This is a genomic window from Pseudomonas sp. MDT1-17 (genome assembly GCF_054898105.1).
The window spans coordinates 5027362-5257275 of sequence record NZ_JBUBVM010000001.1 but is presented as its reverse complement, the minus strand read 5'-3'; the positions used below and the strand labels follow the sequence as shown (position 1 = coordinate 5257275).

Below are 229914 nucleotides of genomic sequence, written 5' to 3'. Positions count from 1 at the left end.
CACCCCGGCGCATCAACGTAATTTCGGCATGGTGTTTCAATCGCTGGCGCTGTTCCCGCACATGACGGTGGGGGAGAACATCGCCTATCCGCTTAAACTGCGTGGCGTCAGCAAGGCCGATCAGCAGGCGCGAGTGGTGGAGTTGCTTGAGCTGATTCAACTGCAGGAAATGATTGATCGCCCGGTGGCAAAACTCTCCGGCGGTCAACGCCAGCGCGTGGCGATTGCCCGGGCGATTGCCAACCACCCGAAAATTCTGCTTCTGGATGAACCGCTGTCGGCACTGGACGCCAAGCTGCGTGAGTCGATGCAGGTGGAAATCCGTCAGCTGCAACAACGCTTGAACATCACCACCATCCTGGTGACCCACGACCAGCGTGAAGCCATGACCATGGCCGATATCGTGGTGGTGCTGGGTGAGCATCGGGTGCAGCAAGTGGGCACGCCGATTGAGATTTATCGTCACCCGGCCAACGAATTCGTCGCGGACTTCATTGGCTCTGGGAATATCTTCCCGGCCACCGCGCTGGGCAACGGCAAGATTGGCTTGCCGGGTGGCGATGCGCTGGAAGTACCGATCTGCAGCAGCATCGTGGTGGGGGAGAAAGTCAAAATGCTGATTCGCCCTGAAGACCTGCAACTGTCGCATCCGCAGGCGACGGCGGGGAATCGGTTGCTCGGTAAGGTGACGTTCGTGCGTGATATTGGCGCGACGATTGAAACCACCGTTGAGTGTTCCGGGGTTTCGTTTACGGCGTTGAGTACGCCGTGTCAGGGGTTTGGGTTGAGCATTGGCAATCCGGTGTCGGTGACCTTGCCGGCTGAGGCGTGTCGCGTACTGAGCGCCTGATCCAGATTTGATGTTGGACTGACTGGCCTCTTCGCGAGCAAGCCCGCTCCCACAATGGATCGGTGTACACCAGCCCCCTGTGGGAGCGGGCTTGCTCGCGAAGAGGCCAGCACAATCAACATAGATCTCAGCTAGACCGTCAACCGCAACCGCGCCAAATCCCTTAACGGCGGCGCCCCAAACAATCGGCTGTACTCCCGGCTGAATTGCGACGGACTTTCATACCCCACCCGATACCCCGCCGCCGACGCCTCCAACCCTTCCGCCAGCATCAACCGCCGCGCTTCTTGCAGGCGCAACTGCTTCTGATACTGCAACGGACTCATCGCCGTCATCGCCTTGAACCGGTGATGCAACGTCGACACGCTCAAGTTCACTTCCTTCGCCAGATCATCGATGCGCAGCGGCTGTTCATAGTTGCCGTTGAGCCATTTGATTGCCTGGCTGATGCGATGGCTCTGGCTGTTGGCGATGGCGATTTCATACAGTCGATGCCCCTGTTTGCTGCGCAACAACCGATAGAGAATCTCCCGACGAATCAGCGGCGCGAGCATGGCGATGTCTTTCGGGGTCTCGATCAACCGGGCCAGACGCAGCACGGCGTCGAGCATGGCGGTGTCGATTTGTTCGACATACAGGCCGCGGCCGGTGGGGCGGGTTGGTACGCCCAATGGACCGGCGTCGGCAATCAGCGCTGTGATTTCCGCCGGGTCGATGTCCAGCCGCACGGCGAGGATCGGTTCCTCGGGCGAGACGTTCACCACACGCCCGCTCAGCGGCATCGAGACCGAGACCACCAGGTAATTCAGCGGGTCGTAATTGAAGTATTCATCCGCCAGCCTGACCTCTTTGCGCCCCTAAGCCATGATGCACAAGGCCGGTTGGGCAAGTACGGAGGCGAAGTTATGAGATTGGCTGTGGCGCGACATGAACAGCGAGCCGACCGCAGTGGCATAACTGCCATCCTCCTGAGTGTTGCGGCGGATGATGGCGGCCAGTTCCGTGCGCTGTTTCTCCATGTCGGCGTCCAGCGGGGCTTGAAAGTGATCGAGCGACGACATGCTGGGCATCCTCGGTGAGGCGTTGATAATGAGCCGAGCTTAAGTTTGTGCAAGACAACGCGGTAGACACATCCTGCCAAAAGCTTGCCTGATTCTGCACGGGGTCGAAGCGTTGCGCTGTTTTGGCAGCTTATGGTCGGGGAAACTTGCTTGAAAATCGTGTTTCAGTCCTGTGACAGGAATCACACGTTGTTACAGGTGCGGAATGCAGCCTCGCAGGATTGTGCAACAAGCCGGCAGGAATCGACTAACGGCGCGGCGTCCGGGCGCTTAACCTTGGATCCTGTCGCAGCCCGTCCCACGGCTGCCACTCGAGTACCTGGGAGGGTTGAACATGTCTACGCAGATCCCCGTCAGTCATATGGCCTTTGTCCGTGCCCGCGCCGGGCGTTCAGCGGAGCTCGGTGCGCGCCTCAGCGCTTTGATCGAGCCGTCGCGCAGCGCACCGGGTTGCTTGAGCTTTGCCCTGCAGCATTCGCAATGCGATCCCGAGTTGTGGCTGGTGTCCGGTTTCTGGATCAATCAACAGGCAATGACCGCTTACTTCAGCACCCCGGCAATGGATATTTTTGCCGAGTTGATCCAGGAACTGGTGGTCAATAGCCTGGATTTTCATACCTTCAAGGACGTGTCGGCCGACCAGGCGCTGGGTCAGTCCCAGTCGTGGGTACACAAAATGGCGGGTTGAGGGTTTAATGGCTCAACTCTCAACTAGCCAGGATCCGCGACATGGCACGCAAAGCCTTTGAAACCTTCGAAGCCGTCTCTGCCGTAGTACCCCGTGAAGGCGGCTATCACGCTGCAATCGCCACCAAAGCCATCGGTGGGTCGGGGGCGCCGCGCTTTCACAAGCTGCTCGAAGAACAGACCTTCAAAACAGCCCGCGAGGCCGATGAAGCCGCCGCGCTGGAGCTTACTCGCCTCAAAGACGTCAGCGAAGACGGCGACCTGATCTGGTAATTATCTTTTCGCCCCAGGGCGGTACATCTTGAACAACGCCTCTGGCCCCAGCTGGAAATAATCCGCTGGCCCGCCGCCGCGCAGAATCGGTTCTGCTGCGGCGGTGTCGTACACGCCGTCCTTCAATAGCCACTTGGCGATATGCACGGCAACCACTTCGCCGAGAATCAGCCAACTCGGCACCACTTCGCCGTCCGCCCGCTGCAACTGAATGATCTGCGTGACCTTGCACTCAAAGGACACCGGGCTCTGCGCAACGCGCGGCACCTGAATGATTTTCGACGCTACCGGCGTCAGCCCGGACAGTTCGAACTCGTTGACCTCAGGCGCGACCATGGCACAGCTCTGGTTCATCTGCTCGGCCAGCGGACGGGTCGCCAGGTTCCAGGCGAACTCGCCGGTCTGTTCGATGTTGTTCAGGCTGTCTTTGCGCCCGACACTGGAAAAACCAATGATCGGCGGAATGTAGTTGAAGGCGTTGAAGAAGCTGTAAGGCGCCAGGTTCAGGCGGCCATTGGCATCCTGAGAGGAAATCCAGCCAATGGGACGCGGACCGACGATGGCGTTGAACGGGTCATGCGGCAGACCGTGGCCGTTGGCGGGTTCGTAGAAGTGGATGTCGTCGGGCATAGCACGGGTTCCTGAATTCGGTTCGTAGCGAAGACGGCCATAGTGCAAGGGCTGACGGGTTATTTCCAGCGCCAATGAAAAGGGGCAGACCTTTGCCAGGTCTGCCCCTTTTTTGTGTCGATTGCGGACTTAGTCCGTCTCGATCCGCGAATGCTTGCGGGTGTCTTTCATGGTGATGTACACCAGCAGCGACACGGCGATGCACGCAGTCACATACCAGTAGTACCCGGTTTCCATGCCGATGCTCTTGAACCACAGCGCGATGTATTCAGCGGTGCCGCCGAAGATCGACACGGTCAGCGCATATGGCAAACCAACGCCCAGTGCACGAATCTCGGTCGGGAACAGTTCGGCTTTGACCACCGCGTTGATCGAGGTGTAGCCGCTGACGATGATCAGCGCCGCCATGATCAGGAAGAACGCGCCCCACCACGTCTGGATGGTGTGCAGGGTGGTCAGGATCGGCACGGTGAACAGCGTCCCGAGAACACCGAAGGCAATCAGGATTGGTCGGCGACCGACTTTATCCGAGAGCCCGCCAATGATCGGTTGCAGGCACATGAACAGGAACAGCGTCGCCGCCGAAATAGTGGTGGAGTCGGAGATGCTCATGCCGACGGTGTTCACCAGGTATTTCTGCATGTACGTGGTGTAGGTGTAGAACGCCAGCGTACCGCCCATGGTCAGGCCGACCACGGTCATCAGTTCCTTCGGGTGACGCATCAAGGTGCGCATCGCGCTTTCCTTGGCCTTCTCTTTCTTGGTGAACGACTCGGTTTCTTCCATGCCGCGACGCAGGTACAGCGCGACCACGGCACACAGCGCGCCGATGGCGAACGGGATGCGCCAGCCCCAGGCGTACAGCTCTTCGGTGGTCAGGGTTTGTTGCAGCACGATCAACACTGCCAGGGCGATGAGCTGACCGGAGATCAACGTCACGTACTGGAAGCTGGAGTAAAAACCGCGACGTTCCTTGGTCGCCATCTCGCTGAGGTACGTCGCCGAGGTGCCGTACTCGCCACCGACCGACAGGCCTTGCAGCAAACGGGCGAAAATCAGCAGGATCGGTGCGCCGATGCCAATGGTTTCATAACCCGGGCTCAGGGCGATCAGCAGCGAGCCGAAACACATCAGGTACACCGAAGCCATCAGCGCTTTCTTGCGACCGGCGCGGTCCGCGTAGAGGCCCATCAGCCAGCCACCGATCGGGCGCATCAGGAAGCCCACGGCGAAGATCGCAGCGGTATTCATCAGCTGCGCGGTTGAGGACCCCGCGGGGAAAAAGGATTTGGCGAAGTACAGGGAGAACGCGGCGTAGACGTACCAGTCGTACCACTCGACCATGTTGCCGACGGAGCCGCTGAAGATCGACTTGATGCGACTGGCAGTGGTTCGTTCTTTGGCAGGCGAAGCTGCCGACCCAAGAGGCAGGGTTTGTGAGTTATCCATGACGGATCCTTCATTTAATTGTTTTTGTGGAGCGCGTTGAAACGCAGCCTGCTTGGGCTATAGCAGGAGGTGTGCCAACGGAGGGAGGGGCGGTTTAGAGGGGTTTTGACGTTTGAGTGAGCGGAAATCCGCTTATGCTGGATTGGGTGTGAGCGGAAAATTGCTTATAGGTCATGAGGTGCGTTGCCTGTGCCGGCATCATCGCGAGCAGGCTCGCTCCCACAAGGAGCCGGTGTACACAGTTCAAATGTGGGAGCGAGCCTGCTCGCGATGAGGCCCGCTCAGGCGCTACAGGAACATCTCCCGACTCAACCCATGCCGCTGCATCTTTTCATTAAAGGTCCGGCGCGGCAGTTGCAGCTCCTCCAACACCGCTTTCACATCGCCCTTATGCCGGGTCAACGCCGCGCGCAGGCAATGCGCTTCGAACGCTTCAGCTTGCGCCGCCAGCGACTGCCCGGGATCAATGCCCATTGGTTCCGGCTCGCCCAGTCCCAACACCTGACGTTCGGCAACGTTCGCCAGTTCGCGCACATTACCCGGCCAGTCGTGGCTCAGCAGATGGCTTAACTGCGGACCACTCAGCGGTGGAAAACTGCGCCCCAAACGCTCGGCGGCGTTCTGCGCAAACGACTCGAACAACAACGGAATGTCTTCACGCCGTTCGCGCAATGGCGGCAGCCGCAACTCGGCCACGTTCAACCGATAGGCCAGATCCTCGCGAAAGCGTCCGGCCCGGGCTTCGTCCAGCAAGTCGGGTTTGGTCGCGGCGATGATTCGCAGATCCACGCGGATGCTTTGATTCGAGCCCAACCGCTCCAGCTTCTGCTCCTGCAACACCCGGAGCAATTTCACCTGCTGGGCCAGCGGCATGCTTTCGATTTCATCGAGAAACAGCGTGCCGCCATCGGCATATTCGAGCTTGCCGATGCGTTTGCCCGACGCGCCGGTGAACGCGCCGCTCTCGTGGCCAAACAGCTCGGCCTCGAACAACTGCTCGGGAATCGCCGCGCAGTTCAGCGCCACAAACGGTTTGTCGGCACGCGGACCGAAGTCGTGCAGGCAACGGGCAACCAGCTCCTTGCCGCTGCCGGTTTCACCGCGAATCAACACATTGACCGGCAGCGTCGCCAGGTCCAGCACTTGCCGACGCAGCGTCTGAAAACCACGGGAAACGCCCAGCAACGTCGCATCGAGTTTGGCGCGGTTATCCGCCTGCTCGTGCAGGGCGCGGTTTTCCAGCACCAGCCGCCGCTTGTCCAGCGCTCGGCGCAGACTGCCGAGCAGGGTTTCGGGGCTGAACGGTTTTTCAAGGAAATCGTAGGCGCCATCGCGCATGGCTTCGACGGCCATCGGCACATCGCCGTGACCGGTCAGCAGAATCACCGGCAAGTCGGCATCGCGGCGCTGAACCTCGGCCAGCAGTTCCAGGCCGGTCATGCCAGGCATGCGCACGTCGCTGAGGATCACCCCGGGAAAATGCCTGGGCAGCTGCGCCAGGCATTCATCGGCGCGGCTGAACAACTGCACCTCGAACCCCGACAGGCTCAGCCATTGTTCGACGGCGCTGCGAATACTGCTTTCGTCGTCGACCACCATCACGGAATTCAGCATGAGCCAGTCGTCTCCAGGTCGATGGGCAATGTCACGGTGAACACCGCGCCGTTTGCATGATTGTCGGCGCTCAGGCGTCCGCCCGATTCATGAACGATGGCAAAGGATACGGCCAGCCCGAGGCCCAGGCCATCACCCACCGGTTTAGTGGTGAAGAAAGGATCAAACACGTTCGCCAAGTGCTCTTCGGCAATGCCGCCACCGTTGTCGGTGACCGTCAGGCGCCAGAGTTGCTCGTCGGCTTCGAGACGGATTTCCAGGCGTTTGCAGGGCTTGTCCTGCAGGGCGTCCAGGGCGTTGCGCAGCAAATTGATCAGCACCTGTTCCAGACGAATCGCATCGCCACGCACCCACGCCGGGCGCGTCAGGTGCAGCACCGTGCTGACCTGTTCATCGCGCAACCTGGTGTCGAGCAGCTGCAACGATTGGTCGACCACCGCCGCCAGGTCCAGGCGTTCGCGTAAACCGCTGGGGCTTTTACGGGCGAAGGTTTTCAGGTGGCCGGTGAGGGCGGCCATGCGCGTCAGCATCTCATCCACCGGTTTGAGCGCCTTGTAGGCGTCGTCGACCCGGCCGTGATCGAGCAACAGCCTCAACGTAGCAAGCTGCATGCGCTGGGCGGTCAACGGCTGATTGATTTCATGGGCCAGCGCGGCAGACATCTGGCCGAGTGCGGCGAGCTTGGCCGATTGCACCAGACCGTCCTGAGCGGTGCGCAGGTCGCGCGTGCGTTCTTCCACCAGTTGTTCGAGCTCTTCGCGACTGCGCTGGCGCAGCTTGGCCAAACGCCAGCGCTGATTGAGAAACAGCAACAGGAACACCACTGCCAGCCACAGCCCGGCAGCGGCGAGCCCGGCATTTCGACTGTCTTCGAACGCGACTTGCGGGCGACGCAGCAGATGCAACGTCCAGCCTTCAGTGCTCAGCGGCAGCGATTCCCACAGGTAATTCGCGGTCCCGTCAGGCCCCACGACCCGCGTCAGATCACTGTTGTCGTCGAAGCGCCGAACCGATTGATACTCGAGCGGTGTCAGCGGTTGTTTGTCGTATTGGCGGGTAGCCTTGAGTTCGGCGTGATCGCTGTCACTCAGCGGTTTCAACAAGCGATAGCGCCAGCCCGGCTGGTTGGCGATGAAGATAATCCCGCGTGCATCGCTGACCAGCAGTGTGTCGCTGCCCTGACGCCATTCGCGTTCCAGTTCCGGGAACTCGAGTTTCACCACCATCGCGCCGAGGAACTGGCCGTTGTCATCGGTGACCGCGCTGGACAGGAAGTAACCGGGAATCCCGCTGGTCACGCCGACGGCATAAAAGCGCCCGGTGCCCTGGGTGCGGGTCTGGCTGAAGTAGGGGCGAAAGCCATAATTGTGCCCGACATAGCTGCTGGGCAGACGCCAGTTGCTCGCCGCGACGGCAAGGCCGGTGTGATCGAGCAGTTCCAGGGTCGAGGACTGCGCCGCGCCGTTGATCTTTTCCAGCTTCAGATTGAGCGCCGCTTGCTGTTCGGTCCGGACTGGACTGGCGAGCGCCGAACGCAACTCCGGGTCCAGCGCCAGCACGGCGGGCAGGGCGCGATAACGGTCGATCAGGGTGTGCAGGGAAGTGGCGTACAGCGTCAATTGCTGATTGGCACGCGCGGCGTCTTCGACCAGCGCCTGGCGTTCGGCGTGACGCATGGCGAAACCGGCTGCCAGCGCGGCGCCGGCGACGATCAACAAGGTATAAAGCGACAAACGCAACGTACGAGAAGTCGGCAGCATGCTGGAGGAAACAGGAAGAGGTACGGGCGCGCACCATAGCATGCCGCCCGCGCCCGTTACCGTTGCGACAGTGACCTCTTTTCAAACAGCCGTGACTTTGGACGACCGAGAGTGCAGCAGTGTCTGGGTATACCTGAGTTCATGGATGGTGCTGTTGGTCATTTGAGCAAGACTCGCAACCGTATCTCCGGACGCAGTATGAAGTTTGCTTGGAATGACGCTGAACGTATTGATTGCATCGGTTCCATTGGCTGCGAATAGCCCTTCAACGTTTTTCATACTGTCTTGCAATATGCCGATCAGGCCGTTGATGTTCGAGTCCAGCTTTGCAATCTTCTCTGGAGTGAGGTCGGCCGAGGCCCCCGTCACTTCATGTACGATCTCAGGCACACCCGTGAGGGCGGATATTACGCCACTTATTTCACTGGCGAGCGGCGTACCCGTGGTTTTCAGGGTTACGGAAGCGGCCATGTTCCCACCTTCCTTGCCGCCTTTTAATAGGCCTTTTTGGTTCATGTCCATGACCCCTTTCACGAGACCTTGGACTTTGGCACTGGCATAAGGAACCAGGTCCATGGTCTTGTATTCACCTCTGTTCAAGATTCTTTGAGGGTCGAGCTTCGCTGATTTCAATTTGACCGATGCACTCAGCCCCGCTCGCTCCGACGCCCAGTCCAGACCGAAACTCACGGCTTTTTTTGTCGCCATCCCAGCTGCGAAACCTACTGCGACGCCTACCGGGCCGGTTGCTGCCGCCAGGGCAGTTGTTCCAATGCCTATCCCGATTCCGGCCGCGTAGGAAATAGCCTGGCCACCAACATGTGCCGCTGTTCTGATGGCGACGGAGGAACCCAAAGCCGATGCCGAACGATGGTTGAGAATCTGTCCTTGGGCGTCCTTGGCTCTGCGTGCCGAGAGTCCAACCACTTTTGTATGTTTGTAAACCGCTTGGTTCAAAACGGATCGGGCTCTTCTTGCTTGTTGTTTAGCGCCGCTTTGCGCTTTTCTCTCCACCCGTTGCTGGGGGGATTCAAGAAAACCGTTGAGGAAATGATCCAGAGACTGACCGTTGGAATCGGTGAAGACAATCGGGTTATTACCCACAAATGCATACAGATTCAGCCCATCGACATCCCCCGCCGGATCGGCGCTGATCCAGCGTTGCAACCATGGCGCGTAGTAGCGGGCACCGTAGTAGTACAACCCGCTGACATCCATCTCCTTGCCCGAGTAGCGGATGAACTTGTAATTCACCTCAATCAACGAGCGCGCCGCCATCCACGCAGTGGCGCCGAACGGGTAATAACCTTCGTGGCTGATCAGTTGCGCCTGTTGATCCAGCTCCATCACGCAGGAGCCCAGGTGGTCGTCCAGGGTGTAGCGCAATTGATCGTTGACGATCCCGGCCGGTTTACCCGTCACCCAATGCAGACAACGGGCGCCGGCGAGGGTGATGACGTGCAGTTCTTCGCCGTTGTCGCGGGTGCGGACTTCCAGTCCTGGCAGATAGCGCACTTCATGAAAATGGCTGATTTTCGTGGTGTGGGTTTCGTTGCGTTTGTAGACCCGTTCGCCCTGGCTGTAGCGGTAATGCTCTTCGTCGTTGTCACTACCGTCGCGTTCGACCAGGGTCACCCACTCCAGTTGATCGCGAGCGTTCCAGTGCAAGTCTTGCCCCAGTTGCAAGGCCAGCAGGTTGCCATGGCGGTCGAACAATCTGTCGAACTGCGGCTCGGGATCGCCGGGTTTCCAGCGCACGCCACGGTTACTGGCCGGGTCGATGAGCATCTGGCGAGTATGGCTGGCGCCTTCGCGCGCATGGCGAAGCTCGATCAGGTTGCCGCCGTGATCGTATCCGTTGGTTTGCGTGTAGTTGCGCCGGTCGTTGGGGTCGGTCGGCTGTGGCAGGCCCGGAATGTCTGAGGGTGGGGCATCGTCGTAGCCGCTGGCGCTGGTCAGCCGGTACAGCGAGTCGTAGGTGAAGTCGCGGTGGCCGTCGACCCGCTGGTTGGCGAAAAACACAGGCGTGAAGGTGTGGTCGAGAATGCGGGTGATGTTGCCGACACGGTCGTAAAAATATTCAAAGCTTTGCAGCGCCGCCTCGGCGTTTTTTTGGCTGTGTTGCGTGGACAGGCGCCCGTCGGCCGGGTCGTAGCTCCAGCGGCTGAGCACATTGTTGCCTGCACGTTGTTCAATGATCTGCCCAGCGGCGTTGTACTGCGCGTCCACCAACACCGGCTGCCAGTCGGTTTGCCCCTGGAGTTGCAGCTGCGCTTGATTGAGTTGTCCGGCGAGGTCGTAGCGCGTCTGTTGTCGGTGAGCGCCGGCATCGATCTGTTCCAGTACCGCGCCAAGGGCGTTGTAGGTGCGGCTGCCGGGAAACGCCTTGCCATCGTGGAAGGTACGGGTTTCGCGCAACGGCGAACCGAGCAAGCCATAGCTGTCCAGGCGCAAGCTGCCCGACGGATCCTTTTGCTCGAGCAATTGGCCGCGCAGGTTGTGCCCCGCGTCGGCCGAGGCATTGGCGTAGGTAAAGGTTTCGATGTCCGGCTGAGCATTTTCCTCGACCGCCACTACGCGTAGTTGATCGTCGTAGGTGGTGCGCCAATGACTCCCACGCGCGTCCCAGCGCTCCAGCGCTTGCCCGGCCACCCCCGGCAAGTTCAGGCGCCAGCCGGCGTCAACGCTATCAACGAGGAGCGGCTCACCGTACAGGTCGTAAAGGCTGGTGATGTTCGGTGTGGGCAGGCGTGGATCACGCTGTGCCACCAAATGTCCGGCAGCATCGTGCTGCAGGAGAGTGATCAGCGTTTCCACCGCTTCGCCGGCGACCGTGCGCAGATAGGCGACTTGGCGCACCGGCAGACCACGGCTGTCGTTGACGTTCAGGGTAGGGGTCTGGCGATGGATACTGTTCATTCCACGGTCCATTTTTTCCGCGGCTGCGCGGGTGGCGGGTCAAACAAGTCGTTTTCATCGAAGGCGATGGTGTACCAGCAGCGGTAGCGTTGTTCCCGACACAATGGTTTGAGTTCGGAGTGTTCTCCTTGCGGCATTTTTTTCGCGAGTACGGTGTGCGTCGGCCGGCCGGCGGCATCGTAGAACTGTTGATCGTGGTACCCGGATTCGCGGATCGCCTCATCGTTGATGTAGCGGTACACATTGGCGAAATACGGTCGATAGATTCGCACCGTTTCACCCTTGTTGTTGTACTCGACCCGTTCGCTGACCCGCCAGCGCCGCGTCGCGTGTGCTTCCTTGGGGTATCCGTCTTCGTCGAGTTCCAGTTCGCCCTTGTCGTTCGCCACCCAGGCCATGCCCGGCTCGACCTCCTGCTTGGTTTGCAGGGTTCGGCCGAAGCCATCCCAACAGGCGATGGCCACACGGATTTGCAGTTCGGGGTCGCCGGGGTAACGGTCGGCCTGCAAGGTCGCGACATGCACCGGTTCTCGATGGGCCTCGTCGATGTATTGCTGAAGCAGTTGTTCATCCGGCGAAGGCGTTTCCAGGTTTTCGAGGTGCAAACGGGCGCGGGCGCAAAGGTGGCCGCCGGGCAGCACAAAGCCTTCGGTGCGAGCCCAGGCCAGCCAGGGTTCCAAAGCAGTTTTGGGGACTTGGCCCATCCAGCTGAAAGGGGCGGAGAAAGTCGCCGTGGCGTAGTCGCCGATAGCGTCCTTGGGCGCGGCGATGGCAGTGTCCGGGCTCGGGTCAGTCGGTGGCTGGTACTCGGCAAGCGGCTCGAAACCCACCTCGACGCCCAATTCGGTGCCATGAAAGCTGGTCACCAACACTTCGCCGAATGCGTTGTAACGGGCTTCCTGGATATTGCGGTTGGGATCTTCAATGCCTGCGGGCAAGAACGTCCGGTAATCGATGTCGAGGGTTTGCGTGGTGCAACCGTCCGGCAATGTAACGGCAGTGCTCAGGCACCAGTGTTTGTCGTAAGCGACCGTAGTGATGCCGTGACTTTTGGTCTGCTGGAATTTTTCAACGTTATAGAATCCCGCCAGCTTGTGGTAGGTGGGGAAGCCTTTGCGTACCGACCATAAGTAGCTCTTGGCATCGGTCGGATCCTCGGGCTCGCCTGCTTTGGAATCAGGCAAGAACCACTCCATGATGTGGTAACCCACCTCGGGCGACAGGAGTTTTTCCTTGAGGTTGAACGGCATGTTGCCGTCTTCGTCCTGAAGCTTGTCGTAGGCATTCAAGGCGGTGGCATCCAGTTCGGCGGTTTCCTGATAGTCGGGCAGGGCTTGGAAGATGATCGCTTTTTCTGCCGGATCCGGGTCGAGTAATTCACCGGTGGCTGGATCCTGGTAGCGCTGTAATACCAGGCCGGTCAGCACCGCCTTGGCTGCCCAGGGGCCCTCGTCGTCGCTCAATTCCCTGAAGTTGTCGTAGTGAATGTCTACAGGTTCGAGTTCGGTCGTTTCCAGAGCCAAAGCGTTGCTGCGTTGGCGCCAAGGCAGGCCCAGGCGCCAGCCATCAAATTTTTCCAGGTGGTAAGACTCGGCCTTGCTCTGGGTTACGTAGTATTTTTGCTGTTGTTCGTCGTGGGCATCCAGCCACCACTTGTTTTCATAGGCCTCATCGCTCTCGTCACCCCCCTCGCCAACGACAAAAGGCGGGGTGTCCGCAGGCTTTTTACGACGGGCGTAATGCACGACAAAACTGTGGGTCAGCCCGCCGTATTTGTCCCATTCCAGATTGATCGTGTGCTGGATCATCGGGTCGTCGGCAAGTTCGGGTTCGTACTGATAGGCGATGCTTTCCAATGCCAGCGGTTGCAGTACGGCATACGGCTGATGGTCACCTTTGGGCCTCAATTCACGGATCAGAAAACGGTTCTCTGCCACCGTGTAGGGCACGGCGATGTCTGGATCATCGTCGGCGGCAAAGACCTCGGTTCGCAGCACTGAACCACTAAGGGCTCGGGCCATTTCGCGGGCCAGTGATTCATCGGGGACGGCAGACCGACCGGCCGCGTCATTGAGGTGGTATTCGTGCAGCAGGGTTTCGCGCAGATCCACAGCCTCGGGGTCACCTGCGTAGTGATCGTCCTCACGCATGTCCACGGCTTTGCCCGTGTGAAACCAGGTTTTGCTGAGGATCGGTGCGGTGAAGCCAACACTTTTCCGTTCGACGTCCGAGGCTTCGGTGTCGGTTTGCAGCAGCAGGCCGAAGCCGCGGAACTCACGCTCGATACTGTCGTAAAAGCCTTGGCGATAGGTGAAGCACTGGGTCAGTCGATTGCCGGTGATTTCATCGAGCTGGGTCTGCTGGCTGACCAGGTGCATGGCGAACGGCAGGTGCGACACAGGGGCTTTGCCAGCCGCGATCAACGCGGTCTTTTCATCCAGCCATTCCTGGGCCGAGCTGCGATAGGCCACGCCGGTGGCGGTGCCCATGTTGTTGTTGGTGGCATTCACCAGATAAGGCTTGGCCTTGACGAAATCGTAGCGCCAGTGCCTGGGTGCCATGTGTGGCACGGTCAGAATCAGGCTGGAGCAACCCAACCCTTGCAGGTCGGCGATGCTGACCTGGCAGAGGCGGTCGTAACGCACGCCCTTGGGCCACGGCATGTCGACCCACTGATCGAAACCGTTGCCACTGTTGTTCATGAACACCCGAAAATGGTCGGACTGCAGATAAATGAGGTCAACGGCCCCCGAGCCGTCGAGGTCCGCCAGTTGCACCCGCGAGGCGTCGAACTCGGCGTAGTCGAAGGGCAGGGCGCACAGCACGAAGCCTTTGCCGAATCGCCCATGACCCAGGTTCGGCCAGCATTTGACCTCGTTGTGACGGATGCGGATCAAGTGCTGCTGACCGCTCCCAAGCACATCGCTGAACGCCACCACTTCGGTCTGGGAATTGCTCAGTAACGGCAGTGAATCGTCATCGTGGCGTACGTCGGTGCCGTTGGCGAACCCGGCTTCTCGACGGCTGGCGTACAGGCGCACGCTACGAGGGCCGATCAGAGCCAGATCGGTCAGGCCGTCGCCCACCAGATCTGCCAATTGCGCCATGGGATGAAAAAACTCCGTGGGAAAGGCTGCGTATGCCACGAAGTTCGACCAGGTGCGGTCGGGATTCAGGGTGAAAAAACCAGACATGCCGGGTTGGGCGATCACCCAGTCGAGCTTGCCATCGCCGGTCAGGTCACTGAGGGACTGGCGAATCGGTTTGCTGCTATCGGCCACCGGAATGTGAGGCAATTGCGCCCAATCGCCGTAACGCACCGCGTCATCGCCGGTCTCGGCGCGCAGGGGCTCGCGGTAATACCAGGCATTGTCACTGCGAAACAGCACGCCGGGCATTCCTTCGCCATACAAGTCCACCAGCTGATAACGTTGCCCGTCATTGAGGCCGGGCATGTCTGGAAGCTCGGTATAATCCTTGCGCTTCGGATCGAGTTCAAAGGGGTTATAGACGAACTCCATGGGCGGGCGACTTTCCATCTGCCCTTGATTGTCAAAAGCCTGGATGTGGGCGGCGGTCAGATGGTTGTAACCGAGAGGACTCTGGCGGTGTTCGAGTAACAGGCGCTGGACCAACACCGGTTCGTCGCCCAGCTCATCGACAAACTGATGAAACATCAGTACCTGCCGGCACAGGTGGCGGGTGCCCAGTTCAAAACCGTAGGCGTAGTTCCAGAAGGGATCGGTGCGTATTTGCCAGTCGTTGACCGGCAGATACGTTGGGACTTGCATCAGGTCGGCGCTGCGTTCGCCGTAGTCGAATAGCAGGTGGAAATGCCATTGCACCTCCTGCCAGCCATCGACACCCCATGAATACAAATCAATGGACGCCTCGGCATTGCCATACAAGACCCGGTGCAGGTAACGCTGTGCGCGGTAGTCGCGAAATTGGGGGCCTTGCGGCGCTTCGGCTTCAGCCTTGTACTCATACGCCACATGTTCGCCACGCAGGTTGAGGCTTTCATTGATCAACCAGACGCCGACGTGGGTACGGGTCTTGTCATTTGGATCTGCCCGGCGCGAAGCATCGGTTTTGCCGTAGCAGTGCAGGCTGCCGTCGGTGCCGTGGATCAACCAGAATCCCGCCGGATTTTTTGTCGGGTCGACGGATTCTTCCGGATCTTCCGGAACCTCCAGATCGGCAGTTTTGGTCCAGTGTTCGATCAAGTCGAAGGCGCCCTCGACCCGCGGCCAATAACGCACGACGCGATGCTCGCCCAGTTCTTTGACGTCGTTGTATTCAAGCACCAGTCTGAAGATGATCTTGCCATCGTCATCTTTCTCGGGCATCCACACGTCACCGTTTGGGCCGACCACAGCGTCACTGCCGTCATACGTCGGCACACCCTTGGTGGTGCGCAGGGTGATGGCATGGGTGGTCATCCTCCAGCCGATGCCGAACGGGCTGTTGCCCACATCGCTGCTATAACCCAGACCCAGTGCAGGCGCCATGCCGCGATTGGGCGCGTTGCTGATCGGCAGCGGCAACTCCAGCGACGCCGCCCCGCTGGTGCCCACAGCGCCCCAGCCTTTGCCGATGCTCTGGATGGCGCCGCCCCCTTTGGGCAGGGACGGTGCGTTGATTTCGAGCGTGCCTTGTTGTTCCGTGGCCATCGGGGTATCCGCCATGACAGAGAGTGCAACCAGTGCGCTCAACTTATCAGGCGTGGTTGTTGCTGTGACCTGTCATATCTGACAGGTCGATGGCATTTTCTTAGAACAAATCAATACGGCCTTGAATACTGTTGATTACTTTTTGTCAGGCATAAAAAAACCGGCCTGTTATTGCCAACAGACCGGTTTTTGCACTGCGCGAGGTCGTGCTTACTGCACTTCCACCGCCAGGCTTTCACTGATCTTCTTCTGCCAAATGGCAGGACCGGTGATGTGGACCGACTCACCCTTGCTATCCACCGCAACGGTCACCGGCATGTCTTTCACGTCGAACTCGTAGATCGCTTCCATGCCCAGTTCGGCGAACGCCACCACGCGGGATTTCTTGATGGCTTGCGCCACCAGGTAAGCCGCGCCGCCGACAGCCATCAGGTAAACGGCTTTGTGGTCCTTGATCGCTTCGATCGCGGTCGGGCCGCGCTCGGATTTGCCGATCATGCCCAGCAGGCCGGTTTGCTCGAGGATCTGACGGGTGAACTTGTCCATCCGCGTTGCCGTGGTTGGGCCAGCCGGGCCAACCACTTCTTCGCGCACCGGATCAACCGGGCCGACGTAGTAGATGAAGCGACCTTTGAGGTCCACCGGCAGGGTTTCACCCTTGTTCAGCATCTCGACCATGCGCTTGTGCGCAGCGTCGCGACCGGTGAGCATCTTGCCGTTGAGCAGGACGGTTTCGCCCGGCTTCCAGCTCTGCACGTCTTCCGGGGTCAGGGTGTCGAGGTTGACGCGACGAGCCGACGGGCCGGCTTCCCAGACGATTTCCGGGTAGGCGTCCAGCGGTGGCGCTTCAAGGGAGGCCGGGCCGGAACCGTCGAGCACGAAGTGCGCGTGACGGGTGGCGGCGCAGTTCGGGATCATGCACACCGGCAATGAGGCGGCGTGAGTCGGGTAATCCATGATCTTCACGTCGAGCACGGTGGTCAGGCCACCCAGGCCCTGGGCGCCGATGCCCAGTTGGTTGACCTTCTCGAACAGTTCCAGACGCATCTCTTCGATACGGTTGGACGGGCCGCGCTTTTTCAGCTCGTGGATGTCGATGGACTCCATCAACACTTCCTTGGCCATCACCGCGGCTTTCTCGGCGGTGCCGCCGATGCCGATGCCGAGCATGCCCGGAGGGCACCAGCCGGCGCCCATGGTCGGAACGGTCTTGAGCACCCAGTCGACGATCGAGTCGGACGGGTTGAGCATGGCCATTTTCGACTTGTTCTCGGAACCGCCGCCCTTGGCCGCCACGTCCACTTCCACGGTGTTACCCGGAACGATGGAGTAGTGGATCACGGCCGGGGTGTTGTCCTTGGTGTTTTTACGAGCGCCCGCCGGGTCGGCGAGGATCGAGGCACGCAGAACGTTTTCCGGCAGGTTGTAAGCCCGGCGCACGCCTTCGTTGATCATGTCGTCCAGGCCCATGGTGGCGCCATCCCAGCGCACGTCCATGCCCACGCGGACGAAGACGGTGACGATACCGGTGTCCTGGCAAATCGGGCGGTGGCCGGTGGCGCACATCCGCGAGTTGATCAGGATTTGCGCCATCGAATCGCGAGCTGCCGGCGATTCTTCGCGCAGGTATGCTTCGTGCATTGCCTGGATGAAATCAACGGGGTGGTAATAGGAAATGAACTGCAGGGCGTCGGCAACGCTCTGAATCAGGTCGTCTTGCTTGATCACGGTCATGAGTCGCGCTCCTCTAAAAGACGGGAACATTCAATAAGGTGCTTGCAGCTTGGGTGCATCGGTCGGTTGCAAGCACCTTTCAAGGCACGCCGGGGCTGCTGGCGCGACGCTAAAAAGGCGCGGCAGTATACCGCGCCTCGGGGGCGGGTACACGCGCCGGTAGTCAATCTCGTGGCGAGGGGATTTATCCCCGTTGGGTGGCGAAGCCGCCCCGAAAGCTGCACCTCGGTGCGTCAGGTATAACGCGTGTGTCGGATTGATGACTGCTTCGCAGTCGAACGGGGATAAATCCCCTCGCCACAGGTAATCGGTTAGTTGGGGTCATGGCTTTGACGCCAGTTTTCCGCCCTGAAAATTGAATGGTCATTTATCAGGCACGCTACTAAAGTGGCATTCGGACTGTAGAGTAGGACACTCAAGCAGCCTCCCTTCGCACGGTGAGTCAACGATTGACCCATAACGCCATCCAGCGCTTGTTACTCAAACGCTTCGCCCTCGCAGCCGGCACCTACGCCCTGGCTTTGCTGCTGCTGTGGCTGGCGTTTTTCACGGGTCATTATGTTCAACCCTTGGCCAACGTGGCCATCGGCAGTGCGCTGGTGGTGATTAGTCAGGCAGCGTTGTTTGCGCTGTTTTACAGCGGCTTCAACCTGCGTTTTTCCGACCCCAGCCTGACCGAAGCGCAAGTGTTGCTGGGGCTGGGCTGGCAAACCTGGCTGATCGCGCATCTGGATGAGGCACGCGGCGCGTTTCTGGTGTTCTACGTGCTGATTCTGCTGTTCGGGTTGTTTCATCTTTCGCGCCTGGCCTTTCTACGGTGCGCGCTGTTGGTGTTTTTCAGTTTCAGCGCCGTCACGCTGTGGGAGGGCTACCAGCTCCAGTTACCCGACCCGGCGTTGGCCGCGCTGCAGGTGTGCGTGCTGCTCATCGTGTTGGTCTGGCTGGAGCTTTATGCCCGTTACGTCCAGGCCTCGCGTCAACGCATGCGCCAGCGCCGATTTGCCTTGCAGGCGCATCAGGACACCCTGCGCGGGATGATGCGCCAGCTCGAAGACCTGGTGGCCACTGACGAACTGACCGGGCTATTCAATCGCCGGCATTTCCTGCGCCTGGCCTCCCGTGAACTGAACGCCATGGACGCCGATGTCGTGCATGGCCTGGCGCTGATCGACCTCGACCATTTCAAACGGATCAACGATGTGCACGGCCACGCCGCAGGCGATCAGGTGCTGCAAGCCTTTGCCGCCGTGGCCACCGCCTGCTTGCGTGAGGGTGATGTTCTGGCCCGTTACGGCGGTGAAGAATTCGTGGTGCTGCTGCCTGACTGCAACGCCGAACGCCTGACCTCATGTTGCGAGCGGCTGCGCATCGCGTTCACGGATGTCGAACTGATCGGCCTCAACGTCAGCCATCTCAGTTTGTCGGCAGGCATGACGTTGCTCGAACTGGGCGACGATCTCGACGATGCCTTGCAGCGCGCCGATCAGGCGCTCTATCGCGCCAAGCGAGACGGTCGCAATCGTTGCGCGGCGGCGTGGGAAAACGTCGATGCCTGAGTTACGGGTCGGCGAACGCCAATGGTCAGTGACGGCGGGCAGCAATTTGCTCGATGCCTTGAATCAAAACGGCGTGTCTGTGCCTTACAGCTGTCGCGCCGGCAGTTGCCATGCCTGTCTGGTGCAATGTGTTCAAGGTCTGCCGAGTGACAGCCGTCCCGATGCCCTGAGCGCAGACCAACGTCAGCAAGGCTGGCGCCTGGCGTGCCAGTGTCAGGTGATCGAGGACTTGCAGGTGCACACCTTCGATCCACAACAGGACGGTCGCCCGGCCGAAGTGGCGGCTGTCGATTGGTTGAGCGCCAGCGTGTTGCGACTGCGCCTGACCCCCGAGCGTCCTTTGCGCTACAGCGCCGGGCAGCATCTGGTGTTGTGGACGGGCAACGTGGCCCGCCCGTATTCGTTGGCCAGCCTGCCGGATGAAGACCGTTTTCTGGAGTTTCATCTCGATTGTCGCCAGCCGGGGGCGTTCAGCGATGCTGCCCGTCAATTGAAAATCGGCGACTCGGTCCGTCTCGGCGAGTTACGCGGCGGGGCATTGCAATACGACCCGGACTGGAACGTCCGCCCCCTGTGGTTGCTGGCTGCCGGTACCGGGTTGGGCCCGTTATTCGGCGTCTTGCGTGAAGCGTTGCGTCAGGATCACCAAGGCGCCATCCGTGTTATTCATCTGGCCCATGATGCCGAGGCGCATTACCTGGCCAAACCCCTGCAAGCCATGGCAGCCAGCCGCCCGAACCTGAGCATCGAGCTGTGGACGGCGGCCGAGTTGCCAGAGGCTTTGGCGCAACTGCGGCTTGTTTCCCGGCAAACCCTGGCCTTACTCTGCGGGGCCCCCGACAGCGTCGATGCTTTTGCCCGGCGCTTATACCTGGCGGGATTGCCGCGCAATCAACTGCTGGCGGATGTCTTTGTTCTCCGTGGTTGAGCGCTGATTTTCGATACGGGACCCACCATGAGCGATGCCATCCAACTTGAGCGCGAACGCGGCCTGCTGACGCTGCGGCTCAACCGTCCGGACAAGAAAAACGCCCTGACCCGCGCCATGTACAGCCACTTGGCCGAAGCGCTGAAACAGGCTGATACCGATCCTGAAATCAATGCAGTGCTGATCACCGGCTCTACCGAATGCTTCACCGCCGGCAACGACATCGCCGACTTCCTGCAACAACCACCGAGCAACCTCGACAGCCCGGTGTTTCAGTTCATGCTCACCCTGCTCGAATGCCGCAAACCGGTGATCGCCGCCGTGGCTGGCGCCGCGGTGGGCATTGGCACGACGATGTTGCTGCATTGCGATCTGGTGTATGTCAGTCGCGATGCGCGCCTTCGCATGCCTTTCGTCAATCTTGGATTGTGCCCTGAGTTCGGCTCCAGCCTGATCCTGCCGCGTTTGCTCGGGCAGGCCAAAGCCGCCGGGTTGTTGCTGTTGGGTGAAGGCTTCAGTGGTGAGCAGGCTGCGCAGTGGGGGATCGCGACTGAAGCGTTGGACAATGGCAAAGCAGCGTTGGCCAAGGCGCGGGAGATGGCGTTGCGTTTCGAGTCGCTGCCACCGGAAGCGGTGCGCATCAGCAAGCAATTGATGAAAGCCCCGGACCGGGAGTTGTTGCGCAAGGCAATAGAAGAAGAGGGCGCGCTGTTTACCCAGAGGCTGCGCTCGCCGGAAGCGATTGCGGCGTTGTCGGGGTTTATCAACCGGCATTAAATAATGCGATGACTGGGCCGGCCCCTTCGCGAGCAGGCTCGCTCCCACAGGGGATTTGTGGTGTACGCAGATCAACTGTGGGAGCGAGCCTGCTCGCGAAGGCGTCAGTCCAGGCACCACACCTTCCGGACCGGAAACCAAAAAGCCCCGCCATTCACATGGCGGGGCTTTTGTTTTTCAGCGGTCGATCACTCAGACCATCGGGTCGCCAACGTGCAGGATTTTCATCCCATTGGTGCCGCCGATGGTGTGGTAGCTGTCGCCCTTGGTCAGGATGACCCAGTCGCCTTTCTCCACAACGCCGCGCTTGAGCAACTCGTCGATCGCGGCCTGGCTGACTTGCTCAGGCGGCAACGATGCCGGGTCGAACGGTACGGTGTAGACGCCACGGAACATGGCCGCGCGGGCCTGGGTTTCGCGGTGCGGGGAGAACGCGTAGATCGGTATCGAAGAACGGATGCGCGACATGATCAACGGCGTGTAGCCACTTTCGGTCAGCGCGATGATCGCCTTCACGCCCGGGAAGTGGTTGGCGGTGTACATGGCTGCCAGGGCGATGCTCTGGTCGCAGCTTTCGAAGACTTTGCCGATGCGGTGGCTGGAGGTCTTGCTGGTCGGGTGCTTTTCAGCGCCGATGCAGATGCGTGCCATGGCTTGCACGGCTTCCAGCGGGTACAGGCCAGCAGCACTTTCAGCCGAGAGCATCACGGCGTCGGTGTAGTCGAGCACGGCGTTGGCCACGTCGGACACTTCAGCACGGGTCGGCATCGGGTTCTGGATCATCGACTCCATCATCTGGGTCGCGACGATCACAGCCTTGTTGTGGCGGCGTGCGTGCAGAATGATTTTCTTCTGAATGCCCACCAGCTCGGCGTCACCGATTTCCACACCGAGGTCACCACGAGCCACCATGACCGCGTCGGATGCATTGATCAGCGCGTCGAGGGTTTCGTCGTCGGCCACGGCTTCAGCACGTTCGATCTTCGCCACCAACCAGGCAGTACCGCCGGCTTCGTCGCGCAGTTGACGGGCGTATTCCATGTCGGCGGCGTCACGCGGGAAGGACACGGCGAGGTAGTCGACTTCCATTTCCGCAGCGAGCTTGATGTCGGCCTTGTCTTTTTCAGTCAGGGCCGGTGCGGTCAGGCCGCCACCGCGACGGTTGATGCCTTTATGGTCGGACAGCGGACCGCCGATCAGCACGGTGCAATTCAGCTCGGTGGCATTGGCGGTATCAACGCGCATGACCACGCGGCCGTCGTCGAGCAGCAGCTCGTCGCCTACGCCGCAGTCCTTGACCAGATCCGGGTAGTCGATACCGACGACGGTCTGGGTGCCTTCGGTCAGAGGATGGCTGGTGGAGAAGGTGAATTGATCACCGATCTTCAGCTCGATCTTCTTGTTGGCGAATTTGGCGATACGGATTTTCGGGCCTTGCAGGTCACCCAGCAGGGCGACGAAGCGGCCGTGCTTGGCAGCGAGTTCACGCACCAGCTTCGCGCGAGCCTTGTGCTCGTTGGGGGTGCCGTGGGAGAAGTTCAGGCGGGCGACGTCCAGGCCAGCCAGAATCAGCTGTTCGAGAACTTCCGGCGAGTTACTGGCCGGGCCAAGGGTAGCGACGATTTTGGTGCGACGGACGGACATGCATAGACTCCTGAGTTCAAGCGCTGAGTGAGGCTACTATGCTCCATGGGTGTAGTCATTGTTCATGTGCACTACTTTTTGTGAAGAGCTTTGTTATTCGTTTGTTTTTTGAAACGAACATTCCTGAAGATTTCCGCCAACGGGTCGATACAGAGCTCAAGACAGGAGAACCCTCATGCGATTCGTGCCCATTGCCGCCCTTGCCCTCGCCGTTATTAGCGTCACGGGCTGCACCCGTTGGTCGATGAACCATCATTTGAATAATGCCTACAAGGCTTATGACCGCGGCAACTGCGAGCAAGTAACGCTCGAACTGTCAAAAGTCGAACGCGCGAGCCGCGCGCGGCCTTATGTGTGGCCGGAAGTGTCGATGATGCGCGGGCTGTGTCTGGAACGTCAGAAACTGTTTGTCGACGCGGCGCAAACCTACCAGTTCATCATCGCCTCGTACCCGCAAAGTGAATACGCCTTCCGCGCCCGCGCCCGCCTGGAAACCTTGCAGTCACTGGGCCACTATCCGATGCGCAGTGCTGCGGTCGTGCGCCCGACCCGGTTCTGATTGAAGGCAGCCTCAATGGCTAATGCCAGGCAGTTAATCCGTAATGCGATCTGTAGCAGCTGCCGAAGGCTGCGTTCGGCTGCGAAGCAGTCGTGAGTCCGGATGACGCGCGTCTACCTGATGCACTGCAGGCTCTGATTTTACGACTGCTTCGCAGCCGAACGCAGCCTCGCGGGCTCGTCAGCTGCTACAAAATGTGCATCACACTGAAACTGCTTAACTGATTGGCATTAGCCTCAATGGCTGGCTCACCGGCGGTGGTGAGCTATAGTCGAATAGATCGGTTTTAGAGCCTCGTCTCTAATCGACGTAACACCTGTGATCGGCAGACGTCAGCGGCAGCGGTTTTGTGGGCTGTCGCTCCGGGATCGGGGAGAGCGCGCCTTTGTCTATGCCTGTTTATAGGAAATAGAAGCAGAGATAGAAGCAGGCCCGTTCCGAAGCATTAGTGCGGCCCTGCTTAAGGGCCTTGCTGGGCCATTTGCACATGTGCACTGACCGCCGGATCGAGCGGCATCAATTGCCGTATTTTCTAAGAGTGTTCAACAGCGTCACCGACAAACCTATCGGCTTTCTGGGCAACGTGTCCGAAGACGGGCTGATGCTGATCAGTCAGTTGCCGATGATGATCGGCGCCGATTTCGATTTGCGCCTGAAAATCCCCGCCAGCAATGGCTGCATGCAGGTCATTGATCTTCAGGCGTGTTGCCTGTGGTGCCATGAAGACACGACCCCTCACCACTACGACGCCGGGTTCAGCCTGCAACGGGCACCGCCGGAGTATGGGCAATTGGTGAGTGCGTTGAAGCGGTACTTCAGTTTTCAGCCGTTGCCTGCCTCTGCCTGAGTGCTGCGGTGACTTCACTATTGCTATCGCAGGCAAGCCAGCTCCCACAGGGTTTAGCGTCGTTCACAAAAATTGTGTTCACCGCAGAAACCTGTGGGAGGAAGCTTGCTCTCGATGGCGTCAGACCAGACGGCCAATATTAAAGGTTATGCCGTAGCAATCGCCCGCTCGTTATTCAAAGTCTTCTCCACCAACAACAACCCCAACTCACTCAATTGATAAATTGCCATCGCTAGGTGACGATCTTTATCTTCGAGGCCTTCGGCCAGGTCCAGTAGCAAGATACCGACTGATGAATAGGTTTCGAAAGTCTGGATCAGCAGTTCCTCGGGATTTGCATCTGGGGCGACGGCAAACATCTTCATGGCTCTTTCCTCGGTGGTGCGTTCGTCGGTAAAGCGGTTTTGGGTGTTGTTTTGTTTGAGGTGGTGTTTCAGAGCCTTTTTGGCGGCGGCGTGGAGCTTTTTAGGATCGAGGGTGACGTAGGGCGAACGGGGGATGGATTCGAGTTTTTCGGGTAGAGGTTTGAACATAGGGTTAGCTCCTTTGGATCGCTGATGGGTAGCGACAGGAGAACCTTAAGGTTGGACGGCCATCTTCAATAGTCAGCCAAGGCCGCTGCTAGTTGTAGGCAGAGGCGCTTGGTTTTGTAGGCATTGTCGTTTGCTCGAATATTCAGGTAGGAAAAGAGAAGAGCAACTGTCCAACGATGAACATTTGACATGCCACCAAAGCTTTTTCATCGCAATGCGCCCGACAGTTTTGAGAGTTTGTCGAGCGATATTTGCGAGTGTTGAATGTTTTATCACTCATCAGAATGTGGTTTTTTCGGGGGCTGTACTTCTTTAAAGTCGGTGGAAACAGAGATAAGCGCCAGAGAGATAAATTCTTGGTTTCGATCTAGCGTTTGGAGCGCCGCTCGGATGGTATCTGCGACTTCAGTAGCCCCTTGCTTCTCCACCAAATTGGTTAGTTCTTCTATTGCCGCACCCATTGCCAACTGGTTCTGATGGATCTGGGTTAGCACTGCAGTGAATAGATTTTTCTCATCCATGATTTATTCCTCGATGTAGAGCTAAACGCTTGTTGGTTATGACCAATGCTCAAAACTATTATGGGAAGGATTTGACCGCTGCATCGCATCCTTAGGTTTCACTTCCACTATCACTTCCTATCGAGGTCGTGAAGCAGCTATTTTCTATTCTAAGTACCGTTACATCATTCCGGCTTTTTTCCAACCCAGATACCGCGTCACCAGCTCAGCCCCCAATTCCCCGGGTAGAGCATCCACCACTGGAACTCCATGGGCACTCAACCGCTCATGGAGTTCTGCCCAGTCATTCAAATAATCCACCGTTCCGCAATAAGTCAACGCCTCCGGCAAGGTTTGCACCGGTGCGCGTCGCAGGCTGTCGAGCAAATCTTCGCGCAGACTCGCCACCAGCACCCGATGCTGCTTGCTCAGGCGCTTGACGGCGGTGAGCAGTTCTTCATCGTCTTCATCCCGAAGGTTGGTAACCAACACCACCAGCGCCCGGCGTTTTTGTCGAGCCAGTAGTTGGTTGGCGGCGGCCTGGTAATCGGCGGGGCGTTGTGTGCTGTCGAGATCGTAAACGCTGTTGAGCAAGATGTTGAGCTGGCCAGTGCCTTTGACCGGGGCGAGGTAGCGGGGGGTGTCGCTGGCGAAGATGCTCAGACCGACGGCATCGCCCTGGCGCAACGCGGCGTAGGCGAGCAACAAACAGGCATTGAGCGCGTGATCGAAATGCGACAACTCGCCGTCTTTGCTGCGCATTCGGCGGCCGCAATCGAGCATGAAGATGATTTGCTGGTCGCGTTCGTCTTGGTACTCACGGGCAATGGGCGTGCGTTGGCGGGCGGTGGCCTTCCAGTCGATCTGGCGCAGGCTGTCGCCTTCGCGAAACTCGCGCAGTTGATGGAATTCCAGACCTTGGCCTCGTCGTTGGCGTTGGCGTACACCGAGTTGGCTCAGCCAGTTGTCCACCGCTAGCAACTGCCCGCCGTAGAGCCGGGCGAAGTCCGGGTAGACGCGGGTGTGGTCGGTCAGGTCCAGCAGGCGTTTGCCGGCCCACAGACCCATGGGGCTGGGCAGGTTGATTTCGCAGTGTTCGAAGGTGAAGTGGCCGCGCTTGATTGGGCGCAGGCGATAGCCAATGTGGCTGCGCTGGTCGGGTTGCAGTTCGACGGATAACGGAAGGTGTTCGAAGTCCAGGCCGTGCGGTACGTGGTCGAAGATCTGTATGGTTAATGGTTGATCAAAGTCATGTTTGATCTCCAGTCGCACTTCACCCCATCGACCCAGCGCCAGGCTGCCAGGCATATGCCGTTGCACGCGGGGGGAGGGCAGGCGTTTGAGGCGGAGGACGTCGAGTATCGCCAAGGCCAGTAGCGCTAACAGTAATCCCCAGTTGATCGCTTGCAGGCTGGATGGAATTGCGATGTCCAGTGCCCGCAAAGTGCCCAGCACGATGCCGATGGCCAGCAGGACTGCGAGCCAGATCAGCAGCAGTCGGGACGGCTTCATGGTGTGACACCGTGTTGCCTGCTGAAAAGATCGCAGCCTTCGGCAGCTCCTACAGGAGACCGCATTCGGCGTAGGAGCTGCCGAAGGCTGCGATCTTTTCTTGGGGCGACGCGGATTTCGATCACGGTGTTCACAGGCGCGGCGCCGGCACTTGATCGAGCAATTGCCGGAGCACCTGATCGACGTCCAGCCCTTCGATGTCCAGCTCCGGCGCAATGCGCACACGATGGCGCAACACCGCCAGGGCGCAGCCTTTGATATCGTCCGGAATCACGAACTCGCCACCACGCAACAAGGCCCTGGCGCGGGCGCAACGTACGAGTGCGATGGACGCGCGTGGTCCGGCGCCCAGGGTCAACCCCGGCCAGGTGCGGGTGGTGCGGGCCAGACGCACGGCGTAATCGAGCACCTGATCGTCCAGCGGCAAATCGCTGGCGATCCGCTGCAAGGCCATCACGTCTTTTGCTTGCAACACAGTGCGCAGCGGTTGCACGTCGAGCATGTCGGCCCGGGTCGAGCGGCTGACCTGGCGCACCATATTCAACTCCTGATCGGCGTCGGGATAGTCCATGCGCACCTTGAGCATGAAGCGATCAAGCTCGGCTTCCGGCAGCGGGTAAGTGCCTTCCTGTTCGATGGGGTTTTGTGTGGCGAGCACCATGAACGGTTGCACGATGGGCAGGGCGCGCCCTTCGAGGGTAACTTGCCGTTCCTGCATGGCTTCGAGCAGCGCGGCCTGGGTTTTCGCCGGGGCGCGGTTGATCTCGTCAGCGAGCAAAAGGTTAGTGAACAGCGGACCTTTGCGCAGTTTGAATTGCTCGGTCTGCAAGTCGTACACCGCGTGCCCGGTGACGTCGCTGGGCATCAGGTCGGGGGTGAACTGGATGCGTGCGAACTCGCCACCGAAGCAGCGGGCGAGGGCGCGCACCAACAAGGTTTTGCCCAACCCCGGCACACCTTCGAGTAGGACGTGGCCACCGGCGATCAGCGCGGTGAGGACGTCGTCGATTACCGTGTTTTGGCCGATCACGGCTTTCTGCAACTCATTGCGCACGGCTTGGGCCAACTGACTGGCGCGCTGGCGTTGCTGGGCGGCGTGGGATGGCACGCCGGGCTCGATCTGTTCACTCATAGCGTGTTCCTCAAGGTTTGCAGGTGGGCGACCTGACGGCTGAATTCAGCGCTGGACAGCCGCTGCTTCGGTCGTGGGCTCATGGCCTGGCTGATAGCGCGTGTGGGTTGGCCGGTCAGGCGTGCGAGCACCAGCCATTGCTCGGCAACGTTCAATTGTTCGAAACCGGGATGACGGCGCCGCACACGACGCAGGATGTCTTGTTGCAAGGCGTGTAGCAGGTGGTCCTGACCGTTGCGGCGCAACATGAAATCGGCGCTGGCGCGCAGGTGTTCCTGAAGTTGCCGGCGACCTTTCGGAGTCGGCTCCAGCAGCGGACCATTGCGCACCCCGACATGCCAGAGCGCAAGACCGATCAGGGCGATGAGGGCGACCAGCGCTTGAGGGAAATTACGCAGGAGCAAGGTCAGCAGACTGTCGTGATCGGTGTTGAACAGCAGGGTCACGTTCGTGTCGGCGGTCAGGTACCAGAGCAGCCAGGCGTTGTCGTATTGGTCGATGGCCGGGGTTTTCCACAGGTCGGCGTCGGTGACCACGGTGATCGAACCGAGCCCGTGGCTCAGCTGCATCATGTGCGTGGCCTTGCCACTGTTGGCCCAGGCTTGCGCGAGGTTTTTCGGGTCCTCAAGATGGAACGCGGTATCGAAGCTGGCGTAGGCCGGCGCGTCTTCGTCTTCCAGATAGAGCTTGGTCAGTTTGGGGTAGGGGTCGTCGCCTATATTGGGCGGTGGGTCCTTGAGGTCTTTGCTCAGCGACTGGTGCAACGGCACTCGGTCGAGCAGCAGGTCATTGCTCTGGCCTGTCTTTTCATCCCAAAGCGACTGGGCGACAAACAACAGGCGCCCACCGGCCCGGGTCCAGTTCATCACTTGATCAATCTGACGCGGCGTCATGTTGTAGCGATCGCCGAGCAACAACAGACTGTGTTGACGTGGATCGAGGGTCGGCAGGATATCGAGACTGTTGGCGTGGCTGACGGTCAGGCCCTGTTTGCGCAGGAAATGCGCGGCGGCCAAATACGGGTTGGCCTGGGCTTCGGGGGACGGGCCATGATCGATTTCTGCCTGATAGGGTGTGGCCTTCAGGTACAGATAAACACTCAGCACGCTCACCAGCAAGGTGATGAACACGCCGACCGAAAGCCACAACCGCCGGCTCAACGGGGCGCTCCCGGGCCGAACAAGGTTCGCCAGCCGTCACAGAGTTCCTGTTGCAAATGCGCGGGTGGCAGGCGATGCCCGTAGGCCATGTTCTGCCAGTGCCCGGTCAGGTTTTTGCTGAAGGCGAGCAAGGCCGGTTGGTGCAGTTGCTCGACGCGTTGCAGCACTTCGCCTTCAGTGTCGGCGGGTTTCAGCGCCATGTTGTGGTCGTGCAACAAGTGACTGAGCAGAGCGCGATAGAGCAACCCGAGGGCAGCGCGCGGGTTGGTTTGCCAGAGACTTTCGGCGCTGGCTGCGATGTCAGCGGGCAGGGTTTCGCGATTCAGGTCCAGACCGAAAGCTTGCTGCGGCAGTGGGCGTGCGACTTTACGGTTTAACGCCGGCCGCCGGCTGACGAACGCCTGCAACCAGTCGCGGTAACGCCGGATCAGCAAGCCGATGGCGCCCATCACGGCGCCCCACAGCAGCACTTCAATCAAGGTGGCGAGAAAGCCGAAACGCTTGCTGTCGAGCAGACTGACCAGGGCCTTCAGCCATTCAGGTGTTACCCCGTCATCCGGTGTTCGGTTGTCGGGTTTGTCTTCGCCAAACCGATAGCGGGTCACCGTTTCCTTGTTCTTGAACGGGGGCTGATCGAGGATCGCCTTGATGCTGTCTTTGGACACCTGACTGGTCAGCGGCTGATTCAGCAGGCGGGGGCTGTCCGGCGTGATCAGCGGCTCGTCGGCCCAGACGTTGGGTGCGGCCGGCACCAGCAGTATCGCGGCCAACAGCAGAGTGACCGCCGTGGCGTTGAGGCGTTGGCGTAATCGGCGGAACACCAGTTCGATGTCCCAGGCTTCCAGCACTGTGCGTCGATTCAGATAAAGGCTGAAGCCGCAGGCCACATAGATCGGTTCCCAGACAATTAGCACCAGCACGTAAAAAGCATTGGTCAGGTGTTCCAGCCATCGCCAGTCCTGTGTGGCGGCGGTGATCAAGGTCTGCCAGCTCCAGTCGAGTTCGACCTGTTGCGGCAAGAACAGATAGAACAGCACCATCAAGCCAATCCACAGCGCGCTTTCCAGATGCACACCGATGATTGTCAGCCACTGCGCCGCGCCGGCGTTGCGCTGCAACAGCACCTGCAAACGCTGTTGTCGTGCCTGCCCACTCAGCCCTTCGAGTTGCACCACCGGCATCACAAAACTGCGGCTCAGGCTCAGCCGTCGCCAGGTCAGGCTGGCCAGCAGTTGTGGCTTGAGCAGCCGCGGCCATTGGCACATTGCCTGTTTCAATGTGGGCGTTTCACCGAACATTACTTTGGAAAGGATGTACAACGGCAGTCGCTCGAACGCCGGTTTCAACCACCAGAAGATGAACACGGCGAGGGAGGGTGAATCCCACAGAAACAAGGTGAGCAGGGCGAAGATCGGCAAGGTGATGATGGCCCAACTGGTCATCAGCAATCGTCGATGGCGCTGGCTCAGCAGCACGCCCAGGTCCATGGCTTCCCAGGTGGTGCGCGGGCGGATCACGACCGTGGCGTCACTCAGGCGCATGGCGGGTTCGTCCGGCAAACAGCAGGTAAGTCGCCACGAACAACCAAAGCGCCGCGCCGACCAGGTATTTGGTCATTGGCGCCGGCGCGGTCATCGACGACCAGTAGGCTTCGATAAACGCGGCAATCAGCAGAAACAGCATGACGCCGCAGATCAACAGGACACTTTTGCGCGCTGCCAGTCGCAACGCTTCGCCACGGGGCAGGCGTCCCGGTGCGATCAATGCCCAGCCCAATTGCAGGCCGGCAGCACCGGCCAGGGCGATGGCGCTCAGTTCGAACGCGCCGTGACCGATCACGAACGACCAGAAGGTTTGCCCGAAGCCGATGTGCGTCAGGTGCCCGGCCACCGCACCGATCATCAAACCGTTGAAGAACAGGAAAAACGCGCTGCCCAGACCAAACAGCAAACCGCTGGCGAAGGTCTGAAAGGCGATGCCGATGTTGTGCATGATGTAGTAACCGAACATCACCCAGTCTTCACTGGCGGCGCGTTCCGCCGAACGTCCCAGGTGACCGGCGTCGGGGTCGTACATGCCTTGCATCTCGCTGACCTGCTCGGCCGGGATCAGGTTGTAGACCAGGTCCGGGAACAGATACACCAGCAGCGCGAAGCCGATCAGGCTGCCAAAAAACATCAGGCCGGCGGCGAGCACAAAGCGCCATTGTTCGCGCACCAGGCGCGGGAAGTCGGCCAGGATAAAGCTCAGTAGGTTGGCGCCCAGTCGACTGCGATGCCGATAAAGCTGTTGATGCCCGCGCAAGACTTGTTGCTGTAATGAGTCGATCAGGAAACTGCTGTAGCCGCGTTCCTGAGCCAGTGCCAACTGGTGGCAGAGCCGTCGATAGTCTTTGGGGAAACTGGCGATGCGTGAGGTTTCCTTGCCTCGCTCCAGCTGTTCGAGCATCAGCGAAAACTGCTCCCATTCGGCCTTGTGGCGATTTTCGAAAAGGCTTTGCTTCATGTGGGGCCCAACAAGCCGCGGGCGATGCCATTGAGTTCCGCCACGGCGCGTGGCGCGGAGACTTGCAACGGTTGGGCAAGGATGGACGCAAGTTCGTTCGTGCGCGCTTCGGAGAGTTCGCCCTGGCGCTCGGCAAACCCGAGAATGGCGCGTTGCTCGGCCAGCGTCAGGGCAAAGGCCGGGCGCCGAGGCTGGACGTCGGGCAGTTGCGGTCGGGTCAACGGCTGTTCGCGGTAGATCACCAGCGTACCGGCGGCCAGGTCGCCGAGGCGTTTGAAGGTGGGGTGTTGCAGGCAGCTGATGGCGCCGAGGAAGTAGCCAAACGGCAACAGGTCGACGAATCGCAGCAGGTTGCGCAGCAGCGAAGCGGACCAGCCGATCGGCGTGCCATCGTCCTGCACCACCCGCAGGCCCATCCATTGTTTGCCTGGCGAGCGGCCCTGATTGAGCACCTCGAATAGCACCATGTACCACCAGCTCACCACGAACAGCAGAATCGAGCCGAGCCCTGCACCGAGTTTTCCGAGAAACGCCAACCCGATAAACAGCAGGCCGATAATCAACCCGCGCAGCCCAAGGTCGATGGCGAACGCCAACGCACGAACCATCAACCCGGCCGGGCGCAGGGGCAAGTCGATGCCTTCCGGCGTTTCGACGTGATAACGCGTATCCAGTGGCGGGGACAGCGTCGCTTTCCTTGGCAGTGCTGTGGTCTCGAGCATGGGCAACCTTGATGTGGCCTGTTCGGGATTCGATGTCTGGCCGATGCTAGCAGCCTCCCGGGGGGAAACGACATAACTATGTAGTGCACGGCAAGTCGCGAGAGCTGATTGAATGACGAGATTACTGGCCGGGGCGGGATGTGAACGCCTAGACTTCGTCGATCTTCAGTTCAGGAATAGCCCGTGACCTCTATCTTCTGGTACGACTATGAAACCACTGGCATCAACCCCCGTTGCGACCGCCCGCTACAAATGGCAGGGATTCGCACTGACTTCGATCTCAACGAAATAGACGCGCCGGTCAACCTTTACTGCCAGCCCAGTGAAGACATCCTGCCCCATCCGGCGGCCTGCGTGATTACGGGTATTACCCCCGGCCGACTGGCCGAGCAGGGCCTGAGCGAAGCCGATTTCATGACCCGGGTGCATGCCCAACTCGCTACGCCCGGCACATGCGGGGCGGGGTACAACACGTTGCGCTTCGACGACGAGATGACCCGTTACAGCCTGTACCGAAACTTTTTTGACCCTTACGCGCGCGAGTGGCAGGGCGGTAATAGTCGCTGGGACCTGATCGATGTGGTGCGTGCGGCGTATGCCTTGCGCCCCGATGGCATCGTTTGGCCAAAGGACGAGGAGGGGCGGGTTACGCTCAAACTCGAACGCCTGACCGCCGCCAATGGCATTGATCACGGAAATGCCCACGAAGCATTGTCGGACGTTCGCGCCACCATCGCCCTGGCGCGGTTGATCCGCGAAAAACAGCCGAAGTTGTACGACTGGTTGTTTCAGTTGCGCGGTAAACAAAAGGTGATGGATCAAATTCGGCTGTTGCAGCCAATGGTGCACATCTCCGGCCGATTTTCGGCGGCGCGCAATTATGTCGGTGTGGTGCTGCCCCTGGCCTGGCATCCGCGCAACAAGAACGCCTTGATTGTCTGTGACCTGCATCTGGACCCTCAGGGCTTTCTCGATCTTGATGCCGACACCTTGCGCCAACGGCTGTATACCCGCCGCGATGACTTGGCCGAGGTTGAATTGCCGGTGCCGCTCAAACTTATCCACATCAACAAATGCCCGGTGGTGGCGCCGTTGTCGGTACTTCGCTCTGAAGACCAGCAACGTTTGGGGCTGGATATGTCGCTCTACCAAGAGCGTGCGCTGCGGCTAAGTGACGCACAAAAAGTTTGGCGAGATAAAGTCCAGGCGATTTATGCCAGCGAAGACTTCACCTCGAGCCAAGACCCTGAGCAACAGTTATACGATGGTTTTATCGGTGATCGGGATCGGCGTCTATGTGAGCAAGTCAGGTCTGCCGACCCTGCTCAATTAGCGCAACAACAATGGCCTTTCGATGATGAACGATTGCCTGAATTATTATTTCGATATCGCGCCCGCAACTTCCCCGATACGTTGAGTTTCGAAGAGCAAGAGCGCTGGCGAATATTCTGTCAGAAACGTTTGTCAGCACCCGAATGGGGGGCGCCAAATACGCTGGACACTTTTGTAGAGGCCGCAGCCCAATGGAACATTAGTGCTACATCGATTCAGCGGGAGGTGCTGAATGAATGGCAGAATTATGTCCAGGGATTGCGCAAACGATTGAATCTTTGAAAACGAACATGTTCGGGGCTGAATACCGGGCATAAAAAAACGCCAGCATCAGCTGGCGTTCTTTTTTGTCGCGGATGAGTCTGCGACAAACTCTGCGGCTTAGCCCAGCAGGGTAGCCCAGCCTTCAACCACGTCACCGCCCCACTTGGCTTTCCACTCTTTCAGCGTTTTGTGGTTGCCACCTTTGGTTTCGATGACTTCGCCGTTGTGCGGGTTTTTGTATTGCTTAACTTTGCGAGCACGCTTGGTGCCAGTAGTTTTTACTGCGCCGCCACGTGGCGCCTTGGTTTTGGACTCTGGATCCAACAGCGCGATGATGTCACGCAGAGACTTGGAGTATTCGCCCATCAGGGTGCGCAGTTTGCCTTCGAATTCCAGCTCGGTTTGCAGTTTGTCGTCTTGGGACAGGTTCTTCAAACGGGCTTGCAGCTCTTTGATAGCTTCTTCGGTGGCGCGATATTCGTTGATCAAGGACATGAGGACTACCTTATGTTGGGGCGCTGGATGGCAGGTGACAGTGCGGCAATAATAGTCAGGGTGTTTCACCAAGTAAACATTAACCGTAGTTTTATTTAAATTAGTTACGGTAAATAGGGCATAAATTGCAGGTGTAGTTAAATAGTGTGATGCGGTCATCACAGATATTCACAATTGTGCACTTGAAGATGGGCAACAGGAACACCATCGCGCGGGAAGGCGGTGCTGGCAAAATCTCTGTCGCCCACCTTCGTGCCGGCCAAGACGTCATCAATACTGCAGTTTTGCTGCGCAATCGCTAGAATGGCCGCCTTTGCGAAGTTCTGGAGTTTGACCCTCATGCGCACTTTTCGGCTGGTGATTGCTTGCCCGGACCGCGTCGGTATCGTTGCTAAAGTCAGTAACTTTCTGGCGTCACATAACGGCTGGATCACTGAAGCGAGCCATCACTCGGACAATCTCAGTGGCTGGTTCTTCATGCGTCACGAAATTCGTGCCGATTCGCTGCCCTTCGGTATCGATGCCTTTCGCGAAGCGTTTGCACCGATTGCCGAAGAGTTCTCGATGAACTGGCGCATCACCGATACCGAGCAGAAAAAGCGCGTGGTACTGATGGCCAGTCGCGAGTCTCACTGCCTCGCCGACTTGTTGCACCGCTGGCACAGTGATGAACTGGATTGCGAAATTTCCTGCGTGATTTCCAACCATGACGATTTGCGCAGCATGGTCGAGTGGCACGGGATTCCGTATTACCACGTCCCGGTCAATCCGCAGGATAAAGAGCCGGCCTTCGCCGAAGTATCGCGCCTGGTCAAACAGCACGATGCCGAAGTGGTCGTACTTGCCCGCTACATGCAAATCCTGCCGCCCGAGTTGTGCAGCGAATATGCTCACAAAGTCATCAACATTCATCACAGCTTCCTGCCGTCGTTCGTCGGCGCCAAGCCGTATCATCAGGCATCGATGCGGGGCGTGAAGTTGATCGGCGCTACTTGCCACTACGTGACCGAAGAGCTGGATGCCGGTCCGATCATCGAACAGGACGTCGTCCGCGTCAGCCACAGCGACAGCATTGACGACATGGTGCGTTTCGGTCGGGACGTCGAGAAGATGGTGCTGGCCCGTGGCCTGCGTTATCACCTGGAAGATCGGGTGCTGGTGCACGGCAACAAAACCGTCGTGTTCTGACAGCCTGCTGCAGATCGTTCCCACGCTGAACGTGGGAACGATCTGGGTAAATAGAGGACATGACCATGGCCGATCCACTGGACAAAGCCACTTCCAGGGCACCCGCCACGTTGGGTGAGGGCTGTCTGAGTCGCTACGACCCGGATGACATGAACCCCGAAGACGGCACGGAGTTTCCCGGTGCTGCCGAGTTGTGGGAACAGTTGCAGCAAGAACCCGACGATACACCCGGGGACGCCTGAAAAGATCGCAGCCTGCGGCAGCTCCTACATGGATCGCGTACCCCTGTAGGAGCTGCCGAAGGCTGCGATCTTTTAGGCTTGTTTGAACTTCATCAACTTCTTCAGCAGCGGCCGCCCAAGCATCAGCAAAAACACCGGGCCACCCACCACCAGGTAGAAGTAATAGGTCACCGCCCGCCAGATCAGAATTGCCGCCGCCGCGGTGGCTTTTCCCACCATCGGCGCCAGCAGCGCCGCTGACGTCAACTCGGCCGCCCCGGCACCGCCCGGCAACAGGCTGAACTGCCCCGCGCTCAGCGAAAGCATCTGGATCAGAAAGCTCCAGGCCCACTGCAAATCCGCCCCGAGCCCACGCAACGCCAGATACAACACGCTATAGCGCAGGAGCCAATGCAGGCAGGTCAGGGCAAACACCGTGATCAACGTCTGAAAGGGCAACTTCAGCGTGTCAGCAAAGGCCGCCAGGAAGTGCAGGAGTTTTCGCGCCCAGCGCAGGCGCGTGGTGGCTTTGACATTGAGGCGAGCGAGCAACCGACCGCTCAGGCGAATCAGTATTCGATGGTAGCGGGCGACCACCACACAACTGAACAACCCGCCGAACATTGAAATGGCGCTGACGGTCAGCAGCCATTCCATGCGTTGGCTGAGGTGCTGGAACAACGCGTAGATCAGGATCCCGCTCAGCGCGCAGAGAAAAAACAGTAAATCGCTCAGTTGGTCCATGGCAAACACGGCGCTGCTTCTGGCCGGACGCACGCCGTTGCGCGCCAACAACGCCATGATCGTCAGCGGGCCGCCGCTGCCGCCGGGGGTGGCGCAATAGGCGAATTCGGCAGCCATCACCACCCCGAGACTTTTGAGCGGGCCCACCTTGTCGCGCTGATCCCCTAGCAACAGGCGCAAGCGCATCGTGTTCAGCACCCAGCACAACAGGATCATGCCGAACATGATCAGCAACCAGTTCAGCGGAAAACTTTGCAGTCGATACCAGGTTTCGTTTCCGCCCAGCAGCGACGGAATCAGCACCGCAGCGAGCAGCGCTACAAGCAGCAGAATCCCGCGACTCATGCGGCGCGACCCATACGGTCGCTTTGCAGCGCCAGCCAGCGTGCCTTGGTCATCGGCACTCGCCCCTCGTCGAGCAGGCGCTTGAGGGTTTGCAGCCAGTAAGTGCGCGAGAACTCATGGCGCATATCGACCGGGTGCAGGCCGAGACGAATCACCGGTGCGTGCCGCCAACGTTGTTGGCGTTGATCGCTGACGAGCTTCGACACCCCCCGGCGCCAGGCACTGCGCGCACTCCAGACCAGGCCTGGCGCATCAACGGCGGTGAAGTCCGGCAGACGATACAGATGCTGCGGATCGCTGGTGTAACTCAGGGGTAATTGGCGCAAGGCCTGGCGCGTCCCTTCGCTCATCAGCCAAGCCGGGGCGACGAAACCCTCCAGCGGCCAGTTATAACGGTGGAACACTTCGATGCCGGCGCGCAGGCGGGCAAGGGCGGCTTCTTGAGACAGGCTGTAAAACTCGCCTTCGTGGGTGTAAATCCGGCGCATGAACCAGTCTCGTGGAGTAGAGGGAGTGGGCTCTTCATCGCAATGAAAGTACCCGTGCAATGCCAGTTCGTCACCTCGGGCGATCCGACGGGTGAGTAAACGCCGAAATCCCGGATGCTCCTCCAGATCATTGTGTTTGTGTAAATTCGGCACGACCAGCCAGGTCATCGGCACCTCGCCCAAGGCGTCAACGGCTTCGACAAAGGGTTGGTAATCGGCCCAGGTTTGCGGTGCGACGTCGTGCAGGACGAGTATCAGGCTGGGCGGATTCATGGGCTCAACCATTGGCGGTCAGCGGCAAGTGGCTGCCAAGTACGGCGCGATAATGCCCAAGCAGGCTGTTGACCACCGTGTCCCAAGAGTAATGCCGTTCGACATGGCTACGGGCCTGTTTGCCCAAAACAACGCTGCCCGAGCTGAACAATTCGCGGACTGCGTTGGCCATCGCCAATGGATTGTTCGGCGGGCAGAGCAGGCCGCATTGATCGGTAATGATCTCCTGAAAGGCTCCGGCCGCCACGGCCACCACCGGAATGCCACTGGCCATGGCTTCAAGAACCACCAGGCCGAAGGTTTCCTGATCGCCGGCATGCAGCAGCGCATCGGCGCTGGCCATCAATCGCGCCACGTGTGCCGCCGGACAGAACTCACCGACTACGGTGACGTTGTCGGGCACTGCGGCCGGCATCGACGAACCCACCAGCAACAGGTGATAGCGTTGGCCCAGGCGTTTCATGCAGTCGAGCAGCACCGGCAGGTTTTTTTCCTTGGCGCCGCGCCCGGCGAAGATCAGCAAATGAGTGTTTTCATCGATGCCCAATTCGGCCCGCAGACCCGGGTCCCGGGCATTGGGATGGAAGGTGTGCAAGTCGACGCCCAGCGGTTGAACGAAAACGTTCTTCACCCCCAACCCGATCAGTTTGTCGGCCATGACCTGGCTTGGCGCCAGAACCCGATCGAAGTTGCCATAGAGCTTGCTGACATAGGCTTCGACGTTGGTGGTGACCCAGTTGCCCATGCGATTACTGACCAGCAGCGGCAGGTCCGAGTGATAAAAGCCGACCACCGGGACATCGAGTTGCCGCCGGGCATCGAGTGCCGCCCATGCGGTGAGGTAGGGGTCGCCGACCTCGATCAGGTCGGGCTGTAAATCCTGCAGAACATTGCGCCAGGGCGCGAGACGCAGGGGGAAGCGATAGCCTTTGCCGAAGGGCAGGGCGGGGGCGGGAACCGTGTAAACGCCATTCTGTTCACTTAAGTAAGCCCCAGGGATCAGCAGACTGTGGCGAATGCCCGGCTTGATGATCAGGCGACGGTGCTTTGCATCCAGATAAGTGCGCACGCCACCGCTGGCAGGGGCGTAGAACATGGTTATGTCAGCGATATGCACGATGAACATCCCTCCGGTCCGTTGTTCTCCCTTGGTTGACCTTAATGAAGGATAGATGTTCGGTTGGGGTTTTGTGGCGGGGTGTCAGTGAGGTGTTGCGGTGTTTGAGTGGACGCCTTCGCGAGCAGGCTCGCTCCCACATTTAACCGAGTTCTTCCAGACAAGAATGCGATCAAATGTGGGAGCTGGCTTGCTCGCGAAGAGGCCAGTTCAGACGCTAAATACGGAAACTGCCTACCAACTGCTTAAGTCGCGCCGCCTGCTGTTCAAGGTCCGAACACGCACGCAACGTCGACTGCAGGTTTTCCACCCCTTCCTGATTCAATGTGTTGATCTCGGTAATGTCCACGTTGATCGACTCCACCACCGCAGTCTGTTCCTCAGTCGCCGTCGCCACCGACTGGTTCATCCCGTCAATCTCGCCAATACGCAACGTCACGCTGTTCAAACGCTCACCGGCCAGGTTGGCGATTTCGACGCTATCCTGACTGTGGCGCTGGCTCTCGCTCATGGTGCTGACGGATTCGCGGGCGCCGATTTGCAACTCCTCAATCATGGTCTGCACCTGCTGCGCCGATTCTTGAGTGCGGTGCGCCAGGTTACGAACCTCGTCTGCAACCACCGCAAAACCACGTCCGGCTTCACCGGCACGCGCCGCTTCGATGGCGGCGTTGAGCGCCAGCAGGTTGGTTTGCTGGGAGATGCTGGTGATCACTTCGAGAATCTGCCCGATGTTCACGGTTTTGCTGTTCAGCGATTCAATGTTGGTGCTCGAGGCGCTGAGCATGCTCGACAGCTGATTCATCGCGACAATGCTGCGGTCCACCACTTGCTGGCCGTCTTCGGCCAGGCTGCGGGCATCGCTGGCCTGACTCGATGCTTGCGCTGCGTTACGGGCGATTTCCTGAGCGGCGGCGCCGAGCTGGTTGATCGCCGCGGCCACGCTGCTGGTGCGCGAAGCCTGTTGGTCGGAGTTGAACATCGACGAGTTCGAAGCAGCCACTACACGCAAAGCCACTTCGTTGACTTGCCCGGTGGCCGACGACACTTCGCGGATCGAACCGTGAATGCGTTCCACGAAACGATTGAACGCGGTGCCGAGGACACCGAATTCGTCGTTGTTCTGGATGGTCAGGCGTTTGGTCAGGTCGCCTTCGCCGTCGGCGATGTCTGCCATGGCGCGGGTCATGACGTGCAGCGGCTGGATCAGGATGCGGATCAGCATGCCCAGCAGGGCGATGATGATGGCCACGGCAATGACCGTCGCAACGACCGCTGAGGTGCGGAATTCGCTGAGCATCGAGAAGGCTTTGTCTTTATCCACCGACAAACCGATGTACCAGTTGACCGATGGCAAGCCTTTGATTGGGGTGAAGGTGACGATGCGGGTCTTGCCATCGACGTCCACTTCACTGAGGTCGCTGCTGATGCGCGGGGTATTTTTTGGGTACGCCTCACTCAGGGACTTCATCACCATGGCTTTGTCCGGGTGGACCAGAATCTTGCCGTCGGCGCTCACCAGAAAGGCGTAACCCATGCCGGCGAAGTCGCGGGCGCTGAGGGTGTCGATCAAGGTTTGCAGGCTCAGGTCGCCGCCCACCACACCCACGCTTTGTCCGGCCTTTTTCGAGGCGGTGGCGATCGAGATGATGGTCTGGCCGGTGGCCGCGTCGATGTAAGGTTCGGTCAGGGTTGCGGTGCTACTACTTTCGGCGCCTTTATACCAAGGGCGCACCCGTGGGTCGAAGCCATCGGGCATCTTCGCATCCGGGCGGATGGTGAAGTGGCCAGTGGCGTCGCCCAGGTAGGACGCCATGAAGGTCGACGTCAGGGCTTTCTGCTCAAGCAGGCTGGAAACGGTGGCCTGTTCGGGGTTGATGGCGATGTTCTGGGCGAGGTTATCGATCAGCAGGATACGACCGGCCAGCCAGGTCTGGATATTGTTGGCGGTGACGTCTCCCATCTCATTCAGATAGTTATCCAGGTCTGCACGAATGGCGTTGCGCTGCAAATAGTCGATGTACAGCGTGAACGAGGCGAAGGCGGCAATGACGATGAGGGCGGCGGCAAGCAGGATTTTATGGCTGAAGCGCAGATTTTTGTTCATGGTTCGGAGTGTCCGCTAAGGTCTTATTGTTCGGGGCGTGTTGCTGTTAATGCGCGCAAAATGGGCGCGCACTGGAGCGGGTCGATTACTCCTGCTCTCCATGAGGAATGTCGGACCTTGCTTTCAGTTGGGTCTCTCGCTTATTTCTATCGGCCGTAAAGGATTAAAGATTAACCATGGGTGACCAAATGCCTGACTCACTGCAACTCGTTATCGGTGCCGATCTCGCCGGGCAACCCATTGCCCAGGCCATGCGTCTGGCGAACCGTCATGGTTTGGTCGCGGGCGCTACCGGGACGGGCAAAACCGTCACCTTGCAACGGATGGCCGAAGCCTTCAGCGATGCCGGCGTGGCGGTGTTTGCCGCCGATATCAAGGGTGACCTGTGCGGTCTGGGCGCCGCCGGCAATCCTCAAGGCAAGATCGCCGAGCGGATTGCCGGGATGCCCTGGCTGAACCACACGCCTCAAGCGTATCCGGTGACCCTGTGGGACATTCATGGTCAGTCCGGTCATCCATTGCGTACAACCTTGAGCGAAATGGGGCCGTTGTTGCTGGGCAGCCTGCTGGAGCTGACCGACAGTCAGCAGTCGACGCTGTATGCCGCGTTCAAGGTGGCGGATCGTGAAGGGCTGTTGCTGCTGGACCTCAAGGATCTGAAGGCACTGCTCAATCACCTGCGTGACAACCCAGAATTGCTCGGTGACGACGCCGCGCTGATGACCACCGGTTCCAGTCAGGCGCTGTTGCGGCGTCTGGCGACCCTGGAGCAACAGGGCGCAGAGGCGCTGTTCGGTGAGCCGGCACTGCAACTCGAAGACATTCTGCAGCCGAGCGCCGATGGCCGCGGGCGCATTCACTTGCTCGATGCCAGCCGTCTGGTGCACGAAGCACCGAAGGTCTACGCGACGTTCCTGTTGTGGCTGCTGGCCGAGCTGTTCGAGCAATTGCCAGAGCGCGGCGATTCGGACAAACCACTGCTGGCGCTGTTTTTCGATGAGGCGCATTTATTGTTCGCGGGTACGCCAAAGGCTTTGCAGGATCGCCTTGAACAGGTGGTGCGGCTGATTCGCTCGAAAGGCGTTGGCGTGTATTTCGTCACCCAATCGCCGGGCGACTTGCCGGATGACGTGCTGGCTCAGCTCGGTCTGCGAATTCAACATGGCTTGCGCGCATTCACCGCCAAGGAGCAAAAATCCCTGCGAGCGGTGGCCGAGGGCTTCCGGCCGAACCCGGCGTTCGATGCCTTGTCGGTGCTGACCGAGCTTGGGATTGGCGAGGCGCTGGTGGGCACTTTGCAAGACAAGGGCACACCGGAGATGGTCCAGCGTGTATTGGTCGCACCGCCGCAATCGCGGATCGGGCCGCTGAGCGAGACTGAACGCACAGCGCTGATCTCGGGTTCGCCATTCAAGGGGCGGTATGACAAACCCGTTGATCGCGAATCGGCTTATGAAGTGTTGATGGGGCGCAAAGGGTTGGCGCCAGAGCCTGACGCTGTTCCGGGCAAACCGGCAGCCGAAGAGCCAAGCTTCACCGACAAGGCCGGGGAATTCCTCGGTACGGCGGCAGGGCAAGCGCTGAAATCGGCGATGCGCCAAGCGGCTAATCAACTGGGCCGACAGTTGGTACGCGGGTTGATGGGTTCGTTATTAGGGGGCAGCAAGCGCCGCTAAAAGCAAAAGATCGCAGCCTTCGGCAGCTCCTACAGGGTGTACACCATCCCAATGTAGGAGCTGCCGCAGGTTGCGATCTTTTGATCTTGCTTTTAATCCTTGGGTTTGGCGTGTGCCGCAAGGCGCTCCAGCGCCGCCCGAAGATTCGGATCGCTGATCCCGTCAGCCGTGGCCTGAATGGTCGCGCCGGCGTCGGTCGACAAACTGATGGTATGGCCAGCCGCCCCTTGCTGAACCGTGGGCGGTTGAACCTTGAATAGAATCCGCGTCAAACTGGCGAATTCATCAAACATCTGCAATTGCCGTTGCAGACGCTTTTGCTGATAACGCAGGCGGGTTGCCCAATGACCGTCGGTCACTATCAGCAACAAACTGCCTTCGCGCCACGACGCCACATGGCAATGCTCGCGGGCGGCGGGCTGCAATTGGCTTTCCAGCAGACGTTGTAAATGACCCAGGCGTTGAGCGTGGCCGAAGATGGCTTTCAACGGTTTGGCTTCGCGAAGCAGAACGGCGGGTGCTCTGGCCGTAAGAGGGCGAAATGCCATGATCAGACACCTGAAGTAACAGAGCCGCCATGGTAGCAGAAAGCACCCCATGCACCCGACCCATTGCTTTGCGAGCGCTTTACCCATTAAATCAACAAGTAACTTGAGCCGTGAATGGCTTGAAGTTCAGTAAAAAGCCCTTATTTTAAGTGAGCCCCGTTACAACGCTGTGCCGGCATCGTGGAATAACGCCACTTTCCTCACCATCGTTTCCGGGTAGAATGCTCGTTCGCATGCGGCCATGAGGGCTGCTCGGGCGACTCACGGGGCCGCCCTCCATCCCTTTAGTGTGGAAGATCCTGCCGATATGTTTGCGCCTTTGTTAAAGAAACTTTTTGGAAGCAAGAACGAGCGTGAAGTCAAACGCATGCTCAAGACGGTGCAACTCGTCAATGCCTTCGAAGAGCAAATGGTGGCCCTTTCGGACGATCAATTGCGTGCCAAGACAGATGAGTTCAAGGCCCGCATCGCCAAAGGGGAAACCCTCGACAAACTGCTGCCAGAAGCCTTTGCGGTCGCCCGCGAAGCCGGTAAGCGCGTCATGGGTATGCGCCACTTCGATGTCCAGCTGATCGGCGGCATGACCTTGCATGAAGGCATGATCGCGGAAATGCGTACCGGTGAAGGCAAGACCCTGGTAGCAACACTGGGTGTTTACCTCAACGCGCTGTCAGGCAAGGGCGTGCACGTTGTGACGGTGAACGACTACCTGGCCCGTCGTGACGCCAACTGGATGCGTCCGCTCTACGAATTCCTCGGGATGACGGTCGGCGTGGTGACGCCGTTCCAGCCGCCGGAAGAGAAGCGTGCGGCCTATGCTGCCGACATCACCTACGGCACCAACAACGAATACGGTTTCGACTACCTGCGCGACAACATGGCGTTCAGCATGGAAGAAAAATTCCAGCGCGAACTCAATTTTGCCGTGATCGACGAAGTCGACTCCATCCTCATCGACGAAGCCCGTACCCCGCTGATCATTTCCGGTCAGGCCGAGGACAGCTCCAAGCTGTACATCGAGATCAACAAACTGATCCCGCAGCTGGAATTGCACGTCGAAGAAGTTGAAGGCGAAGTCACCAAGGCCGGCCACTACACCGTCGACGAGAAGACCCGCCAGGTCGAGCTCAACGAAGCCGGTCACCAGTTCATCGAAGACATGCTGACCCGCGTTGGCCTGCTGGCTGAAGGCGAGAGCCTGTACTCTTCGCATAACCTGGGCCTGCTGACGCACGTTTATGCCGGTCTGCGTGCGCACAAGCTGTTCAATCGCAACGTCGAATACATCGTGCAGGACGGCCAGGTCGTTCTGGTCGACGAACACACCGGTCGTACCATGCCGGGTCGCCGTCTGTCCGAAGGCCTGCACCAGGCTATCGAAGCCAAGGAAAACCTGAACATTCAGGCCGAAAGCCAGACCCTGGCCTCGACCACGTTCCAGAACTACTTCCGTCTGTACAACAAGCTGTCCGGCATGACCGGTACCGCTGACACCGAAGCGTTCGAGTTCCACCAGATCTACGGTCTGTCGGTGATGGTTATTCCGCCGAACAAACCACTGGCTCGTAAAGACTACAACGACCTGGTTTTCCTGACCGCCGAAGAGAAATACGCGGCGATCATCACCGACATCAAGGAATGCATGACCCAGGGCCGTCCGGTGCTGGTGGGTACTGCAACCATCGAAACTTCCGAGCACATGTCCAGTCTGCTCGAGAAGGAAGGCATCGAACACAAGGTCCTCAACGCCAAGTTCCACGAAAAAGAAGCCGAGATCATTGCCCAGGCCGGTCGCCCAGGCGCACTGACCATCGCCACCAACATGGCCGGTCGTGGTACCGACATTCTGTTGGGCGGTAACTGGGAAGTGGAAGTGGCAACCCTGGAAGACCCGACCCCTGAGCAGATTGCCCAGATCAAGGCCGACTGGCAGAAACGTCACCAGCAAGTGCTCGAGTCGGGCGGTTTGCAGGTGATTGCGTCCGAGCGTCACGAATCGCGCCGTATCGACAACCAGCTGCGTGGTCGTGCCGGTCGTCAGGGTGACGCCGGTTCCAGCCGTTTCTACCTGTCGCTGGAAGACAGCCTGATGCGCATCTTCGCCTCTGATCGGGTGAAGAACTTCATGAAGGCCCTGGGCATGCAGCCGGGTGAAGCGATCGAGCACCGCATGGTGACCAACGCCATCGAGAAGGCACAGCGCAAGGTTGAAGGCCGCAACTTCGACATTCGCAAGCAACTGCTCGAGTTCGACGACGTCAACAACGAACAACGTAAAGTGATCTATCACATGCGTAACAGTTTGTTGGCCGCCGACAACATCGGCGAAACCATCGCCGACTTCCGTCAGGACGTGCTCAACGCAACCGTCAGCGCACACATTCCACCGCAATCGCTGCCTGAGCAGTGGGACGTGGCCGGTCTGGAAGCGGCGTTGCAGAGCGACTTCGGTGTGGCGTTGCCGATCCAGAAATGGCTCGACGAAGACGACCACCTGTACGAAGAAACCCTGCGCGAGAAGCTCATGACCGAGCTGCTGGCCGCGTACAACGAAAAAGAAGAGCAGGCGAGCGCCGAAGCGCTGCGCACCTTCGAGAAGCAAATCGTTCTGCGTGTGCTCGACGACCTGTGGAAAGATCACCTGTCGACCATGGATCACCTGCGTCACGGCATCCACTTGCGTGGTTATGCACAGAAGAACCCGAAGCAAGAGTACAAGCGCGAGTCCTTCACGCTGTTCTCCGAGCTGCTGGATTCGATCAAGCGCGACTCGATCCGTGTGCTGTCGCACGTCCAGGTTCGCCGCGAAGATCCGATCGAAGAAGAGCAACGCCTGCGTCAGGAAGCCGAAGCACTGGCTGCGCGCATGCAGTTCCAGCACGACGAAGCACCGGGGCTTGAGCAACCGGAACTGCTGGGTGAAGAGGTCGATGTCGCCCTTGCCACCGCTCCGGTACGCAACGAACAAAAGCTGGGCCGTAACGAGCTTTGCTATTGCGGTTCGGGCAAGAAGTTCAAGCATTGCCACGGGCAGATCCAGTAAAACCCGTTTCATACGCTGAGATACCCGCGCCGCGACCGGCTAATGCCGTCGCGGCGTTTTGCCATTTAAACCACTGTTTTTCCTGAAAGCGGTGCTGACATCATTTATTAAGGAGCGCATTCATGGCTGTTGGTCTTGGTCCGTTGCCAACGTTGCACCCGGTTGCCGGTTTTGAACTCGGTATCGCCTCGGCTGGCATCAAGCGTCCGGGGCGCAAGGATGTCGTGGTCATGCGCTGTGCCGAAGGCTCGACGGTGGCTGGCGTGTTTACCCTGAACGCCTTTTGCGCCGCTCCCGTGATCCTGGCCAAGCAACGTGTGCAAGGCCCGGTGCGTTACCTGCTGACCAACACCGGCAATGCCAACGCCGGCACCGGCGAGCCAGGCCTTGCCGCCGCCGAGCGCACGTGCGCCAAACTGGCTGAGCTGACCGGCGTCGATGCCAGCCTGGTGCTGCCGTACTCCACCGGTGTCATCGGCGAGCCACTGCCGGTCGAGAAAATCGAAGGCGCGTTGCAAGCGGCTATCGACGACTTGTCGGTCAATAACTGGGAAGCTGCCGCCACCGGCATCATGACCACCGATACCCTGCCCAAAGGTGCCAGCCGCCAGTTCCAGCATGACGGCGTGACCATCACTGTCACCGGTATCAGCAAAGGCGCGGGCATGATCCGCCCGAACATGGCGACCATGCTCGGCTACATCGCTACCGACGCCAAAGTCGCCCGTGACGTGCTGCAAAACCTGCTGCTGGACGGTGCCAACAAGTCGTTCAACCGCATCACCATCGACGGCGACACCTCGACCAACGACTGCTGCATGCTGATCGCTACCGGTCAGGCAGCACTGCCGGAAATCACTGAAGCCAGTGGTGATTTGTTCGCCAAGCTGAAACAGGCCGTGTTTGAAGTCTGCATGGACGTGGCCCAGGCGATCGTTCGTGACGGCGAAGGCGCGACCAAGTTTGTGACCGTTGAAGTCAACGGCGGCGGCAATCACCAGGAATGCCTGGATGTCGGTTACACCGTGGCTCACTCGCCGCTGATCAAAACCGCACTGTTCGCCTCCGACCCGAACTGGGGCCGCATCCTGGCTGCCGTGGGCCGTGCCGGCGTACCGAATCTGGACGTGAGCAAGATCGACGTGTTCCTCGGTGAGGTGTGCATCGCCAGCCGTGGCGCTCGCGCATCGACCTACACCGAAGCCCAGGGCGCGGCCGTGATGCAGCAGGAAGAAATCACGATCCGTATCGAACTGGGTCGCGGCGATTGCAGCGAAACCATCTGGACCACCGACCTGTCCCACGAATACGTGAAGATCAACGCCGAATACCGTACTTAGGACCGAGTCAACCCTATCGCGGGCAAGCCCGCTCCCACATTAGATTTGTGTACACCTCAAACCAATGTGGGAGCGAGCCTGCTCGCGATGACGGTCTGTCAGTCACTGCATAGACTGGCTTGTTCCCTCCATCAAAAGGTCCCGAACATGAGCCTTCACCTGATCATCGGCGACAAACTGCTTTCCTCCTGGTCCCTGCGCGGCGCGTTGGCCATCGACCTGACCGGCGCCCCTTACACCGAAGAGCTGATCAAGCTGAACCAACCGGACACCCGTGAGCGCCTGCTCAAGCATTCGCCGACCGGCAAAGTCCCGCTGCTGAAAACCGAACACGGCACCATCGCCGACTCCCTGGCGATTGCCGAGTATCTGGCAGAGCAGTTTCCCGACGCCGGTCTCTGGCCCAAAGACACTGCCGCCCGTGCCCAGGCGCGTTCGGCGTGCGCGCAGATGCACAGCGGTTTCTTCGCCATGCGCGGCAACATGCCATTCGACCTGAGCCACGACGCTGCGCTGTCGCCGACACCGGCTGACGTCGAGGCCGATGTTGAACGCATGTTGGCGTTGTGGGCTGAGTGCCGCGCTGCAGCAACCGATACCGGTCCGTTCCTGTTTGGCGGCGCGACCCTGGCCGATGCCTTCTTCGCACCGATCGCCGTGCGCCTGCGCACCTATCAGGTGAGGCTCCCGGCAGCGGACGCGGCCTACGTCGAAACCATTTACCAATGGCCTGCCTTCAAGGCTTGGCAGAAGGCAGGTTTGGAGGAGATCGGGCAGTGAAAGGAGTCCACGTAGCGGCCGCCGTTATCCGTGATAGCAGTGGCAAGATTCTCATCGCTCGTCGCGCTGACACCCAGCATCAGGGCGGTTTGTGGGAATTCCCCGGTGGCAAGGTCGAGGACGACGAATCCGTCGAAACCGCCCTGGCTCGCGAGCTCCATGAAGAGTTGGGCATCGTGGTCAACGCGGCTCGCCCGCTGATCAAGGTCCGGCACGATTACCCGGACAAGCAAGTGTTGCTGGACGTTTGGGAAGTCTCGGCATTCACCGGCGAACCGCACGGCGCCGAAGGCCAGCCGTTGGAATGGGTCGCGCCCCGCGATCTGCTGAACTACGAGTTCCCGGCGGCCAACCAGCCGATTGTCGCGGCTGCGCGGTTACCCGCGCAGTATTTGATTACCCCGGAAGACCTGGAAACCCCGGCCTTGCTGCGCGGTATTCAAAAAGCCATTGCCGGCGGCATCAAGCTGATCCAGTTGCGGGCACCCAATGGCTACGATCCGAAGTACCGCGATCTGGCGGTGGACGCGGCGGGGCTGTGTGCGGGCAAGGCGCAGTTGATGATCAAGGGGCCGTTCGAGTGGCTGGGAGATTTCCCGTCTGCCGGTTGGCACATCACCTCCGCGCAACTGCGTAAGTACGCGGCGGCTGGTCGCCCGTTACCGGCGTCGCGCTGGTTGGCGGCGTCCTGCCATAACGCTGAAGAGCTGGCGTTGGCCGAGCAGATGGGGGTGGATTTTGTGACCCTGTCACCGCTGCAGCCGACCCTGACTCATCCGGGTGCTCAACCGTTGGGTTGGGAACAGGCAGCGACCCTGATCGAAGCCTTCAGCAAACCGGTGTTCTTGCTCGGTGGTGTTGGCCCGGCGGAGCAGCAGAAGGCCTGGAAGGCCGGGGCGCAAGGTGTGGCGGGGATTCGTGCGTTCTGGCCAGATTCTTTGATGTAGCCACTGGCCCCATCGCGAGCAAGCCCGCTCCCACATTGGATCGGTGTGCGCCACAATCCCCTGTGGGAGCGGGCTTGCTCGCGAAGGCGTCTTTGGAGACGTCGATTAAACTTCTGGTTTCGCCGCCGGTTGCCAAAGAATCTCGGCAACCCCCTGGCGCTTGGCAATCAACCGCGCCACCACGAACAACAAATCCGACAGCCGATTGATGTACGCCAACCCAACCCCGGCCAACGGTTCGACGGCATTCAAATGCTGACACCGCCGCTCGGCACTGCGCGCCAGGCTTCGGCACACATGGGCTTGGGCAATCAATGCCGAACCACCCGGCAGGATGAAATTCTCCAGCGGCCCCAACTCTTCATTCCACACATCGATCGCGCTTTCCAGTCGTTCGATTTCTGCCGCGTTCAGCGCCTGAGACACCGGCATCGCCAACTCGCCGCCCAGGTCAAACAACCGATGCTGGCAGGGCGCCAAAACTTCGATCACTTCGTTCAAACCCGGATACTCGCCACTTTCCGCCGCCAACCCGGCCAATAGCACACCTACCTGGCTGTTCAGCGTATCGACCTCGCCAATGGCTTCGATGCGCGGATGGTCCTTGGGCACGCGGCGGCCGTCGCCCAGCCCGGTTTCGCCTTTGTCGCCGGTGCGGGTGTAAATCTTCGACAAGCGAAAGCCCATGGTTACCTCGATAGCTGATTGAGTTCTTGAGAGACAAGCGGCGTGCCCGCCAAGGGTAGGCGCAAGGTGAAACACGTGCCTTGGCCCAGGGTCGATTGCACTTCCATCTGACCCTTGTGGTTGTTGGTAATGATGAAATACGAGACCGACAGGCCAAGGCCGGTGCCCTGACCGATTTCCTTGGTGGTGAAGAACGGCTCGAAGGTGCGTTTGCGCACGCTTTCGCTCATGCCGATGCCATTGTCCTCTACCTGGATTTCCGCCCAGGGCGGATTCAGTTTGGTACGCAGAATGATCCGCCCCGGCTCGCGGTCGTCTTCACGTTGGTGAATTGCCTGAGCGGCGTTTTTCAGCAGATTGAGCAGCACTTGCTCCAGTTCGTTGGCAGTGCCGGGCACCGGGCCCAACGCGGGGTCGAACTGGCGAGTGATCGCCTGGCCCTTGAAGTCGAAACCGATCGCCAGGTCGAAGTCGTTGCCGGCGATTTCCACCGCCTGATCGATCAACGCCGGCAGGTCGCACGGCGCCATTTGCCGGGTACTACGGCGGCTGAAACTGAGCATATGAGTCACGATCTTCGCTGCCCGGGCGCCCGCCTGTTGAATGCCATCGAGCAACTGCGGCACTTCCCGCGCTTGCAGGTACTGGTTGACCGTCGAAAGCGCGATACCGATCTGCTCGGCCTGTTCGAGGTTCTTCGGCAGATCGGGTGACAGGCGCCGACGAATGTTCTGTACGTTGTGCAGGATCGCGCCCAACGGGTTGTTGATCTCGTGGGCCATACCCGCGGCGAGGCCGCCGACCGAGAGCATTTTTTCCGACTGCACCATCATTTCCTCCAGCGACAGGCGCTGGGTGATGTCGTCGATCCGGATCACTACGCCACGCCCGGCACCGCCCATCAACGGGTAAAAGGTCAGGGCGTAGTGCTTGGGTTCTTCTTCCTTGAACCAGGTGACACGCTCGATCTTGGCCACCGTGTGTTGCTCGACGGTTTGCTTGAGTTGCGGCAGGAACGGCTTGAGCGGTTCGAAGGCGAGGAAGATCGGCTGATTCAAGGCTTCGTCGAGGCGCGTGCCAGACAGGGCGCTGGCCTCCTGATTCCATTGAGTGACATAGAGCTGCTCGTCTAGGGCGATCAGCGCCGACGGCATGGAGTCGATGATGCTGTTGAGGTAGTTCTGGAAACCAGTGAGTTTCTTCTCGATCTTGCTGCGCACCTGGACTTCGAGCTCCAGTTTGCGGTTGGTATGGCGGGTTTCTTCGGCCAGGCCCTGGGCCTGGTCGTAAGCGGCCTGGGAATCGTCCCGGGCCCGCTTGAGTTGCTGCTCACGGGCTTCGATGCGCGAGAGCATGGTGTTGAACGCCTCGGCGAGGCTGCCGATTTCGTCGTGGTTGCCACGGGAGGCGCGCAGGGCGTAGTTCTCTTCGCGGGTCACTTGCCGCGACAACTCTTCGAGCTGATGGATCGGCCGGGTAATCAGGCGTTTGATCTGTCGGGCAATCACCAGCCACAGCAGCACGCTGAAGATCAGAATCCCGAGACTGGCGGTGAGGGTGCCGGTGTAGAACGCCATCGGCAGTTCGCTGCTGGCGACCAGTAACAGGTGGCCAGGCGCGGTGCCGGGGCGGGGCAGGGTGATCACTTGATTGCTGCGAAACTCGGTGGCTTGCCAGGATTCGATGTGCCGGTAACGCTCTGGCAGTTTCAGCGTTTCGCCATGCTGCAACTGCGCCAGACGCTCACCCTTGCCGTCATAAAGGGCCGCCGCACGCAGCGGTGAATAGCTGTTGAGTTCATTGAGCAGGCGTTCGGCGCTTTGCGGTGATTGCAACGCTTCCGACACCAGGCTGGGGTTGGACACCAGTCGGCCGATGGTCTGCAAGGCCTGAGGTGCCATGCTTTCCTGGGAAATGTAGTACGCGGCGCTGATAAAGGTCAGGTTGGCGACCAGCAGGACGGTGGTCAACAGCACCAACAGGGCGGCCAGCAATTTCTGGCCGACCGGAAGGTTTTCAAGGCGCTGGCGCAATGGCATCGGGTTCGTCGCTGAAAAGGAACAAGTGGCCAGCGTAGCCGCTGCTCAGTCGCTGGGCAATCCAAGGCTGTGCAGATGGGTGATCAACTTTGACTCAAGCTGCTTGAGGTGCGGCAGGTTCAGCTGATGCCTCGCGGCGACTTTGCAGGCATGACCCAATAGATAGCTGATCTCGGTCCGGCGCTGGTTCGCGACATCCTGGTACATCGAAGAGTAATTGGCGGCGGTCGCGTGAATCACCCGCTCAACTTCCTGTTGAAGGTCTTCGGCCGCTGCTGGCTGACCGCACCGCTCAAGCAACTCGGTCAGTTCGACGCAGAGGGTGGCGATTTCGCAGTGGTGTTCCTGTAATCCGCCATTACGGCAATCGTGCAGCACGGTCAGCGGATTGATCGCACAGTTGAGCGCCAGTTTTCGCCACAACCTTGTCAGGATGTCGGTGCTCCATTCGTGGGGAATACCGGCGGCGCTCACGTCATCCAGCCAGATCGGCGCCACGGGATGCCCGGCATCCCCCAGCCAGGTGTAACCATGGCCGGCGAACACCACGCGCCAGTCGCCATCGCGAAAGGCGCCTTCGGTGCTTGACGCGCTAATGCAGCGTGCCTGCGGCACCTGCGCAGCGACGGCGTCCTGACTGCCGAGACCGTTCTGCAACAGGATCAACTCGGCGTCGGGGGCCAGGCGCGGTGCCAGTTGGGCCACGGCTTTCTCGGCATCGTAGGCTTTGCAGGCCACCAGCAGGCGGTTGATCGGTTCACGGCTGTCGGCGGTCTCGCCGGGGATGGCATAAGTTGTTGCTTCACCGTGTTCCACCAGCGTCAGGCCGCCAGCCGTCTGATAAGCCTGCAAGCGCGCAGCATCGCGCACGATCAACCTGACCGGCACCCCGGCCCGCGCCAGACGAGTCGCCCATAAGGTGCCGAGGCTGCCGGCGCCCAGAACATGCCAAGTGGTGGACATCAGATTTTTGCTCTGTTTATCGCGCGCATGGGAGGCTCGCAGTGAATGATGGGAAAGACCCGTTATAATCAGCGCGGATTTTAACCGCAAGCCAGGCGTGCTTCATCGGCGCGCCTTTTATTGGAGAGATTACATGCCGTCGTTCGACGTGGTATCCGAACTGGACAAACACGAAGTCACCAACGCGGTCGAGAACGCCGTCAAGGAACTCGATCGTCGTTATGACCTGAAAGGCAAAGGCAGCTTCGAGTTCAAGGAAAAGGACCTGACCGTCAACCTGACCGCTGAAGCCGATTTCCAGCTTGAAGCGATGATTGAGATCCTCAAGCTGGCCCTGGTCAAGCGCAAAATCGACGTGCAGTGCCTTGAAGTCAAGGATGCCTATGCGTCGGGCAAACTGATGAAGCAGGAAGCGGTCCTCAAGGAAGGCATCGACAAAGAGATGGCGAAGAAAATCGTCGCTCATGTCAAAGACGCCAAGCTCAAGGTTCAGGCTGCCATTCAGGGTGAACAAGTGCGCATTACCGGCAAGAAGCGTGACGACTTGCAGGAAGCTATTGCAGCACTGCGCGCCAAGACTTTCGATTTGCCGCTGCAGTTCAACAACTTCCGCGACTGACCTTTCAGGCGGGAACCCTGTGGGAGTGAGAGCGGCTTGCCGGCGAAGCGGTGTGTCATTCAATAGTGATTTTGACTGATATGCCCACTTCGCCGGCAAGCCGGTCTCGCTCCCACCCGGATTGTGCTTAACCCAGGAGAATGTAGATGGATTTGAATGCTGAAGTGGACAACCTGGTCAAGGCGTCTCAAGCCTGGATTCCGATGATCATGGAATACGGCAGCCGCGTGCTGCTGGCGATCCTCACCTTGGCCATCGGCTGGTGGTTGATCAGCAAAGTGGCCCAAAAACTTGGCGGACTGCTGGCGTTGCGTAATGCCGACCTCGCGCTGCAAGGGTTCATCAGCAGTCTGGCGAACATTATTCTCAAGGTTTTGCTGGTAGTCAGCGTCGCATCAATGATCGGCGTGGAAACCACTTCGTTCGTGGCGGCCATCGGTGCGGCAGGCTTGGCCATCGGTCTAGCCTTGCAGGGCAGTCTGGCGAACTTCGCTGGCGGCGTGCTGATTCTGTTGTTCCGTCCGTTCCGCATTGGTGACTGGATCGAAGCCCAAGGTGTTGCCGGCACTGTCGACAGCATCCAGATCTTCCACACCGTGCTGCGTACCGGCGATAACAAAACCATCATCGTGCCGAACGGCAACCTGTCGAACGGCATCATCACCAACACTAACCGTCAGCCGACGCGCAAAGTTGTGTTTGATGTGGGCGTTGATTACGAGGCGGACTTGCAGAAGGCCCGGGAAGTTTTGCTGGACCTGGCCAAAGATGAGCGTGTTTTGGCTGATCCGGCACCTCAGGCAGTAATTTCTACCCTGGGCGACAGTTCGATTACTGTTTCCCTGCGAGTGTGGGTAAAGACAGCGGATTACTGGGACGTGTTGTTCATGTTCAACGAACAGTCCCGTGATCGGTTGAAAACGGCCGGTATCGATATCCCGTTTCCACAGCGGGTGATTCGAGTGGTTCAGGAATCTGCAGTGCAGTAAGCAACAAACAGGCAACAAAAAAAGGCCCATCCGAAGATGGGCCTTTTGTTTGTTACCGCAAATTAATTGCTTGCGATTACAAGATCGACAGCGGGTAGTCAACGATCAGACGGAACTCTTTGATATCGCCTTCACCTTGGTCGGCATTAGCGAAGTGCCATGCTTGACGAATGCGGAAGGACAGATCTTTTGCCGGGCCAGACTGAACAACGTACTTGGCTTCGAAGTTGGTTTCGTTGTGTTTGCCGTCTGCACCGTACACTGGTTCACCGTTCTCTTTACGGTACACGCTGTTCTCAGCCAGGCCGGTGCCGTCGATGTCCCAACCTTTCACGTAACGGGTCATGAAGCTTAGACCTGGAACGCCATACTCGGCCATTTTCAGGTCGTAGCGAATCTGAGCAGATTTCTCGTTCGGACCGTTGAAGTCAGAGTACTGGATGGAGTTGGCGAGGAAGATCGAGTCGCCGCCGCGGTTGTTCTTGCCCACACCGATGTAGTCGAACGGAGTGTCACCGTTAACCTTCTGGAAGCCGACGGTAATGGTGTGTGCTTTCAGGAACGCGAAAGCGGCTGCCAGGGAGAACGTGGTGTTGCTGATGTCGCCTACCTTCGCATCACCGGTATCGGTAGTACGGTAGATGTTACCGTCCAGGTTAACCGACTGATCGCCACCCATTGGGATGGTGTAGTTCAGGTTGGCGTAGTACTGGTTCCAGATGTCTTCCAGCTTGGCGCCGTACAGCGATGCGCTCAAGTTGTCGGTGATGCCGTACTTGCCACCGAAGTAGTCGATCTTGTTGGCTTCTACACCGGCGTAGGTTGCCCACAGGTCGCCGTCACGGGCGTTTTTGTCCTGGCTGCTACCCGAGTAAAAGTGACCGGCTTCGAGGTCAAGGTCTTTGATTTCGCTGCTCTGCAGTTGGAAACCGGTGGCAGTTTGCGGCAGGATACGGGAGCCACCAATAGCGAACACTGGCGAAGTGCTTGGCTGCATGTCACCGAATTTCAGCTCGGTTTTGGAGACACGCAATTTAACGGCGCCGCCGGCTTTGCCCTGGCTGTCGTTGACTTCGCGATGACCGCCGGCATTTCGGGTGTCGCTACGGCTCATGTTGCCGGTGCCACCGGTGCCGTCGCCACCGTCCAGCTTGATTGCCAGGTAGCCATACGCATCAACGCCGACACCGATCAGACCCTGGGTGTAACCGGAGCTGAAGTTGCCCCAAATGCCCTGAGTCCAGTCTTTTTGGTCGTTGACGCGATCTTTGTTATCACGGTTGAAGTAGTAGTTGCGGACCAGCAAGTTCAGCGAGCTGTCTTCAACAAAACCTTTGGCTTCAGCCTGGTCACTTACAAAAGGTGCGGCCGTAGCCATTTGAGTACTGGCTGCTGCTGCAACTGCCAGTGCGATCATGCTCCACTTCATCACGCGCATCGTGATTTGCTCCTTTGGTTTTAGAAGAGTACTGCCGTCCCACCTGATTTATTATCTGGGCGGCTCTTTCTTTTTGTGTCGGCGCAAACTTATATCACGCCGACCATGTTGGCGATACTTGCGCATCTAACCTTTCAGCTTCTTTACGACCGTGTCGCAAACGGCTTGGTGGATGTCGCAAATTTACAGCCTCGACGCAAGCGGACTGACAACTTTTAGCGTTGTTTTCCAGGGCGTGAGCATCGGTAAAAAGAGTCCCTGGTGAAACGCTTGAATCTCCGTTGGGCAACCCTGCCACTGTTTTTATTTGCCTTAAGGCTTCCACTTCCAGCGGACGCTTTAGAGGCGATGTGGGTGTGAATGCAACAAGCGTGCACAAATCAGAATCCTGCTGGTTTTTTTTCTGAAAGCTTGCCTGTCACTGTCAAAACCTCATAAAACCGGGGTGTTCAAGCACGTTTTGTTCGGGCTTGACGCCATGGTTTGCATCGTGTTGCACCCTTGTGGCCGACTGCGTGACAACCCAAAATGTTACCGGTTCACCCCACCAGTGAGTAAATGGCGGATACCTGACCGACTCAGCGTAGACGCACTGTGCGGTTTTGGTGCAAAAAATTTTAATCACTGTACTGAATTCATACAGTGCGGCCGTTTGCTAAATTCGAACGCGTCGTTGTTTATCAGTCAGTTCAGCGTTTTTTGTGTGGATGCTGGTTCTGTAATGGTGCGTCCTGATCGAAAACGACTCATGTCGGGGCGTGTGACGGGTCGTTTGTAGTTTTTCGGGTTGGCTTCGACCATGGTTCGTCGTGAAGCCAGCGGCGTTCGCAGGTATGCTGCCTTCCTGTCGCTTGATGCGCCGTCTCTCGGGATGGGCGCTAAGCTGAAAAATGATGACCAGGCGGGAGTGCGCGCAGTGTTCGCTTTAGATCCACGGCTTCAACAAGACACGTTACCGATCGGGGATTTCCCACTGTGCCGGTTGCTGCTGTCCAATGATTCGAACTACCCCTGGTTCATTCTGGTGCCACGTCGCGACGATATCAGTGAGATATTTCAGTTGGATGTCGCAGATCAACAGCAGCTGTGGCAGGAAACGACCGCATTGGCGCAAATGCTCAAGGACTCGTTCGACGCGGACAAGTTGAATCTCGCGGCCTTGGGTAACGTCGTCAGTCAGTTGCACATGCATGTGATTGTGCGCAAGCGTGAGGATGCCGCCTGGCCAGCGCCGGTCTGGGGTAAACACCCAGCCAAGCCTTATAACTCGGAGCAGATCGCGTTGATTCGCGAGCGGTTACGCCTGGTATTGACCGATGATTTTACGTTTCTGGAGGGTTGAATCATGAGCCTGGAAGATCGCGTTACCGATCTGGAGAGTCAATTGGCGTTTCAGGATGACACCATCCAGGCATTGAGTGATGTGCTGGCCACGCAGCAGCGTGCAGTTGAGCGTCTGCAGTTGCAAATGGCTGCATTGCTCAAGCGGCAAGAAGAAATGGCCGGCCAGTTCGAGACGTTTGAAGAAGAGGCGCCACCGCCGCATTACTAAATGGCAGGTAATAAAAAACCGCGAACAGCCAGGCTGTTCGCGGTTTTTTTTAGCCTTGAATCAGCGGCGCGGCAGTGCGGCGATCACATCTTCGGCTTGCAGGCCCTTGTCACGGTTCATTACAGAGAACTCCACGCGCTGGCCTTCGACCAGGACGCGATGACCTTCGCCACGAATGGCCCGGAAATGCACGAAAATATCGTCGCCGGAATCACGGGAAATAAAGCCGAAGCCTTTGGACGTGTTGAACCACTTGACGGTGCCGGTATCGCGGTTGGTCATGTCATAGCTTGGCGAGGCGGCGGCCGGTGAAGATTTGTAGAAGCTGATGGCCAGGTGCAGAAGAACGGCAATCAGTGCAGCCACCAGGCTGAATAGAACGGCAGGTTGACCGGCAATGACAGGCATCGGCGCGATCAGCGTCAGGGTTTGCAGGACGACGGTCAGAACCAGCAGGGCGCTGACCAGGTTTTGCAGTTGATGACGCGGGCCTTTGTTCCAGTAGGGGATAACAGGAGCGAGGGTGAGGTTGAGCAGGCCGAAAAAGGCCAGGTACAGCGCATCGGGTTGTTGCAGGTAAGGTACGGCTTCGGATCGCAGGCTAGGGATGAAGGACAACAGCAAGGCTGCTGCGCCCATTAGCAGGTGGACAATTTTCAACATTTTGAGTAACTCACGTTAAGACGGATCACAAGGAAGAGCTGATTGAGCACGGTTCGCTTCAGAACAATAAGAGGCGTTGGACACGCACCCGGTACCAGCCTATGCGCGGCCCCCGGAAAATAGGCGGTAGCGACACACTGTCTATTTAACAGCAAAGCCTGCAGCTACTCAAATCAGGCAGTCCGACGGTGCACTGAGGGTCGATTTGTCGCAGGCAACCGGATAACCCGGGGCTGCGAGGTGCTGGCAAGCTTGCTAGAGTGGTCTTGCACCTGTTGGATGAATTTCATCACCTTTAGGGGAAACGCATGGCAATCGATATTGGAATCAGTGAAGAGGATCGCAAGTCCATCGTCGACGGACTTTCGCGTCTGCTGTCGGACACTTATGTACTTTATTTGAAAACCCATAACTTCCATTGGAATGTCACCGGTCCGATGTTTCGGACCCTGCACTTGATGTTCGAGGAGCAATATAACGAGTTGGCCCTGGCCGTCGATTCAATTGCCGAGAGAATTCGCGCTCTCGGATTTCCTGCTCCGGGTCTCTACTCTATTTATGCGCGACTTTCTTCTATCAAGGAGGAGGTGGGTGTACCCAGTGCCGAAGACATGATCAAGCAGCTGGTCGAAGGTCAGGAGGCGGTCACACGTACTGCACGCGGGATATTCCCGCTGCTCGACAAAGTCAGTGACGAGCCAACGGCTGATCTCCTGACCCAGCGTATGCAAGTCCACGAGAAAACCGCGTGGATGCTGCGCTCCCTGCTGGACCAGTAACCATGTCGGTGCGCGGATGGCGCCCATGAGGTGTTGTTCGCGCCCTGTCTTCTTGTCACTTTAAATGCCTTTCTGTTGAATGATAGTGCGCCCAAGTGTGTAGGAAACTGTCTGGAGTAGGACGCTCTCCATGATCGCCCTTCAGTTGTTGGCAAATCCTACGTTGATGGTCATAAAGTCATCTGGATATAACTTTGCGCCTGCGTTTTTATAGAGCCACAGCTTGTTGCTCTTATAAAAAAGCAAGGATGACAAAGGAGTGTCAACGATATGGTTTACGAAGGCAGGCGAAGCGAGGGGATGAGCGGTCCAGTCAAGGAGGTAAGGATTGATCCATTTGTCAGCGAATTTGATATGGGCCTGGCCCAGCCTTTATCCCGGTCAGTGCGGCTGAACGGCTTTGCAACCTGTTTGCGGCTTGAACAGGTGTACTGGGATATTTTGGGTGACATGGCCAAGGTCAACTGCTGTACGGTCAGTGCGCTGTTGTCCCATGTGGACCGCGAGGTGCATTTGCGTCACGGCGGGGTCAAGAACTTCACCGGGCTGGTGCGGGTTGTGTGCGTTGTGCATAGCCTGAAGGAAGGCGGTTGCGTCGCCATGCCTTAGCCACCGCGGTGGAATGGGCAGAGTGTCGGTCTGTGCAGTCTTACGGCTGCACAGGCTGCATTTAATGGATATAATCCCGCTCTTTGCCGCAAAACCCAGCGTGTGCGGTAGCAATCTGATCGCCGAGACAATCCCCATGCCGATGTACGACTATCAATGTGCTTCCTGTGGTCATCAGTTGGAAGCCATTCAAAAGATCAGCGCAGCACCGCTGGTCGACTGCCCTGCCTGCCAGGCGCCAGAGCTTAAGAAGATGCTGTCCATGCCGGGCTTCCGCCTCAGCGGCAGCGGCTGGTACGAAACCGATTTCAAGACCGGTTCCAAGAAGAATCTGGCCGGCGGCGACAAAGCTGACTAGGGTCCTGGACCTGAGTTGAACGACACGTGCGAGCTCTTGCAACCTCCAGCATCTTTATCAAGGGCAGGATGTACGCAAGGCCTCCAACCGAATTTCGAATTACGAGAAGTGAAACCACTACCATGATGCGCAGCCATTATTGCGGCCAACTGAACGAAGCCCTGGAAGGCCAGGAAATTACCCTTTGCGGATGGGTTCACCGTCGCCGTGACCACGGTGGGGTGATTTTCCTCGATATCCGTGATCGTGATGGTCTGGCCCAGGTGGTGTTCGACCCGGACCGCGCTGAAACCTTCGCCGCCGCCGATCGCGTGCGCAGCGAGTACGTGGTCAAGGTGACCGGCAAGGTACGCCTGCGTCCGGCCGGCGCCGGCAACGCCAACATGGCGTCGGGCATGATCGAAGTGCTGGGCTACGAGCTGGAAGTATTGAACGAAGCGGAAACCCCGCCGTTCCCGCTCAATGAGTTCTCCGACGTCGGCGAAGAAACCCGCCTGCGTTATCGCTTCATCGACCTGCGTCGTCCGGAAATGCTCGAGAAGCTGCGTCTGCGTTCGCGCATGACCACCAGCATCCGTCGCTTCCTGGACGAGAACGGCTTCCTCGACGTCGAGACGCCGATCTTGACTCGTGCCACCCCGGAAGGCGCTCGTGACTACCTGGTGCCGAGCCGTACCCACGCCGGTTCCTTCTTTGCCTTGCCGCAATCGCCGCAGCTGTTCAAGCAACTGCTGATGGTCGCCGGCTTCGACCGTTACTACCAGATTGCCAAGTGCTTCCGCGACGAAGACCTGCGGGCTGACCGCCAGCCGGAATTCACCCAGATCGACATCGAGACCAGCTTCCTCGATGAAAAAGAGATCATGGGCATCACCGAACAAATGATCCGCAACCTGTTCAAGGAAGTGCTTGATCTGGAATTCGGCGACTTCCCGCACATGACTTTCGAAGAGGCCATGCGTCGTTACGGTTCCGACAAGCCGGACCTGCGTAACCCGCTGGAACTGGTTGACGTTGCCGACCAGCTCAAAGAAGTCGACTTCAAGGTGTTCAGCGGCCCGGCCAACGACCCGAAATGCCGCATTGCCGCGTTGCGCGTTCCAGGCGCGGCGAGCATGCCGCGCAAGCAGATCGACGACTACACCAAGTTCGTCGGCATCTACGGTGCCAAGGGCCTGGCGTACATCAAGGTCAATGAGCGCGCGAAGGGCGTCGAGGGGCTGCAATCGCCTATTGTCAAAAATATCCCTGAAGCCAACCTCAACGTGATCCTCGATCGTGTTGGCGCGGTCGATGGCGACATCGTGTTCTTCGGCGCCGATAAGTCGAAGATCGTCAGCGAAGCGCTGGGTGCACTGCGGATCAAGGTCGGCAACGACCTGGACTTGCTGACCTGCAAGTGGGCGCCAATGTGGGTCGTCGACTTCCCGATGTTCGAAGAGAACGACGACGGCAGCTTCACCGCCTTGCACCACCCGTTCACCGCACCGAAGTGCACCCCGGAAGAACTGGAAGCCAACCCGGCGACCGCTTTGTCCCGTGCCTACGACATGGTCCTGAACGGCACCGAGCTGGGTGGCGGTTCGATCCGTATCCACCGCAAGGAAATGCAACAGTCGGTGTTCCGTCTGCTGGGTATCAGTGAAGCGGAACAGGAAGAGAAATTCGGCTTCCTGCTCGACGCCCTGAAATACGGCGCGCCGCCGCACGGTGGCCTGGCCTTCGGTCTGGACCGTCTCGTGATGCTGATGACCGGCGCCCAGTCGATCCGTGAAGTGATCGCCTTCCCGAAAACCCAGAGCGCCGCTTGCGTCATGACTCAGGCACCGGGTGTTGTAGATGCCAAGGCATTGCGCGAACTGCACATTCGTCTGCGCGAAACGCCTAAAGCAGAGTAAGGCTGACCAGAAGGGCGCATCTTCGGATGCGCCCTTTCTTTATAGACAGGTCGAGATTTTTATTTGCCGGCTGGCGTGTCATGGCGCGGCGGGCAATGTTTCAAAGAAAATTCGGAGCGAGATATGGCGGGTCATTCCAAGTGGGCGAACATCAAGCACCGCAAAGAACGTCAGGATGCCAAGAAGGGCAAGATTTTCACCAAGTGGATTCGTGAGCTGACCGTTGCTGCCCGTCAGGGCGGTAGTGATCCGGGGTCCAACCCGCGTTTGCGTCTGGCGCTGGACAAGGCCCTTGGCGCGAACATGAGCCGCGACATCATTGATCGCGCGGTCGCGCGCGGCGCCGGTGCTGCCGACACCGACGACATGGTCGAACTGACCTACGAAGGTTACGGCCCGGGTGGTGTCGCGGTGATGGTCGAGTGCATGACCGACAACCGCAATCGCACCGCCGCCGCTGTTCGCCATGCGTTCAGCAAGTGTGGCGGCAACCTCGGGACGGACGGTTCGGTGGCTTATCTGTTTGAGCGCAAGGGGCAGATTTCCTTCGCACCGGGCGTCGATGAAGACGCGCTGATGGAAGCGGCGATGGAAGCCGATGCCGATGACGTGGTGACCCACGAAGACGGGTCCATCGACGTGTTCACCTCGTTCGCTGGCTTCTATTCCGTGCGTAATGCCCTGGAAGCGGCCGGTTTCAAGGGAGATGACGCGGAAATCGTGATGCTGCCGACCACCAGTGCCGAACTCGATCTGGAAGGCGCCGAGAAAGTTCTCAAGCTGATCGACATGCTTGAAGACCTGGATGACGTGCAGAACGTCTACTCCAACGCGGACATTCCTGAGTCGGTAGCTGCGCAGCTCGGTTGATGCATTTATAAAGATCGCAGCCTTCGGCAACTCCTACAGTTTACGCTGTACAGGTAGGAGCTGGCGAAGCCTGCGATCTTTTGATTTTCAGGCATCACCCTGAGGTTATCCTCAGGTAACCGCATTCTCTCTTTGCAGGCGTTATGACTTTAATTCTTGGTATCGACCCCGGTTCGCGCATTACCGGTTATGGCGTGGTGCGTGATACCGGGCGTGGCTGCGTGTACGTGGCGTCGGGTTGCATTCGCACAGGTTCCGGCGAGCTGCATGAGCGCCTGCAAATCGTCTATCGCGGCGTACGCGAAGTTATCCAGACCTACGGCCCGGTGACCATGGGCATCGAAAAGGTCTTCATGGCGCGCAACGCCGACTCTGCGCTGAAGCTTGGCCAGGCCCGCGGCGCCGCTATCGTTGCCGGCGCGGAAGAAAGCCTGGAAATCGCTGAGTACACCGCAACCCAGGTCAAACAAGCGGTTACCGGCACGGGCGCAGCGAATAAAGAACAGGTGCAGATGATGGTCATGCACATGCTGAAATTGACCAGCAAGCCGCAAATCGATGCCTCGGATGCCCTGGCCATTGCCATCTGCCATGCTCACACCCGTTCCAGCCTGTTGCCCCATGGTCTGGGTACGGCACGCAGTCGTGGCGGGCGCCTGCGTCTCTGATAGCATCAGCAATCAATTTTTATGGAACGAGGGTTTTGCGCCTGTGTCGTCGGCGCAAAACCCTTGTTCTTTCAGTCGCCAGCACTGATCTGGCCAACGCTCAAGGATCTGAAACGTGATTGGACGCTTGCGCGGCACTCTGGCTGAGAAACAGCCGCCGCACCTGATTCTGGATGTAAACGGTCTGGGGTATGAGCTTGAAGTGCCCATGACCACGCTCTACCGCTTGCCGTCGGTCGGTGAACCGCTGACCTTGCACACCCATTTGGTCGTACGCGAAGACGCGCAGTTACTCTATGGCTTCTTCGGCAAGCGCGAGCGAGACTTTTTCCGCGAGTTGATCCGTCTCAATGGTGTAGGACCGAAATTGGCCCTGGCCCTGATGTCGAGCCTGGAAGTCGATGAGCTGGTCCGCTGCGTGCAGTCCCAGGACACCTCGGCACTGACCAAGGTGCCGGGCGTGGGCAAGAAGACTGCCGAGCGTTTGCTGGTGGAACTCAAGGATCGCTTCAAGGCGTGGGAGACTGTACCGGCGATGTTCGCCCTGGTGCCAAACCAGCCGGGTGGGCCAGAGACGGCGCCGGTCGCTACCGCCGAAAATGACGCGGTCAGCGCGCTGATCTCCCTGGGCTACAAACCGCAGGAGGCCAGCAAGGCGATTTCTGCGATCAAGGAGAAAGGTTTGAGCAGTGAAGACATGATTCGTCGTGCCCTGAAGGGAATGATTTAAGTGATTGAAGCTGATCGTCTGATTACCGCCACGCCTGGCCCTCGTGACCGCGAGGAAGTCCAGGACCGGGCGATTCGTCCTGTCAGCCTGGCCGAGTACATTGGCCAGCCGACCGTTCGCGAGCAAATGGAGTTGTTCATCCAGGCGGCCCGTGGGCGCAATGAATCCTTGGACCACACACTGATTTTCGGCCCGCCGGGTTTGGGTAAAACCACCCTGGCCAACATCATCGCCCAGGAAATGGGGGTGTCGATCAAGAGCACTTCGGGCCCTGTGCTTGAGCGCCCGGGTGATCTGGCTGCGCTGTTGACCAATCTTGAGCCGCACGACGTATTGTTCATCGACGAAATCCATCGGCTCTCGCCGATCGTTGAAGAAGTGCTGTACCCGGCCATGGAAGATTTCCAGCTCGACATCATGATCGGCGAAGGGCCGGCCGCGCGTTCGATCAAGCTTGATCTGCCGCCGTTCACCCTGGTCGGCGCGACGACGCGGGCGGGGATGCTGACCAATCCGCTGCGCGACCGTTTCGGGATCGTCCAGCGCCTGGAATTCTACAACACCGCTGACCTGGCAACGATTGTCAGTCGTTCGGCGAGTATCCTCGGCTTGCCGCTGGACCCGGAAGGCGCCTTCGAAATCGCCCGCCGTGCCCGTGGTACGCCGCGAATTGCCAACCGCTTGTTGCGCCGGGTTCGGGATTTCGCCGAAGTTCGCGCCAAGGGCCACATCACCAAGCCGATCGCCGACCTGGCCTTGAACCTGCTGGATGTCGACGAGCGTGGCTTCGATCATCAGGATCGACGCTTGTTGTTGACCATGATCGAGAAGTTCGATGGCGGGCCGGTCGGGGTCGACAGCCTCGCCGCAGCCATCAGTGAAGAGCGCCACACCATTGAAGACGTGCTGGAGCCGTACCTGATCCAGCAGGGCTACATCATGCGTACGCCGCGGGGACGAGTGGTGACCCGGCATGCGTACCTGCACTTCGGTTTAAACATTCCGACACGTATGGGCGAGATGCCTGTGGTAGACGAATTCCTCGATGCCGGGGACGATTAATAATCTTTGCGCGCTGATTTATTCGGCGTTTGTGCGGTCCTAGGACCGTACTTTCGCCAGAAAGCCGTGAATCAATGAAAAACAGTTGCCTGGCCGGATTGGCAACCTGAGGAGTAAGCACTAGAGTATGCGCGCGCAAAACGGGCTTGAGCCTTTCGCACTTCGTTGTCGCGTTTATTACGAGGACACCGATGCGGGCGGCATCGTGTATTACGTTAATTACCTCAAGTTTATGGAACGGGCTCGAACCGAGCGGCTCCGGGAGCTGGGCTTTGCCCAATCGGCGCTTGCAGGGGAGGACCTGTTGTTCGTCGTGCATTCCAGCGAAGCGCGTTATCACGCGCCGGCGCGACTGGACGACGAGCTGCTGGTAAGCGCTGAAGTAATCGAATTGAACCGTGTCAGCCTGCGCTTCAAACAGCAGGTCAGGCGAGCCACGGATAATGTGCTGCTCTGCGAAGGGCAGTTTTTGGTGGCCTGTGTGCGCACTAACAGTTTGAAACCCCGGGCCATTCCCGAAGCTCTACGTGCGGCCTTTGCCGACGTGAGCGGCGCGGGTACACACTCAAAGCAGGAGATAAAGCGTGGAAGCTAACGTCGTCGACCATTCCTCCATGTGGAGCCTGGTCAGCAATGCCAGTATCGTGGTGCAACTGGTAATGCTGATCCTGGTAGCCGCATCGGTGACCTCATGGATCATGATCTTTCAGCGCAGCAACCTGCTGCGCGCGGGTCGACGTGCCCTGGAGAGCTTTGAAGAGCGCTTCTGGTCGGGTATCGACCTGTCCAAACTCTACCGTCAGGCCGGCAGCAACCCTGATCCGGATTCGGGCGTAGAGCAGATCTTCCGTGCCGGTTTCAAGGAATTCTCCCGTCTGCGCCAGCAGCCAGGTGTTGACCCGGAAGCGGTCATGGAAGGCGTAGCCCGTGCCATGCGCGTCGCCATTTCCCGCGAAGAAGAAAAGCTCGAGCAGAGCCTGCCGTTCCTCGCCACCGTCGGTTCCGTCAGCCCGTACATCGGTCTGTTCGGTACAGTCTGGGGCATCATGAACTCCTTCCGTGGTCTGGCAACTGCTCAGCAAGCGACCCTGGCCACTGTGGCTCCAGGTATCGCCGAAGCACTGATCGCAACCGCGATCGGCTTGTTCGCCGCCATCCCGGCCGTTATCGCTTACAACCGTTTTGCCGCTCGCAGCGAAACGCTGATCAGCCGCTACTACACCTTCGCCGATGAATTCCAGGCGATCCTGCACCGCAAAGTGCACACCAGCGAAGAATAAGCAGGTAATTTCCAATGGCTTTAATCGCTCGAGCTCGCAAAAAGCGCAAGCCGGTTGCCGAGATGAACGTGGTGCCTTACATCGACGTGATGCTGGTACTGCTGGTCATCTTCATGGTGACCGCACCGATGCTCAATCAGGGCGTGAAAGTTGATCTGCCCAAGGTTTCCAGCGAAGCCTTGCCGCAGGACAACAACACCCAGGTCCTGACCATTTCGATCAAGGCTGACAAGACCTATTACTGGAACCTTGGCAGCGAAGTCGACACCGAGAAACAGCAGGACAAGGCAATGACCTTGCCGCAGATGACTGACGCCGTGACCAAGATCATTCGCGCCGGTACTGAAGGCGGCAAGCGTACCCAAGTGTTCATCCGCGGCGACAAGACCGTTGATTACGGTTCCGTCATGGGCGCCATGGGCGGGTTGCAGAAAGCCGGGGTCGGTAACGTTGGCTTGATTACCGAGGCACCCTGATGCAGCAAATGCGAGAGCCGTCCGCCTCGGAAAGCTACTTCTGGCCTAGTGTCCTGGCGATTGTCTTGCACGTGCTGGTGTTCGGCATGCTGTTCGTCAGTTTTGCCTTCACACCAGAACTCCCGCCGGCCAAGCCGATTGTCCAGGCGACCCTGTACCAGCTGAAATCGAAAAGCCAGGCGACCACCCAGACCAATCAGAAGATTGCGGGTGAGGCGAAGAAATCCGCCGCGCGCCAGACCGAAGTCGAACAGATGGAACAGAAAAAGATCGAGCAGGAAGCGATCAAAGCCGCGGAACAAAAGAAGGAAGATGCGGCTCAAAAAGCCGAAGAATCCAAGAAGGCCGACGAGACGAAGAAAGCGGATGAGGCAAAAAAGGCTGATGAAGCCAAGAAAGCCGATGAAGCGAAGAAGACCGCCGAAGCCAAAAAGGTCGAAGAGAAACAATTGGCTGATATAGCCAAGAAGAAGTCTGAAGAAGAAGCCAAGAAAGCAGCTGAAGAAGAGGCCAAGAAAGCGGCCGCTGAAGAAGCGAAGAAAAAGATCGTCGAGGACGCGAAGAAGAAAGCAGCGGAAGACGCCAAGAAGAAATCTGAAGCTGAAGACGCGAAGAAGAAAGTCGCCGAAGACGCGAAGAAGAAAGCTGCTGCCGATGCGGCGAAGAAAAAATCGCAGGAAGCGGCACGTAAATCCGCCGAAGACAAAAAGGCTCAGGCCTTGGCAGATTTGCTTTCTGACACGCCGGAGCGTCAGCAGGCCTTGGCGGATGAGCAGGGTGACGAAGTCGCCGGCAGTTTCGATGATCTGATCCGTGCTCGTGCAGCGGAAGGTTGGGCTCGTCCACCTTCGGCCCGCAAAGGCATGACAGTCGTGTTGCAAATCGGCATGTTGCCGGACGGTACGGTGACTTCGGTCAGCGTCGGCAAGTCCAGTGGCGATGGTCCATTTGACGCTTCTGCTGTAGCAGCGGTGAAGAATATTGGACGTTTGACAGAAATGCAGGGAATGAAGCCGAGCGATTTCGCTCCGTATCGTTCATTCAAGATGACATTCACACCTGAGGATCTAGCCTTGTGAGAAACCTTCTTCGAGGAATGCTTGTCGTTATCTGCTGCCTGGCAGGGATAGCGGCAGCAGATGAAAAAAACATTCTGGTCACCAGCGGCAGTGATCGGGCCACCCCGATTGCAGTCGTTCCGTTCGGCAACCAGGGCGGCAGCGTGCTGCCGGACGACATGGCCGAAATCATCGGTAACGACCTGCGCAACTCGGGTTACTACTCGCCGATTCCAAAGCAGAACATGATCAGCCAGCCAAGCCAGGCCAGCGAAATCATCTTCCGTGACTTCAAGGCGCTGGGTGCCCAGTACGTCATGGTTGGCAGCATTGCTCCTGCGGGCGGTCGCTTGCAGGTCCAATACGCACTGTTCAACGTCGCCACCGAGCAGCAAGTACTGACCGGCAGCGTGTCGGGCAGCGTCGATCAATTGCGCGACATGTCGCACTACATCGCGGACCAGTCGTTCGAAAAACTGACCGGTATCAAAGGTGCGTTCTCGACTCGTCTGTTGTACGTGACAGCCGAGCGTTTTTCCGAGAAGAACACTCGCTACACGCTGCAACGTTCGGACTATGACGGTGCCCGCGCTGTGACCCTGCTGCAATCGCGCGAGCCGATCCTGTCGCCGCGTTTCGCACCGGACGGCAAGCGCATCGCTTATGTCTCGTTCGAGCAGAAGCGTCCGCGTATTTTCATGCAGAACATCGACACCGGTCGCCGTGAGCAGATCACCAATTTCGAAGGCCTGAATGGCGCGCCAGCATGGTCGCCGGATGGTCAACGTCTGGCGTTCGTGTTGTCGAAAGACGGTAACCCTGACATCTATGTGATGAACCTGGGTTCGCGTCAGATCACTCGCGTTACCAATGGTCCTGGCATCAACACCGAACCGTTCTGGGGTAAAGATGGTTCGACCATCTACTTCACCTCGGACCGCGGCGGCAAGCCACAGATCTACAAAACCAGCGTCGGTGGTGGTGGTGCGGAACGTGTGACCTTTATCGGTAACTACAACGCCAACCCCAAGCTTTCGGCTGACGAAAAGACCCTGGTAATGATTCACCGCCAGGAAGGTTTCACTAATTTCAAGGTAGCGGCCCAGGATTTGCAGCGCGGAAGCGTAAAAATCCTCACTGATAGCACTCTGGACGAGTCGCCTACTGTTGCGCCCAACGGCACCATGGTAATCTACGCCACCCGCCAGCAGGGCCGGGGAGTCTTGATGCTCGTGTCCATTAATGGACGCGTAAGGCTCCCGCTTCCTACCGCACAAGGCGAAGTCAGAGAACCTTCCTGGTCCCCTTACCTGAACTGACGCGGCGCTACACGTTGTACTTAACACACTGGGGTTCATTAGGAGTTTCACGATGGAAATGCTGAAGTTTGGTAAATTTGCTGCGCTGGCTCTGGCCATGGCTGTAGCTGTAGGTTGCTCGTCCAAAGGCGGCGACAACGCCGGTGAAGGCGCTGTAGATCCAAACGCTGGTTACGGCGCTAACACTGGTGCAGTTGACGGCTCCCTGAGCGAAGAAGCTGCTCTGCGCGCAATCACCACCTTCTACTTCGAATACGACAGCTCGGACCTGAAGCCAGAAGCCATGCGCTCCCTGGACATTCACGCCAAAGACCTGAAAGCAAACGGCGCTCGCGTTGTTCTGGAAGGCAACACCGACGAACGTGGTACTCGTGAGTACAACATGGCACTGGGCGAGCGTCGTGCGAAAGCCGTTCAGCGTTACCTGGTACTGCAAGGTGTTTCCCCAGCTCAGCTGGAACTGGTTTCCTACGGCGAAGAGCGTGCAGTTGCTACCGGCAACGACGAGCAGTCCTGGTCTCAAAACCGTCGCGTCGAACTGCGTAAGTAATTCGTCATGCGAACGTGCCGTCGTGCTGTAACTGTTTTGGCTCTCAGCCTCGCACCGCTTGCGGTGTGGGCTGCGGTTCCTGTAGTCGATAATGACTCCGGCTATAACAATAGCGGGACTAGTTATCCGCCTGCGGGTTACGGTACGAACGGCGCCTATGCCGGGGGAGGGGTTGCGGCCCCTGTCTCGGCACAGGGCGAGCTGTTCAACCAACTGCAATCGATGCAGGAGCAGATCTCGCGCCAACAAGGCATCATCGAAGTTCTGCAAAATGATGTAGCGCGCATGAAGCAAGAGAGCCTGGAGCGATATCAGGATCTTGATCGGCGCATAGGAACCGGCGTTGCACCAGCCGCGACTCCTGAAAATTCTTCCACCGGTGGTAGTTTGAACGCCCCCGGTGCAGCAGCAGGCGCGGGAGCGGCAGCAGGAACGGCAGCCGCTCAAGCACCTGCCGCGGGTAGCGAGCCGGCTGATCCAGCGAAGGAAAAACTGTATTACGATGCAGCCTTCGACCTGATCAAAGCCAAGGATTTCGACAAAGCCAGCCAGGCGTTTGCCGCATTCCTGCGCAAGTACCCGAACAGCCAGTACGCGGGTAATGCTCAGTACTGGTTGGGCGAAGTGAATTTGGCCAAAGGCGATCTGCAAGGTGCAGGTCAGGCATTTGCCAAGGTTTCGCAGCTGTACCCCAAGCACCCTAAAGTGCCTGATTCGCTGTACAAGCTCGCTGATGTAGAACGCCGACTCGGTCATCCCGACAAGGTCAAAGGCATTCTGCAACAGGTCGTGTCGCAATACCCGGGCACTTCCGCTGCTCAGCTGGCTCAGCGTGATCTGCAGAAAATGTAAGGCTGCTTGACCCATTTTGAAGAAACCCGCGCCTGTCGCGGGTTTTTTCGTTAGAATTCACGCCCTTTTTATGAAACACGCTTTTTGGGATCTGCGCGGTGGCGGGGTTCCTTGAAGTGCCTGACGGAGGCGGACAGCCTGTTTAGCTGTTATGCCCGTGGCGACTATGCAAGACACATTGAGAATCACCGAAGTTTTCTACTCGTTGCAGGGTGAAACGCGGACTGCCGGCCTGCCCACAGTTTTTGTGCGCCTGACCGGTTGCCCGTTACGTTGCCAATACTGCGACAGCGCCTACGCGTTCACGGGCGGCACCCTTCGCCCGCTCGATGACATCCTCGAGCAAGTGGCCGGTTTTCGTCCGCGCTACGTCTGTGTCACGGGCGGCGAGCCCCTGGCGCAACCCAACGCCATCCCCTTGCTCAGGCAGTTGTGTGACGCCGGTTACGAGGTCTCGCTGGAAACCAGCGGTGCCCTGGATATCTCGGCGGTCGATCCACGGGTCAGTCGCGTCGTCGATCTGAAAACCCCGGGTTCGAAAGAAGCCCATCGCAACCGCTACGAGAACATCGAACTCCTCACACGCAACGATCAGGTGAAGTTTGTCATCTGCTCGCGGGAAGACTACGACTGGGCTGTGTCCAAGCTGATTCAGTACGGTCTGGATCAGCGTGCCGGTGAAGTCCTGTTCTCGCCAAGTCACCATGACCTGAACGCGCGTGACCTGGCTGACTGGGTGGTGGCGGACAACCTGCCAGTGCGACTGCAATTGCAGTTGCATAAATATCTTTGGAATGACGAGCCGGGGCGCTGAAATGACTGAACAATTGAAAACTGTGGAAAAACGTGCGGTCATCCTGTTGTCCGGCGGCCTGGACTCGGCGACCGTCGTGGCGATGGCCCGTGCTGAGGGCTACAGCTGCTACACCATGAGCTTTGATTACGGTCAGCGCTCTCACGCCGAGTTGCACGCCGCCGAACGTGTCGCCCGGGATTTGGGTGTGGTGGAACACAAGGTGATCGGCCTGAACCTGAACGGTATCGGCGGTTCGGCACTGACCGACACCAGCATCGATGTGCCGGTAGTGGCGGGGGAAGGTATTCCGGTGACTTACGTACCGGCGCGCAACACGGTGTTTCTGTCCCTGGCGCTGGGTTGGGCTGAAGTGCTCGGCGCGCGTGACATCTTTATCGGCGTGAACGCGGTGGATTATTCCGGTTACCCGGACTGCCGTCCCGAGTTCATCGAGTCCTTCGAGCGCATGGCCAATCTGGCGACGAAGGCCGGTGTAGAGGGCAATGGCTTCCGTATTCAGGCGCCACTGCAGAACCTCAGCAAGGCGCAGATCGTCCAGGCTGGTGTGAAGCTGGGGGTCGATTATGGGCTGACCGTTTCCTGCTATCAGGCCGACGATAAAGGCTACGCATGCGGCAAATGCGACAGCTGCCGACTGCGTGCAGAAGGCTTTGCATCGGCCGGCGTGAGCGACCCAACACCTTATTTTTGATTTATTTCAAATTAGGTGTTGAATAGTCCTTAAAAATCAGTATTATACGCGCCACCACACAGCGGGTCGTTAGCTCAGTTGGTAGAGCAGTTGGCTTTTAACCAATTGGTCGTAGGTTCGAATCCCACACGACCCACCATTTTTGTAGCAGTTTTAAAAGTCTGGAAGGCCCACGCAAGTGAGGATTTCCGGATTTTTTTTTGTCCGCGATTTGAGCTCGCCCAGTTCCGGGCTGCAACCCGTGACGCAGGTCAGAATCATCTTTTGCATCCACGGGATATTCTGTAGCCTTGCGCAGCTTCAACGTTGTCCGTGCCTGATGATACTCACTCTCCCGGCGGTACCCTGAAGGGTCCGGAGCCGGGTGTATACTCGACTTTCGCGCAAAGCGCCTGCAGGTCTTGCGAACATGACGCAGATTTCCGAACGCCTTCTGGTTCAAGCCCACCTCGACGCCAAGCAGCCCAAGCCGCTGACTGCCGAGGAGGAAGCTTATTACCGTGCCGCCATCGCCGCCGAGCTCAAGGCTCAGGACGCGGTGCTGGTTGCTCACTTCTACTGCGATCCCGTGATTCAGGCCCTGGCCGAAGAAACCGGTGGTTGCGTCTCCGACTCGCTGGAGATGGCCCGCTTCGGTAGCGCTCACCCGGCCAAGACCGTGGTGGTCGCCGGTGTGAAGTTCATGGGCGAGACCGCCAAAATCCTCAACCCTGAAAAACGCATCCTGATGCCGACCCTGGAAGCCACCTGCTCGCTGGACCTGGGGTGCCCGGTGGACGAGTTCTCGGCGTTCTGCGATCAGCACCCGGAGCGCACCGTCGTGGTGTATGCCAACACATCGGCGGCGGTCAAAGCCCGGGCGGATTGGGTAGTCACTTCAAGCTGCGCGCTGGAGATCGTTGAAAGCCTGATGGATAACGGCGAAACCATCATTTGGGGCCCGGACAAACACCTGGGTACCTACATCCAGCGCCAGACCGGCGCGGACATGCTGCTGTGGGACGGTGCCTGCATCGTTCACGAAGAGTTCAAGTCCAAACAGCTCGAAGACATGAAGGCGCTGTACCCGGACGCAGCGATTCTGGTGCATCCGGAGTCGCCAACATCGGTGATCGAGTTGGCGGATGCCGTCGGCTCCACCAGTCAGTTGATTGCGGCAGCGCAGAGCCTGCCAAACAAGACCCTGATCGTCGCCACCGATCGCGGCATCTTCTACAAGATGCAGCAGCTATGCCCGGATAAAGTCTTCATCGAAGCGCCAACGGCCGGTAACGGCGCAGCGTGCCGCAGCTGCGCACATTGCCCGTGGATGGCGATGAACACCCTTGAGCGCCTGCTGAAGAGCTTGAAGGAGGGGGCGAATGAGATCTTTGTTGATCCGGCGCTGATTCCTCAGGCGATTCGCCCGCTCAAGCGCATGCTCGACTTCACTCAGGCTGCGCGGATGAAGCTGGCCGGCAACGCTTAAGAGCAGGATCAAAAGATCGCAGCCTTCGGCAGCTCCTACACAGGTGTACACAAAACCTGTAGCTGTCGAAGGCTGCGATCTTTTTTGTGGGCGCTACTTCTGTTTCTTTGGAATGCGGACAAGCTGGGTATCGGAGTAGATGTCATGCCAGCTGCGTTTCTGTTTATCAAACAGCGACCAGATGAACCCAAGCCCAACGCACAACAGCGACGCGATCGACACCACAAAGCGCAACAGCGCCTGCCACAGGCTGATGGATGAGCCGTCGGCGTTTTGTACGCGTATGCTCCAGACCTGCATGCCCAGGGTCTGGCCGGACCAGGTCCAGAACTTGGCGAAGAAGCCGAACAGCACAAACAGCAATACCGTCGACAGCAGGGGATCGCCGTCCAGCGCACCGGCCTCGGTCAGTGAGCGCATTTTGTCTTCGCCGATGATTGCCATCTGGATCATCTTGTAAATGCCGCTGGTGACGATCAGCAGGGCGGCACACAACAAGAAGTCGTAGAACATCGCTGCCAGGCGACGACCCAGGGTGGCGGCGGGGAAGTCGCCCTGGGGTTTGAGCAGGTGTTTCGACATGGCAGCCTCTGGACGGAAAAAAGAAGCCATTTTACGGATTTACGCGCACAAAAAAGCCCCTGATGTCAGCATCAGGGGCTTTTTCGTAACAGAAGATCAGGCTTCTGCTTGTACTTCGTCAGCCTGCATGCCTTTCTGGCCTTGCACAGCGACGAACGTCACTTTTTGGCCTTCTTTCAGGCTCTTGAAGCCGCTGCCCTGAATAGCGCGGAAATGCACGAACAGATCCGGACCGCTTTCTGGAGTGATAAAACCAAAACCTTTCTCGTCGTTAAACCACTTGACGGTACCGCTCTGACGATCAGCCATTTCTTATTTCCTTTGACGCAAAAATTAATGACAGCCTCCTTCTTGTGAAAGAGAACTGGGGCTGGTTGCAGGAGAGTAAGAAGACGTCGAACGGGATGTAGCTAACTTGTAGGCTACTGCCCAGGTCACGATTCCAAGCGACCCATGCAAACACAGTGAACAAACTCTACGCCAACTACGGGAGAAAAAACAAGCCCTGTGGAGGGCCCGTATTTGCTCGCGTTGGCGCGTTTATGCGTCAACTAGTGCGGGCTTATGCGATGGCGGTGTTCAATTGTTTTCGTTCGTTATAAGCAACGTTTATAAGCGAAGCTTACAAGCAAAGATATGCACTGTTTTATGGCGGTTGCGTTACACATTAGTGCACTGTTAACGCAACCACGTTACTTATAGAAACAGTCAATCAGCCGCGGTAGTAGCGTTGTGGAACAAATGGCATTTTGCTTACAAGCAAAGGCACCTTTTTCCCACGAACAATCGCCCATACCGGCGTATCGAGAGTGATGTAAGCACTGTCGACGTAACCCATCGCCAGAGGGCCGCCCAAGGTCGGACCGAAGCCACCACTGCACACCGCACCAATGATCTCGCCTGCTTCATTGACGATTTCTGCACCTTCGCGCACCGGCGTGCGTTCCTGAGGCAACAGGCCCACGCGCTTGCGGCTGACGCCGGCTTGTTGCTGTCCGAACACGGTTTCAGCGCCCGGGAAGCCGCCAGCCCGCGCGCCGTCAGCGCGACGAGGCTTGGAGATGGCCCACAGCAGGCTTGCTTCGATCGGCGTGGTTTCGGTGTTCATGTCGTGGCCGTAGAGGCACAGGCCGGCTTCCAGGCGCAGGGAGTCGCGAGCGCCAAGGCCGATGGCCGCCACTTCAGGCTCGGCCAACAGGGCGCGAGCCAGGGCTTCGGCGTTAGCGGCGGGTACGGAGATTTCAAAGCCGTCTTCACCGGTGTAGCCCGAACGGCTGACAAAACACTCGACACCCAGCAGCTTCACGCGGGCGAACTGCATGAAGGTCATCTTCGCGACTTCAGGCGCCAGGCGCGCGAGTACGGTAACCGCGGTAGGACCTTGCAGTGCCAGCAATGCACGTTCTTCGAACAACGGCTCGATAGCGCACTGGTCGCCGATATGCTTGCGCAGATGCGCAAGGTCCTGATCCTTGCAGGCAGCGTTGACCACCAGGAACAGTTCGTCATTACCGAGGTTGGCGACCATCAGGTCGTCGAGGATGCCGCCGGTTTCGTTGGTGAACATGGCGTAGCGCTGCATGCCCACCGGCAGGTCGATGATGTCCACCGGCACCAGGGTTTCCAGGGCCCTGGCGGCATTGGCGCCGGTCAGGCGAATCTGGCCCATGTGCGAGACATCGAACAGCCCGGCCTGATCACGGGTGTGCTGGTGTTCTTTCATCACGCCCAGCGGGTATTGCACCGGCATGTCATAGCCGGCGAACGGCACCATGCGCGCGCCGAGTTCGATGTGCAGTGCGTGCAACGGGGTTTTCAGCAATTGTTCGGTGGACATATTCAGCTCCTGAAAAAGTGTGCGGGTGCGCGTGAGCATCAGCACTCGATAATGTTGACCGCCAAACCGCCACGGGCGGTTTCCTTGTATTTGCTTTTCATGTCGGCGCCGGTCTGGCGCATGGTGCGGATGACCTTGTCGAGGGAGACGAAGTGCTGACCGTCGCCGCGCAGGGCCATGCGCACCGCATTGATGGCTTTCACCGAACCCATGGCGTTACGCTCGATGCAAGGCACTTGCACCAGCCCGCCGATCGGGTCGCAGGTCAGGCCGAGGTTGTGTTCCATGCCAATTTCAGCGGCGTTTTCCACCTGCTGCACGGTGCCACCGAGGACTTCGCACAGGGCACCGGCGGCCATGGAGCAAGCCACGCCGACTTCACCCTGACAGCCGACTTCAGCGCCGGAAATCGAGGCGTTTTCTTTATAGAGAATGCCAATCGCCGCCGCGGTCAGCAGAAACCGCACGACACCGTCTTCGTTGGCGCCGGGGATGAAGCGCATGTAGTAATGCAAAACAGCGGGGACGATCCCTGCCGCACCGTTTGTAGGCGCAGTCACCACGCGCCCGCCGTTGGCGTTTTCTTCGTTGACCGCCAGTGCGTAAAGGTTGACCCAGTCCAGCACCGACAGCGGATCGCGCAGGGACGATTCAGGGTTCTTGCACAGTTGCCGATGCAGCGCTGCCGCACGGCGTTTGACCTTCAAACCACCGGGCAAAATGCCCTCGTTGCGGCAACCGGCGTCGACGCAATCCTGCATCACTTGCCAGATTTTCAGCAGGCCGGCGCGAGTTTCCGCTTCCGGGCGCCAGGCACTTTCGTTGGTCAGCATCACCTGGCTGATCGACAAGCCATAAGTAGCGCAGTGACCGAGCAGGTCCTTGGCGCTTTTGAACGGGAAGGTCAGTGGCGTGGCGTCTTCGACGATGCGGTCGGCGCCAGCGGCGTCTTCATCGACGACAAAACCGCCGCCGACCGAGTAATACTCGCGGCTGCGGATTTGCAAACCCGCTGCGTCGAACGCGCGAAAGATCATGCCGTTGGGGTGATACGCCAACGGTTTGCGAATCATCGCCAGGTGCAGTTTTTCATTGAATTCGATGGCGTGCTCACCGAGCAGGTTCAGACGACCGCTGCTGCGAATCTCTTGCAGGCGGGCGGCGACGGTTTCGGTGTTCACGGTGTCAGGGTGTTCGCCTTCCAGGCCCAGCAACACAGCCTTGTCGCTGCCATGGCCTTTACCGGTGGCGCCGAGTGATCCGTAGAGCTCGACTTTGACGCAGGTGGTCGCGGCCAGCAGCCCTTCACGGCGCAAGCCTTCGGCGAAACGCGCAGCAGCACGCATCGGACCGACGGTGTGCGAGCTGGAGGGACCGATGCCAATCTTGAACAGGTCGAACACGCTTAACGACATGGTTGTTCTCCGGTTTCTTGTTATAGGAATGGCGGAATCTGATGCTAGGCGCAGATCCCCTGTGGGAGCGAGCCTGCTCGCGAAAGCGGTGGATCAGTCGCCATCAATGTTGCCTGACACACTGCTTTCGCGAGCAGGCTCGCTCCCACAAGGGGTATACGGTGTTCTTGAGGGGGCAGGCGAACCCGCCCCCATCAGTTTTAAGCGTAGCTTTCGATCGACGGGCAGGCGCAAACCAGGTTGCGATCGCCAAACACGTTGTCGACGCGACCGACCGGCGGCCAGTACTTGCCTTCGATCAACGACGCGACCGGATACACCGCTTGTTCACGGCTGTACGGATGCGTCCACTCGCCAACGATTTCCTGTGCGGTGTGCGGAGCGTTCTTCAGCGGGTTGTCGTCCTTGTCCAGCGTGCCGTTTTCCACCGCGCGGATTTCTTCGCGGATGCGGATCATGGCGTCGCAGAAGCGGTCCAGTTCTTCCCTGGATTCGCTTTCGGTCGGCTCGATCATCAGCGTGCCGGCGACCGGGAACGACATGGTCGGGGCGTGGAAACCGAAGTCGATCAGGCGCTTGGCGACGTCATCGACGCTGATGCCGCTGCTGTCTTTCAGCGGGCGCAGGTCGAGGATGCATTCGTGCGCCACCAGGCCGTTGCTGCCGGTGTAGAGGACTGGGTAGTGCTCTTCGAGGCGACGGGAAATGTAGTTGGCATTCAGGATCGCCAGTTGCGACGCACGCTTCAGGCCCGCGCCACCCATCATCCGAATGTACATCCAGGTGATTGGCAAAATGCTCGCGCTGCCGAACGGTGCCGCACAGACCGCGCCTTCCTTGCGCTCCATCTGCGCATGACCCGGCAGGAACGGCGTCAGGTGCGACTTGACGCCAATCGGGCCGACGCCCGGGCCGCCACCACCGTGCGGAATGCAGAAGGTCTTGTGCAGGTTCAGGTGCGACACGTCGCCGCCGAACTTGCCCGGTGCGCAGAGGCCGACCATCGCGTTCATGTTGGCGCCGTCGATGTACACCTGGCCGCCGTTGTCATGAATGATGCCGCAGATGTCGCGGATGCCTTCTTCGAACACGCCGTGGGTCGACGGGTAGGTGATCATCAGCGCGGCGAGATGCTCGCGGTGCTCGATGGCCTTGGCGCGCAGGTCTTCGATGTCGACGTTGCCGCGGGCATCGCAAGCCGTGACGACCACGCGCATACCGGCCATGTTGGCGGTGGCCGGGTTGGTGCCGTGGGCGGACGAGGGGATCAGGCAGATGTCGCGACGGTCTTCGCCACGGCTCTGGTGATAGGCGCGAATCGCCAACAGGCCAGCGTACTCACCTTGGGAACCGGCGTTCGGTTGCAGCGAGATCGCGTCGTAACCGGTGGCGGCGCAGAGCATCGCTTCCAGTTCATCGGTCAGTTGCTGATAGCCGGCGCTTTGCTCGGCCGGGGCGAACGGGTGCAGGGCGCCGAATTCGGCCCAGGTCACCGGGATCATTTCGCTGGCGGCGTTGAGTTTCATGGTGCAGGAACCCAGCGGGATCATGGTGCGATCCAGTGCCAGGTCCTTGTCGGCGAGCTTGCGCAGGTAGCGCATCAGCTCGGTTTCCGAGTGATAACGGTTGAACACCGGGTGGCTGAGGATCGGCGATTGGCGAACCAGTGCGGCCGGGATGGTGCTTTCAACATTCGCAGCCAATGCAGCGAAATCCGGCAGCGCTTTGCCGTCGGCCAGCAGGGCCCACAGGGTTTCCACGTCAGCTTGCGAAGTGGTTTCGTCGAGGGACAGGCCCAGACGCTCGCCATCGATCACGCGCAGGTTGATTTGTTGTGCGTGAGCCTGGTCGTGCAACGCAGCAGTTTGCGCGCCGGTTTTAACCGTCAGCGTGTCGAAGAAGTTTTCTTGTTCGACGTTCAGACCCAGTGCGCTCAAGCCTTTTGCCAGAATCGCGGTCAGGTGATGCACGCGGTTAGCAATTTGGGTCAGGCCTTTCGGGCCGTGATACACGGCGTACATGCTGGCGATGTTGGCCAGCAAAACCTGGGCGGTGCAGATGTTGCTGGTGGCTTTCTCGCGGCGGATATGTTGCTCGCGGGTCTGCATCGCCAGGCGCAGCGCCGGCTTGCCGAAACGGTCGACGGAGACGCCGACCAGACGGCCCGGCATGTCGCGCTTGAACGCATCCTTGGTGGAGAAATACGCCGCGTGCGGGCCACCGAAGCCCAGCGGCACGCCGAAGCGCTGCGCGCTGCCGATGGCGACGTCAGCACCGAACTCGCCCGGCGGGGTCAGCACGGTCAGGGCCAACAGGTCAGCGGCCACCGCGACCAGCGCGTTAGCGGCGTGGAAGCGTTCGGTCAGTTCGCGGTAGTCGAAGACGTCACCGTTGCTCGCCGGGTATTGCAGCAGGGCGCCGAAGAACGGCGTCACGTCAGTCAGTTCGAGTTCGTCGCCGACCACCACCTCGATGCCCAACGGCTCGGCACGGGTGCGCAGCACGTCGAGGGTTTGCGGGTGGCAATGCACGGAGGCGAAGAAGGCGTGGCTGCCTTTGTTCTTGCTCAGGCGTTTGCAGAAGGTCATCGCTTCGGCGGCGGCGGTGGCTTCATCGAGCAGCGAGGCGTTGGCAATCGGCAGGCCGGTCAGGTCGCTGATCAGGGTCTGGAAATTCAGCAGCGCTTCGAGACGGCCCTGGGAAATTTCCGGTTGGTACGGGGTGTACGCGGTGTACCAGGCCGGGTTTTCCAGCAGGTTGCGCAGGATCGGCGACGGCGTATGAGTGCCGTAGTAACCCTGGCCGATGTAAGTCTTGAACAGCTGGTTTTTGCCGGCGATGGATTTGATCAACGCCAGGGCATCCGCTTCGCTCAGGCCGTCTTCGAGGCCGAGGACGCTGGTGCCTTTGATGCTGTCGGGGATGACGCTGGCGCTCAGGGCTTCCAGCGAGTCGAAGCCGAGGCTGTTGAGCATGGCTTGTTCGTCACCGGAACGCGGGCCGATGTGGCGCGCGATGAATTCGTTGGCGGTGCTCAGATTAATTTGAGTCATGTGGGGCGCTCCTCAGGCTTCGGCGTTGGCTTTGATCAGACGGTCGTAAGCGTCTTGATCCAGCAGTTTGGCGACAGCCGAGGCATCGCTTGGCTGGAAGCGGAAGAACCAGCCTTCGCCCAGCGGATCTTCGTTGACCAGTTCAGGGCTGCTGTCCAGCGCCGGGTTCACTTCCAGCACTTCACCGTCCAGCGGCATGTACACGCCGCTGGCGGCTTTTACCGATTCCACGGTGGCGGCTTCAGCGCCTTTGTCGTAGGACTGCAGCTCAGGCAGTTGTACGAAAACCACGTCGCCCAGGGCGTTCTGTGCGAAAGCGGTGATGCCGACCGTGACGGTGCCGTCAGCTTCGGTACGCAGCCATTCGTGATCTTCAGTAAAACGCAACTCGCTCATGGAAACTCCTAAGGGGGGCCAGACTCGTCTGGTGGACGCGATTGAATGCTGGGCAAAGCCCTGCTTTATGGATGGTTACTAAGCAAAATCGCGGCCAATGTTTTTTAATCGTTATAAATCAATTGTTTATGTGTTTTTTTAATGTGCGCGACAATTATGACTGTAGCGAAATCGCTACAGCTGGAAGCAAAGAAAAAAGCCTAAGTGGATCAAAGCCTTGCACGGCGGTGATCAGGAGAGACTGTAGCGATATCGTTCCACTGTAGCGCTTTCAGTACAGATGGAGGTCGCTTTTAAACAGGTTGGAAACTCTTGAATTGGAATCCGACCCGTAGGAGCTGCCGAAGGCTGCGATCTTGTCCCAGGCACCACAAAATCAAAGTCAAAAGATCGTCCGAACGCGGCCCGAGCCTTCGGCAGCTCCTACAATTTGACCGAGTAAGGCTTCAGGGCTTATTGGGTATGCCGTACTTGCGCAATCTATGGGCAATCGCGGTGTGGGAGGTTTGCAGGCGGCTGGCCAGTTGGCGGGTCGAGGGGTAGCTGACGTAGAGTTTTTCCAGCAGGGTTTTCTCGAACGCTTCCATCGCCTGTTCGAGGCTGTCGACGTCGCTGTCGCTCTGGCGCGCCACCGAGGTGCCCGCGATATCGAGGTCGCCGATATCGACCAGGCTGCTTTCGCAAATGGCCGCGGCACGGAAGATCACGTTCTGCAATTGCCGTACGTTACCCGGCCAGCGATTGCCCAGCAGTGCCGGATAGGTGCCCGGCGCCAGGCGACAGGTTGGGCGCTGGATCTGCGCGCAGGCCTGCTGCATGAAGTAGCGGGCGAGCAGCAGGATGTCCTGGCCGCGTTCGCGCAGGGGCGGGACTTCGACGTTCAGGACATTGAGGCGATAGAACAAATCTTCGCGGAACGAACCTTCGCTGACCATTTTTTCCAGATCGCGGTGCGTGGCGCTGAGGATCCGCACATTGACCTTCACCTCACGATCCCCGCCCACCCGGCGGAAGCTGCCGTCGTTCAAGAAGCGCAGTAATTTTGCCTGCAAGTACGGCGACATCTCGCCGATTTCATCGAGAAACACCGTGCCCTGGTTGGCCAGTTCCATCAGCCCCGGTTTGCCGCCCCGTTGTGCGCCGGTGAAGGCGCCGGGGGCGTAGCCGAACAGTTCGCTTTCTGCGAGGTTCTCCGGCAATGCCGCGCAGTTCAGCGCCAAAAAGGGCGAACTGTGCCGAGCGCTGATGGCGTGGCAGGCACGCGCAACCAGTTCTTTGCCGGTGCCAGTTTCGCCCCGAATCAGCAACGGCGCATCGAGGGCCGCTACGCGCTGGGCGCGGGCCTTGAGGGTCCGAATCGACGGAGACTCACCGAGCAGCGCATCAAAACCTTCGGCATGGTCGTGGTGCAGCGCCGAGAGGCGTTCGCCGATACGGTTCGGTTGATACAGGGTCAGCAGGGCGCCGGCGTCGGTAATCGGCGTGGCATCCAGCAGCAACGTCTGGCCGTTGACGGTGACTTCCCGCAGCGGCAGGCGGAAGCCGTTTTCCAGCAGGGCTTCGAGCAGTGCCGGGTCGGCAAACAGATCGGCAACGCTTTCACCGGCCGGTTCGCGACCGTACAAGGCAATCAATGCCGGGTTCGCCAGCAGTACTTTGCCGGCGCTGTCCAGGGCCAGCACCGGGTCGGTCATGGCCGCCAGCAGCGCATCGAGCTGCAAGTGCCGGCGCTGACCGGGCAGGATGTCGACCACCGTCATTGCCTGCACGCCGCGCACGCTGAGCAGGGCGTCGCGCAGCTCTTCAAGGACATCCGGACTGAGGGTTGGCGCGTCGATGTAGACGTTGGGCGGGACCATTTCCACCGCATCCAGATTGAGATTGCGCCCACCGAGCAAGGCCAGGACTTCCTGGGTAATGCCGACGCGGTCGATGAAGCTGACGTGGATACGCATGGGGCGGTTTTCAATCTGACGTGCGGAGGGTGGCAAGTATGCCTTGGAGCAGGGTGGTTGGTGAAATCGAGTGATGGAAACACCACCTGTAGGCGCCAGCAAGCCGGCTCCTACAGAGGGGAGTGAGTTATTCCAGGTGTTCGGGTTTGACCGGATCGCCGGATTTCATGTCCAGTTGCACCCGTACGTCTTCGAACATCGCATCGTAGTATTTGTGCACGGAACCGATGTTGCTGTGCACCTTGGGAAGGCCGTACTTCTCGGCGATTTTCGTCACGTTGCTGGCGAAGTTGTAGGCCTGATCCTTGGGCAGGAAGAATGACTCCTTCAAATCACTACCCTCGATGCTGCCATGCATCGTGAACAGCATCCCTTTGCCTTCTTTGGGATCCTGAGTCACTTCATAGTCGATACACAGGTCGTAGCTGACATCATCCTTGTTCAGCGCGTGGCGCTCGATGTGCAAGTGACCGGGCTCGAACGTTGCCATTGACGTCTCTCCTTATAAATAAGTTATGCCAGGCGTCGCCGTGCTGATCCGCGTGCCGGCCTTGCCCTGGACGATCGCTTCGATGTCCGAGAGTGAACCGATCACCGCGACTTTTCCAGTGTGGCGCGCGAACTCGCAGGCGGCTTGAACCTTCGGCCCCATGGAGCCGGCGGCGAAGCCGAGTTTTTCCATATCGTCCGGGTGAGCCTGGGCGATGGCTTTCTGGGTCGGTTTGCCGAAGTCGATGAAGGCCGCGCTGACGTCGGTGGCAATCACCAGCAGATCGCTCTCGAGCTGTTCGGCCAGCAGCGCCGAGCACAGGTCTTTGTCTATCACCGCTTCCACGCCTTGCAGCTTGCCGTGGGCGCCATACACCGTCGGGATGCCGCCACCGCCGGCGCAAATCACGATGCTGCCTTTTTCCAGCAGCCACTTGATCGGGCGGATTTCGAAGATGCGTTTCGGTCTCGGGCTGGCCACTACGCGGCGGAATTTGTCACCGTCCGGGGCAATCGCCCAGCCTTTTTCGGCGGCAAGTTTTTCCGCTTCGGCCTTGGCGTAGACCGGGCCGATGGGTTTGGTGGGGTTCTGGAACGCCGGGTCGTTGGCGTCGACTTCGACCTGGGTCAGGAGTGTGGCGAAGGGCACTTCGAAGTCCAGCAGATTGCCCAGTTCCTGTTCGATGATGTAGCCGATCATGCCTTCAGTTTCGGCACCGAGCACGTCCAGCGGGTAAGGCGGAACTGAAGTGTAGGCCGCCGCTTGCAGCGACAGCAGGCCAACCTGAGGGCCATTACCGTGGGCGATCACCAGTTCATTGCCGGCATAAATTTTGGCGATCTGTTCTGTGGCGATCCGGATGTTGGCCCGCTGGTTGTCCGCGGTCATCGGTTCACCACGGCGGAGCAGGGCGTTACCGCCCAGAGCAACGACGATACGCATAATGCAGTCCTTCTAAACAGAGAAATTGCGGATGCCCCGGGGCGTCCCCTTGTAGGAGCCAGCAAGCCGGCTCCTACAGGGGGACGCCGGGTGAGCCTTTAGATATCCGCCAACGCCGACACCAGGATCGCCTTGATGGTGTGCATGCGGTTTTCCGCTTGCTCGAAGGCGATGTTGGCCGGCGATTCGAAGACTTCTTCAGTCACTTCGACGCCATTGGCCAGGTGCGGATACCGCGCGGCGATGTCCTTGCCGACCTTGGTTTCGCTGTTGTGGAACGCCGGCAGGCAGTGCATGAACTTCACCCGCGGGTTGCCCGAGGCTTTCATCATTTTCGCGTTGACCTGGTACGGCAGCAGTTGCTCGATGCGCTCGTCCCACGCTTCCACTGGTTCACCCATCGACACCCAGATATCGGTGTGGATGAAGTCCACGCCCTTGACCGCTTCTTTCGGGTCTTCAGTGATGGTGATACGTGCGCCGCTTTCTTCGGCGAAGCCCTTGCACTGATCAATGAAATCCTGATGCGGCCACAACGCTTTCGGTGCGGCGATGCGCACATCCATGCCCAGTTTGGCGCCAATCATCAGCAGCGAGTTGCCCATGTTGTAGCGGGCGTCGCCGAGGTAGGCGTAGCTGATGTCATGCAGCGGTTTGTCGCTGTGTTCGCGCATGGTCAGCACGTCGGCGATCATTTGCGTAGGGTGGAATTCAGCGGTCAGGCCGTTGAACACCGGCACGCCGGCGAACTTGGCCAGCTCTTCGACGATCTCCTGTTCGAAGCCACGGTACTCGATGGCGTCGAACATCCGCCCGAGCACGCGGGCGGTGTCTTTCATGCTTTCCTTGTGGCCGATCTGCGACGACACCGGGTCGATATAGGTGACATGGGCGCCCTGGTCATGAGCCGCCACTTCGAACGCGCAACGGGTGCGGGTCGAGGTCTTTTCGAAAATCAGCGCGATATTTTTGCCTTGCAGGTGCGGACGCTCGGTGCCGGTGTATTTGGCGCGCTTGAGGTCGCGGGACAGGTCCAGCAGGTAATTCAGCTCGCGAGTGGTGTGGTGCATCAGCGAGAGCAGGCTGCGGTTACGCATGTTGAAAGCCATGATGTGGATCTCCTTAAGTTTCGGTTATCCGCCTGCTTCACGCGTTGTAAGCGTGAAGCCGGGCACCAGAATTAATAGTCGATAGGGTCGCGAATGATCGGGCAGGTCATGCAGTGGCCGCCGCCACGCCCGCGTCCCAGTTCACCGGCGCTGATGGTGATGACTTCCACGCCGGCCTTGCGCAGCAGGGTGTTGGTGTAGGTGTTGCGGTCATAACCGATCACCACGCCGGGCTCCAAGGCGACCACGTTGTTGCCGTCGTCCCACTGCTCGCGTTCGGCGGCAAAGCTGTTGCCGCCGGTTTCCACCACGCGCAAGGCTTTGAGGTTGAGTGCCTGGGCCACGGTGTCGAGGAGGTTGGTTTCCTCGCGGCGGATGTCGATGCCGCCCGGTTTGCCTTCGTCAGGGCGCAGGGTGAAGGCGACGATCTGGTTCACCACTTCGGGGAAGATGGTGACCAGGTCGCGGTCGCAGAAGCTGAACACGGTGTCCAGGTGCATCGCCGCGCGGGACTTCGGCAGGCCGGCGACGATAATTTTTTCCACGGCTTTGTTCTTGAAAAGGTTCAGCGCCAGTTGGCCGATGGCCTGACGGGACGAGCGTTCGCCCATACCGATCAACACCACGCCATTACCGATTGGCATCACGTCGCCGCCTTCGAGGGTGGCGCTGCCGTGTTCCTGATCCGGGTCGCCGTACCAGATTTCAAAGTCGGCGTTGGTGAACTGCGGATGGAATTTGTAAATGGCGCTGGCCAGCAAGGTTTCCTGGCGGCGCGCCGGCCAGTACATCGGGTTCAGCGTCACGCCACCGTAGATCCAAGAGGTGGTGTCGCGGGTGAACTGGGTGTTGGGCAGCGGCGGCAGAATGAAGCTGGAGTGGCCGAGGAAGTCGCGGAACATCTGGATGGTCTTGCCGCCGAAGCTGTCCGGCAGGTCATCGGCAGAGACGCCGCCAATCAGGAACTCGGCAATCTTGCGCGGCTCCAGGCTGCGCAGCCACGAACCGACTTCATTGATCAGGCCAAGGCCGACCGAATTGGCGGTGACCTTGCGTTCCAGAATCCAGTCCAGCGCTTCGGGGATCGCGACGATGTCGGTCAGCAGGTTGTGCATTTCCAGCACGTCGATGTTGCGTTCACGCATTTTGTTGACGAAGTCGAAATGGTCACGCTTGGCCTGGGCAACCCACAGCACATCATCGAAAAGCAGTTCATCGCAGTTGTTCGGGGTCAGCCGCTGGTGGGCCAGGCCGGGGGAGCAAACCATGACTTTGCGCAGTTTGCCGGCTTCGGAATGTACGCCGTACTTAACTTTTTCCGTGGTCATTACAGTGATCCTCCAGATGACAAAACAATCAGGTGTTACAGGGTCAGAAAGCCGTCATACAGCCCGTAGGCCGCCACCAGGGCACCTGCGACGACTGCGGCGAAAATCAGCTTCTCGACGTTGGTGAAAACCGGTTTGTTGACTTCAAGCTTGGCCTTGGCGAACAGGATCGCGCCGGGGGCATAGAGCAGGGCGGAGAGCAGCAGGTATTTGACGCCACCGGCATAGATCAGCCAGACCGCGTAAATCAACGCAACGGCGCCGATGAACAGGTCCTTGCTGCGTTCGGCGGCAGCGTTTTCATAGCTCTCGCCGCGCACCGCCAGCAGCAGCGCGTAGGCCGCCGACCACAGATATGGCACCAGAATCATCGAGGTGGCGAGGTAGATCAGCGACAGGTAAGTGCTGGCGGAAAACAGTGTGATGATGAGGAACAGCTGGACCATTGCGTTGGTCAGCCACAGCGCATTGACCGGCACATGGTTGGCGTTTTCTTTGCGCAGGAAGGCCGGCATGGTGTGGTCCTTGGCGGCGGCGAACATGATCTCTGCGCACAGCAACACCCACGACAGCAACGCGCCGAGCAGCGAGATGATCAGGCCAACGCTGATCAGCACCGCGCCCCAATGACCGACCACATGCTCCAGCACCGCGGCCATCGAAGGGTTTTGCAGTTTGGCCAGTTCCGGTTGAGTCATGATGCCCAGCGACAGCACATTCACCAGCACCAGAAACAGCAGCACGGTGATGAAGCCGATCACCGTGGCTTTACCGACGTCGCTGCGTTTTTCCGCACGGGCCGAGAAAATGCTCGCGCCTTCGATGCCGATGAACACCCAGACGGTGACCAGCATCATGTTGCGCACCTGGTTCATCACGCTGCCCAGGTCCGGGGTTTTCACGCCCCAGATGTCAGCGGTGAAGATGTCCAGCTTGAAGGCGAAAATCGCGATCAGCACAAACAGGACCAGCGGCACGATCTTGGCGACGGTGGTCACCAGGTTGATGAACGCCGCTTCCTTGATCCCGCGCAGCACCAGGAAATGCACGGCCCAGAGCAGCACCGAAGCGCCAATAACGGCGGCGACAGTATTGCCCTCGCCAAAAATCGGGAAAAAGTAACCGAGGGTGCTGAAGAGCAAAACGAAGTAACCGACGTTGCCCAGCCAGGCACTGATCCAGTAACCCCAGGCGGACGAGAAACCCATGTAGTCGCCGAAACCGGCTTTGGCGTAGGCGTAGACCCCGCCGTCCAGATCAGGCTTGCGATTGGCCAGGGTCTGGAACACGAAGGCCAGCGTCAGCATGCCTACGGCGGTGATCGCCCAACCGATCAGCACCGCGCCGACGTCGGCACTGGCGGCCATGTTCTGCGGCAAAGAGAAGATCCCGCCACCAATCATTGAGCCGACCACCAGCGCAACAAGTGCACCGAGTTTCAGTTTTCCGGGGGATTCAGACATTGCATGACTCCAATGCAGGAGAAGAGAGACAACAGAATAATACTGTTAGTTATTCACTCATCTGACATGGATCAATGCATAGGCACATTCCATTATTATTGAAAGACTTATGAACTTTTACCGAACATAACGGTACTGCTGGAAAGCCCTATCCAAAAGCCCCCCGAGATCAAACAGAAATAATGCTTATCGCATGGAGTTTTGAAGCTAGTTTGTTTTTGAGTTTTCGCAAATTTTCTTGTTTGCGTGTAGTTGAGAATTGAATTATTAGGTTCAACACGCAGAACTTCTATTGCGACGCGCCTGATACGTTAATTACCATTAATCAATAAACGTTATTACCGTTTGACTATTTAGTTAAATCGTTGGGCGATCACTGCCGTCGGTATGCTGACCCGGGCGTTAGTCTTCCAGCGGTCGCTGGAATGGAAACGGTGGTCGAAGGGGTGTATGCGCGCAGCATCGGATTGAAGGGGGAGCACGGCACGGCTCACCTTTGATCAGCGAGCCGGACACAGCAACATCGTGTTGACGGAAAGGCTCAGGGCGTGAAGGCGTCCGAAAAGTCACCACCACTGTGCGCGATGGGAACCCAATTCCCCGGCAGGAAGTGCCCACTGCATCGGAGTTCCGGTGATTTTCAGTGGCACATGCAGTCGATGCGCCGGTCCCCAGGTTGTCTGCTCAACCAACATGCCCTGATCGTTTTCACCCTCTGCCCGTAGCGGTTCGTGTGAACCAGCGCCCTGTTCAATCAACAACTTCGCTGTCCGCGCCAGCGACAACCGGGCCGACCCGCCACGCCCCAGCAACGTGATCGCCGCAGCCGCCATCAAATACCCGGTCGCGTGATCCAGCGCCTGCACCGGCAGTGGCGTCGGCTTATCCGCGTTCTTCCATCGCATGCCCGCTTCGGCAATCCCGCTGCTCATCTGCACCAGGCTGTCGAAGCCGCGGCGGTTCTGCCACGGGCCGCTCCAACCGTAAGCATTGAGGCAAACGTCGATCAGGCCGGGCGCCAGTTTCTGGCGTTCGGCGAAATCGTAACCCAGGCGTTCCAGCGCGTCGGCGCGGTAGCCGTGGAGCAGAATGTCAGCGTCCTTGAGCAGGCTTTCGAACACCGCGCGATCAGTCTTGCCGTGCAGGTTCAGGCGCGCGCAGCGTTTGCCCAGGGTGACTTCCGGCACCACGCCCGGTTCGTTCCAGGTCGGTGGGTCGATACGCAAAACGTCGGCGCCAAGGCCTGCGAGAAAGCGGCTGGCAATCGGGCCGGCGAGCACTCGGGTTAAATCCAGTACCTTGATCCCGGCCAGCGGTTGGGCCACCGAGCCATGCCATGTTTTCGTGTGCTGGCTGCTGTTGTCAGCAAACTGAATCAGCGGCTCGGCGTTCACGGCCTGACCTTGGGGATGCGCCTGCCATTGCGCCCAGCTACGCATCTCGGCGGCGCAGCCACCGGCATCGACCACGGCCTGCTCCAGATCACGTTTGGCCCATTGAGCAACTTTGCTCGCCATGGCTGCACGGTCGGCACAGGCGCCGAGCACTTTTTCGGCAGCGGCGCGGTGATGGGGCGCGTTGGTGTGCAGGCGGATCCAGCCATCCTGTGTGGCGTAGTCACCGGCGACCGGGTCCCAGAGCGGCGGGACGCTCCAGCCTATCGGGCGGATCGACGTGGAGAACCAGAAAGAGGCCAGTCGGCGGTCGACCTCAAGGGTGGGTAAGCGACCGGTGTGTTGCTGGAGCCATTCGCTGACAGCCTGGCCGGCAACGGCAATGCTGGCGCACGCCAGGTCGGTGACGGCAAACGCCGAGGGCAGGGCGCCACTCGAGGTGAACTTGACCTGAGTGTGGGGCAAGCCGAGTGCGGCTTGAATGGACGTGAGTAAATCAGTCATCGAAGGCCCTCCGGGAGAGAGGGCAGCATAGATCAAAAGATCAAAAGATCGCAGCCTTCGGCAGCTCCTACAGGGATCGGTGTAGGAGCTGCCGAAGGCTGCGATCTTTTGAGGGTTACACCCTGAACTGATCCATCAATTTCATCTGATGGGTGGTCAAAGAGTTGAGCTGGCTGCTGATCTGCGCTGACTCAGTGGCCTGCCTGGTCAAGGTTTCGGTGACGGTGCGGATCGCCGAGACGTTGCGGTTGACCTCTTCGGCCACGGCGCTTTGCTGTTCGGCGGCGCTGGCGATTTGCAGGTTCATGTCGCTGATGACCGTCACTGCGTCGCTGATTTTGCTCAAGGCCTTAACCGCTTGCTGAATCTGCCCTGCGTTGCTGTGGGCCTGGGTCTGGCTCGAATGCATCGTGGCCACCACGCCGCGAGTGCCGGTCTGGATGCGTTCGATCACGATGCGAATTTCTTCCACCGAATCCTGTGTGCGTTTGGCCAGGTTGCGCACCTCATCGGCGACCACCGCAAACCCGCGACCGCTCTCGCCGGCACGGGCTGCTTCAATCGCCGCGTTGAGCGCCAGCAGGTTGGTTTGTTCGGCGATGCTGCGGATCACTTCCAGCACCGAGCCGATCTGCTCGCTGTTGACCGCCAGCGCTTCGACTTCGGTCACCGCTTTGCTGACTTCGTCGGCCAGCAGGTTGATGTCGCGGGTGCTGCGCTCGATGATCGACATGCCATCGCGAGCCGATTGATCCGCGCCTTTAGCCGCGTTGGCCGCGTTCGAGGCACTGTTGGCGACGTCGTGGGCGGTGGCGCTCATCTCGTTGGACGCGGTGGCCACCTGGTCGATTTCGCGGAACTGCACCTGCATGCCTTCGCTGGTCTGGCGGGCGATTTCCGAGGACTGGTCGGCCGTGCCGCGCGCATCAGTGATGCTTAGTTTGATCTGCGCGATGGTCGGTTGCAGCTTGTCGAGGAAACGGTTGAACCAGCTGACCAGTTCGCCCAGTTCGTCTTTCTTGCTGTAGTGCAGACGTTGAGTCAGGTCGCCGTCGCCGCTGGCAATCGCCTTGAGCATCTCGGCCACGCTGTTGATCGGCCGAGTCACGCCAGACGCTGTGAGCCAGATCAGCAACAGACCGACCAGGCCGGCCGCGACAGCCACCAGCACCGCTTTGATCGTGCCGCTTTGCTGGGCGTCATCGAGTACGGCTTGCAACTTCACCGAGTCGGCCAGCAGCACTTGCTTCGGCAAGTCGATCACCACGCCCCAGGCCTTGGACTCGGCAATCGGACTGACCGGGAACACCGCGCGAATCAGGTCGCCCTGTTCGAGGATCTTCGGCGTACCACCGCTGAGCAGTTGCAGGACGTCCTTGCCGTCTGCGCCCAGGGTGTCACCGATGCTTTTGCCGACCTTGCTCGCGTCGATACTGTAACCGGCGAGTACGCCGCTGCCGGAGACGATCAGCATGTGCCCGGCGCTGTTGAACAGATCACGTTGGGAGTCGACAGTCGCCGCTTGCAGCGCGTCGAGGGCAATGTCCACACCGACCACGCCGATGGATTTGCCGTCCACCAACAGCGGTACGGAAATGCTGGTCATCAGCATTTCCTTGCCGCCGACGGTATCGGCATAGGGGTCGAGCAGGCAGGTACGCTTGCTGTCGCGAGGGCAGGTGTACCAGCTGTTGTAGGGTGTACCGCTGACGCTCAAGGTGGTTTTGGTCATGTCGTCTTCGACCATGATCGTGTTGATCCCGGCACCGCCGGCACGGCTCCAGTAGCTGGCGAAACGACCGGTTTCGTTGGACTGGCGAGCTTCATCGTTGGCGAACTCGCTGTCCTTGCCGTCCAACCCGTTGGGTTCGAACGCCAGCCAGATCCCCAGCACTTTGCTGTTGCGCTCGAAGGCGGTTTTCAGGCTCTGGTTCAACTCTTCACGCAGGGCGCCAGCTTCAAGGGAGCGCTTGCTCGCCAGGGTGCGCAAGTCCTTGATCTGATCGGCCAGGGCGGTCACCACCAGCAGGCTTTCGCCAAAGGTCTTCTGCACCTGCACCGCTTGCTCGGCGGCCTTGGCCTGGAGCAGGTTCTGCACACTGGCGGTGAGCATCTTGCTGCTGGAGGCGCTGACCAGTTCATCGTTCTGATCGGTCTGGTAGATGTTCATGCCGACGATCAAGACGACCACGCCAAGCAGGCACAGACCGGACAGCAGGACGATTTTCAGGCGGATGGAAACAGAGTCGAACATAGGACGAACTCGCGAATGGATGAGGTGTTGGCTATGAGTCGGGATCGACCCGGTTTGCCAAGTCCATTCAGCGCCATTTCATCCACATCGGCGGGGGCGCAGGTTGCATGAACGCAAAGCCGACGAACGGTAATAGTTGAACGTTTGCGCAGGAAAATTCCCTGAAAAGGACAGAAATTCAGGAGATTGTCGGCAGCGATTCCGGCCGTGACCAGATCCACACATTACCCAGGCTCATGCCGACGATGGCCAGGTAAATCGTCCAGCCATGATCGAGCATCACCAGCATCAACCCGGCGCACAGCAGCATACTGACGGTGGCACTGACCTTGGCTCTGCGGGCGATGATTTTGCCGTTGCGCCAGTTGCACAGGATCGGCCCGAACAGCCGGTGATTTTCCAGCCAGGCACTCAGGCGCGGCGAACTTTTGGTCGCGGCCCAAGCAGCCAGCAGGATGAACTCGGTGGTCGGCAGGCCAGGTACGACGATGGCGATCAGGCCGATGCCCAGGCTGACGTAGGCCAGGAGACCGAAGAGGATTCGTGCGAGTTTTGAGGAGACTGGGTGAGGCATAGGGCTCAATCGGCAAGTCCCCGGTGGGAGCAAGCTCGCTCCCACAGGGAAATGCATTCAGTCAGGCGAGTTCGGGGGTGGAGGCGTAAGCCTGTTCCAGCAGCACGGTAAAGCGATTGAACGCATCGATTGCGCCTTTCTCCACTTCGGCTTCTTCCTGAGCGCTGAACGCCACCTCGTCGAGGGTTTTGACGAAGCTTTTCCAGCCTTCAGCACGGCCACCGGCCGGTTCAGCGAGGTGGCGAGCGCCGAAGGTTTCGCTCAGCCCAAGGCCCACGGCACGCTTGATCAGGAACGCCGCGCCGAGTTTCGAGCCTTCAGACACGAAGAGCCAGCCCAGGGCCTCAGCTTTGGTTGGATTCTTCACGGCACCTTCGACGGGCGCCGGAACTTCAGTGTCCAGATCAGCCAGGTCAGTCTCGGCCGCTTCAGCACGGCAGCGGGCCGGCAGGTCCGCAACGATGGACGTCAGCTCGGCATCGTTGTACAGCGACACCAGTTCCGACTGAAACAAATATTGAGCAACCACGAAACGCGCGAAGTTGGCCTGGGTTTCAAACGGTGCGTGCGCTTTGACCAGCGCATCGAGTTGGGTGTGAGGTTCATGGGTGATCTGGTTCAAGCGTTGCGAACGCAGAGTCGGGTGTTGAGCAGTGTTCTGAGTGGTCATGAGAAGTCCTTGAGAAAAAGAGGCGCTTGGTAACGAGACGAATGACGAGGCGCCGAACAGTAAAAAATCCTCACGGCGCTGCTTCTAAACCGCAGCGCCGTGAAGTGAATCAAGTCAGATGTCCCAGACCAGATTGACCGCGAAGTTGCGACCCGGTTGAGTCAGGCGATCGAGGTTGGCCGGTTGAGTTACCGAGGCTTCGCCGACGCTGTCGTATCCGCGCACGTCGTCCCACTGCCAGTACTTTTTGTTGGTCAGGTTGTAGAGGCCGGCATTGACGGTTACATCGTCGGTCACCTTGTAGAAACCAGCCAGGTCGAGTACGCCATAGCCCGGGGTCTTGAACTGGGTGCTAGTGCCGTCCGGGGTTTTGAAGCTGGTGCTGTCGACGCGGGTCTTGCGTTTAACCAGTGTCCAGCTCATCAGGGCACCGTAGTTGTCTTGGTCATAACCCAGACCGAACACGCCGGTCAGCGGGTTGATACTGTTCAGCGGCTCGCCGCTGTCATCGTTACGGCCGTACAGATACGACATCGAGCCTTGGGTGTAGAGGCCGGTTGGCGCACCGAAGGTGTCGAGGTTCAGGCGACCCTTGAGCTCCAGACCCTTGATGGTGGCGTGCTTGATGTTGTTGCTCTGGAACGTGGTCTCTGTGTAGCCGGGAGTGATGGCGTTCTCGTCGATAAAGTCGCGGTATTTGTTGTAGAACACCGCCATATCGAAAGTGCCCGCCTCAAACTGGCCGCGCAAGCCGGTTTCATAACTCTTGCTCTTTTCCGGCTCCAGATCGGGATTAGGCGCGACTTGATAGCCGCCGGCCAGGTTTTCGAAGCGACCATACAGGGCCTTGGCGGTCGGCGTCCGGAAGCCTTCGGCGTACTGTCCGTACCAGGTGTAGTGGTCGTTGAAGCTGTAGGTGGTGCCGAATTTTGGCGACAGACGATGCCAGGTTTTGGTGTCGTCGCTCACCACACCGTTGCCGCTCTGGTCAGCGGTGACCAGGAACTCGTCCGTGATGTGTGGCTTTAGCTGGGTGTAGTCGTAGCGTGCGCCAGGCAGGAAGGTCCAGTTGTTCCAGCTGATCTGATCCTGGGCGAACAGGCTGTAGCTGTTGATGGTCGGGTCCGGGAAGTCGCTGGCGGGTTTCAGGGTGTCGGCGGCGCTGGCGGCACCGATGACTCGGCAGGCGCCGGCCACTGTCAGGCAGGTGCCGCTACCGGTGCGCAGACCGGTGACTTTGTCCTGTTTGAGGGTGGTGCCATAGGTGACACGGTGATCGGTGTCGGCGATGGCAAACGACTTGTCAGCCTGGGCATCGAACACCCATTGGCGATCTTTATAAGTGGTCTCGCGGTTGCGCAGCACGGTGCGCGACGGCGCGTAGATTTCTTCGGTGCTCTGGTCGGTCTTGGCGATCTGGTAGTTCAGCGTCCACTTGATGTTGTCAGCCAGGACGCTGTCCAGTGCAAAGCTGTGTTCCAGACCGAAGCGTTCGCGAGTGACTGTGTCGTTGCCGGTACGGGATTTATAGAAGCCGAAACCGCGTCCTGCGTTGAATGGGCCGCCCACTGCGCTCAACTGGTGGGTGTCGCGGTCGTCCTTGTAGTGCTCGTAGGTCAGACCGAAGCGCGCATCGTCGGCGTAGTTCCAGCCTAGCTTGGCCAGCACGTTGGTGGTGCGCACGTCCTCGGGGTTGGCCTCGGTGCGGGTCAGACCGGTGCCGCCGGTTTCGCCGTAGGACTCTGTTTCATGACCATTGCGCTGACTCAAGTGCAACAGGCCGTCGAAGTCGCCGGTGCGACCGGCCACGGTACCGGAGGTCAGCCAGCTGTGGTCGGCCGAGCTGTAGCCGGTCTTCAGGCGTGCGCCGACGTCTTTGCCCTGTTTGATGATGTCGTCCGGGTCCAGCGTGTAGTAGCTGACCGCACCGCCGATGGCGTTGCTGCCGTAGAGCACCGACGCCGGGCCGCGCAAGATCTCGACGCGCTTGACGATCTCGGGGTCGACGTAGTTGCGGTTGGCCTGGGCGTACGGGCCGTTGAAGAAACTGTCGGGTACCTGCACACCGTCGATCTGGGTCAGTACGCGGTCGCCGTCGATGCCGCGGATGTTGTAGCCAGTGATGCCGGCGCGCTGACCCGAACCGCCCACCGAAACGCCCGGCTCGTAGCGCACCAGATCCTTGATGTTATTCACATTGTTGCGGTCCAGCTCTTCGCGGGTCTGGACGGTGACGGTGCTCGGCACGCTGTTCACGTCCTGTTCCTGACGGGTGGCGCTGATGGTCACCTGTTCCAGGTTGAGCGCGCCGCTGTTACTGCGCTTCTCCAACACGATGTTGTTGTTGCCCAGTTTGCGATAGCTCAGGTTGGTCCCCACCAACAGGCGATCGAGGGCTTTCTCCGGTGGCAGCGAACCCCGCACGCCCGGCGAGGCCACGCCTTCAGCCAGTTCTGCCGGCAAGCCGACCTGCCAGCCTGTCACGGCGGTAAAGGCATTGAGTGCCGAGACCAGCGACTGCTGAGGGATGGCGAACGCGTAATCGCCCATGTTGCGGGTCGGTTGCTCTGCAGCGGTGGCGGCCATCAGCGGCGCGCTGCCTGCCATCAGGATGGCGGCGGTCAGCAGCGTCAGCACGCGAGAAGGTGAAGAAGGTTGGCGGGTAAGGCGAGAGGACATCGATAACGCTCCGTGTCGCACGAATCTTTATAGGTGCTGAATGGCATCCAGAGATGCGAATCAATTGCATTGGCTATAACGAGACGTACGGGGTTTGGCTATCGAGTAAAAATAATTCTCATTTAGTTCAAAATGACCAGAGCCGGGAATTCCTGAAGCCGCGCCGAGGTGATGTGGGCCAGCGAACGGACCACGTCTAAGGGCTGGTCGAGTCGGTAGTTGCCGGTGACGGTGATGTCGGCCAACTGCTCGTTGTTGTTGATGATGATCCAGCCTGGATAGTAACGACGCAGCTCCGCCAGTACCTGGCTCAGCGGACAGTTTTCGAACACCAGTCGACCCTGGACCCATGCCAGATCGGTCGTGGCATCAAGTTTGGCGGGGCGATCGAAACCGTTGGGGCCGATGCGGATGCTTTCTCCGGCGGACAATCGAATTCGCGCGTCGTCGCGGGTCGCTCGCAAGTCGACATCCCCACGCTGCACCCGAACCTGTGCCACACCGTCCAGATAACGCACAGCAAAGGCGGTGTCCCGAACGCTGGCTTTGACCGGCCCGGCGTCGATTTCCAGCGGCTGGCCGCGATTGGCCGCCACCTCGAAAAATGCTTCGCCCTGATACAAACGGGCAACGCGCTGTTGATCATTGATGGTGCTGGAGAAGGCCGAATTGGTATTGAGAAGGACCTTCGAGCCGTCCTCCAATTGCAGACGTTGACGTTCACCGACCACAGTCAGGTGATCAGCCTGCAGGCGCATCGGCAGATTGCTGAAGCCGAACACACCGAGGATCAGCACGGCGGCAGTGGCCAGCGGTTTCCAGTGAGGCCGCAGGCGCGAAAGGACGGTCACTTTCGGCGGGCGCGCGGCCAGGCTTTGCGCACATTGCACGACCTGCGGACCATCCCAGATCGCCTGAGCCTTGGCGAACGCCTCGGCATGCAACGGATTGGCGGCCAGCCAGTCGTGAAACTGTCGGGTCTGTTCCTCGCTCGGACTGTCCAGCACGATCAGCCAGTCCAGGGCCTGGTCCATCGCGCTGGCGGGGTCCCGCGCCGGGGAGGGCGGAGGGGGGGCGGGGGGAGGCACTGGAAGCGTGTCCGTCACGGTGTTTCCTCGGCAGTGTCTTGGCACGGCTGTTTTTTTAATGAAGCTTGAAAGTGGGCAAGGGTAGCAAAGCCCGATAGTCCGTGCAGTTCATCCTCACACGTTGAGAATAAACCTACAGACTCAGTCTCCGTTTAACCGTTCGGCCACGCCGACGCAGATCGCCATGATCAGTTTCAGTTCCTTTTGCACGGTGCTCAATGACACGCCGAGCTTCTCGGCGATCGCCAGATAGCTGTGCCCGTGCAGACGGCTGAGGATGAAAATCTGCTGCTGACGGGGGCTGAGTTCATTGAGGCTCACGTTCAAACGCTCAAGCAATTGTTCGGCATGGGCGGCGTCCTCGACACTGCAGGCGGGGGCGGCGACGCTTTCCATCACGTCCAGCGGCACGCCGTCGAGCAGGGTGCGGGACTGAATGCGCCGCGCACGCAAATGGTCCAGCGCCAGGTTGCGGGCGGTCTGGAAAACGAAGGGTTCAAGGTGATCGATAGCCCGCTCACTGAGTGCCCGGGTCACTCGCAGGTAGGTCTCCTGCAGGAGGTCTTCGGCGGTGCTGTGATTGTTGACCATCCGCTCCAACGTGCGCAGCAGAGAGACTCGCTGGGCGATGAAGACGTGATTGAAGCGAGATTGACTCACGGGAGGACCTGATCCATTTCGAGCGAATGATAATGCTTATCATCCGCTCGAGTGGTCAAGTATTGATTTGTGAAGGTTTAGGCCCGGCCCAACAGATAGGTCGCGTAATCGGGGATCCGATGTTCGTGCATCTGCTCCATCATCGGGCTGCTGAGCAGGTAATCGGCGCTGCATTCGTTGCAGGCGACGGGAATGTTCCAGACCGCCGCGACTCGCAATAACGCCTTGATGTCCGGGTCGTGCGGCTGAGGCTCGAACGGGTCCCAGAAGAACACCAACATGTCGACCCGCTGCTCGGCAATTCGCGCACCGAGTTGCTGGTCGCCGCCCAACGGGCCGCTGATCATGCTCTCCACAGGCAAATCCAGGCGTTGTTGCAACAACAACCCGGTGGTGCCGGTGGCGACCAGTTCATGCTGTGCGAGTCTGTCTTTGTGCCGCTCGGCCCAGTCCAGCAAAAACACCTTGCAGTGGTCATGGGCGACCAAGGCAATACGCTTGCGCGCTGCCATGGTCTTTTGCGTAAAACTGATGCCGATCATCGGTGTGGCTCCGAGGCGTAATGCGCTGCGTAGGAGCTGCCGAAGGCTGCGATCTTTTGATCTTGATCTTCTCGGGATCGCTGAAAAACAAGATCAACAGATCGCAGCCTTCGGCAGCTCCTACTCGTAAGCTTCGCTTACTCTGCGTTGCAGAGCGCCAGGCAGTTATCGAGCATGCGGTTGGAGAAACCCCATTCGTTGTCGTACCAGGCCAGCACCTTGAGCAGTTTGCCGCTGGACTTGGTGTGGTTGGCGTCGAAGATCGACGACAGCGGGTTGTGGTTGAAGTCGCTGGAGACCAGCGGCAGGGTGTTGTAACCGAGAATCTTCGAGTGCTGGCTGGCTTCTTTGAGCAGTGCATTCACTTCATCGGCCGACGCTTCGCGCTTGAGCTGCACAGTCAGGTCCACCAGCGACACGTTGATCACCGGAACACGCACTGCCATGCCGGTCAGTTTTCCCGCCAGTTCCGGCAGCACCAGGCCGACGGCTTCAGCAGCGCCGGTTTTGCTCGGGATCATGTTCTGGGTGGCTGAACGCGCGCGGTATGGGTCGGTGTGGTAGACGTCGGTCAGGTTCTGATCGTTGGTGTAGGCGTGAATAGTGGTCATCAGACCGCTTTCGATGCCCAGCTCGCGGTGCAGCACCTGGGCCACCGGGGCCAGGCAGTTGGTGGTGCACGACGCGTTGGAAATAATCTGATGCGATTGGCGCAGAATGTCGTGGTTAACGCCGTACACCACGGTGGCGTCGGCGCCTTTGGCCGGGGCCGAGATGATCACTTTGCGTGCGCCAGCCGTAATATGCGCGGCGGCTTTGGCTCGGTCGGTGAACAAACCGGTGCATTCGAACACGACATCAATTTTTTCCGCGGCCCAGGGCAGTTCGGCCGGGTTACGAATGGCGCTGACAGAAATACGGTCGCCGTTGACGGTCAGGCTTTCCAGATCATGCTGAACATCGGCGTCGAACGTGCCGTGAACAGTGTCGTACTTGAGCAGATGAGCGTTCATCGCGCTGTCGCCCAAGTCATTGATGGCAACGATCTGCAGGTCCTGGCGATAACCTTGGGTATACAGTGCACGCAGGACGTTACGGCCAATTCGGCCAAAACCATTGATTGCGATTCGAAGAGTCATTTAACAGGGGCCGCCGTCGATTTGTTGTTGGAATTACAAGATTATTCGCATAAAAATAGAAAACAAGCCTTTTTAATGGCAATATTTTGTTCAATCTACAACGAGTGACCTGAATCAACTGGTCCGACCGAACAAGAAAACCGTCTGTCATCCCATCAACAACGGCTCTTGCTCAACATAGACAATCAGGTCGCCACATCCGTTAGCCTGGAGTTCTACACATGCATCCCCGCGTCCTTGAGGTCACCGAACGGCTTATCGCCCGCAGCCGCGCCACGCGTGAGGCTTACCTTGCACTGATTCGTGGTGCTGCCAGCGACGGTCCTATGCGTGGCAAGCTGCAGTGCGCCAACTTCGCCCACGGCGTAGCCGGGTGCGGCACCGACGACAAGAACAGTCTGCGAATGATGAACTCCGCGAACATTGCGATTGTTTCGTCGTATAACGACATGCTCTCGGCACATCAGCCGTACGAAGTCTTTCCTGAACAGATCAAAAAAGCCCTGCGTGAAATCGGCTCCGTCGGCCAGTTCGCCGGTGGTACCCCGGCCATGTGTGATGGCGTGACCCAAGGCGAGCCGGGCATGGAACTGAGCCTGCCGAGCCGCGAAGTGATCGCGCTGTCCACCGCAGTGGCGCTGTCCCACAACATGTTCGACGGCGCGCTGATGCTCGGCATCTGCGACAAGATCGTGCCGGGGCTGATGATGGGCGCGCTGCGCTTCGGTCACTTGCCGACCATCTTCGTGCCGGGCGGGCCGATGGTTTCGGGCATTTCCAACAAACAGAAAGCCGACGTTCGCCAGCGCTACGCCGAAGGCAAGGCCAGCCGCGAAGAGCTGCTGGAATCGGAGATGAACTCCTACCACAGCCCGGGTACCTGCACTTTTTACGGCACCGCCAACACCAACCAGTTGCTGATGGAAGTCATGGGCCTGCACTTGCCGGGCGCCTCGTTCGTCAACCCGAACACGCCTTTGCGCGATGCCCTGACCCGCGAAGCGGCGCATCAGGTCACGCGTCTGACCAAGCAAAGCGGCGACTTTATGCCGATCGGCGAAATCGTCGACGAGCGTTCGCTGGTCAACTCCATCGTGGCCCTGCACGCCACCGGCGGCTCGACCAACCACACGCTGCACATGCCGGCGATCGCCATGGCGGCGGGTATTCAATTGACCTGGCAGGACATGGCCGACCTCTCCGAGGTGGTGCCGACCCTGAGCCACGTCTACCCGAACGGCAAAGCCGACATCAACCACTTCCAGGCCGCGGGCGGCATGTCGTTCCTGATCCGCGAACTGCTGGAAGCCGGCTTGCTCCACGAAAACGTCAACACGGTGCTGGGCCACGGCCTGAGCCGCTACACCATGGAGCCGTTCCTCGAAAACGGCGAACTGGTCTGGCGCGAAGGCCCGATCGAAAGCCTCGACGAGACCATCCTGCGTCCAGTCGCTCGCGCATTCTCGCCAGAGGGCGGCTTGCGGGTCATGGAAGGCAACCTCGGGCGTGGCGTGATGAAAGTGTCCGCCGTGGCGTTGGAAAACCAGATCGTCGAAGCACCGGCCATGGTGTTCCAGGATCAGCAGGATCTTGCCGATGCGTTCAAGGCCGGTTTGCTGGAGAAGGATTTTGTCGCCGTGATGCGCTTCCAGGGTCCGCGCTCCAACGGCATGCCGGAATTGCACAAAATGACGCCGTTCCTCGGTGTGCTGCAGGATCGCGGCTTCAAAGTGGCGCTGGTGACGGACGGGCGCATGTCCGGTGCGTCGGGGAAAATCCCGGCGGCGATTCACGTCAGTCCTGAAGCGTATGTGGGCGGCGCTTTGGCGCGGGTGCAAGAGGGCGATATCATCCGCGTCGATGGCGTCAAAGGCACCCTGGAGCTTAAGGTGGACGCCGAAGAATTCGCGGCGCGCGAACCTGCCAAGGGCCTGTTGGGCAATAACATCGGCAGCGGTCGCGAGCTGTTTGGTTTCATGCGCATGGCCTTCAGCTCGGCGGAGCAGGGCGCCAGCGCCTTTACTTCTGCCCTGGAGACGCTTAATTGAAACTGGCTTTGGTCGGTGACATCGGTGGGACCAACGCACGTTTCGCGTTGTGGAAAAACCAGCAGCTGGAATCGATCCAGGTGCTGGCGACGGCCGATCACGCCAGCCCGGAAGAGGCCATTGCCCTCTACCTGAGCGGGCTTGGCCTGGCGCCGGGTTCGATCGGTTCGGTGTGCCTGTCGGTGGCCGGACCGGTGAGTGGCGATGAATTCAAGTTCACCAACAATCACTGGCGACTCAGCCGCAAGGGATTCTGCAAGACCTTGCAGGTGGATCAACTGTTGCTGGTCAATGACTTCTCGGCGATGGCGCTGGGCATGACCCGTTTGCAGCCGGACGAGTTTCGGGTGGTCTGCGAAGGCACGCCGGAACCGTTGCGGCCGGCGGTGGTGATCGGTCCGGGCACGGGCCTCGGCGTCGGCACATTGCTCGATCTCGGTGAAGGGCGGTTTGCCGCGTTGCCGGGAGAGGGCGGTCACGTCGATTTGCCGCTGAGCAGTCCGCGGGAAACTCAGTTGTGGCAACACATCTTCAACGAGATCGGCCATGTCAGCGCTGAAACAGCCTTGAGCGGCAGCGGCTTGCCTCGGGTTTATCGGGCGATTTGTGCGGTGGACGGTCATGAACCCGTGCTGAATTCCCCCGAGTCGATTACCGCTGCCGGTCTGGCCGGCGATCCGATTGCCCTAGAAGTGCTTGAGCAGTTCTGCTGCTGGCTGGGTCGTGTGGCCGGCAACAACGTGCTGACCACGGGCGGTCGCGGCGGCGTGTACATCGTGGGCGGGGTGATTCCGCGGTTCGCCGATTTCTTCATCGAAAGCGGCTTTGCCCGGTGCTTTGCTGACAAGGGCTGCATGAGCGATTACTTCAAAGGCATCCCGGTGTGGCTGGTGACGGCGCCCTATTCCGGCCTTGTTGGTGCGGGTGTAGCGCTGGATCAGGCCTGAAATGCAATTGAAAATGTGGGAGCGGGCTTGCTCGCGAAAGCGGTGTATCAGTCGACATCAATGTTGAATGTCAGTCCGCTTTCGCGAGCAAGCCCGCTCCCACAGTAGTTCTGCGGTGTTTGTTGGTTCCGCGCTTAAGGCATAATCCGCCCAATTCAAACAACAAGGACGCCGCCCCGTGAGCTCAGTCAACAAGTCGATTTTGTTGGTCGATGACGATCAAGAGATACGCGAGTTGCTGGACACCTACCTGACCCGCGCCGGTTTCCAGGTTCGTACCACGCCCGATGGTGCAGGCTTTCGTCAGGCGATGAACGAGGCACCGAGCGATCTGGTGATCCTCGATGTGATGCTCCCGGACGAAGACGGCTTCAGCCTCTGCCGCTGGATTCGCCAGCACCCGCGTCAGGCGCAGGTGCCGATCATCATGCTCACGGCCAGCTCCGACGAGGCCGACCGCGTCATCGGTCTGGAATTGGGGGCGGACGACTACCTCGGCAAACCCTTCAGCCCGCGTGAATTGCAGGCGCGCATCAAAGCCTTGTTGCGCCGCGCGCAGTTCGGTCAGGAGCGTTCCGGCAGTGAAGTGTTGGCCTTCGATGACTGGCGTCTGGACATGGTCAGTCACCGACTGTTCCACATCGACGGCGAAGAAGTGATTCTCTCCGGCGCCGATTTCGCGCTGCTGAAACTGTTCCTTGATCACCCCCAGGAAATCCTCGACCGCGACACCATCGGCAACGCCACCCGTGGCCGCGATTTGATGCCGCTGGATCGCATTGTCGACATGGCCGTCAGCCGTTTGCGCCAGCGCCTGCGCGACACCGAAAAACCGCCGCGGCTGATCCGTACCGTGCGCGGCAGCGGCTACCAACTGGCCGCCAATGTGGTTGCCAGCAATGGCCACTGAGTTTTTCCGCACACTCGCCGCACGGCTCCCCGTGCCGCGTTCGCTGCTTGGGCGGATGTTGCTGCTGACCCTGCTGGCGGTGCTGTTCGCCCAGACACTGTCGAGCGTGATCTGGGTCTCGCAACTGCGCGCCACACAACTTGAAGGCCTGGTCACCAGCGCCCGTAGCCTGGCCCATTCGATGACGGCCAGCGTCAGTTATTTCCGCTCGCTGCCGGTAGCGTTTCGGCCATTGGTGCTCGACCAGTTGCGCAGCATGGGCGGCACCCGTTTCGTGGTGACGCTCAACGACAAACCCTTGGGCATGGAAGTGCTGCCGATCACCCCGCGCAAAGCGGCGGTGCTCAAGGCAGTGGACGAAGTGCTGCGCGAGTCCCTGGGCCACGACACGGACATCTCGGTGACCTTCGTCAGCCCCGAAGACCTGCGGATTTTCAACAGCGGTCTGAAACTCGATGAATTGCCGCGTTCCTGGGCGCACTACGCATTGACCCTGGAACCGGTGAACCCGCCGGTACTTGTCACGCAAATCCAGATGGCGCCGGGGGAATGGCTGTACATCGCCTCGCTGTTGCCCGAGCCCTACACCAGTCTTGAAGAACAAGGCCTGCCGGCGCAGCAAGTCTGGTTTATCGTGCTCACCAGCAGTTTCTTGCTGTTGTTCATCGGCCTGCTGGTGCACTGGCAGAGTCGTCCGCTCAAACGCCTGGCGCGGGCGGCGCGGGACATGTCCCTCGGTGCCGAAGTCGAACCGGTGGCCGAAGGTGGCGGCAGTGAAGTGGTCGAAGTAGGCCGCGCTTTCAATGCGATGCGCGAACGCATCAGCCGCTACCTGACGGAGCGCAGCCAGTTGTTCAGCGCGATTTCCCATGACTTGCGCACGCCAATTACTCGCTTGCGGCTGCGGGTTGAATTGCTCGAAGACGAACAGCTGCAAGCCAAGTTCGGCCGCGATCTGGATGAGTTGGAGCTACTGGTCAAAGGCGCACTGCAATGCGTGAAAGACACCGACATTCACGAAAACATCGAACCGGTGGATCTCAACCATGTGCTCGACTGTCTGGTGGAGCCGTACCTGGCGCCCAACGGCAATGGTCGCGTCACTCAGCAAGGCCGTGCGCTGGCGGCGTATCCCGGTAAGCCTTTGGCGCTCAAGCGTTGCATCGGCAACCTGATCGACAATGCCTTGAAGTATGGGAAGAAAGCGCATTTGCACATTGATGACGACCAGAGTGCGTTCATCCTGCATGTGGACGATGAGGGGCCAGGGGTGCCGGAACGACGGATGGAGCAGGTGTTCGAACCGCACTTCCGATTGGCCGGGCAGCAGCAGGGTTATGGGTTGGGGCTGGGGATTGCGCGAAATATTGCGCATAGCCATGGGGGTGAGGTGAGTTTGCAAAACCTGCGTGAAGGCGGTTTAAGGGTGACACTGCAATTGCCGCGCAGTGTTGATTAGTCACACCGCGTAATCGTTCTTCGCGAGCAGGCTCGCTCCCACATTGGATTTTTGCCGGACGCATAACCCCTGTGGGAGCGAGCCTGCTCGCGAAGGCGTCAGTCGACTCAACACATCCCTCGGGGAATGTCACAGCCCAGTGACATGACTCGCCCCCTTCGTTACAAGCCCGCCACCCCCCGTTGTTTAGACTGCCCCCAGTCATAACAACAAAAAAAGGTACCCCATGGACACCTTCCAACCTGCTTTCAGCAGTTGGCTGAACGCGCCTGACCATCAGCAATGGCTCGCCGCCGAAGGTCTGCGCCTGCTGGCGTTTGCCAAGGCTTCAACGCTTCCCGAAGGCTTCGGCAATCTCGATGAAAAGGGCCATCTCCCGGCCAACGCTCATGCCGAAACCATGAACACCGCACGCATGACCCACAGCTTTGCCATGGCCCACATTCAGGGCTTGCCGGGTTTTGCCGAGCGGGTGGATCACGGCGTCAAAGCCCTCAGCGGCCCGTTGCGCGATGCCGAACACGGTGGCTGGTTCGCCGCCGCACATCATCGCGACGGCAACACCGGCAAAGCGGCTTACCTGCATGCTTTCGTAGCCTTGGCCGCCAGTTCCGCTGTGGTCGCCCAACGTCCCGGCGCGCAAGCTTTGCTGGATGATGCGATCAACGTTATCGACACGCATTTCTGGAGCGAGGAGGAGGGCGCGATGCGCGAATCCTTCAACCGCGACTGGAGCTGCGAGGAAGCCTATCGCGGCGCGAACAGCAACATGCACACCACCGAAGCCTTTCTCGCGCTGGCGGATGTCACCGACGACAACCGCTGGCTGGTCCGCGCCCAGCGCATCGTTGAGCGAGTCATCCACGGTCACGCGGCGGCTAACAACTATTTGGTGGTCGAGCATTTTGACCGCGACTGGCAGCCGCTTCGCGACTACAACCACGACAACCCGGCCGACGGTTTTCGCCCTTTCGGTACCACGCCTGGCCACGGTTTCGAATGGGCGCGGCTGTTGCTGCACCTCGAAGCGGCGCGGGTTAAGGCCGGGATGCTCACGCCAGGCTGGCTGGCCACCGACGCGCAAAAACTCTTCGATAACAATTGTCGTCACGGCTGGGATGTCGACGGGCTGCCCGGCATTGTCTACACCCTCGACTGGAGCAATCGCGCGGTTGTCCGCCATCGCTTGCACTGGACCCATTGCGAAGCCAGTGCGGCCGCCAGCGCACTGCTTAAACGCACGGGCGAGGAGCAATACGAAACCTGGTACCGACTGTTCTGGGAATTCTGTGACAGTCATTTCATCGACCGTGGCGACGGCAGTTGGCACCATGAACTCGATCCGCAAAACCGCCCGAGCGCTGATATCTGGGCCGGCAAACCCGATCTGTATCACGCCTGGCAAGCCGTTCTGATTCCGCGCCTGCCGTTGGCGCCGAGCATGGCGACTGCCTTGGGGCAGTTGTCCCAGAGCGCTCCTGTGTAACCATGTGGTGACATTCAAGCGTCCCTTCGTTACCTGCGAAGGGATAACTCCTGTTTAAAATCCTATGCAGCGCAAGCACCAGACTTGCATGCATAACAACAAGAAAGGTAATTCTAGATGAATGCGATCTCTCGCCTCGCTACTGTCATTTCTCTTGCCTCATTGCTTCCTGTCTCTGCATTCCCTGTCAGTGCGCTTGCCGCCGATTCCAAAGGTTCGGTAGAAGTCGTTCACTGGTGGACGTCCGGTGGTGAAAAAGCTGCCGTTGATGTTCTCAAGGCCCAAGTCGAAAAAGATGGTTTCATCTGGAAGGACGGCGCAGTCGCCGGTGGTGGCGGTGCTACGGCCATGACCGTGCTCAAAAGCCGCGCCGTTGCCGGTAACCCGCCGGGCGTAGCGCAGATCAAAGGCCCGGACATCCAGGAATGGGCGTCTACCGGTCTGCTCGACACCGATGTCTTGAAAGACGCTGCCAAGACTGAGAAGTGGGACAGCCTGCTCGACAAGAAAGTCTCCGATACCGTGAAGTATGAGGGTGACTACGTGGCCGTGCCGGTGAACATTCACCGCGTCAACTGGCTGTGGATCAACCCGGAAGTCTTCAAGAAGGCCGGCATCGAGAAAGCGCCAACCACCCTAGAGGAATTCTTCGCAGCCGGTGACAAGCTCAAGGCGGCGGGCTTCATTGCCCTTGCCCACGGCGGCCAGCCTTGGCAGGACAGTACCGTGTTCGAAGCGGTGGTCCTTTCAGTCATGGGCGTCGACGGCTACAAGAAAGCCCTGGTGGATCTGGACAACGGTGCACTGACCGGTCCTGAAATGGTCAAGGCGCTGACCGAGCTGAAGAAAGTCGCGACCTACATGGATGCCGACGGCAAAGGCCAGGACTGGAACCTGGAAGCGGCCAAAGTCATCAACGGCAAGGCCGGCATGCAGATCATGGGTGACTGGGCCAAGAGCGAGTGGACAGCGGCCAAGAAAGTCGCCGGCAAGGACTACGAGTGCGTAGCCTTCCCGGGCACCGACAAAGCCTTCACCTACAACATCGACTCCCTGGCGGTGTTCAAGCAGAAAGACAAGGGCACTGCTGCCGCTCAACAGGACATTGCCAAGATCGTGCTGGGTGAGAACTTCCAGAAAGTCTTCAGCATCAACAAGGGCTCGATCCCGGTTCGAAACGACATGCTGAGCGACATGGGCAAGTACGGTTTCGACTCCTGCGCCCAGACCGCTGCCAAGGACTTCCTTGCGGACGCCAAGTCCGGCGGCCTGCAGCCGAGCATGGCGCACAACATGGCGACCACGCTGGCGGTACAGGGTGCGTTTTTTGATGTGGTGACCAACTTCATCAACGATCCGAAAGCCGATCCTGCCACTGCCGCCAAGCAACTCGGCACTGCCATCAAAGCTGCCAAGTAACGCTTAATCTGTGGGAGCGAGCCTGCTCGCGAAAGCGGTCTGACATTCAACTCTGATGTCGACTGATGCACCGCCTTCGCGAGCAGGCTCGCTCCCACAAGGGAATGCGTTTGTAATCCTTTTCTCTTCGTACGGGATCTTCCCATGAGTTCTGTTGCTGTGTTCAGCAAGGCCTCGCCGTTCGATGCACTGCAGCGCTGGCTCCCCAAACTGGTGCTGGCGCCCAGCATGTTCATCGTCCTGGTGGGCTTCTATGGCTATATCCTGTGGACGTTCGTCCTGTCGTTCACCACGTCGACCTTCCTGCCGACTTACAAATGGGCGGGCCTGGCACAATACCAGCGGCTGTTCGACAACGACCGTTGGTGGGTAGCGAGCAAGAACCTGGCAGTGTTCGGCGGCATGTTCATCGGCATCACCCTGGTGATCGGTGTGCTGCTGGCGGTGTTTCTTGATCAGCGTATTCGTCGCGAAGGTTTCATTCGCACCATTTACCTGTACCCGATGGCGCTCTCGATGATCGTCACCGGTACCGCCTGGAAGTGGCTGCTCAACCCTGGCATGGGCCTGGACAAATTGCTGCGTGACTGGGGCTGGGAAGGCTTTCGCCTGGACTGGCTGATCGACCCGGATCGCGTCGTATATTGCCTGGTGATCGCTGCGGTATGGCAAGCCTCGGGCTTCATCATGGCGATGTTCCTCGCCGGTCTGCGTGGCGTTGATCAATCGATCATCCGTGCCGCCCAGATCGATGGCGCGAGCATGCCGCGCATCTACCTGAAAGTGGTGTTGCCGAGCCTGCGCCCGGTGTTCTTCAGCGCAGTCATGATCCTGGCCCACATCGCGATCAAGAGTTTCGACCTGGTGGCGGCAATGACTGCCGGTGGCCCGGGGTACTCCTCCGACCTGCCTGCGATGTTCATGTATTCCTTCACCTTCAGTCGCGGCCAGATGGGCATGGGCTCGGCCAGTGCGATTCTGATGCTCGGTGCGATTCTCGCAATCATCGTGCCTTACCTGTACTCCGAGCTGAGGACCAAGCGTCATGACTAGTTTCGCTGCCAAACCTTCCATCAGCCTGAGTCGCATCGCGATCTACGGCGTGCTGATCCTTGCCGTGTTCCTTTACCTGATACCGCTGGTGGTCATGCTGTTGACCAGCTTCAAGACGCCGGAAGACATCAACTCCGGCAACCTGCTGAGCTGGCCGACCGTGGTCAGCGGCATTGGCTGGGTCAAGGCCTGGGGCACGGTCGACGGGTATTTCTGGAATTCGATCAAGATCACTGTCCCGGCGGTGCTGATCTCCACCGCCATCGGTGCGTTGAACGGCTATGTGCTGTCGATGTGGCGCTTTCGTGGGTCGCAGTTGTTCTTCGGCCTGCTGCTGTTCGGGTGCTTCCTGCCGTTCCAGACCGTTCTGCTGCCGGCCTCGTTCACCCTCGGCAAGATGGGCCTGGCCAGCACCACCACGGGCCTGGTGTTCGTGCACGTGGTCTACGGCCTGGCGTTCACCACGCTGTTCTTCCGTAACTACTACGTCAGCGTTCCCGATGCGCTGGTGAAGGCGGCGCGGCTGGATGGCGCGGGTTTCTTCACCATCTTCCGCTTGATCATCCTGCCGATGTCCACCCCGATCATCATGGTCTGCCTGATCTGGCAGTTCACCCAGATCTGGAACGACTTCCTGTTCGGCGTGGTGTTCTCCAGCGGTGATTCGCAACCCATCACAGTGGCGCTGAACAACTTGGTCAACACCAGTACCGGGGCCAAGGAATACAACGTTGATATGGCGGCGGCGATGATCGCCGGGCTGCCGACCCTGCTGGTCTATGTGGTCGCAGGCAAGTATTTCGTGCGCGGGCTGACGGCCGGCGCAGTCAAGGGGTAATCATGGCTACGCTCGAACTTCGCAATGTAAACAAGACCTATGGCCCCGGCCTGCCGGACACCCTCAAAGACATCGATCTGTCGATCAAGGACGGTGAGTTCCTGATTCTTGTCGGACCTTCGGGTTGCGGCAAGTCGACCCTCATGAATTGCATCGCCGGCCTTGAGACCATCACCGGTGGCGCGATCATGATCGATGACCAGGACGTCAGCGGCATGAGCCCGAAAGATCGCGACATCGCCATGGTGTTCCAGTCCTACGCGCTGTACCCGACCATGAGCGTGCGCGAGAACATCGCCTTTGGCTTGAAGATCCGCAAAATGCCCGCCGCCGACATCGAAGCGGAAGTGGCGCGGGTGGCCAAGCTGTTGCAGATCGAACACCTGCTGAACCGCAAACCCGGCCAGCTCTCCGGCGGTCAGCAACAGCGCGTGGCCATGGGCCGTGCCCTGGCGCGGCGGCCGAAGATTTACCTGTTCGACGAACCGCTGTCCAACCTCGACGCCAAGCTGCGCGTCGAGATGCGCACCGAAATGAAACTGATGCACCAGCGCCTGAAAACCACCACGGTCTACGTGACCCACGACCAGATCGAAGCGATGACCCTGGGCGACAAGGTTGCGGTGATGAAGGACGGGATCATTCAGCAGTTCGGCACGCCGAAAGACATCTACAACAACCCGGCCAACCTGTTCGTCGCGAGCTTCATCGGTTCGCCACCGATGAACTTCATCCCGCTGCGTTTGCAGCGCAAGGACGGTCGTCTGGTGGCGCTGCTTGACAGTGGTCAGGCCCGTTGTGAGTTGCCAATGGGCATGCAGGACGCCGGGCTGGAAGATCGCGAAGTGATCCTCGGCTTGCGTCCGGAACAGATCGTGCTGGCCAACGGCGAGCCGAATGGTTTGCCGACCATTCGAGCCGAAGTCCAGGTCACCGAGCCTACCGGTCCGGACACCCTGGTGTTCGTCAACCTCAACGAAACCAAGGTCTGCTGCCGTCTGGCACCGGACGTCGCGCCGGCCGTTGGCGAGACCCTGACCCTGCAATTCGATCCATCGAAAGTGCTGCTGTTCGATGCCAAGACCGGTGAGCGTTTGGGGGTGGCCGGTCTGCCGCAAGCAGAGAACCACAGCGCCAACGTCACCCAATTCAAAGGCCGTTGAAGATTAGAAATGTGGGAGCGAGCCTGCTCGCGAAAGCGGTCTGACATACAACATTGATGTCGACTGATGCACCGCCTTCGCGAGCAGGCTCGCTCCCACAGGGGATGTAAACCGCGTTAGATAAAAATAGTTAATAACAATAAAACGAGGATGTAGGGATGAAGAAGAACAACAACGCTCAGCTTATCTGCCAGTTGTCAGCCATTGCGGCAATGATGCTGGCCGGTAGTGTGCACGCAGCTGACGCGTTCAGCGCCGATTCCGAATGGATGACCGGTGATTGGGGGGGCGAGCGGACAAAGCTGATCGAGCAGGGTATCGACATCAAGATGGACTACGTCGGTGAAGTCGGCGGCAACCTCCACGGTGGCTACAACAACGACAAGACGGCGCGTTACGCCGACCAGTTTGGCCTGGGCGTGGCGCTGGACCTGCAAAAACTGTGGGGCTGGGATAACACCCAGGCCAAGATCCAGCTCACCAATCGTAATGGTGAGAACATCTCCAATGACCGTGTCGGCGACCCGCGTGCCGGCACCTTGAGTTCCTCCCAGGAAGTCTACGGCCGTGGCCATATGGTCCGTCTGACCCAATTGTGGATCAAGCACCAGTTCCTCGACGGTAAACTGGACGTCAAGGCCGGTTACTTCGGCGAAGGCGAAGACTTCAACACCTTCCCTTGCGAGTTCCAGAACCTGGCGTTCTGCGGTTCCCAAGCGGGTAACTGGGCGACCAACATCTGGTACAACTGGCCGGTCATGCAGGCTGCGGTCCGCGTGAAGTACAACATCTCGCCTGAGTTCTATGCGCAGATCGGCGCGTACAACCAGAACCCGTCGCAACTGGAGCACGGTAACGGCTTCAAGCTCAGCGGCAGTGGCACCAAGGGCACCGTCTTGCCGGTCGAACTGGTCTGGTTGCCTAACCCTGGCAACCTGCCGGGCGAATACCGTGTCGGTTACTACAAAAGCACGGCCAATGCCGATGACGTCCGTAAGGATGCCGATGGCAATGATGCAGCAACCAGCGGTAATGCCTATCGCAGCCACGATAGCAAGCACGGTTACTGGTTCGTGGCGCAGCAACAACTCACCAGCCACAACGGTGACGCGTCCCGCGGTCTGAACATCGCAGCCAACGCCACGTTCCACGACAAGGACACCAACTTCGTCGACAACTACCAGTCGCTGATGTTTGTGTACAAGGGGCCGTTCGACGCACGTCCGAAGGATGACGTCGGCATCGGTGCCGCTCGTATTCATGTCAACGATGACGTGAAGAAAAACGCCGAACTGGTCAATGCCTCCAATGGGGTTTCCGACTACCAGGATCCGCTGTTCTCGCCACTGCGTAACACCGAGTACAACTACGAGATCAACTACGGTTTCCACGTTACCAACTGGCTGACCGTGCGTCCTAACCTGCAATACATCACTCACCCGGGCGGTGTGGAGGAAGTCGACGACGCGCTGGTGGCCGGCCTGAAAATTCAGTCGGTGTTCTAACGTTGTTGCGATAAGCTCCTCTCTATGTGCGCATTTTTGCGGACAGCCCAGGCTGTCCGCTTTTTTTTGGGGTGGCGCACCCCGGCTGATTTTCAGGACCGTGGCACATGCATGAGCATCCGCTACAACGCTTCTTCAAATCCTTGCGCGAACGTCCGGTGTTTGCGTGGGAGCGCTATCAGAAGCGCGACGTGCTGGTGATCGACCATCCGCTGTGTCAGGCGGTGTTCAGTCGGCAGGGTGCGCAGCTGCTGCACTTTCAGCCAAAGGACCAGAAACCCTGGCTCTGGTGCGCGGCGAAGTGGCCGCAGGTCGGTGCGATTCGTGGCGGCGTTCCGGTGTGCTGGCCGTGGTATGGCCGTCATCCGAGCGAAAACGCCTGGCCGTCCCATGGTTGGGCACGGCTGATCGACTGGAAGCTTCTGGACAGCAGCACTGGTGACGATGGCGTGCGCCTGCACTGGCAACTTCAGTTGTGCGACTGGCAAGTGGACCTGCACGCGCACTTGGGTGAACGCATGGATTTACGCCTGAGTACCGAGCATCAGGACAGCCTGCCGTGCCAATTGAGCCAGGCGTTGCACGCCTATTGGCGTATTGGCGACGTCGGCGAGATAGCGCTGTCTGGGCTCGATGGAGCTCAGGGTTACGACCAGTTGAACCGTCAGATTTGTCATCAGGAAGGCGAGTTGCGGGTAGAGGGCGGCTGTCAGCGGGTGTTCCAGCATGACGGCGAATTACAGCTCAAGGACCACGCCTGGCAGCGGGAGTTGTGCATCGATACCGGTGACGATGCGGACACGGTGGTCTGGCATCCGGGCTCGCGACCGTTGCTGGGGGTGAGCTGGAATGAGATGTCGGAGTTTGTGTGTGTGGAGGCGGCGAGCGGTGGGACGGACAGCCTGAGTTTGGCACCGGGGGAGAGGGCGCATTTGAGTTTGCAGGCAAGGGTTGGGGCGTAAATGAAGATCAAAAGATCGCAAGCTCCTACAGGGGATCGCGTAAACCTGTAGGAGCTGTCGAGTGAAACGAGGCTGCGATCTTTTACGCGAAGCGTCCTAATTAAACTCATCCCCAATCGGATACCGACTGGCATTCAAGCTTTCCTTGATCTTGCGCAAATGCGGCTGGAAGTCCACACCACGGCGCAAGGTCATGCCGGTCGCCAGCACATCCAGCACCGTCAGCTGAATGATCCGCGACGTCATCGGCATATAGATGTCGGTGTCTTCGGGTAGCGGAATGTTCAGGCTCAACGTACTGGCCTTGGCCAATGGTGACCCCTCGGCCGTCAGACCCAGCACCGAAGCCCCGTTCTCCCGGGCAATACGCGCCACTTCCACCAGTTCGCGGGTGCGGCCGGTGTAGGAAATGATCACGAACAACTCGCCGGTATGCGCCACCGACGCAATCATGCGCTGCATCAGCACGTCGGCATGGGCGGTGACGGCCAGGTTGAAGCGGAAGAACTTGTGCTGCGCATCCAGCGCCACCGGGGCCGACGCGCCGAGGCCGAAGAAGTGGATCTGCCGGGCCTGGATCAACAGATCGACGGCGCGGCTGATCAGGTTCGGGTCAAGCGCCTGCAACGCACTGTCCAACGAGGCGATAGCGCTGCCGAAAATCTTTTTGGTATACGCCTCCGGATTGTCGTCGGCCTCAACCGCCCGGCTGACATACGCCGCGCCGCTGGCCAGGCTTTGGGCCAGTTGCAGTTTGAGTTCCGGGTAGCCGCTGACGCCGAACGAACGGCAGAAACGGTTGACCGTCGGCTCGCTGACCTTTGAGGCCTGGGCGAGGGCGGCGATGCTGAACCGGGTGGCCTGCTGTGGGTTGAGCAGGATTACCTCGGCGACTTTGCGTTCTGCCTTGTTCAGGTCTTCAAGGCGATTCTGGATCTGTTCCAGTAAATTTCGCACGCGGTCCATATATGTTCCTTAGCTCCGCAAACAAGAGAGCAATGCAAATAAGGGCCCCGGCTATGCAAATTGGGACTTTGATCGGGCCCGTAACGGTGGCCTATCCTACTGATGGCTCCGACCGTCCACCACTCGGAATCTGTATTTTGCGAAAATGTTGTGGTTATTACTACATTTTCCCTTGAGTGATGCCTTGAAAAAAGGTATTTGTAGCTTAACTTGATAAAAGAACCAACATCATGCCTTCGATTACGGTTGAACCGTGCACCTTTGCCTTGTTCGGCGCCCTCGGCGACCTGGCCCTGCGCAAGCTGTTTCCTGCCCTTTATCAACTCGATGGCGCAGGCCTCTTGCACGAGGACACGCGAATTATTGCGCTGGCCCGTGAGCCTGGCAGCGAGCAGCAGCATTTGGCGTTCATCGCCTCCGAGCTGCGCCGCTACGTCGTCGCCAAAGAGCTGGACGAAGCCGTACTCGAACGCTTCCTCGCTCGCCTGAGTTACCTGCACGTCGATTTCCTCAAGGCTGACGATTACGTCGCCCTGGCCGAAATGGCCGGCAGCGCCCAGCGAGTGATTGCCTACTTCGCGACACCGGCGGCCGTTTACGGTGCGATCTGCGAGAACCTGTCGAAGGTTGGTTTGACCGAAAACACCCGCGTGGTACTGGAAAAACCCATCGGTTCTGATCTGGAATCCTCGCGCAAGGTTAACGACGCCGTGGCGCAGTTCTTCCCGGAGAACCGCACCTACCGCATCGACCACTACCTGGGCAAGGAAACCGTCCAGAACCTGATCGCCCTGCGTTTCGCCAACAGCCTGTTCGAAACCCAGTGGAACCAGAATTATATCTCCCATGTGGAAATCACCGTGGCCGAAAAGGTCGGGATCGAAGGCCGCTGGGGTTACTTCGACAAGGCCGGTCAGCTGCGGGACATGATCCAGAATCACCTGCTGCAACTGCTTTGCCTGATCGCCATGGATCCGCCGGCCGACTTGTCCGCCGACAGCATCCGTGACGAGAAAGTCAAAGTGCTCAAGGCGCTGGCGCCGATCAGCCCTGAAGGCCTGACCACTCAGGTCGTGCGCGGTCAGTACATCGCTGGTTATAGCGAAGGCAAATCGGTGCCGGGCTATCTGGAGGAGCCTAACTCAAACACCCAGAGCGACACCGAAACCTTCGTTGCGCTGCGTGCCGATATCCGCAACTGGCGTTGGGCCGGCGTGCCGTTTTACCTGCGTACCGGCAAGCGCATGCCGCAGAAGCTGTCGCAGATCGTCATCCACTTCAAGGAACCGTCCCACTACATCTTCGCTCCCGAGCAGCGCCTGCAAATCAGCAACAAGCTGATTATCCGCCTGCAACCGGACGAAGGCATTTCCTTGCGCGTGATGACCAAAGAACAAGGCCTGGACAAGGGCATGCAGCTGCGCAGCGGTCCGTTGCAGCTGAATTTTTCCGACACTTATCGCAGCGCACGGATTCCCGATGCCTACGAGCGGTTGTTGCTGGAAGTGATGCGCGGCAATCAGAACCTGTTTGTCCGTAAAGATGAAATCGAAGCCGCGTGGAAGTGGTGTGACCAGTTGATCGCCGGGTGGAAAAAATCCGGTGATGCGCCCAAGCCGTACGCGGCCGGGTCCTGGGGACCGATGAGCTCCATTGCTCTGATCACGCGGGATGGGAGGTCGTGGTATGGCGATATCTGAATTGAAACTGCCTCAGGGCGTCAGCGCTCATGAGTTCAAGAGCCCGGTGCTGCTGGCCGATGGTTTGGCGCTGAATGTGGCCAAGCAACTGAGTGACGCCATCGACGCTCGCGGCACCGCGACGCTGGTGGTGTCCGGTGGACGCAGCCCGGTGGCGTTTTTCCAGAACCTGGCCAAGCAGAAACTGGACTGGTCCGAGGTCGTCGTGACCCTGGCCGACGAGCGCTGGGTGCCGGTAGAGCATGCCGACAGCAATGCCGGTCTGCTCAAGCGCTACCTGTTGCAAGGTCCGGCGGCCAAGGCTCAATTCCTGAGTCTGTACAGCGCCACGGCCAACCTAGAACTGGCCGCCGAGCAGGCCGATCGTTTGCTCGCCGAGTTGCCGCCGATCGACGTGCTGATCCTTGGCATGGGCGACGACGGCCACACGGCCTCTTTGTTTCCCAACAGCCCGAACCTGATCGATGCCTTGAAAGCCGACGGCACACGCCGTTGCTACCCGATGCTGGCGCCGACCGTGCCGCATCAGCGCCTGACCATGAGTCGCGCGCTGCTGGCCTCGGCCAAAACCACCGTTCTATCGATTTCCGGTCAGTCCAAGCTGACCACCTTGAGTGCCGCATTGGCCGGTGACGATGTCGCCGCCATGCCGATTCGCGCGTTTCTGCAACCTACGTTAGAGATTTACTGGTGCCCATGAGCCAAGGATCAGCCGCTATGACAAACACATCCCCGACCGTTTCCATGGCGGACAAAGTTGCCCTGATCGACAGCCTCTGCGCCAAGGCGCGGATTCTGCCGGTGATCACCATTGCTCGCGAGCAGGACATTCTGCCGCTGGCCGATGCCCTCGCGGCCGGTGGCCTGACCGCCCTGGAAGTGACCCTGCGTTCACAGTTCGGCCTCAAGGCTATCCAGATTCTGCGCGAGCAACGCCCGGAACTGGTGACCGGTGCGGGTACTGTGCTGGATCGCACCATGCTGGCGGCTGCCGAAGCGGCCGGTTCGCAGTTCATCGTCACGCCGGGCATCACCCGTGACCTGCTGGAAGCCAGCGTCGACAGCCCGATTCCGCTGTTGCCGGGCATCAGCAATGCCTCCGGCATCATGGAAGGTTACGGGCTGGGCTATCGCCGCTTCAAGCTGTTCCCGGCGGAAGTCAGCGGCGGTGTCGCGGCCATCAAGGCCCTCGGCGGCCCGTTCGGCGAAGTAAAATTCTGCCCGACTGGCGGCGTCAGCCCGGCCAACATCAAGAGCTACATGGCGTTGAAAAACGTGATGTGCGTGGGCGGTAGCTGGATGCTTGATCCTGAGTGGATCAAGAACGGCGACTGGGTCCGCATTCAGGAATGCACCGCCGAGGCATTGGCGCTGCTGGACTGATCGGCTATTACCAAACACTTCGTTGTGTGTTCTACGGCTTTACGGTGCGCTTGGTCGGTGCACCGTTTTTTTTTGCCCGATGAAAAAATGCGATGCGATAAATAGTTACCGCACACTCGCATTCGCCCCGTCCTAACCTGAGTTCATCTTCTACTAGAGAGAACGTCATGGACGACAACACCTCGGTTACACCCCCGACACCGGCTTACCAACTGACACCTGAACAGATAGCCGGCCCGTATTTCCGAAACCCGAAACTGATCAGGCGAAACATCAGCGAAGGCATGGATGGCATCCCTTTAGTGCTGCGACTGACGATTGTCGATGCGATGACCGGTCTGCCGGTCACGGGCGCGGTGGTCGATATCTGGCATTGCAATGCGCGAGGCGCTTATTCGGGCTGGAGCAAGATTGATCCGGACAAGAAAGTCGATGTCGGAGCCATTGGCGCGATCCCGCGCACCGACGACGATACCTATCTGCGCGGCGGGCAATTCACGGACAAGAAGGGCATCGTGCGGTTTACCACGATCTATCCCGGATTCTATGCCGGCCGGGCCCTGCACATTCATGTCGCGGTGCGCATCACCGCCGGTAACAACTATCTGGAAGAGCGCCATGTCGCCTGGGTTGGTCAGCTTTACTTCCCGGAGGTCGCGTCGAGGTCGGTGCTTAGCGCCAGGGAGTACAGTGGCCGGACAGTATCGGCGCTGACCAACGATGAAGACTTTCACTATAAAAACCGTGGAGGCGAGGCCTCAACCTTGAACATCCATACCCTCGGTCGAGACTCGAATGAAGACGGCTTTTTCGGGCACATGACCATCGGTGTCGACACGTTTGCGGTCTCATCGCAGATCAAAGCGGAGGACTTCGACAGGTACACCGTGTGACGTCAGCGCAGCTCGTTGAGCGCCTTGCTCAGCACGTCGATATCCACGGCGTTGGTGGTCAGCCCTGGCGTGATGCGGATGCACGGACCACTCGCGGCACCGCTGCGCACCACGGTAAACAAGTTGTAGTCCTTGAGCAGTCGCTCGACCATCGCCTGTTGATCGGCGTGCCGGGTAAAGCGCATCGAAGTGATGCCGCAATACAGTCGCGGGTCGTCCGGGGTCATGACTTCGATCCCGGGCAGTTCGCGCACCGCGCTCACCCACCGGTTGCGCAGGTAATTGAGCCGAGCGCCCTTGGCGGCGGAACCGCCCATGGCCCGATGTTCCTCGAACACCAGCGGCAGGGTCAGCAACGCCGGGATGTTGGGTGTGCTGTACGGTGCGCGTGCGCGAATATCTGTGATCGGGAAATGCATCTCGCCCATGTCCGGGTCGATGTCGGCCAGGCGCTCGGGGGCGATGTAAATGAAGCCCAGGGTCAGCGGCGCACCGATCCATTTGTGCAGGTTGTAACCAGCAAAGGCGATGCCCAGTTCATCGAGATTGAATTTGATCTGGCCGAGTGCATGGGCACCGTCGAGGATCACGTCGATGCCGTGCTCTTTGGCGGCCGCAGCGATCGCCTGCACTGGCATGACCAACCCGGTGCGATGGGTAACGTGGGTCAGGGCCATCAGTTTGAGGCGCGGATAACGCACGAAGGCTTCGCGGTAAGTGGCGAGCAAGCTGTCGAAACTGGCGGGGTGCGGGTGCTCGATCTCGATCACCTCGACGCCACGATTACGCGCGAGCCAGCGCATGGCCCCTTTGACCGTGTCGTATTCCAGATCACACATCAGCACCTGATCGCCCGGCTGAAGCTGATTGTAGTTTCGGATCAGCGATTGCAGACCGTCCGAAGCGTTGCGGGTGAGGGCCACGGTTTCGGACGGAACGCCAACCAGCTCCGCAAGCTGCGAGCGGATCTGCAGGCTTTCGCCCTGTTCGAAGCGTTGGCGCACGTGCACCGAGTTGCTGCGGTTGATGAGTTCGATGTTGCGCTGATACTCCTCGACCACGGTGCGGGACATACGCCCGAAGTAACCGTTTTCCAGGTTGATGGGCCCGGGTTCAACCGCGTAGCGGTCGGCAAAGGTGTGCCAGAAGGCTTCATCACGGGCGCGGCGGGTGTTATCGGGCATGGGGACGGCTCAGTGGCGAGGGGCAGGTTTGCCATGTTTGGCCCGTAGCGGCTCGAGCAACTCCGACAAGCCGTTGTGATCGATTTCCTGCATCAAGGCCAGCAAGCCGCCGAGTTCGCCATGGGGGAAACCTTCACGAGCGAACCAGTTCAGGTATGGGCCAGGAAGGTCGGCAATGATCCGGCCCTTGTATTTGCCGAAGGGCATTTCACGGGTGACTAGCAGTTCTAGCTTTTCAGGGTTCATCAGTCAGTCGTCTTGATTCAAACAGTCTGGAAAATACAGGCATTCTGCATGGAGGCCAAATGACAGATCATGCAAATAAAGCGGATACAGATTTCGTGCTAAACGATAAATAGTTGAAATGTAAGGAAAAGTTATCAATTCAAAGCTGGCATGCAGGGTGCAATAGCTATTGCATCTTCCATCAACCCGTGAGGAATTGAAAATGACCGACATGAATAAAGAAGCCATCTCTGTACTCAACGACCTGATTGAAACCAGTAAAGACGGTCAGGAAGGGTTCAAGACTTGCGCTGAAGACATCAAACACCCGGAACTCAAAGCCATTTTCGTACAGCGCTCGGCTGACTGCGCCAAGGCTGCTTCTGAATTGCAGGCCGCTGTACGTTCCATGGGTGGCGATCCGGAAACCTCCACCAGTGTCAGCGGTGACTTGCACCGTCGCTGGGTCGACGTGAAAGCGATGTTCACCGGCAAGGATGAAGAAGCCGTGCTGAACGAAGCCGAACGGGGTGAGGACCATGCACTGAAGACTTACAAAGAAGCCATGGAAAAAATCAACAAACACAACCTGGTGGGCATTCGTGACCTGGTTGAGCGTCAGTACCACGGTGTGCAACGCAATCACGATCAGGTAAAAGCCCTGCGTAACCAGGCTCGCGCTCGCTCGTAAGCGTTCGTTAGCTGTCAAAAACGCCAGCCAGTCTGGCGTTTTTTTGTGTTCGGGAATTAGCACTGGAATTTACCCTTGTAGGAGCTGCCGAAGGCTGCGATCTTTTGACGGTATAGAGGTCGCCGAACAGCAAAATCAAAAGATCAAAAGATCGTCCGAACGCGGCCCGAGCCTTCGGCCGCTCCTACCGTTAAACCGTCTTTCCAAGAGTCCATTACGTGCCTATCACTTTCCAGGCTTTGTTAGCGCCTGACCGCCGCGCCTTACAGTTCGCGATCAAGACCTTGATCGGTGGAGGCCTGGCACTGTGGCTGGCATTGCGTTGGGGTCTGGAGCAACCGGCCTGGGCGTTGATGACGGCGTTCATCGTCGCCCAGCCCTTGTCCGGGATGGTGGTACAGAAGGGCCTGGCGCGATTGCTGGGTACGTTGGTCGGGACGATCATGTCAGTGGTGTTCATGGGGTTGTTCGCCCAGACGCCCTGGCTGTTTTTGTTGGCATTGGCGTTATGGCTGGGGCTGTGTACGGCGAGTTCGACCCTGCTGCGCAGCGCTTGGTCTTATTCATTCGTGCTGGCGGGCTATACGGTGGCGATCATCGCGTTGCCGGCCATTGCCCATCCGCTGACCGTGTTCGATCAAGCCGTAGCTCGCTGCACGGAAATCTGCCTGGGCATACTTTGCGCCACCGCCGCCAGTGCGCTGCTCTGGCCGATGCGGGTCGAACGGCAACTGGCGGATCAGGCGCGGGCGGCGTGGCAAAGCGGTATGAACGCCGCGCGTGCGACCCTGGCCGGTGATGCTCAGGCGCGTAGAGGCTTGCTGGAAATCCTCGGGAGAATCGTCGCCGTTGATGCCCAGCGCGAGCATGCCTGGTTTGAAGGAAGCCTGGGGCGGCAACGAGCACGCGCGATTAGCGGCTTGAGCCAAAAGCTGTTGATGCTGCTGCGCATCGCCCGTTCGGCACGCCGTCAATGGAAGCAATTGGAACCCCAGGAAGCCGAGCAAATGTTGCCTTGGATGACCGAGGTCCAAGAGGCGCTCAACTCAGATACCGCAACTCTGCAAGCCTTGCGGCCCCGATTGCTCGACGCCTCCAACGATGCACACATCAGTTCTGCGCAAAGTTACTGCCTGGCCCGTTTTGCCTTGCTGCTCGATACCGCCCTGGCGGCCGGCGCCGCGTTGAAAGCGGTGGAGGAGGGCAAGGAAGCGGTCGATCCGCCACGAACCCTGACACCGCACCGAGACCTGTCTTTGGCGCTGGTGTTTGGTGCCCGCAGTGCGTTGGCGTTTCTGGTGGTCTCGTGCTTCTGGTTGGCAACCGCCTGGCCCGCTGCCTCCGGTGCGCTGCTGTTGACGTGCGTGGTGTGCAGTCTGTTTGCCAGCCGCGAGAACGGCGCTCAGATCGGCATGAGTTTTATGCGCGGGATCTTCCTGGCGATTCCGGCCGCGTTTATCGTCGGGCAGATTCTGCTGCCGCAATGGAGTGGTTTTGCATTGCTTTGCATGGGCATGGGCGTGCCGTTGTTCCTCGGCGCGCTGGGCATGGCCAAACCGCAGATTGGGGCGACGGCGACCTCATTTTGTCTGCACTTCATCGTGCTGGTCTCGCCACTCAACGCGATGAAATTCGACGTCGCGACGTTCTTCAACAGCGCGCAATCCATTGTGGTCGGTGTTGGCGCCGCGGTGCTGGCGTTCCATTTGTTGATCCTGCGCAACCCCGCGTGGCATGGCCGACGTTTGCTGGCGGCGACCCTCCACGATCTGGTGCGCCTGACCCGACGCAATCTGCGCGGTGCCGAAAGCTGGTTTGGCGGGCGCATGGCCGACCGCTTGCTGCAACTGGCGCGGCACTACCCCGAGTTGCCAGAACCGGCGCGCAGCCGCTGGGACGATGGCTTGCTCGGCCTGGACATCGGCGACGAATTGCTGCATTTGCGTTTAAGCCTGGCGGTGGCGCAGCTGCCGGTCAGTGCGCCTCAGCGGCGATATCTCGAACAGCTGGAAAAAATCCTCGAGCAAGGCCCGGCCGGCAATTGCGCCGAGGCGTTGGCTCTCCCGAGTGAAGCATTCTTGAAGACCTTGTATGCGTTGCCCCCCAGCGATGCGGTGAAACTGGCCCAAGGCGCGGTGCTGCAATTGCAAAGCAGCTGGCGCGCCTGGTGCCTGCAACAGGAGCATAGCCATGGGCTTGCGTGAGTGGTCAGTGGGCGGCGTGCTGCTCAGTCCATTTCTGATTTATGTGCTGCTGGCGCTGCTCGTGACCGGGGCCTTGCGCATGCTCTTGCGCCTGACGCCGGTGGGCCGCTGGATCTGGCACGAAGCATTGTTTGATTGCGCCTTGTACGTCTGTGTATTGACCCTGATCACCGTCGTCCTCGGACCTATATAAGGAGTTGAAAATGCGTACACCCCTACGTGTCGCGGTGACCTTGGGCCTGGTGGTGGCGGCGATCTTTGCCGGTGTCCATTTGTGGCAGTACTACATGCTCACCCCATGGACCCGGGACGCGCGGATTCGCGCCGACGTGGTGGTGATCGCCCCGGACGTCTCGGGTTGGGTGCGTGAACTCAAGGCTTTTGATAACCAGCCGGTCAAGGCCGGCGATCTATTGCTGAGCATCGACCGCGATCGTTTCGAAGCCGCGCTAGAGAAAGCCCACGCGGTGGTTCAGACCCGGCAACAACAACTCAATCTGCGTGAACGCGAAGCCAGCCGCCGTGCCAGCCTCGGGCCGCAAGCAATCAGTGCCGAGCTGCGTGAGAACGCGCAGATCAACGCCGGCATCGCCCGTGGCGAATTGCGCGAAGCTCAGGCCGAAGCCAAGGTCGCCGAACTCAACCTTGCCCGCAGCCAGGTTCACGCGCCCCGCAGCGGCCACATCACCAACCTGCGACTGGCCGAAGGCAATTACGTGAATGCCGGGCAACCGGTGATGGCGCTGATCGACGATTCGACTTTTTATGTGCAGGCGTATTTCGAAGAAACCAAACTGCCGCGAATTCGCGTCGGCGATCCGGTGAAAGTCTGGTTGATGAGCGCGGGGGAAGCGTTACAGGGGCATGTCGAAAGCATCAGTCGCGGGATTACTGATCGCAATACCACGCCGGATGGGCAGTTGTTGGCGGAGGTGGAACCGACGTTTAACTGGGTCAGGCTGGCGCAGCGGATCCCGGTAAGAATCAAGATTGATCAGTTGCCGGAGGGGATTAACTTGAGTTCGGGGATGACGGCGAGTGTGCAGGTGCAGGTGCAGGAGGGGCCGTAAGATCAAAAGATCGCAGCCTCGTTTCACTCGACAGTTCCTACAGGGTTTGGCATATACCTGTAGGAGCTGTCGAGTGAAACGAGGCTGCGATCTTTTGAGGCAATCAGCCGATGCTGATTGCCGGCAGGGTAGGCAACGTCACCGTCTGCTGCTTGCGCGGCGCCAGAATCTCCGCCTCACCATCCACCACCAACTCATCACGCTGGTTGAACACGCGAGTGGCAATCCGCACACGAAACTTCGGCAGCTTCTCGAGAATCTCCAGGCGCACAGTCAGTGTGTCGCCAATCTTCACCGGCTTCTGAAAGCTCATCTGCTGACCGATATAAATAGTCCCCGGCCCAGGCAACTCGCAGGCAACGGCAGCGCTGATCAGCGCACCGCTGAACATGCCGTGAGCGATGCGCTCCTTGAACATGGTGCCGGCGGCGAATTCAGCGTCCAGGTGCACCGGGTTGTGATCGCCGGACATCGCGGCGAACAACTGAATGTCGCGCTCTTCGACCGTCTTGCTGTAGCTGGCGGTCTGGCCGACTTCAAGGGCTTCGTAAGGGGTGTTGGTAACCTGGGTCATCTGTTTCAATTCCTGTCACGAATAAATAAATTCACAAAAAAACTATTCCGATCTGGGTGGCCGGCGATGGCTCAGCGCCTGGGCGATCCAGTTCAACACGTCATTGATCACTTCATCGCGGTTGCTCTCGTTGAACAGTTCATGCCGTGCCTGCGGGTAAATAGTCAGTTGCAGGCTCTGGCTGCCGGTCGTGCGCAGCGCATGGGCCAGATCTTTCAGACGTTTGCCTTCGCTCACCGGATCACATTCACCGCCAATGACCAGCAACGGCAGGCCCGGATCAATCTGAGCGAGATTGGACGCTTTGCTGATTTGCTGCAACCCACCGAGCAAATCGATCCATAGCTGGTTGGTGCAGCGAAAGCCGCAGAGCGGGTCGTTGGCGTACAGATCGACCTCCGCCGGATCGCGACTGAGCCAGTCGAACCGCGTGCGCACCGGTTTGAATTTTTTGTTGAACGAGCCGAACGACAGCCATTCGATCAGCGCGCTGCGCCCCTTCGGGCCCTGGCGCAAACGTTCTAACCGCGCAATCTGCCGCGCCGTGCGATAGAGCGCCACTGGTTGGAAGTTCGAACCGCTGAGAACGGCTCCGTGCAGGCTGGCGCTGTGATGCAGCAGATAGGCCTGGGCGATGTAGCTGCCCATGCTGTGGCCGAGCAGCACAATCGGCATGCCGGGATGTTGTTGGCCGATGTGCTGATTGAGGCAGGCCAGGTCACCCACCACTTTGCCCCAGCCGTCGTTGTCGGCGAAATGCCCAAGTGTCCCGTTTTCGGCAGTTTTGCCATGTCCACGCAGATCCGGTGCATAGACGCCGTAACCCTGATCGCAGAGTTTTTCTGCCAGACGGGCGTAGCGACCACTGTGTTCTGCCATGCCGTGGGCCAACAGGATCACAGCCTTGAGTGGCGTTGTTGGCAGCCACTGGTTAACGAAAAGGCGGCTGCGGTCACTCGCGGTCAGCCAGAAAGTGTCGTGGATCATGGCGATTCCTTTGCATAGGGCTGCATGTGGCATGGGCGTCGTTGCATTGTATAGCGCATCCATAGCGTGCCGTCTGATCAGGCCACGCCGCTGCAGCAAGATTCACGCGGTCAATGACGCCCGTTGGCATATTTGCCTGATTCGCCATAGCTGCTAGTGTCCGTGAAGCCCCGCTATTCGCTTTCTGCTTTTGAGGGATGAGAGAGGAAGGACAGAAAAGCGGCCCCGGATAGGTTCAGGTAAAGAGGACAAGAACAATGCAACCTGATTTCTGGAATGACAAACGCCCGGCCGGCGTGCCCCTGGACATTGATCAAGGGGCCTATAAGTCGGTGATCGAGGTGTTCGAGCGTTCCTGCAAGAAATTTGCTGACCGCCCGGCATTCAGCAACATGGGCGTCACCCTGACCTACGCCGAACTGGAGCGCTACAGCGCAGCCTTCGCCGGTTACCTGCAAGCCCACACCGACCTGGTGCCGGGGGATCGCATCGCGGTGCAGATGCCCAACGTCCTGCATTACCCGATTGCCGTGTTCGGTGCCCTGCGCGCCGGCCTGATCGTGGTCAACACCAACCCGTTGTACACCCCGCGGGAGATGCGTCATCAGTTCAAGGATTCCGGTGCCCGGGCGCTGGTCTACCTGAACATGTTCGGTCAGAAAGTCCAGGAGGTGCTGCCGGACACCGACATCCAGTACCTGATCGAAGCGAAGATGGGCGACCTGATGCCCGCCGCCAAGGGCTGGCTGGTCAACACCCTGGTGAGCAAGGTCAAGAAGATGGTCCCGGCGTATTCCTTGCCGCAGGCCATTTCCTTCAAGAGCGCGCTACGTCTGGGCCGGGGCCTGGGCATCAAGCCGCTGAATGTCGGCCTCGGCGACATCGCCGTGCTGCAATACACCGGCGGCACCACCGGGCTGGCCAAGGGCGCGATGCTGACCCACGGCAACCTGGTGGCGAACATGCAGCAGGTGCGGGCGTGCCTGGAGCAGTTGGGCAGTGACGGGCAGCCGCTTTTGCGCGAAGGGCAGGAGGTGATGATCGCGCCGCTGCCGCTGTACCACATCTATGCGTTCACCGCGAATTGCATGTGCATGATGGTTTCTGGCAACCACAACGTGCTGATCACCAATCCGCGGGACATCGGTGGCTTCATCAAGGAACTGAAAAACTGGCGGTTCTCGGCATTGCTGGGGCTCAACACACTGTTCGTTGCACTGATGGACCATCCGGATTTCAAGACCCTGGATTTTTCCAGCCTCAAACTCACCAACTCCGGTGGCACCGCACTGGTCAAGGCCACCGCCGAGCGTTGGGAACAGCTCACCGGTTGCCGCATCACTGAAGGTTACGGCCTGACCGAAACCTCGCCGGTGGCCTGCACCAACCCGTACGGCGAAAAGTCGCGCCTCGGAACAGTCGGCCTGCCGGTGCCGGGCACCACGCTGAAGGTCATCAACGATGAAGGCGTCGAGCAACCCTTGGGCGAGCGCGGCGAACTGTGCATCAAGGGCCCGCAGATCATGAAGGGCTACTGGCAGAAACCCGAAGCCACCGACGAGGTGCTGGATGCCGAGGGCTGGTTCAAGTCCGGGGACATCGCGGTGATCGACCCGGACGGTTTTGTGCGCATCGTCGATCGCAAGAAAGACATGATCATCGTCTCGGGTTTCAACGTGTACCCGAACGAGATCGAAGACGTGGTGATGGCTCACCCGAAAGTCGCCAACTGCGCGGTGATCGGTGTGCCGGATGAGCGTTCGGGGGAGGCGGTGAAGCTGTTTGTGGTGGCCCGTGAATCGGGTGTCAGCCTCGAAGAGCTGAAGGCTTACTGCAAGGAGAACTTCACGGCGTACAAAGTACCCAAGCACATCGTTTTGCGTGAATCGTTGCCGATGACACCGGTGGGCAAGATATTGCGGCGGGAGTTGCGTGATATCGCGTAAACGGTCGTAGAACGAGGCGGTCCCAAAAGATCGCAGCCTTCGGCAGCTCCTACAGGGTTCGCATTCTCTGTAGGCGCTGCCGAAGGCTGCGATCTTTTTGCTTTAACCCCCGATTTACGGGGGTTTTAAGCTGCTATAGAATTTTTGCTCTAAAATGACTGCTAGCGATTCATGAGTCACAAAAGTGACTGTAGAGGCCGCTTTTGGCTCTAGTCGACCCTTGGCAAAGCTGCTACTCTCGGCGCGCTTTGTGACTTCTCGGCCTAGTAAAAAGCCAGACTCACCAACAAAGAAACACCGATAAAAAAACACACACCAATAATAATCGCATCAAATGCGGTGATGAATTCGCGTTGCTGAGGAGTGGGCTTCCATGATCGAAGACTTTTGGAAGGATAAGTACCCTGCCGGGATTGCTGCCGACATCAATCCGGACGAGTATCCGAATATTCAGGCGGTGTTGAAGCAGTCCTGCCAGCGCTTTGCCGACAAACCGGCATTCAGCAACCTGGGCAAGACAATCACCTACGGTGAACTGTACGAATTGTCCGGTGCCTTTGCCGCGTACCTGCAACAGCATACCGACTTGAAGCCGGGCGATCGAATCGCCGTGCAACTGCCCAACGTGTTGCAGTACCCGGTGGCCGTCTTCGGCGCCATCCGCGCCGGGCTGATCGTGGTCAACACCAACCCGCTGTACACCGCGCGGGAAATGGAACACCAATTCAACGACTCCGGTGCCAAGGCCCTGGTCTGCCTGGCCAACATGGCGCACCTGGCCCAAACCGTCGTGCCGAAAACCGGCGTCAAGCACGTGATCGTCACCGAAGTGGCCGACCTGCTACCGCCGCTCAAGCGTCTGCTGGTCAATAGCGTCATCAAGTATGTGAAGAAGATGGTCCCGGCGTATCACTTGCCCAAGGCCATCAAGTTCAACGACGTGCTGAGCAAGGGGCACGGTCAGCCAGTGGTTGAAGCCAACCCGGCCAGCAGCGACGTTGCCGTGCTGCAATACACCGGCGGCACCACCGGCGTGGCCAAGGGCGCGATGCTGACCCACCGCAATCTGGTGGCGAACATGCTGCAGTGCAAGGCACTGATGGGTTCCAACCTTAATGAAGGCTGCGAGATCCTGATCACGCCGTTGCCGCTGTACCACATCTATGCGTTCACCTTTCATTGCATGGCGATGATGTTGATCGGCAACCACAACGTGCTGATCAGCAACCCGCGTGATTTGACGGCGATGGTCAAGGAACTGTCGAAGTGGAAGTTCAGCGGTTTCGTCGGGCTCAATACGCTGTTCGTCGCCCTGTGCAACAACGAAGGTTTCCGCAAGCTGGACTTCTCGGCGCTGAAAGTCACCCTGTCCGGTGGCATGGCCCTGCAACTGGCTGCCGCCGAACGCTGGAAAGCGGTCACCGGGTGCGCCATCTGCGAAGGTTACGGCATGACCGAAACCAGCCCGGTGGCCACCGTCAATCCCATCCAGCACATCCAGATCGGCACCATCGGTATTCCGGTGCCGTCGACCCTGTGCAAAATCATCGACGATGCCGGCGTTGAACAGCCGTTGGGCGCAATCGGCGAGTTGTGTGTGAAAGGTCCGCAAGTCATGAAGGGCTACTGGCAGCGTCAGGACGCCACCGATGAAATCCTCGACAGCGAAGGCTGGTTGAAGACCGGTGACATTGCGTTGATCCAGCCTGACGGTTACATGCGCATCGTCGATCGCAAGAAAGACATGATCCTGGTCTCCGGTTTCAACGTGTACCCGAATGAACTGGAAGACGTGCTGGCAACCCTGCCGGGCGTACTGCAATGCGCAGCCATCGGCGTGCCGGACGAGAAGTCGGGCGAGGCGATCAAGCTCTTCATTGTGGCCAAGCCGGGCGTGACGTTGACCAAGGAGCAGGTGATGGAGCACATGCGTGCCAACGTCACCGGTTACAAGGTTCCGCGCTCCGTGGAGTTCCGCGATGCGCTGCCGACCACCAACGTCGGCAAGATCCTGCGCCGCGAGTTGCGCGACGAAGAATTGAAGAAGCTCGGCGCCAAGAAGGTCGGCGCGTAACACACAAGAAGCCCCGCAGATGCGGTAATGCTGTTCACTTAAGGTTGGGTACATATCCGTTTCTGCGGTCACGGCGGCTGGCGGTTTCGCTTTTACAGCGAGTCTGTAAAAGCGGAACCATAGGCGGTCGTGACCGCAGCAACGGATATGTACACGATCAACAAAAGCTAGGTCGGTCGGCCGCCTCGCTTTTGCTCTTGTTCCACCGCCCCCTCGCTACGCATATGTGTGTGCCTGGAAATCGAGCTTAAGTGAACAGCATTACGCAGATGCGGGGCTTTTTTTTGTTGCCTGACAGGTAAAGTTTAATGCCTGTCAGATCGCTTTCGCGAGCAGGCTCGCTCCCACATTCAACCGTGTCCTTACAGAAAGAATGCGATCACCTGTGGGAGCGAGCCTGCTCGCGATGTTTTTGGCTTACAGGCGGAACTGCGCGAAGTTGACGTTGGTACCCGCCGGGCGCATGTCCTGGAGGTACGAATCCTTGTCGGCGCTCAGTTCCAGGCTCAAAGCGGCTTTGCGCTTGCCTTCGTTGCGCACCACCAGGCCTTCGAGTTTTTCGCGCAGGAACACTGTCGGCACTTTCAGGTGCAGCAGTTCGTCGGTTTCCGGCATGTGCATCAGCAGATGAACCCATTCATACTGACCAATGGCCAGGCGCGCGACCGGAATATCGAACCACCAGATGTTGCGGTTGCGGTTCAATTCGGTGAAGTGGCAATTATTGACGCCAAGCACAGCACCGCCAAGTTCCTGATTTCTGCGGGCAATGGCCTGCTTTTTATCGAGTTTCATAACATTCCTACGGGATTGGATCTTCAGCGCCATGGCCTGAATACGTTGCGCATTCTCGTGGGTTGGTCGGCAAACATAAAGCCCAACCTGCACTGAACGATGAAATGTCGTGGTGAAAATAAATGAAACTCCGCGCAAACGCCTCCGGTCAATCTTTGTGTAACAACTTTCCCCGATGAATTGTTCACAGGAGAAACACCATGAGCAGCACTGGCGATAAAGTAAAAGGCATGGCCAACGAAGCCGCCGGCAACGTCAAGCAAGGCGTCGGCAAGGCCACCGGTAGCGACAAAATGCGCGCCGAAGGCGTCGTGCAGGAAAAGAAAGGCGAAGCCCAGCAAGCGGTCGGCAAAGCTAAGGATGCAGTCAAGAAAGGCATCGACAAGGCGTGATCCGGCCTTTAAAGCGTGTCAGAAACGGCCATCCGCGGATGGCCGTTTTTGTGTCAGTCTGAGCTTGAACAAGATCAAAATCGCCAAGTAGGCTACTTTGATGTAAAAAACGGCCCCTGAGTCGCCACGACTTCGAGCAATTTTGCGGCGAAAGGAGACGCTAATGTTTTTTCCACACATGAAAGGTTTGCGCCTGCACCGTGTCATGGTGCGCACGATTACCGAGTTCGTCGACGACGAGATGTCGACCTATGCCTCGGCGCTGGCCTATCAGATGCTGTTCTCGCTATTTCCTTTCATTCTGTTCCTCATTGCCCTGATCGGTTTTCTGCACCTGCCGGACTTCTTCTCCTGGCTGCGCCTGCAGTCAGAACTGGTGCTGCCACCCCAGGCGTTGGAGCAGGTCAACCCGGTCATCGACCAGCTCCAGCAATCCAAGGGTGGCTTGCTGTCGGTGGGTATCGTGATTGCCCTGTGGACCGCGTCCGCCGGTGTGCGGTTGATGATGAGCGCGATGAACGCCGCCTACGACGTGGTCGAAGGCCGCCCGGCGTGGAAGCGTTTCCCGCTGTCGATTTTCTACACCATCGGCATCGCCGGCATGCTGCTGATCGCTGCTGCGCTGATGGTGCTCGGGCCGCAGGTGATGGGCTGGATCGCTTCGCAAGTCGGCCTCGAAGACTTCATCGTGACGCTCTGGACCATCGTGCGCTGGCCGGTGGTCGTGATTCTGTTGATGATGGCGGTGGCGCTGATTTATTACGTCATGCCTGACGTCAAACAAGAGTTTCGTTTCATCACGCCGGGTTCGGTGCTGGCGGTGGTGGTGTGGATCATCGCCTCACTGGGCTTTGGTCTGTACGTCAAGGAGTTCGCTAATTACAACGCTATGTATGGCAGTATCGGTGCAATCATCGTGCTGTTGCTGTACTTCTACATTTCCGCCGCGGTGCTGTTGCTGGGCGCCGAGATGAATGCCGTGATCGAACACATGTCGACCGAGGGCAAGAATGATGGCGAAAAAGTCCCCGGCGAGCACGACCAAGAACCCAAACAACACGTGTCGGGACTGGGTCGGGATCACTCGATCAAGCCGACCACTGACGAAGTCATCAAATGATCCGTGAAATTCTGAAAATGGGCGACGAGCGCCTGCTGCGCATTGCCCCGCCGGTGCCTGCCGAAATGTTCGACAGCCCCGAGCTGTGGCAACTGATCGACGACATGTTCCAGACCATGGAAAGCGTCGGTGGCGTTGGCCTGGCGGCACCGCAGATCGGCGTCGATCTGCAACTGGTGATCTTCGGTTTCGAACACAGCGAACGGTATCCGGATGCCGAAGCCGTGCCGCAGACGATCCTGATCAACCCGCTGATTACGCCCTTGAACCCGACGCTGGAAGAGGGTTTCGAAGGCTGCCTGTCGGTGCCCGGCCTGCGCGGCGCGGTGGATCGCTATCAGCACATTCGATATGAAGGTTTTGATCCCAAGGGGCAGCCGATCATGCGCATCGCCTCGGGGTTTCATGCGCGGGTAGTGCAGCATGAATGCGATCACCTGATCGGCCGGTTATACCCGTCGCGCATCGGTGACTTCAGCAAGTTCGGGTTTACCGACGTGATGTTTCCGGATCTCGATCCTGCAGCAGACGACTGACACACTCCGTGAATCATCCAGACGGTTCCATACCCATGGCGATCATCGGCTTGCTGCGTGCGTAACGGCTCAAGCGTTCGGCCATGGAGTAGGGCAGTGGCGGGTCGAAGGTAAAACCCCGACGTTCATAAAACCCGCGCAAGTCCGGATGACAAAACAGCCACACCGGGCCATCGAGGTCCTTGAGTGCCTCGGCGATCAGCGCCGCAGCGATGCCCTCTTCACGGCAGGCTGGATCGACAAACAAACCCGTCAGCCAATGTCCGTCCGCCACCGGCCGCAAACACAGTGCCCCAATGATCTCGTCGCGCCTGGCCACCCAGAGTTGAGCGTCGCGAACTGCTTTCATCGACGATTGGTGAGCGCGGTAAAACTTGTTCATCAAGGGCCATAAAGGCTCGGCGAGCAAGGTGTATTGGGTGTTGGGCATGGTCTTCGACTGTCGGTGCGCAAAGCGGACGATTATAAAAGAACGCGCGCGCAGCGATAGGTGTATACCTGATCTCACATCCCGTATGAGTGGAGTACGTATCATGGCCAAAGGCATGGATTCAAAAAAAGCAGCAAAAAAGAAACCGGCAAAAACCGCCGATGAAAAGCGCGCCGACAAGAAGGCCAAGAAGGTGGATGTGTTCGGTCATTGATCCCGTAACAAGGGAGCCCGGCCCTCGGGCTCCCGCTGCTTCTAACGAAATAACCAAATAACCAAATAATCTGCAAGAAAACCCTGCGCCATTGCACAGAAGGGGACGGGTCCCCGATCTGAGCAACGCCATGTCTCATTACTTCGATGCTGCCCACCGAAAAGAAATCGAAACCCTGCGCCAGCGCCTGACCGCTCGCACCGAGTGGCCGAAGCGTTTTTGCGTGATCAGCCGTAGGTGTGGAAGGGCTGGGTGCCGGGTGAAGTGGCTACCAAAGTGAGTGCGAGTTCGTAACTCAGTGGCGCCAGGTAGTTAGCCTTCACGGGCAGGCCTTACTCCGACTCAGCGGCCAACGCAGCCTTCACGGCTGGCCGCTGATCAACCCGCGTCTGAAACCGCGCCAACGCCGGCCACTGATTCAACTCAATCGAAAACAACGGCACCCAACGCAACATCGTAAACAAATACGCATCGGCAATGCTGAACCCGTCAGCCATCAAATATTCCTGGCGCTCCAGCGTCTGGCTCAACACAACAAACCGCTTGAACAGTTTCGCTTTGATGAGCGCTTTCACCTCATCCGGAAACTGCGTACTGAACAGCCAACCCAGCCCGCCATGAATCTCGGTCGAGATGAAGTTCAGCCACTCCTGCAACCGTACCCGCTCGAACATCCCGTTCGCGGCCGCCAAGTTTACTTCGGGTCGCAGGTCTGCCAGGTATTGCAGGATCGCCGGGCCTTCGGTCAGCACTTGGCCATCGTCCAGTTGCAATGCCGCGACGTAACCCTTTGGGTTGATGGCGAGGAAGTCCTCACCACTTGCGGTTCTCTTGGTGGTGTTGTCGACGCGGATCAATTCGAACGGCAGGTCCAACTCGCGCAGCACGATATGCGGCGCGAGCGAGCAGGCGTGTGGGGCGTAATACAACTTCATCGGCAGGGCTCTGGTTGGGGGTTTGCGCCAGTGTCATAGTGCGCGGCACCCTCGGTAAAATTAATCTTTCAGAAAGCGGCCATAAGGAAAGCTACTGTCATGATGAATCTGATGCACTGGCGAATGGTGGTGGCAGTGGCAGACACGGGAAACATTACCCGGGCTGCCGAGCGGGTCGGCATGACCCAGTCCGGTGCCAGCCAGGCCTTGGCATTGATCGAAGAAACCCTGGGCGTTCAATTGTTCAGTCGGGAGAGCCGCCAGACCTTGCCGACGGCGATCGGCCTGTCTGTCATCGAACACGCGAGAACCATGCTCGGTGCCCTGGAAAACATCCGCAGTACCGTCGATGCCGGTAAAGATATCCAGCGCGGGACGATTCGTCTGGCGAGTTTTCCCTTGGTGCTGGCGACCTTCCTGCCGCCGCTGCTGCGTCAATTCAATCGGCTGTATCCCGGTATTCAAGTGGTGGCGCTGGAGGTGAGCGACGATGAAGTGGAAACGTTGCTCTGTGACGGGCTGGTGGATCTCGGTGTGATATTGAACCCGGTGCCCGAGCGCAGTGCCGGTCGTTTGGGGCGTGATGCCTGGGTGGCGGTTCTCCCCGGTGGCCATCCCTTGGCGCGCCGCTTGAATGAAGAGGGCGTCTCATTGGCGGAACTGGCGAAGCAACCCTTCGTGCTGGCAACGGGAGGTTGTTCGACCAATGCCCGCAGCCTGGCCGCCGACGCCGGGCTGCAACTGCTGGATGTGCGCGCCGAGGTGCGTGAATGGAGCAGTGCGTTCACCCTCGTGCGGGAAAACATCGGCGTGACCCTGGTGCCGGAAATGACCCTGCCGGCCAATCGCCAAGGCCTGCGCATAGTGCCCGTGACGCCGCGCATCGATCGCGAATTTGCCTTGGTGGTCGCTGCGAACAAGCCACCCTCGGCGGCAGTGCAGGCGCTGATGAGTCTGCTTGCCGAGAAATGACTCATACCGACGCTGAATCGATTTTGTCCTCAATACTGGCCGACTAGTGGCCTTGCGTCCGCATCAGTGCTGGCTATGCTGAGGCGTGACCAGCTATGTCGGTCGCAATATTAAGACCGTGATACACGCCTCAAGAGTGCGCAATCCAAGGCACCGACGCTGACCAACAAAGGAGCTGTCCGGTAAATGGAATTACTTATCAAAACGTTAGGGCTGGCCCGACCCCGGGCTATCAAGAGAAGGATGTCTTGTTAAGAGCGTTGCTATATGGACTCTCCGATTGAACATCATTGATCACCTGACAAGTCCCTCCTGTGGAGGGATGCGTGTGCCTGTTCCATAGAACGTTGTGGTGGATCCGTTGAAAGACCGAAGAACTTTCATCAATCAAAAGACGCGCTAAGGTGATACGACCATGTTTAATCTGCATCACAAGGCTGACCTGCTGGAAATCGAACGATTCAGTTGTGCGCTGACCGAGGCTAACGCGAAGTTGGCCGCGGTGAGCCGCTCGATGGCGATGATTGAGTTCACCCCCGAAGGTATCGTGCTCGATGCCAACGACAACTTTTGCAGTGCCATGGGTTACAGCGCCGAAGAAGTGCGCGGAAAGCATCACCGGATATTCTGCGAAGAAGCGCTTTATCGAAGCGATGCCTATGCCAAGTTGTGGCGTGACCTTGCTCGTGGCGAACCGGTGAGCGGGACCTTTTTGCGCTTGAACAAGAGCGGCAAGGAGGTCTGGCTCGAAGCCAGCTATATGCCAGTGTTCGGCGCTGATCGTCAGGTCCGGAGTGTGATCAAAGTCGCCACTGACATCTCCGCCAGGGTCTACAAGGAGCACGAAAGCGAGAGCATGCTCGCGGCGATCGGTCGTTCCATGGCTGTGATCGAGTTCACCCCGGATGGTAAAGTCGTCTCGGCCAACGAAAACTTCTTGAAGACGATGCATTACTCGCTCAACGAAGTGGTTGGCCAACACCACAGCCTGTTTTGTCATCGTGCCGAAGCCGAATCGCAGGCCTACAAAGCGTTCTGGGCCTCGCTCAATCGCGGCGAATATCACTCGCACCGTTTCGAGCGCAAAGATAAGCACGGTCATACGGTTTTCCTGGAAGCCTCCTACAACCCGCTGTTTGACACCAAGGGTCAATTGTACAAAGTGGTCAAGTTCGCCAGCGACATTACCGATCAGGTGACCACCCTGCAAACCGCCGCGGAGTCGGCCCACAGCACCTCGGTTCAAAACGACGCCTGTGCGCAGAAAGGTTCTCAGGTGGTGCAGCAAACGGTGCAGACCATCCAGGACATTTCCAAAGACTTGAACGAAGCGGCGCTGAGCATTGATGCCGTCAGCAAACAGTCCGACATCATCGGCACCATCGTTCAGACCATTCGTGGAATTGCCGATCAGACCAACCTGCTGGCACTCAACGCCGCGATCGAAGCGGCCCGGGCCGGGGAACACGGGCGCGGGTTCGCGGTAGTCGCCGATGAAGTTCGCAGCCTTGCGGCACGAACGAGCCAGGCAACGCTGGAGATCGTTGAAGTGGTGCGCAAGAACCATGATTTGTCATTGAGTGCGGTGTCGAGCATGCAGTCCAGTTTGAGTCGAACCGGGCTTGGGGTGGAACTGGCGAACGAGGCGGGAGCAGTGATTCTGGAGATTCAACAAGGGTCGCGGCATGTGGTGGATGCGATCAGTCAATTCAACTCGACCTTGCAGATAAGTTGATAGCAGCAAATTGAAAAGGGTCCCTCGAAGGGACCCTTTCGTTATTGATTCCCACACTTTTAAAGTGAAGCGAGAAACGTGTCGACCACCTGGCTGCTGCCCTTTTCGCTGCTGCTGTTTTCTTTCTCGGCCTGGGCCAGTTTGATCTTGTCTTGCATGCGTTCGGCGATCTCTTTAGCGATCGCCTGTTGTTTTTCCGGCGGCATGGCTTTTTCTTCTTCTTCCGTCAGCCCCATCTCTTGCAGGATGCTGTCGCGCAAACGCTCCTCCGGCGTTTTGCTCATGTACTCCTTGAAAGCGTCCGTGGCGGTTTCAACATCGGCTGGTAATTTGGCGGACGAGGCTTGCAGTCCCACGCGGGTTTTGGCGAACGCTTCGTCGACGTTATCGCTGATCCGGGTCGCTTCGCTGACCTGTTGCGTGGCGATTTGCGTGGCGGAGTCCTGGACCTGGGTGGTGGCTTGCGCGGTTTGCGCCTGCACATTGTTTTGCAGGGCTTGCGTCATCGCGGCTTGAAGACCGCCCTGGAGTCCGGCGGCAGCGTCCGTGATCGGTTCATCGCCGGGCCGCTTGGGGAGGGGTGCCACCAGGTTTTGTTTTGCACTGACCAACATGATGAGTAGACCTTGTAGGTATTTGTGGTGCAGTGCTTTCAGCAAATAGTATGCCTAATTAAAAATTATCAACAAATTCAATCAGTTGAATTTTTTACTCTGAGCGGGTGGCAGGAGATTGGGTCAACCTTTGCCGCCGGGCGGCAGAGGTCGACCGCCTGCAGATAATACCCAGTGCCGAACGCCGCTCAAGCCAGGCCATTGCAGCCGTGTTTGAGGAATCCCGGGCGTTGTGCCAATCGTTGAAAATACTCGTCGATGGCCGAGTAGTCGGGGCGCTCCATCGGTGTCATCAACCAGCGGTTGACCGACAGCCCGATGACGATGTCCGCCAGCGTGAAGTGTGGCCCGGCGACATACGCTTTGGTGGTCGCGAGCTGATGCTCGAGGATGCCCATTTTTTGATTCCAGACGCGTACACCGGCGGCAATGTGATGCGGGTCCTGGAATTCCGGGTCTTTGCGCACCAACGCTGTGAACGCGTAGCTCCAGGAGGCATTGAGTTCGGTGGCCTGCCAATCCATCCACTGCTCCACCCGGGCGCGCGCCGCCGGTTCGTGCGGTAACAGATCGGAGTTGTGGTGTTTGCCGGCCAGATAGCGGCAGATGGTGTTGGACTCCCACAGCACGCCCGCATCGTCGATGATCACCGGCACCTGAGCATTGGGATTGAGCCTGAGAAACTCCGGCGTGTGGGTCGACGCAAAACCGCTGCCCCAGTCCTCACGTTCGTAGGCAACACCCAGTTCCTCACAGGTCCACAGGACTTTTCTGACGTTGATTGACGAGGCTTTACCCAGAATCTTCAGTGAATGTTCCATTGAGCTACTCCTTCAGCGGGTTGTGCGTTGGAAATTCAATAGTGTGCCCCGCAAGGACTGACGGCAAGAATGGCCAGTGTTGCATCAGGTACTTTCGCGCACCTTCAGCTCAAACCCCATGTCCTGCACCGGTTTCGCCACCGTATTGCCAGCCATCAAGGTCAGCATCTGCTCCGCCGCACGCCGGCCAATCGCCTCGCGTGGCGTGCTGATGCTGCTCAGGCGCGGGACCATGTGGGCCGATGCCGGCAGGTCGTTGAAGCCGAGGATCGCCACTTGTTCGGGGATTTTGATCCCGCAGCGCATGGCTTCGAGCAGTGCGCCCTGGGCCAGGTCGTCGTTGCCGAAGAAGATGGCATCGACATCGGGATGACTGGCGAGCAGTTGCAGGAACAGTTCGCCACCGAGGCCTACGGAGGAGGCACGAGGCGTCAGTACTTCCAGAGCCGGGTCGTACAAACCGGCCTTTTGCAGGGCTTTGCGGAAACCTTCGCCGCGCAGCAACGTGCGTTGATCCAGCTGCGCACCGATGTAAGCCAAGCGTTTACGACCGCGTGACAGCAAATGCTCGGCCGCTGTCTCGCCGGCAGCGAGTTGCGAAAACCCCACGCAATTGAGGCCGGCCGCACTGTCCAGTTCCATCATGTACACGCAGGGAATGTTGCTGGCCTCGATCATCCGGCGCGAACTTTCGGTGCGGTCGAAACCGGTCAGCAGCAAACCGCGCGGCTGATACGCCATGTAATTGCGCAGCAGGTTTTCTTCTTCATCACGTGAGTAATGGAAGTTGCCGATCAGCACTTCGAAGCCTTTGGGGCGCAAAACCTGATGAATGGCTTCCAGCGTGTCGATGAACAGTAAATTGGACAGCGACGGCACCAACACCACCACCGAATGGCTCTGGGCCGAGGCTAACGCGCGGGCGGCAGGGTTGACCACGTAGTTGAGTTCAAGCGCCGCTTTCTGGACTTTTTCCACCAGTTCGGTGGCCACGGTACTGACCCCGCGCAGGGCGCGAGAGGCGGTGATCGGGCTGACACCGGCCAGGCGTGCGACTTCGTTCAAAGTGGGGCGGCCAGTGGTGCGCGTATTTTTATCGTTTTTAGGGGAGATCATCGGACGGCTTGCCAAACAAAATTCGAGGCACTAAGGTAGCGCTGTCTCGACGCAGCTGCAAATGCGTGAACGGGGTTTGCCTGATCCCCGTTTTTTGGCGTTGGAAACGAACATGCTGCAACCCACAAAAATGACAAGAAGGCGTCGGCAACTTCTACTTTTTCTAGTGTCATAACTGGCAAAGGTAGCGCTGTCTGCGCGCTGAGGTGTTACATGAATCATCCCATCACCGCCCTGGTCATCATGGGCGTTGCCGGTTGCGGCAAGACTTGCGTCAGCGAGGCCTTGTGCCAACTCAGCGGCGCGACCGCCATTGAAGGCGACACTTTCCACCCTGCCGCCAATATCGAAAAGATGAGCGCGGGTATCCCCTTGAACGACGACGACCGTGCTGGCTGGCTCGACAGCCTGTGCGATGAACTGCGCCGCATCGACGCCAAGGGTGAACGCCCGGTGCTGACCTGCTCGGCGCTCAAACACATTTACCGTGAACGTCTGCGTAGCGCCTTGCCTGGCCTGGGCTTCGTGTTCCTTGAGCTGACCCCTGAAGTCGCCGCTGATCGTGTCTCCCATCGGCCCGGTCACTTCATGCCGTCAACACTGATCGACAGCCAGTTCGCCACCCTCGAATCACCCGTTGGCGAACCGCTGACCTTGGCCCTCGACGCGTCGAACCACAGCGTCGACGAACTGGCGGCTCAAGCACACCACTGGTGGCTTGAACATGGCCTGAAACTCGCCGTATGAGTTTTTCCCGAAGAGATAGCGCTGTCCTGATGGCTCGCGAATTACCCGCTTCAATAACAACAACAACCAGGAGACACCCCTAATGTTTGGCATGTCCCACGAGACGTTCCTGCTGCTCGATGCAGTGGTCACGGTGATCGGGCTTATCGTCTTGATCACCAAGTTCAAGTTTCACCCCTTCATCGCCCTGATCATCGCCGCCGCCTTTCTCGGGCTGACCTCCGGCATGCCGATTGGCACCATCATCAAGGCGTTCCAGGACGGCTTCGGTGGGGTGCTCGGTTTCGTCGGGATTATCCTCGCGCTGGGCACCATGCTCGGCAAAATGATGGCCGAGTCGGGCGGGGCGGATCAGATTGCCCAAACCCTGATCCGAGCGTTCGGCAAGGACAAGGTGCAGTGGGCCATGATGTTCGCGGCCTTCCTGGTCGGCATCCCGCTGTTCTTCGAAATCGGCTTCGTGCTGTTGATCCCGCTGGTGTTCATCGTTGCCCGGCGTACCGGCGTGTCGATCATCAAGATCGGTATCCCGCTGCTGGCCGGTCTTTCGGCCGTGCACGGTCTGGTTCCGCCGCACCCGGGTCCGTTGCTGGCCATTGGCGTGTTCGGTGCCGATATCGGTAAAACCATTCTGTACGGCCTGATTGTTGCGCTGCCAACGGCCATCATCGCCGGCCCGATCTACGGCACTTTCATTGCCAAGTACATTCCGGGTCATCCTAACCAGGAACTGGTCGATCAACTGGCGCGTGATAACGATTCTGCCGATCTCCCGAGCTTCGCCATCACCTTGATCACCGTGCTGTCGCCGGTGTTCCTGATGCTGCTCAAGACCTTTGCCGATGTGGTGCTGCCGGAAGGCAACTTCTTCCGCACTTTCATGGACCTGATCGGTCATCCGATCTCGGCACTGCTGCTGGCGTTGCTGCTGTCGCTGTACACCTTCGGTTACAAGCAGGGCATTGGGTCCAACCAGATGCTCAAATGGCTGGATGCCAGCCTTGCGCCGACCGCCGCAATCATCCTGATCATCGGTGCCGGTGGTGGCTTCAAGCAGATGCTGGTGACCAGCGGCGTCGGTAATGTCATTGGCAACATGGCAGTGGAAGCGCAGATTTCGCCAATCCTTCTGGCGTGGCTGGTGGCGGCGGTGATTCGTATCGCGACCGGTTCGGCAACCGTGGCCACCATTACCGGCGCCGGCATCGTGGTGCCAGTGGTGGGGATGATTCCGGGTGTAAACCGTGAGCTGCTGGTACTGGCGACCGGTGCCGGTTCGTTGATCCTGTCTCACGTCAACGACGCGGGTTTCTGGCTGGTGAAGCAGTACTTCAACATGACCGTGGCGGAAACCTTCAAGACCTGGACCGCGATGGAAACCATCCTGTCCATCGTTGCGCTGGGCTTTATCCTGCTGTTGTCGATGTTCGTTTAAGTAAACACCGCAAAACAAAAATGTGGGAGCGAGCCTGCTCGCGAATGCGGTATGTCAATCAACATCAACGTTGACTGACACGCCCTCTTCGCGAGCAGGCTCGCTCCCACAGTGTTATGTGTAGGGCGTCAAGGTTTGTTGACTAACCCATCCGCCCGGAACATCCCGCGAATCCCGCGTACTGCCTGACGAATCCGGTCCTGGTTTTCGATCAGCGCGAAGCGCACGTGATCATCCCCATACTCCCCAAACCCTACGCCCGGCGAGACGCAAACCTTGGCTTCGGCCAGCAGTTTCTTGGCGAACTCCAGGGAGCCCAGGTGCGCATAAGCCTCGGGAATCTTCGCCCAGACATACATCGACGCTTTTGGATTCTCGACCATCCAGCCCAGTTCATGCAGGCCTTTGACCAGCACGTTGCGCCGCTGCCGGTACTGCTCGGCGATGTCTTTGACGCACTGCTGATCGCCTTCCAGCGCCGCAATGGCCGCGACTTGCAGCGGGGTGAACGTGCCGTAGTCGTGGTAGCTTTTGATCCGCGCCAGGGCGTTGACCAGTTCGGCATTACCGACCATGAAACCGATGCGCCAGCCCGCCATGTTGTAGCTCTTGGACAGGGTAAAAAACTCCACCGCGATGTCCTTGGCGCCCGGTACTTGCATGATCGAGGGGGCTTTCCAGCCGTCGTAGACGATGTCGGCGTAGGCCAGGTCGTGCACCACCAACACGTCGTACTGCTTGGCGAGGGCGATCACCCGCTCGAAGAAGTCCAGCTCCACGCATTGAGCAGTGGGATTCGACGGGAAGCCGAGGATCATCATTTTCGGTTTCGGAATCGAGCCGCGAATGGCGCTTTCCAGTTCGGCGAAGAAGTCCACGCCCGGAATCAACGGCACCGAACGCACCTGGGCGCCGGCAATCACCGCGCCGTAAATGTGAATCGGGTAGCTCGGGTTCGGCACCAGAACGGTGTCGCCCTGGTCGAGGGTGGCCAGCATCAAATGCGCCAGGCCTTCCTTGGAGCCGATGGTCACGATGGCTTCGCTTTCCGGGTCGATGTCGACCGCGTAGCGATCCTTGTACCAATTGGCAATCGCCCGGCGCAGACGCGGAATGCCCTTGGACGTCGAGTAACCGTGGGTATCTTCGCGCTGGGCGACGGTGACGAGTTTTTCGACAATGTGCGGCGGTGTCGGGCCGTCAGGGTTGCCCATGCTGAAGTCGATGATGTCTTCGCCGCGACGACGGGCGGCCATCTTCAGCTCGGCAGTGATGTTGAATACGTAAGGGGGGAGTCGATCTATGCGCGCAAAGCGGCGCGGCGAACCTGGGTTAGCCATTGTTGCCTCGAATAACGTGAGCGCCCGGAACCGTCCGAGCGACGCTGGTCACTGCGGTGACCTGTGGCGGAATGTAAGGGCTGATGTGGCAAACTGTCCAGCGACTATGTAAACAAATTTGTCCGAAGGAAATCGGTTGATGGAATTTACCAGTGGCTTCTTGCTGAGCCTTTCGCTGTGCCTGGACATCGGCGTGGCCAATATCGCGATGATCACGCTGGCGATGCAACGCGGCTATTTTCAAGGCTTTGCGCTGGGTTTGGGGACGTGTGTCGGCGACCTGATCTACGCCGTGCTGGCCTTGGCCGGGATGACCGTTTTGCTGCAATACGAAACTGTGCGCTGGGTGCTGTGGATCGGTGGTTCGGCGCTGTTGCTGTACTTCGCAGCGAAGATGATCTATTCGGCGATTCACCATGAGGCGGTACTGGCGCAGGCCGAAGAGGTGGGTCAGAACTCCCATCGGCGCGAGTTTTTTCGCGGGATCTTCCTCGCGATGTCATCACCCAGCGCCATTCTCTGGTTCGCTGCGGTGGGCGGCACATTGATCGCTCGTTCCGGCGGCGGTGACGCACTCAGCTCGGCGCTGTTTCTCGGCGGGTTTCTTTGCGCCGGCGTGCTGTGGTGCGTCGCGTTGTGCTTCGCAGCGAGTCACGGCGGCAAGTTGCTGGGTGACAAATTGCTGCGTTACTCCTACATGGCATCGGCGGCGATCTTCTGCTATTTCGCGGTCTACGTGATCCTATCGGGATATAACGAGTTCATAGGCGCCGGTGCCGTCGAGCAGTTGCACGCACTGTGATTTGGCGAATCGGGTTTGGCTTCTATACTTCCAGCCGAACCCACTTTTTTGTTCCAGGAGTTGAGTCATGGATGAGCAAGCAGACGTCAAACTGGCCGAGCCACGCTTCGAGAGCGGGCATTTTCTGCTCATTGCCGGGCTTGGCGGACGATTTACCGCAGACACCACTAAAGGCATTCCCGATCTCTGGGAGAAATTCATTCCCGAGATTGGCCGAATTCCCGGTCAAAAAAGCGAAGTGACCTACGGCATCTGCTGCAATCCGGATGGCAAGGGCGGCTTCGAATACATCGCTGGCGTTGAAATCAGCAAACTTGACGACCTGCCGGAGAAATACCGTTGGGTCGAGGTCCTGCCTCAGCACTACGCCGTGTTCGAACACAAGGGCTCTCTGGATACCTTGCCGCAAACTTTTCAGTACATCTGGAAAACCTGGCTGCCGCAGTCCGGTTATCAGGCGGCGGACGCCCCGGAGTTCGAACGCTACAGTGAAGACTTCAACCCGAAGCTCAACACCGGGGTGCTGGAAATCTGGCTGCCGCTCAAGGCGTAATGACTGCATCGGGAGGCGGATCGGCGATTCGCCTCTCGATGTCGTGGTGGCGCTGATTTATGATCCCCAGCCTTTCCCTCGCTGATTCCGAGCTGCCATGAACACCGTCATCCGCCACGTCACACCTGCCGATCTGGACCGCTGCTACGCCATCGAAACCGTTGCCTACGAAGGCGACGAAGCGGCAACCCGCGAGAAAATCGCCACCCGCATCGCCACCTGGCCCGAAGGTTTCATCGTGGTCGAAGTCGACGGCGTTGTAGCCGGTTTCATCAATTCCGGTGCGGCGTTTCAGGTGGAAATGTCGGACGAGGCGTTCAAGGAACTGATCGGCCACGACTCGGCCGGGCCACACGTGGTGATTATGTCGGTGGTGGTGCACCCGGATTATCAGGGGCAGGGGATGGCGAAACGTTTGATGGGCGACTTCATCGAGCGGATGCGCGCGTTGGGCAAGACCAGCATCAACCTGATGTGCAAGGAGCGGCATATTCCGCTCTATGCCGGGTTTGGGTTTGCCTATATCAAGCCTTCAGCGTCTGACCATGGAGGCATGGCGTGGCATGAGATGATTCTGGAGCTGTAACGAGCCCTGTAGGAGCTGTCGAGTGCAACGAGGCTGCGATCTTTTGATCTTGCTCTTCAGCCGCTTCAAAACCGCCAAAATCAAAAGATCGCAGCCTCGTTGCACTCGACAGCTCCTACAAGGGGGGGCGTTGTGTCAGTAGAGACTGTCGCGCACTCTCGCCGGCGCTTCCCGGTCATAGGTCTCGGCATCGAACTGCCCATCGTTCAAACGCTTGTGAAAGGCACCCGCCGTCGGCAACGCTGAGCGATCCAGATGCTTCTCGGGGTTCCACAAATCCGAACGCACAATCGCTTTCGAGCAGTGGAAGTACGCCGCTTCCACCGTGACCAGCATCACCGTGCGCGCCGGTTTGCCGTTCACCGCGAAGCTCTCCAGCAACTCGGGTTCATTGCTGATCTGCGCCGTGCCGTTGACCCGCAATGTCTCGCCGATCCCCGGAATGATGAACAGCAGCGACACCCGCGAATCGAGCACGACGTTGCGCAGGGTGTCGATACGGTTGTTGCCCGGCCGATCCGGAATCGCCAGGGTGCGCTGATCAATGATCCGCACAAAACCCGGCGTGTCACCCCGTGGCGAACCGTCCATGCCATCGGGACCTATCGAGCTGACGATCACCAGCGGCGAGGTGCGGACCATCGCCTGATAGTCCTCGTTCAGAAAGGGGATCTGCTTGCGTACGGCGCGGTCGTGCGGTTGGCCGTAGATTGCTTCCAGTTCTTTGATGCTGTTGAGCATAACCACCTCAGAAAATCAGCCCCATCCGCCGTTCGTAACCGATCCGTCCCTTATAGGCCTCACCGCTGTCGATCCAGCCGAATTTTGCGTAGAGCGCAATGGCGGCCTCATTGTCCGCGTCCACCGACAACTCCAGTCCCTTTATTTCCGGAAACGCCTGAAGCGCCACATCGGGCAAAGCTTGCAGGCAGGCCTTGCCATAGCCTTTGCCCTGGGCCCGATGATCGACTTGCAGCGCATGCAGGGTGGCGCTGTGTTCATTGGCCCACGCCGGCAACACGGGCGGGCGCTTGAGCAGCAGAAAGGCCACGGGAACCTCCTCGGCCAGCAGGGCAAATCCTTTGACGCCGGGGCCGGGTTTGGACAGCAAGGTGTGCAACGCACCGTGGATGTCGCCGGAGAATTTGATTTGTTCTTTGTGAACTTCAATGGCCTCGACCTGACGGCGCTGGCGCGCGTTCAGGCTTTCGTAAGGCACGAGTCGGGCTGTCACTGGAGTGTCCTTTTTCCAACATAAATGTGTTTCGAATTCTAACGAGTTTGCGTTCCAGATTATTTTTATTTCGGCTGTCGATTTGGCTTTTCGCCAGACGACTAAGGGTGTCTTCACCACAAAAACCACGGAGAACCACCATGAACGCTACGCACGAGATTCAGACCCTGATCGACACCTATCGTCAGGCGGTCATCGCCAAGGATGTCGAGAAACTCATGCCCCTGTATGCCGACGACGTCGTCTCCTACGATGCGGTCAAGGCCCTGCAATTTCGCGGCAAGGCGGCCTACCGCGCGCATTGGCAGGAGTGCCTGGAAATGTGCCAGGGCGCGCACACGTTTGATTTCGACCAGATGAACATCGTGGCGGACGAGCACATCGCGTTTGCCCATTGGCTGGCCCATTGCGGCGGCACTAATGAGAAGGGCGAAACCCAGGCCTGCTGGATGCGCGTGACCGCCTGCTATCGGCGCGACGATGGGCAATGGCACATCGTCCACGAACACTGGTCGGCCCCGTTCGACATGATGAGCGGGACGGCGCTGTTCAACCTTGAACCTTGATCGTCCGGCTGATCGTCGGGAATGTCGCGAAAGCACCAAACTGCAGCCATAGTTGATCAGTTCGATCCGGGAGAGCCCCATGAAGTATTTATGCCTGGTCTACAGCAACGAGCACGAACTGCACTCGTTGCCCGAGAGCCCGAAAGACGCCGAGTGCATGGCGTACGCCGAGTCGATCCAGGGCAGCGGTCGAATGGTCGCCGCCGAGGCGCTGGAGTCGGTGCAGACCGCGACCACCGTGCGCATGCGCAACGGCAAAATGTCGATCACCGACGGCCCGTTCGCCGAAACCAAGGAGCAATTGGCCGGCTTTTATCTGATCGATGCCAAAGACCTCAATGAAGCGATACAAGTCGCCGGCAACATCCCGGCGGCCCGGGTTGGCAGTGTCGAGGTGCGTCCCGTTCGCCAGTTGACCGTAGGCATGCCCGACTGATGCCTGGCGAGTCGGTACGGGCGCAGGTCGAGCAGGTTTACCGCAAAGACTCGCGGCGGATTCTGGCGACCCTGATTCGGTTGCTCGGCGATTTCGACCTCGCCGAAGAGGCCTTGCACGAGGCGTTTTTCATCGCGGTCGAGCGCTGGCAGCGTGACGGAGTGCCGGACAATCCGCGCACCTGGCTTGTGTCCACGGGGCGCTTCAAGGCCATCGATGTGTTGCGTCGGCGCGCACGCTTCATCGCGTCGCAACCGATGCTGATCGCTCAACTGGAGGCGCTGGAGCAGGCCGACTGGAGTGACGAAGACGTGGAAGACGATCGCCTGCGCTTGATCTTCACCTGTTGCCACCCGGCACTGGCGGCGGACGCCCAGGTGCCATTGACGCTGCGCGAAGTCTGCGACCTGACCACGGAGGAAATCGCCCGGGCCTTTTTGTCGGCACCTGCGACCATCGCCCAGCGCATCGTGCGCGCCAAGGCCAAAATCCGTGACGCGAAAATTCCTTATCAGGTGCCGACCCTGGCGGAATTGCCCGAGCGCCTGGACAGCGTGCTGCGGGTGATTTACCTGGTGTTCAACGAAGGTTATTCCGCGTCAGTCGGCGCCGAACTGACCCGTGAGGATTTGACCCGCGAAGCGATTCGGCTCGGTCGTTTGTTGATGGAACTGCTGCCCGAATCCGAGGTGATGGGGCTGTTGGCGCTGATGCTGCTGCATGAGTCCCGACGCCCGGCGCGGACGTCAGCGAGCGGGGAGTTGATTGTGCTGGATGAGCAGGATCGTACGTTGTGGGACGCCGAGATGATTGCTGAAGGTTGCGCACTGGTGGAGCGGGCGCTGACGACCCGGCGTTTCGGGCCTTATTGCCTGCAAGCGGCGATTGCAGCGGTGCACGCCGAAGCGCCCACGGCGGCGCAAACGGACTGGCTGGAGATTGTCGGTCTGTATGACGTGCTGTTGCGGGCGGTGCCTTCACCGGTGATTGAATTGAACCGTGCCGCGGCGATCTCCAAGCGCGATGGACCGTTGGCGGGGCTGACGTTGGTTGAAGGGATTCTGGCGCGGGGGGATCTGCTGGATTACCACTTGGCGCACTCGGCACGGGCGGAGTTTTGTCGGCAGTTGGGAAGGGTTGAGGAGGCTCGGGGGGCGTATGAGCGAGCGCTTGAGTTGACGCAGCAAATGCCGGAGCGGCGGTTTATCGAGGCCCGGATCAAGGCGTTGGAGTGATGATTCGGCGATAAGGGCCGCAGGACCTTCATTCCAACATCTTGCCTAACAACCAACTCCCCGCCGGCCCCGGTGGATGCAGCCGCGACCACAGCGCATCGACGAACACCGGTTTCGGCCAGCCGCGCACGTCCAGTTCCTCCAGCGTCCCTGCACCAAACCGCTCCACCAGCCACCGGGGCAACGGCGCCCAGCCGAATCCGCCCTGGGCCATTTCCAGCAGCATCAGATAACTCGGCGCCGACCAGACGCGTCCCTTCGCACGGCTTTCATACGGATTGACGATCGTCGCCAGACGCAGTTCCCGGTGTTGTTGCAACATGTCTTGATCGATGTGGCTCAGCGCCGCCAACGGATGCGCTTGAGACACGAACAGGGCAATCTCCGTCCGTTCTTCCACGGTCGAACTGACCAGGTCCGGCGGGTAACTGTCCTGTTTTTCGGCGAAGGCGACATGTGCTCGACCGCGTTGCACCAGCGCCACCAGGTCATCGCATTCGGCGATCAGGCATTCGAGTTCCAGGTCTGGATAACGCTGCTCGAAAGCGCTGAGCGCCGCTTCGAAACGGTCGGATTGATAGGTGTCGGAAATCGCCACGGTCAGTTTTGGTTCGACCCCTTGGGACAGCTGGCTGGCGGTCATTTCCAGCCGGCTGGTGGCGGCCAGAATTTCCTCGGCCCGTTGCAGCATCACGTACCCGGCCGGAGTCAGACTCGGCTTGCGGCTGCTGCGGTCGAACAGTGTCAGGTTCAGATCGATTTCAAGGCTCGCCACCGCAGCGCTGATGGTCGACTGACTGCGCCCCAGTTTGCGTGCCGCCGCGGAAAATGAACCTTGAGTCGCCGCTTGAACAAACGCCTGCAACACTTCTTGAGACGCCATGAACTATCGCCTTGATCGATGGTTATTGGTTATGAAGTATCGGTGTGAGGCTGGATCATGGCAACCACAGTCACTCAGGAGACTCTGTTCATGAACGTCAACAAATCCATCACTGAACGTATTTTCCAGGCCATCGGTTTCGAAGTGCTGGCCATCTTGATCTGTACACCGCTGCTGGCGTGGATCATGGACAAACCGATGCTTGAGATGGGTGTCGTCACCCTGGTCATCGCCGCCCTTGCCCTGGCGTGGAACGTGGTCTTCAACGGCCTGTTCGACCGAGTGCTCAAACGCTTTGCCATCAAGCACAACGCTTGGGTGCGTGTTGCCCATGCGCTGCTGTTTGAAGGCGGCTTGGTTGCGGTGGGAGTGCCACTGATCGCCTGGTGGCTGAACATCAGTCTGTGGCAAGCGTTCCTGCTGGACATCGGTGTGTTGCTGTTTTTCCTGCCGTACACCTACGTCTACCATTGGGTGTATGACGTGGTGCGGGAGCGGTTTGTCCTGCGTCAGTCTTACGAAGCTTAAAAGCAAAGATCGCAGCCTCGTTTCACTCGACAACTCCTACGTTGGAATGCGATCCCTGTAGGAGCTGTCGAGTGAAACGAGGCTGCGATCTCTTGATCTTGATGGCGTTTACAAAAACATCCCGCCCGAAGCTTCGACACGCTGCCCATTGATCCACTGGCTACCCGGTGCCAGCAGCAGCGCAATCGCGGCACCTATATCATCCGGCTGACCAACGCGACCCAGCGCGGTATTGCCGGCAACGTAGCTGTTCACGTCGCTGTTATCACGCACCGTACCGCCGCCGAAATCGGTTTCGATTGCGCCCGGCGCCTCAAAACGGCTGCGCAACATGTCGGCGACTTTCCGGCCTGAAGTGATAAACAGGCTGGAATCGGAATCACTGGTCGGTTAATCCGAACAATAAAAGGTGGGCCCATGAACAAACTGGAACTGCTGCGCACCTTCGTTCGTGTCAGCGAGATGTCGAGTTTTACCCTCGCCGGCGAAAGCCTGGGTTTGCCCAGGTCCACCGTATCCGAGCACGTCCAGGCGCTCGAACGGCTGGTAGGCACGCGTTTGCTGCAACGCACCACGCGCAAGGTTCAGGCGACTCAGGACGGCTTGGTACTGTACGAGCGCAGCAAGGATTTGCTGTCGCACATGGACGAAATCGAAGGGCTGTTTCGCCAGGACGAGGCATCGCTCGTTGGGCGGATTCGCATCGACATGCCGAACATTCTGGCGCGTCAAGTGGTGATGCCGCGTCTGCCCGAGTTCATGGCTCAGCACCCCAATCTCGAGCTGGAAATCAGCAGCACCGACCGCCGGGTCGATTTGCTCAGTGAAGGGTTTGATTGCGTGGTGCGAGTCGGCGCGCAGCCGGATCAATCGGTGGTCGCTCGCCGCGTGTGCGATTTTGCGATGGTCAACTGCGCCAGCCCCGCGTATCTGCGGCGTTATGGCGTGCCTGAACGGCTCGAAGACCTGGCGCAGCATCGGCTGGTCCATTACGTCGGCGTACTGGGTTCACGGTCGGAGGGTTTTGTGTACGAGCAAGAGGGCACGGTGCATCGAGTGGCGATGGCGGGCAGTGTCACGGTCAACAGCACCGATTGTTACGAGTCGGCGTGTCTGGGTGGTTTTGGTTTGATTCAGGCGCCGCTGATGGGCATGCAGCCCCACCTGATCAGTGGCGAGCTGGTCGCGGTGCTGCCGCAGCTCAACGCTCCCTCCATGGAGGTTTCGCTGCTCTATGCCCGGCAACGGCATTTGCCGTTGCGGGTCAGGGCCTTCATGGATTGGTTAGGGCAGGTGATCCGGTCAACCACCTGACCTTAAAACAGCTGGGTGAACAACCAATACAAACTGCCCGACAACAGAATCGCCGCCGGCAAGGTCAACACCCAGGCCATCAGCAGATTGCGGATGGTCTTCATCTGCAAGCCGCCGCCGTTGGCGACCATGGTCCCGGCCACCCCCGAAGCAAACTGCAAGGCCTGGTCTGCCGGCATGGTGCGGTTCAGTGCGTAAGCCATCGGCAGGGTGCCCACCAGAATCAGCATGATCAGGCCCATGCCTTTCTGGCCGTCGTTGGAACCGTGGGCGAAGGACACGCCGGTGCAGGTCAGGATCAACATGCCGCGAATCCACCACGGTGGCGGGGTGTTGCCCTTCGGTGCTTTATACAGCGCACGATTCTTGACGAAAGCCCGCAAGTCCAGCAGCAACAGCGCGGCAAAACCGAAACCGATCAACGGCGACAAGAGCAGCGCGTAACCGATTTTAGTCGCCTGAGCCCAGTCCACACCGCTGGTGCCATCGTGACCGTGCATCAAGGCATTGGCCACGCCGACACCGATGATCGAGCCGATCAGGGTGTGCGACGAAGACGCTGGCAAGCCCAGCCACCAGGTGCCGAGGTGCCCAACAGCAGAAACGGCGTCCAAGTGGTCACCACGGTGCCGAGTTCGTTCATGTCGTGCATCAGGCTGTAAGCCGTGAACAACAGTCCGCTGCCCAGCACCGCGAAGAAAATCACGATGGTCAGCAGGCCGGGTTTCTTGTCGAGTTGCGGTTTGGCGCTACTGGCGGGCGCCTGGGCGGCGGAGAAGGAAGGAGTAGCCATGACGGACAATCCTGAGGAAGGAGTGTCGGTCATGATCGTTGCTGAATGTTACAGAGAGACTGCCCTGGGTCAGGGTTTGGGGTTTTTAAAGGCAGATCAAAAGATCGCAGCCTCGTTTCACTCGACAGCTCCTACATTTGGAATGCGCAACCCTGTAGGAGCTGTCGAGTGAAACGAGGCTGCGATCTTTTGATCTTAATAATCCTGGCGCTTACGAAACGCCCAACGCCCGGCGATCACGGTAAACGTCGCGACCAATGCCACCAGAATCCAGAACCCCTCCGGATCACCGGAAAGCGGCACCCCACCGACGTTCATGCCAAAGAACCCGGCGATGATGTTGATCGGCAACGCCAGCACCGTCACCACGGTCAGGGTGAACAGCGTGCGGTTGCTCTGTTCGTTGAGGTTGGCGGCGATTTCTTCCTGCAACAGTTTGATCCGCTCGCCCAACGCCGTGAGGTCGTTGATGATCAGCGCGAACTCCTCGGTGGACTTGCGCAGTTCCTTGACGTCTTCCTTCTGCAACCATTGCGGTGGGCGATTGAGCAGGCGCAGCAATGAGCCCGGCTCCAGCGCCAACAAGCGTTGCAGGCGCACCAGCACCCGGCGGTTGGCACCCAGTTCGGCGCGATTGGTCGACAGCCGCGAGGACAGCAACTCATCTTCGACTTGATCGACGCTGAGGCTGGTCTTGCGCACGATCTGGGTCAGCACTTCACCCTGATCGCGCAGCAGATGCACCAGCAATTCCAGCGGCGAGCGAAAGCACTCACCGGCCTTCACCGACGAGCGCAGCTTGTCTACCGAGTGCAGCGGTTGCAGGCGTGCGCTGATGATCAGCCGACTGCGGGCGCAGACCCACAGCGTCGAGACATCCGAAGAGACCATGCTGCTGAGGTTGAACACCACATCGTTGACCACCGCCAGCAACGCCGAATCCACATGCTCGATGCGCGTCGAACGTGAACCCTCGTGCAATGCTTCGAAAAACTCGTCCGGCAATTCCAGATGGCTCTTCATCCAGCGCTCGCAGGCGGCGTGGGCGAGGTTCAGGTGCAGCCAGAGAAATTCATCGCTTTCGCCGGGCTGTTGCAGGCATTGCAGGGCCTTGGCCGAGTCGATCTCCCGGCCGCGCTCACCGGGACGAAAACTGAAACCGTACAGCAGACCGAACAGGTCCGGGTCGCGATGGCTTTGGTCGATGCTGTGGTTCATGAGAGCTCACTGAAGGAGGCACTGTCGGTCGCTTTGTGTAGCAGCAGGCTCGCCAGGTGCTACAGATCGCGTTACGGCGGGTTTCACAGGTTCACTTGAGCCGCATCATCGCAAGGATTTTTGACGGTTTTGTGACAGTCTCGTGGCGCTGAAAATTCACCTCTGCCGGTGGTCGGATGCGCTAAAGAAAGGCTCTGGCACGCCGATGAAGCTGATGTTGAATTTCGCGGTCCGGTCTTGGGCCAGCGTCGCCGACAGGGATGTCCGGACACCTTGCACGCCTGCGTGCTTCATCCCTGTCATGAGTATCACTCGATGTTTTTGCAAAAATCTTTGAGAGCGCAAATCCTCGCCTTGTTGAGCGGCAGCCTGTTGGCCATGTTGCTGATCGCCCTGGCCTGCTTTCACTTTCTGTCCAACGGTGTTCAGAACTACGCGAATCTGATCGAAGGCCCGCTGCACACCTCGCAATTGATCGATGAAGCCAACCTGCAATTCAAGGTTCAGGTTCAGGAGTGGAAAAACGTTCTGCTACGCGGCAAGCAGCCTGCGGACCTGGACAAATACTGGAAGCAATTCGAGGCGCGTCAGCGCGATGTGCAGGGCATCCTCGGTGAATTGGCCGGGCAGAAGGGCATTGACCCGCAACTCAAAACTCGCATCGAACGCCTGCGGGACGAACATCGCCTGTTGGGTACGGCTTATCAAAAAGGTCGTGACGCCTATGTGGCGGCAGGTGCCGACCCAACGGCTGGCGACACGGCGGTCAAAGGTGTGGACCGTGCCACCAGCGATCAGATGAGCGAGTTGGTCAGCGAAATGCGCAAGCAGGGTGTTGAGCAATCGAAGCTGATCAGCGCCGACGCCGATCGCACCGTGTTGCTGGGGACCATTGTGATGCTCGCCTCGGGTCTGCTGATCGGCCTGTTGAGCCTGTGGCTGGTCAACCGCAACCTGGTGGAACCGATTCGCAAATTGATCGAGTACGTGGCGCAACTCAGCCAGGGCAAGTTTGCCGAACGCGTGGCCAGCAGCCGACAGGATGAGTTGGGCAAGTTGGCGGTAGCGGCCAACACCCTGCGCGATTTCCTCGCCGAAACCTTCAGCCGTTTGCAGCGCAGTGCCAAGGATCTGGACAGCGCCAGCGGTGAACTGAATTCCATCGCCAGCCACATGGCCAGCGGCACCAACGAGCAGTTCAACCGCACCGATCAGGTGGCCACGGCGATGAACGAAATGTCCGCCACCGCGCAAGAAGTCGCGCGTCACGCCGCTGATGCCGCGCGTGCCGCCGACGATGCCGACCAGTCTGCTCAGCAGGGCGAAAAAGTCATGCAGGGCACCATTCACACCATCACCCAAATGCGTGGTGAAATTGCCAACACCGCCACGGTCATCCGTCGTCTGGAAACCGACAGCGGGCGCATCGGCAAGGTACTGGAAGTGATTCGCGGCATCGCCGAGCAGACCAATCTGCTGGCGCTCAACGCCGCCATTGAAGCGGCCCGTGCCGGTGAAGCAGGGCGCGGGTTCGCCGTGGTCGCCGATGAAGTCCGCAGCCTGGCCCAGCGCACGGCGGCGTCGATCATCGAAATCAACCAGATCATCCAAACCGTGCAAACCGGTGCGGTGAATGCGGCCCAGGCGATTGAAAGCGGTCAGTCGCGCAGTGAAGAAAGTGTCGAGCAAGTGACCCAGGCCGGCGCCATGCTGGAACGCATCACCCTTGCCGTGGAAGCGATCCGCGACATGAACCGCCAGATCGCCACCGCCGCCGAAGAGCAGACCTCGGTGGCCGAAGACATCTCGCGCAACCTCACCGAAATCACCAGCATCGCCAGCACCAACCTGGACAATGTGCAGCGCACCGAAGCGGCCAGCCACAACCTGCACGGGTTGTCGGGGCAGTTGAATGAAGTGACGGCGCGTTTAAGCGCGTAACCGGAAGGGCTGTGTACCGGTTTGCTTACCGAGTCGGTACACAGTCGATCTCAAGTCAGTCGTGTCGATGTCGATGACCATCGTAATCCCCTAGCGCAGTCGCAGATCGCGACGACATCGGGCTCATTGCGGACGGCGACGGCGGCGTTGTTGCAGGCGTTGCAGGATTCCGATTCCAGCGCTTCGGGTTCTTTGGTCAGTACAACCGCTTAAATCCGTGCTGGAAGACTGAAGGTAAACGTCGTGCCCTGTTGCTCGGTCGATACCACGTCCAGTTTTCCGCCATGGGACTGCGCAATCTGACTGGCAATGTACAACCCCAACCCGAGGCCGGCCTGCGGTGTACCGCTGGCCGGTCGCGAGTAGGGCCGGAACAGGTGAGGCAGCGCATCGTCGGCAATCTGCCCCTGATTTTTCACACTCAGCACCAACTGCCCTTCCTTGATCTGCGCACTGATATCGATCGATCCGTCGGGATCTCCGTGGGCAACCGCGTTCGCCACCAGATTGGAGAGTAACTGCTCAAGCCGCTCACGATCGCAATGAACGCTGTGCAAGTCGCCGATGGACGACTTGATGATGCGGTCGGGATGGACGCTCTGGACCTCAGAAATCACATGCCGTAATGCCTCTTCAAGGTCCGGGGACGGCTCAATGTTGACAGGAATGCCACGTCCCAAAGAGCTGCGAGCGAAATCCAGTACGTCGTCGACCAGTCTGCTTGCTCGTTGGGCGCTGGTGAGGATATGCCGCACCCGTTGCTCATTCGCCGGGTCAGGGAGTTTGCGCAAGAGCATTTCAGCGCCGGCGCTGATGGCGAACAAGGGGTTGCGCAGGTCATGTCCGAGCACGGCGATGAACTGTTCGCGCAGTTCGGCGGTTTCGCGTTCCTGCCGCAGCGCTGCTTCGGTTTGCTGCAGGGTTTCTTCGGCCTCGATCTGCAGCGCCAGCATGCGGGCGAAGGATTCCATGGTGCTCTGGATCGTGCTGGATTTGAGTGGTGCAGGGTTGGGGTCGAGGGCGCAGATGGTGCCGAAAAAGCGTCCATCGGTGCGGAAAATCGGCACGGCGATGTAGCTTTCGAACTGATAGAGACGAGGGGTGTGGTGATCGCGGTAAAGCGGGTCTTCACTGGCCTTGTCGATGACCACCGAATGATGCGCCTGGCGAATTTCATGGCACAGCGTCGTGACCAGATCCAGTTCACCGCCGACTTGCAAACCGAAATCCAGTTGATCAAGCACAGCGCAAGCGGTCCAGGAGTCTTCGGTAACGCGAGCCACCGCGGCGAAGCGCAGGCCGGTCAACTCACGGATCACCTGAAGAATCGCCGGCACCGCGCTGATCCGGCCGATCGTGGCGATGTCTGCAGCCGCTGCTTGCCCCATTTCAATCGACCTCTGCCTGAACAACATGGTGGGATTCTAGCGGGCTGGCGCTGCGTTGGCGCGACTTGATTGTCTGAATCGGACATGCAAAAAAAGCCGCACGATCCGAAAATCGTGCGGCTTTTTATGTGTGCATCAGGTGTCTTGCTTGTCGCTCAGGACTTTGCCGGTGGTGGCATCGAAGTCCACGTCAAATTCTTTGCCGTCAGCGGTTTTCAGTTCCACTTCGTACTCGTAGTTATTGAAGTGGTTGTCCAGATCGGTGTCGGTGATGGTTGCACCTGGGTGCAATTTCAGAGCCGCCTGGTTCATTTCTTCCAGTGGCTTGATCTTGCCGCTCTTGACCAGCTCAGGGATCTGGTCGACGCGGACATCGGCCTGGGCCAGGCCAGCGGTGAGGGTCAGGGCCGCGGCAGTGAACAGGGCAGTCAGGGTTTTCATGAGGTTCTTTCCTTGGGGTGATCTGTTTAAGTGGGATCAGGTTAACCGGCGCAACTTAATCCACCCTTAATTCTCCGATCGGGACTGAGTAAAGATCGTTCCCTCGTTCATCAATAACCGTTGTTCTGCAGTAATTGCGCAACACTGGCAGCCGCCGGGCGTTTGTAGAACTTGAGCAGTTCGCTGGCGCGGTTGGTGAAGATGCCATCGACACCGGCGTCCATGACTTTCTGGTAATCCACGGCATCGTCGATGGTGTAGACGTGCACCAGCAAGCCCTGATCGTGGGTGTACTGGTTCATCCACGGTTGCACCAGGTCCGAGTAGCTCTGATCGCCACCCTTGGCCAGCGCGGCAGAAGGACCGGTGCCGATCGCGCCCTGGGCTTTGGCGTACTCGACCCATTGCTGGAACTCGGCTTTGTCTTTCGGTTGTTGTTTGGCGTAATAAGTGGCTTTGTCTTTGTCACCGGATTCAGCAAACGTCACCTTGGACTTCGGCTCGATGCTGCCTTCGCCAACCCATAGCAGGAGGATTTTTGGCACTTTCGGCATTTCCTTCTCGAGCAGTTCGAGGCTGCTCTTGTCGAAGGTTTGCAGCACGACCTTGCCTTTGCCCTGGCCCACCGCCAGATTGCTCTTCGCCAGTTTCGAACCGGCCGGGCTCAGCCAGCCGCGGTCCTGCAATTTATCCTTGAGGTCGCGCTCGATCCCGGGGAATTGCTTCGGTTCTTTGGTTTCGATGTACAGGCCTGGCTTGTGCAGCGGATTGCCCTGAGCGATGTCGATGATTTCGTCGAGGGTTAGAATCTTCAGGCCGGCGTAGGAGGGACGCGCGCGATCCGGGTAGGCGGTGTTGAACCAGCTGCCGGCATCGAGGGTTTTCAGCTCGGCGATAGTGAACTCGTTGGCCGGGCGGTCCTTGCGCTCAGGGAATTTACTGGCTACGTCGGTGGTGCGTTGCAGGTTGTCGTCGTGCAGGGCGAAGAGCACGCCGTCCTTGCTGCGTTGCACGTCCATTTCCAGGTAGTCGGCACCCAGGTCTCGGGCCAGTTTGTAGGCGGCGGCGGTGGATTCCGGGGCATCGAAGGACGCGCCACGGTGGGCGATCACTGCCGGATGCGGGATGCCCATGCGGGTTGCCAATGCGGTGGGGCTTGGCTCGCTGGCGGCCTGTGCCTGGCCGAGGGCCAGCATCAGACTCAGCAACAGGGCGCTCTTGGTGAAGGTAACAGGCATGGTCGAGGTCCTTTCGCAGATTTACAAAGACGTCTCTTTTAACAACTGAGCGCCGCTTGCGCTATCGCCAGACCGACATAAACGTGTTTAAAGCTGATTTTTTCCGCACTTTTGTGCGGTTCTTTGCAGTACTCTTGGCCCCGGCATTTCCCCGGCAGAGGGAAATCCATTCGCTTGCCCTGCGTGTAAACCATCGATCACCGGTCCTTTACGACCTTTTGTGAGGTTTATCATGCGCATCACTTCCGAACTCATCTGCCAGGCCGCCGACCAACTCAAAGGCTTCGTCGGCCTCAATCGCAAGACCGGCCAGTACATTGTTCGTTTCAGCGAAGACTCCTTCGGCATGGACGTGGCTGACGACGGCATTATTCCCACCAGTGAATTCGTCTGGGCCTCGGGTTCCGGACAGGCCATGACGCTCAAGCGTGAGTTGATTCAGTTGTTGCTGGATCAGAACATCGATGACCGGATCAACATCACCGAGCCGTTGCGGGTGTATATGAATCGGCGGGAAGTGCCGGAGATTTCGGCGGTTCGCAGTCTGGTGCAGAGCTGAGTTTTGTGGTGTTTGTGCTGGCCTCTTCGCGAGCAGGCTCGCTCCCACATTAGTTATGTGTCGATCACAAGACCAATGTGGGAGCGAGCCTGCTCGCGAAGAGGCCTGAAGAACACCGCATCACTCACTGCTTGAACGCATAAGCCCGCTCAACCTTGCACACCCGCGTATGACACGCCGAATACCACGTCGACCGCCCGCGCTCGCGAATCTCGCTGTGTTCGGGATGATGTTTCCACGCCAGAATCGCCGCTTCGCTGGCCCAGTAGGACACCGTGATCCCGAGTCCATCCTCACCCCGAGCCGATTCCACACCCAGGAAACCGGGTTGCTCACGGGCCAGTTCGACCATGCGCCTGACGGCCTGCTCGTAACCGTGATCACCGTCGGTGCGCAGGGAGGTAAAAATCACCGCGTAGTAAGGCGCTGGCGGCGTCTTGGCGATCATGATTTCTGCCTTTTGCAGGCTGCGATCAACGCACGGACCAGCGGCGGCAGCTTACCCTTGAGCGCTGCGCGTTCAGGTTGGAACAGCGTCGCGACGAAGAACGGATGCCCGCGCAATTCCACCGCCCGCAAGTCGCCCAAAGCATCGTGTCCAACGGCGCACAGCTGTTGGGTCAACAACTCACGTTCGAACGCTGGATTAACCCCGTAGCGGCAGCGATATCCTTCGACAATCTCGGCGCTTTCGTACGCCTGGGCGATCAACGACCCTTCAACCAGATGAATGCTGTCGACCGCCTCCACCAGCGAGCAGGTCAGTGGTGTGAGCAGCACTCGCGCCGCCTCGGGCGATGTCTCGCCATGTTCGGCATCGTCCCAGCCGAGAACATGTCGGGCGTATTCGAGTACGGCGTGTTGAAACCCGCCGCAGGTACCCAGGAAGGGTCGTTGCTGTTCACGGGCAAAACGAATCGCCCGCAATGCACCGTCCACATCGCGGTAAGGGCTGGCGGGCACGCACCAGAAACCGTCGAAGTCAGTCAGCGGCGTATCGGTGCTGATGCGGTCGGTGGCCAACCACTGGAACTGCACGTCTGTGCCTGCGTGTTCGGCGGCCATGCCGAGGGCGACGGGAATGGCTTGGTGAGCGGTGACGTTCGAGTCGTAATCGCCGATCAGGGCGATGCGGATTGGGCGGGTTTCCATGAGTGCGCTCCACGCTTGTTGATTCCTGGCACCCACTATAGATTGGCGTTCACGCACTCAATATTGGCGTTATCCCAATTGATCAATGCACCGACGCACTATCGACTGGATTATCCCGACCTGTCCCTGATCCTCGCGCTGGTGCGCGGCGGCTCTCTGGCGCGGGCGTCGACGCTGTTGAAGGTCGACGTCTCGACGGTGTTTCGCGCCGTGCGCCGACTGGAAGCCGCGCTGGGCCAGCAACTGTTCGAAAAGAGCCGCGCCGGCTACTTGCCCACCACCTTGGCGCAGACCCTCGCCGAGCAGGCTGAACGGGCCGAACAGGCGCTGGAGGCGGCGCGCATTGGTGTGGAACAGGGCGGTGAAGTCATCAGCGGCACCGTGCGCCTGACCTGCACCGATTCGGTACTGCAGGGTTTGCTGTTGCCCGCATTGGCGCGGTTCATGCCGTCCTACCCGGCGCTGACCATCGAATTGAGTACCTCCAACGACTTCGCCAACCTCAGCCGTCGGGATGCGGATATCGCCTTGCGCCTGACCCGCACACCGCCCGAGCACTTGGTCGGCCGGCGATTGGCTGAAGTCTCGTATCGAGTCTGTGCCAGCGCGGCGTACCTGAAATCGGTCAATTGCGAAGACCTGGCGTCGCTGACCTGGATTGCCCCGGACGACTTCCTGCCTGATCACCCCACGGTCGCGTGGCGCCGTCAGCAGTTGCCCGGCGTCACACCGGGTTATCGCTGCAACAGCATGTTGTCGGTGACTGAGCTGGTGCGGGCCGGACTCGGTGTCGCGGCATTGCCGGACTTCCTCATCGGTGACGGGCTGCAACCGTTGAGCGAACCGCTACACGGTTACGACACAGCGCTCTGGTTACTGACCCGCCCTGACTGCCGCGCCTTGCGCTCGGTGGTGACGTTATTCGATGAGTTGGGGCGGGCGTTGAAATTGTCTTGATGGGCATCAGGCCTTGGGCTGATCCTTGCCCACGAAGTGCTGATGCATTTCCGAGGTCAGGCTTGATCGACGGGGGCGCTGGGTTTAGTCGCAAGTCGTCGTGGTCATGATGCTTCTCTGCATGGCGCTGGGACTGAGGCTCACTATAGCCCCAGTGCCAGTTTCATTCTGAAACACACTGCGGTGTTTTATTCAGAGCGACCTGTGATCGGAATCGGCAGACCTTGTCATTTATTGCAGCTCGATTCAGAGCTGATAGCAGGCCAGGAACATGTCCAGCGCCGACTCGACAACAGTGCTCTGCATTTCGGCTGACAAGCCGGGCAAACCCATGGAAATCTGCGGCCAGAACGCAAAGGATTTGAGCATTCCCTGAATCTGTTGAGCGGCGAATTCGGGGGCGACCGGTTTCAAACGACCATCGGCCTGGGCGGCGCGGATCCATACGGTCAGGCCTTCTTCACGTTCGCCCATTCGGGCAACCATGTTCTGCGCGCGCTCGGGGGAATGGATGGTGGCGGCAATGGCCACTCGCGCCAGGTCGAGAAAATTGTCATCGCCCAGCATCTGCATTTTCGCCATCAGCATCAGGCGCATCTGGTCGCGCAACGGCAGATCAGGGCGGTAGGGCGTTTCTTGTTCTGCCGTCACCCGCGCCCACAATTGATTGAGAATTTCGGCGAACAACTCTTCCTTGCTGGGGAAATGGTTGTACACCGTGCGCTTCGACACGCCGGCGGTAGCAGCGATCTTGTCCATGCTGGTGATGTCGAAACCATTGGCACGGAATTCGGCAATCGCCGCCTGAATGATCGCTTCGCGTTTTCGGTCGGTGAGGCGCTGTGGAGCTGTCATAAGTACGCTTCGGTAGTAAGAAGTAAGAATTACACTTGGCAGTTTACTTGTGATCGGCTTTGATGCAACCTTGAAACTACACTGTGCAGTGTAATGTTTTGTTAATCCTGCGCAGTGAAGAATAGCGTCTCCGGCTGATGCGTGCGTGCCTTGGCCATTTACCATCCCAAGCGGAGAACCGCGAATCACGTGGTTTTCCTGGAGTCATTCAGTCATGGCCACATTAACTTCCCCATCGGATAACGCCTCTACGCCTGAAGCTTCCCGTCAGGTAGAAGGGCTCTATCGAAACCATGCGCAGGTTAAGCGCGAAGGCTTTCGCAAAACCCTGCGCATCATGTGGAGCATGATCTTCCAAAAACCGCGTAACACCCGCCCGACCGCACCCGTCCCGGTGCAAACCCTGACTCAGGCAGCGTTGATCGCCGCACCTAACCACAGCGTTTACCGACTCGGTCATTCCACCGTACTGCTGAAACTGCGGGACAAATTCTGGATCACCGACCCGGTCTTCGCCGAGCGCGCCTCGCCGGTGCAATGGGCCGGCCCCAAGCGCTTCCACCAGCCGCCGATCAGCCTCGAAGAGTTGCCGCCTATCGAAGCCGTGATCCTGTCCCACGATCACTACGACCACCTCGATTATCAGGCCGTGCTCAAACTGGCGGACAAGGCCAAGTATTTTCTGACGCCGCTGGGCGTGGGCGACACCTTGATCAAGTGGGGCGTCGACGCCAGCAAAGTGCGCCAACTGGATTGGTGGCAGGGCACAGAAATTGATGGCATCCAGTTCATCGCCACACCATCACAACACTTTTCCGGTCGTGGTCTGTTCGATGGCAACAGCACATTGTGGGCCTCGTGGGTGATGATCGACGGCGACACGCGGATCTTCTTCAGCGGCGACAGCGGCTACTTCGATGGCTTCAAACGCATCGGCGAACAGTACGGCCCCTTCGATCTGACGCTCATGGAAACCGGTGCCTACAACGTCGAGTGGCCTCACGTTCACATGCAGCCTGAGGAAACTTTGCAAGCGCACATTGACCTCAAAGGTCGCTGGTTATTGCCGATTCACAACGGCACCTTCGATTTGTCGATGCACGCCTGGTACGAACCCTTCGACCGCATTCTGGCGTTGGCCTGGGAGCGCAATGTTTCGATTACCACGCCGCAGATGGGGGAGGCGTTTAATGTGATGTATCCGCAGCGGGGTGGGGCTTGGTGGTCGGAGATGGAAAACGTTGGTGATCAGGTGGAGCCTCAGAACGCTTGATGATGTGTCGCCCCGGGCCGACCCACGGGAGCGGCCCGAGTTTCACAACTGAATTAGCTGCGTTCATCTTGTAGCTGGTCTAGATATTCCGAGATCTTTGCCACGGTCAAATCGCGAAATTTTCCGCGGAGCATTTCATTCAGCTCCTCCTGAGACAGTCCGAGCTTTTGTGCCGCCTCAGTCTTACTCAGCCGACCGGTTTCGAGAAATATGCCAATCTTCATAACGTATTCAGATTTAGCCCGCATCTCACCCGCATCGGGATATTCCAGCGCCTCATAAACACAGCTGTCGCTTCCATTGACTTCACTCATTCGCTGACACCTCACTCAACCATCGCATAATCCCCACGCCCCACCGGATTCGGCGTAGACCCTTTCACATTCATCCCTCTCCCCGGCGTGAACCCCGGGAAGAAAACCAATCCCTCCGATTCAAACCGGTAAGCCAGCGCAAGCCGGGTCACATCCAGCACATCACGCTCCGCCTCGAAGCGCTGAATAGCGTCAACCGAAACCCCGGATTCCCGAGACAGCTCCTCCACACTCCAACCCAGCATCGCTCGGGCCTGAGCGCAATGCGCGGGGGTGAATTGGAAAAGGGTGATACGTTCCAAGGTGATTTTCATCGCAAGAGAGGCCATGGTGTTCTCCGGGCTCGAAAGTGCTGAGTCAAAATATACTGTGTTTTTGTACAGTTGTTTTGCGCCCGGATCAAACTCATTTTTTGATCGGTTCTATTCTTTCTCTCAGGCAGGAGCGTCGGAGCGACTACGCTATTTCTATGCGGGATCCTGAAAGCTCAGTGGCTTTCAGCCCCGTCAGCAGCAATGTTTGAACGTCAGCTTTCTGATTTTCAACACAAGGAAAGGTGGCGTTTCAAAGGCAAGCAGGTGGTATGCGCCACAGGGAAGGCAATCATGAAAAGATTACGTCTGCTGTGTGCCCTGATCGGGTTTATAAGTCTGCCCGTCCTGGCCGATATGGAATCGTCAAACAAAGATGACTTTGTCACCCACCTGATAAATCAGATGACCCAGGAGGAAAAGATCGGCCAACTGCGGCTGATCGCTATTGATGAAAAGATGACGCCCGAAAAGATACGCGAAGAGATCGCCGCCGGGCGAATCGGTGGTACATACGGCTCTGTGAGCCGTTACGTAAACCGACCCATGCAGGACGCGGCTCAACAAAGCCGCCTGAAAATACCGATGTTTTTCGGCTGGGACGTGATACACGGCCATCGAACCATTTTCCCCATTGGCCTGGCGCTGGCCTCCAGCTGGGATATGGACGCCATCGAGTTGAGCGGTCGAACGGCGGCGAAAGAAGCCAGTGCGGACGGTATCGATTTGACCTTTGCACCGATGATAGATATCGCCCGTGATCCTCGCTGGGGGCGTACATCCGAAGGCTTCGGTGAAGACACCTATCTGGTTTCGCGCATTGCCAAAGTGATGGTTCAGGCCTACCAGGGCAAAAGCCTGAATGCACCCGACAGCATCATGGCCAGCGCCAAACACTTCGCGTTGTATGGTGCTGTCGAGGGTGGACGCGACTACAACAGCGTCGACATGGGCCTGGCCAGAATGCACCAGGACTACCTGCCACCTTATCGTTCGGCGATTGAGGGTGGCGCGGGAGCAATGATGGTGGCGCTTAACTCGATAAATGGCGTGCCAGCCGCTTCCAATGCATGGTTGATGCAAGACCTGCTTCGCAAAGCGTGGGGCTTCAAGGGGCTGGTCATCAGCGACCACAATGGGATAAACGATCTGGTTCAGCATGGTGTTGCGAAGAATCACCGCGAAGCGGCCAGACTCGCGATCAAGGCCGGTGTTGATATGAGCATGAACGACTTCTCCTATGGTCCGGAGCTACCCGGGCTGCTTGAGTCTGGCGCTGTTTCCCAGAGCAATATCGATAACGCAGTGCGGGAAGTCCTGGGGGCCAAGTACGACATGGGGTTGTTCGAAGACCCTTACCGGCGCATCGGCGTTGCCAGTGAAGACCCCGCTGACAACAATGCCGAACACCGTCTGCACAGAGCCCAGGCCCGAGAGGTGGCACGCAAGACATTGGTGCTGCTGAAGAATGAAAACGGACTCCTGCCGCTAAAAAAAGAAGGCGTGATCGCGCTCATAGGCCCGTTGGCAAAAAGTACCGTCGACATCATGGGCAGTTGGTCTGCAAGTGGCGTGGCCGCGCAATCGGTGACGATCTACGACGGGCTGAAAAACGCTATGGATAAGGGCTCGCTGATCTATGCCCGAGGCGTCAATCTCACGGAGGATCAAGAGGTTATCAAATACCTGGGAGCGTCCGAAATCGAGAACGACGCTCGTCCGGCAGCAGAAATGATCGACGAAGCGGTCAAGGCTGCACAACAAGCCGATGTTGTGATTGCAGTAGTGGGTGAGCCCCGCCGTATGTCTCATGAAGCGGCCAGTCGAACCAGCCTCGATCTGCCAGGGCGCCAGAGTGAATTGATCACCGCCCTGAAAGCCACCGGCAAGCCGCTGGTACTGGTATTGATGAACGGCCGGCCACTTTCCATCGGCAAGGAGCAGAAGCAGGCCGATGCAATTCTGGAAACCTGGTACAGCGGCTCTGAAGGAGGCAACGCCGTTGCCGATGTATTGTTCGGTGACTACAACCCCTCCGGCAAGTTACCCATCACCTTTCCACGCTCCGTGGGGCAGATCCCGAATTACTACAGCCATTTGAACACCGGCCGCCCCTACCTGCCGGGTGGGCCTCGCAACTACACGTCTCAATATTTCGATCAATCCCATGGTCCGCTTTATCCCTTCGGCTATGGGCTGAGTTATACCGATTTCAGCCTGACCGACATGGCCCTGTCTTCGACCACACTGAACAAGACCGACAAGCTCGTCGCCAGCGTCATGGTGAAGAATATCGGCCAGCGCGACGGCGAAACAGTGGTTCAGCTGTATATTCGCGATGTCGTTGGCTCCCTCAGCCGTCCGGTCAAAGAACTGAAGAACTTTAAAAAAATCATGCTCAAAGCCGGAGAAGAGAAAGCGGTCCACTTCAGCATTGATGAGAACGACTTGAAGTTCTTCAACGCTCAGTTGGAATACGCCGCCGAGCCGGGCGAGTTCCAGGTGCAGATCGGTCTGGATTCTCAGGATGTGAAGGCGCAGAGTTTTGAGTTGCTGTAAGAGTGAAGGCGCGTCAGACACAAGACCTGTGGCGAGGGGGCTTGCCCTAATTCCAGTCAGTCAAGCGCAATCCATGTGGGAGCGGGCTTGCTCGCGAAGACGGCGGCACAGTCAACAATGATGTCGCCTGACACACCGCTTTCGCGAGCAAGCCCGCTCCCACAGGTTTCGCAAACTGACTGGCAATTAGCGGCAGTGGCCTCTCTATTTCGCCCCCTCCAACCAAACGGACGGCGCCTGCCCCAGTACTCGACGAAACATCGTTGAGAACGCCGCCGGGCTGTCATAGCCAAAATCCAGGGCAATGCGCGTCACCGGCTCACCCACCACCAGCCGCGCCAGAGCCAGCACCACGCAGGCCCGCTGCCGCCATTGGCTGAAACTCAGGCCAGTCTGTTGGCGGAACAGGCGATTGAAAGTACGCAGGCTTATATACAACTGATCGGCCCATTGCTGGGGCGACTGATGAGCGTCGGGCCGCTGCACAAAGCCCTGGCACAACGTGAGTAGCCGCGCATCGAAGGGCAGGGGAATGTGTAACGGCAGGTGAGTGCTGCGCGCCAGTTCATGCAGCAGCAAGTCGATCAGCGTACCGTCGCGCCCGCGCTCGTCATACGCCAGCGGGATCTCCACCGCCTCCATCAGTAAGTGCCGCATCAACGGCGAAACGCTGATCACCTGGCAACGATCCCCCAGATCCACCGCCCCCGGCTCGATATACACACTGCGCGTGCTCACCCCCAGCATCAGCACTTCATGCGCCACCCCCGGTGGAATCCACACCGCCCGCTGCGGCGGCACCACCCAGTTGCCGTCGTGCGTGCTGACCTGCATCACCCCGGTGGCGCCGTATAACAATTGCGCCCGCCGATGTGTATGACGAGGCAACGAATGCCCGTGGGAATAATCCGTACCGATGGCCACCACCGGCCTTGGCGTGTCGTCCAGCAGATCAATCGAAACATTGCGCATCGAACAGTCTCAACAGTTGGCGTAAACGCAAACATTATTGGCTGACTTGCTGAAGCAGGCCAAGGCGCATCGTTCTATCGTCGGCCGCTCTCAACCAATGGACGACACGCAATGCTCTATCTCCTGCTGGCACTCTTCGGCTGCATGACCGGCGTCACCGCGGTGCTGTTCGGCTTCGGTGGCGGCTTCGTCGTCGTGCCATTGCTGTACCGCATGCTCATGGCCAGCCACGGCACAAACAACCCCGTCGGCCAATCGGCCATGCACATCGCTGTGGCTACCTCGACCTGCGTCATGATCATCAACGCACTGATCGCCACCGGCAAACACCGCCGCGCCGGAAACCTCATTCGCCATTATCTGTGGCCGTTGGGCGGGTTCATTGGCTTGGGCGCGATCCTCGGCGCTGTCTCGGCGATGTGGGTGAGTGGCGAGGTGATTCGCTATGCGTTCATCGCTTACCTGGGCGTGACCATCGCGGATTGCCTCTTGCGACGCGGTTTTCTTACACCCTCCGACACCGCAATCCCACGGCGATTGGGAAAGGCAGAAGTGTCTGGCGGCGGTGTAGGAATCGGCGCCATCGCCACGTTTCTCGGCGTAGGCGGCAGCGTCATGACCGTGCCGTTGTTGCGGCGTTGTGGATTAAGCATGTCCCAGGCGACGTCCATGGCCAATCCGCTAAGCTTGCCCGTGGCGCTGGCTGGGACGGTGACTTACATGGCGATGGCTGGGTTCACCGAGTTTGATCTGGGGCCGTGGTTTATCGGTTATGTGGATGTGCTGGCGTTTGCGGTTTTGACGGTGGGATCGCTGATGGGGATTCGGCTGGCCACGCCGTGGATTGGGCGGATACCGGATCGAACCCATGCGTGGGTGTATATCGGTTTGCTGATGCTTGTGATGCTGAGTATGTGGGCTAACTAAATCACCCCTTTATTTCAGGGTTGGTATTGGTAAGTTTTTTCGCAAGAATGAGTCTTTGCACTGACCACAATTCTTCGCGGGAGGATGTCATGTCCATCATCGAAAGTGACTGGAAGAAATTCAAAGAACTGCACAAACTTGCGCTCGATCGTTTCTGCCAGGGTGTGCTGGCTGATGCCAAGACAATTGCCCAGCATGACGCGCTCTCGGCTCATGCCAGGTATGGAATGATTTATCGCCTGATGCGTGATCGGGACAAGGACATCGTCCAGACTTTCGACCCCTACAGTCGTTCCAGTGCACCCATAGCTTTGCGATGGATGGTCAAGCACGACTTGCTGACCGATGCGGAGCTGTCGGTTCTTAGCGAAGCAATGTTAGAAGAGGTCGCTGACGTTGTTCGTCAACCCTATAAGCTTGAATGGGTTGAAGAGATCGTGCGAGAGGACTGAAAACGGTTATCACCAGCCCTTTTTAAGAGAACGATAGATGTGGATCTTCAATTGCACCGAAGCGGCAAGTCACTTCTTCAGCCGCGTGCACAAGGGTAAAAAAATCAGCCCGGTGCACAAACCGCCATCGTCCGTCATTGAAGATGACGTGTCTGATGAGTCAACCGAACAGTGGCTGGTTCACGCCGTCACTGTTCAACGCAAGCATGTGTTGTACGTCATTCACGTAAAAACTCGTTATTGCATGATTTTTGCGGACGCGAAAAAAGCGGACATCGAAGGTTTCCTTCAACGTTTTTCCGAGCGTTGGATAAACGGCGTGATTCAGCATGCGGGGCAACACGACATACTTCGTTGGTTCAACGACGAACGGATAGCGGAGCGATTCCAAGAGAGTTGTCGCGAGTACGTGTTTTACAAACGCGGACATCGCGGCGCGCAGAAACACATCAATGACATCGCCTGGGTGTTTGAGGGATGTGCTGCCGAACGAGGTTCTTTACCCCCTGACGAGTTCTCGGCAGGCCGCTTCGATACCGACATGAACAACTACCTGAGAGGCGGTAAAGGACACAAGGATTACTTCTCCCCGGATGAGGAAATGATCGTTCACTGGTTAAGCCGTTACGGCGGCCTTGATGAGCTTGGCATTCAAGCAGCCCGTGAGCGGCACAAGGAAGCGAAACGGGAGATTCGGGAGGTCGTAAGGCAGCTTCAGCAAGCGCATGAGCCATTGCAGTAAAGCTGTGGAACAGACTACTTACTCTCTAACCCAGGGGCTTCACGAATGATGAAGTGATCCAGGTTCTCGATATGGGCACTGAACACCCCGAACATCTGCTCGGGGTTTTTCTTGCTCGGTACCTGCTTCAACTCCGGCGTCACGCCATAGAAAAAGCAAAACAACTCTTTTTCGCTCTCGATAGCATGCTTGATCTCTTCCAGAAACGCTTTGCGCTTGCGGTAGTTATCGATCAGCTTTTTGCTCAGGTAAACGTTGACCGAGTAAGGCTTCTTCTTCGCCTCGTCCGGTTGCTTGAACCAGACCTTCTGTTCGAAATCGATGCGAAAACTTGCGCTGTGATAATCCTCGATTTTCTTGATCTTGCCCCAGTAAATCAGCCCCTTGTTGTCCAGCAGAAACTCGATTTTCTTGAAGAAAGAACTGTAGGGCGCCGTGTGCTCGCCAATCTTCAGCGGCATGCGCTTGAGCAGGTCCTTGTCCTCGAAGTTCGACACGAAGCACTCCACCGGATGGGCGAAGACACTGGTCTTGTCCGGCGTCGATTCACGGCTCGGGTGCTCGACATCACTGACCGCTGGAGTGGGTCTTGGGCCGTCCCGCATCATATCCGCCGCCACCGCTGGGTTTGATGGCTTACGCACATACTCGCGCCGAGTCAGCAGCAACTCCGACGGGAAATGTTCCTCGCGACTGTCTTCCGTTTCCGCACCGTCCACGTCCATACCTGACACCGACGCCTTGAGACTGACATAAGGACAATCCGCAACATGGCGGGTGCTGGGCGTGTTCTTGAAGTGCGGGGTACGAACGTAATTCACGTTTTTGGCGTTGAACGTCGTCAACACATTCGCCGCATCGAAGGCCAAACGGCAGGCATCGTTGGGGCATTGGAAATGTTCTTTGGCGGAATCGAACTCCATGGTCTCGTCGAAATTCAAATCGCGCACGTCATAGATCGACAGCTTGTCGTCGAGGCTGAGGCAGTAGGCGAGGTCGAATTTCATGGTGGGCTCGGGTCCTTAAGGGGGAAGGGTATTAATAGCGGGAGGCGGCGCGGGTTGCACTTACTGTTTTCAATACATTGCAAAATCTGCGGCAACACACCAAACCTGTGGGAGCGAGCCTGCTCGCGATTGCCAAGATCACCGCAGCCATCAAGCAGACCACCAACCTGTGGCGAGGGGGCTTGCCCCCGCGGGGCTGCGCAGCAGCCCTAAAATCAGCACACGCGGTGAATCAGGCATATCAAGTTGTTTGCTTTGGCGACTGCTCCGCAGCCGAACGGGAGCAAGCTCCCTCGCCACAGATTTCGATCAGCCAGTCATTCAGATTTCAACCGCCCCACCTTCTTATAAAGCGAAGCTGTGAACTCATCCCGATCACTTGAATGATGACAACGTCGATGACAGTTCGGGCACAGCGCAACGGCATTGCTCGGTCGATCTGAACCTTCCAACGCCAAATGTTTAACGTGATGTAGCTCAAGAAAGTGTGACCCATTGACCTGCTTGAATGGGGCGTCTTGACCACATCCCTCACAAACTCCATTTGCCTCCTTCAATACCCAGGTCTTGACCAGAGGATCGCGGAAGAACGTGGAGGTCGTGCCGTTCAACCGTTGCGGTTTATCGATACCTCGCGGGATGCCTATGAACTCTCTCTGCTCAAGCTTTTGAACCTTGGCGTTCAACGCTTGATCATCCGCTGTAGGTGCATAGTCGTCAGGATCGAAAGCACCTTTTGCGATCATCGCTGCTCGTACGCGTTGGGTGACTCCAGCGCCAAGATGTTTAGCGGGCAGGTATCCAACAATGTAAGGAAGGCACAAATCATGGAGTACGGTGGAAATGTTGCGCATTCGGTACTCGATGGAGACTCTGCTGCGATTAATCAGCACTCCCTCGCGCAAAAGGCGATTTTCGTGGGCTTTATTGAGCTTCTGGTCACTTTTCTCAATCGCCAGCATCTTCAAGTAGCCTTCGACTGCCGCCTCAAGCTCCTCGTCGCTCCAGTCATTCTTTTCTTTTTCGATGTCCATACGAATCGCCGAGGGTTGAAAACCCTCGGACGATACTGAGTGGCCATTACGAATGTCTACGAAAATTCCTACAGAAAAGACCGACGCTTCGCTCAAACGATCCTACAAAGCCCCTTCCGCACTAACTCACCGAATGCTTGGAAGACTGAAGCACCTCCAAAACCTTCCGCCACCAAGGCTTAACCACCGGTACCCGACGCCGTGTGCGATTCAGCAACAGATAAGGCATGTCCCGCAGCCGAATCCAGCCTTCATCCTGCCAATGCAACAAACTCAGCGACATCTCCGGCCAATCCAACAAACTCAACATCGGCCGATCCGTGTTCTTCGATTGCCCTGCATCGCGCAAGGCCGGCACCACTTGATGGGTCAACCACTCACGCAATAACCGATTCCCCGGTGCGTAGTGATACACCAACAACGCATACGCACCGGATTCACTGAGCATCAGCCGCTTCTCCGGTTGGCCGTGGTACTCAATCAACAACGTTTGCCGCTGGTCCTCATCCAGTTTGCTGACCACGCGGTCATTCAGATGGAAACCCATTAAACGACCCAGATTGCGGGCGCAGAACCATGGCTGGTTTTCTAGGAGGAGGGCATGGAGGGCAAGGTTGTGGCGAGTGAAGACAGTTACAGAGAAGGGATCAGTCATGACTGATCTCCAGAATGGCGAGAGTGTTGGGTAAATTGTGTTCAGGCATATCCATTACCTCTACGTGTAGATTTAGGAGGGCCTGACCCCAACGTAGAGTGGACTTAAAAAAATCCCAACGAGCAAAGCCTTCGCACATTCGAGCGACAAATCACCAAAGGATGAATTGCGTGTCTGTGTGATTGACCAAGCTTCTACGTTGGGCGTTTCTTAGGCACCTGCAACGCAGCTTAGAGGTGCTTCGAATAGGCATCAATGCGGAAGCAGCTGTAAGTGCTGTAGGAGTTTTAGCATCGTAGCGTAGGGATGGAAAAAAGATTTTCATTCCCCAGTAAAAAAGCCCCGATCAGATCGGGGCTTTTGCTTTTTCGATTTGTCGATTCAGATTGCAATCATCAAATCGCGGCGAGCTCGGAAATCAATCCCAGCTAAGCGCACCGCCTGTTTGGTACTCAATAACCCGAGTCTCAAAGAAATTCTTCTCTTTCTTCAAGTCCATAATCTCGCTCATCCAAGGGAACGGGTTCGTAGTCCCCGGATACTCTTCCTTCAACCCAATCTGCGACAAACGACGGTTAGCGATGAACTTGAGGTAATCCTCCATCATCGCCGCATTCATCCCCAACACCCCACGAGGCATGGTATCCCGAGCGTATTCAATCTCCAGCTGAGTCCCCTGCAGAATCATCTGGCTCGCTTCTTCCTTCATTTCAGCGTCCCACAAGTGTGGGTTTTCGATTTTGATCTGGTTGATCACGTCGATGCCGAAGTTCAGGTGCATGGATTCGTCGCGCAGGATGTATTGGAACTGCTCGGCGACGCCGGTCATTTTGTTGCGGCGGCCCATGGAGAGGATCTGGGTGAAGCCGCAGTAGAAGAAGATGCCTTCCAGAACGCAGTAGTAGGCGATCAGGTTGCGCAGCAACTCTTTGTCGGTGTCGACGGTGCCGGTTTCAAACTTCGGGTCGGAGATCGAACGGGTGTATTTGAGGCCCCAGGTGGCTTTTTTCGCGACCGATGGGATCTCGTGGTACATGTTGAAGATCTCGCCTTCATCCATGGCCAACGATTCGATGCAGTACTGGTAGGCGTGGGTGTGGATCGCCTCTTCGAATGCCTGGCGCAGGATGTACTGGCGGCATTCCGGGTTGGTGATCAGGCGGTACACGGCCAGTACCAGGTTGTTGGCAACCAGGGAGTCGGCGGTGGAGAAGAAGCCGAGGTTGCGCATGACGATGCGGCGCTCGTCGTCGGTCAGGCCTTCCGGGTCTTTCCAGAGGGCGATGTCGGCGGTCATGTTGACTTCTTGCGGCATCCAGTGGTTTGCGCAACCGTCCAGGTACTTCTGCCAGGCCCAGTCGTACTTGAAAGGAACGAGCTGGTTGAGGTCGGCGCGGCAGTTGATCATGCGCTTTTCGTCGACAGCCACACGGGCGGAGGCGCCTTCGAGTTCGGCGAGGCCTTCGGCGATGTCGAGGTTGTCCAGGGCAGCTTTGGCACGGGCGATTGCGGCGGAGTCGGACGCGGTGACAGCGCGGGCTTCTTGAGCAGCAACACCACCTGCAGTGTCGAGGCGGTCCATGTTGGCTTCGGTTGCGTGGCCGGCGTTGGCGCCTTTCACAACGGTTTCGCCGCTGTCTTCTTTGTCGAATTCGTCCCAGCTCAGCATGACGTGTCGTCTCCTGCGTGAGGGCCAGATGCCCGTGTGAAAACTGATAGGTTGGTTTTTCACACGACCGTACTGGCCGCGTTGGATAGCGTTTTTTGCAGCGGTACACGCAGGCAAATAAACATAATTTTGTACGGGGTTCCGAGAGCCTCTGACGGGCGCAGAAATCGGTGAGGACTTCGGCGTGGGCTTCAGACTGGCTGTTATCCCTGTAAGGGAATATTGCAGGCCCGTTTAAGGCGGCATTATAGGGAAATTTTTGCGGCCGTGGTGAGGCGAATCCGCGCATGGAGCGGTCGAGAAGGCGGGTTTTTCGGTCGGAGCGAGGGTTTACAGGGCTTTGGCTGGATGTCGCGAGTGAAGATTTTTTTTCATAAATGTTGGCTAGCCATTTTTTTGTTCAAAAAACAGCCAAAAAACCACGGTTTTCACTACATGTTGTGTTTTGAGTGAGTTTTCGACGTCCCCAGACACAACTGGGCCCGACCGAAATCGGGCCTTAAACAGCGTCGAGTGGTCGAACCTTGGGAAAGTGAGAGCGGGTGATTAGCCGTTAGAGCAGCCGTTACCCATAACGCTGTAGCGCAGGATGTGGCGCTGACCTTTGGAATCGTCGTATTCCATTTTCGCCGGAACAACTTCGCAGACGTTCGGGATTTCGCTCATGGAGATAACTTTGGCGATGTCCAGGTGAGTGGAGTAAGTGTATTCCTCGATGGCGGGTTGTTGCTGCGCGACATCAGTCGGGACCTCGTCTGCCATGGCGGTTGCGCACAGGCTGCTGAGGGCCAGAACTAATAAAGCTTTCATTTCGAATTTACCTTTTAGGGGGCGAGTGGGGGCACGCAACCTTTTGGGGGTTGCGTGTGGAACTTAAGTACTGGTTTTGGATTAACTGCCTTCGTGGGGGCTGCAACTTGGTTAATCACGTTGCCTGGTTGGCGAGGCTGATTTTAGGCGGGGGGGGTACATTCATATAGGTGGGGTTTTGATAAACACCTTTGGCGGATTTCGTAACAATCCCTGTAGGAGCTGCCGAAGGCTCGGGCCGCGTTCGGACGATCTTTTGATCTTGGCGGTCCTCGAAGATCAAAAGATCGTCCGAACGCGGCCCGAGCCTTCGGCAGCTCCTACATTGACCGTTGGCGGCCGGAATAGAGCGTTTGCACAATACCTGTGGGAATAGTCACGATAATTTGTAGGGGCTTGTTACTACCATCGTCGAATGGTTCTATAGGCCCAGCCCGGCTACAACTGGGTCATACAAAAACAACTATTCCACCGAGGTAAGAAAGATGAGTGCGGCTTCTCTGTATCCCGTTCGTCCCGAGGTTGCGGCCAACACGTTGACTGATGAGGCGACCTACAAGGCCATGTACCAGCAGTCCGTCGTCAACCCGGACGGCTTCTGGCGCGAGCAAGCCAAACGCCTCGACTGGATCAAGCCTTTCACCACGGTGAAACAGACTTCCTTCGATGATCACCATGTCGACATCAAATGGTTCGCCGACGGCACCCTGAACGTTTCCTACAACTGCCTCGACCGTCATCTGGCCGAGCGCGGCGACCAAATCGCGATTATTTGGGAAGGGGATGACCCTGCCGAAAGCCGCAACATCACCTACCGCGAGCTGCACGAACAAGTCTGCAAGTTCGCCAACGCCCTGCGCGGCCAGGATGTGCATCGCGGCGACGTGGTGACTATCTATATGCCGATGATCCCCGAAGCCGTGGTCGCTATGCTGGCGTGTACCCGGATCGGCGCGATTCACTCGGTGGTGTTCGGTGGTTTCTCGCCGGAAGCCCTGGCCGGCCGGATCATCGACTGCAAATCCAAAGTGGTGATCACGGCCGACGAAGGTGTTCGTGCCGGCAAGAAGATCCCGCTCAAGACCAACGTCGACGACGCGCTGACCAACCCGGAAACCAGCAGCATTCAGAAAGTCATCGTGTGCAAGCGCACCGGTGGCAACATCAAGTGGAACCAGCATCGCGACATCTGGTACGAAGACCTGATGAAAGTGGCGGGCAGTGTGTGCGCGCCGAAAGAAATGGGTGCTGAAGAAGCACTGTTCATCCTTTACACCTCCGGTTCCACCGGCAAGCCTAAAGGCGTGCAGCACACCACCGGCGGTTATCTGCTTTACGCTGCCATGACCCACGAGCGCGTGTTCGACTACCGCCCGGGCGAAATCTACTGGTGCACCGCCGACGTCGGCTGGGTCACCGGCCACACTTATATCGTCTACGGCCCGCTGGCTAACGGCGCGACCACGGTGCTGTTCGAAGGCGTGCCGAACTATCCGGACATCACCCGGGTGGCGAAGATCGTCGACAAGCACAAGGTCAACATCCTCTACACCGCGCCAACCGCCATCCGCGCGATGATGGCGTCGGGTAAAGCCGCTGTTGAAGGCGCTGATGGCAGCAGCCTGCGTCTGTTGGGTTCGGTCGGGGAGCCGATCAACCCGGAAGCGTGGGATTGGTACTACAAGAACGTCGGTCAATCCCGTTGCCCGATCGTTGACACCTGGTGGCAGACCGAAACCGGCGGCAACATGATGAGCCCGCTGCCAGGCGCTCACGGTCTCAAGCCGGGTTCCGCGGCACGTCCGTTCTTCGGCGTGGTGCCGGCACTGGTGGACAACCTGGGCAACATCCTCGAAGGCGTTGCCGAGGGCAACCTGGTGATTCTCGATTCGTGGCCAGGTCAGGCGCGCACGCTGTATGGCGACCATGACCGCTTCGTCGATACCTACTTCAAGACGTTCCGCGGCATGTACTTCACCGGTGACGGTGCGCGTCGTGACGAAGACGGTTACTACTGGATTACCGGTCGCGTGGACGACGTGCTCAACGTGTCCGGTCACCGTATGGGCACGGCCGAGATTGAAAGCGCGATGGTCGCCCACCCGAAAGTCGCCGAAGCGGCAGTGGTTGGTGTGCCGCACGACATCAAAGGGCAGGGCATTTATGTCTACGTCACGTTGATCGGTGGCGAAGAGCCGAGCGAGCAACTGCGCCTGGAACTGAAAAACTGGGTACGCAAAGAGATCGGTCCGATTGCCTCGCCGGATGTCATCCAGTGGGCACCGGGTCTGCCGAAAACCCGTTCGGGCAAAATCATGCGCCGGATTCTGCGCAAGATTGCTACGGCCGAATACGACGGGTTGGGGGATATCTCCACCCTGGCGGATCCGGGTGTGGTGCAGCATTTGATTGATGAGCACAAGATCATGAACGTCGCGTAAGCGCTGATTCTTGAGTCATCGAAGCCCCGCCCGGCATTGCGCCGGGTGGGGCTTTTTACTATCTGATGTTTTTGTGTCGGCAGTCCGGGCCTCTTCGCGAGCAGGCTCGCTCCCACAGGTTTTTGTGGTGTGGCTTGGATTTCATGCACACCACAAAAACCTGTGGGAGCGAGCCTGCTCGCGAAAGCGATCTATCCGACACCACATAAACAACGACCAATAATTATCGGTGTCCGCTGTAGGTGATTTCCCACTGTTACCCGCCACCGTTCAAGTAACTGAATGTGTAACCGTTCGCTCCCATACGGGGCATTGGGAAACGCAATCCCCCATCATCCGGCCTCTCCAGCCCCCATAGAAAATAAGACCCAACGCTACGCTTGCCGGATTAGAAGGGTTTGCCAATAATAGGCCCGCAATTTGCAGTACAGATCGGTTAACTGTCTTTTGCTCTCGCATGAATTTGCAGGGCTGTCAACGCGCCCAAGCGGCTTTCTTGGTGCTTCTGTAATTAGTTGTCGCATTGAAGAAATATCGGCTTCGGGCCTGTCGTTAGAATGCCGATCACTCGCTCGTTGTTGCTCGCGTTGAAAAAAGCACGCGATTCCTACGACGCAGCATCGCTTTGCGGTTTTACTCACTCGCATATTGGGCTGTCGCTCACTCTGCCGTTTTAGCCCTTTACCGATGGAGTCCCAAGATGAAGAAACTCGTGCTACTTGGCGCCCTGGCACTGTCCGTGCTGTCCCTGCCGACTTTCGCCGATGAAAAGCCTCTGAAAATTGGTATCGAAGCGGCTTACCCTCCGTTCGCTTCCAAAGCGCCGGACGGCAGCATCGTTGGTTTTGACTACGACATCGGCAACGCTCTGTGCGAAGAGATGAAGGTCAAGTGCGTTTGGGTCGAGCAAGAGTTCGACGGTCTGATCCCGGCACTCAAAGTGCGCAAGATCGACGCGATCCTGTCGTCCATGTCGATCACTGAAGACCGCAAGAAGTCCGTGGACTTCACCAACAAGTACTACAACACCCCGGCTCGCCTGGTCATGAAGGCTGGCACTGCAGTCAGCGACAGCCTGGCTGAGCTCAAGGGCAAAAACATCGGTGTGCAACGTGGTTCGATCCACGAGCGTTTCGCCCGTGAAGTCCTGGCCCCGCTGGGTGCCGAGATCAAACCGTACGGTTCGCAGAACGAAATTTACCTCGACGTCGCTGCCGGCCGCCTCGACGGCACCGTGGCAGACGCTACGCTGCTGGATGACGGTTTCCTGAAAACCGACGCGGGAAAAGGTTTCGCCTTTGTTGGCCCGGCGTTCACCGACGTCAAATACTTCGGCGACGGCGTGGGTATCGCGGTTCGCAAGGGTGACGCGCTGAAAGACAAGATCAACACCGCGATTACTGCCATTCGCGAGAACGGCAAGTACAAGCAAATCCAGGACAAGTACTTCGCCTTCGATATCTACGGCAAGTAATACGTCCCGGTGACAAGTCCGAAATGGCGCAAGCAACAGGATCTCTGAGGTTTGCGCCATTTTTTCATCCCCCTTTTCGAGGACCTGAATCATGTTGAAAGGCTACGGGGCTGTCATCCTCGATGGCGCATGGCTGACGCTTCAGCTCGCCTTGTCGTCCATGGTCTTGGCCATTGTTCTGGGTCTGATCGGCGTTGCGCTGCGTCTGTCCCCGATTCGCTGGCTGGCCTGGCTGGGCGACCTGTATTCCACGGTGATCCGCGGTATTCCCGACCTGGTGCTGATCCTGCTGATTTTCTACGGCGGTCAGGACCTGCTCAACCGTGTCGCGCCGCTGCTCGGTTTTGACGACTACATCGACCTGAACCCGTTGGCCGCCGGTATCGGCACCCTGGGCTTCATCTTCGGTGCGTACCTGTCGGAAACCTTCCGTGGCGCCTTCATGGCCATCCCGAAAGGTCAGGCAGAAGCCGGCATGGCGTACGGCATGAGCAGTTTTCAGGTGTTCTTCCGGGTGTTGGTGCCGCAGATGATTCGCCTGGCGATTCCGGGCTTTACCAACAACTGGCTGGTACTGACCAAGGCCACCGCGCTGATTTCGGTGGTGGGGCTGCAAGACATGATGTTCAAGGCCAAGCAGGCGGCAGATGCTACCCGCGAGCCTTTCACCTTCTTCCTCGCAGTGGCGGCGATGTACCTGGTGATCACCAGTGTCTCGTTGCTGGCATTGCGTCACCTTGAGAAGCGCTACTCGGTAGGCGTAAGGGCGGCTGATCTATGATCTTCGACTACAACGTCATTTGGGAGGCTCTGCCGCTGTACTTCGGCGGCCTGGTGACCACCCTCAAATTGCTCGCGCTGTCGCTGTTTTTCGGCTTGCTGTGTGCATTGCCGCTGGGTTTGATGCGCGTCTCCAAGAATGCAGTCGTCAATATGTCGGCCTGGCTCTTCACTTACGTGATCCGCGGCACGCCAATGCTGGTGCAGCTGTTTTTGATCTACTACGGTCTGGCGCAGTTCGAAGCGGTGCGTGAAAGCGTGTTTTGGCCGTGGCTGTCCAGCGCGACGTTCTGTGCGTGCCTGGCCTTCGCGATCAACACCAGCGCCTACACCGCTGAAATCATCGCCGGCAGCCTGCGCGCTACACCGAACGGCGAGATCGAAGCCGCCAAGGCGATGGGCATGTCGCGCTACAAAATGTACCAGCGCATTCTGCTGCCGTCGGCCCTGCGCCGGGCGCTGCCGCAGTACAGCAACGAAGTGATCATGATGCTGCAGACCACCAGTCTGGCGTCCATCGTGACCCTGATCGACATCACCGGTGCCGCGCGCACGGTCAACGCTCAGTTCTACTTGCCGTTCGAGGCGTACATCACGGCGGGTGTGTTCTACCTGTGCCTGACCTTCATTCTGGTGAAGCTGTTCAAACTGGCCGAGCGCCGCTGGCTGGGCTATCTGGCCCCGCGGAAGCACTGATATGGAACGCATCGATCATGCATTGCCGTGGAACCACCTGGGCAGCGAACGCCAGATTTCGGTGTTCCGCTTCGGTAGTGGCGAACGCAAGGCTTACATCCAGGCCAGCCTGCACGCCGATGAGTTGCCGGGCATGCGCACGGCCTGGGAGCTGAAAAAGCGCCTGACCGAACTCGAAGCCCAAGGCTTGCTCAACGGTGTGATCGAACTGGTGCCGGTGGCCAATCCACTGGGCCTAGGTCAACTGCTGCAAGGCAGTCATCAAGGGCGTTTCGAAGCGGGCAGCGGCAAGAATTTCAACCGGGATTTCGTCGAGCTGAGCGAGCCCGTGGCCGCTGCGCTGGAAGGGCATCTGGGCGATGATCCGCACGCCAACATTCGCTTGATCCGTCAGGCTATGAGCGACGCATTGGCGGCATTGCCGCCGGCCGCGAGTCAGTTGCAGGGCATGCAGCGCATTTTGCTCAGCCATGCCTGCACCGCCGATGTGGTGCTGGATCTGCACTGCGATTGCGAAGCGGCGCTGCACATGTACGCCTTGCCGCAACACTGGCCGCAATGGCGTTCGCTCGCCGCGCACCTGAATGTGAAGGTGGGTCTGCTGGCGGAAGAGTCCGGCGGCAGCTCCTTTGATGAAGCCTGTTCATTGCCTTGGCTGCGCCTGTCGCGTCTGTTCCCGGATGCACAGATTGCACTGGCGTGCCTGGCGACTACCATTGAGTTAGGCGGCCAGTCCGATACCGGTCGCGCTGAAGCTTGTGCTTACGCCGAAGGCATTCTGGCGTTCCTTGCCGAACAAGGCTTGATCAGCGGCGAATGGCCTAAACCTGCGCAGGACGCGTGCGAAGGCATGCCGTTCGAAGGCACCCAATTGCTGTTCGCGCCGCACCCTGGTGTGGTGAGCTTTTTGCGTAAACCCGGTGAATGGATCGAAGCCGGCGACGAGATTTTCGAAGTGATCGATCCGTTATCGGATCGGGTCAGCACGGTGTGTGCTGGTACGTCCGGGGTGCTGTTTGCCATTGAACGGCTGCGTTATGCCCAACCCGGTTTCTGGCTGGCCAAGGTGGCGGGGCGCGAAGCGCTGCGTCACGGGCGCTTGCTCAACGACTGACTGACTGTTTTTGTGAGAACCGACCGCATGTACAAACTTGAAGTCCAAGACCTGCATAAACGCTATGGCAGTCACGAAGTGCTCAAGGGTGTGTCCCTGAAAGCGGCGGCTGGCGATGTGATCAGCATCATCGGCTCCAGTGGCTCCGGCAAAAGTACTTTCCTGCGTTGCATCAACCTGCTGGAGCAGCCACACGCGGGCAAGATTCTGCTCAACAACGAAGAGCTGAAACTGGTCGCCAACAAGGACGGCGCGCTGAAGGCCGCCGACCCGAAACAGCTGCAACGCATGCGTTCGCGCCTGTCGATGGTGTTCCAGCATTTCAACCTGTGGTCGCACATGACCGCGTTGGAAAACATTATGGAAGCGCCGGTCCACGTGCTCGGCATGTCCAAGGCCGAAGCCCGCGAGAAGGCCGAGCACTACCTGAACAAGGTCGGCGTGGCACATCGTAAAGATGCATACCCGGGCCACATGTCTGGCGGCGAACAACAGCGTGTCGCGATTGCCCGTGCGCTGGCAATGGAGCCTGAGGTGATGCTGTTCGACGAACCGACGTCGGCGCTGGACCCGGAACTGGTCGGCGACGTGCTGAAAGTCATGCAGGCCCTGGCGCTGGAAGGCCGGACCATGGTGGTGGTGACGCACGAAATGGGCTTCGCCCGTGAAGTGTCGAACCAGCTGGTGTTCCTCCACAAAGGTGTCGTCGAAGAAAGCGGCAATCCGCGTGAAGTACTGGTCAATCCACAGTCCGAACGCTTGCAACAATTCCTCTCGGGCAGCCTGAAGTAATCGCTCCCGTTACGCACCAAATTAGGTCATGCTGCGCACCGCGCGCCAGATGGTCTAATTTGGTTGCAGCCGCTTTCGGCTTCTAACACTGTTTTCGTTTCGGATTGCCCGCCATGACTGCCCATCGAATTGGTTTCCTGATTTGGCCCAGCACTAAAGCACTGACGCTTGCGCTGGCTGAGGAGGCCTTGCGTGTTGCCCAGCGAGTGCATCCGGACGTTGTCTACGAACTGTCGTTTTTGCAGGCCGAACCGCCGACAGAAGGCGCCTGGCAATTGCCGGGTGAGCCGTGGGCCGGCAAGCTCGAAAACTTCCAGAAACTCTTCCTGCTCGCCGATGAGCCACCGACCTCACTCGCGCCGGCGCTCAGTAGTTCGTTGAAACAACTGGTGCGGGCCGGCTGCGTGATCGGTGCTCTGTCTGCCGGAGTTTATCCGTTGGCTCAACTGGGTTTGCTCGACGGTTATCGCGCTGCCGTGCATTGGCGTTGGCAGGACGATTTCACCGAACGTTTCCCGAAAGTCATCGCCACCAGTCATCTGTTCGACTGGGACCGTGATCGCCTGACTGCGTGCGGCGGCCTGTCGGTACTCGATCTGTTGTTGGCGGTGCTGGCCCGTGATCACGGCGCCGAACTGGCTGGTGCGGTGTCGGAAGAGCTGGTGGTCGAACGCATCCGTGAAGGTGGCGAACGCCAACGCATTCCGCTGCAAAATCGCCTCGGCTCCAGCCATCCGAAGCTCACGCAAGCCGTGTTGCTCATGGAAGCCAACATCGAAGAGCCGCTCACCACCGACGAAATCGCCCAGCATGTGTGCGTGTCCCGTCGGCAGTTGGAACGGATTTTCAAGCAATACCTCAACCGCGTGCCGAGCCAGTATTACCTGGAATTACGCCTGAACAAGGCCCGGCAGATGTTGATGCAAACCAGCAAGTCGATCATCCAGATCGGCCTGTCGTGTGGCTTCTCCTCGGGGCCACATTTCTCTAGCGCCTACCGCAACTTCTTCGGCGCCACGCCGCGGGAAGATCGCAACCAGCGGCGCAGCAGCAGCCCGTTCGAGTTGTCGTCGGTGCCGTCCGAGCGCGGGTGACCCTTTAATTCACATCGTGAATCGAAGCCCGCTTCACTCGTCGATTTCGGAACCTTCAGACGTTGAAATGTCCACTTCGCCTTGATCGATCACCTCTTGTACGCCGAAGTCTATTCGCGTGCGTTCGAAGTAATTGATCAGTCGTTGCAGGCTCTCCTCGGAAAACCGATTGCCTCTAAAATTAATGTTCTCGGCGATTTCCATCGGCAACGCCATTAGATCGCTGGAGACTTCGGTTATTGCGTTGTCGGTCAGGTCTGCCCAATCCAGCTCTTCCAGCTGGAACAGGCCCTGGGGTATTTCGGAAATGCCAGTGCCATTGAGCACAATGCTCGCCAGGTTCTGCATCTGGCTCAGGTCCGGTGTGAGACCTAGAGGGTTGCGGCTCAGATCGAGGTGGTCGAGCTGATCCATTCCTGCGAGCGCACTGGCCGATTCAAGTGACAGGCTGACGGAGCATTCGGCGAGCGATAACGATCGCAGTTGACCCATCGTGAACACGGCATCGGGAATGTTGCCCAGATTGCAGGCGCGAACTTTGAGGTTTTTGAGATTGGGAAAAGATTCCAGAAAGTGCCCGACGCGGGTCACTCCTTCGGAGCTGAGTAACTCCAGCGATGTCACATGGCTGAAGTCGGCGCTCAGCGTCGGCAGCTCTCCGTTGATGACAGTTTCGAAAACCACTTCAAAGGTGGGCTCCAGCACTTCATTGAAATCATCCAGTTCACTTTCATGTCGCCAGCATTGTTCCAGTTTCTGCCTGAACTGGTTGCGGTTCGCGTGCTCGACAAGCTGTTGTTGCGCATCGAAGGGTTCGCCCGTCACAGGGTGAATGTCCGGAAGATCGGCGGTCCATGCCTCCAGGTCGTTGATCAGCTGTTCCAATTCCGCTTCAAGGCGTGTCAGCTCGCTCCGACCGTCTTGCAGGGTGCCCGCCAATTCGTAGACGAAATCGCTCGCCTGTTCAAACTCCAGGTTCGGGTACAACGCCCTGACTCGCTCGATATCCGCCTCCGGTGCAGTTACACCCAGATCGTAAGAGGCATCGAAGTAGTGTTGCTTGATCAATTCCCGTGCCCGGTCGCTGAGCGGGTTACGCGAAAGATGTAAGCTGCGTTTCTCATACACCGGGCTGTCGAAGAATCCGGAAGGCAATTGGCTGATGTTGTTGTTCATCAACATGAGGGTATCGAGCCTGGCGTGTAGCAGTGCGCTACCGGGGATTTCGGTCAGCCCGGTATCACTCAGATTCAGATGAACGAGCTCGGGCATTGATTCAACACTGGGTACACCTTCAACCGGATTCCGGTAGAGATCCAGCATGACCATTTTTTTCATCGAGGACAGTTTTGACCAGGCGACGGCATCAAATTTGATTCCGCAATCGCTGAGTATCAATGTTTCAAGATTCACCATTTGCCCGATGGCATCGGGAAGCCTCGCCAGTGTGAAGTGGCGTAGCTCCAGTCGGAGAAGACCGGTGAAGTGCTGCAAAAAGCCGGGTATTCCCTGCACGGCATGACTACCGTTGAGGGCGAGCGACGATACGTGGCTGAAATCGGCCGTCAGGTTTGGCAGGTCGCCCGGGATCGGCTCCTCAAACCGCAGCACATACCGATCGCTACCATCCGGCGCATCGAAGTCCCGCTCGGACTGCCGTCGCCAGCTGCGCTGGATTTCCTGGGCCAGCAACCGCCGATTGTGTCGCACCACCTGGTGTTCCAGATCGCTTAGCGGGAGCCGGGTTTCGTGATGGACGGTAGGGGCGTCCCTTGTCCAGCGCTCAAGATCCTCATGCAGTACGTGGAGTTCACTGGCCAGGCGTGAAAGCTCCATACGAGCGCCGTCGGGGTGACGTTGTAGCTGGGAGACGACGGAGCGCAGCTCTTCCTGAGACAGGCTGGGATAAACCTCGCGAACCCTGTCATCGAGCGTTGGTGTAGATCGGTTGCTGAGATCGTAACCCTGCGTGCCACCAGGCAGGCGCATGGTCGTCGGGTCATAAAAGGGTTTGCGGCGCGGGTGTTTTGCGAACAGCGTGCGCAACTGCGGTCGATTCACTGCGTGCTCGGCAATGCGATGCTTGAGCACTTGGCTGTCTTCGGCGCCAAGACCCAGCGCAATGCGCTCGGCCTGCGACAACGCCTGAAGGAGGGCGTGATAAAAATCGCCGGGTTGCTCATTGTTTTCATGGACTTGATAAGTGCCGCCATCTGCCCGCACCAGTGTTCTGACGATCGGCGCATCGGGCTGGCCAATGCTGTCGCGCAGTAAGCCGTCATAAGAAAAATCCCTGACTTCGATGCGCAGGCCAGCGGGCCAGCCGGGCAACGATTCAAGGCTATGCAAGGCCAGTCGATGAGTGTCCGTCGTTTCCATGTCTTGCAGATAAAACCCTTCATGGGCTCTGGCCACACGCACGGCCTCCATGGCTTTGACTGCCACGTCCTTGAGGCGTTGAGGGATTCGACCGTTGTTTAGATGCATTAGCTCGGTGCCGGATGCGTTGCTCACCAGTTCTTGTGCAATATCTGTCGGTAGTCCTTGAATTTCGCCAATCATTAGCTGGACTTGACGGTCATCGGTTTTTTCAAGTTCACGGTAGCGAGATTCGAACAGCGACAGGCGATGGTTCAGTGCCTGATAGCGTTCGGGATGGCCACTGTTGGCCTGATCGATCAATGCCTGAATATCACGATCGATTTTGAAGCGCTTGATCGTGTCGGTCAGCAGCGACGGCGGGCGATGGTTCTCGACGTGGGTCTCGCGCAACACGTTGTCATGGAAGCCACTGATGCGCAGGATTTGTTCGCGCTCGGCACTGCTGAACGACTCGACGCTGTGGCCGAGGCGGCGCATCACGGTTTCCCGGTCCCACGTCAAGGGTTGGTCCAGCGCTGTCTGCCAGGCGCCATGATTGTTGTGACGCAGGGGTGGCTGATAGGCATCGGCCCGGTTCGGATGCTGGATTTGAAACCGGCCAGTCTCGCTATCCGGTTTGACGGCATAAAGCTTATCTTCGAGGCGCAGCAGCGTTTTGCCCTCATGCTGATACAGGCCAAGATGATCGGGTTTGGCTGCCTTCGGCAAGTCGACAGATTGCTTGTAAGGGGCGAGATCCGGCTTCCAGTACCGGGTTTTGCCTCCGACCGTTTCGACCGGTTGGAGCGGGGAGAACAGTGCCACGGCTTCGCTGGACATCAAGCGGCTGAACGCGCCGGCCGCCAAGGCGCCACCCACCGCGAATGTCCCGAGTTGCACCACCGACTCTACGAGGGTCATCACGTGTCCGAGCGCTTCGGTCTTCAGGCCTTCGGCCCAGTCGACAATGCCTTCGAAGGTTTCGTCGAGTACCTGGTAGGCCATGTAGGCCAGCACCAGCTCACCCAGAAACGGAACAAAGGGTAGGGCCACAAACGATGCGATCTCAAGAATCGTGGTAGCGACTGTGCTGAAGGCGTCCCACAGCGCCCAACGTGCCGCTCGGTCGGCGCTGGCGGTGGAGACGGCCAGGGTGCGCGCGTCATTGAGGATCTTGTTCACTTGTCGTTGGTAAAGGTGAGTCCACAGACCGGTTTTGATCGGGTTCACCGAGAACTGCAGGTTGGGTTTGTCGATGGGGGTGTCTCGCCAACTAGGCAGTGGATCGCCGTGCTGGCGCTCGTGCCAGGTCACGGTGCTCAGACGGCAGGAGAGGTCGGCAAAAAAGTGCCCTCTTTCCTGATGATCGACAAATCGGCTGAAGAACGCCTGATAAGCGGGTGAGCGCAGCTTGCGTGTAAGGTCTTTGATGAACGTCAACGAGTCGGGATAGTGTTTGAGTGGATGCTCCGGATCGTCGGGGATGTAGACAATAATCCGCGATGCCCGCCGTGAGCGTCCAGATTCGGGCGCGAACACCACGATGCCAGTCAGCAAGGAGGACATCATCGTCAGGTCATGACAGTGCAGCCGTTGATTATCCAGCCACACGCCTTCGCGACCCTCCAGAAAATCGAGAATTGCCTGCCAGGCGTCGATCGGCAGGTCTTCCCGGGCATGAGCCAGTTGCAGGGCGGCGCGAAGGGCGGCTTTTTGCGTCCCGACGACGTTCAATTCCAGTACTGCGCCGGCCACCGGCTGGTTCAACCCGAAAAAATCTTTCAGGTAAGCCTCGTATTGGCCGCCGATATCCAATTCCCGACACAGGCGGGTGAAGTCCTGAATGGAGAGACGGCGCTTGATCGTTGGCAACGTATCGAACTGTCCGGTGGGGGAGGGCTGGGTGATGAACGTCGAGGCGGGCTCGTAGGCGTCCGCTTTGGTTTCCGAGTCCTGAAAGTTGTGCAGGGCGGCATTGAGTAGCGATACCGTCCAGGTGCGTGCGGCGCCGGACTTGATCGGAAACCAGGAGGCGTTCTGCGCAATGTACAGGCGCAAGAAGGTGGTCTTGACGTCCAGTTCGAGGCCGAAACGGGTTTTCAGCGCATCACTCAGCAGTGATTCGGCAAAGTCCTGGGCGTTTTGCAGTCTGGACAGCCTCGCCTCCAGGCGATTGCGCCGAGTCCAGTGTTCCTTGTTGACCATTTTCAGCGACTGGTGTTGTTCGCGGGTTGCTCTGACGTGCCAATCTGGAAGTTGCAGCCGGGCGTTTTTCAGCGCGTTGCGCGTGACGGGCGAGGCTCTTAATGCCCAGTCGGGCAGATTTTTGAACGCGTGGTGATAGTGCGCGTCCGGATGAGCGGCAAGCTCAAATTCGTGCTGATTCATCGCTAGTCCTTTAGCGTTTGGATGAAACCCAAGGAAAACAGACGATGAAGCAGGGCGTGCGGTACATATTTACCGCACCGGTCTACAAGCCTGCCTATAACGTGTGCCGGCAGTTTAAACTGCGCCTTTGCGACGCTATATGTCGCATTGCCGTAAACCCGGCTGAAACCGGGGTTTGCGCTATAAGAAGTTGTCGCTTGGCGGCAAGGCCGGGCTGAAAACTGTCCTTACAATCCCCTCATCGCTCGCCAGTTTCCGGCGAGTGTTCCTCATCAGGAGACTCCGATGTCCGTTGAGCACGCTGCGGTACAACGCGCCGATTTCGACCAGGTAATGGTTCCCAACTACGCGCCTGCCGCTTTCATCCCTGTGCGTGGTGCCGGTTCCCGCGTCTGGGACCAGTCTGGCCGCGAGCTGATCGACTTCGCCGGCGGGATCGCCGTTAACGTATTGGGCCATGCGCACCCGGCGCTGGTCAGTGCCTTGACCGAGCAGGCGAACAAGCTGTGGCACGTGTCCAACGTCTTCACCAATGAGCCGGCCTTGCGCCTGGCGCATAAGCTGATCGACGCTACGTTTGCCGAGCGCGCGTTCTTCTGCAACTCCGGCGCCGAAGCCAACGAGGCCGCCTTCAAGCTGGCCCGTCGCGTCGGTTTCGATCGTTTCGGCAGCGAGAAGTACGAAATCATCGCCGCGCTCAACAGCTTCCACGGCCGTACCCTGTTCACCGTGAACGTTGGTGGTCAGTCGAAGTATTCCGATGGCTTCGGTCCGAAGATCACCGGCATCACCCACGTGCCATACAACGATCTGGCCGCGCTGAAAGCTGCCATTTCCGACAAGACTTGCGCTGTGGTCCTGGAACCCATCCAGGGCGAGAGCGGCGTCATCCCGGCTGAGCTCGAGTACCTGCAAGGTGCCCGCGAACTCTGCACCGAGCACAACGCGTTGCTGATCTTCGACGAAGTTCAAACCGGCATGGGCCGCAGCGGCAAGCTGTTCGCCTACCAGCAGTACGGCGTGACCCCGGACATCCTGACCAGCGCCAAGAGCCTGGGCGGTGGTTTCCCGATCGCGGCCATGCTGACCACAGAAGACCTGGCCAAACACCTGGTCGTCGGCACCCACGGCACCACTTACGGCGGCAACCCGCTGGCATGCGCTGTCGCTGAAGCCGTGATCGACGTGGTCAATACCCCTGAAGTGCTGGCCGGCGTCAACGCCAAGCACGACAAGTTCAAGGCTCGCCTGGAACAGATCGGTGAGAAGTACGGCCTGTTCACCCAGGTCCGTGGCATGGGCCTGTTGATTGGTTGCGTGCTGAACGATGCCTGGAAGGGCAAGGCCAAGGACATCTTTAACGCCGCTGAAAAAGAAGGCCTGATGATTCTGCAAGCCGGCCCCGACGTGGTTCGCTTCGCGCCAAGCCTGGTGGTTGAAGACGCCGATATCGATGCCGGTCTGGACCGTTTCGAACGCGCTGCGGCCAAACTGACTCAAGCCTGATAGACCCTTCGACGCCTGACATTTCAGGCGTCGAACAAATTTTATGCCGGTCCGGATCAAATGTGGGAGCGGGCTTGCTCGCGAAAGCGGTGGGTCAGACAGCAACAATGTCGGCCGATGCACCGCTTTCGCGAGCAGGCCCGCTCCCACACTGATCTCTGTTTCTTCAATGACTGCCCGGTTATTTTTCCTCAAAGAGTTCTACGAGAAAGGAGTGACACCATGCTGGTGATGCGCCCCGCGCAAATGGCTGATCTGGGCGAGGTACAGCGTCTGGCTGCGGACAGCCCGATTGGTGTCACTTCCTTGCCGGATGACGTTGAACGCCTGAGCGACAAGATCACAGCAAGCGAAGCCTCGTTCGCCGCTGAAGTCAGCTTCAACGGTGAAGAGAGCTATTTCTTCGTCCTTGAAGACACCGCCACCGGCAAGCTGGTGGGCTGTTCGGCCATCGTTGCGTCGGCCGGTTATTCGGAGCCGTTCTACAGTTTCCGTAATGAAACCTTTGTGCATGCCTCCCGCGAGCTGAAGATTCATAACAAGATCCACGTGCTCTCCCAGTGCCACGACCTGACCGGCAACAGCTTGCTGACCAGTTTCTACGTGCAGCCTGAGCTGGTGGGTTCAGCCTGGTCGGAACTCAACTCCCGTGGCCGCCTGCTGTTCGTGGCCAGCCATCCGGAGCGCTTTGCCGATTCCGTGGTCACCGAGATCGTCGGTTACAGCGATGAAAACGGCGACTCGCCGTTCTGGGATGCCATCGGCCGCAACTTCTTCGACCTCAACTACGCCGCTGCCGAGCGTCTGTGCGGTCTGAAGAGCCGGACGTTCCTGGCCGAGCTGATGCCGCATTACCCGATCTATGTGCCGCTGCTGCCGGACACCGCTCAAGAAGCGATGGGCCAGGTGCACCCACGGGCGCAGATCACCTTCGACATCCTGATGCGCGAAGGCTTCGAGACCGATCACTACATCGACATTTTCGACGGCGGTCCGACCCTGCACGCCCGTGTCTCGGGGATCCGCTCGATCGCCCAGAGCCGTGTAGTCCCGGTGAAAATCGGCGAGCCGGTCAAAGGCGCCGGTCGTCAGTACCTGGTGTCCAACGCCCAGTTGCAGGATTACCGCGCGGTATTGCTTGAGCTCGATTACGCGCCGGGCAAACCCGTGACCCTGGATCTTGAAGCAGCCGAAGCCCTGGGCGTCGGTGAAGGTGCCAGCGTGCGCCTGGTGGCGGTTTGACACCTGGAAAAGCAGGCCTGAATTGAAGCCTAGAAAGCAGCAGTGTTTCACGGGTGGCGCCAGCGGCCCGTTTGAGGAGATAGCATGATCGTTCGTCCCGTACGCAGCAGCGATTTACCCGCTCTGATCGACCTGGCCCGCAGCACCGGCACCGGCCTGACCACATTGCCGGCCAATGAGGAACGTCTGGCCCATCGGGTCGGCTGGGCCGAGAAGACCTTCCGTGGCGAAGCCGGGCGGGGCGATGCGGACTACCTGTTCGTACTCGAAGACGATGACGGCCGCGTGGTGGGCATTTCCGCCATCGCTGGCGCCGTCGGTCTGCGTGAGCCTTGGTACAACTTCCGGGTTGGCCTGACCGTCAGCGCTTCCCAGGAACTGAACATCTACCGCGAAATCCCGACGCTGTTCCTGGCCAACGACCTGACCGGCAATTCCGAGCTGTGCTCGCTGTTCCTGCACGCCGACTACCGCACTGGCCTCAACGGGCGCATGCTGGCCAAGGCGCGGATGTTGTTCATCGCCGAGTTTCCGCAGCTGTTCGGCAACAAGATCATCGCCGAGATGCGCGGCATGTCTGACGAAGCCGGGCGTTCGCCGTTCTGGGAAAGCCTGGGCCGACATTTCTTCAAGATGGAATTCAGCCAGGCCGATTACCTGACCGGTGTGGGCAACAAGGCGTTCATCGCCGAACTGATGCCGAAATTCCCGCTGTACACCTGCTTCCTGTCACCGGATGCGCGCAACGTGATCGGCCAGGTTCATCCGGACACCGAGCCGGCCCTGGCCATGCTCAAGAGCGAAGGCTTCAGCTATCAGGGCTACGTCGACATCTTTGACGCCGGTCCTGCGGTGGAGTGCGAAACCGGCAAGATCCGCGCAATTCGCGACAGCCAGGCGCTGGTGCTGGCCATCGGCACGCCGGGTGACGACGCCACACCGTTCCTCATTCATAACCGCAAGCGCGATGACTGCCGGATCACTGCTGCTCCTGCACGTTTCGCCGCCGGCACGCTGGTGGTCGATCCGCTGACCGCCAAACGTCTTCAACTCAACGCCGGCGATCAAGTGCGCGCCGTTCCGTTGTCTGCTGCTCGGGAGTCGAAATAATGAATTCGCTATACATCGCCGGTGAATGGCTGGCCGGTCAGGGTGAAGCCTTCCAGTCGCTGAACCCGGTAACCCAACAAGTGCTGTGGGCCGGCGAAGGCGCCACCACCGCTCAGGTTGAATCGGCTGTGCAAGCCGCGCGCCAGGCATTCCCGGGCTGGGCCCGACGTACCCTGGAAGAACGCATCACCGTGCTGGAAGCCTTTGCCGCCGCGCTGAAGAACAACGCTGACGAACTGGCTCGCACCATCGGTGAGGAGACTGGCAAACCCCTGTGGGAAGCGGCGACCGAAGTCACCAGCATGGTCAACAAGATAGCGATCTCGGTGCAGAGCTACCGCGAACGTACCGGCGAGAAGAGCGGCCCACTGGGCGACGCCACCGCCGTGTTGCGCCACAAGCCACACGGTGTGGTCGCGGTGTTCGGGCCTTACAACTTCCCTGGCCACTTGCCGAACGGCCACATCGTGCCGGCGCTGCTGGCCGGTAACAGTGTGCTGTTCAAACCCAGCGAGCTGACGCCGAAAGTCGCCGAGCTGACCGTCAAGTGCTGGATCGAAGCCGGCCTGCCAGCAGGCGTATTGAACCTGCTGCAAGGTGCTCGCGAAACCGGTATCGCCCTGGCCGCGAACCCGGGTATCGACGGTTTGTTCTTCACCGGTTCCAGCCGCACCGGCAATCACCTGCACCAGCAGTTTGCCGGTCGTCCGGACAAGATCCTCGCGCTGGAAATGGGCGGTAACAACCCACTGGTCGTTGATCAGGTCGCCGACCTCGATGCTGCCGTTTACACCATCATCCAGTCGGCGTTCATTTCTGCCGGTCAGCGTTGCACGTGTGCCCGCCGCTTGCTGGTGCCGCAGGGCGCCTGGGGCGACACACTGCTGGCGCGTCTGGTGGCGGTCAGCTCGACAATTGAAGTCGGCGCGTTTGATCAACAACCGGCACCGTTCATGGGCTCGGTGATTTCCCTGGGTGCTGCGAAAACCCTGATGGATGCGCAAGCGCATCTGCTGGGCAACGGCGCCGTGGCACTGTTGGAAATGACTCAGCCACACGCTCAAGCCGCCTTGCTGACCCCAGGCATTCTGGACGTGACGGCCGTGGCTGATCGCCCTGATGAAGAACTGTTCGGCCCGCTGCTGCAAGTGATCCGCTACGCTGATTTTGAAGCGGCGATCGCTGAAGCCAACGACACCGACTATGGCTTGGCGGCCGGTCTGCTGTCGGATTCCGAAGCACGTTATCAGCAGTTCTGGCTGGAAAGCCGTGCTGGCATCGTCAACTGGAACAAACAGCTGACCGGTGCGGCGAGCAGCGCGCCATTCGGCGGTGTCGGCGCCTCGGGTAACCACCGCGCCAGCGCCTACTACGCGGCAGATTACTGCGCGTACCCGGTGGCTTCGCTGGAAACGCCGAGCCTTGTGATGCCTGCGGCCCTTACGCCAGGCGTGAAAATGGCGTAACGCCCCTTCGCGAGCAGGCTCGCTCCCACATTGGAATGCAATTCCCTGTGGGAGCGAGCCTGCTCGCGAAGGCCGCGCCTCGATCGCACTGAACAGTTACTGATGCCTATAACAACAGATTCTCGTGGAGCCTCGCTGATGAAATCCTATGAAGTCAATTTTGACGGTCTAGTGGGGCCGACCCATAACTACGGCGGCCTGTCCTACGGCAATGTCGCGTCCCAGAGCAACAGCCAGCAGTCTTCGAACCCGAAGGAAGCCGCGCTGCAAGGCCTGGCGAAAATGAAATCGCTGATGGAAATGGGCTTTCAGCAGGGCGTGCTGGCACCACAGGAACGCCCGGACGTGGCAGCCCTGCGTCGCTTGGGCTTCAGCGGCACCGACGCGCAAGTGATCGAGCAAGCCGCCAAAGAAGCCATGCCGTTGCTGGTTGCCAGTTGCTCGGCGTCGAGCATGTGGGTGGCCAACGCCGCCACGGTCAGCCCAAGTGCTGACACTGCAGACGGTCGCGTGCATTTCACTGCCGCCAACCTCAACTGCAAATATCACCGCAGCATCGAGCACCCGACCACCAGTCGTGTGCTGGGGGCGATGTTCGCCGACCAGAAGCACTTCGCTCACCACGCCGCATTGCCAGCCGTGGCGCAGTTCGGGGACGAAGGTGCAGCCAACCACACCCGTTTCTGCCGTGAGTACGGCGAAGCTGGCGTCGAGTTCTTTGTGTTCGGTCGCAGCGCGTTCGACACCCGTTACCCGGCACCGCAGAAATACCCGGCCCGCCAGACCCTCGAAGCCTCCCAGGCGGTTGCCCGCCTGCACGGCTTGAGCGATGACGGCGTGGTCTACGCCCAGCAGAACCCTTCGGTGATCGATCAGGGCGTGTTCCACAACGATGTGATCGCGGTGGGTAATGGCGAGGTGCTGTTCTATCACGAGGACGCGTTCCTCGACACCGAGCAGATGCTCGCTGAATTGCAAAGCAAACTCGCCAAAGTCGGTGGGAAATTTCAGTCGGTCTGCGTGCCGCGTTCCGCGGTAACCGTGGAAGACGCCGTCCGTTCCTACCTGTTCAATAGCCAACTGCTGTCGCGTCCCGACGGCTCGATGCTGTTGATCGTGCCGGAAGAATGCCGTGGCAACGCGCGTGTCTGGCAATACCTGCAAGGTTTGACCAGCTCCGGCGGGCTGATTCGCGAAGTGAAAGTGTTCGATCTGAAGCAGAGCATGCAGAACGGCGGTGGCCCGGCTTGCCTGCGACTGCGCGTCGCGCTCAACCAAACCGAACTGGCGGCCGTCAACCCAGGGGTTATCATGACGGCACCGTTGTACGGCACGCTGACCGAATGGGTCGACAAGCACTACCGCGACCGCATGACCGAAAACGATCTCGCGGACCCGCAATTGCTGCTTGAGTGCCGGACGGCACTGGATGAACTGACGCAAATCCTTAAACTGGGCGCGGTTTATCCATTCCAGATCAATTGAAAGTCGAGAGCGTAAAACATGAGCGATACCCTGCAGCTGATCCTTGAAGATACCGACGGCACGCAACTGGAAACTTCCTGCACCCGCGTCGCGGTCATGTGGCAAGGCAAAGAGCTGTGGATTCAGCAGGATGGCCGCGGCCAACTGCTGATCGGCGTGGACGTCGAAGAAGGTGACGCTGAATACGCAAACCTGCTGCTGCGCCCATTGGCGACTAATCTGGTAAGTCTGCAACTGGAAATGGAACCGGCCGAAGTCGGTGACGAAGACCACGTGCACGGCCCGGATTGCGCACACGACCACTAAGGAAACCGCTCTATGCTCGCCCTCGGCAAACTGCTTGAACTGACCCTCGCCGGTCGCGAACCGGCGGAGAAGACTCAACTGACTGTCGAAGGCGTACGCATGCGCTGGTTGAGCGAAGGTGCGCTGGAAGTCCGGCCACCTGAAGTGCGCGACAATGGCCAGGACCTGCTGCTATCAGCCGGCATCCACGGCAACGAAACAGCGCCGATCGAGTTGCTCGATCGCCTGTTGCATGACATCGCCCGCGGCGACTTGAAACCGCGCACACGTATTCTGTTCCTGTTCGGCAATCCGGAAGCGATTCGCAAAGGCGAGCGTTTCATCGAGCAGGACGTCAACCGGCTGTTCAACGGCCGTCACGAACAAAGCAGCGGCTCTGAAGCCCTGCGCGCCTGTGAACTGGAGCGGCTGGCGGCGAGCTTCTTCAGCCTGCCGGACCGCAGTCGTCTGCACTACGACTTGCACACGGCCATTCGCGGTTCGAAAATCGAGCAGTTCGCACTGTATCCCTGGAAAGAAGGCCGTCAGCATTCACGCCTGGAACTGGCGCGCCTGCGCGCTGCCGGCATGGAAGCGGTGCTGCTGCAGAGCAAGCCGTCCATCGTTTTCAGCTCCTACACCTACGACAAGCTCGGTGCGGAGTCTTTCACGCTAGAGCTGGGTAAGGCGCGGCCCTTCGGGCAGAACGACGGGGTCAACGTTGATCTGCTGGAAACCCGCCTCAAACAGATTATCGAAGGCAACGAGCCGGCCCAGACCGAAGAGGCGCTGGACGGTTTGCAGCTGTTTAGCGTGGCGCGGGAAATCATCAAGCACAGCGATAGCTTCCGTATGAACCTGCCAGCGGACATCGAGAATTTTTCGGAGTTGGAAGTGGGTTACGTACTGGCCGAAGACATCGCCCAAACCCGGTGGATCATTGAGGAGGAGGGTGCCCGGATCATCTTCCCGAACCCCAAGGTCAAGAACGGCCTGCGCGCCGGCATCCTGATCGTGCCGACTACCGACGAAAACCTGGCTTAAGCACAACACATAACAAATGTGGGAGCGGGCTTGCTCGCGAAAGCGGACTGACAGTCAACAAATGCGTTGAATGTTAAACCGCTTTCGCGAGCAAGCCCGCTCCCACATTTGATTTGAGTGAAGCCAAAGACCCCACCCGAATCACAGGTTTTGAGTTTAGACGGCTACCGCACGAGGCTCGCTACGACGCAATGCACGCATCTTGTGCAGCGTATCCGCGCACGTCTTCGCCGCTTCCTGGCCTTTATGCACGAAATGCTCGAAGAAGAACTTCTGATGTTCTTCACCCGCATGGAAGTGGTGCGGGGTCAAAACCACTGAGAACACCGGCACTTCGGTTTCCAGCTGGACCTGCATCAGGCCGCTGATCACCGACTGGGCGACGAATTCGTGGCGGTAGATACCGCCGTCGACCACCAGACCCGCCGCGACGATGCCGGCATAACGACCGGACTTGGCCAGCAGCTTGGCGTGCAGCGGAATTTCAAAAGCGCCGCCGACTTCGAAGAAGTCGATCTCCGACTCCTGATAACCCTGAGCAATCATTTCGGCCACAAAGCCCTTACGGCTCTGATCGACGATTTCTTTGTGCCAGCAGGCCTGGATGAACGCAACGCGCTCGCCCTGATGGTTTTTGCTTTTGCTATCGATTGCGGTGGGTTGCATGTTCTGACTCCTGTTTAGGTAAAAAACAGGGCATATGAATCGAATGGGATTTAAGGGTACGCACGCTCGCACGAATGCCTGCGGACGGCCCTTTGGCGCCAATCCCGTTCTCTCTTCATCCGGACTATGACCGTCGGCCCCGGGATCACACCGGGTCTGCTGACCTTGCCGCCATCACAGCCATTGCCGTGCCTGCCGCCAAGCGCTCGCGGGCTATGCGCATTGCGCGCAATTACCGCCGGTGGGGAGTTGCGCCCCGCCCTGAGAACGTTTTGCCACCAGATTGTTTGGCGGCGAAGCGTTTTTAACACATATTTCTCACCTGTGCATCGCTGCTATCTGATGATTGCTATCGACTTTTTCGTCGGATCAACAAGCCATTTCCTACTCAAGGGTTGATTATTCGTCGGCGTGACCGCAGTAATTCCCTACTGAAAGGGATTTCCCCTGCTTACCGAGGCCAGATTCATGAGCGTTATCGATCTTCGCAGCGACACCGTCACCCAACCGACCGCAGGGATGCTCGACGCGATGGCCGCAGCAGCCATCGGTGATGACGTTTATGGTGAAGATCCGACGGTCAATCGTCTCGAAGCCGAGCTTGCAAATCAGTTGGGGTTTGCGGCGGCGCTGTTTGTCCCGACGGGCACCATGAGCAATCTGCTGGGCTTGATGGCCCACTGCGAACGCGGTGACGAGTACATCGTCGGCCAGCAGGCACACACGTATAAGTACGAAGGCGGTGGTGCAGCGGTGCTCGGTTCGATCCAGCCGCAGCCACTGGAAGTGCAGGCGGATGGTTCGCTGGACCTGGCCCAAGTCGCGGCCGCGATCAAACCGGATGACTTCCACTTCGCCCGCACCCGTTTGCTGGCGCTGGAAAACACCATGCAAGGCAAAGTCCTGCCGCTGGAGTATCTGGCCCGGGCCCGCAGTTTCACCCGTGAGCACGGGCTGGCGCTGCACCTTGACGGCGCGCGGCTGTACAACGCGGCGGTCAAGCTGGGTGTCGATGCCCGAGAGATCACTCAGTATTTCGATTCCGTCTCGGTCTGCCTGTCCAAGGGCCTGGGCGCGCCGATTGGTTCGGTGCTGTGTGGTTCGGCCGAGTTGATCGGCAAGGCGCGGCGTCTGCGCAAGATGGTCGGCGGCGGCATGCGCCAGGCCGGAATTCTGGCGGCGGCAGGTTTGTACGCGCTGGATAACAACGTTCAGCGTCTGGCCGACGACCACGCCAATGCCCAATTGCTGGCCGAAGGCTTGCGAGCCGCGGGTTACGAGGTCGAGCCGGTGCAGACCAACATGGTTTACGTGCAGATGGGCGACAAGGCCGAGGCTATCAAGGCCTTTGCCGCCGAACGTGGGGTCAAGCTCAGCGCTGCCGGGCGCCTGCGCATGGTCACGCACATGGACGTCAGCCGCGCTCAAATCGAGCAGGTCGTCGCGACATTCGTCGAGTTTTCGCGCAACTGATAGCGTTAGCGGTCCAATTGACCGTTTCTATCGTATAAACACGCTGTACCCCGCGCGCTGGGCCGATATAATGCGGCCCTTTGCCGTCGCTTCGTCTGTTGACGTTTCGCACAGGCCTTTGGCCGCAGCCTCCGTGGAAGAACCTAATGAAAAGCGCAGAAATCCGTGAAGCCTTCCTTCGCTTCTTCGAAGAGCAAGGCCACACCCGTGTAGCCTCCAGCTCTTTGATTCCGGGCAACGACCCAACCCTGCTGTTCACTAACGCGGGGATGAACCAGTTCAAGGACTGCTTCCTGGGCCAGGAAAAACGTGCGTACACCCGTGCGACCAGCAGCCAGAAATGCGTGCGCGCCGGTGGCAAGAACAGCGACCTGGAAAACGTCGGTTATACCGCTCGTCACCACACGTTTTTCGAAATGCTGGGTAACTTCAGCTTCGGTGACTATTTCAAGCACGACGCGATCACCTACGCCTGGACCTTCCTGACCGGTGTCCTGGAACTGCCCAAGGAAAAACTCTGGGTAACGGTCTATGCCTCGGATGACGAGGCCTATGACATCTGGACCAAACAGATCGGCGTGCCAGTCGAGCGCATGATTCGCATCGGCGACAACAAAGGTGCGCCGTACGCGTCCGACAACTTCTGGACCATGGGCGATACCGGCCCGTGCGGTCCTTGCACCGAGATTTTCTACGATCACGGCGACCACATCTGGGGCGGCCCACCGGGTTCGCCGGAAGAAGATGGCGACCGTTATATCGAGATCTGGAACAACGTGTTCATGCAGTTCAACCGCACCGCCGATGGCGTGTTGCATCCGCTGCCCGCACCGTCGGTTGACACCGGCATGGGCCTGGAGCGGATCAGTGCGGTGATGCAGCACGTTCACTCCAACTATGAAATCGACCTGTTCAAGAACCTGCTGAGCGCATCGGCCAAGGCGATTGGCTGCAGCAACGACGACCAGTCTTCGCTCAAAGTCGTTTCCGACCACATCCGTTCGTGCGGTTTCCTGATTGCCGACGGCGTACTGCCGTCCAACGAAGGCCGTGGCTACGTGCTGCGCCGGATCATTCGTCGTGCGTGCCGTCACGGCAACAAGCTGGGCGCGACCGGTAGCTTCTTCTACAAGATCGTCGCGGCACTGGTTGCCGAGATGGGCGAAGCCTTCCCGGAACTCAAGCAGCAACAGGCCAATATCGAGCGCGTGCTCAAGGCCGAAGAAGAGCAGTTCTCCAAGACCCTGGAGCACGGCCTGAAGATTCTCGAGCAGGATCTGCTGGAACTTAAAGGCACCGTGGTGCCGGGCGACGTGGTGTTCAAGCTGTACGACACCTACGGTTTCCCGATGGACTTGACCGCTGACATCGCTCGCGAACGCAACCTGACGGTCGACGAAGCCGGCTTCGAGCGCGAAATGGAAGCCCAGCGTGTGCGGGCGCGTTCGGCCAGCTCGTTCGGCCTGGACTACAACACGCTGGTCAAGGTTGACGTGGCAACCGAGTTCACCGGCTACAAGGCCACCAACGGTTCAGCCAAAATTGTTGCTATCTATAAAGACGGCCGTTCGGTCGACGTATTAAGTGAAGGCGAAGAGGGCGTGATCGTTCTCAACCAGACACCTTTCTACGCGGAGTCCGGCGGCCAGATCGGCGATTGCGGTTATCTGCAAGTCGGTAGCAGCCGTTTCGATGTACGCGATACCACCAAGACCGGCGGCGCGTTCCTGCACCACGGTGTGCTGGCGTCGGGCAGCCTGACCATCGGCGCGCCGGTAGAGACGCATGTCGATGCCGACGTCCGCCACGCTACCTCGCTGAACCACTCGGCGACTCACTTGCTGCACGCGGCATTGCGTCAGGTGCTGGGCGAGCACGTTCAGCAGAAAGGCTCGTTGGTCGACAGTCAGCGCCTGCGCTTCGACTTCAGCCACTTCGAAGCCATCAAGCCTGAGCAATTGAAGGCGCTGGAAGACATCGTCAACGCCGAGATTCGCAAGAACTCCGCCGTTGAAACCGAAGAAACCGATATCGAAACCGCCAAGCAGAAGGGCGCCATGGCGCTGTTCGGCGAGAAGTACGGCGACAATGTGCGCGTGCTGAGCATGGGCGGCGACTTCTCCGTCGAGCTGTGCGGTGGTATCCACGCCAGCCGTACCGGCGACATCGGTCTGCTGAAAATCATCAGCGAAGGCGGTGTGGCCTCCGGCGTGCGTCGTATCGAAGCGGTCACCGGCGCCGCGGCGCTGGCATACTTGAACGCTGCTGAAGAACAACTCAAGGAAGCGGCCAACCTGGTCAAGGGCAGCCGCGACAACCTGATCGACAAGCTGTCTGCTGTGCTGGAGCGCAACCGTCTGCTGGAGAAGCAACTCGAGCAGTTGCAGGCCAAGGCTGCCAGCGCGGCGGGCGACGATCTGTCGGCTTCCGCCCTGGACGTCAAAGGTGTGAAAGTGCTGGCCGTGCGTCTGGACGGTCAGGACGGCAAGGCGCTGCTGGCGCTGGTCGATCAACTGAAAAACAAACTCGGCCGCGCAGTGATCCTGCTCGGCAGTGTCCATGAGGAAAAGGTCGTTCTGGTTGCAGGCGTAACCAAAGACCTGACTGGCCAACTCAAAGCCGGTGATTTGATGAAGCAAGCCGCTGCGGCAGTGGGCGGGAAGGGCGGTGGTCGTCCAGACATGGCGCAGGGCGGTGGTGTAGACGCTGGCGCACTGGATGCGGCATTGGCCCTGACTGTTCCATTTGTAGAGCAGGGTTTATAAGGACAGTGTGTCTGGCTCGCAGTCTAGTGGCGGGCCGGAACGCTGTTTGAGTGATTATTTGGGCGCCCTTCATGGGCAGAGGCGGCTTTGAAATGGCTTTGATCGTACAGAAATTTGGAGGCACCTCGGTCGGCACTGTCGAGAGAATCGAGCAGGTCGCCGACAAGGTTAAGAAATTCCGCGAGGCCGGCGATGACCTGGTGGTTGTGCTGTCGGCAATGAGCGGCGAAACCAACCGTCTGATCGATCTGGCCAAGCAAATCAGTGGCGACGGCCAACCGGTTCCTCGTGAGCTGGATGTGATCGTCTCCACCGGTGAGCAGGTGACGATTGCGCTGTTGGCCATGGCGCTGATCAAGCGCGGCGTGCCTGCGGTGTCTTATACAGGCAGTCAGGTGCGGATTCTGACGGACAGCGCTCACAATAAAGCGCGTATCTTGCAGATTGATGAACAGAAGATTCGGGGTGACCTGAAGGCCGGTCGTGTGGTCGTTGTCGCCGGTTTCCAGGGCGTCGACGAACACGGCAACATCACCACCCTCGGTCGTGGCGGTTCCGATACCACCGGCGTGGCGCTGGCGGCAGCCTTGAAGGCTGACGAATGCCAGATCTACACCGATGTCGACGGCGTCTACACCACCGACCCGCGTGTGGTGTCCGTGGCTCAGCGCCTGGACAAGATTACCTTCGAAGAGATGCTGGAAATGGCCAGCCTCGGTTCCAAGGTGTTGCAGATCCGTGCGGTGGAATTCGCCGGTAAGTACAACGTTCCGCTGCGCGTACTGCACAGCTTCAAGGAGGGTCCGGGCACCCTCATTACTATTGATGAAGAGGAAACCATGGAACAGCCGATCATTTCCGGCATCGCTTTCAACCGCGATGAAGCCAAGCTGACCATCCGTGGCGTGCCAGACACCCCGGGCGTTGCATTCAAGATTCTCGGCCCGATCAGCGGCGCGAACATCGAAGTCGATATGATCGTGCAGAACGTTGCGCACGATAACACCACCGACTTCACCTTCACCGTGCACCGCAATGACTTCCAGGCAGCGCAAACCGTGCTGGAAAACACCGCTCGCGAGATCGGTGCCCGTGAAGTCGTTGGCGATATCAAGATCGCCAAGGTGTCGATCGTCGGTGTCGGCATGCGTTCCCACGCAGGCGTGGCCAGCCGCATGTTCGAGTCCCTGGCCAAGGAAAGCATCAACATCCAGATGATCTCCACCTCGGAGATCAAAGTCTCCGTAGTGATCGAAGAGAAGTATCTGGAACTGGCTGTGCGCGCTCTGCACACGGCTTTCGAACTGGACGCGCCGGCCCGTCAGGGCGAGTGATGCGTTTGCCGATGGGCGCGGTCTGACCGCGCCCTTTGTTTTTTTGAATGGTGCGACCCGAAGCTGTTCTTTTGCTCGCGCTAGTCAATACTCAGGCATGTAGGGCTGCGATCGCTCCGGTTGTAGGTCGAGTGCCTTTTTTTTGCAGACTGTTGTCCCTGAAATGAAATGCGTGAGGAGAAAGGTATGCTGATTCTGACTCGTCGGTGCGCAGAAAGCCTGATTATTGGTGATGGCGAAATCACCGTGACCGTGCTCGGCGTCAAAGGAAATCAAGTGCGTATCGGTGTCAACGCCCCGAAAGAGGTTGCTGTCCACCGTGAGGAAATTTACCTGCGTATAAAGAAAGAGAAGGACGAAGAACCAAGCCATTAATTTTTATCGTTTTTTATGTTTGCAAACGGGGAAGAAGCTGGTTAACATACGCCCCGTGTTGCGGAGAGCTGGCCGAGTGGCCGAAGGCGCTCCCCTGCTAAGGGAGTACACCTCAAAAGGGTGTCGGGGGTTCGAATCCCCCGTTCTCCGCCATTATTTGCGTAGTACGTTGTAATCTGGCTTCTTCGGTAAGTTGTTGAAATTACTAGAAAAAAGCGCTTTACAAAAAGATTCAACGGCCTATAATGCGCGGCAACAAATGCACTCGTAGCTCAGCTGGATAGAGTACTCGGCTACGAACCGAGCGGTCACAGGTTCGAATCCTGTCGAGTGCACCATTTAAGAGTTGTTTGCAGTAATGTGAATGACTTGGCTTCAACCAGTTGTGATCTGGTATAAAAACACAAATGCACTCGTAGCTCAGCTGGATAGAGTACTCGGCTACGAACCGAGCGGTCACAGGTTCGAATCCTGTCGAGTGCACCAAACACCAAAAAGCCCGCGTTTAACGCGGGCTTTTTGCCGTCCGGGATTTGGCTTTTCCTTTGGTGCATCCTCTCTCATCGAACTCGACGTGTGCGCTACGACCTCGCTTGGTGTCGTAGCGGTAGCTCGTGGCTGAATTGCGAATACTGATCTTGTCTGGCTTGCCAAGGGCGCTCTCGACGTCCTGCTGACTCATGCCGGCGACAACCCGCTGATTGATGATGGCTTCGCGGCGTTCCCTGGCGCTGATCAGGTTTCCACATTTGTCCTCGGTGCGGCCGACGACAGTCGGATCTCTCCTTTTTATTTTCATGCCTGATGTTTCACGAATCTCGGCTTCCGGCATGAGAGCGGTCGTGCTGCCTGGCGTGAAGGTGCGCACATCCTGAAGCGAAAGGCTGTCTCCGGCCGCACAGCTCAACGTAGTGAAGGTAATGCGCCCGTTGGCCGCTTCGCAGCGGTGTACGGTCGTGGCTAGCGCCCAGGGCGACGGGCAAAGCACGGCGATCAATAAAAAATAATGGGCATTCGATGGCATTAAACGTCCTCCATGACGGTCCATCTCAAGGGTAGCCGCTACATTTTTCGGCTGTGGTGTGTTTTCTTTTCAGGATGAGTCGTCGCAGTGGGTAGATCAGGACGGCGCTCAGGATTGTCTTGCAAGCGCTTGTTTCAGCCACGATTTTTTAACGTTTAAAACCGTCGGGCGGTGTATCATTGCGCCCGTCAGCCCCGCCGGGGCTTGTGGAATACCTCCATGGACTTACCCAGTAGTTACTTAGTACCCCGTTTTTCCAATCATGAATTGACTGATTGATCCTTCCGGCGTGCCCCGCTGCTGGGAGTGGAGTTCGCCTATGTCTGAAGTTGAAGTAAAGAAAACGCAGGAAAGCTTGCAAGACCGCCTCGCTCAAGTTGTTGAGCTGCTGCAGCGTCAGCGGGTGGTCGAAGACCTGACTCATCGCCAGGAAGGTCCGCATCACGACCGGGTCGAGAACCTGGTTCACCGGCAAAACCTCGTCGAGTTGCAACGCAAGCTCGATGATTTGCACTCCGCCGACGTCGCCTACATCCTTGAAGCCTTGCCGCTGGACGATCGTCTGACGCTCTGGCAGTTGGTCAAGGCCGATCGCGACGGCGACATTCTGCTCGAAGTATCCGATTCTGTTCGTGAAACGCTGATCGCCGACATGGACGATCACGAGCTCCTGGCCGCCGCCAAGGACATGGACGCCGACGAACTTGCTGACCTGGCCTCCGAGCTGCCGCGAGACGTCGTCCACGAGCTGATGGAAACCCTCGATGGTCAGCAGCGTGAGCGCGTACGCTCTGCGTTGTCCTACGATGAGGAGCAAGTCGGTGCGCTGATGGACTTCGAGATGGTGACGATCCGTGAGGACGTCAGTCTCGAAGTGGTTTTGCGTTACCTGCGGCGCCTCAAGGAACTGCCGAGCCACACGGACAAATTGTTCGTGGTCGATTACGACGGTGTCCTCAAGGGCGTGTTGCCTATCAAGCGACTGCTGGTAAACGACCCGGAAAAACAGGTTGCTGAAGTCATGGCCAGCGACCCGGTGAGTTTTCACCCGGACGAAGACGCCTATGACGCGGCTCAGGCGTTCGAACGTTACGACTTGATCTCGGCGCCTGTGGTCGACAAGAACGGCAAGTTGATCGGCCGTCTGACCATCGATGAAATGGTCGACCTGATTCGTGAAGAGAGCGAAAACGAAGTTCTCAACATGGCGGGTCTGCGCGAAGAAGAAGATATTTTTGCGTCAGTCTGGAAATCCCTGCGTAACCGTTGGGCCTGGCTGGCCGTGAACCTGATCACTGCATTTATCGCATCCCGGGTGATCGGTCTTTTCGAAGGCTCCATCGAGAAACTGGTGGCGCTGGCGGCATTGATGCCGATCGTGGCCGGTATTGGTGGCAACTCGGGTAACCAGACGATCACCATGATTGTTCGTGCAATGGCGCTGGATCAGGTCAGCACCGGCAATACTTCGCGCCTGATGCGCAAGGAATTGGCGGTAGGTCTGATCAACGGCCTGGTGTGGGGTGGTGTGATCGGCGTCGTTGCCTATCTGCTGTACGGAAGTTGGTCGCTTGGAGTGGTAATGACGGCCGCCATGACGCTCAACCTGTTGCTTGCAGCATTGGCGGGAGTGTTGATACCCATGACCCTGGCGCGGCTGGGGCGCGATCCTGCGATGGGCGCCAGTGTGATGATCACCGCCATGACGGACAGCGGCGGATTTTTCATCTTTCTCGGGCTGGCGACAATCTTCCTGCTCTGACTTGTTGACGTTAAAAACCCGCCAAACCAGGCGGGTTTTTTATGGTGCGCCAGGTATGGCGCGTTGCGCGCAAGCGCAACCAGTTTGGCTGTGGTGGCCACGCTGGTGACTTGGAGGTGAAAGTCCTCTACACACCCGGCAAGGGGAAGTGTTAGCCAGAGGCAAGGGTGTCGCGGGTGACTGCGAATCTGAAGGAAGCCCGAGGCAAAATGCTGGCCTGACGAACAGGAAGCGGATGAGGCGGCGTAGCGGGGTAAGACGGCCATAATCGTCAAAGCCCAATACTTGCACGGAACGCTACGACGTAGATCCGACAGGCATAAGCAGGAAGGTCGCGCGAATTATCCTGGGAGATCTGCACGTTTGCCACTGTGCTACCGAGCGTCGAGAGGCGACGGGATGAGCGTGCAGAAGTCAGCCGAGGCCGTAGTAAGTGGCAAATAACCCTGCCACCAAGGGCCGAACAGGTTATGCCGCCAGTAGGTGTCAGAGTCTCGTCGAATACCGAAATGCAGAAATTTCTCCCAGAGAAGACTGTTACTCCGAGTCCCGGACAGAATCCGAGGATGACGGCTGACAGCGCAAAGGTATCGACGGCGTCTGTGACGTGGACGAACGCGGAGCCGGACACGCTGATGGCGCGGGTGCTTGCACCCGCCAACCTCAGACGTGCGTATCATCGCGTAGTCAGCAACAAGGGCGCGCCGGGTGCCGATGGCATGACGGTCGACCAGTTGGCGGACTATGTGAAACAGTATTGGCCGACCCTCCAGAAGAGGTTGCTGGCCGGCGAGTACCACTCGCAAGGTGTACGCGCCGTCGACATCCCCAAACCCAAAGGCGGCACCCGGCAGCTGGGTATTCCCAGCGTTGTGGATCGCCTGATCCAACAGGCATTGCTGCAACAGCTCACGCCGATCTTCGACCCGCTATTCTCGGACTATAGCTACGGCTTTCGACCGGGCAGAAGCGCCCACCAAGCCATCGAGAAAGCCCGTGCCCATGTGGCGGCAGGGCATCGCTGGTGCGTGGAACTCGATCTTGAGAAGTTCTTTGATCGGGTTAATCACGACATCCTGATGGCTTATCTGGCGCGCCAAATCGAAGACAAGCGGGTGCTCAAGCTGATCCGTCGTTACCTCGAAGCGGGAACGATGTCAGGCGGTATCGCCAGCCGACGGCAGGAAGGGGCGCCGCAAGGCGGCCCGCTCTCGCCGTTGCTGTCGAACATCCTGCTCAACGAACTCGACCGCGAGCTGGAACGACGGGGTCATCGTTTTGTGCGTTATGCCGACGATGCGAACATCTATGTGCGCAGCCCTCGTGCTGGCGAACGAGTGATGAGGAGTGTCGAGCGCTTCCTGAATCAGCGCCTGAAACTGACGCTGAACCGGGACAAGAGCCGAGTTGCGGGGTCTTGGGCCTGCGACTATCTGGGTTACGGGATGAGCTGGCATCAGCAACCGAAGCTGAGAGTGGCGACGATGAGTCTGGGTCGCTTGCGCGACCGACTCAGAGAGCTGCTACGTAAAGCGCGGGGCCACAAGATGGCGAATATCATCGAGCGGATAAACCCCGTGCTGCGTGGTTGGGCGGGCTACTTCAAGCTGAGCCAAAGCAAACGGCCACTTGAGGAACTGGACGGCTGGGTGCGTCACAAGCTTCGTTGTGTCGTCTGGCGTCAATGGAAGCGGCCCTCTACGAGGGCGCGCAACTTGATACGCTTGGGACTTAATGAGGCGCGGGCGTGGAAATCGGCAGTCAATGGCCGAGGCCCATGGTGGAACTCGGGAGCGCCTCATATGAATCAGGCGTTGCCGAAGAAGCTGTGGGACCGACTCGGGCTGGTCTCGATACTGGATACGATAAACCGGCTTAGCCGTGTAACCTGAACCGCCGTATACGGAACCGTATGTACGGTGGTGTGAGAGGACGGCGGGGGCAACCCCGCCTCCTACTCGATCCCGAATTTCAGGCGAAAAAAAGCCAGCGATTAAGCTGGCTTGAGCGTTCGGAATGAATCAGGAAGCGTCTGCGGCCATTTCGGCATCATGCGCAATCAGCGAAACAAGAGCGTTCTGCTGACGGTGGGAGAGTTGGCGGAAGCGTTGCAGCAGTTCGCGTTCGTGCAATGACAGTTCCGGGCTGTCCAGGCGCATGCTCAATTCTTCGCCCAACGCGCCTTCCTGAATAAGGCTCTGCTCAAGGCGCGCGATGATTTCGGAGTTCATGCTGCGATGATGATTGCGAGCCACCTCGGCAATGCGTTCACGCATTCCGTCTGGCAGACGTACGACGAACTTGTCAGCCGTGCGGCTGGAATAAATTGCCTGTTTCAATGGGCGCATATATTTAACCGGTTAGTTCAGGGGAGCGGTTCTCGGGATTGGCCGCAGGATGTCAGATAGGACACGCGGTCTGGCCAAATGTTCAACCTGAATTGATAGAGGCTCGCATCATGCCTCAAAGTAGCCAACTCATTGGCGTCAATTCTGTGACAAATATTGAACTGGATAAAGGCGTTATGCCAGCACCAATTATCAGAAATGCGGACTGGTTTGAAAGTTTGCTCTGGTCCGTTTGACTGACTGCATCCTCCTGGCCGACAGGTGATGTCCGAAGACGCCTGAAGGTGCATGCTGTGCGGATTGATCAATGTTCCTTACTTGTACAGGATAGTGGCAAATGGCCGATTTACTAGGGGCAGACATGCAGTGGGAGGCTATTTCAGGATGGATGGCAGGCTGATCTATTTGATGGGGCCTTCTGGGTCCGGCAAGGACAGCCTCATCGAAGCCGCTCGAGAGCCTTTGCAGACGCTCAATTGTGAAGTGGTGCGTCGGTTCATCACGCGGTCGGCCGAATCAGTGGGTGAGGATGCGATCGGCGTTTCCCGGGAAGAGTTTGAGCGACACAGAGTTCAGGGCGATTTCGCACTGTGCTGGAACGCCAATGGCCTGGAATACGGTATTCCGATTGAAATAGATCAATGGCTCAATGACGGCCGACATGTCCTCGTCAACGGTTCGCGCGGCCATCTGGCGGCGGCGCTGAGCCGATATCCGACGCTGTTGCCGGTTCTGTTGACGGTCAAGGATAAAGTCCTGCGAGAACGACTGCTGCGCCGTGATCGCGAGAGTCTTGCTGAAATTGAAGCAAGGCTCCACCGTAATGGGTTATTCACGGCAGAGGATTCAATCAGTGGCACTCAAATCCATCGACTCGACAATTCAGACGATCTATCCACCACTGTTGCCAATCTGATGAACCTGTTGAGGGTTAACGCAGTACCGGATCGAACTTGATTTTGCGCCCGGCAATCAGCGCCAGCACAAACAGCGCACCAAATACGCCGCTGGCAATCAGGGGCAGGGTAACGACCGCGTCCTGAACCACTGACAGATGAAGAATACCGCTCAGTAACGCGAGGATGAAAAATCCAGCGGCGGATTTGGACATGCGGTGCTCCTGATGGGGTGATTTCAAAATACCAAACGTTCGGAAGACTGAGCTGGCAGCAGGATGCCCTCCTGGCTCACCTCTTGGCTGACAAAACTGCGCTCATCGCTCGTAACCGCCAATTGGGGCGCTTTTTGCAGTTGAAGGTAATGAGGTATGCGTTGGGCAACTGGCTCAGCGCCGCTCTCGGGGACAAAATGAAAGCCCAACAGAATCCCCAGGGCGATCGCGTTCGAGAGTAAAAGGGCGCTGTTCATGAGGCTAGCCTCCGTCGTTCTTTGAGAACAGCTAAAGCAGCCCGCATGCCAAGAGTCTAACGCCAATTAAATCCTTTAAAAACAACGAATTAAGTTATTTGTGCGAGGCGTCCGCATTGCATTTTGCAATGCGGGTTTTTTGAGGTGATGCAATTTGCACGGTAAACAAAGCCACGCCCCGCCAGGGCATGTGCCTACACTTAAAAAGCCCAAAGGACGACATGACAAAAGCAGGCCTGCCCGTTAACATGCACGCCGTCCATTGCTCCGCGTTTTTCTTCGCGGTCGACCTGTGTCTCAGTAGCTCAATTGGATAGAGCATCCCCCTCCTAAGGGGAAGGTTGGCAGTTCGAACCTGCCCTGGGACACCACATATTTGAAAGCCCCACTCAGAGTGATCTGGTGGGGCTTTTTTGTGCACAAATAAATGCAGCGCCCTTGCTTCAAGAGAACCGATGATCCGGCCGATAACCCAAATGGTAACTTCAGACTCGCGCAAAATCGTTTGATAACGTTGGCCTACAGCTATCATCTGCGCGCCCGAAAATGCCCCCGGTTCATCCTCTTCAATTGCCTGGAAATCTTCGATGCTGTCGTATCACCAAAAGCGTTTTTTGATCGTCGATGATTTCTCGGATTTCCGCAGTTCCGTCAGGTCCATGCTGCGCGAGCTGGGCGTCAAGGATGTCGACACCGCCGACACCGGTGAACAGGCGCTGCGTATGTGTTCGCAGAAGGCCTACGATTTCATCCTGCAGGACTTTCACCTGGGCGATGGCAAGAAGAACGGTCAGCAGGTGCTTGAAGACCTGATGATCGAGAAGCTGATCAGTCATGAAGCCGTGTTCGTCATGGTCACCGCCGAGACCAGTCAGGCGATGGTGCTCAGTGCGTTGGAACACGAACCCGATGCGTACCTGACCAAACCGTTCAACCGTTCCGGCCTGGCTCAACGTCTGGAGCGGCTTGAGCAACGCAAGACGTTGCTCAAGCCGATCCTGCAAGCCCTTGACCGGGGCAAGCCGGTTGAAGTGCTCAATGCCTGCATCGCCTTGTGCAAGCAAGACATCCGCTATTCGCCGTTGTGCCTGCGCTATCGCGCCGATGCCCTGCGCGACCTGAATCAGAACGAGGCGCTGGAGCGTCTCTACGACAGCATCATTGCCGATCGGCCTTTGCCGTGGGCGTTTGCCGGTCTGGGCAAGCTGCTGTTCAAGCGCGGCCAGGTCGGTCAGGCCAAGGGCGTCTACGAAAAGGCCCTGAAAGTGTTCCCGATGATGCCGGCGCTCTACGACGGCCTGGCCGATGTGCTGGTCGCCGAAGGCGACACCAAGGCTGCCCAGAACGTGCTGGAAGAGGCGATCCGCTTGTCGCCGCTGGCGGTGCGTCGGCAAGCGCTGCTGGGCAAGTTGGCGATGGCCAACGAAGATTTTGAAACCGCCTCCAAAGCCTATCGTCAGGCGGTGTCGCAGGGCGCGCAGTCACGCTTCAAGGATGCGGAGAGCAACCTGGGCCTGGCCCACGCCTTGATCAGCAAGGGCAGCGAAAAAGGCCTGGATACCCGGACCCGGCTGGAAATCAACACGACGCTGAGTGCGGTGGCCAAGGAAAACCCTACCGATCCAGGCCTGCAGATTCGTGCGCGACTGATGAAAGCCACCAGCCTGCTGCTCAACGATGCCGAAACCGCCGAGAAGCTCACCGAGCAGGCAATGATGCGCCTCGATGGCATGGAACAGTTCATGAGCGCCGAAGCGGCGCTGCTGGTGGCCAAGCAACTGCAGATGCTCGGGCAGGCCAGCGCCGGAGCCTCGATGCTGAAAAACTGCGCGGAAATCTACGGCGACGACCCGGCGGTGATGAAGGGCATCGCCAAGTTGACCGACGATCCGAGCATTCTCAATTCCGGCAACGCCGCTGCCGACCTCAACCGTCAGGGCGTGCGGGTCTACAAGACCGGCAACCTGGTGGAAGCGCGGCAGGTGTTCCGCAAAGCCCTGGCGATGCAGCCGAAGAACATCAGTATCGCGCTGAACATGGCGCAGTCGCTGCTGCACGGCACCGACACCAGTGTCCCTTCGGCAGAGCTGGAGGAATGTCGGGCCTGCCTGAAAATGGTCGGCCTGATGCCCGACACCGATGCGCGTCATTCCCGTTATCAGAAGCTGCGAAGCAAGGCGTTTGGCGAATGAACAACAGCGAACAGGCACTCGATTTTTCAACGGTGATTGCCTCCACCGTGCACGACATGAAGAACTCCCTGGCCATGCTGATGCAGGCCCACAGCCAATGGCTGGCGCGTTTGCCGGATCCGCAGCAGCACACCCCGGAGCAGGGCGTCATCGACTTCGAGTTCGCCCACCTCAACGGCATGCTGGTGCAGTTGCTGGGTCTGTACAAACTCGGCGTCAACCAGATGCCGTTGCAGCCGGCCTACCATGAGCTGGATGATTTCATCGAAGCGCAACTGGCGGCGCATCAAGACGTGTTCGCCAGTCGCGGCATCATGGCCACCTATGAAGTGGACCCGTTGAGCCCGCTGGGCTTCTTCGACCGGGAGCTGATTGCTTCGGTGCTGGCCAATAGCATCAACAATGCCATTCGTTACGCCCGCCACGCGGTGTTGATCAGCGTCAGCGATGAAGCCGGTCAACTGGTGCTGACCGTCAACGACGATGGCGAGGGGTATCCACCCGAGATGATCGAGCGTCAGGCCGATTACGTGCAGGGCATCAACCACAGCAGCGGAAGCACTGGCCTGGGCCTGTACTTTGCCGGGCGGATTGCCGCTCTTCATCAGCGCAATGGCGTTGGCGGACGCACCGAAATCAGCAATGGCGGCCCGCTGGGTGGTGGCGTGTTCAACCTCTATCTCCCCTGACGGTAACGTCCCCGTAGGAGCTGGCGAAGCCTGCGATCTTTTGATCTTGCCGTTAAACAGCAAAGTCAAAAGATCGCAGGCTTCGCCAGCTCCTACTGGATTGTGGTGTACGTAAATCGAAGGTGTTCAGCCAATGATTTTCTTTTTGTGCGGTGCTTGATATTCCGAACAGGCGGAGCCTATTTTGTACGCGTCGCCGTTCGCGGCTTGCATAACAAAAAGGATTGCGTCATGACAACCGATGGCCATTGTTCACTCGCGGAGCGATTGACGGGCATTGATGAGATTGAATGTGTCACGCCGGACTTGAATGGCGTACCGCGCGGCAAGGTAATGACCGCCGAAGGTTTTCTCGAAGGGCGGCGTTTGCAGCTGGCGCGGGGGGTGCTGCTGCAATGCATCATGGGCGGCTATCCGCCAGCGCGCTTTTACGGCAGTGATGATGGCGACTTGGCGCTGGTGCCCGATCCTGCACAGATCCATCGCTTGCCCTGGAGCACACAGCCGCGAGCGTTCGCCATTTGCGACGCGGACGAGCTGACTGGCGAAAGCTCGCCTCTGTCCACCCGAGGTCAGCTCAAGGCCGTCATCGCGCGTTACGCGGCCCTCGGCCTGGCGCCGGTCGTGGCGACCGAGCTGGAATTCTTTGTGTTTGCGCCCAACACCGACCCGACTCAACCGTTCCAGCCGCCGCTGGGCCTGGACGGTCGTCGCGAGGACGGTCTATCGGCGTTCAGTGTCAGTTCCAATAACGGCTTGCGGCCGTTTTTCAGCGAAGTCTACGCCTGCATGGCGGCCCTGAACTTGCCGCGCGATACCTTCATGCATGAGATGGGCGTCAGTCAGTTCGAGATCAATCTGCTGCACGGCGATCCGCTGCTGTTGGCCGACCAGACCTTCCTGTTCAAACATCTGCTTAAAGAAGTCGCGCTCAAGCATGGCCTGACCGTGGTCTGCATGGCCAAGCCGCTGGCACACACGCCGGGCAGTTCGATGCATATTCACCAGAGCATCGTCGAGATCGGCAGCGGGCGTAACGTGTTCAGTGACAAGGCCGGTGAGCCGACCGCGACCTTCCGTCATTTCATCGCGGGTCAGCAGGCCGGCATGGCGGATTTCACCGCGTTGTTTGCGCCGAACGTGAACTCTTATCAGCGCTTGTGCCATCCCTTCGCATCGCCGAATAATGCCTGCTGGTCCCACGACAACCGTGCGGCCGGATTGCGCATTCCGGCCAGTTCGCCCGCCGCTCGTCGGGTCGAGAACCGCTTGCCGGGGGCCGATGCAAATCCGTACCTGGCGATCGCCGCCAGTCTTGCCGCAGGGTTGTATGGCATTGAACACAAACTGGAGCCGAGCGAGGCGATCCAGGGCGAATTTGAAGTGCCGGATAATCTTTCGTTGCCGTGTACCTTGCATGCCGCCATTGAGCGTCTGAAACGTAGCCAATTGGCGAAGGAACTGTTTGGCAAGGAGTTCATCGAAGGCTACGTCGCTTCGAAGACCATGGAGTTGACCAGCTTCTTTGATGAAATTACTCCCTGGGAGCGCCGTGTCCTGGCCGCTCAGGCCTGACGTTCTATCGTCTTCGGGCTATCTTTTCAGATAGCCCGATTCTCACTGCAAGGAGCCGCTCGGAACGCCGATGCGCCAAATCTGGAAACCCTTTCGAGCGCTGTATTTTGCCTCGCTGATGATGTTGATCGGCTCTGGCTTGCTGAGTACGTACCTGGGCTTGCGCCTGGCGGCCGATAATGTCGACAGCCTGTGGGTGGGTGCGTTGATGGCGGCCAACTATTTCGGCCTGGTGCTGGGCGGCAAGATCGGCCATCGGCTGATTGCCCGGGTCGGGCATATTCGAGCCTATTCGGCTTGCGCCGGGATTGTCGGCGCGGCGGTGCTGGGCCATGGCCTGGTGGACTGGTTGCCCGCTTGGCTGTTTTTGCGGGTCATTGTCGGCCTCGGCATGATGTGCCAGTACATGGTCATCGAAAGCTGGCTCAACGAGCAGGCGGAAGCCAAGCAACGTGGCATCGTCTTCAGCGGCTACATGATCGCTTCATACCTGGGGCTGGTGCTGGGTCAACTGATTCTGGTCATGCACCCGTCGCTGGGCCTTGAGCTGTTGATGTTGGTCGCCCTGTGCTTTGCCCTGTGCCTGGTGCCGGTGGCCCTGACCCAGCGGATTCACCCGGCGCCGTTGCACCCGGCACCGATGGAGCCACGTTTCTTTATCAAGCGCGTGCCGCAATCGTTGAGTACGGTGCTGGGGGCGGGGCTGATCGTCGGTTCGTTCTACGGTCTGGCGCCGCTGTATGCCTCGCAGCAAGGCCTGTCCACGGAGCAGGTCGGTCTGTTCATGGGTAGCTGCATTTTCGCCGGTCTGGTGGTGCAGTGGCCGCTGGGTTGGCTGTCCGATCGTTATGACCGCGCACTGCTGATCCGCTGTTTTGCATTTAGCCTGGCGCTGGCTGCATTGCCACTGGCGATCATTAAGCAGGTGCCGCTGGAGGTGCTGTTCATCGCCGGTTTCCTCTGCTCGTTAGTTCAGTTCTGCCTGTATCCGTTGGCGGTGGCGTTTTCCAACGACCATGTCGAGGGTGATCGTCGGGTGTCCCTGACGGCGATGCTGTTGGTGACTTACGGTGTCGGCGCCAGTATCGGACCGCTGGTGGCCGGGGTGTTGATGAAGCTGTTCGGCAGCCAGATGCTCTATGCCTTCTTCAGCTTCTTCGCGCTGGTGCTGGTGTGGCGGATTCGCCCGAAAGCGGTGACCAACTTGCATCAGGTGGACGACGCACCGCTGCATCACGTCGCTATGCCGGACAGCATGTCGAGTTCGCCGTTGGTGGCTTGTCTTGACCCGCGTGTCGATGAACAGGTGGTGCAGGACCAGATGCAGAACCCGATCAACCCTGAGCCTGAGCCTGAGCCTGAGCCTGAACCTGAACCTGAGCCTGAGCCTGAGCCGGAAACCGATCCGCCGCCCGAAGACCCTGATGCACCCCGTGAGCAAAGTTTCACTGAGGCCAGGCCGTAAATCGAAGGCATAAAAAAACGGGCAGTCACCGCAAGGGACTGCCCGTTTTCTATTGAAGCGTCGTATTACATGTCGTCTTTGTCGAAGCGTCGTGCTTCGCGCTGAAGCTGATAGACGAACCGTTCGACCTGGCGCTGCACCAGCCCGCTCATGTTGTGAAAGCGAACGCCGGCGAAGGTGGTGGAGATCCTTTCTTCGAAGTGCAGGTAACGCAATTCGACCGGTGCCGTCATGTTGCCAAAGGGCAGGGCGGCGACGAAGCGGTCGTAGACCTGACCCAGTTGCAGGCTGCCCGTGATGTCGCCTTCGAAGCGCAACTTGCAGCCGGTGGCCGAGATGTCCAGGAGCTTGCCACTGATCGGCGACTTGAGTTTTTCACCACCCAGATCGACGTTGACCAGTTGTGCCAGCTTCAATGCAGCACGGAATGCATTTCGGCGCTGATGGTAAACAACCTCGCTGGGAAGGGCGCCGCGATAGCAGCGACCGCCACCGGATTCATCGATGGTCATCGGGCCGTTGCTTTCCCAGGCAATACGCACGCCGTCGTGAAAGCCTTCTACCTTGAACGGTTCGCCGGCCAGCAGGAAACGTTCACCGTCGCGGGGAATCATTTCGTCCAGGGCCATCATGTTGCTTTCACGGTCAAGGTCCACCAGATAGCTCTGGAAGCGCTGGCTGCGCTCATGGAACGTGATGATCAGCGGATCATGGCTGTCTTGCAGCTGGCGCAGGTTGCCGGAGATCTCCAACGGCGTGGTGAGCACCTTGGGTGGCTGCGGAGCATCTTCCGCGCTTAAGGCATTGAACACGGTTCATCAATCTCCAGACAAAATATGACTACGGCTGGCCAGCATATTGCCAGCATGTTACGCGTCTTGATAGTGCTCGCTTTTCAGCAGGCTCAAGCCTGACTGAGCGGGCGTGGCTTCGCAAGCATGGAGGTTGATCCGCGTGCATCATAAAGCGCTGGCGGCTCACCGCCGTTGAGGATTTTCAGCTGATTGGCCGTCGCGGCCTGTTGCACCAGGATCGACTGGCCATTCTTGACGTTGGCCGCCTGGCACTGCGCCAGGAGATCGGTCAGCACATCGCTCTGCTCCAGTAACTGGTCGCCAATACTCGAATGGCTGGCAAGTTGCTCCAGGCCGTTGCGGTTGGTCGGCAGATTGAGGCTGGCGAGAATTTCACTGCGCTTGCGGCCATGCTGATCGAGCAAAATGATCAATGCCTGTTTCTGCGCCAGAATTTCTTCGAGCAGTGGCATGTCGCGACCGTGCAAGGCGAGGGACTCGGTTTGCAGTAACTCCAGCAAATGCTGGGCTGGAGCGAAATCGTCGGTGATCAGTTGCAGTAAATTAGAGTCGTGCATGGCTGGCCTTGGGTTTTAAGCGTCCAAAAGCCTGGCGCGGGCCTTGGCCTAGCGCTGGGCTTCGAAGTTGAGCAGTTTGCTGGCTACACGGTTGCTGTCGACTTTGTAGCTGCCATCGGCAATCGCTGCTTTCAACTCGGCCACACGGGCGTTGTCGACGGCAGGCTGATCGCGCAGCTTGTCAGTGACCTTCTGCAACTGTTGAGCCTCATTGCTGAGATGTACCGATTCCCCGCTTTTGGCGGTACCGGCCTGTTCGGCCGGGGTATTCAGCGGCGCGGATTTGCCGGTTTCGGCGGTTTCCTTCGCGGTGCTGGTACGTGTACTGCCGGTAAGTGACGGGGAACTGTTTAAACGGCTGAAATCGATGACCATGATAAAAAAACCTCTGGGTATTTGGACGCTTGCCATGTTTTCGGCCATACCCGGAAAAACTTTAGGCCCATTTATCAATGAGCTTGCGCGCGTCAGCGCTTGCCCTGCATGGGGCACAGTTTAGGCAACAGTCGAGTGGCGCGCCACATCTTAGGCAACAGTCGAGTGGCGCGCCACATCTTCACAAACAGAGCGTTCTACATGGCCACTTCCACCTGGCCGGGCGCGGTGACTTGCGCCTTGATGACCCGCTGGGAGTTGAGGTTTTTCACCCGAATCTGTTCGCGCAGGCCGCCGTTGGACAGCGCTTCACCCGGCATGCGTACGCTGAGCGTACCGCTGCGGGCGGTAATCACCACCTGGTCGCCCTTGCTGATGACTTCTGCCTGTTCCATGTGCACCAGGGTCATGACCTGATCGGCGACCATTGGTCGGGTAAGTTTATGCCCGATCGCCTGATCGACAGAAGTCAGGTAACCCTGGTTGATCAGGCTGATGTCACGCTCGCGCAAGGTCACATCGTCGGGCTCGACGATACCGGCGCGCCGCAGCGGGCGGGTGGTGGTCACAATGTCGCGAAACAGGCGCACTTGAGCGGGTACGAAGACGGTCCAGGGCGACGCGCCCTCGCAGCGAACCTTGACCGTAACCCGGCCCAGCGGCTTGGCCGGGCTCTCCAGGGACGCTGTCAATTCCTTGTCGCACATGGGCATCCGCAGTCGCGGATCAAGCTGGTTGACCTGGATTTCGTAGCGGCCTTGCGTTTGACTGGTCGCCAGATAGTCTTCTACGGAGAATTCAAGAAAGCCCTGAGTGACGCCGATAAGCATGTCAGGCAAGGTAACCGCGTCAGCAAGGGCAGGGCTGCCAGCGTTGAACAGGCAAACGGCCGACATCGCGCACAGTAGTGTGCGAGCGTTTGATGTCAGGCGTCGGAAAAATGTCGGTTCTGTGTTCATAAGAGTTAAAAAGCAAGCGCCGTGCCGTTTAGTGATGAATGCGCGTCGCAACACACTTAAGCGTTGGTGTAGGAGTCTGTGCATGGCTGGGGTAATGGATGCGGTAAACCAGCGCACGCAACTGGTAGGGCAAAATCGCCTTGAGCTGTTGTTGTTCCGTCTTGACGGCCAGCAGCTGTATGGGATCAACGTGTTCAAGGTTCGGGAGGTGCTGCAATGCCCCAAACTGACGCTGATGCCAAAATCCAGTCCTGTCGTGTGCGGTGTGGCAAGTATTCGGGGGGCGACCATTCCGATTCTTGATCTGGCGATGGCGACCGGCTCCGGTGCGCTGAAAGATCAAAGCAATCCCTTCGTGATCATCACGGAGTACAACACCAAGACCCAGGGTTTCCTGGTGCGATCGGTGGAACGCATCGTCAACATGAATTGGGAGGAGATTCATCCGCCACCCAAGGGCACGGGACGCGATCATTACCTGACGGCTGTGACTCGGGTCGACAATCAGTTAGTCGAAATCATCGACGTCGAGAAAGTGCTGGCAGAAGTGGCGCCGACACCGGAAGCGATTTCCGTCGGCGTGGTGGATGTCGAAACCCAGCACAAGGCGTTGTCCTTGCGGGTACTGACGGTCGATGACTCGTCGGTGGCGCGCAAGCAGGTGACCCGTTGCCTGCAGACGGTCGGTGTCGAAGTGGTGGCGTTGAACGACGGTCGGCAAGCGCTGGATTACCTGCGCAAACTGGTCGACGAGGGCAAGAAGCCGGAAGAAGAGTTCCTGATGATGATTTCCGACATCGAGATGCCGGAGATGGACGGGTACACCCTCACGGCCGAGATCCGCAACGACCCTCGCATGCAAAAGCTTCACATCATCCTGCATACTTCGTTGTCGGGTGTATTCAATCAGGCGATGGTCAAGAAGGTCGGTGCCGATGACTTCCTTGCCAAATTCCGTCCTGATGACCTGGCATCCCGGGTAGTCAACCGGATCAAAGCAGCAGACATCAGCTAAGGGCCTTCTGCCCTTGGCGGTTAACACGATTTAAGAGGCGGCATCTTTGTCTACGGGTAATTTGGATTTCGAACAGTTCCGGGTCTTCCTGGAAAAAGCCTGTGGCATTTTGCTCGGTGAAAACAAGCAATACCTGGTCTCGAGCCGTCTCAACAAACTGATGGAACAGCAAGGCATCAAGTCCCTGGGTGAGCTGGTCCAGCGCATCCAGACCCAGCCGCGCAGTGGTTTGCGCGAGATGGTGGTGGATGCCATGACCACTAACGAAACCCTGTGGTTTCGTGACACCTATCCGTTTGAAGTCTTGAAGAACAAGGTGCTGCCCGCAGCGATCAAAGCCGCCCCTGGCCAGCGTCTGCGGATCTGGTCGGCGGCGTGTTCGTCGGGTCAGGAACCGTATTCGCTGTCGATGTCGATCGATGAGTTCGAGCGCGTGAACCTGGGCCAGTTGAAGATGGGCGTGCAAATCGTTGCCACCGACCTGTCCGGCACCATGCTGACCAACTGCAAGACCGGCGAGTACGACAGCCTGGCCATCGGCCGTGGTCTGTCGCCCGAGCGCCTTCAACGTTACTTCGACCCGAAAGGGCCGGGGCGCTGGGCAATCAAGGCGCCGATCAAGAGCCGGGTGGAGTTTCGTTCGTTCAACCTGCTGGACAGCTACGCGAGCCTCGGCAAGTTCGACATCGTGTTCTGCCGCAACGTGCTGATCTACTTCTCCGCCGAGGTGAAGAAGGACATCCTGTTGCGCATTCACAGCACGTTGAAGCCAGGCGGTTATCTGTTCCTCGGTGCTTCCGAAGCGCTGAACGGTTTGCCGGATCATTACCAGATGGTCCAGTGCAGCCCGGGGATCATTTACCAGGCGAAGTGATGCAAAAGCGTCAGGCATAAAAACGGGAGCCCTTTGGGGCTCCTTTTTTATGCCTGACGCTTTTGCATCACGTAGGAGCTGCCGAAGGCTGCGATCTTTTGATCTTGATCTTGATCTTGAAAAGCAAAATCAAAAGATCGCCGCCTTCGGCAGCTCTTACCGGGAGGCGAGCGGCAGAAAAGCGGCAGGCGGCGGAAATCGGTTGCCGCTTTTCTGGCATTGCCACATTGCCACTGCCCGCAAAGCCCCGGTTTACGGCCTTTTTTTAATTGGCACGACGCTTGCTTTGTCCATGTTACGAAAAATCAGGTCACCCGAAGGTTTCCCGACATGAGCATCAGCTTCGATAAAGCGCTCGGTATCCACGAACAAGCCCTGGGCTTCCGCGCTCAGCGTGCTGAAGTCCTGGCCAACAACATCGCCAACGCCGACACCCCGAACTACAAGGCTCGGGATCTGGACTTCTCGAAAGTGCTCGCCGAGCAAAACGAGAAAACCAAAAGCGGTTCTTTCGCCTTGAACATGACCAACAACCGTCATATCGAAGCCGAAGGCCTGGGCAATGGCGACGAGTCGTTGCTGTATCGCACGCCGATGCAACCGTCGATCGACCAGAACACCGTGGACGCCCAGCTTGAGCAGTCGAACTACGCGGAAAACGCCGTCGGCTTCCAGGCCAGCTTCACCCTGCTCAACAGCAAATTCAAAGGGCTGGTATCAGCCCTGCGCGGAGAGTAAGCCATGTCTCTATCCAGTGTTTTCAACATTGCCGGTAGCGGCATGAGTGCCCAGACCACTCGCTTGAACACCGTCGCCAGTAACATCGCCAACGCCGAGACCGTCTCGTCGAGCATCGACCAGACCTACCGTGCCCGTCACCCGGTGTTCGCCACCATGTTCCAGGGCGGGCAGAGCGGCGGCAGCGACTCGCTGTTTCAGGACCAGGACGCAGCAGGCCAGGGCGTGCAAGTGCTGGGCGTGGTCGAAGACCAGAGCAACCTTGATGCGCGCTACGAGCCGAACCATCCGGCGGCCGACGCCAAGGGCTACGTCTACTACCCGAACGTCAACGTGGTGGAAGAAATGGCTGACATGATTTCCGCGAGCCGCTCGTTCCAGACCAACGCCGAAATGATGAACACCGCCAAAACCATGATGCAGAAGGTCCTGACCCTCGGTCAGTGATAAGGGGCGACTCAGATGAGTGTGACCGATACCACCAGTGGCATTAGCCTCAAAGACATCCTGGCCAACTCCTCGGTAAAGACCAACACCAGTGCCGATGGCCTGGCGTCCGCGACGAGCAGCGCCACCGGCAAAAAGGCCCTGGGCAAGGACGCGTTCCTGCAGTTGCTGGTAACGCAACTGAAAAACCAGAACCCGCTGGAACCGCAGGACAACGGCGAGTTCGTCGCCCAGTTGGCCCAGTTCAGTAGCCTGGAAGGCATCACCACGCTCAACACCACCGTGAGTGGCCTGGCCAGCAATTACAACTCGTCCCAGGCGTTGCAGGCGTCGTCGCTGGTCGGGCGTTCGGTTATTGCACCGGCCGACAAGACGGTGGTCGATACCTCCAAGAGTTTCACCGGCACCATCGCCGTACCGGCGTCGGTGGACCCGGTCAAGGTCAAGATCACCGATGCCGATGGCAAGGTTGTCCGCACCATCGATCTGGGCAGCCAGAAAGCCGGTACTTCCACTTTCATCTGGGACGGCAAAAACGACGCAGGCGAAGTGGCCAAGACGGGTACCTATACCTTCGGCGCTACAGCGACCTACGACGGCAAGGCGACCTCGCTGGTGACGTACTTGCCGGCCACCGTCAACAGCGTGACCATCAGCCAGACCGGCGGTGAGTTGATGTTGAACCTGGCCGGGCTGGGCAGCATCGCCCTGTCCAAAGTACAAACCATTGGTATGTAGAGCCGACTAACACGGCACAAAGGAGTGGAATATGTCTTTCAATATCGGCCTTAGCGGTCTCTATGCAGCCAACAAACAACTGGACGTAACCGGCAACAACATCGCCAACGTCGCGACCACCGGTTTCAAATCGTCCCGTGCGGAATTCGAAGACGTTTACTCGGCCACCAAGCTGGGTTCCGGCAGCAAAACCATCGGTAACGGCGTGCGCCTGGCCAACGTTTCCCAGCAGTTCACCCAGGGCGACGTCAACAACACCGGCAACGTGCTGGACATGGGTATCAACGGTTCCGGCTTCTTCGTGCTGAGCGAGAACGGTTCGATGTCCTACACCCGTGCCGGTACGTTCAAGGTCGACAAGGACGGTTACGTCACCAATAGCGATGGCTCTGCGCGTCTGCAGGGTTATGGCGTGGATGCCAATGGCAAGATCCTCAATGGCGTTTTGACTGACCTGCGCATCGATACGTCGAACCTGGCGCCAAAAAACACTTCCACGGTTTCGTCGACGATCAACCTGAACTCCACAGCTCCCATCATCAACCAGACTACCAATCCGTTTGACCCGTCCAAGGAAGCGTCCTTCACCAAGCAGTTCAGTACCCCCATTTACGATACCCAGGGTAACAAGCACGTCATGGACCAATACATGGTCAAGACTGGTGACAACACCTGGAAGACCTACACCCTGATCGAGGGTCGCAACCCGGATGGCAGCGATCCTACTCTTGCCGCTTCCCTTCCGGTCGCTTCGACCATGAACTTCGACAGCTCCGGCAAGCTGACTTCGGTCACCACACCGGTTGTTCCAGCGACCGTTCCGCCATCCGTGGTAACCAGCCCTGACCTGAAGGTCACCGGCTGGATTCCGGGTACCGTGACCAATGGCGTGTGGACAGCCAACGGCGCTGCCTCCGGCGTCGTTACGGTCTCCATGGACAAAACCACGCAGTACAACGCTGACACCGCGCGTTCGATTCCTTCGCAGAACGGCTACGCCACCGGCCAGATCACCAACTTGACCATCGACACCAGCGGTATCATGCTGGCCAACTTCAGCAACAGCCAGACCAAGCCCATCGGTCAGATCTCGCTCGCCAGCTTCACCAACGAGCAAGGTCTGCAGCCAATTGGCGGCACTGGCTGGAAAGAAACCTACGCGTCGGGTATCCCGGGCTACGATGCACCGAACACCGGTACCTTGGGCGAGATCAATTCCAACTCTCTGGAAGAGTCCAACGTCAACCTGACCAATGAACTGGTCGACCTGATCAAGGCGCAGAGCAACTACCAGGCGAACGCCAAGACCATCTCCACCCAAAGCACCATCATGCAAACCATCATTCAGATGACCTGATGCGGGTTGGCTGAAAGCGCTGCACAAAGAGCCCCTCGGAAGAGGGGCTTTTTTTTTGTGGTGCGCCAGGTATGGCGCGTTGCGCGCAAGCGCAACCAGTTTGGCTGTGGTGGCCACGCTGGTGACTTGGAGGTGAAAGTCCTCTACACACCCGGCAAGGGGAAGTGTTAGCCAGAGGCAAGGGTGTCGCGGGTGACTGCGAATCTGAAGGAAGCCCGAGGCAAAATGCTGGCCTGACGAACAGGAAGCGGATGAGGCGGCGTAGCGGGGTAAGACGGCCATAATCGTCAAAGCCCAATACTTGCACGGAACGCTACGACGTAGATCCGACAGGCATAAGCAGGAAGGTCGCGCGAATTACCCTGGGAGATCTGCACGTTTGCCACTGTGCTACCGAGCGTCGAGAGGCGACGGGATGAGCGTGCAGAAGTCAGCCGAGGCCGTAGTAAGTGGCAAATAACCCTGCCACCAAGGGCCGAACAGGTTATGCCGCCAGTAGGTGTCAGAGTCTCGTCGAATACCGAAATGCAGAAATTTCTCCCAGAGAAGACTGTTACTCCGAGTCCCGGACAGAATCCGAGGATGACGGCTGACAGCGCAAAGGTATCGACGGCGTCTGTGACGTGGACGAACGCGGAGCCGGACACGCTGATGGCGCGGGTGCTTGCACCCGCCAACCTCAGACGTGCGTATCATCGCGTAGTCAGCAACAAGGGCGCGCCGGGTGCCGATGGCATGACGGTCGACCAGTTGGCGGACTATGTGAAACAGTATTGGCCGACCCTCCAGAAGAGGTTGCTGGCCGGCGAGTACCACCCGCAAGGTGTACGCGCCGTCGACATCCCCAAACCCAAAGGCGGCACCCGGCAGCTGGGTATTCCCAGCGTTGTGGATCGCCTGATCCAACAGGCATTGCTGCAACAGCTCACGCCGATCTTCGACCCGCTATTCTCGGACTATAGCTACGGCTTTCGACCGGGCAGAAGCGCCCACCAAGCCATCGAGAAAGCCCGTGCCCATGTGGCGGCAGGGCATCGCTGGTGCGTGGAACTCGATCTTGAGAAGTTCTTTGATCGGGTTAATCACGACATCCTGATGGCTTATCTGGCGCGCCAAATCGAAGACAAGCGGGTGCTCAAGCTGATCCGTCGTTACCTCGAAGCGGGAACGATGTCAGGCGGTATCGCCAGCCGACGGCAGGAAGGGGCGCCGCAAGGCGGCCCGCTCTCGCCGTTGCTGTCGAACATCCTGCTCAACGAACTCGACCGCGAGCTGGAACGACGGGGTCATCGTTTTGTGCGTTATGCCGACGATGCGAACATCTATGTGCGCAGCCCTCGTGCTGGCGAACGAGTGATGAGGAGTGTCGAGCGCTTCCTGAATCAGCGCCTGAAACTGACGCTGAACCGGGACAAGAGCCGAGTTGCGGGGTCTTGGGCCTGCGACTATCTGGGTTACGGGATGAGCTGGCATCAGCAACCGAAGCTGAGAGTGGCGACGATGAGTCTGGGTCGCTTGCGCGACCGACTCAGAGAGCTGCTACGTAAAGCGCGGGGCCACAAGATGGCGAATATCATCGAGCGGATAAACCCCGTGCTGCGTGGTTGGGCGGGCTACTTCAAGCTGAGCCAAAGCAAACGGCCACTTGAGGAACTGGACGGCTGGGTGCGTCACAAGCTTCGTTGTGTCGTCTGGCGTCAATGGAAGCGGCCCTCTACGAGGGCGCGCAACTTGATACGCTTGGGACTTAATGAGGCGCGGGCGTGGAAATCGGCAGTCAATGGCCGAGGCCCATGGTGGAACTCGGGAGCGCCTCATATGAATCAGGCGTTGCCGAAGAAGCTGTGGGACCGACTCGGGCTGGTCTCGATACTGGATACGATAAACCGGCTTAGCCGTGTAACCTGAACCGCCGTATACGGAACCGTATGTACGGTGGTGTGAGAGGACGGCGGGGGCAACCCCGCCTCCTACTCGATCCTGACAGAATCAATATCAAAAGATCGCAGCCTCGTTTCACTCGACAGCTCCTACAGAAAATTGCTATCTCCTGTAGGAGCTGTCGAGTGAAACGAGGCTGCGATCTTTTGACCTTAAAGGCAGGCAAAAGAAAACCCCCGACAAACCAGAGGCCTGTCGGGGGTTTCGAGTAAGCGCCTTGCGGCGCCTACCGGCTCAGCTTATTGGCAAGCTTCGCAATCCGGCTCGTCGATGGCGCAAGCCTTCGGCACTGGAGCGGGACCGGCAGGAGCTGCCAGGACCGAATCTTCACCGTGGTTGCCGCCGCTGGAAACAGCGTTCAGCTTACCGGTGTTGATGGTCGACTTCTCGGTGCTGGTCGCGGCCAGGGCGCGGAGGTAGTAAGTGGTTTTCAGACCACGGTACCAGGCCATGCGGTAGGTCACGTCCAGCTTCTTGCCCGATGCGCCGGCGATGTACAGGTTCAGCGACTGAGCCTGGTCGATCCACTTCTGACGACGGCTGGCCGCGTCAACGATCCATTTGGTGTCCACTTCGAAGGCGGTCGCGTAGAGCTCTTTGAGTTCTTGCGGGATGCGCTCGATCTGTTGCACCGAACCGTCGTAGTACTTCAGGTCGTTGATCATGACCGAGTCCCACAGACCGCGAGCCTTCAGGTCGCGAACCAGGTACGGGTTGATCACGGTGAATTCGCCCGACAGGTTCGATTTCACGTAGAGATTCTGGTAGGTCGGTTCGATCGACTGCGATACGCCAGTGATGTTGGCGATGGTCGCGGTCGGCGCGATGGCCATGATGTTGGAGTTACGAATGCCTTTCTGTACACGGGCGCGAACCGGTGCCCAGTCCAGGGATTCGTTCAGGTCAACGTCGATGTACTTCTGGCCACGTTGCTCGATCAGGATCTGTTGCGAATCCAGCGGCAGGATGCCTTTGGACCACAGCGAACCCTGGAACGTCTCGTAGGCGCCGCGCTCGTCGGCCAGGTCGCAGGAAGCCTGGATCGCGTAGTAGCTGACCGCTTCCATCGACTTGTCGGCGAACTCGACGGCAGCATCGGAACCGTAAGGAATGTGCTGCAGGTACAAAGCGTCCTGGAAGCCCATGATGCCCAGACCGACCGGACGGTGCTTGAAGTTGGAGTTCTTCGCTTGTGGCACCGAGTAGTAGTTGATGTCGATCACGTTATCGAGCATGCGAACGGCGGTGTTCACGGTGCGTTCCAGCTTGGCGGTGTCGAGCTTGCCGTTGGTGATGTGGTTCGGCAGGTTGATCGAGCCCAGGTTGCAAACGGCGATCTCGTCCTTGTTGGTGTTCAAGGTGATCTCGGTGCACAGGTTCGAGCTGTGAACCACGCCGACGTGCTGCTGCGGGCTGCGCAGGTTGCACGGGTCTTTGAAGGTCAGCCATGGGTGGCCGGTTTCAAACAGCATGGACAGCATTTTGCGCCACAGGTCTTTGGCCTGGATGGTCTTGAACAGCTTGATCTTGCCTGGGTACTGGGACAGGGCTTCGTAGTACTCGTAACGCTCTTCGAAGGCCTTGCCGGTCAGTTCGTGCAGATCCGGAACTTCGGACGGCGAGAACAGGGTCCACGGGCCGTCATCGAAGACGCGCTTCATGAACAGGTCAGGGATCCAGTTGGCGGTGTTCATGTCGTGGGTACGACGACGATCATCACCGGTGTTCTTGCGCAGCTCGATGAACTCTTCAATGTCCATGTGCCAGGTTTCCAGGTAGGCACAGACAGCGCCTTTGCGCTTGCCACCCTGGTTAACGGCTACCGCGGTGTCGTTCACCACTTTCAGGAACGGAACAACGCCCTGGGATTTGCCGTTGGTGCCCTTGATGTACGAACCGAGCGCACGAACCGGCGTCCAGTCGTTGCCCAGGCCGCCTGCGAATTTGGACAACATGGCATTGTCGTGGATCGCGTGGTAAATGCCCGACAGGTCATCCGGCACGGTGGTCAGGTAGCAGCTCGACAGCTGTGGACGCAGGGTACCGGCGTTGAACAGGGTCGGGGTCGAGGACATGTAGTCGAAGGACGACAACAGGTTGTAGAACTCGATCGCACGGTCTTCCTTGTTCTTCTCTTCGATCGCCAGGCCCATGGCCACGCGCATGAAGAAGATTTGCGGCAGTTCGAAGCGGATACCGTCCTTGTGGATGAAGTAACGGTCGTACAGGGTTTGCAGGCCCAGGTACGTGAACTGCTGATCGCGCTCGTGGTTGATCGCTTTGCCGAGTTTTTCCAGGTCGAAGGTAGCGAGGACCGGGTTCAGCAATTCGAATTGGATACCCTTGGCGATGTACGCAGGCAAGGCCTTGGCGTACAGGTCGACCATTTCGTGGTGGGTCGCGCTTTCGGCGACTTCCAGGAAGTTCAAGCCTTCGGCACGCAGGGTGTCCATCAGCAGGCGAGCGGTCACGAACGAGTAGTTCGGCTCACGCTCAACCAGCGTACGGGCGGTCATCACCAACGCGGTGTTGACGTCGGTCAGGGCCACGCCGTCGTACAGGTTTTTCAGGGTTTCGCGCTGGATCAGGTCGCCGTCGACTTCTGCAAGGCCTTCGCACGCTTCGGTGACGATGGTGTTCAGGCGACCCATGTCCAGAGGAGCAAAGGTGCCGTCTGCGCGGGTGATGCGGATCGACGGGTGAGCGTTGACCGCTTCCTCGGCCGGCGCGTGGGCGGCGCGTTCTTTCGAACGACCGTCGCGGTAGATCACGTAGTCGCGGGCCACTTTCTGCTCGCCGGCACGCATCAGGGCCAGTTCGACCTGGTCCTGGATTTCTTCGATGTGGATCGTGCCGCCCGATGGCATGCGACGCTTGAAGGTCGCGGTGACTTGTTCGGTCAGACGGGCAACGGTGTCGTGGATTCGCGACGAAGCGGCTGCGGTGCCGCCCTCAACTGCGAGAAACGCTTTGGTGATGGCGACGGTAATCTTGTCATCGGTGTAAGGAACGACAGTGCCGTTACGCTTGATCACGCGCAGCTGGCCAGGCGCGGTGGCAGACAGATCCGAAGTCGAATCAGCGGCCTGCGGCAAGGTACCCTGCGGGTTCTCGCGAGTTGTGTCGGTTTGCATGGGTGTCTCCACATTCTTTATGTTTGTTTGGGCACCATCACGGTGCCCACCGTTCCGTCCTGAAGCACTACAACCGGCGAGTGCCGGGCATACCAACTTCGGGACAGTCAGGAAGGGGGCTATTGGGCGCCGCTTCCATGCCGAAGTCTTTGGTATCAAGCCATGTGCCTGAGACCGAGTTCCTTGCTGGGTGACAGTTGGGGACTGCAACACCCGTACCGTTTCTCCCCTTGGGGCTGAAAAACAGCAGCCATCCGCACGCGCGGTTTGGTCTTTCAAAAATTCGTTTGGTTCAACCAGAAAGAGGCAATAAAAGCGCTTGAAATTGGTGTCTGGTTTGTGTTTGGTTTTTCACGCAAAACCCTACATGTAGGGTTTTTTTCGCGTCGGGCTACAAGATAATGCGTTTTGGGGGGGGATTGCAACGTACTACCTGTGGATAAACCTGTGCGTAAATTGTGTGTGAAAGGTGGAACGAGCGTGTAGGCCGCGACGTAGCTGGAGCGGACAGTTTTTCGCTGATTTTCAATGATTGAAAACAGTCATTCGGATTTTTAAGGGCGCGAACCCTATCACAAAAAAACGTGTTGTCCGAACGCATTTACCGGCTTGTGTTCTCGGCGAGCGGCGTTTATACAATCGGCCAGTGCGTACGCATTCTTATCCTCCCCAATCATTACAAAAAGACGGGCGGATCCTTCCTTATTAGCGTTGTTGGCAAGCAGAGGTCACCGTGGAACAAGAAGCCTGGCAAGTATTGATTGTCGAGGACGACCAGCGTCTGGCTGAACTGACCCGCGATTACCTGGAAGCCAATGGCCTGCGCGTGTCGATCGAGGGCAATGGCGCCTTGGCCGCGGCACGGATCATCAAGGAGAAACCGGACCTGGTGATCCTCGACCTGATGCTCCCCGGCGAAGATGGCCTGAGCATCTGCCGCAAGGTCCGCGACAAGTATGACGGCCCGATCCTGATGCTCACTGCCCGTACCGACGACACTGACCAGATTCTTGGCCTGGACCTGGGCGCCGACGACTACGTGTGCAAACCGGTTCGCCCACGACTGCTGCTGGCGCGCATCCAGGCCTTGTTGCGACGCAGTGAAGCCCCTGAAGTGGCGCCGGAAAAACAACGGCGCCTGCAGTTTGGACCGTTGGTGGTGGACAACGCGTTGCGCGAAGCCTGGCTGAATGACAACGGCATCGAACTGACCAGCGCCGAGTTCGATCTGCTCTGGCTGCTGGTGGCCAACGCTGGGCGTATCCTGTCCCGGGAAGAGATTTTCACCGCGCTGCGCGGCATTGGCTATGACGGCCAGGACCGTTCCATCGACGTGCGCATCTCGCGCATCCGCCCCAAGATCGGCGATGACCCGGAGCATCCGCGGCTGATCAAGACCATCCGCAGCAAAGGTTATCTGTTCGTTCCGGAAGCCTGCACGCTGTGAACTCGATCTTCCTGCGCATTTATGGCGGCATGTGCGCGGCGCTGATTCTGGTCGCCGTACTCGGCGTGCTGGCCTTGCACTTGCTCAACCAGGTGCGCGGCGAGCAATACCGTGAACGCCTGGCCCACGGCACGTTCTCGCTGATGGCCGACAACCTGAACCCGATGAACGAGACCGAGCGCCACCGTGCCTTGCTGGTGTGGGAGCGTTTGCTCGGGATTCCTTTGGCACTGAAGACCTTCGCCCAGACCGACCTCGACCTCACCCAGCGCACCCGCGTGCTGCGCGGTCAGGCGCTGGTGGAACAGACCGGCCCGCATGCGGCGAAGGTTTACCGGTTGGTCAGCGACAAGCAACAGCTGGTGCTGACGGGGGAGGTCCAGCAGATCAGCGAGCAACTGGCCCGGGCGACTATTTACCTGCTGGCCGATGAACTGGTGCGCTACCCGGTGGCCGAGCAACCCGAACGCCTGGCGCAGTTGAAGCGTGACAAAGGGTTTGGTTTCGACTTGCGGCTGGTGACGGTCGAGCAAGCGGACATGGACGAGGACCAGCGTCGCCGGGTGTCCGAAGGCGATACGGTGATGGCGCTGGGCAAGGGCGGCGATTCGATCCGGGTGTTTGCCGGCATGGTCGGTACGCCGTGGGTGCTGGAAATCGGCCCGTTGTATCAGATGAATCCTTATCCGCCGGAGTGGCTGGTGCTGATCGCGGCCCTTGGGTTGAGCCTGATCGGTTTGATCGTCTATCTGTTGGTGCGACAACTTGAGCGCCGTTTGCGTGGTCTCGAAGCGGCCGCCACGCGCATCGCCAAGGGCAGCCTGGAAACCCGCGTTCCGGCCCGCGGCGCGGATTCGGTGGGACGGCTGGCCTCGGCGTTCAACGGCATGGCTGAGCACTTGCAGCAGTTGCTGGCGATCCAGCGTGAGTTGGTGCGCGCCGTGTCTCATGAGCTGCGCACCCCCGTGGCACGACTGCGCTTTGGTCTGGAAATGATCGGCTCGGCCACCACGCCGCAGGCGTTGGAAAAATACTGTGAAGGCATGGACCACGACATCGAAGATCTCGATAAGCTGGTGGACGAGATGCTCACCTACGCACGACTTGAGCAGGGTTCACCGGCGCTGATTTTTCAGCGGATCGATCTGGATGCGTTGGTCAATCAGGTGATTGAAGAACTGGCGCCGTTACGCGCCGAGGTCACGGTGCAGCGCGGGTTGTGCCTGTCCGCCGCTGACAACGACAACGCGTGGGTCGAGGCCGAACCGCGCTACCTGCACCGGGCGTTGCAGAACCTGGTGAGCAATGCCATGCGCCACGCTCAATCACGGGTGACCGTCAGCTATCAGGTAGGGCAGCAGCGCTGTCGGGTGGATGTCGAGGATGACGGGCCGGGCGTGCCGGAAATGGCCTGGGAGAAAATCTTCACGCCGTTCCTGCGCCTCGATGACAGTCGCACCCGCGCCTC

Annotated in this window: 207 protein-coding genes, 5 tRNA genes, 7 pseudogenes and 1 riboswitch (2 of these 220 cut by a window edge); of the genes and pseudogenes, 124 read left to right on the top strand and 95 right to left on the bottom strand. The window is 58.8% G+C overall.

From position 1 onward, the window contains the following. Window positions 1-850, top strand: partial view of an ABC transporter ATP-binding protein gene (locus tag ACYZTX_RS24390; RefSeq protein ID WP_462036182.1) — the 3' portion only. 206 nt of this gene lie to the left of the window's left edge; the window shows 850 of its 1056 coding nt (coding positions 207-1056); the start codon falls outside the window, past its left edge; its stop codon occupies window positions 848-850. Window positions 851-981: 131 nt separating this feature from the next. On the opposite strand, the pseudogene ACYZTX_RS24385 reads toward ACYZTX_RS24390, so the two are convergent. Next, a pseudogene (locus ACYZTX_RS24385) lies at window positions 982-1911 on the bottom strand (AraC family transcriptional regulator). Window positions 1912-2245: 334 nt separating this feature from the next. On the opposite strand from ACYZTX_RS24385, the gene ACYZTX_RS24380 reads away from it, so the two are divergent. Both ACYZTX_RS24380 and ACYZTX_RS24375 read left to right on the top strand, forming a co-directional pair. Continuing rightward, entirely contained in the window at window positions 2246-2599 is a 354-nt protein-coding gene (locus tag ACYZTX_RS24380; RefSeq protein WP_462036181.1) for a putative quinol monooxygenase, read from the top strand. A gap of 41 nt (window positions 2600-2640) precedes the next feature. Then, a complete protein-coding gene (locus ACYZTX_RS24375; protein ID WP_123368237.1) occupies window positions 2641-2871 on the top strand; it encodes a hypothetical protein in 231 nt (76 codons plus the stop codon). Here the strand turns inward: ACYZTX_RS24375 and ACYZTX_RS24370 are convergent, their stop codons facing one another. The 7 genes from ACYZTX_RS24370 to ACYZTX_RS24340 all read right to left on the bottom strand — a co-directional run bounded on the left by ACYZTX_RS24370 (window position 2872) and on the right by ACYZTX_RS24340 (window position 17650). Beyond that, a complete protein-coding gene (locus tag ACYZTX_RS24370; RefSeq protein ID WP_462036180.1) occupies window positions 2872-3501 on the bottom strand; it encodes a flavin reductase family protein in 630 nt (209 codons plus the stop codon). 129 nt (window positions 3502-3630) lie between these two features. Continuing rightward, on the bottom strand, window positions 3631-4950 hold the full coding sequence (locus ACYZTX_RS24365; protein ID WP_462036179.1) for an MFS transporter: 1320 nt from the start codon (window positions 4948-4950) through the stop codon (window positions 3631-3633). A gap of 288 nt (window positions 4951-5238) precedes the next feature. Beyond that, the gene (locus tag ACYZTX_RS24360; protein ID WP_462036178.1) at window positions 5239-6564 is read right to left on the bottom strand and encodes a sigma-54-dependent transcriptional regulator; all 1326 of its coding nucleotides are present in this window, start codon (window positions 6562-6564) and stop codon (window positions 5239-5241) included. After that, entirely contained in the window at window positions 6558-8324 is a 1767-nt protein-coding gene (locus tag ACYZTX_RS24355) for a sensor histidine kinase (protein ID WP_462036177.1), read from the bottom strand. The genes ACYZTX_RS24360 and ACYZTX_RS24355 overlap by 7 nt, the downstream gene beginning before the upstream one ends. A gap of 81 nt (window positions 8325-8405) precedes the next feature. Continuing rightward, on the bottom strand, window positions 8406-11243 hold the full coding sequence (locus ACYZTX_RS24350; protein WP_462036176.1) for an RHS repeat-associated core domain-containing protein: 2838 nt from the start codon (window positions 11241-11243) through the stop codon (window positions 8406-8408). Beyond that, entirely contained in the window at window positions 11240-15916 is a 4677-nt protein-coding gene (locus ACYZTX_RS24345; protein ID WP_462036175.1) for a SpvB/TcaC N-terminal domain-containing protein, read from the bottom strand. Before ACYZTX_RS24345 ends, ACYZTX_RS24350 begins: the two co-directional genes overlap by 4 nt. 210 nt (window positions 15917-16126) lie before the next feature. Beyond that, complete coding sequence (locus ACYZTX_RS24340; RefSeq protein WP_057960547.1) at window positions 16127-17650, bottom strand: fumarate hydratase; 1524 nt, start codon at window positions 17648-17650, stop codon at window positions 16127-16129. Window positions 17651-18099: 449 nt separating this feature from the next. On the opposite strand from ACYZTX_RS24340, the gene ACYZTX_RS24335 reads away from it, so the two are divergent. Genes ACYZTX_RS24335 through ACYZTX_RS24325 form a run of 3 tightly spaced genes read left to right on the top strand, consistent with a single transcriptional unit; the run spans window position 18100 to window position 20911 of the window. Then, window positions 18100-19206 carry a GGDEF domain-containing protein gene (locus ACYZTX_RS24335; protein WP_462036174.1) on the top strand — a complete coding sequence of 369 codons (1107 nt, stop codon included), beginning with the start codon at window positions 18100-18102 and terminating at the stop codon, window positions 19204-19206. Beyond that, the gene (locus ACYZTX_RS24330; RefSeq protein WP_462036173.1) at window positions 19199-20134 is read left to right on the top strand and encodes an iron-sulfur-binding ferredoxin reductase; all 936 of its coding nucleotides are present in this window, start codon (window positions 19199-19201) and stop codon (window positions 20132-20134) included. Before ACYZTX_RS24335 ends, ACYZTX_RS24330 begins: the two co-directional genes overlap by 8 nt. Window positions 20135-20161: 27 nt before the next feature. Then, the gene (locus ACYZTX_RS24325; RefSeq protein WP_462036172.1) at window positions 20162-20911 is read left to right on the top strand and encodes an enoyl-CoA hydratase-related protein; all 750 of its coding nucleotides are present in this window, start codon (window positions 20162-20164) and stop codon (window positions 20909-20911) included. A 192-nt stretch (window positions 20912-21103) separates the two neighbouring features. On the opposite strand, the gene pyk is transcribed toward ACYZTX_RS24325, so the two are convergent. After that, entirely contained in the window at window positions 21104-22555 is a 1452-nt protein-coding gene (gene pyk, locus ACYZTX_RS24320) for a pyruvate kinase (protein ID WP_462036171.1), read from the bottom strand. 175 nt (window positions 22556-22730) lie between these two features. On the opposite strand from pyk, the gene ACYZTX_RS24315 reads away from it, so the two are divergent. Together ACYZTX_RS24315 and ACYZTX_RS24310 are read left to right on the top strand one after the other, a co-directional pair. Then, on the top strand, window positions 22731-23114 hold the full coding sequence (locus ACYZTX_RS24315) for a tetratricopeptide repeat protein (RefSeq protein WP_462036170.1): 384 nt from the start codon (window positions 22731-22733) through the stop codon (window positions 23112-23114). Window positions 23115-23601: 487 nt separating this feature from the next. After that, window positions 23602-23961: a PilZ domain-containing protein gene (locus ACYZTX_RS24310; protein ID WP_462036169.1), complete on the top strand. Its 360-nt coding sequence runs from the start codon at window positions 23602-23604 to the stop codon at window positions 23959-23961. A gap of 146 nt (window positions 23962-24107) precedes the next feature. Here ACYZTX_RS24310 and ACYZTX_RS24305 read toward each other — a convergent pair whose 3' ends face one another. The 8 genes from ACYZTX_RS24305 to ACYZTX_RS24270 form a co-directional block, all read right to left on the bottom strand. Then, entirely contained in the window at window positions 24108-24494 is a 387-nt protein-coding gene (locus ACYZTX_RS24305; protein WP_462036168.1) for a DUF6124 family protein, read from the bottom strand. Between the two features lie 272 nt (window positions 24495-24766). Then, window positions 24767-25015 carry a hypothetical protein gene (locus ACYZTX_RS24300; RefSeq protein ID WP_462036167.1) on the bottom strand — a complete coding sequence of 83 codons (249 nt, stop codon included), beginning with the start codon at window positions 25013-25015 and terminating at the stop codon, window positions 24767-24769. 159 nt (window positions 25016-25174) lie between these two features. Next, window positions 25175-26506: a DUF58 domain-containing protein gene (locus tag ACYZTX_RS24295; RefSeq protein ID WP_462036166.1), complete on the bottom strand. Its 1332-nt coding sequence runs from the start codon at window positions 26504-26506 to the stop codon at window positions 25175-25177. Window positions 26507-26636: 130 nt separating this feature from the next. Continuing rightward, window positions 26637-27638: an AAA family ATPase gene (locus ACYZTX_RS24290; RefSeq protein WP_462036165.1), complete on the bottom strand. Its 1002-nt coding sequence runs from the start codon at window positions 27636-27638 to the stop codon at window positions 26637-26639. Continuing rightward, window positions 27635-28798: a DUF4350 domain-containing protein gene (locus ACYZTX_RS24285; RefSeq protein ID WP_462036164.1), complete on the bottom strand. Its 1164-nt coding sequence runs from the start codon at window positions 28796-28798 to the stop codon at window positions 27635-27637. Before ACYZTX_RS24285 ends, ACYZTX_RS24290 begins: the two co-directional genes overlap by 4 nt. Further along, on the bottom strand, window positions 28795-30339 hold the full coding sequence (locus tag ACYZTX_RS24280; RefSeq protein WP_462036163.1) for a DUF4129 domain-containing protein: 1545 nt from the start codon (window positions 30337-30339) through the stop codon (window positions 28795-28797). Before ACYZTX_RS24280 ends, ACYZTX_RS24285 begins: the two co-directional genes overlap by 4 nt. Continuing rightward, window positions 30326-31303, bottom strand: coding sequence for a stage II sporulation protein M (locus ACYZTX_RS24275; protein WP_462036162.1), 978 nt, complete (start codon window positions 31301-31303; stop codon window positions 30326-30328). The genes ACYZTX_RS24280 and ACYZTX_RS24275 overlap by 14 nt, the downstream gene beginning before the upstream one ends. Next, window positions 31300-32025 carry an RDD family protein gene (locus ACYZTX_RS24270; RefSeq protein WP_462036161.1) on the bottom strand — a complete coding sequence of 242 codons (726 nt, stop codon included), beginning with the start codon at window positions 32023-32025 and terminating at the stop codon, window positions 31300-31302. The genes ACYZTX_RS24275 and ACYZTX_RS24270 overlap by 4 nt, the downstream gene beginning before the upstream one ends. 183 nt (window positions 32026-32208) lie before the next feature. Between ACYZTX_RS24270 and sbcB the strand changes: the two genes are divergently transcribed. Further along, entirely contained in the window at window positions 32209-33639 is a 1431-nt protein-coding gene (gene sbcB / locus ACYZTX_RS24265; protein ID WP_462036160.1) for an exodeoxyribonuclease I, read from the top strand. Between the two features lie 99 nt (window positions 33640-33738). Here sbcB and mvaT read toward each other — a convergent pair whose 3' ends face one another. Together mvaT and ACYZTX_RS24255 are read right to left on the bottom strand one after the other, a co-directional pair. Further along, window positions 33739-34116 (bottom strand): histone-like nucleoid-structuring protein MvaT, encoded by a 378-nt coding sequence (gene mvaT / locus ACYZTX_RS24260; protein WP_007933316.1) that lies wholly within the window; start codon window positions 34114-34116, stop codon window positions 33739-33741. 158 nt (window positions 34117-34274) lie between these two features. Further along, on the bottom strand, window positions 34275-34457 hold the full coding sequence (locus ACYZTX_RS24255) for a hypothetical protein (RefSeq protein ID WP_462036159.1): 183 nt from the start codon (window positions 34455-34457) through the stop codon (window positions 34275-34277). Between ACYZTX_RS24255 and purU the strand changes: the two genes are divergently transcribed. Next, window positions 34456-35304, top strand: a complete 849-nt coding sequence (gene purU, locus ACYZTX_RS24250; RefSeq protein WP_074879520.1) for a formyltetrahydrofolate deformylase — start codon at window positions 34456-34458, stop codon at window positions 35302-35304. The two genes, ACYZTX_RS24255 and purU, sit on opposite strands and share 2 nt — an antisense overlap. Before the next feature lie 65 nt (window positions 35305-35369). Then, a complete protein-coding gene (locus tag ACYZTX_RS24245; protein WP_462036158.1) occupies window positions 35370-35546 on the top strand; it encodes a hypothetical protein in 177 nt (58 codons plus the stop codon). A 72-nt stretch (window positions 35547-35618) separates the two neighbouring features. On the opposite strand, the gene ACYZTX_RS24240 is transcribed toward ACYZTX_RS24245, so the two are convergent. The 5 genes and pseudogenes from ACYZTX_RS24240 to ACYZTX_RS24220 form a co-directional block, all read right to left on the bottom strand. Continuing rightward, window positions 35619-36614, bottom strand: coding sequence for a lysylphosphatidylglycerol synthase transmembrane domain-containing protein (locus ACYZTX_RS24240; protein ID WP_462036157.1), 996 nt, complete (start codon window positions 36612-36614; stop codon window positions 35619-35621). Next, window positions 36611-37387 carry a DUF2334 domain-containing protein gene (locus ACYZTX_RS24235; protein WP_462036156.1) on the bottom strand — a complete coding sequence of 259 codons (777 nt, stop codon included), beginning with the start codon at window positions 37385-37387 and terminating at the stop codon, window positions 36611-36613. Before ACYZTX_RS24235 ends, ACYZTX_RS24240 begins: the two co-directional genes overlap by 4 nt. Continuing rightward, on the bottom strand, window positions 37380-38501 hold the full coding sequence (locus ACYZTX_RS24230; RefSeq protein ID WP_462036155.1) for a glycosyltransferase family 4 protein: 1122 nt from the start codon (window positions 38499-38501) through the stop codon (window positions 37380-37382). Before ACYZTX_RS24230 ends, ACYZTX_RS24235 begins: the two co-directional genes overlap by 8 nt. A 208-nt stretch (window positions 38502-38709) precedes the next feature. Beyond that, window positions 38710-39474: a methyl-accepting chemotaxis protein gene (locus ACYZTX_RS24225; protein WP_449644888.1), complete on the bottom strand. Its 765-nt coding sequence runs from the start codon at window positions 39472-39474 to the stop codon at window positions 38710-38712. A gap of 93 nt (window positions 39475-39567) precedes the next feature. Then, window positions 39568-40599: pseudogene (locus ACYZTX_RS24220) on the bottom strand (HAMP domain-containing protein); the annotation flags it as partial. Between the two features lie 188 nt (window positions 40600-40787). On the opposite strand from ACYZTX_RS24220, the gene ACYZTX_RS24215 reads away from it, so the two are divergent. After that, window positions 40788-42275 carry a helicase HerA-like domain-containing protein gene (locus tag ACYZTX_RS24215; protein ID WP_462036154.1) on the top strand — a complete coding sequence of 496 codons (1488 nt, stop codon included), beginning with the start codon at window positions 40788-40790 and terminating at the stop codon, window positions 42273-42275. Between the two features lie 92 nt (window positions 42276-42367). Here ACYZTX_RS24215 and ACYZTX_RS24210 read toward each other — a convergent pair whose 3' ends face one another. Next, complete coding sequence (locus ACYZTX_RS24210; protein WP_090187471.1) at window positions 42368-42823, bottom strand: DUF721 domain-containing protein; 456 nt, start codon at window positions 42821-42823, stop codon at window positions 42368-42370. A gap of 307 nt (window positions 42824-43130) precedes the next feature. On the opposite strand from ACYZTX_RS24210, the gene secA reads away from it, so the two are divergent. The 4 genes from secA (at window position 43131) to ACYZTX_RS24190 (ending at window position 48933) form a co-directional block, all read left to right on the top strand. After that, window positions 43131-45866 carry a preprotein translocase subunit SecA gene (secA, locus tag ACYZTX_RS24205; protein WP_462036152.1) on the top strand — a complete coding sequence of 912 codons (2736 nt, stop codon included), beginning with the start codon at window positions 43131-43133 and terminating at the stop codon, window positions 45864-45866. 122 nt (window positions 45867-45988) lie between these two features. Then, window positions 45989-47206, top strand: a complete 1218-nt coding sequence (gene argJ / locus ACYZTX_RS24200; RefSeq protein WP_449644841.1) for a bifunctional glutamate N-acetyltransferase/amino-acid acetyltransferase ArgJ — start codon at window positions 45989-45991, stop codon at window positions 47204-47206. Window positions 47207-47353: 147 nt separating this feature from the next. Continuing rightward, on the top strand, window positions 47354-47986 hold the full coding sequence (locus tag ACYZTX_RS24195; protein WP_462036151.1) for a glutathione S-transferase family protein: 633 nt from the start codon (window positions 47354-47356) through the stop codon (window positions 47984-47986). Then, window positions 47983-48933 carry a Nudix family hydrolase gene (locus tag ACYZTX_RS24190; RefSeq protein ID WP_462036150.1) on the top strand — a complete coding sequence of 317 codons (951 nt, stop codon included), beginning with the start codon at window positions 47983-47985 and terminating at the stop codon, window positions 48931-48933. Before ACYZTX_RS24195 ends, ACYZTX_RS24190 begins: the two co-directional genes overlap by 4 nt. 105 nt (window positions 48934-49038) lie before the next feature. On the opposite strand, the gene ACYZTX_RS24185 is transcribed toward ACYZTX_RS24190, so the two are convergent. The 3 genes from ACYZTX_RS24185 to ACYZTX_RS24175 are packed head-to-tail and all read right to left on the bottom strand — an operon-like array spanning window position 49039 to window position 52622. After that, entirely contained in the window at window positions 49039-49620 is a 582-nt protein-coding gene (locus ACYZTX_RS24185; RefSeq protein ID WP_462036149.1) for a cob(I)yrinic acid a,c-diamide adenosyltransferase, read from the bottom strand. Between the two features lie 2 nt (window positions 49621-49622). Next, window positions 49623-51659, bottom strand: coding sequence for a sensor histidine kinase (locus ACYZTX_RS24180; RefSeq protein ID WP_462036148.1), 2037 nt, complete (start codon window positions 51657-51659; stop codon window positions 49623-49625). A 45-nt stretch (window positions 51660-51704) separates the two neighbouring features. After that, window positions 51705-52622, bottom strand: a complete 918-nt coding sequence (locus tag ACYZTX_RS24175; RefSeq protein ID WP_462036147.1) for a putative 2-dehydropantoate 2-reductase — start codon at window positions 52620-52622, stop codon at window positions 51705-51707. Window positions 52623-52755: 133 nt separating this feature from the next. Here ACYZTX_RS24175 and ACYZTX_RS24170 point away from each other — a divergent pair, with 133 nt between their 5' ends. Together ACYZTX_RS24170 and ACYZTX_RS24165 are read left to right on the top strand one after the other, a co-directional pair. Beyond that, window positions 52756-53241, top strand: coding sequence for a YajQ family cyclic di-GMP-binding protein (locus ACYZTX_RS24170; RefSeq protein WP_048379301.1), 486 nt, complete (start codon window positions 52756-52758; stop codon window positions 53239-53241). 146 nt (window positions 53242-53387) lie between these two features. Further along, a complete protein-coding gene (locus ACYZTX_RS24165; protein ID WP_462036146.1) occupies window positions 53388-54230 on the top strand; it encodes a mechanosensitive ion channel family protein in 843 nt (280 codons plus the stop codon). A 76-nt stretch (window positions 54231-54306) separates the two neighbouring features. Here ACYZTX_RS24165 and ACYZTX_RS24160 read toward each other — a convergent pair whose 3' ends face one another. Further along, the gene (locus tag ACYZTX_RS24160; protein WP_462036145.1) at window positions 54307-55668 is read right to left on the bottom strand and encodes an OprD family porin; all 1362 of its coding nucleotides are present in this window, start codon (window positions 55666-55668) and stop codon (window positions 54307-54309) included. Window positions 55669-56584: 916 nt separating this feature from the next. On the opposite strand from ACYZTX_RS24160, the gene ACYZTX_RS24155 reads away from it, so the two are divergent. After that, window positions 56585-57010, top strand: coding sequence for an HIT domain-containing protein (locus ACYZTX_RS24155; protein ID WP_462036144.1), 426 nt, complete (start codon window positions 56585-56587; stop codon window positions 57008-57010). Window positions 57011-57013: 3 nt separating this feature from the next. Continuing rightward, complete coding sequence (locus ACYZTX_RS24150) at window positions 57014-57220, top strand: SlyX family protein (RefSeq protein ID WP_056741397.1); 207 nt, start codon at window positions 57014-57016, stop codon at window positions 57218-57220. 60 nt (window positions 57221-57280) lie between these two features. Here ACYZTX_RS24150 and ACYZTX_RS24145 read toward each other — a convergent pair whose 3' ends face one another. Continuing rightward, window positions 57281-57883 (bottom strand): cold-shock protein, encoded by a 603-nt coding sequence (locus ACYZTX_RS24145; RefSeq protein ID WP_282375479.1) that lies wholly within the window; start codon window positions 57881-57883, stop codon window positions 57281-57283. A 308-nt stretch (window positions 57884-58191) separates the two neighbouring features. On the opposite strand from ACYZTX_RS24145, the gene ACYZTX_RS24140 reads away from it, so the two are divergent. From ACYZTX_RS24140 to nadA, 19 genes are all read left to right on the top strand, one after another. Next, window positions 58192-58662: a Dps family protein gene (locus ACYZTX_RS24140; protein ID WP_462036143.1), complete on the top strand. Its 471-nt coding sequence runs from the start codon at window positions 58192-58194 to the stop codon at window positions 58660-58662. Between the two features lie 270 nt (window positions 58663-58932). Continuing rightward, window positions 58933-59271 (top strand): ribbon-helix-helix domain-containing protein, encoded by a 339-nt coding sequence (locus ACYZTX_RS24135; protein WP_462036142.1) that lies wholly within the window; start codon window positions 58933-58935, stop codon window positions 59269-59271. Window positions 59272-59407: 136 nt separating this feature from the next. Continuing rightward, entirely contained in the window at window positions 59408-59629 is a 222-nt protein-coding gene (locus tag ACYZTX_RS24130) for an FmdB family zinc ribbon protein (RefSeq protein WP_010208103.1), read from the top strand. Between the two features lie 122 nt (window positions 59630-59751). Continuing rightward, window positions 59752-61527, top strand: a complete 1776-nt coding sequence (gene aspS, locus ACYZTX_RS24125) for an aspartate--tRNA ligase (protein WP_462036141.1) — start codon at window positions 59752-59754, stop codon at window positions 61525-61527. A gap of 123 nt (window positions 61528-61650) precedes the next feature. After that, window positions 61651-62397 carry a YebC/PmpR family DNA-binding transcriptional regulator gene (locus tag ACYZTX_RS24120; RefSeq protein ID WP_129437845.1) on the top strand — a complete coding sequence of 249 codons (747 nt, stop codon included), beginning with the start codon at window positions 61651-61653 and terminating at the stop codon, window positions 62395-62397. A gap of 143 nt (window positions 62398-62540) precedes the next feature. Then, entirely contained in the window at window positions 62541-63065 is a 525-nt protein-coding gene (gene ruvC / locus ACYZTX_RS24115; RefSeq protein ID WP_008147379.1) for a crossover junction endodeoxyribonuclease RuvC, read from the top strand. Between the two features lie 115 nt (window positions 63066-63180). Continuing rightward, window positions 63181-63795, top strand: a complete 615-nt coding sequence (gene ruvA / locus ACYZTX_RS24110; RefSeq protein WP_462036140.1) for a Holliday junction branch migration protein RuvA — start codon at window positions 63181-63183, stop codon at window positions 63793-63795. Continuing rightward, window positions 63796-64857 carry a Holliday junction branch migration DNA helicase RuvB gene (gene ruvB, locus ACYZTX_RS24105; protein ID WP_462036139.1) on the top strand — a complete coding sequence of 354 codons (1062 nt, stop codon included), beginning with the start codon at window positions 63796-63798 and terminating at the stop codon, window positions 64855-64857. A 127-nt stretch (window positions 64858-64984) separates the two neighbouring features. Then, window positions 64985-65452 carry a tol-pal system-associated acyl-CoA thioesterase gene (gene ybgC, locus ACYZTX_RS24100; protein WP_131059803.1) on the top strand — a complete coding sequence of 156 codons (468 nt, stop codon included), beginning with the start codon at window positions 64985-64987 and terminating at the stop codon, window positions 65450-65452. Continuing rightward, a complete protein-coding gene (gene tolQ, locus ACYZTX_RS24095) occupies window positions 65442-66137 on the top strand; it encodes a protein TolQ (RefSeq protein ID WP_017340467.1) in 696 nt (231 codons plus the stop codon). Before ybgC ends, tolQ begins: the two co-directional genes overlap by 11 nt. A 23-nt stretch (window positions 66138-66160) precedes the next feature. Continuing rightward, window positions 66161-66613 carry a protein TolR gene (gene tolR, locus ACYZTX_RS24090; protein ID WP_161807482.1) on the top strand — a complete coding sequence of 151 codons (453 nt, stop codon included), beginning with the start codon at window positions 66161-66163 and terminating at the stop codon, window positions 66611-66613. Then, on the top strand, window positions 66613-67692 hold the full coding sequence (gene tolA / locus ACYZTX_RS24085; RefSeq protein WP_347803482.1) for a cell envelope integrity protein TolA: 1080 nt from the start codon (window positions 66613-66615) through the stop codon (window positions 67690-67692). Before tolR ends, tolA begins: the two co-directional genes overlap by 1 nt. Further along, the gene (gene tolB, locus ACYZTX_RS24080) at window positions 67689-68990 is read left to right on the top strand and encodes a Tol-Pal system beta propeller repeat protein TolB (RefSeq protein WP_462036138.1); all 1302 of its coding nucleotides are present in this window, start codon (window positions 67689-67691) and stop codon (window positions 68988-68990) included. Before tolA ends, tolB begins: the two co-directional genes overlap by 4 nt. Window positions 68991-69042: 52 nt before the next feature. Then, window positions 69043-69540 (top strand): peptidoglycan-associated lipoprotein Pal, encoded by a 498-nt coding sequence (gene pal, locus ACYZTX_RS24075; RefSeq protein ID WP_461977623.1) that lies wholly within the window; start codon window positions 69043-69045, stop codon window positions 69538-69540. 6 nt (window positions 69541-69546) lie between these two features. Continuing rightward, window positions 69547-70392: a tol-pal system protein YbgF gene (ybgF, locus tag ACYZTX_RS24070; protein WP_462036137.1), complete on the top strand. Its 846-nt coding sequence runs from the start codon at window positions 69547-69549 to the stop codon at window positions 70390-70392. A 166-nt stretch (window positions 70393-70558) separates the two neighbouring features. Beyond that, window positions 70559-71206: a 7-carboxy-7-deazaguanine synthase QueE gene (queE, locus tag ACYZTX_RS24065; RefSeq protein ID WP_462036136.1), complete on the top strand. Its 648-nt coding sequence runs from the start codon at window positions 70559-70561 to the stop codon at window positions 71204-71206. A gap of 1 nt (window position 71207) precedes the next feature. Beyond that, entirely contained in the window at window positions 71208-71900 is a 693-nt protein-coding gene (queC, locus tag ACYZTX_RS24060; RefSeq protein ID WP_462036135.1) for a 7-cyano-7-deazaguanine synthase QueC, read from the top strand. 63 nt (window positions 71901-71963) lie between these two features. Next, window positions 71964-72039, top strand: a tRNA-Lys gene (locus tag ACYZTX_RS24055). Window positions 72040-72309: 270 nt separating this feature from the next. Beyond that, window positions 72310-73368 carry a quinolinate synthase NadA gene (gene nadA, locus ACYZTX_RS24050; protein ID WP_461969189.1) on the top strand — a complete coding sequence of 353 codons (1059 nt, stop codon included), beginning with the start codon at window positions 72310-72312 and terminating at the stop codon, window positions 73366-73368. Between the two features lie 93 nt (window positions 73369-73461). On the opposite strand, the gene ACYZTX_RS24045 is transcribed toward nadA, so the two are convergent. The 22 genes and pseudogenes from ACYZTX_RS24045 to gap all read right to left on the bottom strand — a co-directional run bounded on the left by ACYZTX_RS24045 (window position 73462) and on the right by gap (window position 99442). Beyond that, window positions 73462-73950 (bottom strand): RDD family protein, encoded by a 489-nt coding sequence (locus ACYZTX_RS24045; protein WP_462036134.1) that lies wholly within the window; start codon window positions 73948-73950, stop codon window positions 73462-73464. A gap of 96 nt (window positions 73951-74046) precedes the next feature. Then, window positions 74047-74259: a cold-shock protein gene (locus tag ACYZTX_RS24040; RefSeq protein WP_462036133.1), complete on the bottom strand. Its 213-nt coding sequence runs from the start codon at window positions 74257-74259 to the stop codon at window positions 74047-74049. Window positions 74260-74662: 403 nt separating this feature from the next. Next, complete coding sequence (gcvT, locus tag ACYZTX_RS24035) at window positions 74663-75787, bottom strand: glycine cleavage system aminomethyltransferase GcvT (protein WP_462036131.1); 1125 nt, start codon at window positions 75785-75787, stop codon at window positions 74663-74665. Between the two features lie 38 nt (window positions 75788-75825). Further along, the gene (locus ACYZTX_RS24030) at window positions 75826-77202 is read right to left on the bottom strand and encodes an L-serine ammonia-lyase (protein WP_462036130.1); all 1377 of its coding nucleotides are present in this window, start codon (window positions 77200-77202) and stop codon (window positions 75826-75828) included. A 200-nt stretch (window positions 77203-77402) separates the two neighbouring features. Continuing rightward, window positions 77403-80255 (bottom strand): aminomethyl-transferring glycine dehydrogenase, encoded by a 2853-nt coding sequence (gene gcvP / locus ACYZTX_RS24025; protein WP_462036129.1) that lies wholly within the window; start codon window positions 80253-80255, stop codon window positions 77403-77405. Between the two features lie 12 nt (window positions 80256-80267). Further along, window positions 80268-80651 carry a glycine cleavage system protein GcvH gene (gene gcvH / locus ACYZTX_RS24020; RefSeq protein WP_449643494.1) on the bottom strand — a complete coding sequence of 128 codons (384 nt, stop codon included), beginning with the start codon at window positions 80649-80651 and terminating at the stop codon, window positions 80268-80270. Window positions 80652-81097: 446 nt separating this feature from the next. Next, window positions 81098-82606: a sigma-54-dependent transcriptional regulator gene (locus ACYZTX_RS24015; RefSeq protein WP_462036128.1), complete on the bottom strand. Its 1509-nt coding sequence runs from the start codon at window positions 82604-82606 to the stop codon at window positions 81098-81100. Between the two features lie 127 nt (window positions 82607-82733). Beyond that, window positions 82734-83096 carry a DUF5064 family protein gene (locus ACYZTX_RS24010; RefSeq protein ID WP_347803472.1) on the bottom strand — a complete coding sequence of 121 codons (363 nt, stop codon included), beginning with the start codon at window positions 83094-83096 and terminating at the stop codon, window positions 82734-82736. Between the two features lie 12 nt (window positions 83097-83108). Next, a complete protein-coding gene (arcC, locus tag ACYZTX_RS24005; protein WP_462036127.1) occupies window positions 83109-84038 on the bottom strand; it encodes a carbamate kinase in 930 nt (309 codons plus the stop codon). Between the two features lie 98 nt (window positions 84039-84136). Further along, entirely contained in the window at window positions 84137-85147 is a 1011-nt protein-coding gene (locus ACYZTX_RS24000; protein ID WP_347803470.1) for an ornithine carbamoyltransferase, read from the bottom strand. Window positions 85148-85218: 71 nt separating this feature from the next. Beyond that, entirely contained in the window at window positions 85219-86475 is a 1257-nt protein-coding gene (gene arcA, locus ACYZTX_RS23995; protein WP_347803469.1) for an arginine deiminase, read from the bottom strand. Between the two features lie 35 nt (window positions 86476-86510). Continuing rightward, window positions 86511-87938, bottom strand: coding sequence for an arginine-ornithine antiporter (gene arcD / locus ACYZTX_RS23990; protein ID WP_462036126.1), 1428 nt, complete (start codon window positions 87936-87938; stop codon window positions 86511-86513). A 566-nt stretch (window positions 87939-88504) separates the two neighbouring features. Continuing rightward, entirely contained in the window at window positions 88505-89836 is a 1332-nt protein-coding gene (locus tag ACYZTX_RS23985; RefSeq protein WP_462036125.1) for a CoA transferase, read from the bottom strand. Between the two features lie 115 nt (window positions 89837-89951). Further along, window positions 89952-90707: a methyl-accepting chemotaxis protein gene (locus tag ACYZTX_RS23980; RefSeq protein ID WP_462037103.1), complete on the bottom strand. Its 756-nt coding sequence runs from the start codon at window positions 90705-90707 to the stop codon at window positions 89952-89954. Window positions 90708-90809: 102 nt separating this feature from the next. After that, window positions 90810-91949 (bottom strand): annotated as a pseudogene (locus ACYZTX_RS23975) (methyl-accepting chemotaxis protein); the annotation flags it as partial. A gap of 319 nt (window positions 91950-92268) precedes the next feature. Beyond that, complete coding sequence (locus tag ACYZTX_RS23970; protein WP_462036124.1) at window positions 92269-92664, bottom strand: YbaN family protein; 396 nt, start codon at window positions 92662-92664, stop codon at window positions 92269-92271. A 61-nt stretch (window positions 92665-92725) separates the two neighbouring features. Next, window positions 92726-93334 carry a biliverdin-producing heme oxygenase gene (locus tag ACYZTX_RS23965; RefSeq protein ID WP_462036123.1) on the bottom strand — a complete coding sequence of 203 codons (609 nt, stop codon included), beginning with the start codon at window positions 93332-93334 and terminating at the stop codon, window positions 92726-92728. Between the two features lie 114 nt (window positions 93335-93448). Continuing rightward, window positions 93449-96013: a TonB-dependent receptor gene (locus ACYZTX_RS23960; RefSeq protein WP_462036122.1), complete on the bottom strand. Its 2565-nt coding sequence runs from the start codon at window positions 96011-96013 to the stop codon at window positions 93449-93451. Between the two features lie 122 nt (window positions 96014-96135). Then, window positions 96136-97047 (bottom strand): FecR family protein, encoded by a 912-nt coding sequence (locus tag ACYZTX_RS23955; RefSeq protein ID WP_462036121.1) that lies wholly within the window; start codon window positions 97045-97047, stop codon window positions 96136-96138. Between the two features lie 195 nt (window positions 97048-97242). Beyond that, on the bottom strand, window positions 97243-97761 hold the full coding sequence (locus tag ACYZTX_RS23950; protein ID WP_462036120.1) for an RNA polymerase sigma factor: 519 nt from the start codon (window positions 97759-97761) through the stop codon (window positions 97243-97245). A gap of 77 nt (window positions 97762-97838) precedes the next feature. Then, a complete protein-coding gene (locus ACYZTX_RS23945) occupies window positions 97839-98303 on the bottom strand; it encodes a methylglyoxal synthase (protein WP_462036119.1) in 465 nt (154 codons plus the stop codon). A gap of 137 nt (window positions 98304-98440) precedes the next feature. Continuing rightward, entirely contained in the window at window positions 98441-99442 is a 1002-nt protein-coding gene (gene gap, locus ACYZTX_RS23940; RefSeq protein WP_462036118.1) for a type I glyceraldehyde-3-phosphate dehydrogenase, read from the bottom strand. Window positions 99443-99663: 221 nt separating this feature from the next. Between gap and edd the strand changes: the two genes are divergently transcribed. From edd to ACYZTX_RS23885, 11 genes are all read left to right on the top strand, one after another. Next, the gene (edd, locus tag ACYZTX_RS23935) at window positions 99664-101490 is read left to right on the top strand and encodes a phosphogluconate dehydratase (RefSeq protein ID WP_462036117.1); all 1827 of its coding nucleotides are present in this window, start codon (window positions 99664-99666) and stop codon (window positions 101488-101490) included. Beyond that, the gene (locus ACYZTX_RS23930; RefSeq protein WP_462036116.1) at window positions 101487-102437 is read left to right on the top strand and encodes a glucokinase; all 951 of its coding nucleotides are present in this window, start codon (window positions 101487-101489) and stop codon (window positions 102435-102437) included. Before edd ends, ACYZTX_RS23930 begins: the two co-directional genes overlap by 4 nt. Window positions 102438-102615: 178 nt before the next feature. Next, window positions 102616-103347 carry a response regulator gene (locus tag ACYZTX_RS23925; RefSeq protein WP_008155851.1) on the top strand — a complete coding sequence of 244 codons (732 nt, stop codon included), beginning with the start codon at window positions 102616-102618 and terminating at the stop codon, window positions 103345-103347. After that, window positions 103337-104806: an ATP-binding protein gene (locus ACYZTX_RS23920; protein WP_462036115.1), complete on the top strand. Its 1470-nt coding sequence runs from the start codon at window positions 103337-103339 to the stop codon at window positions 104804-104806. The genes ACYZTX_RS23925 and ACYZTX_RS23920 overlap by 11 nt, the downstream gene beginning before the upstream one ends. A gap of 226 nt (window positions 104807-105032) precedes the next feature. Next, entirely contained in the window at window positions 105033-106292 is a 1260-nt protein-coding gene (locus tag ACYZTX_RS23915) for a D-mannose isomerase (protein ID WP_462036114.1), read from the top strand. A gap of 117 nt (window positions 106293-106409) precedes the next feature. Beyond that, entirely contained in the window at window positions 106410-107711 is a 1302-nt protein-coding gene (locus ACYZTX_RS23910; protein WP_462036113.1) for an ABC transporter substrate-binding protein, read from the top strand. 144 nt (window positions 107712-107855) lie between these two features. Beyond that, window positions 107856-108764: a carbohydrate ABC transporter permease gene (locus ACYZTX_RS23905; protein WP_054044927.1), complete on the top strand. Its 909-nt coding sequence runs from the start codon at window positions 107856-107858 to the stop codon at window positions 108762-108764. Further along, window positions 108757-109602 carry a carbohydrate ABC transporter permease gene (locus ACYZTX_RS23900; RefSeq protein ID WP_090187346.1) on the top strand — a complete coding sequence of 282 codons (846 nt, stop codon included), beginning with the start codon at window positions 108757-108759 and terminating at the stop codon, window positions 109600-109602. Before ACYZTX_RS23905 ends, ACYZTX_RS23900 begins: the two co-directional genes overlap by 8 nt. A 2-nt stretch (window positions 109603-109604) precedes the next feature. Beyond that, window positions 109605-110765: an ABC transporter ATP-binding protein gene (locus ACYZTX_RS23895; RefSeq protein ID WP_462036112.1), complete on the top strand. Its 1161-nt coding sequence runs from the start codon at window positions 109605-109607 to the stop codon at window positions 110763-110765. A 158-nt stretch (window positions 110766-110923) separates the two neighbouring features. Further along, complete coding sequence (locus ACYZTX_RS23890; protein ID WP_462036111.1) at window positions 110924-112270, top strand: carbohydrate porin; 1347 nt, start codon at window positions 110924-110926, stop codon at window positions 112268-112270. Between the two features lie 107 nt (window positions 112271-112377). After that, window positions 112378-113232, top strand: coding sequence for a D-hexose-6-phosphate mutarotase (locus ACYZTX_RS23885; protein WP_462036110.1), 855 nt, complete (start codon window positions 112378-112380; stop codon window positions 113230-113232). 96 nt (window positions 113233-113328) lie between these two features. On the opposite strand, the gene ACYZTX_RS23880 is transcribed toward ACYZTX_RS23885, so the two are convergent. Then, on the bottom strand, window positions 113329-114189 hold the full coding sequence (locus tag ACYZTX_RS23880; protein ID WP_177318169.1) for a MurR/RpiR family transcriptional regulator: 861 nt from the start codon (window positions 114187-114189) through the stop codon (window positions 113329-113331). A 239-nt stretch (window positions 114190-114428) separates the two neighbouring features. Between ACYZTX_RS23880 and zwf the strand changes: the two genes are divergently transcribed. From zwf to ACYZTX_RS23860, 4 genes are all read left to right on the top strand, one after another. Then, window positions 114429-115898 carry a glucose-6-phosphate dehydrogenase gene (gene zwf / locus ACYZTX_RS23875; RefSeq protein ID WP_462036109.1) on the top strand — a complete coding sequence of 490 codons (1470 nt, stop codon included), beginning with the start codon at window positions 114429-114431 and terminating at the stop codon, window positions 115896-115898. Beyond that, window positions 115885-116598, top strand: coding sequence for a 6-phosphogluconolactonase (gene pgl / locus ACYZTX_RS23870; protein ID WP_462036108.1), 714 nt, complete (start codon window positions 115885-115887; stop codon window positions 116596-116598). Before zwf ends, pgl begins: the two co-directional genes overlap by 14 nt. Before the next feature lie 17 nt (window positions 116599-116615). Beyond that, window positions 116616-117281 (top strand): bifunctional 4-hydroxy-2-oxoglutarate aldolase/2-dehydro-3-deoxy-phosphogluconate aldolase, encoded by a 666-nt coding sequence (locus tag ACYZTX_RS23865; RefSeq protein ID WP_462036107.1) that lies wholly within the window; start codon window positions 116616-116618, stop codon window positions 117279-117281. Window positions 117282-117448: 167 nt separating this feature from the next. Then, a complete protein-coding gene (locus ACYZTX_RS23860) occupies window positions 117449-118174 on the top strand; it encodes an intradiol ring-cleavage dioxygenase (protein WP_462036106.1) in 726 nt (241 codons plus the stop codon). A gap of 2 nt (window positions 118175-118176) precedes the next feature. Here the strand turns inward: ACYZTX_RS23860 and ACYZTX_RS23855 are convergent, their stop codons facing one another. Beyond that, a complete protein-coding gene (locus tag ACYZTX_RS23855) occupies window positions 118177-119358 on the bottom strand; it encodes an aminotransferase class V-fold PLP-dependent enzyme (protein ID WP_462036105.1) in 1182 nt (393 codons plus the stop codon). Window positions 119359-119367: 9 nt separating this feature from the next. Further along, window positions 119368-119604, bottom strand: a complete 237-nt coding sequence (locus ACYZTX_RS23850) for a DUF3820 family protein (protein WP_096509378.1) — start codon at window positions 119602-119604, stop codon at window positions 119368-119370. Between the two features lie 202 nt (window positions 119605-119806). Here ACYZTX_RS23850 and ACYZTX_RS23845 point away from each other — a divergent pair, with 202 nt between their 5' ends. The 4 genes from ACYZTX_RS23845 (at window position 119807) to ACYZTX_RS23830 (ending at window position 123548) form a co-directional block, all read left to right on the top strand. Continuing rightward, window positions 119807-120274: a ferritin-like domain-containing protein gene (locus tag ACYZTX_RS23845; RefSeq protein WP_462036104.1), complete on the top strand. Its 468-nt coding sequence runs from the start codon at window positions 119807-119809 to the stop codon at window positions 120272-120274. 218 nt (window positions 120275-120492) lie between these two features. Continuing rightward, window positions 120493-122478, top strand: a complete 1986-nt coding sequence (locus ACYZTX_RS23840) for an FUSC family protein (RefSeq protein WP_462036103.1) — start codon at window positions 120493-120495, stop codon at window positions 122476-122478. Beyond that, entirely contained in the window at window positions 122465-122671 is a 207-nt protein-coding gene (locus ACYZTX_RS23835) for a DUF1656 domain-containing protein (protein WP_462036102.1), read from the top strand. The genes ACYZTX_RS23840 and ACYZTX_RS23835 overlap by 14 nt, the downstream gene beginning before the upstream one ends. Before the next feature lie 10 nt (window positions 122672-122681). Next, window positions 122682-123548 (top strand): efflux RND transporter periplasmic adaptor subunit, encoded by an 867-nt coding sequence (locus ACYZTX_RS23830; RefSeq protein ID WP_462036101.1) that lies wholly within the window; start codon window positions 122682-122684, stop codon window positions 123546-123548. Between the two features lie 103 nt (window positions 123549-123651). Here ACYZTX_RS23830 and ACYZTX_RS23825 read toward each other — a convergent pair whose 3' ends face one another. Further along, complete coding sequence (locus ACYZTX_RS23825; RefSeq protein ID WP_008151121.1) at window positions 123652-124122, bottom strand: MaoC family dehydratase; 471 nt, start codon at window positions 124120-124122, stop codon at window positions 123652-123654. Between the two features lie 42 nt (window positions 124123-124164). Beyond that, window positions 124165-125109: a lysophospholipase gene (locus ACYZTX_RS23820; RefSeq protein ID WP_462036100.1), complete on the bottom strand. Its 945-nt coding sequence runs from the start codon at window positions 125107-125109 to the stop codon at window positions 124165-124167. 257 nt (window positions 125110-125366) lie between these two features. Between ACYZTX_RS23820 and fadD2 the strand changes: the two genes are divergently transcribed. Further along, on the top strand, window positions 125367-127055 hold the full coding sequence (gene fadD2 / locus ACYZTX_RS23815; protein WP_462036099.1) for a long-chain-fatty-acid--CoA ligase FadD2: 1689 nt from the start codon (window positions 125367-125369) through the stop codon (window positions 127053-127055). 373 nt (window positions 127056-127428) lie between these two features. Next, on the top strand, window positions 127429-129129 hold the full coding sequence (gene fadD1 / locus ACYZTX_RS23810; protein ID WP_462036098.1) for a long-chain-fatty-acid--CoA ligase FadD1: 1701 nt from the start codon (window positions 127429-127431) through the stop codon (window positions 129127-129129). Window positions 129130-129546: 417 nt separating this feature from the next. On the opposite strand, the gene ACYZTX_RS23805 is transcribed toward fadD1, so the two are convergent. Beyond that, entirely contained in the window at window positions 129547-129924 is a 378-nt protein-coding gene (locus tag ACYZTX_RS23805; protein ID WP_462036097.1) for a hypothetical protein, read from the bottom strand. 200 nt (window positions 129925-130124) lie between these two features. Between ACYZTX_RS23805 and ACYZTX_RS23800 the strand changes: the two genes are divergently transcribed. From ACYZTX_RS23800 to def, 3 genes are all read left to right on the top strand, one after another. Further along, on the top strand, window positions 130125-130316 hold the full coding sequence (locus tag ACYZTX_RS23800; RefSeq protein WP_449643465.1) for a CsbD family protein: 192 nt from the start codon (window positions 130125-130127) through the stop codon (window positions 130314-130316). Between the two features lie 163 nt (window positions 130317-130479). After that, window positions 130480-131436: a YihY/virulence factor BrkB family protein gene (locus tag ACYZTX_RS23795; RefSeq protein ID WP_461969259.1), complete on the top strand. Its 957-nt coding sequence runs from the start codon at window positions 130480-130482 to the stop codon at window positions 131434-131436. After that, window positions 131433-131972, top strand: a complete 540-nt coding sequence (def, locus tag ACYZTX_RS23790) for a peptide deformylase (RefSeq protein ID WP_462036096.1) — start codon at window positions 131433-131435, stop codon at window positions 131970-131972. Before ACYZTX_RS23795 ends, def begins: the two co-directional genes overlap by 4 nt. A 13-nt stretch (window positions 131973-131985) precedes the next feature. Here the strand turns inward: def and ACYZTX_RS23785 are convergent, their stop codons facing one another. Both ACYZTX_RS23785 and gstA read right to left on the bottom strand, forming a co-directional pair. Next, on the bottom strand, window positions 131986-132402 hold the full coding sequence (locus tag ACYZTX_RS23785; protein WP_462036095.1) for a GNAT family N-acetyltransferase: 417 nt from the start codon (window positions 132400-132402) through the stop codon (window positions 131986-131988). Between the two features lie 546 nt (window positions 132403-132948). Beyond that, window positions 132949-133551, bottom strand: coding sequence for a glutathione transferase GstA (gstA, locus tag ACYZTX_RS23780; RefSeq protein WP_462036094.1), 603 nt, complete (start codon window positions 133549-133551; stop codon window positions 132949-132951). A 99-nt stretch (window positions 133552-133650) separates the two neighbouring features. Between gstA and ACYZTX_RS23775 the strand changes: the two genes are divergently transcribed. The 3 genes and pseudogenes from ACYZTX_RS23775 to ACYZTX_RS23765 all read left to right on the top strand — a co-directional run bounded on the left by ACYZTX_RS23775 (window position 133651) and on the right by ACYZTX_RS23765 (window position 136258). Next, window positions 133651-134523: a LysR family transcriptional regulator gene (locus tag ACYZTX_RS23775; protein ID WP_462036093.1), complete on the top strand. Its 873-nt coding sequence runs from the start codon at window positions 133651-133653 to the stop codon at window positions 134521-134523. Between the two features lie 415 nt (window positions 134524-134938). After that, window positions 134939-135715: pseudogene (locus ACYZTX_RS23770) on the top strand (PAS domain-containing protein); the annotation flags it as partial. A gap of 3 nt (window positions 135716-135718) precedes the next feature. Continuing rightward, window positions 135719-136258, top strand: a complete 540-nt coding sequence (locus ACYZTX_RS23765; RefSeq protein ID WP_462037102.1) for a methyl-accepting chemotaxis protein — start codon at window positions 135719-135721, stop codon at window positions 136256-136258. 59 nt (window positions 136259-136317) lie between these two features. Here ACYZTX_RS23765 and ACYZTX_RS23760 read toward each other — a convergent pair whose 3' ends face one another. The 3 genes from ACYZTX_RS23760 to gntR all read right to left on the bottom strand — a co-directional run bounded on the left by ACYZTX_RS23760 (window position 136318) and on the right by gntR (window position 138809). After that, the gene (locus ACYZTX_RS23760; RefSeq protein ID WP_462036092.1) at window positions 136318-136872 is read right to left on the bottom strand and encodes a hypothetical protein; all 555 of its coding nucleotides are present in this window, start codon (window positions 136870-136872) and stop codon (window positions 136318-136320) included. 188 nt (window positions 136873-137060) lie between these two features. Continuing rightward, entirely contained in the window at window positions 137061-137693 is a 633-nt protein-coding gene (locus ACYZTX_RS23755; protein WP_462036091.1) for a glutathione S-transferase family protein, read from the bottom strand. A gap of 84 nt (window positions 137694-137777) precedes the next feature. Further along, entirely contained in the window at window positions 137778-138809 is a 1032-nt protein-coding gene (gene gntR, locus ACYZTX_RS23750) for an HTH-type transcriptional regulator GntR (RefSeq protein WP_462036090.1), read from the bottom strand. Window positions 138810-139022: 213 nt separating this feature from the next. Here gntR and ACYZTX_RS23745 point away from each other — a divergent pair, with 213 nt between their 5' ends. Then, the gene (locus tag ACYZTX_RS23745) at window positions 139023-139556 is read left to right on the top strand and encodes a gluconokinase (RefSeq protein WP_462036089.1); all 534 of its coding nucleotides are present in this window, start codon (window positions 139023-139025) and stop codon (window positions 139554-139556) included. An 82-nt stretch (window positions 139557-139638) separates the two neighbouring features. Then, window positions 139639-140991, top strand: coding sequence for a GntP family permease (locus ACYZTX_RS23740; protein ID WP_064679328.1), 1353 nt, complete (start codon window positions 139639-139641; stop codon window positions 140989-140991). 128 nt (window positions 140992-141119) lie between these two features. On the opposite strand, the gene alaC is transcribed toward ACYZTX_RS23740, so the two are convergent. Next, entirely contained in the window at window positions 141120-142331 is a 1212-nt protein-coding gene (gene alaC / locus ACYZTX_RS23735) for an alanine transaminase (RefSeq protein WP_462036088.1), read from the bottom strand. Between the two features lie 139 nt (window positions 142332-142470). Between alaC and ACYZTX_RS23730 the strand changes: the two genes are divergently transcribed. The 3 genes from ACYZTX_RS23730 (at window position 142471) to ACYZTX_RS23720 (ending at window position 144272) form a co-directional block, all read left to right on the top strand. Continuing rightward, a complete protein-coding gene (locus tag ACYZTX_RS23730; protein ID WP_462036087.1) occupies window positions 142471-143133 on the top strand; it encodes a LysE family translocator in 663 nt (220 codons plus the stop codon). A 67-nt stretch (window positions 143134-143200) separates the two neighbouring features. Next, window positions 143201-143686: a GyrI-like domain-containing protein gene (locus tag ACYZTX_RS23725; RefSeq protein WP_462036086.1), complete on the top strand. Its 486-nt coding sequence runs from the start codon at window positions 143201-143203 to the stop codon at window positions 143684-143686. Window positions 143687-143783: 97 nt separating this feature from the next. Further along, on the top strand, window positions 143784-144272 hold the full coding sequence (locus ACYZTX_RS23720; RefSeq protein ID WP_462036085.1) for a GNAT family N-acetyltransferase: 489 nt from the start codon (window positions 143784-143786) through the stop codon (window positions 144270-144272). Between the two features lie 135 nt (window positions 144273-144407). Here the strand turns inward: ACYZTX_RS23720 and ACYZTX_RS23715 are convergent, their stop codons facing one another. Together ACYZTX_RS23715 and ACYZTX_RS23710 are read right to left on the bottom strand one after the other, a co-directional pair. Continuing rightward, window positions 144408-145013, bottom strand: coding sequence for a pyridoxamine 5'-phosphate oxidase family protein (locus ACYZTX_RS23715; RefSeq protein ID WP_462036084.1), 606 nt, complete (start codon window positions 145011-145013; stop codon window positions 144408-144410). A 7-nt stretch (window positions 145014-145020) separates the two neighbouring features. Further along, complete coding sequence (locus ACYZTX_RS23710) at window positions 145021-145506, bottom strand: GNAT family N-acetyltransferase (protein ID WP_462036083.1); 486 nt, start codon at window positions 145504-145506, stop codon at window positions 145021-145023. Window positions 145507-145646: 140 nt separating this feature from the next. Here ACYZTX_RS23710 and ACYZTX_RS23705 point away from each other — a divergent pair, with 140 nt between their 5' ends. The 3 genes from ACYZTX_RS23705 to ACYZTX_RS23695 all read left to right on the top strand — a co-directional run bounded on the left by ACYZTX_RS23705 (window position 145647) and on the right by ACYZTX_RS23695 (window position 147743). Then, window positions 145647-146072: a YybH family protein gene (locus ACYZTX_RS23705; protein ID WP_462036082.1), complete on the top strand. Its 426-nt coding sequence runs from the start codon at window positions 145647-145649 to the stop codon at window positions 146070-146072. Between the two features lie 79 nt (window positions 146073-146151). Next, window positions 146152-146508 (top strand): YciI family protein, encoded by a 357-nt coding sequence (locus ACYZTX_RS23700; protein ID WP_462036081.1) that lies wholly within the window; start codon window positions 146152-146154, stop codon window positions 146506-146508. Then, complete coding sequence (locus tag ACYZTX_RS23695) at window positions 146508-147743, top strand: RNA polymerase sigma factor (protein ID WP_462036080.1); 1236 nt, start codon at window positions 146508-146510, stop codon at window positions 147741-147743. The genes ACYZTX_RS23700 and ACYZTX_RS23695 overlap by 1 nt, the downstream gene beginning before the upstream one ends. A gap of 28 nt (window positions 147744-147771) precedes the next feature. Here the strand turns inward: ACYZTX_RS23695 and ACYZTX_RS23690 are convergent, their stop codons facing one another. Next, on the bottom strand, window positions 147772-148626 hold the full coding sequence (locus ACYZTX_RS23690) for a LysR family transcriptional regulator (protein WP_462036079.1): 855 nt from the start codon (window positions 148624-148626) through the stop codon (window positions 147772-147774). 90 nt (window positions 148627-148716) lie between these two features. Here ACYZTX_RS23690 and ACYZTX_RS23685 point away from each other — a divergent pair, with 90 nt between their 5' ends. Further along, complete coding sequence (locus ACYZTX_RS23685; RefSeq protein WP_462036078.1) at window positions 148717-149154, top strand: multidrug/biocide efflux PACE transporter; 438 nt, start codon at window positions 148717-148719, stop codon at window positions 149152-149154. Between the two features lie 108 nt (window positions 149155-149262). Here the strand turns inward: ACYZTX_RS23685 and ACYZTX_RS23680 are convergent. Continuing rightward, window positions 149263-149466, bottom strand: a pseudogene (locus ACYZTX_RS23680) (SDR family oxidoreductase); the annotation flags it as partial. 105 nt (window positions 149467-149571) lie between these two features. Between ACYZTX_RS23680 and ACYZTX_RS23675 the strand changes: the two are divergent. Next, window positions 149572-150468: a LysR family transcriptional regulator gene (locus ACYZTX_RS23675; protein ID WP_462036077.1), complete on the top strand. Its 897-nt coding sequence runs from the start codon at window positions 149572-149574 to the stop codon at window positions 150466-150468. Window positions 150469-150470: 2 nt separating this feature from the next. On the opposite strand, the pseudogene ACYZTX_RS23670 reads toward ACYZTX_RS23675, so the two are convergent. Continuing rightward, window positions 150471-151261 (bottom strand): annotated as a pseudogene (locus ACYZTX_RS23670) (inorganic phosphate transporter). Window positions 151262-151456: 195 nt separating this feature from the next. Continuing rightward, window positions 151457-152479 (bottom strand): transporter, encoded by a 1023-nt coding sequence (locus ACYZTX_RS23665; protein WP_462036076.1) that lies wholly within the window; start codon window positions 152477-152479, stop codon window positions 151457-151459. Between the two features lie 315 nt (window positions 152480-152794). On the opposite strand from ACYZTX_RS23665, the pseudogene ACYZTX_RS23660 reads away from it, so the two are divergent. Both ACYZTX_RS23660 and ACYZTX_RS23655 read left to right on the top strand, forming a co-directional pair. Next, a pseudogene (locus ACYZTX_RS23660) lies at window positions 152795-153487 on the top strand (methyl-accepting chemotaxis protein); the annotation flags it as partial. A gap of 165 nt (window positions 153488-153652) precedes the next feature. Next, the gene (locus tag ACYZTX_RS23655) at window positions 153653-154420 is read left to right on the top strand and encodes a methyl-accepting chemotaxis protein (RefSeq protein WP_462037101.1); all 768 of its coding nucleotides are present in this window, start codon (window positions 153653-153655) and stop codon (window positions 154418-154420) included. Window positions 154421-154629: 209 nt separating this feature from the next. Here ACYZTX_RS23655 and ACYZTX_RS23650 read toward each other — a convergent pair whose 3' ends face one another. The 3 genes from ACYZTX_RS23650 to ACYZTX_RS23640 all read right to left on the bottom strand — a co-directional run bounded on the left by ACYZTX_RS23650 (window position 154630) and on the right by ACYZTX_RS23640 (window position 157487). Beyond that, the gene (locus ACYZTX_RS23650) at window positions 154630-155808 is read right to left on the bottom strand and encodes a GAF domain-containing sensor histidine kinase (protein WP_462036075.1); all 1179 of its coding nucleotides are present in this window, start codon (window positions 155806-155808) and stop codon (window positions 154630-154632) included. 135 nt (window positions 155809-155943) lie between these two features. Further along, window positions 155944-156249: a PepSY domain-containing protein gene (locus ACYZTX_RS23645; RefSeq protein WP_010457288.1), complete on the bottom strand. Its 306-nt coding sequence runs from the start codon at window positions 156247-156249 to the stop codon at window positions 155944-155946. Window positions 156250-156359: 110 nt separating this feature from the next. Further along, the gene (locus tag ACYZTX_RS23640; protein ID WP_462036074.1) at window positions 156360-157487 is read right to left on the bottom strand and encodes a glycerophosphodiester phosphodiesterase; all 1128 of its coding nucleotides are present in this window, start codon (window positions 157485-157487) and stop codon (window positions 156360-156362) included. A 232-nt stretch (window positions 157488-157719) separates the two neighbouring features. Between ACYZTX_RS23640 and ACYZTX_RS23635 the strand changes: the two genes are divergently transcribed. Next, window positions 157720-158046: a DUF2025 family protein gene (locus ACYZTX_RS23635; RefSeq protein WP_462036073.1), complete on the top strand. Its 327-nt coding sequence runs from the start codon at window positions 157720-157722 to the stop codon at window positions 158044-158046. A 124-nt stretch (window positions 158047-158170) separates the two neighbouring features. On the opposite strand, the gene ACYZTX_RS23630 is transcribed toward ACYZTX_RS23635, so the two are convergent. Both ACYZTX_RS23630 and ACYZTX_RS23625 read right to left on the bottom strand, forming a co-directional pair. Next, window positions 158171-158494, bottom strand: coding sequence for an antibiotic biosynthesis monooxygenase family protein (locus ACYZTX_RS23630; protein WP_462036072.1), 324 nt, complete (start codon window positions 158492-158494; stop codon window positions 158171-158173). Beyond that, a complete protein-coding gene (locus ACYZTX_RS23625) occupies window positions 158491-159198 on the bottom strand; it encodes a CTP synthase C-terminal region-related (seleno)protein (RefSeq protein ID WP_462036071.1) in 708 nt (235 codons plus the stop codon). The genes ACYZTX_RS23630 and ACYZTX_RS23625 overlap by 4 nt, the downstream gene beginning before the upstream one ends. A gap of 15 nt (window positions 159199-159213) precedes the next feature. On the opposite strand from ACYZTX_RS23625, the gene ACYZTX_RS23620 reads away from it, so the two are divergent. Further along, window positions 159214-160155, top strand: coding sequence for a LysR family transcriptional regulator (locus ACYZTX_RS23620; protein ID WP_462036069.1), 942 nt, complete (start codon window positions 159214-159216; stop codon window positions 160153-160155). A gap of 246 nt (window positions 160156-160401) precedes the next feature. On the opposite strand, the gene ACYZTX_RS23615 is transcribed toward ACYZTX_RS23620, so the two are convergent. Then, window positions 160402-161010 carry a TetR/AcrR family transcriptional regulator gene (locus ACYZTX_RS23615; protein ID WP_462036068.1) on the bottom strand — a complete coding sequence of 203 codons (609 nt, stop codon included), beginning with the start codon at window positions 161008-161010 and terminating at the stop codon, window positions 160402-160404. Between the two features lie 214 nt (window positions 161011-161224). On the opposite strand from ACYZTX_RS23615, the gene ACYZTX_RS23610 reads away from it, so the two are divergent. After that, window positions 161225-162283, top strand: coding sequence for an MBL fold metallo-hydrolase (locus ACYZTX_RS23610; RefSeq protein WP_462036067.1), 1059 nt, complete (start codon window positions 161225-161227; stop codon window positions 162281-162283). 53 nt (window positions 162284-162336) lie between these two features. Here ACYZTX_RS23610 and ACYZTX_RS23605 read toward each other — a convergent pair whose 3' ends face one another. Both ACYZTX_RS23605 and ACYZTX_RS23600 read right to left on the bottom strand, forming a co-directional pair. Beyond that, window positions 162337-162597, bottom strand: coding sequence for an XRE family transcriptional regulator (locus ACYZTX_RS23605; RefSeq protein WP_462036066.1), 261 nt, complete (start codon window positions 162595-162597; stop codon window positions 162337-162339). 11 nt (window positions 162598-162608) lie between these two features. Further along, complete coding sequence (locus tag ACYZTX_RS23600) at window positions 162609-162926, bottom strand: helix-turn-helix domain-containing protein (protein WP_462036065.1); 318 nt, start codon at window positions 162924-162926, stop codon at window positions 162609-162611. A 276-nt stretch (window positions 162927-163202) separates the two neighbouring features. Between ACYZTX_RS23600 and bglX the strand changes: the two genes are divergently transcribed. After that, on the top strand, window positions 163203-165467 hold the full coding sequence (bglX, locus tag ACYZTX_RS23595; protein WP_462036064.1) for a beta-glucosidase BglX: 2265 nt from the start codon (window positions 163203-163205) through the stop codon (window positions 165465-165467). Between the two features lie 204 nt (window positions 165468-165671). Here bglX and ACYZTX_RS23590 read toward each other — a convergent pair whose 3' ends face one another. Beyond that, window positions 165672-166439 carry an AraC family transcriptional regulator gene (locus ACYZTX_RS23590; RefSeq protein WP_462036063.1) on the bottom strand — a complete coding sequence of 256 codons (768 nt, stop codon included), beginning with the start codon at window positions 166437-166439 and terminating at the stop codon, window positions 165672-165674. Window positions 166440-166550: 111 nt separating this feature from the next. On the opposite strand from ACYZTX_RS23590, the gene ACYZTX_RS23585 reads away from it, so the two are divergent. The 3 genes from ACYZTX_RS23585 (at window position 166551) to ACYZTX_RS23575 (ending at window position 168560) form a co-directional block, all read left to right on the top strand. After that, on the top strand, window positions 166551-167366 hold the full coding sequence (locus ACYZTX_RS23585; RefSeq protein WP_462036062.1) for a sulfite exporter TauE/SafE family protein: 816 nt from the start codon (window positions 166551-166553) through the stop codon (window positions 167364-167366). Window positions 167367-167455: 89 nt separating this feature from the next. Further along, on the top strand, window positions 167456-167818 hold the full coding sequence (locus ACYZTX_RS23580; protein ID WP_282375543.1) for a hypothetical protein: 363 nt from the start codon (window positions 167456-167458) through the stop codon (window positions 167816-167818). Between the two features lie 37 nt (window positions 167819-167855). Next, window positions 167856-168560: a DUF6933 domain-containing protein gene (locus ACYZTX_RS23575; RefSeq protein WP_462036061.1), complete on the top strand. Its 705-nt coding sequence runs from the start codon at window positions 167856-167858 to the stop codon at window positions 168558-168560. 14 nt (window positions 168561-168574) lie between these two features. Here the strand turns inward: ACYZTX_RS23575 and ACYZTX_RS23570 are convergent, their stop codons facing one another. The 5 genes from ACYZTX_RS23570 to ACYZTX_RS23550 all read right to left on the bottom strand — a co-directional run bounded on the left by ACYZTX_RS23570 (window position 168575) and on the right by ACYZTX_RS23550 (window position 173735). Then, on the bottom strand, window positions 168575-169567 hold the full coding sequence (locus tag ACYZTX_RS23570; RefSeq protein WP_462036060.1) for a hypothetical protein: 993 nt from the start codon (window positions 169565-169567) through the stop codon (window positions 168575-168577). A 317-nt stretch (window positions 169568-169884) separates the two neighbouring features. Further along, on the bottom strand, window positions 169885-170601 hold the full coding sequence (locus tag ACYZTX_RS23565) for an HNH endonuclease (protein WP_462036059.1): 717 nt from the start codon (window positions 170599-170601) through the stop codon (window positions 169885-169887). Window positions 170602-170722: 121 nt separating this feature from the next. Then, window positions 170723-171256: a BRO-N domain-containing protein gene (locus ACYZTX_RS23560; RefSeq protein WP_462036058.1), complete on the bottom strand. Its 534-nt coding sequence runs from the start codon at window positions 171254-171256 to the stop codon at window positions 170723-170725. Window positions 171257-171674: 418 nt separating this feature from the next. After that, window positions 171675-172925 (bottom strand): ribonucleotide-diphosphate reductase subunit beta, encoded by a 1251-nt coding sequence (locus ACYZTX_RS23555; protein ID WP_150657174.1) that lies wholly within the window; start codon window positions 172923-172925, stop codon window positions 171675-171677. A 546-nt stretch (window positions 172926-173471) separates the two neighbouring features. Next, a complete protein-coding gene (locus ACYZTX_RS23550; protein WP_038979415.1) occupies window positions 173472-173735 on the bottom strand; it encodes a DUF2790 domain-containing protein in 264 nt (87 codons plus the stop codon). Between the two features lie 485 nt (window positions 173736-174220). On the opposite strand from ACYZTX_RS23550, the gene acs reads away from it, so the two are divergent. The 7 genes from acs (at window position 174221) to argR (ending at window position 182126) form a co-directional block, all read left to right on the top strand. Continuing rightward, window positions 174221-176176 (top strand): acetate--CoA ligase, encoded by a 1956-nt coding sequence (gene acs, locus ACYZTX_RS23545; protein WP_462036057.1) that lies wholly within the window; start codon window positions 174221-174223, stop codon window positions 176174-176176. Window positions 176177-176876: 700 nt separating this feature from the next. Beyond that, window positions 176877-177650 carry an ABC transporter substrate-binding protein gene (locus tag ACYZTX_RS23540; RefSeq protein ID WP_462036056.1) on the top strand — a complete coding sequence of 258 codons (774 nt, stop codon included), beginning with the start codon at window positions 176877-176879 and terminating at the stop codon, window positions 177648-177650. A 91-nt stretch (window positions 177651-177741) separates the two neighbouring features. Further along, complete coding sequence (locus ACYZTX_RS23535) at window positions 177742-178431, top strand: ABC transporter permease (protein WP_007943881.1); 690 nt, start codon at window positions 177742-177744, stop codon at window positions 178429-178431. After that, window positions 178428-179126, top strand: coding sequence for an ABC transporter permease (locus ACYZTX_RS23530; RefSeq protein WP_462036055.1), 699 nt, complete (start codon window positions 178428-178430; stop codon window positions 179124-179126). Before ACYZTX_RS23535 ends, ACYZTX_RS23530 begins: the two co-directional genes overlap by 4 nt. A gap of 1 nt (window position 179127) precedes the next feature. After that, the gene (locus ACYZTX_RS23525) at window positions 179128-180240 is read left to right on the top strand and encodes a M14 family metallopeptidase (protein ID WP_462036054.1); all 1113 of its coding nucleotides are present in this window, start codon (window positions 179128-179130) and stop codon (window positions 180238-180240) included. A 27-nt stretch (window positions 180241-180267) separates the two neighbouring features. Further along, window positions 180268-181032 (top strand): ABC transporter ATP-binding protein, encoded by a 765-nt coding sequence (locus ACYZTX_RS23520; protein WP_008154324.1) that lies wholly within the window; start codon window positions 180268-180270, stop codon window positions 181030-181032. A 113-nt stretch (window positions 181033-181145) separates the two neighbouring features. Further along, window positions 181146-182126, top strand: a complete 981-nt coding sequence (gene argR, locus ACYZTX_RS23515; protein ID WP_462036053.1) for a transcriptional regulator ArgR — start codon at window positions 181146-181148, stop codon at window positions 182124-182126. A gap of 33 nt (window positions 182127-182159) precedes the next feature. Here the strand turns inward: argR and ACYZTX_RS23510 are convergent, their stop codons facing one another. Beyond that, complete coding sequence (locus ACYZTX_RS23510) at window positions 182160-186875, bottom strand: dermonecrotic toxin domain-containing protein (protein WP_462036052.1); 4716 nt, start codon at window positions 186873-186875, stop codon at window positions 182160-182162. A 285-nt stretch (window positions 186876-187160) separates the two neighbouring features. Here ACYZTX_RS23510 and ACYZTX_RS23505 point away from each other — a divergent pair, with 285 nt between their 5' ends. The 7 genes from ACYZTX_RS23505 (at window position 187161) to astE (ending at window position 195013) form a co-directional block, all read left to right on the top strand. Then, window positions 187161-188381: an aspartate aminotransferase family protein gene (locus ACYZTX_RS23505; protein WP_461977784.1), complete on the top strand. Its 1221-nt coding sequence runs from the start codon at window positions 187161-187163 to the stop codon at window positions 188379-188381. Between the two features lie 222 nt (window positions 188382-188603). Beyond that, complete coding sequence (gene aruF, locus ACYZTX_RS23500) at window positions 188604-189623, top strand: arginine/ornithine succinyltransferase subunit alpha (RefSeq protein WP_462036051.1); 1020 nt, start codon at window positions 188604-188606, stop codon at window positions 189621-189623. A gap of 84 nt (window positions 189624-189707) precedes the next feature. After that, window positions 189708-190733 (top strand): arginine N-succinyltransferase, encoded by a 1026-nt coding sequence (astA, locus tag ACYZTX_RS23495; protein ID WP_461969345.1) that lies wholly within the window; start codon window positions 189708-189710, stop codon window positions 190731-190733. After that, complete coding sequence (gene astD / locus ACYZTX_RS23490) at window positions 190730-192199, top strand: succinylglutamate-semialdehyde dehydrogenase (protein WP_462037100.1); 1470 nt, start codon at window positions 190730-190732, stop codon at window positions 192197-192199. Before astA ends, astD begins: the two co-directional genes overlap by 4 nt. A 138-nt stretch (window positions 192200-192337) precedes the next feature. Then, window positions 192338-193684 (top strand): N-succinylarginine dihydrolase, encoded by a 1347-nt coding sequence (gene astB, locus ACYZTX_RS23485; RefSeq protein WP_462036050.1) that lies wholly within the window; start codon window positions 192338-192340, stop codon window positions 193682-193684. 18 nt (window positions 193685-193702) lie between these two features. Further along, window positions 193703-193990: a hypothetical protein gene (locus tag ACYZTX_RS23480; RefSeq protein WP_033056735.1), complete on the top strand. Its 288-nt coding sequence runs from the start codon at window positions 193703-193705 to the stop codon at window positions 193988-193990. A 12-nt stretch (window positions 193991-194002) separates the two neighbouring features. Beyond that, entirely contained in the window at window positions 194003-195013 is a 1011-nt protein-coding gene (gene astE, locus ACYZTX_RS23475) for a succinylglutamate desuccinylase (RefSeq protein WP_462036049.1), read from the top strand. A 156-nt stretch (window positions 195014-195169) separates the two neighbouring features. Here astE and ACYZTX_RS23470 read toward each other — a convergent pair whose 3' ends face one another. Then, the gene (locus ACYZTX_RS23470) at window positions 195170-195679 is read right to left on the bottom strand and encodes a 6,7-dimethyl-8-ribityllumazine synthase (RefSeq protein WP_007943897.1); all 510 of its coding nucleotides are present in this window, start codon (window positions 195677-195679) and stop codon (window positions 195170-195172) included. Window positions 195680-195781: 102 nt separating this feature from the next. Then, a riboswitch (FMN riboswitch) is annotated at window positions 195782-195952 on the bottom strand. A gap of 195 nt (window positions 195953-196147) precedes the next feature. Here ACYZTX_RS23470 and ltaE point away from each other — a divergent pair. From ltaE to ACYZTX_RS23435, 7 genes are all read left to right on the top strand, one after another. After that, a complete protein-coding gene (gene ltaE / locus ACYZTX_RS23465; RefSeq protein WP_462036048.1) occupies window positions 196148-197152 on the top strand; it encodes a low-specificity L-threonine aldolase in 1005 nt (334 codons plus the stop codon). Between the two features lie 146 nt (window positions 197153-197298). After that, on the top strand, window positions 197299-199917 hold the full coding sequence (alaS, locus tag ACYZTX_RS23460) for an alanine--tRNA ligase (RefSeq protein WP_462036047.1): 2619 nt from the start codon (window positions 197299-197301) through the stop codon (window positions 199915-199917). A 92-nt stretch (window positions 199918-200009) separates the two neighbouring features. After that, window positions 200010-201251: an aspartate kinase gene (locus tag ACYZTX_RS23455; protein ID WP_461977798.1), complete on the top strand. Its 1242-nt coding sequence runs from the start codon at window positions 200010-200012 to the stop codon at window positions 201249-201251. 186 nt (window positions 201252-201437) lie between these two features. After that, entirely contained in the window at window positions 201438-201626 is a 189-nt protein-coding gene (gene csrA, locus ACYZTX_RS23450) for a carbon storage regulator CsrA (RefSeq protein WP_002554426.1), read from the top strand. A gap of 62 nt (window positions 201627-201688) precedes the next feature. Beyond that, window positions 201689-201779: transfer RNA gene (locus ACYZTX_RS23445), tRNA-Ser, on the top strand. A gap of 108 nt (window positions 201780-201887) precedes the next feature. Next, a tRNA-Arg gene (locus tag ACYZTX_RS23440) sits at window positions 201888-201964 on the top strand. 71 nt (window positions 201965-202035) lie between these two features. Continuing rightward, a tRNA-Arg gene (locus ACYZTX_RS23435) sits at window positions 202036-202112 on the top strand. A gap of 19 nt (window positions 202113-202131) precedes the next feature. Here ACYZTX_RS23435 and ACYZTX_RS23430 read toward each other — a convergent pair. Beyond that, window positions 202132-202650 (bottom strand): cell envelope protein SmpA, encoded by a 519-nt coding sequence (locus ACYZTX_RS23430; protein WP_462036046.1) that lies wholly within the window; start codon window positions 202648-202650, stop codon window positions 202132-202134. A 319-nt stretch (window positions 202651-202969) separates the two neighbouring features. Between ACYZTX_RS23430 and mgtE the strand changes: the two genes are divergently transcribed. Beyond that, window positions 202970-204412: a magnesium transporter gene (gene mgtE, locus ACYZTX_RS23425; protein WP_462036045.1), complete on the top strand. Its 1443-nt coding sequence runs from the start codon at window positions 202970-202972 to the stop codon at window positions 204410-204412. Between the two features lie 470 nt (window positions 204413-204882). After that, entirely contained in the window at window positions 204883-206304 is a 1422-nt protein-coding gene (gene ltrA / locus ACYZTX_RS23420) for a group II intron reverse transcriptase/maturase (protein WP_462036044.1), read from the top strand. Between the two features lie 129 nt (window positions 206305-206433). Here ltrA (ACYZTX_RS23420) and ACYZTX_RS23415 read toward each other — a convergent pair whose 3' ends face one another. Continuing rightward, complete coding sequence (locus ACYZTX_RS23415; protein ID WP_003178899.1) at window positions 206434-206760, bottom strand: Arc family DNA-binding protein; 327 nt, start codon at window positions 206758-206760, stop codon at window positions 206434-206436. Window positions 206761-207144: 384 nt separating this feature from the next. Between ACYZTX_RS23415 and phnN the strand changes: the two genes are divergently transcribed. After that, window positions 207145-207717 (top strand): phosphonate metabolism protein/1,5-bisphosphokinase (PRPP-forming) PhnN, encoded by a 573-nt coding sequence (gene phnN, locus ACYZTX_RS23410; RefSeq protein WP_462036043.1) that lies wholly within the window; start codon window positions 207145-207147, stop codon window positions 207715-207717. On the opposite strand, the gene ACYZTX_RS23405 is transcribed toward phnN, so the two are convergent. Continuing rightward, window positions 207692-207871, bottom strand: coding sequence for a PA3371 family protein (locus tag ACYZTX_RS23405; RefSeq protein ID WP_462036042.1), 180 nt, complete (start codon window positions 207869-207871; stop codon window positions 207692-207694). The genes phnN and ACYZTX_RS23405 overlap by 26 nt on opposite strands. 23 nt (window positions 207872-207894) lie before the next feature. Continuing rightward, window positions 207895-208128 (bottom strand): hypothetical protein, encoded by a 234-nt coding sequence (locus tag ACYZTX_RS23400; protein ID WP_462036041.1) that lies wholly within the window; start codon window positions 208126-208128, stop codon window positions 207895-207897. Between the two features lie 294 nt (window positions 208129-208422). Between ACYZTX_RS23400 and ACYZTX_RS23395 the strand changes: the two genes are divergently transcribed. The 5 genes from ACYZTX_RS23395 (at window position 208423) to ACYZTX_RS23375 (ending at window position 214049) form a co-directional block, all read left to right on the top strand. Further along, window positions 208423-208499: transfer RNA gene (locus ACYZTX_RS23395), tRNA-Arg, on the top strand. A gap of 216 nt (window positions 208500-208715) precedes the next feature. Further along, window positions 208716-210320, top strand: a complete 1605-nt coding sequence (locus ACYZTX_RS23390; protein ID WP_462036040.1) for a response regulator — start codon at window positions 208716-208718, stop codon at window positions 210318-210320. After that, a complete protein-coding gene (locus ACYZTX_RS23385; RefSeq protein WP_462036039.1) occupies window positions 210317-211009 on the top strand; it encodes a sensor histidine kinase in 693 nt (230 codons plus the stop codon). Before ACYZTX_RS23390 ends, ACYZTX_RS23385 begins: the two co-directional genes overlap by 4 nt. Window positions 211010-211342: 333 nt before the next feature. After that, window positions 211343-212584: a glutamine synthetase family protein gene (locus tag ACYZTX_RS23380; RefSeq protein ID WP_462037099.1), complete on the top strand. Its 1242-nt coding sequence runs from the start codon at window positions 211343-211345 to the stop codon at window positions 212582-212584. Between the two features lie 70 nt (window positions 212585-212654). Continuing rightward, the gene (locus ACYZTX_RS23375) at window positions 212655-214049 is read left to right on the top strand and encodes an MFS transporter (RefSeq protein ID WP_462036038.1); all 1395 of its coding nucleotides are present in this window, start codon (window positions 212655-212657) and stop codon (window positions 214047-214049) included. Window positions 214050-214114: 65 nt separating this feature from the next. Here ACYZTX_RS23375 and ACYZTX_RS23370 read toward each other — a convergent pair whose 3' ends face one another. The 4 genes from ACYZTX_RS23370 to flgA form a co-directional block, all read right to left on the bottom strand. After that, window positions 214115-214861, bottom strand: coding sequence for a flagellar brake protein (locus ACYZTX_RS23370; protein ID WP_462036037.1), 747 nt, complete (start codon window positions 214859-214861; stop codon window positions 214115-214117). A 92-nt stretch (window positions 214862-214953) separates the two neighbouring features. Then, window positions 214954-215421 carry a flagella synthesis protein FlgN gene (locus ACYZTX_RS23365; protein ID WP_462036036.1) on the bottom strand — a complete coding sequence of 156 codons (468 nt, stop codon included), beginning with the start codon at window positions 215419-215421 and terminating at the stop codon, window positions 214954-214956. Between the two features lie 48 nt (window positions 215422-215469). Beyond that, the gene (gene flgM / locus ACYZTX_RS23360) at window positions 215470-215796 is read right to left on the bottom strand and encodes a flagellar biosynthesis anti-sigma factor FlgM (RefSeq protein ID WP_462036035.1); all 327 of its coding nucleotides are present in this window, start codon (window positions 215794-215796) and stop codon (window positions 215470-215472) included. A 197-nt stretch (window positions 215797-215993) separates the two neighbouring features. After that, window positions 215994-216755: a flagellar basal body P-ring formation chaperone FlgA gene (gene flgA / locus ACYZTX_RS23355; RefSeq protein WP_462036034.1), complete on the bottom strand. Its 762-nt coding sequence runs from the start codon at window positions 216753-216755 to the stop codon at window positions 215994-215996. 82 nt (window positions 216756-216837) lie between these two features. On the opposite strand from flgA, the gene ACYZTX_RS23350 reads away from it, so the two are divergent. The 8 genes from ACYZTX_RS23350 (at window position 216838) to ltrA (ACYZTX_RS23315) (ending at window position 223832) form a co-directional block, all read left to right on the top strand. Then, window positions 216838-217770 (top strand): chemotaxis protein CheV, encoded by a 933-nt coding sequence (locus ACYZTX_RS23350; RefSeq protein ID WP_074879173.1) that lies wholly within the window; start codon window positions 216838-216840, stop codon window positions 217768-217770. Window positions 217771-217816: 46 nt separating this feature from the next. Further along, the gene (gene cheR, locus ACYZTX_RS23345) at window positions 217817-218644 is read left to right on the top strand and encodes a protein-glutamate O-methyltransferase CheR (RefSeq protein ID WP_462036033.1); all 828 of its coding nucleotides are present in this window, start codon (window positions 217817-217819) and stop codon (window positions 218642-218644) included. Window positions 218645-218693: 49 nt separating this feature from the next. After that, window positions 218694-218978, top strand: coding sequence for a hypothetical protein (locus ACYZTX_RS23340; RefSeq protein WP_462036032.1), 285 nt, complete (start codon window positions 218694-218696; stop codon window positions 218976-218978). After that, window positions 218975-219382, top strand: coding sequence for a flagellar basal body rod protein FlgB (flgB, locus tag ACYZTX_RS23335; protein ID WP_462036031.1), 408 nt, complete (start codon window positions 218975-218977; stop codon window positions 219380-219382). Before ACYZTX_RS23340 ends, flgB begins: the two co-directional genes overlap by 4 nt. Before the next feature lie 3 nt (window positions 219383-219385). Then, on the top strand, window positions 219386-219829 hold the full coding sequence (flgC, locus tag ACYZTX_RS23330) for a flagellar basal body rod protein FlgC (RefSeq protein WP_462036030.1): 444 nt from the start codon (window positions 219386-219388) through the stop codon (window positions 219827-219829). Between the two features lie 15 nt (window positions 219830-219844). Continuing rightward, window positions 219845-220567 (top strand): flagellar hook assembly protein FlgD, encoded by a 723-nt coding sequence (flgD, locus tag ACYZTX_RS23325; RefSeq protein WP_462036029.1) that lies wholly within the window; start codon window positions 219845-219847, stop codon window positions 220565-220567. Window positions 220568-220598: 31 nt separating this feature from the next. Next, a complete protein-coding gene (flgE, locus tag ACYZTX_RS23320; protein WP_462036028.1) occupies window positions 220599-221924 on the top strand; it encodes a flagellar hook protein FlgE in 1326 nt (441 codons plus the stop codon). Window positions 221925-222410: 486 nt separating this feature from the next. Beyond that, window positions 222411-223832 (top strand): group II intron reverse transcriptase/maturase, encoded by a 1422-nt coding sequence (gene ltrA, locus ACYZTX_RS23315; protein ID WP_462034392.1) that lies wholly within the window; start codon window positions 222411-222413, stop codon window positions 223830-223832. 272 nt (window positions 223833-224104) lie between these two features. On the opposite strand, the gene ACYZTX_RS23310 is transcribed toward ltrA (ACYZTX_RS23315), so the two are convergent. Then, window positions 224105-226999, bottom strand: coding sequence for a ribonucleoside-diphosphate reductase subunit alpha (locus ACYZTX_RS23310; protein WP_462036027.1), 2895 nt, complete (start codon window positions 226997-226999; stop codon window positions 224105-224107). A gap of 733 nt (window positions 227000-227732) precedes the next feature. Here ACYZTX_RS23310 and ACYZTX_RS23305 point away from each other — a divergent pair. Beyond that, window positions 227733-228446 carry a response regulator gene (locus tag ACYZTX_RS23305; RefSeq protein WP_074879161.1) on the top strand — a complete coding sequence of 238 codons (714 nt, stop codon included), beginning with the start codon at window positions 227733-227735 and terminating at the stop codon, window positions 228444-228446. Continuing rightward, window positions 228443-229914, top strand: the 5' portion of a protein-coding gene (locus ACYZTX_RS23300) for an ATP-binding protein (RefSeq protein WP_462036026.1). The gene runs 139 nt beyond the window's last position; only the first 1472 of its 1611 coding nucleotides appear in the window; it begins with the start codon at window positions 228443-228445; the stop codon falls past the right edge of the window. The genes ACYZTX_RS23305 and ACYZTX_RS23300 overlap by 4 nt, the downstream gene beginning before the upstream one ends.

Coding starts and splice junctions, on each gene's coding strand:
- ACYZTX_RS24380 (WP_462036181.1), top strand. CDS start 2,246: ATGTCTACGCAGATCCCCGTCAGTCATATGGCCTTTGTCCGTGCCCGC.
- ACYZTX_RS24375 (WP_123368237.1), top strand. CDS start 2,641: ATGGCACGCAAAGCCTTTGAAACCTTCGAAGCCGTCTCTGCCGTAGTA.
- ACYZTX_RS24370 (WP_462036180.1), bottom strand. CDS start 3,501: ATGCCCGACGACATCCACTTCTACGAACCCGCCAACGGCCACGGTCTG.
- ACYZTX_RS24365 (WP_462036179.1), bottom strand. CDS start 4,950: ATGGATAACTCACAAACCCTGCCTCTTGGGTCGGCAGCTTCGCCTGCC.
- ACYZTX_RS24360 (WP_462036178.1), bottom strand. CDS start 6,564: ATGCTGAATTCCGTGATGGTGGTCGACGACGAAAGCAGTATTCGCAGC.
- ACYZTX_RS24355 (WP_462036177.1), bottom strand. CDS start 8,324: ATGCTGCCGACTTCTCGTACGTTGCGTTTGTCGCTTTATACCTTGTTG.
- ACYZTX_RS24350 (WP_462036176.1), bottom strand. CDS start 11,243: ATGAACAGTATCCATCGCCAGACCCCTACCCTGAACGTCAACGACAGC.
- ACYZTX_RS24345 (WP_462036175.1), bottom strand. CDS start 15,916: ATGGCCACGGAACAACAAGGCACGCTCGAAATCAACGCACCGTCCCTG.
- ACYZTX_RS24340 (WP_057960547.1), bottom strand. CDS start 17,650: ATGACCGTGATCAAGCAAGACGACCTGATTCAGAGCGTTGCCGACGCC.
- ACYZTX_RS24330 (WP_462036173.1), top strand. CDS start 19,199: ATGCCTGAGTTACGGGTCGGCGAACGCCAATGGTCAGTGACGGCGGGC.
- ACYZTX_RS24325 (WP_462036172.1), top strand. CDS start 20,162: ATGAGCGATGCCATCCAACTTGAGCGCGAACGCGGCCTGCTGACGCTG.
- pyk (WP_462036171.1), bottom strand. CDS start 22,555: ATGTCCGTCCGTCGCACCAAAATCGTCGCTACCCTTGGCCCGGCCAGT.
- ACYZTX_RS24315 (WP_462036170.1), top strand. CDS start 22,731: ATGCGATTCGTGCCCATTGCCGCCCTTGCCCTCGCCGTTATTAGCGTC.
- ACYZTX_RS24310 (WP_462036169.1), top strand. CDS start 23,602: ATGTGCACTGACCGCCGGATCGAGCGGCATCAATTGCCGTATTTTCTA.
- ACYZTX_RS24305 (WP_462036168.1), bottom strand. CDS start 24,494: ATGTTCAAACCTCTACCCGAAAAACTCGAATCCATCCCCCGTTCGCCC.
- ACYZTX_RS24300 (WP_462036167.1), bottom strand. CDS start 25,015: ATGGATGAGAAAAATCTATTCACTGCAGTGCTAACCCAGATCCATCAG.
- ACYZTX_RS24295 (WP_462036166.1), bottom strand. CDS start 26,506: ATGAAGCCGTCCCGACTGCTGCTGATCTGGCTCGCAGTCCTGCTGGCC.
- ACYZTX_RS24290 (WP_462036165.1), bottom strand. CDS start 27,638: ATGAGTGAACAGATCGAGCCCGGCGTGCCATCCCACGCCGCCCAGCAA.
- ACYZTX_RS24280 (WP_462036163.1), bottom strand. CDS start 30,339: ATGCGCCTGAGTGACGCCACGGTCGTGATCCGCCCGCGCACCACCTGG.
- ACYZTX_RS24275 (WP_462036162.1), bottom strand. CDS start 31,303: ATGAAGCAAAGCCTTTTCGAAAATCGCCACAAGGCCGAATGGGAGCAG.
- ACYZTX_RS24270 (WP_462036161.1), bottom strand. CDS start 32,025: ATGCTCGAGACCACAGCACTGCCAAGGAAAGCGACGCTGTCCCCGCCA.
- mvaT (WP_007933316.1), bottom strand. CDS start 34,116: ATGTCCTTGATCAACGAATATCGCGCCACCGAAGAAGCTATCAAAGAG.
- purU (WP_074879520.1), top strand. CDS start 34,456: ATGCGCACTTTTCGGCTGGTGATTGCTTGCCCGGACCGCGTCGGTATC.
- ACYZTX_RS24255 (WP_462036159.1), bottom strand. CDS start 34,457: ATGAGGGTCAAACTCCAGAACTTCGCAAAGGCGGCCATTCTAGCGATT.
- ACYZTX_RS24245 (WP_462036158.1), top strand. CDS start 35,370: ATGGCCGATCCACTGGACAAAGCCACTTCCAGGGCACCCGCCACGTTG.
- ACYZTX_RS24240 (WP_462036157.1), bottom strand. CDS start 36,614: ATGAGTCGCGGGATTCTGCTGCTTGTAGCGCTGCTCGCTGCGGTGCTG.
- ACYZTX_RS24235 (WP_462036156.1), bottom strand. CDS start 37,387: ATGGTTGAGCCCATGAATCCGCCCAGCCTGATACTCGTCCTGCACGAC.
- ACYZTX_RS24230 (WP_462036155.1), bottom strand. CDS start 38,501: ATGTTCATCGTGCATATCGCTGACATAACCATGTTCTACGCCCCTGCC.
- ACYZTX_RS24225 (WP_449644888.1), bottom strand. CDS start 39,474: ATGTTCAACTCCGACCAACAGGCTTCGCGCACCAGCAGCGTGGCCGCG.
- ACYZTX_RS24215 (WP_462036154.1), top strand. CDS start 40,788: ATGCCTGACTCACTGCAACTCGTTATCGGTGCCGATCTCGCCGGGCAA.
- ACYZTX_RS24210 (WP_090187471.1), bottom strand. CDS start 42,823: ATGGCATTTCGCCCTCTTACGGCCAGAGCACCCGCCGTTCTGCTTCGC.
- secA (WP_462036152.1), top strand. CDS start 43,131: ATGTTTGCGCCTTTGTTAAAGAAACTTTTTGGAAGCAAGAACGAGCGT.
- argJ (WP_449644841.1), top strand. CDS start 45,989: ATGGCTGTTGGTCTTGGTCCGTTGCCAACGTTGCACCCGGTTGCCGGT.
- ACYZTX_RS24195 (WP_462036151.1), top strand. CDS start 47,354: ATGAGCCTTCACCTGATCATCGGCGACAAACTGCTTTCCTCCTGGTCC.
- ACYZTX_RS24185 (WP_462036149.1), bottom strand. CDS start 49,620: ATGGGCTTTCGCTTGTCGAAGATTTACACCCGCACCGGCGACAAAGGC.
- ACYZTX_RS24180 (WP_462036148.1), bottom strand. CDS start 51,659: ATGCCATTGCGCCAGCGCCTTGAAAACCTTCCGGTCGGCCAGAAATTG.
- ACYZTX_RS24175 (WP_462036147.1), bottom strand. CDS start 52,622: ATGTCCACCACTTGGCATGTTCTGGGCGCCGGCAGCCTCGGCACCTTA.
- ACYZTX_RS24170 (WP_048379301.1), top strand. CDS start 52,756: ATGCCGTCGTTCGACGTGGTATCCGAACTGGACAAACACGAAGTCACC.
- ACYZTX_RS24165 (WP_462036146.1), top strand. CDS start 53,388: ATGGATTTGAATGCTGAAGTGGACAACCTGGTCAAGGCGTCTCAAGCC.
- ACYZTX_RS24160 (WP_462036145.1), bottom strand. CDS start 55,668: ATGCGCGTGATGAAGTGGAGCATGATCGCACTGGCAGTTGCAGCAGCA.
- ACYZTX_RS24150 (WP_056741397.1), top strand. CDS start 57,014: ATGAGCCTGGAAGATCGCGTTACCGATCTGGAGAGTCAATTGGCGTTT.
- ACYZTX_RS24145 (WP_282375479.1), bottom strand. CDS start 57,883: ATGTTGAAAATTGTCCACCTGCTAATGGGCGCAGCAGCCTTGCTGTTG.
- ACYZTX_RS24140 (WP_462036143.1), top strand. CDS start 58,192: ATGGCAATCGATATTGGAATCAGTGAAGAGGATCGCAAGTCCATCGTC.
- ACYZTX_RS24135 (WP_462036142.1), top strand. CDS start 58,933: ATGGTTTACGAAGGCAGGCGAAGCGAGGGGATGAGCGGTCCAGTCAAG.
- ACYZTX_RS24130 (WP_010208103.1), top strand. CDS start 59,408: ATGCCGATGTACGACTATCAATGTGCTTCCTGTGGTCATCAGTTGGAA.
- aspS (WP_462036141.1), top strand. CDS start 59,752: ATGATGCGCAGCCATTATTGCGGCCAACTGAACGAAGCCCTGGAAGGC.
- ACYZTX_RS24120 (WP_129437845.1), top strand. CDS start 61,651: ATGGCGGGTCATTCCAAGTGGGCGAACATCAAGCACCGCAAAGAACGT.
- ruvC (WP_008147379.1), top strand. CDS start 62,541: ATGACTTTAATTCTTGGTATCGACCCCGGTTCGCGCATTACCGGTTAT.
- ybgC (WP_131059803.1), top strand. CDS start 64,985: ATGCGCGCGCAAAACGGGCTTGAGCCTTTCGCACTTCGTTGTCGCGTT.
- tolA (WP_347803482.1), top strand. CDS start 66,613: ATGCAGCAAATGCGAGAGCCGTCCGCCTCGGAAAGCTACTTCTGGCCT.
- pal (WP_461977623.1), top strand. CDS start 69,043: ATGGAAATGCTGAAGTTTGGTAAATTTGCTGCGCTGGCTCTGGCCATG.
- ybgF (WP_462036137.1), top strand. CDS start 69,547: ATGCGAACGTGCCGTCGTGCTGTAACTGTTTTGGCTCTCAGCCTCGCA.
- queE (WP_462036136.1), top strand. CDS start 70,559: ATGCAAGACACATTGAGAATCACCGAAGTTTTCTACTCGTTGCAGGGT.
- queC (WP_462036135.1), top strand. CDS start 71,208: ATGACTGAACAATTGAAAACTGTGGAAAAACGTGCGGTCATCCTGTTG.
- nadA (WP_461969189.1), top strand. CDS start 72,310: ATGACGCAGATTTCCGAACGCCTTCTGGTTCAAGCCCACCTCGACGCC.
- ACYZTX_RS24045 (WP_462036134.1), bottom strand. CDS start 73,950: ATGTCGAAACACCTGCTCAAACCCCAGGGCGACTTCCCCGCCGCCACC.
- ACYZTX_RS24040 (WP_462036133.1), bottom strand. CDS start 74,259: ATGGCTGATCGTCAGAGCGGTACCGTCAAGTGGTTTAACGACGAGAAA.
- gcvT (WP_462036131.1), bottom strand. CDS start 75,787: ATGTCCACCGAACAATTGCTGAAAACCCCGTTGCACGCACTGCACATC.
- ACYZTX_RS24030 (WP_462036130.1), bottom strand. CDS start 77,202: ATGTCGTTAAGCGTGTTCGACCTGTTCAAGATTGGCATCGGTCCCTCC.
- gcvP (WP_462036129.1), bottom strand. CDS start 80,255: ATGACTCAAATTAATCTGAGCACCGCCAACGAATTCATCGCGCGCCAC.
- gcvH (WP_449643494.1), bottom strand. CDS start 80,651: ATGAGCGAGTTGCGTTTTACTGAAGATCACGAATGGCTGCGTACCGAA.
- ACYZTX_RS24015 (WP_462036128.1), bottom strand. CDS start 82,606: ATGCGTATCCACGTCAGCTTCATCGACCGCGTCGGCATTACCCAGGAA.
- ACYZTX_RS24010 (WP_347803472.1), bottom strand. CDS start 83,096: ATGGCAACGTTCGAGCCCGGTCACTTGCACATCGAGCGCCACGCGCTG.
- arcC (WP_462036127.1), bottom strand. CDS start 84,038: ATGCGTATCGTCGTTGCTCTGGGCGGTAACGCCCTGCTCCGCCGTGGT.
- ACYZTX_RS24000 (WP_347803470.1), bottom strand. CDS start 85,147: ATGGCTTTCAACATGCGTAACCGCAGCCTGCTCTCGCTGATGCACCAC.
- arcA (WP_347803469.1), bottom strand. CDS start 86,475: ATGACCACGGAAAAAGTTAAGTACGGCGTACATTCCGAAGCCGGCAAA.
- arcD (WP_462036126.1), bottom strand. CDS start 87,938: ATGTCTGAATCCCCCGGAAAACTGAAACTCGGTGCACTTGTTGCGCTG.
- ACYZTX_RS23985 (WP_462036125.1), bottom strand. CDS start 89,836: ATGACTGATTTACTCACGTCCATTCAAGCCGCACTCGGCTTGCCCCAC.
- ACYZTX_RS23980 (WP_462037103.1), bottom strand. CDS start 90,707: ATGCAGGTGCAGTTCCGCGAAATCGACCAGGTGGCCACCGCGTCCAAC.
- ACYZTX_RS23970 (WP_462036124.1), bottom strand. CDS start 92,664: ATGCCTCACCCAGTCTCCTCAAAACTCGCACGAATCCTCTTCGGTCTC.
- ACYZTX_RS23965 (WP_462036123.1), bottom strand. CDS start 93,334: ATGACCACTCAGAACACTGCTCAACACCCGACTCTGCGTTCGCAACGC.
- ACYZTX_RS23960 (WP_462036122.1), bottom strand. CDS start 96,013: ATGTCCTCTCGCCTTACCCGCCAACCTTCTTCACCTTCTCGCGTGCTG.
- ACYZTX_RS23955 (WP_462036121.1), bottom strand. CDS start 97,047: ATGGACCAGGCCCTGGACTGGCTGATCGTGCTGGACAGTCCGAGCGAG.
- ACYZTX_RS23945 (WP_462036119.1), bottom strand. CDS start 98,303: ATGATCGGCATCAGTTTTACGCAAAAGACCATGGCAGCGCGCAAGCGT.
- gap (WP_462036118.1), bottom strand. CDS start 99,442: ATGACTCTTCGAATCGCAATCAATGGTTTTGGCCGAATTGGCCGTAAC.
- edd (WP_462036117.1), top strand. CDS start 99,664: ATGCATCCCCGCGTCCTTGAGGTCACCGAACGGCTTATCGCCCGCAGC.
- ACYZTX_RS23920 (WP_462036115.1), top strand. CDS start 103,337: ATGGCCACTGAGTTTTTCCGCACACTCGCCGCACGGCTCCCCGTGCCG.
- ACYZTX_RS23915 (WP_462036114.1), top strand. CDS start 105,033: ATGGACACCTTCCAACCTGCTTTCAGCAGTTGGCTGAACGCGCCTGAC.
- ACYZTX_RS23910 (WP_462036113.1), top strand. CDS start 106,410: ATGAATGCGATCTCTCGCCTCGCTACTGTCATTTCTCTTGCCTCATTG.
- ACYZTX_RS23905 (WP_054044927.1), top strand. CDS start 107,856: ATGAGTTCTGTTGCTGTGTTCAGCAAGGCCTCGCCGTTCGATGCACTG.
- ACYZTX_RS23900 (WP_090187346.1), top strand. CDS start 108,757: ATGACTAGTTTCGCTGCCAAACCTTCCATCAGCCTGAGTCGCATCGCG.
- ACYZTX_RS23895 (WP_462036112.1), top strand. CDS start 109,605: ATGGCTACGCTCGAACTTCGCAATGTAAACAAGACCTATGGCCCCGGC.
- ACYZTX_RS23890 (WP_462036111.1), top strand. CDS start 110,924: ATGAAGAAGAACAACAACGCTCAGCTTATCTGCCAGTTGTCAGCCATT.
- ACYZTX_RS23885 (WP_462036110.1), top strand. CDS start 112,378: ATGCATGAGCATCCGCTACAACGCTTCTTCAAATCCTTGCGCGAACGT.
- zwf (WP_462036109.1), top strand. CDS start 114,429: ATGCCTTCGATTACGGTTGAACCGTGCACCTTTGCCTTGTTCGGCGCC.
- pgl (WP_462036108.1), top strand. CDS start 115,885: ATGGCGATATCTGAATTGAAACTGCCTCAGGGCGTCAGCGCTCATGAG.
- ACYZTX_RS23865 (WP_462036107.1), top strand. CDS start 116,616: ATGACAAACACATCCCCGACCGTTTCCATGGCGGACAAAGTTGCCCTG.
- ACYZTX_RS23860 (WP_462036106.1), top strand. CDS start 117,449: ATGGACGACAACACCTCGGTTACACCCCCGACACCGGCTTACCAACTG.
- ACYZTX_RS23855 (WP_462036105.1), bottom strand. CDS start 119,358: ATGCCCGATAACACCCGCCGCGCCCGTGATGAAGCCTTCTGGCACACC.
- ACYZTX_RS23850 (WP_096509378.1), bottom strand. CDS start 119,604: ATGAACCCTGAAAAGCTAGAACTGCTAGTCACCCGTGAAATGCCCTTC.
- ACYZTX_RS23845 (WP_462036104.1), top strand. CDS start 119,807: ATGACCGACATGAATAAAGAAGCCATCTCTGTACTCAACGACCTGATT.
- ACYZTX_RS23835 (WP_462036102.1), top strand. CDS start 122,465: ATGGGCTTGCGTGAGTGGTCAGTGGGCGGCGTGCTGCTCAGTCCATTT.
- ACYZTX_RS23830 (WP_462036101.1), top strand. CDS start 122,682: ATGCGTACACCCCTACGTGTCGCGGTGACCTTGGGCCTGGTGGTGGCG.
- ACYZTX_RS23825 (WP_008151121.1), bottom strand. CDS start 124,122: ATGACCCAGGTTACCAACACCCCTTACGAAGCCCTTGAAGTCGGCCAG.
- ACYZTX_RS23820 (WP_462036100.1), bottom strand. CDS start 125,109: ATGATCCACGACACTTTCTGGCTGACCGCGAGTGACCGCAGCCGCCTT.
- fadD2 (WP_462036099.1), top strand. CDS start 125,367: ATGCAACCTGATTTCTGGAATGACAAACGCCCGGCCGGCGTGCCCCTG.
- fadD1 (WP_462036098.1), top strand. CDS start 127,429: ATGATCGAAGACTTTTGGAAGGATAAGTACCCTGCCGGGATTGCTGCC.
- ACYZTX_RS23805 (WP_462036097.1), bottom strand. CDS start 129,924: ATGAAACTCGATAAAAAGCAGGCCATTGCCCGCAGAAATCAGGAACTT.
- ACYZTX_RS23800 (WP_449643465.1), top strand. CDS start 130,125: ATGAGCAGCACTGGCGATAAAGTAAAAGGCATGGCCAACGAAGCCGCC.
- ACYZTX_RS23795 (WP_461969259.1), top strand. CDS start 130,480: ATGTTTTTTCCACACATGAAAGGTTTGCGCCTGCACCGTGTCATGGTG.
- def (WP_462036096.1), top strand. CDS start 131,433: ATGATCCGTGAAATTCTGAAAATGGGCGACGAGCGCCTGCTGCGCATT.
- ACYZTX_RS23785 (WP_462036095.1), bottom strand. CDS start 132,402: ATGCCCAACACCCAATACACCTTGCTCGCCGAGCCTTTATGGCCCTTG.
- gstA (WP_462036094.1), bottom strand. CDS start 133,551: ATGAAGTTGTATTACGCCCCACACGCCTGCTCGCTCGCGCCGCATATC.
- ACYZTX_RS23775 (WP_462036093.1), top strand. CDS start 133,651: ATGATGAATCTGATGCACTGGCGAATGGTGGTGGCAGTGGCAGACACG.
- ACYZTX_RS23760 (WP_462036092.1), bottom strand. CDS start 136,872: ATGTTGGTCAGTGCAAAACAAAACCTGGTGGCACCCCTCCCCAAGCGG.
- ACYZTX_RS23755 (WP_462036091.1), bottom strand. CDS start 137,693: ATGGAACATTCACTGAAGATTCTGGGTAAAGCCTCGTCAATCAACGTC.
- gntR (WP_462036090.1), bottom strand. CDS start 138,809: ATGATCTCCCCTAAAAACGATAAAAATACGCGCACCACTGGCCGCCCC.
- ACYZTX_RS23745 (WP_462036089.1), top strand. CDS start 139,023: ATGAATCATCCCATCACCGCCCTGGTCATCATGGGCGTTGCCGGTTGC.
- ACYZTX_RS23740 (WP_064679328.1), top strand. CDS start 139,639: ATGTTTGGCATGTCCCACGAGACGTTCCTGCTGCTCGATGCAGTGGTC.
- alaC (WP_462036088.1), bottom strand. CDS start 142,331: ATGGCTAACCCAGGTTCGCCGCGCCGCTTTGCGCGCATAGATCGACTC.
- ACYZTX_RS23730 (WP_462036087.1), top strand. CDS start 142,471: ATGGAATTTACCAGTGGCTTCTTGCTGAGCCTTTCGCTGTGCCTGGAC.
- ACYZTX_RS23725 (WP_462036086.1), top strand. CDS start 143,201: ATGGATGAGCAAGCAGACGTCAAACTGGCCGAGCCACGCTTCGAGAGC.
- ACYZTX_RS23720 (WP_462036085.1), top strand. CDS start 143,784: ATGAACACCGTCATCCGCCACGTCACACCTGCCGATCTGGACCGCTGC.
- ACYZTX_RS23715 (WP_462036084.1), bottom strand. CDS start 145,013: ATGCTCAACAGCATCAAAGAACTGGAAGCAATCTACGGCCAACCGCAC.
- ACYZTX_RS23705 (WP_462036082.1), top strand. CDS start 145,647: ATGAACGCTACGCACGAGATTCAGACCCTGATCGACACCTATCGTCAG.
- ACYZTX_RS23700 (WP_462036081.1), top strand. CDS start 146,152: ATGAAGTATTTATGCCTGGTCTACAGCAACGAGCACGAACTGCACTCG.
- ACYZTX_RS23695 (WP_462036080.1), top strand. CDS start 146,508: ATGCCTGGCGAGTCGGTACGGGCGCAGGTCGAGCAGGTTTACCGCAAA.
- ACYZTX_RS23690 (WP_462036079.1), bottom strand. CDS start 148,626: ATGGCGTCTCAAGAAGTGTTGCAGGCGTTTGTTCAAGCGGCGACTCAA.
- ACYZTX_RS23685 (WP_462036078.1), top strand. CDS start 148,717: ATGAACGTCAACAAATCCATCACTGAACGTATTTTCCAGGCCATCGGT.
- ACYZTX_RS23675 (WP_462036077.1), top strand. CDS start 149,572: ATGAACAAACTGGAACTGCTGCGCACCTTCGTTCGTGTCAGCGAGATG.
- ACYZTX_RS23665 (WP_462036076.1), bottom strand. CDS start 152,479: ATGAACCACAGCATCGACCAAAGCCATCGCGACCCGGACCTGTTCGGT.
- ACYZTX_RS23655 (WP_462037101.1), top strand. CDS start 153,653: ATGGCCAGCGGCACCAACGAGCAGTTCAACCGCACCGATCAGGTGGCC.
- ACYZTX_RS23650 (WP_462036075.1), bottom strand. CDS start 155,808: ATGGGGCAAGCAGCGGCTGCAGACATCGCCACGATCGGCCGGATCAGC.
- ACYZTX_RS23645 (WP_010457288.1), bottom strand. CDS start 156,249: ATGAAAACCCTGACTGCCCTGTTCACTGCCGCGGCCCTGACCCTCACC.
- ACYZTX_RS23640 (WP_462036074.1), bottom strand. CDS start 157,487: ATGCCTGTTACCTTCACCAAGAGCGCCCTGTTGCTGAGTCTGATGCTG.
- ACYZTX_RS23635 (WP_462036073.1), top strand. CDS start 157,720: ATGCGCATCACTTCCGAACTCATCTGCCAGGCCGCCGACCAACTCAAA.
- ACYZTX_RS23630 (WP_462036072.1), bottom strand. CDS start 158,494: ATGATCGCCAAGACGCCGCCAGCGCCTTACTACGCGGTGATTTTTACC.
- ACYZTX_RS23625 (WP_462036071.1), bottom strand. CDS start 159,198: ATGGAAACCCGCCCAATCCGCATCGCCCTGATCGGCGATTACGACTCG.
- ACYZTX_RS23615 (WP_462036068.1), bottom strand. CDS start 161,010: ATGACAGCTCCACAGCGCCTCACCGACCGAAAACGCGAAGCGATCATT.
- ACYZTX_RS23610 (WP_462036067.1), top strand. CDS start 161,225: ATGGCCACATTAACTTCCCCATCGGATAACGCCTCTACGCCTGAAGCT.
- ACYZTX_RS23605 (WP_462036066.1), bottom strand. CDS start 162,597: ATGAGTGAAGTCAATGGAAGCGACAGCTGTGTTTATGAGGCGCTGGAA.
- ACYZTX_RS23600 (WP_462036065.1), bottom strand. CDS start 162,926: ATGGCCTCTCTTGCGATGAAAATCACCTTGGAACGTATCACCCTTTTC.
- bglX (WP_462036064.1), top strand. CDS start 163,203: ATGAAAAGATTACGTCTGCTGTGTGCCCTGATCGGGTTTATAAGTCTG.
- ACYZTX_RS23590 (WP_462036063.1), bottom strand. CDS start 166,439: ATGCGCAATGTTTCGATTGATCTGCTGGACGACACGCCAAGGCCGGTG.
- ACYZTX_RS23585 (WP_462036062.1), top strand. CDS start 166,551: ATGCTCTATCTCCTGCTGGCACTCTTCGGCTGCATGACCGGCGTCACC.
- ACYZTX_RS23580 (WP_282375543.1), top strand. CDS start 167,456: ATGTCCATCATCGAAAGTGACTGGAAGAAATTCAAAGAACTGCACAAA.
- ACYZTX_RS23575 (WP_462036061.1), top strand. CDS start 167,856: ATGTGGATCTTCAATTGCACCGAAGCGGCAAGTCACTTCTTCAGCCGC.
- ACYZTX_RS23570 (WP_462036060.1), bottom strand. CDS start 169,567: ATGAAATTCGACCTCGCCTACTGCCTCAGCCTCGACGACAAGCTGTCG.
- ACYZTX_RS23565 (WP_462036059.1), bottom strand. CDS start 170,601: ATGGACATCGAAAAAGAAAAGAATGACTGGAGCGACGAGGAGCTTGAG.
- ACYZTX_RS23560 (WP_462036058.1), bottom strand. CDS start 171,256: ATGACTGATCCCTTCTCTGTAACTGTCTTCACTCGCCACAACCTTGCC.
- ACYZTX_RS23555 (WP_150657174.1), bottom strand. CDS start 172,925: ATGCTGAGCTGGGACGAATTCGACAAAGAAGACAGCGGCGAAACCGTT.
- ACYZTX_RS23550 (WP_038979415.1), bottom strand. CDS start 173,735: ATGAAAGCTTTATTAGTTCTGGCCCTCAGCAGCCTGTGCGCAACCGCC.
- acs (WP_462036057.1), top strand. CDS start 174,221: ATGAGTGCGGCTTCTCTGTATCCCGTTCGTCCCGAGGTTGCGGCCAAC.
- ACYZTX_RS23540 (WP_462036056.1), top strand. CDS start 176,877: ATGAAGAAACTCGTGCTACTTGGCGCCCTGGCACTGTCCGTGCTGTCC.
- ACYZTX_RS23535 (WP_007943881.1), top strand. CDS start 177,742: ATGTTGAAAGGCTACGGGGCTGTCATCCTCGATGGCGCATGGCTGACG.
- ACYZTX_RS23530 (WP_462036055.1), top strand. CDS start 178,428: ATGATCTTCGACTACAACGTCATTTGGGAGGCTCTGCCGCTGTACTTC.
- ACYZTX_RS23525 (WP_462036054.1), top strand. CDS start 179,128: ATGGAACGCATCGATCATGCATTGCCGTGGAACCACCTGGGCAGCGAA.
- ACYZTX_RS23520 (WP_008154324.1), top strand. CDS start 180,268: ATGTACAAACTTGAAGTCCAAGACCTGCATAAACGCTATGGCAGTCAC.
- argR (WP_462036053.1), top strand. CDS start 181,146: ATGACTGCCCATCGAATTGGTTTCCTGATTTGGCCCAGCACTAAAGCA.
- ACYZTX_RS23510 (WP_462036052.1), bottom strand. CDS start 186,875: ATGAATCAGCACGAATTTGAGCTTGCCGCTCATCCGGACGCGCACTAT.
- ACYZTX_RS23505 (WP_461977784.1), top strand. CDS start 187,161: ATGTCCGTTGAGCACGCTGCGGTACAACGCGCCGATTTCGACCAGGTA.
- aruF (WP_462036051.1), top strand. CDS start 188,604: ATGCTGGTGATGCGCCCCGCGCAAATGGCTGATCTGGGCGAGGTACAG.
- astA (WP_461969345.1), top strand. CDS start 189,708: ATGATCGTTCGTCCCGTACGCAGCAGCGATTTACCCGCTCTGATCGAC.
- astB (WP_462036050.1), top strand. CDS start 192,338: ATGAAATCCTATGAAGTCAATTTTGACGGTCTAGTGGGGCCGACCCAT.
- ACYZTX_RS23480 (WP_033056735.1), top strand. CDS start 193,703: ATGAGCGATACCCTGCAGCTGATCCTTGAAGATACCGACGGCACGCAA.
- astE (WP_462036049.1), top strand. CDS start 194,003: ATGCTCGCCCTCGGCAAACTGCTTGAACTGACCCTCGCCGGTCGCGAA.
- ACYZTX_RS23470 (WP_007943897.1), bottom strand. CDS start 195,679: ATGCAACCCACCGCAATCGATAGCAAAAGCAAAAACCATCAGGGCGAG.
- ltaE (WP_462036048.1), top strand. CDS start 196,148: ATGAGCGTTATCGATCTTCGCAGCGACACCGTCACCCAACCGACCGCA.
- alaS (WP_462036047.1), top strand. CDS start 197,299: ATGAAAAGCGCAGAAATCCGTGAAGCCTTCCTTCGCTTCTTCGAAGAG.
- ACYZTX_RS23455 (WP_461977798.1), top strand. CDS start 200,010: ATGGCTTTGATCGTACAGAAATTTGGAGGCACCTCGGTCGGCACTGTC.
- csrA (WP_002554426.1), top strand. CDS start 201,438: ATGCTGATTCTGACTCGTCGGTGCGCAGAAAGCCTGATTATTGGTGAT.
- ACYZTX_RS23430 (WP_462036046.1), bottom strand. CDS start 202,650: ATGCCATCGAATGCCCATTATTTTTTATTGATCGCCGTGCTTTGCCCG.
- mgtE (WP_462036045.1), top strand. CDS start 202,970: ATGTCTGAAGTTGAAGTAAAGAAAACGCAGGAAAGCTTGCAAGACCGC.
- ltrA (WP_462036044.1), top strand. CDS start 204,883: ATGCCGCCAGTAGGTGTCAGAGTCTCGTCGAATACCGAAATGCAGAAA.
- ACYZTX_RS23415 (WP_003178899.1), bottom strand. CDS start 206,760: ATGCGCCCATTGAAACAGGCAATTTATTCCAGCCGCACGGCTGACAAG.
- phnN (WP_462036043.1), top strand. CDS start 207,145: ATGGATGGCAGGCTGATCTATTTGATGGGGCCTTCTGGGTCCGGCAAG.
- ACYZTX_RS23405 (WP_462036042.1), bottom strand. CDS start 207,871: ATGTCCAAATCCGCCGCTGGATTTTTCATCCTCGCGTTACTGAGCGGT.
- ACYZTX_RS23400 (WP_462036041.1), bottom strand. CDS start 208,128: ATGAACAGCGCCCTTTTACTCTCGAACGCGATCGCCCTGGGGATTCTG.
- ACYZTX_RS23390 (WP_462036040.1), top strand. CDS start 208,716: ATGCTGTCGTATCACCAAAAGCGTTTTTTGATCGTCGATGATTTCTCG.
- ACYZTX_RS23385 (WP_462036039.1), top strand. CDS start 210,317: ATGAACAACAGCGAACAGGCACTCGATTTTTCAACGGTGATTGCCTCC.
- ACYZTX_RS23380 (WP_462037099.1), top strand. CDS start 211,343: ATGACCGCCGAAGGTTTTCTCGAAGGGCGGCGTTTGCAGCTGGCGCGG.
- ACYZTX_RS23375 (WP_462036038.1), top strand. CDS start 212,655: ATGCGCCAAATCTGGAAACCCTTTCGAGCGCTGTATTTTGCCTCGCTG.
- ACYZTX_RS23365 (WP_462036036.1), bottom strand. CDS start 215,421: ATGCACGACTCTAATTTACTGCAACTGATCACCGACGATTTCGCTCCA.
- flgM (WP_462036035.1), bottom strand. CDS start 215,796: ATGGTCATCGATTTCAGCCGTTTAAACAGTTCCCCGTCACTTACCGGC.
- flgA (WP_462036034.1), bottom strand. CDS start 216,755: ATGAACACAGAACCGACATTTTTCCGACGCCTGACATCAAACGCTCGC.
- ACYZTX_RS23350 (WP_074879173.1), top strand. CDS start 216,838: ATGGCTGGGGTAATGGATGCGGTAAACCAGCGCACGCAACTGGTAGGG.
- ACYZTX_RS23340 (WP_462036032.1), top strand. CDS start 218,694: ATGCCTGACGCTTTTGCATCACGTAGGAGCTGCCGAAGGCTGCGATCT.
- flgB (WP_462036031.1), top strand. CDS start 218,975: ATGAGCATCAGCTTCGATAAAGCGCTCGGTATCCACGAACAAGCCCTG.
- flgC (WP_462036030.1), top strand. CDS start 219,386: ATGTCTCTATCCAGTGTTTTCAACATTGCCGGTAGCGGCATGAGTGCC.
- flgD (WP_462036029.1), top strand. CDS start 219,845: ATGAGTGTGACCGATACCACCAGTGGCATTAGCCTCAAAGACATCCTG.
- flgE (WP_462036028.1), top strand. CDS start 220,599: ATGTCTTTCAATATCGGCCTTAGCGGTCTCTATGCAGCCAACAAACAA.
- ltrA (WP_462034392.1), top strand. CDS start 222,411: ATGCCGCCAGTAGGTGTCAGAGTCTCGTCGAATACCGAAATGCAGAAA.
- ACYZTX_RS23310 (WP_462036027.1), bottom strand. CDS start 226,999: ATGCAAACCGACACAACTCGCGAGAACCCGCAGGGTACCTTGCCGCAG.